Genomic DNA, 230,686 nt, shown 5'->3' with positions numbered 1-230,686 from the left:
CGTGACTTTGGTATCGCTGGTTTGATGGAGCAACCTCAATTGGGGTACCTCTCGGAACAAAAAAAGTGACCCTCTTGCGAGGGCCACTTTGAGATATCTAAATCGCTTATCGAACTTAACCGATGAGACGAAGAGCGACCTGGCTCGAGGCGTTTGCCTGTGAGAGCATGGACGAACCAGCCTGTACCAGGATATTCGCACGAGCGAGCTGAGTCGATTCTGTTGCAACGTCTACGTCGATGATACGGCTATTTGCAGCTTCGAGGTTCTGCTTGTTAGTCGCGAGCATATCTGTAGCGAAGCTCAATCTGCTTGATTGCGCTCCGTTGGTTGCACGGAGGGTAGCAACGTTTTCGATCGAAGTCTTGATCTTGTCGAGGTCGATTCCAGCGGCACCGAGTGAAGTCGAGCCGTCGCTAGTTGCGACTAGGTCTGTGTGGATACCGTTGGTATCATCACTGAATGTAGTCTGAGCGATATCAACCGTTTGCGATCCATCTTCAGAAGTCTTAACGGTCATGCCGCTGCTGTTCATCAGAGACACACCGTTGAAGGATTCTGCGGCTACGGCACCGAGCTGGGCCTTGAGGGCTTCGAACTCTGTGTTGTAGTTAGCTTTGTCGGTAGTGTTCTTAGTTACGTCTTCGCTCAAGGTCTTGAGTTCAGACATACGATCCAGGATCTTACCGGCAGTGGCAAGCGCGCCATCCTGAGTCTGCAGGAAGGACTGAGCGTTCGCAATGTTGTTGCTGGTTGCTTCGGTCCGCTTGATAGCAGCCGACATCTTCATGGAAACCGCAAGTCCACCAGCATCATCTGATGGGTTTACGATTTTCGAACCGCTAGAGAGACGAGCCAAGCTGTTTTGCAGCATAGCGTTGCTCTTGTTGAGGTTGTTCTTCGCGGCGATCGCCGACGTGTTTGTATTGATTACAACTGACATGTTTATATCATCCTTGATTTGTGCGGTAGCATCCTTGCTGCCGCGTGCCCGATAGATAGCGTCAGGCGTTCGCTTTTCTGCCTATGTGGCGGAAATTGATCGAACAGCTACTCTAGGTAGAAAGCCGTTCTGGAAAGCTTTTGGTCATGTTTCATGGTGGGGAGCGTCGAGTTTAGCTCGCGCTGCGTTTGGGTTGGTTGGTGTTGGCGAAATTGTGTCGATCCTGGCGTCTCGAACGGGAGCCTTGGGTCGTTTGGGAGGTAGGCGCTCGGGCTTGCTTGGGGACGGCGTTGCTTCCTTCTCCGGGGGGATTCCAGACGTGGCCTGGGGTTCTCTGCGTGCCTCAAGAAGCTAGCGAAAGGGAGGGTGGCACAGGGGTGGTCGAAGCGCATGCTGTGCGTTTCGCTTTCGCCTCGAACGTCCTTGTTGCCTTGGGGGCTGCGGATTTCGACGCGACTGGCTGTATCGTCCGTGATGTTGCTAGTCATATGTTTTGGGCCAACCCGAGGGGGAGGCTTGCTTGATTGAACACGTCCTTGTGTTGCGTGGAATTATCGTTGGCTACTGCGTTCCATTTAGCGTTTTGAGTTAAAGTACTCAGTGGGGCCATGGTGGGTTTCGCGTAGTCGATGCGAATCGATTAGTATTGGTATTTTCGGTACGAATTGAATCGTAGGTCGCAGAGCGTCTTTTACGGCTCTTTTTTCGGTTCGAGCGGTGCGGAGTGTCGGGGCGAACATGAGTTCGCGTCTACTCCGAGTTTCCACTCGAGCGTCGATGCTTTCAGGTAATTTGGTTTCAGCTACGGTTTAGGCGCCCCGCCCGTCGGCGGGGAACCTATGTCGTAGTAGTAACTTAACCTAAAAGTTTGAGCGCGACCTGGGTGGAGGAGTTAGCTTGCTGGAGCATGCTTGATCCAGCTTGGACCAGAACATTGTATTTCGCTAGCTGGGTGGACTCCTCGGCGACGTCGACGTCGATGATGCGGCTGTTCGCTGCCTCGAGATTCGCCTTGTTGACGGTCAGCATATCAGAGGCGAATGAGAGGCGGTTTGACGCGGCTCCGTTTTTTGCTCTGAGGGTGGCGACACTTTCAATGGCTGTCTTGATGGTGTCCAGCTCCAGGCTCGAATGGCCGATGCTGACTCCGCCGTCCAAGAGGTTTACCGTGACGGTGTCCTCTAAGTCGGGCTGTTCGAGAGCGACTGATCCTGCTCCGGATTCTGTGGTCGCTACGGAAAGTGTATCTCCGCCTGTCTTAAAGAGGCTAACTCCGTTGAATGTCTCGTCTGCGAGAGCGGAGAGCTGCTTCTGGAGTTGCTCGAATTCCGTGTTGTAGTTGCTCTTGTCGGTCGTGTTCTTCGTGACGTCTTCGGACAGAACCTTGAGCTCTGACATACGGTCGAGAACTTTGGCTACAGTACCGAGAGCGCCGTCTTGAGTTTGCAAGAACGACTGAGCATTTTGGATGTTTGTGTTAACTGCTGCCGTACGTTTGATGGTAGCGGAGAGCTTCATTGACACAGCGAGACCACCGGCGTCGTCCGAAGGTTGTGTGATCTTAGATCCACTGGACAGACGGTTGAGGCTACGCTGAAGCATCGCATTGCTGGATGCTAGATTGTTGGACGCAGATATAGCTGCGCTATTGGTGTTTATTACTACTGACATTTTAACTTCCTTGTTTAGGTTACGACTTGCGACATCCTTGTCGCGTTGCGGGGTTAAGGTGTCCGCTGCACCTGTAACTTGCGTTACCCCAATAGTATCGGGAGCTCACATGGAGACTTTAGGAAAATCTCTATCTTTTTGGCTAAATGCGCTCAACGCCTTGCGGATTATACTCAAGCTAGGCATAGCGTCCTCTACTTATGGATACCCTATCCGATATGAGCGTTTGAGCTTAGCTTCGCTATTGCGCTCGCGTCGCCACGAGCTTTAGGTCTGCAATCTCTCAAGATGACGCACATGAGCGAAAGGATCACCCTCCAACAAATTCACTTGTCCAGTGGGCATGACTTCAAAGGGCGCTTCGAAAAGGGCCGTTTGAACAATGGCTCTACCGAAGTGGACTCTGTAGAGTGCATCGAAGGCCGCGGCTTGGTGGGCGACCGGTACTTCGACTTCAAGGAAGACTACAAGGGGCAGGTCAGTTTCATGGCGGTGGAAGCGATTGCCGAGTTGGAGGCGGATTTGGGGATCAAGGTGGGGGATTGGAGTTTGTTTCGCCGAAACGTAATTGTAAGTGGAGTCGCTCTCAATGGTCTTGTAGGGCGAAATTTCCGTATCGGCGATGTTGCGTTCCGAGGTGCCGAGCAGTGTAAGCCTTGCTTTTGGATGGATGAGGCAATTGCGCAGGGAGCTTATGCGGCATTGGAAAACCGGGGTGGCTTGCGTTGTCGGATCTTGTCTTCCGGAACGCTAAGCAGAGGAGAGAATCGGCTGCAGCTGCTTGCCTGAATGCTTATGGGTACTGTTTATATAGACGGAGAAAAGGTGGAGTTCGAAGGGGGCGCACCCGGCTCTTGCTCTGAGGCTTGCAGCTTAGTCGAAGATTTTTTAGCCGGCCAAGGGCTCGCCCTCGGTTCGGTGATGCTGGAAGGAGAGGAGTTGACTTTGGAGGAGGCCTCTAGCCGAGAAGGGTACGAGTTGCTTGAGTTTCGCTCCGCCAGCGCTCAAGCTCAGCTCCTGGCGATGTGTCGTTCGTGGAGGGATGAAATAGCCTCTCTTAGCATCCAGATACGTGAACTCTCTGCGTTCGTATTGAGAAATGGCTGGGGTGAGAGCCAGGATGCGGTGGTGGCTCTTACGGAGAAACTGAGGCCAGTTATCGAAGGTGTCGGGGTGCTGCAACAGTTTGGAACGGATTCAGAGGCAGTTTGGCGAAATAGCGTGAGCTCGGGCTTCCAGAAGGGGCTGGTTGCTGTCGATCAAGTCGTTAACGCAGTAGAGTCACGGGATTGCGCACGGTTATCCGATCGGCTTGCTGGAGATTTGGCAACGAGCTGGGAAGCGGTATCAGGGTGTTTGGAGAGTGAAGTGATTCCTATACTAGAAGAAGAGGTCGCAACATGAGTCTCGCGCTTGGATTATTCTGCGAGAGGCACCCCGCTTTGGCCAGCCGGGTCAAGGCGGCTCCGTCGAGCGACCAGCCGTTGGCTCCTTGGAGGAGCACTACTTCAGATTCGCACCGTTTGTTATCCCGTTGGATCGAGGGGAAGCGTTTTCCTCATGATTCGGCAATAGCGTTGAGTGGTGTGGGTGATGGCTCGCATATCGTGGCCTTGCTACGAATCTTGACGGATGAAGCGCTCGTTTTCTGTGCGGAAGCTGACGAGGGGAAGCTGAAAGCTTTCTTGGCGACGCCCGCTGCGGAGGAGCTATTGAAGGACGGGCGGGTCATCTTTGGCGCGGGTAAGCTTGATGACTCGTTTTTCAACTCCATGGCTTTCGAGGGTATCGTAAGTTTCACGAACGCCGAGCCCTTGATTTTCGCGCCGTTGTTCAACGAGAACGAATCGTACTACAGCGAATTTTTCATGCAGTTCGCTCAGCAGCTGGAATTATGGCGCAAGCTCTATGGCACCAATATCACCAAGTCCGGGCTATGGCAGAGTAACTCGTTCCGGAATTTTCGCACCTTGATTCGCACCCCGGATCCTTTCGAGTTTGCAGATGCCTTCTTGGGGCTCCCGATGATTATGGCGGGAGCTGGACCGTCCTTGGACGAATCGCTGGAGTTTCTACGATGGGCACAGGACCAAGCCGTGATCGTGGCTGGCAACTCTTCTATGCGGGCTTTAGTCAACGCTGGTGTACGACCGCATTTTGTACTGGCAGCAGATCCGTATCCGACGACTGACCGGGGCTTTGAGGGGGTGGATCTCGGCGAAACGATTCTCCTTTGCCCATTCATGGTCTATCCAGCGGTGGTCGAGCGTTTTGAGGGTCGGATTTCAGCTTGGTCCCACAACAACAAGTCGGCCACCTATTTCCGAAAAGCGAGCGGGCAGGGAAGACTCGCCCACGTATTGGAGCAAGGGACGATTTCCGCATGCGCTTTCGACATAGCGATCATCCTCGGATGCACGAGTTTGTATTTCGTGGGCCAGGATTTGGCTGCTCGCGTGGACGGCCGACTGCACGCCAGCGATTCCTTCTATTCAGAGGAGGGAGGTGCTGATCAGGCGGTCTTGGAAAAATGCCGCTGGTTACCGGGTAACACCATCGAGAAGGTGCCGGTCGAGGAAAAGCTCTTTGTCTATCTAAAGACATTTGAGCAGCTCTCTCGAATTTACACCCAAGAGCTGAAGATTAAGAATCGCGAACCGCTCAAGGTTTTCAACTTGTCTCGCCTCGGGGCTCGAATCGAGCATATGCCATATCTGGACCTCGAATCAGCCAAAGCTTCTATCGATCCGGTCGAGTCCGACGAGTTGTCGCATCGCTGGCAAGTCGTCCGCTCAACGTTGATCAGCTACCACGTCGGTTGGGGACGGATCGGCAAGGTTCTGCGACTATTCAGGGACTACGTTGAAGCAATCTGTTCCCATGCTTTGAGAAATGCTCTGGCCCTGGAGCAGGGCAGTCTGTCGCTTGAGAGTGCGGAGCTGGAAAAACGAAAGGCCGAAGCCTCCATAGCGGCTCAGCCAGAATTTGCCGAGATCCTGAACGACGGCCAACTCAAGATGGAACTCTATGCTTACACCCGTGCCTTGACCCAACGGTCGCGCCGCCAGGACGTGGCTAGTGAGAGTGCCCGTCTGGAGTCTGTAACCAAATACTTCTGGGCGATCGCGGAAGGGAGCTACCATGTCCTCGCTGCATTGGATGCATCTAGGGAGTCGCAGAAGGTTTAACTCAAATTTCAAATCCCTCCCTTGTATCAATGAAACGCGATATTCTCGGCTTAGTGCTTTGCGGCGGAAAAAGCAGCCGCATGGGATTCGATAAGGGCGAAATTGAACTTGAGCCAGGAATCAGTCTGCTGGAAAGGCAGCTGAGATTGCTCGCACCTTTTTGTCGAAGCCTAGCTGTTGGAGTCGGTCCGGAAGGAAGGAAGGAGCGGAAGTTAACTGCCAGCGTAGTCGCGGTACACGACATCGAGGGAATGGAAGGTCCGATGGCTGGCGTTATTGCTGCACTTAGGTTGGCTCGAGGAAAAGCGGTGCTGGCTATCGCTTGTGACATGCCGTTTCTACAAGAAGGAGATTTGCTGCTTCTCCTATCAAGGCGTAATCCCGAGAGGCTCGCTTCCGCTTTTGTTGCCTCGGACGGAGCTCCGGATCCGATGTGCGCAATCTACGAGGCCTCTGCCTTGAGCGAGTTGGAACAGGCTGCGGCCTCGGGTAAGTTGAGTCTGAGACGATTCCTTAAGGGGTCTGAAGTGGAGCTGTTGCAGGCGCCGAATCCCACGATAATGGCGAGCGTGAACGATCCCAAGGCTCTGTTGGAGGCACGCGTTCGTATCTCGTCCGAGCTTGAATCGCGTGGGTCCGACCCGAGCTAGGGGAGTAGACATACAAAATCCTGTAAAAAGCAGGCTGTTTTGCCGCCGCAAGTCGTTTTTGGGTAGAGGATTACCGCAAAGTGATGAAGAAAAGCTCCTACGAAACGCTTTTTTTCTAAAGGTATTCCGCATCTGACCGATAAACTAGATTAGGCGCCGTGTAAGCGCCGCACTTGAACCGACAATGGAAAATTTCAATGTAGCAGGCTTGGCCAGTGGCTTCGACTGGAATTCGATGGTAGATCAGCTAATGGCTATCGAGCGAATTCCTCAGCAACGCTTGAATACAGAGAAAGGGGATAACGAAGCAAAGGTTGACGCGCTCAAGGCGCTCAAGACCAAGCTGGACAAGCTGAAGTCGAGCACGACTGACCTGAAAAGCTCGACCTTGTATAATTCCAAGTCCGCAGAATCCTCGGACGAGACCTTGAACATTTCGGCGTCGGCAGGCACCAATGCCTCCAGGGGAAATTTCGAAATCACGGTGAGTCAGCTAGCGACCGCGACGCGTCGAATCGGCACAGCTGATGTTGTGAGCCAGATGGGTGACGAGAATTCCTTGATCTCTGCCCTTCGAGTTTCAACCGAAGTATCGGATGGAACCTTCTCGGTCAACGGACAGGAAGTGACGATCGCAGGGACGGACTCCCTGCAAGATGTTTTCGATGCGATCTCCATTGCGACCGCTGGCGTTGTTACTGGTAGCTACGATAGCGTCACCGATACGATTTCTCTCGAGAGCGCTTCTGGTCAGCTCGAACTTGGAGGAGATGAGGATACCAGTAATTTTCTTACTGCGATGAAGCTTCACCAACTCGAAGTGCAGGACGGTGGCAGCGGAACCGCGGTTGTCTCTAGCCGCAGCGCATTGGGAGTCGTAGACGTTAACGACAATGTTGCTAACAGCGGTATCGGCGGTCCGATAACCGGTTCGGACACTTTCTACATCAATGGTGTAGCGATCAACTTCGATGCGGACTCCGAGAGTATCTCGACTATCCTAGAACGCGTCAACGAATCGGACGCAGGCGTTACGATGTCCTTCGACTCGTCAGCGGATCAGTTTCGGATCATCAATAACGAGACAGGAGCTTACACGATGAACGTCGCCGACAGCGGCAACGGATTTCTCGCGGCCATCGGACTCACCGGATCTGCAGATATCGGAAAGGACCTTCGATTTTCGATGGACGACGGCGCGATTAAGACGAGCCGCAGCAACAATATCACTGCGGAGTCCCACGGACTCACTGGAGTGACGATCAGCGCCTCCGAAACTGGAACGCAGACCATCACGATCGATAGCGACTCAGAAGAGCTCAAAGCAAAGATCAACTCCTTCATCTCCGCCTTCAACGACGTTCAGGATTACATCGGCGAGAAGACCAAGATCGAAGTGGACGGGGACGAAGTGAAGACTTCCGTATTGTCCGGGAATCGTGAATTAAGCTCTCTCGATTCCAAGCTACGTTCCTTCGCATTCGCCCAAGTAGACGAGCTCGCCAGTGGCAAGCTGTTTCGTCTCGAGCACCTAGGCATCGATTTCATCAGCGGCACTTCGAAGCTGGAGATCAAGGATTCCGCCAAGCTGGACGAAGCCCTGGTAGGCAACATCGACAAGCTCGAACAATTCTTTGTTGGGGCAGAAACCAATTTTTCAGGACGTCTCGATTCATTTCTCGAGAATTTCCTAAAGTCGGACGGGGTCATGGATACGATCTCGTCATCTTATTCCGAACGAAACTCCGATATTGACGAACAGATCAAGGATATGGAGCGACGCTTGGAGTTCAAAAGAGCTACTCTTGAGAGTAGTTTCATTGCCATGGAAGAGGCACAGTCTAAAACACAGAACCAAGCGACAGCGCTCGCGGGACTTTCGCTCCCCTAGCCACCGCGTACCGAGGTTCGACGATAGATGATGACTCACTTCTCCCACAGGCATGAACGTTTCGGCTAAAGCATTTACGCAGCTACTTGCAGTTTTTGGCTGCGTCCTCGCGCTTGCATTGAGTGGTTGCAAGACAGCGAACTCGCTCAACAGCAAGTTCGACACGACGATCGGCAAAAAGCATAAGGTCACAAACGTGCACGAGGCCGAAATCTTGCCTGCGCACCTACGCCGCGTCGCCTTGCTGCCCATTCACAAGGGCCGCTACGACCATCTCGACTTGAGCCCGATCGAGCAAAACTTCGTCCAGGAGCTGGGGAAGCTTAACCTTTTCGAGCTGATCGCAGTCGAACCGGATAAGATGGAGGAACTTTTTGGCGTCGAGCGTTACTCCTCGGTCGAAGTGCTTCCGACCAAGCTTCTTTCAAAGTTGCACGAAGTTTACGCGATCGATGGCGTCATGCTAATTGACCTAACATTCTATAACGCTTACCAGCCAGTCGGCATGGGAGTGAGGGCCAAGCTACTCGACGGTCACACTGGCGAACTCATCTGGGCGGCCGACGAGACATTCGATGGAGCCAACCCCGCCGTCTCCAATGCGGCCCGCAAGTATTTCCAAACCCAGTCCACTTCAGCGTACCCATTGCAGAGAACTCAGACCGTGCTCCACAGCACCGCCCGCTTTTCGAAGTATGTAGCGTTCGCTCTATTCGAAACGATCCAAGGAACCCATTAACTTTTCTTTAAATATTTTTTAAAGTTCTTCGGGAGAGAGCCGTTTATTAACTTAACAAAAGATTAACAAACGTCCGAAGACATACCAAACGACTGAATATCATGAACATAAATCCACAAAACAACGCCACCAACATCTATGCTCAGAACCTTGGAAAGGCAGGCCAGAACGTTCCAGCCAAGCCTACAGACGAGTCTGGCAAGGCAGCTTCGGCGGCCCCTGTGGGAGACAAGCTTCAGCTTAGCGCCCTCGATTCTCTCCGTTCCCAGCCTGAGGTCCGCCCAGAAATGGTAGCGAAAGGCAAGGAACTGCTAAACGATCCGAATTTCCCTTCCAAGGAAATGATGCAGGACATTGCTAAACTAATCGTGCCGTTTGCCGATGATGAATAGGTAGCTAACTGGGTGCCACACGTAGGCTGGTTCCCGCATCAAAGTTAATATCCATTCATCGACCGACTAAATGAAACAAAGCGCAGCGTCTTACAAGCGAGCGGCAATTATGTCCGCAAGTCCCGAACGTCTGATCCTAATGCTCTTTGATGGCGCACTCTCAGCCATGAACCGCGCCAAAGATGGGTTCGCATTGGAAAACGTTCGCGACCGCAACGAGACGATCAGCAATAACCTGATCAAGGCGCAGAATATCTTTGCTGAGCTACAACGTTCCCTTCGTATGGACAAGGGAGGCGAGTTTGGCGACCGGATGTTCGAGCTTTACGAGTTCTACAACGTCAAGCTAAACGAGGCCAACTTCAAGAAGGAGCAAGAGCCGATCGATACCGTTATCCGTCTTTTTTCCGAAGTGCGTGACGCTTGGTCGGAAATGCTATCCAAGCAAGCGAGTAAGCACCATACAGCGGCTCCTGCTAACTTGGCCGCCGGAATCGGTGGCGGCCTTTCTCTGCGGGCCTAGTATCCAAAATTTCACATCTATTCGTGTAGCAAGCCCAGCCCTGACGAGCTGGGCTTTTCTTTGCCTCATTTTCGCTTTGCTTGCGAGCAAGAGTGAATACACATTTCTGGAGTATGCCCGAACGACCCTCCCGACGCATGGTACTACTCGCCGCTTACGAGGACTTCACTCGTCGTGAGAGCGTCAGCCTTCGCGACGAGAATTTCGAGCTCCTAAAAAAGCTGCAGGACAAAAAGGCGAAAGTCATCGAGCAAATGGCGCTTCTGCAAGACACCCCGAATAAGTCCGACGCGGAAGACTTCAACCAACGTCTATCCGAATTGCAAAAGCAGGAGGAGGCCAACAGTAGTTTACTTCAGCAGAAGATGCTTTCGAATCGGCAAGAGCTTAAGAAGCTATCGCAAAATACGATATCCGCGAACAAGCTGCGTCGCGCGTACGCGGCTTCTTCGGATCGCCCGTCAGCGTCCGGTACCTTGAAGGGTCGCGCTTAGGATCCGTAATCAACTTTCAAATACGTGGAAATCGATCCGTACCCAAGCGTTATCCCATATGGACGTCAATGGATTGACGAGTCCGATATTGCTGCCGTCGTAGAAACCCTTCGTTCCGACTTCGTGGCCCAAGGCCCCCAGGTCGCAGCCCTTGAGACAGCCTTGTGCGAGCTTACCGGTACACGTTATGCGGTTGCAGTCTCGAGCGGCACCGCAGCATTGCACTTAAGCTGCCTTGGTCTTGGGATCGGGCCAGCGGATCGCGGAATCGTGCCAGCTATCACATTCGCTGCCACGGCCAATTGTCTCAAGTACTCGGGAGCGAATGTTACTTTCTGCGATGTCGATTCAAGTAGCGGTTTGGCGACCTCTGTCCATTTCATGGATGCATTAGAAAAGAACCCAGTTGCGAAAGTCTTACTGCCAGTTTCCTATTCAGGATCGGTTTCTGACCTCTCTGAAATTTCGAATTTAGCGAATGAAGCTGGGGCTTTTGTGATCGAAGACGCGGCTCATAGTATTGGAGCGACCTACGGTAGCGGTAGCCGGAGTGCTTCCTGTGAACACTCTGACGCGGCTATCTTGAGTTTTCACCCAGTCAAACACATCTGCGCAGGCGAAGGAGGTGCGGTGCTCACGAATGACGAAACGCTAGCCCGTCGGTTGCGTACCCTGAGAACTCACGGAATCGAACCACGTGAGCAGTGGCGCTACGACCAAGTCGAGCTAGGATACCACTATCGGATGACCGATTTGCAAGCGTCGCTCGCCCTGAGCCAACTGAAGCGGTTGCCGGATTTCTTGACGCGCCGTCGTGCCTTGGTTTCCAGATACCGAAGAGCTTTTGAGGAAGAACCATTTTGCTCGCGCATCCGAGTAGCAACTACGGATGAGCAATCTGCCCACCATCTATTCGTGGTGCATTTTCGAGATGAAGTTGAACGTGAGGCTGCTTATACCTTTTTTCATCGTCATAACGTGAGAGTGCAGATTCACTACATGCCTGTGTATCGACATTCCTATTACGAAGGTTTCGAATCTCGCCTTTGTAAGGGGGCTGATCGATTTTATGCCACTTGCTTAAGCCTTCCGCTGTACCCGCTTCTCAAAGACGAAGAACAGAATTTCGTCATCAGGTGCTTGCGGGCCTTTCTCGATAGATGAAAGATCGAATCGTCTTCAAGTGTCGGTTTGGAGGAAAGGACGGGTGGGGGCATGTCGTTCGTTGCTCTGCCATCGCGGAAGCGTTTCGGCATAGAGGTTGGGAGACGCTGCTTTGGGGCTCAGGCGAATTCGAATCTCTGCCAGATGATGTGGCGCAGGCGTTCTGCGGAGAGAGCCGAGAAGGGCTCGAGACCTCGTCCATTTTGTTTGTCGATGAAATGTATACGGCTCAATCGGAGCTCGAGACCCTAGCCACTAGTTGGCGTTCGTGCAATCCCACTGGTATCGTTGCTGGGGTAGACGATATGCAGGTCCGCAGCATGGCGGGCTTCGATCTCGTTCTGAATGCTGAAATCGGATTGGAGAAGTCCGAATATGAAGCCGATCTCGTTTTACTGGGAGAGCGTTACGCCATGCTGAGGGATGGGTTCGGCGAACGAAAGAGGGAACTCGACATTCCGGCTTTTGGAGACTCGGTGCCAGTTTTAGTTATGCTAGGTGGGACAGATGCGTTTGGGTACTTGCCGAAAGCTTTGGATGCCCTGGCTTTAGTCGATGGTCCTTCGGTCGTCCCCATCGTGGTCGCGGGCAATCCGCGAGGTCTAGGAGACTCACTCGGGCATTTCGCAAGGAGTTACGTTTTGGGGCGAGTAGGGGCAGCGGAACTCGCTGATTGGATGGAGGTTTGTCGCGCAGCGGTGATTGCTTGTGGATCTAGCGTATACGAGGCCGCTGCTCTCGCTTTGCCTTTCGTCGGCTTGAGCATTGTCGATAACCAGACCGCGAGCGCTCGCAAAGTAGAAGTGAACTGGGGTATGCCAATTTGCTATTGCGAGGATGGGACCTTCGTCGGTTCAGAATTTCAAGAGAAGTTCACCAGGGTTTTGGAGAAACCTAAAGAATCGTATTCGAAAGTGGATACGCTTGGTGCGGAACGCGTTGTGGAGGCTTTGATTTCAAAGCTGTTGTCCCGTAACTCTTGCTAGGAAGGCGTGCCTTTGTTTGTGTCTGACTATGAAAATAGCGTTCTTCAGTACGAAGCCCTACGATATCGAATTTTTCCGAGCGTCGAGCTCGGCTTTTAGGCACACCATTGAGTTCCACGACTTTCGGCTGCACGCCGGAGCGGCTCGGCTCGCCGAGGGGTGCGAAGCCGTTTGCGTGTTCGTGAATGACATCGTGGACCGAGCTACCTTGAAGGGCCTGGTAAGTGGTGGCACGCGTGTGGTCGCATTGCGTTGCGCTGGTTTTAACAACGTGGACTTGGCAGCTGCCAAGGAGTTGGGAATCGCTGTGGTGCGCGTGCCAGCTTATTCGCCTTATGCGGTGGCGGAGCACACGCTTGGGCTCTTGCTTGCTTTGAACCGCCGTCTCTATCGGTCCTACAATCGAGTTCGTGAAGGGAATTTTTCTTTGGTAGGTCTTGTTGGCTTTGACGTGCACGGGCTAACGGTTGGCATTGTCGGCACGGGTACGATAGGTGAAAAAGTGGCCAAGCTGTTTAATGGCTTTGGCTGTCGCTTATTATGCTACGATGTGCGCGTGAATTCGGAAGTGGAGGCATTGGGCGCAGAGTACGTGGAGTTTGACCAGTTATTGGCCGATTCGGATATCATTACCCTACACTGTCCCTTGATGAAGGCGACTTATCACCTCATCGACGAGTCGGCTATCGCTAAGATGAAGCAAGGGGTGACCCTACTAAACACGAGTCGTGGTGGATTAGTGGATACGATGGCTGTAGTAAATGCACTAAAGTCGGGTAAAATCGGTAACTTGGGTATAGACGTCTACGAAGAGGAGGATAGACTCTTCTTCGAAGATCAGTCAGCTCGAGTGATGACCGACGACGTATTTGCGCGGCTGCTTACCTTTCCAAACGTGTTGATTACGGGACACCAAGCGTTTTTCACCAAGGATGCGCTGTTGCAGATTGCGGAGACGACGTTGCGAAACCTGAGCGAATTTGAAGCGAGTGGTTCCTGCTCCAATGCCGTAGAAGCTTAGTGTGGGAGGTCTTCCTCGGATAGAGGGGTCCCAGTAGGGATGTCACGGGTGGCGGAAGCTCCAAGAATGTCTTCCCAATGTTTGGGAGGAAGGCCTAAGGACGGCCTCACGATGCGAAGGTTTTTCTTTGTGAAAACGTCGCCCGTTGCAATGTTCTGACACGCATAGATAGAGCGCCGGAAGTGGGTCTGCTTTTGGTCTTGCTCGCTCGAGCCAATGGACGGAGACCCTAGGGCTGCGTGGGCTCGTCGGGTCTGGATTACGAGGTTTTCCAGCTCGTGGGGTTCTAGCGAAAAGCCTGCATCGATGCCTCCGGCTGCTCGAGAGTCGGTCACGTGTTTTTCGATGAGTCGTGCTCCAAGAGCTACTGAGGCCACTGCGATTTCATTTGTCAGGGTATGGTCGGAGAGGCCTGTCAAGCAGTTGAAGCGCTGTCCAATGCTTTTCATAGATCGCAAGTTAAAGCCTTTAGGTTCACTTGGGTAGGCAGACACGCATTTGAGGAGGACAGTCTCGGGGCATCCATTGTCTCGTAGCGTGGATACAGCTTCTTCGATCTCCGCTTCGGTCGCCATCCCGGAGCTGAGGACCACCGGTTTTCCCGTTTCGGCTACTCGCTTCAAGAGGGGGATATGCGTAAGTTCGAAGGAGGATATCTTGTAAAGTTCGGGATGAATTGCGTCTTCTAGAAAATCGACCGCAGATTCGTCGAAAGGAGTACTGAAAATCTCGATACCAAGGCTTCTAGCGTATTCCGCAAGTGGTGTGTGCCAGTGGTATGGAGTGCAGGCTTCTCCATAGAGTTCGTAAAGTCGGCGGCCATGCCAGAGTCCACCTTGAACGACGAATTCCTCCCTGTCGCTATCGAGGGTTATGCTGTCTGGGGTGTACGTCTGGAGTTTGATTGCGTCAGCTCCTGCTTCCGCGGCTGCAGCAATGATCTGTTTCGCCGTTTCGATATTTTGCCCGTGGTTGCCGGATAGTTCGGCTACGATTAGGGGCGGAGTATCTAAATCGAGGATACGATTTATTAGTGGCATGCTCGCCTAGTCTAGGGTTTGCTCTTGGTAGCGAGTGATGAGGTCCTTGATTTGCTCGATACTCAGCTGGTTGGGATTGGTTTCGCTGGAGTAGCTGAAGCCCGGCGGGCATTGCTTTCCTCGGTGAGCGGACTCTCCGGCGTAGGACCAGTAGGGCTGGGAGGGGTGGATGATGAAGCGATCCTCTTGTTCGGTCGTTTGGCTCGCCTCGTCTTCAGGCACCATAGCTTCGTGCAGCTTCTCGCCAGGGCGGAGTCCAATGACATTGATTTTAGCCTCGGGAGCGACGGCTTGAGCTAGGTCTCCCAGAGAGCAGCTCGGGATCTTAGGGATGAAGATTTCGCCGCCAGTCATGTCCTCTAGGGATCGCAGGGCAAAGTGGACGCCGGCTCCGACTGTGATGACGAAGCGAGTCATCTCGGGCTTGGTAACGTTAAGGGTCCCCGTTTCTCTTTGTTTCAGGAAGAGCGGAATCACCGATCCGCGGCTGCCGATTACGTTTCCATAACGGACCACTGAAAATCGAGTGCCTTTCTTGCCCGAATAATTGTTGGCGGAAATGAAGACCTTATCCGAGCAAAGCTTGGTGGCCCCATAGAGATTGATGGGGTTGACTGCTTTATCGGTCGAAAGGGCGATCACTTTTTTGACGCCGGTTGCGATGGCGGCGTCGACCACGTTCATAGCACCGTTGATGTTAGTCTTGATGAACTCATGCGGGTTGTACTCGGCAGCGGGGACTTGTTTGAGTGCTGCGGCGTGGATGACATAGTCGACGTCGGTCATCGCTCTTATCAGTCGATCCTTGTCACGAACGTCTCCGATGAAGTAGCGAATATTTTTCCCCGAAAAAGCCGGGTTGGTTGCCATGTCGTATTGCTTCAGCTCGTCTCGCGACAAGATGATGATTTTCGCTGGCGTGCCGGACTTTAGGAGTTCGTGACAGCAACGTCTCCCGAAGGAACCGGTGCCGCCCGTAATGAGGATTGTTTTGCCTTCAAGCATGTTATGCAGGTGGGAATCAGGGGAGGGAAAGTATCGACAGAATGTCGGGCTTTTCCCTTAAAAGGGCCAGAAGAGGAGTGGCACTTTGAATTTCGTTTTACAATTTATGCTTTCGTATTTGTTTCAATCCTCTTCTAAATGGTTACCTTAATAAAGTCATCAGGGCTCTGAGACTTTTGAGTCGCCCCAGTAATCTCAACCAACTTCCCTCGCAACACCATATGTCTTTGGAAAGAATTCTCATCCTCGATGATGAGCTCGTGATTCGCAAAGCCTTAGAAGAGCAGCTCCGTCGCAAGCGGTTTTCTGTTTGTAGTGTTGGGACCTTGGGAGAAGCGGACGAACATTTGTCCAAAGACGAATACGATTTGCTTTTCGTGGACGTGCACCTGCCAGATGGGAATGGCACGGAGTTGCTGGAGCGCGTTTCAAGCATGACGAATCCGCCGCTGGTGGTGATTATAACCGGCTACGGCACCGTAGAGTCCGCGGTCAAGTGCATGCAGTCGGGGGCTTTCGATTACATCATAAAGCCTTTCTCTTCTTCTCAAATCGATGTTCTGATCAAAAAGGCTCGCGACTATCGCCAACTGGTAAAGGTGAACCAGTTCCTCGCCAGCGAATCCACGGTCAGCGGAGAGCTGATTGGCAAGAGCGGCTTCATCAACCAACTCAAGGACGTTATCCGAAAAGTAGCCCCCACCGAGGCGACTGTGTTGATTTGCGGCGAAAACGGTACCGGCAAGGAGCTTGTGGCGAATGAGCTGTATCGTTGCAGCGCCCGCAAGAGCGCCCCGTTTATCCGCGTAAATTGTGCCGCGATTTCGGAGTCCCTGATCGAGAGCGAGTTCTTTGGCCACGAAAAGGGAGCTTACACGGGAGCTACGCAGCGCCGCGAAGGGCGATTCGAGCTAGCGGATGGCGGAACGATTCTCCTCGATGAAATTAGCGAAATCTCTCCCAAGGTCCAAGCCAAGTTGCTCCGTGTGTTGCAGGAGCGCGAATTCGAGCGGGTGGGCGGCAACAAGACCATTAAGGTCGATGTGCGGGTGATCGCCACTACCAACCGTAATCTGGCCCAGAGTGTTGAGCTCGGTCTCTTTCGGCAGGACCTCTACTACAGGCTCAATGTTTTTCCGATTCAGGTGCCGCCGTTGCGTGACCGCGACGGAGATGTCATTCTCCTTGCGAAGAATTTCGCCCAGAGCTTCGGGCGAAAGCACGGCAAACAGATAAAGGGGTTTTCAGAGGACGCCATTGTCGCCCTCGAACGGCATTCATGGCCGGGTAACGTGCGCGAGCTGCAGAACACGATCGAGCGTGCCGTCATCCTTGCGGAATCGGGTCATCCGATCGCCCAGGCGCACCTCGGTCTCTTTGCGATGCCTACCAACGTTTCAGCCCCGGCTGTCGCTCATGCTCATGCCTACGGGCATGCCGAAGTAGGGGCTCCCGCGTACGGCAGTGGCTATCATGTTCCTCCGCCTCAGCCGCAGGGCAACGGAGGCTACTACGATTCGCCTCCTCCTGCGTATCCCCGTCAGCGTCCTCCTAGCCGGACCGAGGCAGCGCCGGTTCCTCCGATCTCAGCGGCCGTACCATCGGAGCCGTTGGCGGAGAGTCCAGCGGAGCCAACTACACCGCTCCCCTTAGAGGAGATCGAGAAAAAGCATATTTTGTCCACCTTGGAAGGCACGGAAGGGAACCGGACTCAAGCGGCCAAGCTACTTGGGATCAGCATCCGAACCTTGAGAAACAAGATCTCGGCTTACCGCGAAGACGGCGAGTTCATTCCCGGCGAATAACTGCAGGTACCTCCAAGGTCGTCTTTTGGATAGGTGTTTGGACCGCTCCCTTCGATCCATCGCTCTTCATCGATCCGCTGACTGCTTGAACGCTATTCCAACAGGTGTTGCTTTGGAGGCTGCCTGGTCGACTAGCGTCCGTCCGAGTTCCGCATGAGGTCCATTACTGTATTTTGACGAAATGGGGCTCAAATTGTTTCTAAACCTTTTGGGGCCGAGAACGATATATAAGTCAGGACCAATTACACCCATTTCTCATGCAACAGACATTCCCCATCTCAGACGAGGAGCTAGAGGCTTTAGCTACAAACTCGATCGACAGCGTTTTCAGCACGATGCTTGAACGCTCCGCAATCTTAAAACAGGTCATCAAGATCGACGAGGCTAACCACCGAGAGGGGATTCGGCTCCCGATCGACGCCAACACTCCGATGATTGCTGGAACAGTCGGCTTCTTGGGTAACCTCACTGGCATCATCTATATTTTTATGGAGCTTCCGCTTGCTATGGAAGCGACTTGCAAACTCCTCGACATGGAGGAGAGCGATATCGGCGTCGAAGACCACGAGTTGGTGAACGACGCGATCGGCGAGTTAACCAACATGATCGTTGGCACATTCAAAAACGACCTCAGCAACAAGGGGTACGAATGCCGCATGACGATTCCATCGATTCTACGAGGTTCGAACTTTTCGATCGAGCCCGCGGAAGTTGCCCTAAGGCGCATCTTTAAGTTCGATTGCGAAGGCCGCTCCTTCGTCATCGATGTCCTTATGAAAGAAGAAAACTGATCTCCCACAATGCGACTAAAAGTTCTAACAGTAGACGACTCTAAGACAGTCCGAATCATCGTCAAAAAGTCCTTCAAGGGCTTCGACTGTGAAATCACAGAAGCACAGAATGGTGTCGAAGGCCTCGCTATGGCAGCGAAGGTTAACCCCGACATCATCCTCCTAGACATCACCATGCCCGTCATGGATGGCGTAGAAATGCTCACAAAGCTAAAATCTGACCCAGCCCTCAAGGCGATCCCGGTTATCATGCTTACCGCGGAAGCGGGACGTGAAAACGTGATGAAGATCGCGAAGATCGGGGTTCGCGACTACATCGTAAAGCCGTTCAAGGAAGACGTGCTCGTCGACAAGGTCAGCCGTGTCGTCGACCTGCGTCCGGCCGGCGAAGCTGCTCCGATCCAAAAGAAGATAGACGACCCTATCGACATCCTCGTGGTGGACGATAAGCCGGCGATCATCAGCCAGATAACGGAAGGCTTCGGCCACACTCCTTGGAACGTCAAGGGTGTCTCTTCGACTGGCGAAGCGATTGACTACTGCCAGAAGAAACTTCCGGATTGTATCATCATCAGCCTTTCCTTGCCAGAGGACGCGGCGATCACGCTATTCCGTATCATCCGCTCCAATGCTAAGACCAAGTACGTTCCGCTCTTTGGCCTCTCGGTCAAAACTGCTGTGGAAGAACAAGCTCGAGCTCAGCAAGCTGGATTCAGCACCATCATCCACAAGCCAATCGACTTTGAAGAACTCGAGTCGAAGATCGGCAAGGCGGTCAACCTAGACGCATCCGGAAAGTATTTCGACATGGGCGAAGGGTTCATGACGGTGAAGCTTCCCAAGAGCTGTAACGCCGCGGTGGTCAACGAAGTCAGCACTTACCTCAAGGCCAAGACCAGCGAGGCGGTTAATGCGGGCATTTCTCGGATCATCTTCGATGCCCAGAACGTAGCTTCCTTGAACATGGACGTGATCAAGCTCCTTCTCCACTCGATGAAGACTTGCCGCGATCTCAGCCTCAAGTACGCGCTCACCGGCAACGACGTGGTGGTCGAGGAGAGCAAGAAGTTTGAAGAGTCCAAGGACTGGAAGTTCTGCGACTCTCTCGAGACTGCGAAAGCGTCCATCTAAGAGTCCTATCAGTTTTCAAAACTAGGAGACTAGTTTTCTTTCACTCGAAACCCGCGATCTTTCGATCGCGGGTTTCTTGTATCCAAAAATCGGGTTGCACTGAGCATTAGCCAACGTCCGCAGCACAGGATCAATTCGCCAAGCTTGCTGGCGGAAGTTCCGAGCTAATTGACTTATTTGCCTTGCTTTTTGCCCCAGCTGTCGCGCAGGCCGACGGATTGGTTGAATATGAGAATACCTTCGCTGCTATCCGTATCCAAGACGTAGTAGCCTTTACGTTCGAACTGGATTGGCTCGCCGAGTCCGGCCTTCGCGAGCTCGGGTTCGCCGTAGCAAGCGAGGGTGCTTTCCGAATCCGGATTGAGATTGTCGAGGAAGGTTTGACCTTCTTCGACTTCGTCGGGATTTGGCTTGGTAAAGAGCTGCTCGTAGTGGCGAGCTTCGATTTTCACGCCTTCTGTAGCGCTTACCCAGTGGATCGTCCCTTTGACCTTACGGCCGTCTGGAGTGGAGCCGCCTCGCGATTCGGGATCAAAAGTTGCTCGGAGTTCCGTGATGTTGCCGTCCGCGTCTTTGATCACGTCGGTACAAGTAATGTAGCAAGCGTAGCGGAGTCGTACTTCGCGCCCTGGCCCGAGGCGGAAAAACTTGCGCGGGGGATCTTCCATGAAGTCGTCGCGTTCGATGTAGATTTCCTTGGTAAGCGGGACTTTGCGGGTGCCGCGCGTATCGTCTGCTGGATGGTTTGGGCCTTCGTAGAATTCGGTTTCCTCGGGGAAATTTTCGATGACTACCTTGATCGGATCCAGCACGGCCATGCGGCGGATCGCTTTGTCCTCGAGGTCTTGGCGGAGGCAGTATTCAAGCAGCGCATACTCGTTGACGCGTTCGCGTTTCGCGACGCCCGCTCGAGTACAGAATTCCTTGATCGCTTCAGGTGTATATCCCCTGCGGCGTAGACCAGCGACGGTAGGCATGCGTGGGTCGTCCCAACCGCGCACGTGATTTTCGTTTACCAGTTGGAGGAGCTTTCTCTTACTGGTCACGATGTATTCAACGTTCAAGCGCGCGAACTCGATTTGACGAGGCGTGTGCGGAACGGGAAGGTTTTCGATAAACCAATTATACAGAGGGCGGTGGTATTCGAACTCCAGCGAGCAAAGCGAATGGGTGATTCCCTCAATCGCGTCGCCTTGACCGTGGGCAAAGTCGTAGGAGGGGTAGATCTTCCAAGTGTCGCCGGTGCGATGATGATGAGCCTTTAGGATGCGATAGAGAACCGGATCGCGCATGTTCATGTTAGGATGAGCCATGTCGATCTTGGCGCGGAGCACCTTCTTGCCCTCGTCGAAATCGCCCGCAGCCATTTGCTGAAAGAGCTCGAGGTTTTCCTCGGGCGTACGGTAGCGAAACGGGGAGTTCCTGCCGGGCTCGGTGAGGGAGCCGCGGTATTCGCGCATCTCTTCTGGTGTAAGGTCGTCTACGTAAGCTTTGCCATCCTTGATCAGCACGCAGGCCCAGTCGAAAAGCTGCGGAAAGTAGTCGGAAGTAAAGAAGAGGTTTTCTCCCCAGTCCGCTCCGAGCCACTTGAGGTCTTCCTTGATGGCTTCGACGTACTTGGTTTCTTCTTTTGCCGGATTCGTGTCGTCGAATCGCAGATGGAAGCGACCTTTGTAGTCTTGGGCGATGCCATGGGAAACTCCGATCGCGAAAGCGTGACCGATGTGCAGAAAACCGTTTGGCTCGGGAGGGAAGCGGGTCACTATTTGGCTGTGCTTACCAGCGGCAAGTTCCTCGTCGATGAAATCGCGGATGAAGTTCGATGGCTTTTCGTCTGTCATTGGGAAATGGGTACGTTGTTTTAGAGGCTCCCTGAGAGCTTTTTGAGTCGGCTGACAACCTTTTCACGGCCGAGCGTTTCGAGCATGGGAAGAAGGTCAGGACCTCCGCCGACGCCGCTGACTGCGAAGCGGAGGAGGGGGAAGTAGGCGAAGATTTTGAGATCCTTGGACTCAGCCAGGGCTTGGATACCGCGCTCTACGGTGATAGCGTCGAATGAATCGAGCCCTTCGAGCACAGGTATGACTTCGTGGATACGCTCCGCTGCATCAGCCTTTTTAAGCAGCTTCGCCTCCACCCTTTCGTCGATGATGTAGTCTTCTGTAAAGAAGTAGGCGGAAAAGGCCGGCAGGTCCTCGAAGCTATTGATCTTTTGCTGGCAGAGTTCGAGGACGCTCTTCAGGTAGTCAGCGTTGGTATCGGCATCGACGAGTCCGGCCTTGCCGAGGGCGCTAACGGCGGGAGGCAGGTAGCGTTCGATGGGCAAGCGCTTCATGTGCTCGAAGTTGATGTGCGACATTTTCTTCTCGTCGAAACGGGCACCGGCTTTTTGCAGGTCCTCGATGTCGAAACGTTCGATCAGTTCGTCGATGGATAGCACTTCCTGGTCGTCCTTGGGAGACCAGCCGAGCAGGGCGATGAAATTGACGACGGCTTCGGGGAGGAAGTCGCGTTGTTGGTACTCTTCTATAAGGGCGCCTTTGTCGCGCTTGGACATCTTGCCTTTGCCTTGGGAAGGATCCTTCAAGATCATAGGCATGTGAGCGTAGACCGGAGGCTTCACGCCAAACGCGTTGAAGAGCTCCACGTGCTTGGATGTGTTGGGCAGGTGGTCCTCGCCGCGGAGCACGTGAGTGATGCCCATGGCGATATCGTCCACGACGTTGACGAAGTGGAAGGAGGGATCGCCGTTGGAGCGAACGATCACGAAGTCGCGTTCCTCGCGTCGGGTAACGTTTCCGCGAATGACGTCTTCGATGACAACGGGCTCGGTGCGGACCTTTTCCACCTCGGCCTTATGGTAGTCGTCGTACTCGGTATAGCGTTCGCCTTCTAGCTTAAAGAAGGTGGCTCCGTCCTTCTCGTAGGCGCGGCCGGCGTCGAGGAGTTTTTGTAGGTATTCTTTATAGACGTTCCCGCGTTGGCTCTGAAAGTAGGGCCCGACTTCGCCGCCGACTTCTGGACCTTCGTCCCAGTTGATACCCAGCCACTTCAGGCCGTTGAGCAGTTCCTCGAGAGCGGCATCGGTGTTGCGTTCTTTGTCGGTGTCCTCGATGCGTAGCACCAGCGTGCCGCCGGTCTTGCGGGCGTACAACCAGTTGAAGAGGGCAGTGCGAGCGGTGCCGATGTGAGTGGATCCAGTCGGGCTGGGAGCGAATCTTACGCGTACCTGTGACATAAAGCGCGGTACAGTTATCTGAAAGGTCACTCGAATCAAGCTCGCGCTTGTGTGGATGCACCAAGGGACTTTTGGAATCGAACCCAACCTTAGGAAAAGCCTAGCGACTCCTGCTACCTCGATGGCCTAGCGGTTCCGCTTCAGCGCTCAAGCAGAAGGTAGCATTACTCATCGCCCCCTGAAGAGGAAGCTCTGATTACCTTAGAAATTCGGACTTTTCGCTCAATAGGTCGAAATGGGGGAGGCTCGGATGTCGATAGAAAGGGCATACCTTATTCCTACGTTCGCCGCCCTAGCGGTTGATGCGAACGACATACCATTCCTTATCAATATGAAAAACGTCGTAAGCAAAGTAAGCTCCTTTCTCGCAGTCATGTCGATTGCGTCTCTGCAATCCTCATTCGCTGACGTGGATGGAGAAATCACAGAAACGAATCTCGAAACCGGAACCTTTACTATTGCGGTCGATGCAGAAGCGAAGGTCGAAGTGGGTGAGCTCATCGTTGCTCTCAACGAAGTTGACGGCAAGCAGGTAGAAATTGGATCGGGCGAGGTGACTTCAGTCGCTGGTGGCTTGGTTACCGCCATTTTCGATTCAGAGGACGTGACAGTCGGTATGGCTGCACTCGTCAAGCAGTTCGCTCCCGAGCACGAAGCCGATCACCTTTCAGCTATCCCTGACGACGCCTTTGCGGTGGTAGACTCAGTTGTCGATGAAGAGCTCGATGCTCCAGCTGCTGCTAAGGCCTGCCGTGACGCTATTGCGGAATATCCCGAGGAATCGCGTTTTTACGCTCAGCTCGGCCGAGCTCTTGAAGTCGATGGCAAGCCTGCCAGTGCGATACTTCAGTACGAAAAGGCGATCTCGCTTCGCCCTGACTATCCGGTAGCACTCCACAATCTTGCGAAGCTCCGCTTCTACGGCCCGGAAGAACTCCGCGATTTCGAGGTCGCTCGTAAGCACTTCAACAAAGCCGCGGAGCTCGGATTCGCCGCATCTCTACCAGTTATCGGAACTATGGTGCGCGACGCAATGGGTGGCGATCGCGATTTCGCAGCGGCAGCCAGATGGTTCGGCATCGCTGCTGAGCAGAGCAATCCTTTCTCTCAGAACGCACTCGCCGAGTGTTATGAAAACGGCTGGGGCATCGACCAAGACATCAGCAAGGCCCTCCTCTGGTACCGTAGTTCAGCTGAGCTCGGTTATGTGCCTGCTTATCGCAATCTAGGACGCGTTTTCCAAAAGGGAATTGGCGTCACTGCAAACGACCGCAAAGCTTTCGATTGGTATTCTCGTGCCGCTGAAAAGGATGACACCGAGTCTCAGTACCGCGTTGGCCAAGCCTTCCTCTCAGGCAAGGGCGTTGTGAATAGCGAAGAGTATGGCATCGAGTGGCTCACTAAGGCAGCTGATTCTGGACATGCTCAGGCGATGCGCGCCATTGCTTCTCACTACTACGCTCGCGGCGACTCCAAGAATGGAGAGCTCGATCTAGCCGCTGCTTGGTACAAAAAGGCCGCTTCCAAGGGCGACGCCGTCGCTCAGTTCAATCTCGGCTCGATGTTCGAGAAGGGTGAGGGTATCAGCCGCGACAAAAGCTCGGCCATCACCTGGTATCGTCAAGCTGCTCGTCAAGGCCACAGCGAATCACAAAAGCGCCTGGTCAAGCTTAAGGCTGACTGGTAAGCGAGTCACACTTTTGGCGAGCTGGTACCTCGCCGCTTAGAGATACAGGATCTCTATCAAATAATAGGGGAGTCGGTTTGTGGGAACCGGCTCCCTTTTTTGCGTGAATAGGGCTTCCTCTAAAGCACACTCTCTTCGGGCTGGGGCCTGGATTTGTAAAACCGCCATCTTACGCTTAAGCCGACCCCGATATCGCTGCCCTCCTCCTCTTCTTTGATCTCGGACAAGGCATACTCTAGGTCGAGTGACAATTCGAAGTGTCCCGCCAGTCTGCGGAAATAAGGAGTACCTTCGGGAGGAAACCAGGTGATGTTAGGGATGATCTTTACCCCGTCGTCCCTACCCCCATCGAACCGGTCTGTCTTATACTCCACGCTCAAGCCGTAGCGAAACTCGCCATGGGGCTGGTAAATGATACCCGGCTGGAACATCACCAGAGAATTCGGGGCGTCCACCGGCGTTTTGTTGTCGCGACGGTCTTTGCCGACCCATTGGTATTGGACGGTTGAATACGCAAGCCAACGGGCGTCTTCGTCCAACCGATAGGCGGCTGTGATGTAGGGCATATACTGGTCGTAGCTACTTCTGAGCACGGGAGAAGGGATCTCCTCGAGCGGAATTTGCGCGCTGAAACCTGCCGCGAGAGAGAACCGCCCGTCCATCATGTCGTCTAACCTCTGTTTGAGTCCGAATGTCAGGTAGCCGTCGCTACTCACTGGTTCGCTGTCAAACGGATTCAAGAAGTAGGGAATGATTCCGATCATCCCTTCACGCTTATCGGTGAAGCCATACTCAAGCTCCATCGGCAAACGTATGTAGCTCTCGTGAATGATGTCCCCCAGCTTCGGGTTGATGTCGATACTGAAGTCGGAGTCTTTCCCGGTGAAAGGCAGAGGCGTTTTCGAAATGGAGTCGACGAACTGATATCCGATCTTTTTTTCCTCGGGCCAATCTTCGGCCAAGGCATGAGAGGACAGGTAAACAGCCGCCCCGAAGGTAATCGCTGCGAGCAAGGGAAGCCTCGCGTTTGACCTCGAAGCAAGGGGTAGAGAAGGATTAGCCATACGCATACTACGCACTTAGAGCGCCAAGCGTTAGCGAAGTTCCTTGAACCACTTACGCAGAGGTGAGCGGCTCCCGTGTCCATGCTTCCCCTGGTGCAGAATGCATTTCCGGAGACGCTAATTGCAGGCGAGCGATCGGTGGATTTTGGCTCTATTCTGGTACTTCGTTGCCTTTTTTACAGACGCCACTAGCTTTGAGCTCTTCGCAGGAGGCGGTAACCTGTAGGCGTTGGCTGATCGGAGTGAGTCCTAGTTTTCCGGATACGCTGCTGCCGTACCACTGAAGGAAAGGGGCGCTGATCTCGAAGATTTTTTGGCAATCGTTACAGATGACTTGAGCCTTGTGCGGATCTTCCTCCGTGTTTGGCATGTAGTACATCGTACTGGAGCCGATATCGACCTCGCGGACGAGGTTGCCTTCCACTAAAATAGGGAGGGAACGGTAGACAGTGGCTCGGGATACGGTCCGGTCGATTTCGCGAGCTTTGTCGAGAAGTTCCTCTGCGGTGAAGTGGGATGTCTCCTTGAAGACAGCTTCGAAGATTGCCATGCGCTGCCCAGTCATGCGCAAGTTGTGCTTTACCAAGTAACCTTTGAACTTTTCTCTGCAGTCGTCGATCGTCACGTGCCGGAATCTCAATACATTCTCAATAACTGTCAACCGCGAAGGAGCTGCAAATCCGGGTCGCGATGAGTCTCGATATCACAGTGGTTTGTGTGTGGTTGATGTCCGGATTTGATCGGCCGTTGCACTATCGCTTGCCGGATTCGATGGTCGCTCGCTCGGAGCCAGGCTCCCTCGTGAACGTGCCTTTGGGGCGCCGCCAAACGATCGGGCTGATCGTTGAAAAAGATTGCGAGCCCGACTTGCCCCTCATGCAGCTGAAGTTGGTGCTCAATCTGGTATACCCAGTGCCGGTTATGACGCCGGCTCTGCTCCGTCTCGGCGCTTGGCTAAGGCAATATTACGGGGCTTCCATCCAGAATGTATTGGAAACTATGATACCCGGTCCCGTCCGGCAGGGGATGAAGGCGAAGCAGGAAAAGTATGTCACCGCGGTTAGGGAAGTGCCCGCCGAGGATTTGGCGGCTATCGCGAAGAAAGCTCCCAAGCAATTTGAACTCTATCAATTTTTGCTCCAGCAGTTTCGACCTCAGAAGAAGAGCCTCGTCTTGGAACGTCTCGGCGCTTCGCCTGCCGCTTACAATGGTCTCTTGAAAAAGGGTTTCGTCACCGAGGAAGCTCGCAAAGTTGAGCGAGTGGCCTACGACGATGAGCTAGGAGACGTCGAATACGCGAGCAAGCAGGAGATCGTTTTGAATGAGGAACAAGAGGCCTGCTATCAGAGTATTGCCTCCAGTATCCGTACGGGAAAATTCACTACACACCTGCTCTACGGGGTGACGGGTTCGGGTAAGACGGAAGTCTACATAGCTGCTATGGAGCAGGCGCTCCAAGCAGGCAAGAGCGTCCTCTTTCTCGTGCCTGAGGTTGCTTTAACCCCGCAGACTGTGGGGCGGCTGCGTTCGCGTTTCACCGAGCACAAGGATGCTCATGCTGTCGTATGGCACAGTAGCTTGTCGGACGGAGAGCGCTTGGACGCTTGGATGGCCTTAGCCAATGGCACCGCACGTGTGGTGGTGGGGGCCCGCTCGGCGGTATTCGCGCCGCTACCAAACCTCGGGCTTGTTATCGTGGACGAGGAACACGAGCCAGCTTTCAAGCAGGACGAAACGCCTCGCTACCATGGTCGGGACGTGGCGGTGTACCGTTCCTTCTTGGAAAACGTTGTTTGCGTGCTCGGTAGCGCAACACCGTCGCTGGAAACGTTTCGCAACGTTAAGCTGGGCAAATACAAGGAAGACCGCCTGACGAAGCGAATTGACGACCGCCAGCTGCCGATGATGCACGTGGTGGATATGCGTATTGAAATGATGCGTACCCGAAAACCGGTTACGATCTCGTCTTTGCTCGCTGAAAAGTTGCGGGACCGATGGGAGAAGGGAGAGCAGAGTATCCTTTTCATCAATCGGCGTGGATATAATTCTAGCATGCTGTGCAACGAGTGCGGACATGTGGAGGAGTGCAAGCACTGCAGCATTCCCATGACGTTTCACAGGAGCGACAATACCTTGAAGTGTCACTTATGTGGGCACGAGGCGGATCCGCCTTGGCGTTGTCCGGAGTGCAAGAGCGATTCAATACGCGGAAAAGGGAGCGGTACACAGCGGATCGAGGACGTAGTGAAAAGTATTCTGCCGCGGGCCCGTATTGTTAGAATCGATACGGATACGATGGGGAAGAAGCATTTGTTTCGAGAAATCCTCGGTGACTTTCGTAAAGGGAAGATCGACCTGCTAGTGGGTACCCAAATGATTGCCAAGGGCTTGGACTTTCCGAACGTGACCTTGGTGGGAATGGTAGACGCCGACTTGTCGCTGCACGTGCCGGACTTTCGGGCAAACGAGCGGACGTTTCAGCTATTGGTCCAGGTTTCGGGTCGCGCCGGTCGCGGAGACTTGGCGGGTGAAGTGGTGGTGCAGACCTTCACTCCACACGCCGAACCGATCCAGTTCGCGCGCCGCGGCGAGGTAGACGCATTTTTAGAAGTGGAAATCGAGTCTCGCGAGCAGTTCCAGTATCCGCCCTTCCGGCATTTGGTGCGGCAAGTTTTCCGCAGCCGAAACGCGGACAAGGCCATGTTCTTCGCGGAGCAATTCGCCAAGAAGATGGAAGCCCGCATGGGCGGCAAAATCGAGATGCGTGGGCCGACACCCTGTTCGATCGAGAAGATGAAGGACCAATATCGATTCCACATTTGGTACTTCACGCAGAACGTGAGCGCCCTCATGAGAGAACTTAAAGTGGTTGAGATCGAGGTGCCGCTGCCGAAGGACGTGCTGCAGATTATCGACGTGGATCCGATGTCGGTGAGCTGAGGGAGGCGTTTTTTCACGGCTGATGGACGCAAACCTATTTTGAAGTGCAGCTGATGGCCGAGCTTGGGGAGGCGCTTGGTAGCGGTTGGAGGGGAAACTACGTTTTGTGATTGGCGAGGGCGGAGCGGACGTTGCTGGCGCGGCGGCGACTGATGGGGAGGGTTTGGCCGGTTGTAAGTTCGAGGAGTGGGTTTCCGTTGGCGTTGGAGGCGAGGCGTCGGACGAAGTTTAGGTTTACGATATGGGATCGGTGGATACGGAGGAAGGTTTTGGGAAGCGTGCTTTCGAGTTGGTTGAGTCGTTCGTGGTGGAGGAGTCGTTGCCCTTCGCTGGTGTGGATTTCGGCGTAGTCCTCCGCTCCGGAGATGTGGGTGATGGTTTTGGTGGGGACGATGTCAATTTTGCCGATGGAGACGATGGTGATTCGCTTTTCTTCGGTATCCGAATGTTTGGTACGATCAAGGGCGCGAGCGAGTCGTTCGGGGACTACGGGTTTGGGGATGAAGTCGATGACGTCTTGGTCGAAGGCCTCGATCGCGCGATCGGTGTTGGCGGAGACGACGATGGTGGGGACTCGGTCCGGGGAGTGAGAGCGGAGGAGTTGAAAGCCGTTTTGGCCGGCGAGATCGAGGTCGAGGAATAGGAGGTCGATGCGGCTGGACTCTAGTTGGGCTTGGGCTTGTTCGAGTGTTTCGGCGAGGGCGATCTGCGATTCGTCGAGGTAAAGTTGAGCGGCAACGAGACGGCGGAGACGTCTGGCGGCGGGGAGTTCGTCTTCCACGATTAGGACGTTCATGAGGCACGTATTGGAATCACGATGCTGGAGCTCCAAGCCCCGGTGGCGGCGACTTCCGTATGCAGCGAAGCGGAGTCGCCGAAGGTGGAAGCGAGCCGTTTGCGGATGTAGGCGAGGCCTTGTCCTCCTGAGCCCGAGTTTGGTCGAAGGGACGAGGGGGCGGGGCACTCTAGGGTGAGGCGTGTTTCGTGGTCGGTTTTGGATTGTGAGATTTTGAATACACCGTGGGAGGCGTAATGGTTGTGGGTAAAGGCGTTTTCGATGAGGGTGTGAATAATGCCTGGAGGGACTTGGGTATTGGGAAGGAGAGCCTGTCCTTCTACGGAGAAGGTCTTGTCGGTGCGGTAGGACATGATCGAGATGTAGTGGCGACAAAGGGCGACTTCGTCGGCCAAGGGGACGAGGGGTTGGCTTGCCATGTGGGACAGCATGCGGAACTCGCCGGCTAGCGCTTCGATCATTTTGACGGCGGTTTGCGGCTCGGATTCGACCCATTCTGCGAGAGCGTTGAGGGTGTTCATGAGAGCGTGGGGAGCGATGCTTCGTTTGAGTAGTTCCAGCTCGAGTTGGTCCGCTTTTGACGTCGCTTCTTCGTGGGCGGCGGCGATGCGTTTCTTTTCGTAGGCTTGGTCAATGAAGGCGAGAAGTATCAGGAAGCCCGATACGAGAAAGAAATGCTGGTCTAGAAAGCGGCTATTGAGGGGTAGGGTGAGGATGACAAAAACAGAAAGTGTGGCGGCGACTGCAAATTTGACGGGGAGTTGTTTAGTTTTGGAAAGGACCACGCAGATAAGTGCGGTGAGGGCGGGGAAGAATAGGGCGAAGAGGGTTTTTCCGTCGTAGCCGGGGATTAGTATCCATGAGATGGCGACGAGGGTGGAGGCGATGGCGAGGGTTAGTAAGAAGCGATTGGGAAGGAAGCGACGGTTGATGTAGGCACAGAGGGCGAGCGAAAATCCAGAAGCGCCGATGAGAATGGCGAGGAGTCGCCAAAAGTGCCATGGATAGGGGTAGTGGTAGAAGGCGCGCGACACTTCGCTCAGGAGCTGGATGCAGGCGAAGAGAGCCATGAGGGCGATGTAGAGGGCGAAGGGATTTTTTCGCCGATCGATTGCGAGGACGCCGAAATAGACGCTGGCGAGGATGAAGGCGCCCATGCTCATGAGGGCGGTTCCGTAGCGGGTGAATAGATTGGTGTAGGAGGCGTCGGGAGATGCGATCGTGATGTAGTGAAGCGGCGCGGAGGCTTGGAATTTGTTGTGATGAGAGGACAGGCGGATGGCGAGGCGGTTAGAGCCTTGGAGCGTGAGGGTAGCGGGGATGATGAACGTGGCGTCGATCAGGCCCGGTGTTTCTTCGGGCGCAGACGCGGCGGGCTGGCCATTTTTTCCGATGTAGTTATCGTTCCAGTACACCTCGATCGAGGCCATGCCTCCGATGCGAAGGACCAGGGTGCGGTTGGCTTGAGGGAGGACTATGTCGGAGGCGAGCCAGAGTAATTTGCCTTGGGGGTCGATAGCGTGGATGGGCGCGGTTAGGTCTGTGGCTTCGAGAGAGCTAGGGGGCGATTCGCTTGGGCTTTCGAATACTGCCGCTTCGTCTAGCTGCCAAAAGAATGCTGGTGAATCCGTTTGTTGCGCGAAGAGGTCAGGGATGAGGCAGGTGAAGATGAGCGCGATGCGAAGGATCATGGTGCGGCGAGTATAGCGGAACGGTGTTGGTGGCGCACTACCGTTGACCGAATGAAAGGGGTCGTACGTCGAAGGGCGCTTTTCGAGGAGAATAGATTTTGTTGAGTGAAGGAAGTCGTCGGACGATCGGCGAGGAACCGGTATAATATCTTATGAAGAGAAAATTCGCATTTTGGAATAGCGTTGCGGCGCTTTTGTTTTGGGTAGGTGTGACGGCGGGGGAAGTGGATAACGCGCTGGTGGAGGAACCGTATACGTTTGTCTCGAAGAGTGGCGAATCGGTGGAGGCTTCAAGGGTACGTTACAGGTGCCGGAGAATCGGGCGAATCCGGAGAGTCGGTTGATTGGGATTAGTTATGTGCGGTTTCCGGCGAGGGGGGAGCGGCCGGGGCCACCGATCGTCTACTTGGCCGGTGGTCCTGGGGGATCGGGCGTTGAGACGGCGCGGGTTTGGCGGTTTCCGCTTTTTATGGCGATGCGGGAGTTTGGGGACGTGATAGCACTCGATCAGCGCGGAACGGGGTGGTCGAACGCAATAACAGTTTGCGAGTCGGACTGGCGATTGCCGATGGACAAGGCGATCGAGCTCGATGAGATGGTTGCCGGAATGCGAGTGATGGCGGCGGATTGCGCGGACTATTGGAAGGCCGAAGGCGTAGACTTGGCCGGTTACACGACGCGGGAGAGCGCGCGTGATATCGAGGCGCTGTGTGAGGCGTGGGGCGTGGACGAGGTGAGTTTGTGGGGGATCAGTTATGGAAGTCACCTAGCGTTGGCAACTTTGAAGGAGATGAAAGGGCGTATTCACAAAGTGGTGATCGCAGCAGTGGAAGGATTAGAGGATACCGTGAGATTTCCCGCTCGGACGGATGGGTATTTCGAGCGATTGCAGGCGGCGATCGACGCGGATCCCGCGATCACAGAGGTGGTTCCGGACTTGAAGGGGCTGATGCGGCGCGTGCATTCGCGGCTCGAAAGGGAACCCGTTGAATGGGAGGTGGCGTCGCTCGAAGGTGGGAGCCAGTTGGTCGTGTTTGGCAAGTTCGAGATGCAGATGCTGGCGTCGTCGATGATCGCGGATCCGCGGACGTCGAAGCACCTGCCTTGGCTCTACGTGATGGCGGATGCGGGGGATTTTAGTCAGGTTGCACCTTTGGTGCTGCAGTATATCAAGATGGCACTCGCTGCGATGCGAGGAATGCCGGAGGCGATGGATGTGACATCAGGGAGCTCGGAGGCGCGCCTAGCCTTGGTTGAGAATCAGGGTGCGGGTGCGTTGCTGGGGGACCTGTTGAATTTTCCGATGCCGCACTTGCGAGGGACGTTCGGCTTGGAGGTGCTGGGGGAAGGGTTTTGGGAGTCGGTTGTGACGGATGTGCCGACTTTGGCGTTTTCCGGAACGCTTGACGGACGGACGTATCCTGAGAGCACCCGGGAGGCGTTAGCGGGTTTTTCGGATCTGAATCATGTGGTGGTGGAGAACGGGGGGCATAATAATGTGTACATGCAGGATGCGGCGATTGGGGATGCAATTAGGGCGTTCATGCGGGGGGAGGCGGTGCCGGAACGGATTGAGGTGGAGGGGCCGCGGTTTGGCGAATAGGAATGGGGGGGGGCAGGGGGAGCAATTTCAGTATCCGCCGTTTCGGCATTTGGTGCGGCAGGTTTTTCGGAGTCGTTCGCTCGCAAGGCGGGGACTCGGATGGCGGGAAGATCGAAATGCGTGGGCCGACGCCGTATTAAGCCGAATGTAGCGGGCTGATGCGGGAGCTGAAGGCGGTGGAGGCAGAAGTGATTTTGCCGAAGGACGTGCTGCAGATCATTGACCTGGATCCTATGTCAGCTAGCTAGTGGCCGATCTCGCCGACTAAAGGAATAGCAGCAACACTGCGTAAGCCGCCGCTCCCAATCCAAAGGCGGAGAAGCGACTCTTCCGTTTCTCCGGTAGCTCCTCCTTCATCACGTTAAGGACAATTCCGCCGGCGAGAAAGGCGAAGAACATGTGCACTGCGGACTCTCCCAGCTCGGCGACCATGCCGATTAACCAGCCGGCGATCGCCGCTGCGGCTAGTACCCATCGACCGATTCGGTCGTAGGTTCGTCGGTGGCGTTCGCGGAGACCGAAATCGTTTACGATGAAATGGAGAGCCATGGCGATATAGTAGGTGAGCAGGCCGACTGCTTCTCGTTCTCGGCCGGCGGCGAGTAGGTAGCCGACGAGGGCGTTGTAAAGGCTGAATGACGCCATGTGCAGCCAGAATATCCCCTGGTTTGGGCTCTCGCTTTCCGGACCTTGGGAATTGGGATCGACGGTTTTGTCGTGAATTCGCGACACGCCTGCTTCGATGCCATAGAATACCACTAACCCTAGCAGGGCGATCAGGTAGATGTGGTGCTCGACGTATTTGAGTACAGCTAGCTCGTCCTCTTCGGAATGAGCTTGAGCTTCGTCGAGTTCGGGGAATATGTGCAGAAAAACGTAGGCCACCGAAACGCCACCTGCGATCGAAAGCCAGCGGCTGCGAGGGACTCCGTCCAGGAATCGGAGTTTACCAGCAAAGATGTGAACGATTGCGAGGGAGGAGATAAATGCAATTTCTGCCACCATAGAGGACGTGTTATTGGCTTTATGTTAGTGTTTTTAGCCCCCGGCTGATCGCTGCGATTTGCATGGAGGGAGTGCGATTCGCATTTGCTTTTGAAGTCGCGAGGCCGGGCTTAACTTTCCTGTTCTTGTCCACCGGGAGCGAGCTTGTCGTAAATGAGCGGTTCGTTCTTGGTGAAGGTCAAGGTGCGGTATGGGTACGGGATTTCGATGCCTGCCTCGTCCAGCCCTCGTTTTACGGCTTCCACTACTTCGTCGCGGCTTTCGCGTTGTTGGCGGGGTTTGGCTCCTGTCCACCAGGTGACGTCGTAGTCCATGGAGGAGGAGCCGAACCCTGTGAGAAAGATGTCGATCGGCTTTTGCTTGGAAACGGACTTGCAGGCTTCTACCGCCTTCCGGATGACTGCGCGAGCTTCGCCGACGTCCTCTCCGTAGGCAACGCCCGCTTCGACCGTGATGCGACGAAGGTCCCTATTCGTCAGTATCCGGATTGGACTCTTGTATACGGTGGCGTTGGGGACCGTCACGAGTTCTCCGGTTGTGAGTCGGATAAGAGTCATTCGTATCCAAATATCTTCGACGCGGCCCATGATGTTTTCGGATTCGATTTCTATGAAGTCGTCGATTTCGAACGGGAAACGCCAGAGGATGAGGATTCCCGCGAAGAAATTCTCGAAGATGTCGCGGAATGCGAATCCGATGGCGATGGACATGAGGCCTGCAGTTCCGACCAGCTCGGCGAGACCGAAGCTCGGGAAGATGATCCCGCAGGCGAGCATGATGCCCAGAAACCAGATAGCCACGTAGATCAGTTGGGCGAAGAGATCGCTCAAGGAGCGTCTGAGTCTCATTCGCCTGAAAACGCCTTTGGCGACGCGTTGCACGATCGAGGCTACGATCGCGGTGAAAATCAGAGCAAAAATGGCAATGGTGATCTGCGGCAAACTGCGTATCGTGCCCTCAACGAGGTTCCCGACAGCGCGGGTGAAAGTGCGAACCGAGGAATCGAGAGCGGGGCTTCCTGTGTCGGGGATCGCTTTTTGGATGCTTCTGCTAATGCGACCGCTGGTCTCCGGTTGGGGAGCTGTGTTGGCGGATTCTTGAGGCTGTTCCTCGATTTGTCCTCCGGGTATCGTGATTACGATAGAATCCTCCTGCTCGCCTTCCTCCTGGGCTGAAATAGGGGTGATGAGCGCGATGGCGAATGTGGCCAAGGGGATGAGCCAAAGGTAGGGGCGAGTCTTGGTTACCTTCATGATGGTTTCGAAGGTAGCAGGACTGGTGCCGACCGATGTCGTCGCTGCTCCACTCTTTTTGCGAATTTCCGAAGGAAATGGGTTAAGCTACTCACTGACCTGCCGTTTATTATAGGCAGATGAGCTTATTGCTCTTCTAAACGACTCTCTCCCACGAAAGCCCCGAGATTTTGGTTAGTCTCGGGGCTTTTTGGTTTTTTTGGGGGGCAATGGGAGGGGTAAGGAGTATCGATCAGTCGTCCGCGGCACGGCGCGAGCGCCGGCCCTACTTTTTAGCGTCGCATTTGGGGAGGGTCTCTTTTCACATCGGGGATGCGGATCTATTTTCTGGGAATTGCGGGTACGGCGATGGGCAATGCGGCCCTGCTTTTGCGGGCGATGGGCCACGAGGTCTTCGGCTGCGACCAAGCGATTTATCCGCCGATGAGCACCTTGCTTGAGGATGCAGGCATCGAGATCATGCAAGGCTACAGCGTGCAACGTTTGCAGAAGCTGGATCCGAATCTGGTGGTGGTGGGCAATGCGTACTCTCGAGGCAATGAAGAGGTGGAGTTTCTCCTCGAAACTCGATCGATCGAATACACCTCGCTCCCGGATGTCTTGAGCCGGTTGATACTGAGCAGACGGGAAAATGTGGTGGTGACCGGCACCCACGGGAAGACGACTACGACCGCGATTACGTCCTTCTTGCTGGAGCAGGCGAGCCAAGATCCCGGGTACATGATTGGCGGAGCGCCGATCGACCCAGCACGAGGCTGGCGGATCGGCTTCGAGGGTGGCCCCTTTGTGATCGAGGGTGACGAGTATGACAGCGCTTTCTTCGATAAGCGTAGCAAGTTCATCCACTACCAGCCCAAGGTCGTCGTTCTCAATAATCTGGAGTTTGATCACGCCGATATTTTTCGAGACCTGCAGGACGTGAAACGCACGTTCTCCCATTTGCTTAGGCTTGTTCCTAAAAATGGATACGTGCTGGTAAATGCAGACGATGGAAATGCCCTTTCATTGACCGATTTGGATTTTACTACGATCTATCGGGTGGGTACGGCCCACGACGCTGATTTGCGTATCGATAATTATGAGACGACAGAGCTTGGCTCGCGTTTCGAATTGCTCTGGCAGGGCCGCCCTTGGGCTTCGGTCGAGTGGGGGATGTCAGGACTGTTCAATGCTCGAAACGCAGCGATGGCCAGTTTGGCGGCTGCCCTGATCTCCGAGAATTCGTCTTCGGCCATGCCTAACCCACGTGTGTCGCACTTCGATCCTTCGGCTCTTGCTCGTTTCCGCGGTGTGAAGCGGCGGCAGCAGTTGCGAGTGGAGCGAGAAGGGCTGACGGTGATAGAGGACTTTGGGCATCACGCGACGGCCGTTCGCGACACCTTGTCTGCCTTGCGTAGCCGCTTTACGGATACGGTGATCGTAGCCTGCTTTGAACCCCGTAGTAACACCTCCCGTCTCGAAATGATGCGGGCACCGACCATCGCCGCTTTGCAGCTGGCGGACGTAGCCTATATCGGCGCGGTGAAGAGTCGCAACAGCGCAGACGTGCAATTGATGGATACGTTCTCCCTGGCGGAGGATCTGAACAAGACGGGAACCGAGGCGCGGGCTTTCGAGAACAACGAGGAGCTTTTTGCGACACTGCAAGCACTTGCCGTGAAACGAGTCCGGAAGACTCTGGTGATCTTTTTTTCCAATGGATCCTTTGGCGGCGTGATTGAACGCTTCGTGACGGAGTGCCAGTAGGAGCGGCCTCGCTCGCGATCCGGGGATTGAGTTCGCGAGCAAGCTCGCTCCTACCTGCCATCAGTTTCCTTAATGATAAGCGGATCTAATTAACCTGCACTTGCGGTATTCTGATTGGCACTTACGGTTCGTTGCATGGCTTCTCCAGAATTCAAGTACCAGCCGATTATTGAGCTAGGCTCCGACGATACCGAATATCGTCACCTGACGAATGAGTTCGTTTCCGTCTCGGAATTCGACGGCAAGGAAATCCTGAAGGTCGAGCCGGAGGCGCTCACCTACCTCGCCAAGACCGCGATCCGCGACGTTTCCTTTATGCTGCGTCCGGCCCACTTAAAACAGGTCGCGGCGATCTTGGAAGATCCTGAAGCGTCGGAGAACGATCGCCACGTCGCCCTCACGCTTTTGCGAAATGCGGAAGTGTCCGCCCAGGGCGTGCTCCCTTTCTGCCAAGATACAGGAACGGCAATCGTGATGGGGAAGAAGGGCCAGCAGGTTTGGACCGGCTCCAACGACGAGGAAGCTCTTTCCAAGGGGATTTACGAAACTTACGCTAAGGAAAACCTGCGCTATTCGCAGACGGCTCCGCTCTCCATGTACGAGGAGAAGAATACGGGCACTAATTTGCCGGCGCAAATCGACCTCTATGCGACCGAAGGCACGGAGTACAAATTCCAATTCCTCTGCAAGGGCGGAGGTTCAGCCAACAAAACCTACCTCTACCAAGAGACCAAGGCTCTGCTCAATCCAGAGCGTCTCGAGGCTTTCTTGGTGGAGAAGATGATGAGCTTGGGTACGGCAGCTTGCCCTCCTTACCACCTTTGTTTCGTGATCGGCGGCACTTCCGCGGAGGCCAATCTCAAGTACGTCAAGCTGGCATCAACCAAGTACCTCGACAGCATGCCGACTACCGGTAACGACCTCGGTCGCGGTTTTCGTGATGTGGAACTGGAGGCAAAGATTCTCGAGCGAGCCAAGGAGTGCGGCATCGGGGCTCAGTTTGGCGGCAAGTACTTCGCTCTCGACGTGCGCATCATTCGCTTGCCGCGTCACGGAGCCAGTTGCCCGGTGGGTATTGGCGTTTCGTGTTCGGCGGACCGCAACATCAAGGCCAAGATCAATAGGGACGGCCTCTGGGTCGAGCAGCTCGAAGGCGATCCCGCCCGCTTCATCCCAGACGCTTTCAAAAACAAGGCCGAAACGAAGGTCATAGAGCTCGATCTCAATCGCCCTATGAAGGAAATCCTCGCGGAGCTCGCCGGGTATCCAGTGCAGACCCGCCTCTCGCTGAAAGGCACGATAATCGTGGCTCGCGACATCGCTCACGCCAAACTGAAGGAGCGATTGGACAGTGGCGAAGGACTGCCGCAATACGTTAAAGACCACCCTATCTATTATGCTGGCCCCGCCAAGACTCCCAAGGGGTTGCCATCCGGTAGTTTCGGACCCACTACAGCCGGCCGCATGGATTCTTACGTGGAGCAGTTCCAAGCCGCCGGTGGCAGTATGATCATGTTGGCCAAGGGAAATCGTAGCCAGCAGGTGACGGATGCCTGCCAAAAGCATGGTGGATTCTACCTCGGATCGATTGGCGGTCCAGCGGCGATCTTGGCTCAAGACAGCATCAAAAAGGTGGAACTCGTCGAATACGAGGAGCTCGGAATGGAAGCGATTTGGAAGATCGAGGTCGAGAATTTCCCCGCCTTCATCCTTGTAGACGACAAGGGTAACGACTTCTTCCAGCTGATCCGCAAGCAGAACATCAAGTGCGCCAAGTGAGAGGCGTTCGAAACTACGCTTTTTCGTTTTTTGCCGAAGGGCGTACCGGATTGTAGCCGGTTCCTCCAAGCTTAAGGCGCGACCTGTTGGCCGGCAATTCCGATAATTAAGGAGCAAAAGGTATTTATTTCCTTTCAGCGGCGCACGCTTTGCAGTAGAAGGTCGAATCGCAACAAGGCTCGCTGCTTATAGCTCAGTCTCTGTGACCGGGAAATGTCCGAAAAATGAATACCTTCGAAATCATATTTGGAAACGCGTTGATCGTGCTCTTCTTTGTAGTGGGGCTTGGCTTACTGCTGGGCAACTTGACGATAAAGGGGATCGGTTTGGGGAGTTCGGGCGTGCTCTTCGTGGCTTTGCTGGCGGGCCATCTCGGTATGGAGATTCCGGATGGGGTCGGTAGTTTCGGTCTGGTCTTGTTTGTCTACTGTGTGGGTATCGGAGCAGGCCCTAGATTCTTCCCGGCGCTGGCTCGTGAGGGAGGTGGACTAGCTAAGTTGAGCTTGGTCATCGTCGCCGTAGGAGCGATAACTGCTTGGGGGTTGGGGCGATTCTTCGAATTGCCGACCGATCTGACGGCTGGCCTTTTTGCGGGGGCTTTGACGAGCACGCCTGCGCTTGCGGCTGCTTCGGAAGGAACGAAAGTGTCAGCCGAGGGCGTGGCAATCGGTTACGGAATTGCGTATCCATTCGGGGTGATTGGAGTGGTCCTTTTTGTTCAGTTGCTGCCCAAGTTGCTTAAGCCCAAGGAGGCTGAAGAAGAGATCGAGAAGGATAGCGAAGCGGAGGAGGTCCGGCATTTGCTGGTGGAGGTTTCTAATTCTAATTTAGTGGGAATGAAAATCGGCGACGAGAACTTGTCGCGCTTCGGTTGCCAAGTTTCCCGCGTAATGAAGGAAGGCCGCTTGGTTCCGCTAAATAGCGAGGACGAGTTTTGTCTCGGGCAAAACCTCATGCTCGTGGGGCGAGCTCGCGACATTAGGCTGGCAACCGATTTTATCGGAAAAAAGAGCGAGGCCAGCTTCGTGATGGATACGGAGAGTGAGCGGGATCGGCTCGTGGTTTCTTCGAAGGACGTAGGCGGTAAGTTGCTGCAGGAAATCGGTACTTTGCGTAATTTTGGAGTCGTCGTAACTCGAATCGAACGCCTTGGGCAAACTTTCGTGCCTACACCGGAGACACGGATCGAGGTGAATGACGTGCTCACTTCTGTAGGGCAGTCGGACGGTTTGAAGCGTCTGGGAGCCATGATTGGACATCGTCCACAGGCCTTTGACCAAACAGATATGATCTCGTTGGCGGTGGGACTGAGCCTTGGCATATTTTGCGGGATGGTGCCGATCGCTTTGCCGGGTGGAAATCCGATGACCTTAGGACTCGCAGGAGGGCCATTGTTCGTGTCGTTAGTTCTAGGATACTTCGGTCGCGTGGGCCGAGTAGTTGGCTACATTCCGCGTCCGACCCGGCTCTTGTTGCAAGAACTCGGGCTGGTACTCTTTCTTGCCAACGCCGGCATCGTGGGCGGGGCGAGCCTGGGAGAAACCGTTTCCAAGTATGGGGCTACGGTGTTCCTGACGGGAGGTTTGATCACATTGCTTCCATTGCTGATAGCCTACATCTTTGCTCGCAAGGGATTGGGACTAACCCAACCGCAAACGCTTGGCGGAATTTGTGGCGGCATGACCAGTACACCGGCCCTCGGCGCCTTGACGGCATCGAGTAATTCGCAACAGCCTATCGTATCCTATGCGACCGCTTATCCAGTGGCTCTTATCATGATGACGGTCCTAGCTAAGATCTTGATCCAAGTGATGGGTGTCTCGGAAGCGTCAGGCATGTAGCTAGGGTTTCTCTCGCGGTGGATTTAATTCACGCTTGCCAAAATTTGAGGGAAATCTTTCGAACTTAGGGCATGCCGATCTACGAGTTTTATTGCCCCGAGAATAACACGACTTACTCCTTCCTCGCCAAGTCGCTCTCCTATGGCGACAAGACGCCGCGTTGTCCGGACAATCCGGATTTTCAGATGCAAAAGAAGGTGAGCAGTTTTGCGTTTGTAGGGATCGCCAAGGATCCTGCCGATGCGGATGCTCTCGACGATATCGACGACGCAAAGATGGAAAAAGTCATGGCCGAGCTCGAGCGGGATATGGCGGGAATGGACGAGGAAAATCCGGATCCAAGGCAAATGGCTCACCTCATGCGAAAGATGACGGCGCTCACAGGCGATAAAATGCCAGAGGAGATGAGCGAGATGATCGGGAGGCTAGAAGCGGGGGAAGATCCAGAATCTCTAGAAGAAGAGTTCGGCGATGCCCTCGATGGCATGGACGATCTCGGCTCCGAGGACACCGCGGCGGGCAAGCTTCGCAAGCTGCACCGCCGTCTGCTCGGCAGTAAACGTGATCCGAACTTGTACGACATGTCTGAATACTGCGCCTAAAAGGATTCCCTCGGCCAATTCCGGGCTGCAAGCTGCCGTGTCGCGTTCAGTTCATGCTTGTCAAACGACCGAGTTTACTGCCTTCCTGATTTCACAATGAAAAACATCACCACAAATGGTGCCTCTAAATCCGCTCGTCCTGAGATGGGTGCTTGGTGGCGTGGTTCGAAGGTTTGGCGATGGCGGAGCTGAGAGCTTAGCCTATCTTTTTTGTCGCCGAACCTGCTATCCGCCAAAGGAAAGCAGGTTTTTTTGTATTCAAATCCGTCTTCCGCCAAGCGGCTGACGCACCCAAATCATTTCGATCCGTTTTTTATCATGTCTCAGAACCTCTTTGAACTTCAGTCTATCTATTTCTTTGGTCGTCCTTATGCCGAACTCCTCAAGTGTTTTGGAGTTTTGGAGGAAGAGCTTGTTGGTAAGTCCGTGTTGGAGTGTCCCTCAGGTCCTTCGTCCTTCGTGGTGGAGGCTAACGCGAGAGGTATCGACGCGGTTGGTGTCGATCCTCTTTTTTACCGCAGCCCGCAGGCGATTCGTGACCTTGCCTTGGCTGACTTTCGAGTGATGTTCGACCGGGTTAAGGCCTCGTCTCACAAGTTTGTGAAGCGAACTTACGAGAGTGTCGAAGCGGCGGAGCGAATTCGTAGGGCAGGAATGCTACGGTTTATCGAGGACTACTCGATCGGTAAAGCTTTAGGGCGATACCAGGAGGGAGCGTTGCCGTATTTGGATTTCGAGGACGGTTCTTTTGATTCGGTGTTGTGCGGACACCTGCTTTTCATTTACGCGGATACGCTTGACGTTGAATTTCATCGGTCCGCTATACGGGAGTTGTGTCGGGTGGCACGCGAGGAGGTAAGAATTCACCCGATCGTGGATAACGGCAGCGAGCGATACCCGCATTTGGACGAGCTGCTGGGGCTGGCAGATGAGTTAGGCTTCGATTCGCGTATCCAGGATGTGGATCACGAATTTTTTGCGGGCACGAATCGGACGCTAATATTAAAAAGGCGAACAGGTGAGGAATGAAGCTCAGGCTTCGGCCTTCCTCTTTCTGCGGATGCGCCCGGTGGCGGAGAGGCAGCCAGCTGATGATCTTGTCGATCATGGGTTGGAGTCCGGATTGGTACTCGGGTGGGATGTTTATGACCTCGCTTACGTTTTGGGTGATGAAGTTGAAGAGGGCCCCGAGCGCTTCTGCAATTACGAGCGCGGAAGCGATGTAGCGAAATCCGGCGGGGAAGGGGCGTCCGCCTATTTTGAGCTTCAGGATCGCGGTGGAGAGCGCGTTGATCAGGTACCAGATAGAAAACAGCTAAGACTAAAGGAATTAACAGCTCCTTGCCGATGGTTAGCGCCCAGAACGCTAACAGTGTGGTGGATAGGATGAGGAAGGCGCGCAGGAGTGGACTGATGGTAGGAGAAGGAGACGGATCTGCCGCTCGGTTGGCGGGAGCGAGAAAGGTTTTCTAGAACCAAGCTTAGTTTGGGCCTTACCCGCGCGTGAGTCGACGCGTTACGCTATTTGAGAGACATTTTCTGCAAAAAATGGAAACAGAAAAAATGTTTTCAGGTCACATTCAGTTATAGCAGTTGTTCGTTCTACCACATAGATCCAAGTGGATAGAACATATTTTTCTGGTGTGGATTTGAGGAACCCCAGAAAACTAGAGGAGGGCCCGGGCGGATGGGGATTCGCCCGGGTTTTTCTGTGTCTGCTCGCCAGTTTCGCGGCGAATAGGCTCCGCTTTCCGTTTGGTCTGTGACGGTCTAAGGTATTGACATAACTACTTAGAGGTTTCTTTTGGTAAGCTGATGGACCGCTCATTTGTTCTACCCCTGATTTGCCTCATTTTTTTAAGCTCCTGCGAGACGACGCAAGTCGCCACGGAGGGCAAGTTCCGTAGGACCACCCAGGCCCAGCCGGGAGAAGGGTACCTTTTATTTTCCATCGTGGGGCATGGGTACCATGAAAAGTTGGACGGCGAAATTTATGACGGGATGTCAGGGTTCCGCTACAATAGTTACCTTTTCCAGTATCGCAGCGTTGAGACGTTTCCACGGCTTGAGGAAATCGGGATTGGATCGGTGAGTGGCCTTTATGAGGAAGCGGACTTCGCGATCTACGGTGGGTTTGGAGTGATCGCGTGCCAGGCGATTCCAGCGGGAGAGTACGAAATTTATGGATACACCTTGTTGCAGAGCGACCTTCCGACGGATCGGACTTGGCATGCAACCCTTTCCGAACCAATCACTTTCACCGTGAAGGAGGGCGTAATTACGTATCTGGGGTCGATACGGGCAGAGAACAAATTCCGGGAAGCTGAAGGAAATGTTTACGTGCCGGATGGAGTGACTTTTTCGGTATCCGAACAATTTTATCGGGACAATACGGCGGGCTTCATCAAATGGCCGTATCTGATGTCGGTACCGCATGAATTCCAAGTGCTGAGCCCGCGAGAGGCAGGTCTGCTGAACGCTGTCGCTCACGAGAGCGGGGGCTCGTTTTTTTAGGGTGAGAGAGCCACTAGCATTTTCGCTGGATATCCTGAGGCGAAATTGCCTGAATGCGGGCCATGCCGATCCCGTATTCCGATCTCGTTAAGCCAGAACTGCTCTCTCAGCCTATCTACCAGCCGGGCAAGCCGATCGAAGATGTTGCCCGCGAGCTGGGGCTTGACCCGCTGGGCATCATAAAGCTCGCCTCGAACGAAAACCCTATGGGGGCCTCGGAGGCGGCGATCGAGGCTGGCAAGGCCGCACTTGATACGGTCGAAATGTATCCAGACGGTGGATGCTTTGAGCTCAAGAAAGCCTTGGCGGACAATCGAGGTCTAACTCCCGAGCAGTTTATTATTGGGAACGGGTCGAACGAGGTTTTGGAGATCATCGGGCATGCCTTGCTCGGTCCCGGTGACGAGGCCGTTATGGGCAAGGGCGCCTTCATCGTCTACAAGCTAGTAACCCTGCTTTTCGGAGCGACGCCTGTTGAGGTACCCATGAAGGACTTCGCCCACGACCTGAATGCCATGGCAGCGGCAGTGACGGAGAAGACCAAGGTCGTCTTCCTGCCGAGTCCCGACAATCCCAGCGGAACCGCGAATTCTGCAGCAGATATCCGAGCTTTTGCAGAAAAAATGCCCGAACATGTGCTGTTCGTTCTAGACGAGGCCTATGCGGAATACGTGGAAAACGCTCCGGATTTGCGGGATCTGATCGCCGCAGGGAAAAAGGTTTTTTGCACGCGTACGTTCTCCAAGGTTTATGGATTGGCGGGGCTTCGGATCGGTTACGGCTACGGATCTCCAGAGTTGGTGAGTTTGCTCAACCGGGCTCGAGAGCCATTCAATGTCAATTCTGTGGCCCAAGCGGCGGCGATTGCAGCCCTTGGTGATCAGGAGTTTGTGTCGGATTGCCGTGTCGCCAACGAGGTAGGACGTCTGCAGCTGGAAACGGGCTTCATGTCTTTGGGCTGTGAATACATCCGTAGTTTCGCGAATTTCGTGACCGTGAAGGTGGGTGACGGAGTTCGCTGTTTCGAGGAACTGCAAAAGGCAGGAGTCATCGTGCGGCCGTTGGCCCCTTACGGGATGCCTGAGTGGGTGCGAGTGACGATCGGCTTGCCCGAGCAGAACCAAGTGGCCCTCGCGGCGCTCACTTCGTACTTGAAATCCTAGGGGCAGGGACAGCATCTTAGAGTTCCTGCCGGGAAACGAATGCTGTTTTCCACTTAGCGAGTCTTTCGTGGCAGCGATTCTCTAGATACAGCAGTGTACACATATACAGCTTCGGAACTTACCACCTGCGGAATTGGCGCCGCGGTCCTTTTGGCGTTGAATGCCATCTTTGTTGGGGCCGAGTTCAGCCTCGTAAAGTTGCGTTTTACCAGATTCGGCTCGGGGCGGATGAAGGAAGCCCGCGAATCGGAGCGAATCGCTGGCTTGCTGGAAGACATGAGTGGCAGCATCAAGATGTTGCGGCTAGGGATTTCCATGTTCTCGATCGGAGCCGCTTTCCTGATCCTCCCTCTCGCTTACACTTTCACTACCGAGATGGGGTGGGCAGACGGATACGAGTTGCGCGTTTCGATAGGCATCAGTTTGCTATTGGCGGTAATGGGGCATTTCGTGTTGGGAGAATTGGTGCCACGTGCCATGGCCTTGCAGCATCCAGTTACGACGATCCGTTGCTCGTTGCCATTTGTATTGGTATTCCAGGTGCTTACGCGACCTTTGTCCGCAGTCTTGAATTTTCTATCAGGCATCATTTTGAAGATGCTTCGCCTGGATCCGAACTTGGACTTGGATTTGCTCGATGTGGAAGCGCAAATCCGTTCGTTAGTGAACGAGGGCGACGAATTGCCTGCGCTCTACGAACGGATTGTCAGCAATGCCTTGGAGCTGCGTAAGCGAGTGGCTCATGATATCATGATTCCCCGCAACCAGCTGCAGTACATCGACCTTGGCGACACGGCGGCGGAGCAACTGGAGATCGCTCGCAAAAGTGGACATACCCGTTTCCCGATATGCAACGAGGATTTGGATAACTGCGTAGGGATCGTGCACATCAAGGATGTTTTCCGCAGCGGTCAGGAGGGGATGAAGATCAATTGGAACAAGCTGAAGCGTCCGATGATCACTTTCTCCATGGACGAGCCACTTGAGGCGGTACTGCAGCGATTCCTCAAAACGCGCAAACACTTCGCTCTCTTGAAGGATGAATTTGGCGGAACGGTGGGAGCTGTCACCTTGGAGGACGTCTTGGAAGAACTCGTGGGTGAGATTCAGGACGAGTTCGACAAGGAAGAGAAGCTCGTGATGGAAACTGAGAACGGCGTTTACGAGGTCGACGGATTGACTGCCCTACACGATCTCGCAGATGAAATCGGGATCGAGCTATCCGCTGACGAGGTGTCTACGTTTGGTGGATACATCACTTACGAGCTCGGTCGCATGCCCAAGCAGGACGAGGAGTTTCGTATCAAGGATCTGGAGATTAAAATTGTTGCTGTAGACGAGCGCCGCATCCTGAAGGCTGAAGTGAAAGTAGTCACGGATGCTCCAGAAACACCGGCTGAGACGACTGAAGTCGCGCCGGAGTAGGGCGCACGCTCAGTAGTGTATCTCCCACTTTAATCCCGTTATAGGGGTAGATCGCCTTGCGTAGGTCGCAGAGCCGTATCTGATTTTTGGTTACGTGGATTCACGAGGGCTTTTTGCAGGGGGCAGGTTTGTGGATTTACATCGATTCCGCGGCGGTAGGATTCGAGCATGGCCTTTGACTTGGCTGCGAGCCGGCGTCGAACTTCGCGACGCTCCCCTTTCACGCGGGCGACATGCATGTGGTCGTAATCGGTGGTTTGATGCCGCATCCAAGCGATTGTCGCGGCTTCGGCGCGTTTTTCGATGGGGATGCGTTTCGTTCGGGCGACTGTGCCGCTCCCTACTGGAACAGCGTGCTGGCTGATGCGAGCTGCCATCTCATCAGCCAACGCCCGGTAGCTCGAATGGAAGTTGAGGAAGGCAAGGATTTCTTGATGAAACTCGATGGCGTAGGTTGCCTCTTGTTCGGCGCGTCGTTCGCGTCCCGCTATCAGGCGCTTTTTGTACTCGGGTTTCTGGCGCTCGACGAGGAGCTTCAACCGATTGAGCTCGATGTGTTCCTTGTCCGCCCAGATTCCTAGGGAGATGAGGCGGCGGCCTCGTTTTTCTTTGACGGTCCAAGTGGGGCCGGCGGCCTTGACGCGGCGGGTGAGGGTAGCGTCGCCTGGTTCAAGCAGCTCCCAATTTTCGGGAATGGGCAGGACAAGGCCTTCGCTTGAGATGACTTTGCGAGGATTTGAATGGGGGCGGACGTCTCGTGATAGTTCTGGCACAGCGGATGAAACGAAAAAGGGAATGGGTCTCTAGATAGACGTATTTTTAGGCAAGCTCAGAGCGAGCGGGCAGGTTTTTCGTCGACTTTGAGGGCCGCCTTCTTTGTATCCGGTGGCTGATCCTTGAGGCTTCCCCGCCATCCTCCTCCCCCCGTTGAACCTTATTTTCATATGAAATATCGTATTGGTCTATTGATCGCTTGTTTAGTTCTTTCTGTCGGTTTAGGGCTGACGCTTTCCAAAAGTGGTAGCGGCGATTCTGCCAAGGCAGCGAATGGGGACAAGAAGATCCTGATCGGCCTGTCGATGGATGATATCCGAAATCCGCGCTGGCACAAGGATCGCGATACCTTGATCGCTAGAGCAGCGGAGTTGGGCGCTGAGGTTTCTGTACAAGTTGCGAACTCGAACGACACGAAGCAAATTCAGGATATCCAAAGTCTCATTACGCAAGAGGTAGACGTGATGGTCATCATCCCGCACGACGGAGCGGCGATGGCGAAGGGTGTCGAGCTGGCCCACGAAGCGGGGATCCCAACAGTGAGCTACGACCGTCTGATTACGGGAACTGACAAACTCGATCTCTACGTGACTTTCGACAACGTGAAGGTGGGCGAGCTACAGGCGACTTACCTGGTCAATGCCTTGAAGGATGTTCCTAACCCTAAGATAGTGCGGCTGCTAGGTTCCAAGTCGGACAACAACGCATTTCTATTCAAAGAAGGTCAGGACAATATTCTAATGCCGCTCGTCGAAGCGGGCAAGCTGGAGATAATCCACGAGGACTGGTGCGACAGCTGGCAGGGCTCCATCGCTAAGCAGGTTGTGAACGCGGCGATCACCAAACACGGCAAGAATTTTCATGGAATCCTATCGTCTGCCGATGTGCTTTCTAGCGGAGCCTCCAAGGCCTTGGAAGAGGAAGGCCTGTCAGGTAAGATCGTGTTAACCGGGCAGGATGCTGATTTGGTTGCTTGCCAGCGTATCGTGCAAGGCACTCAAGATCAGACTGTCTATAAGCCGATTCCGAAACTTGCGGAGATGGCGGCTGAAATGGCGTACAACCTGGCGACAGGTAAACCTGTAATTGTTCCCTCCGGTATTGAAAACGGAGCCGGCACCGTCCCGATGAAGATGGCAGAGATCGTATCCGTAACTAAAGACAATATGATGGAGACCATCATCGCGGACGGGTTTCATTCGAAAGAAGACGTTTACAGCACTTCGGGTAACTAGGGCGACTTCCCACGTATCGTGATGAAGCAAGACGTCGTACTCCACGCGGAGAATATCACTAAAACGTTCCCGGGGGTTAAGGCTCTCAGCGAGGTGAGCTTCGACTTGGTTAAAGGGGAAGTGCATGCCCTTTGCGGAGAGAACGGCGCGGGCAAGTCCACCTTAATCAAAACGCTGTCCGGGATTTGGACTCACGGAAGTTACGAAGGATCTTTTTATGTCGACGGGGAGGAAGCGAAGTTCCAAGGGATCAACGACGCAGAGGCGGCGGGGATAGCCGTTATCTATCAAGAGCTGGCCCTGGTCAACGACATGACAGTGGCGGAGAATATCTACCTCGGCCACGAGCCGACCAAGGGTGGTCTTATCGACTGGAACAAGATGTACATGGACGCCAGCGAGCTCCTGCGTCGTTTCAACATAGCGATCGATCCGACTTTGCGCGTAGGGGATATCGGAGTGGGTAAACAGCAGCTCGTAGAAATCGTCAAAGCGCTGCGAAAGGAATCTCACATTCTCATCCTCGACGAGCCAACAGCTGCGTTGACTGAGCACGAGGTCGATATCCTAATCGACATGTTGCGCGAGTTGAAGACGCGCGGGATCGCGTGTATCTACATTTCTCATAAGCTTGATGAGGTATTCACTATATCTGACAGGATCACGGTCTTGAGAGACGGCAAGACGATCCAGACAATGGATACGGCGAAGACGACTCAGACTCAGGTGATAAAATGCATGGTCGGTCGCGAGATCGATAACTTGTTCCCACGTCGTCAAGGAACCCTTGGCGAGAGTCTACTCGAGGTGAGCGACCTGTCGGTGAAGGGTCCAGAGGACTCTATCGATCTGGAAGGCATCAGCTTTTCCGTGCGCAGGGGAGAAGTGCTTGGTCTCGGAGGTTTGATGGGAGCCGGCCGCACGGAAGTGCTGATGCACATTATGGGGGCCTACGGAACGCGTTTGTCGGGTACGGTTGCTCTGCATGGAGCACCTTACTCAGGCAAGGATCCGAAGGCTGCGATCGACGCAGGCATGGTGCTGGTATCGGAGGACCGCAAACGATTTGGACTGGTGATTGAGCAGTCCAACAACTTCAACTTTTCGCTCTCATCCATCGACTCTGTTTGCAAGTTCCTTGGTCTAGTTGACGTGAACAAGGAATTCCGCAGGAACGAGGTCATTACCAAACAACTACGCGTCAAGGCGCACAGTCTCGAAGTAGTTACCGGTACTCTCTCGGGCGGGAACCAGCAAAAGGTGGTGCTTGGCAAGGCGCTCCTCTCGGAGCCGGAGATCATCTTTCTCGACGAACCGACGCGTGGTATCGATGTGGGCGCGAAGCTTGAAGTTTACGAACTGATTAATCGCCTCACCGACGAGGGGAAGGCGGTGATTATCGTGTCCAGCGAATTGCCCGAGTTGATGGGCATGAGCGACAGAATTATTATGCTCTCCGAGGGCCGACTCGGCGGCGAATTTACTAAAGACCAATTTAATCAGGAAGCGCTCATCAGCGCGGCAATCGGACAGTAGCTATGACCAAAAAGTTTTCGATTCGGGACTACACACTCTTTTTTGCCATCGTTGGCATATGGGCCTTCTTCGCGGTCATGAACCCATCCTACTTGGGCTCTCGAAACCTGTCGATGCTGACGATTGAAATTTCCACTACAGCGGTCGCCGCCTTGGGGGTTCTATTGATTATCGTCTGCGGGCACATCGATTTGGCGATCGGTAGCGGTATCGGGTTGTTCGGTGGTATCGCGGCTGTATTGACAACTCAATACGGATTGCCCGCTCCGGTAGCTATGACGATAGCCTTGTTAGCGGCCGTCGCCATTTGGACGGCGATGGGAACCTTGATCGTCAAGGAACGCGTTCCCGCATTCATCGTGACTTTAGGAGGCCTGCTGATCTTCAAAGGATTGTTCTGGAACGTGATCGATACATCCACGGTTCCGATCGTGCAAGGCGGCAAGGAAAACCTGTATTCAATTTTAACGACACAATACCTTAGCCCGACTGCTAGCTACGTCTTGACTGCGTTCGTAGTGGTTGCTCTTGGCTATGCTTCGATGCGGGCCAGGGCCAGTCGTAAGCTGCACAACTTCCAGCTCGAGGATGTAGAGGTCGCGTTCTACAAGTTTTTCATAACTGCGATTTGCTTGTTCATCGCCACCACCGTTTTGATTGAGTATCGCGGAATACCTCTCTCGGCGATCATTCTCGGAGTGATCGCAGTCGGGATTTACGTTCTGACGCAGCATCTCAAGTTTGGGCGATATCTCTACGCGATCGGAGGCAATGAAGAAGCGGCGCACATTTCGGGTGTTCCGGTGGCGAAGGTAACCATCGGAGCTTTTGCCATCGCTGGTCTTTTAGTGGGAGTGACGGGACTTCTGCAAACGTCCTATGCAGGGTCCTCAACCTCCTCCGTGGGAGATTTGATGGAGCTCGACGCGATCGCCGCTTGTGTGATCGGTGGAGTCAGCCTCAAGGGTGGGAAGGGAACGGTCATGGGTGTACTCGCAGGATCGTTGATCATGGCCTCTCTGCTTAACGGCATGACGTTGATGTCGGTCGATCCCGCTACCAAATTCATCGCCCGTGGTGTGGTACTAACCCTAGCGGTGTGGATGGATGTTCGTATGAACAAGAGCTAAGGCTCGCTCTTTAGAACTCTCATTGTGCTTGGTTCGAGTTGGCATTTACGTTGTAGTTGCCGCCTTTTGAATGTTGCGGTACTTTTGTGCTGCGAGAAGACGCATGACATTGAGCTTAGTAGACTTGGGCTGGAACGATAAGATCCAGCAGGATTTCGAGGCCGTCGACGACGGTACGCTTACACTTGCCCGGGTAGTTCGCGAAAACCGCGGCGAGTACGTTGTAAGCACGGGGGAATCGTCCTCGATCGCTCGTCTACCGGGCATCGAGCGTTTGGGTAAGATGGATTCGGCGGCGTATCCAACCGTTGGTGACTGGCTCGCTCTCGAAAAGGTCGAAAATAGCGAAGATTTTTTGGTTCGGAATTTTCTACCTCGTTTTAGCTTGTTCGAACGTAAGGCAGTGGGAGACGGTACGCGGCACCAGTCCATCGTGGCCAACTTCGATTCGCTCTTTCTGGTGACGGGTTTGGACTTGGACTTCAACACCGCACGTATCCAACGCTATCTAAGTCTCGCTTGGAACAGTCGCCGCGAGCTTGTGATCGTGCTTAATAAGGCAGACTTAAGAGACGATTTGGAGGAGATTCTCATCGAGGTGCGGGCAGTCGCTGGCGAAGTACCGGTGCATGCCGTTAGTGCTCATGATCGCTCTACCTTAGATTGCCTTTTTGAATACATCGGAAAAGGAAAGACAGTAGCACTTTTGGGTTCGTCCGGTGTTGGTAAATCATCTCTCGTTAACGCCTTTCTCGGCGAGGAGCGATTGCTCACGCAGCAGAATCGTGCGGCGGATGGACGAGGGCGGCATACCACGACGTGGCGGGAGCTTCAGCCGATCCCTAGTGGAGGTGTTCTGATCGACCTGCCTGGCATGCGGGAGTTGCAATTGACTGGCGAAGGCGATGGTGTAGACAAGACTTTCGAAGATGTTGAGGCGTTGATGTCGCAGTGCAAATTTCGCAATTGTCGGCATCAAGGGGAACCCGGTTGCGCTATCGAAGCGGCGATAAAGGAGGGAACGCTGGCTGTGAGTCGCTACGAGCAGTTTCTCAAGCTCAGTCAAGAGCACATGGTGGCCAAAGCTCGTCGCGAAGCTCGAGACAAGGCGATCGCGGCGCGACGCCGTCAGGTCAACGTCAAGGAAGGCGTGGCCAAGAAGGGCAAGACGCGGCGGCAGAAGAACGCGAACCGATCCCGCGACCTACTTGATGGAGCAAGCGAGTAGGTCTCTAGTCGCGTGGTCCGAAGAAGCTGTTGCTAGGTTCTCCTCTAGTCAGGAAAATTCGGTCGATCGATACGCCCGGATCCACGAAGTAGAGACGCAATAGGTGTTTACCGTCGTCTAGACGAAGGGTTCCGGAAGCGTTTACGGTGACCTGAGCGGTGAGGACAGCTTGTTTCCAAGCGTTGTCGTTTACCGTTCTCGCGACGCTCATGAGCTGAGGATCGCCATCGTCGATAGAGAAGGCGAAGCGGAGTTCGGATTGGCCGTTGAGTGGAAAACTTGGAATGAGTTCTGCCTGCAGGTTGTAGTCACCGCTCTCGTGGATTTCGAATTCGTATTCAAGATACGGAGACGGTTCGCCAAGCGGAATGGTCGCTGCGTCAGGGGGTCCGGCTAAAACGCTATCGCCGATGCGGCCTAGACCGGGAACGGTGTCCCAGCGAACTGAATCCAAATCACGCTTACCAGAAACTGCTTCTGCTTCGATGGCGATGAAGGTCTCTTGAGATGGATTTGGCAGGAATGACAAATCCGAGGTAGGGATGATAGTCTCCTTCTTCGAGCGAGCCATCGCTTCGCTTGGCAGAGGAATGGGGGAGGCTCGATAAGAGCGCCACATAGCGTCTGCTGGTTCTTCGGACATCATGCGTCGCCATTTTCCGCCCGCCAGTTCTTGGTTGTAGTGGCGGGTGAGCGCGATCACCTGGGCGTCGGCCTCGCGAGAGCGGGCGGCATGTTCGCGAGCGGCCAAAGGATTTTGGTTAAAATTGCGGCTGTGTTGCTCGGCGTGGAAGTAGCGAAGGTTGGCGTAGGCAGAGGCTTTGACGGGATAGGCTACGAGTTGGAAAAAGGCGTCTTGCGCGTCGCTTGGGAGGGCTTTCCCGATAGCATCGGTGGATCGAACGAGTTCGCTGAAAGCTTGGACGCGAGCTTTGGTTTCGGCACCGTTTAGGGTACTGGAGCGGACACGGGTGTGAGGGAGCCACCACTGCAAGTGTTCGGGGCGCCGCTGGTAGTTGAGTTGATAGTACGCGTCCAAGATTTCAGCTATCGCAGTGGCGTGCTGGGAGCCGAACTCTCGAGCGGCCCACGTTTCTAGGAAGTCGGGAAGTGTATCCAAACTCCAACGATCGATATCCCAAGCCATTTGCAGGAACAGCTCCGTCTCCTTTTCAGCAGGTTTGATGTCTCCGACATTGGCTATCCAAATGTTTCGAGCTCCCAACTGGTAGGCCTTGTTCATCTCGGTCCAAATGAGCGGAGGTGGCGTGGTGCAAAGCCACAGGTAGGCAAGGGGAGATCCAAGATAGGAAAGGTGATAGTAGACACCAGAACCACCTCTGCGTTTACGTTCGGCTTCGTTGGGAAGGTAGCGAATGTAGCCGTGGTTGTCGTCAGGCCAGACGAGGGCGACTTCCTCGGGCACTTCCAGTCCAGCTCGATAGATTTCTAGCACTTCCTTGTAGGGAGTGAAGGCCTGGGGAACGGCTTCAATATCTGGCGAAACGTGATTGGCGAGTAGCTCGCGCTGGGTTTTGAAAATCTTGCTGAGGGCGTCGACTTTATCCTGCATTGTGGATGCTCCGGTCATGCCGGAGTCGTGGATGCCGCGCATGCCCAGTGTATAGATGTTTTCATACGGCGCGTTTTGTTCGACACGGGTCTCCCAGTAGGCGGTAACTTCTTTCGAGTGAGTTGAGAAGTTGAAATGGGATTTGGGCTCCGACCATTCGGTTACGTTGTTCCGAAGAAGAGGTTCCGCGTGGGAGGAGCCCATCACGATTGCGAAGTCGTCGGCGATGCGTTTGTTTTCTGGATACGAATTGAAGGCTTTCGTGACTTCGTGCATGGCAGGCCACAGCGTGTTGGCCTTGAGGCGGAGAAGGAGTTCGAAAACTTTTTCGTAGGTCTTGGGTCCGATATCACCCAGCTGAGGATCGAATGTGTGGGCGGCCCAGGGATGGAGCCCCCAATCCTCGTCGTTGATGAAGATACCGCGATACTTCACGGAAGGCGGTCCGAATCGTTGGGTCCCGGACTTTACCCACAAATTGGAACTCTTTTTTGCGGGTACGTCGGCCCACCAATTCCATGGTGAAACTCCGATGGCTTGGCTGAGTTCGTAGACTCCGTAGGCAGTTCCTCGACGATCGCTGCCGACAATGGCTAGGGCAGTCGTTCCTCTGGAATTTGGATCAGGGAAGGTAGCGATGAGGAAGCTTTCCCAACGGCCTTCGAGTTGCTCGAGGTCGATGTGTCCGGCGAGATCGAGCGATTCGATGAGGGAGCTTTGCCCTAGTGTGCCGATGAAAATCTTAGGGCCTTTTTTTTGCGGGTTGAGCTCTGTTTTGCGTCCGGTAACGGCTTCGATGTCTTGGGCTAGATGTGTTGCAGCGATGGATACGACGGTTGCGTCTTCGCTCGCGAAGTGGATGCTCGCAACTTTTCCGCGACTCGCGATGGGGAAGGCGTTCTCTCGTTGGGTGGCGCTAATCCAGTCTGGAGCCGCCTGCCCGGTGACAATTGCGGAAAGGGCGCAAAAAAAAGAGAAGTAACGGAGCATAGTGGACGAGCCTAGAAAGGTAGGGATGCAGGGGCAGCTTAAAGTCTTCTGCCAGTCAGAGATCCATTTTTCTGGAGTTTCTGTGTGCTGGGCAAGTTGGCTAACGTTTCGGGGAAATGTCCTTGAATTGCGTGTTTTCGGTAGGAAGTCGGGTCCGTGTCTGCGTTTTGTCGGGTTGCTGTCGTGGACGGTTTCGCTTTTTCTCGATAGCGTCTAAGGCATGGACGAGCAACAAATTATGAATTGCGGAGAGCGTATTAAACTCGAGCGGCTAAAGCGCTCATGGACTCAAGAGCAGTTGGCTGAGCGGTCAGGGACGAGCACAAGGACCGTACAAAGAATAGAGAGAGGTCAGGACCCTTCACTGGCGACTTTGAGACTTTTGGCGGATGCACTTGCTATCGAGGTGGAGGAGTTGAGCGGTGCCGGACGCCGCAATCACTTTCCGGCTCTGTGGAGCAAGCAGCTCAAGGTGACTACAGTGGGCTTCTTCGTTTTTATTTACTCGGTCTCGGCGCTTATGCTTTGGCTGACCGATGCGTTTCGTCAGGAGCGCGAGGGCCTGGTGGTGTTGGGTTTGTTGTTTCCGATCGGGATCTCGGTTTTCTGTATGATGGCTTCGGTAGGGGGGTACAGCGTGAAAGGTGGGTTGCTGATGATCCATCGGTTAGGCTGGTCGATGAAGTATCCGTTGACTGAGTTGTCGGAGGTGAGAGTGGTTCCGCATGCGATGATGGGTGCGATGAAGGTGGTCGGGTTTGAGGGAGTATTTGGATCGATCGGCCTATTTCGAAATGGGGTGTTGGGCTTTTTTCGGGCGTACGTTACAGATAAGGGCAAGACGGTGGTGCTCGCTTTTGGCAAGAAGCGGATAGTGGTTTCGCCAGACGACCCGGAGGCGTTTAAGCAAGCGATCACAGCTGCGGGGGAGTTGCTGGAACCAAATGGGTTGGACGCCTAACAATGCTATTTTTCCGTTGCGAATAGGGGGCAAATTGATGGGATAAGCCTCGTGGACTGTTACCCCATTTGTCTTGGCCGGCTGGTTGCTACGCTGGCCGTTTCGTTAATTGTATCCTTCTCCTCAGCCCTTCCCGACAAGGCCGCGCAAGCGCTTGCGTCGTCGGCCATGGAGGTTTCAGACGAGAAGGAACGCTGGCTCCAGCTAAAGGAGGAGATCACGTATCACGATGACCTCTACTACAAAAAGGCGACTCCTGAAATCAGCGATGCTCAGTATGATGCCCTGAAACGGGAGTTTATTCGCCTAAACAATTTGTTCGAAGGGAGAGATGAGGCAGATGCTGTCGGCGACGATCGCCAGGGAGGTTTCTCCCAAGCTCGACATTTCGCTCCCATGCTGAGCCTAGAGAAGGCGTATTCAGAATCTGAATTGATAGGCTTTCATAATCGGATCGTGGAGGCAGCGGGCGAAGCCGAAATCCGCTATTCCATTGAACCTAAGATCGATGGCATGGCTGTAAGCGTGCTTTACGAAAACGGAGAGTTCGTCCGCGCGGTCACGCGTGGCAATGGGACGGTTGGCGAGGAGATTTCGGAGAACGTGTTGAGTATCGATGGTTTTCCGCGGCGTCTTGCCGGGAGTTCCTTGCCCGAGCGGGTTGAACTGCGTGGCGAAATTTTCGTGACCTTCGAGGATTTTAGGAAGGTTAATGAAGGCAGAATCGCTAGGGGCGAAGAAGCCTTCGCCCACCCGAGGACCTTGGCAGCGGGATCGGCTAAGTTGAGCGATCCGGGAGCAGTGAAGGGGCGGCGCTTGTCTATCGTTTTTTTCGGCCTAGGCCTGTTCGATCCGATCGAGGATGCTCCCTCGAGCCAAGCGCAGTTCTACGATTTGGCTGCCGAGTGGGGGCTGCCTATCTTGTCGGAGCGCTTGGAAGCGGAAGGAGAGAATTCGTTGCTTTCGGCTGTGCAAGCGATGCAGGAGGAGCGTTTGTCTTTGCCATTTGCGACGGATGGATCGGTGGTCAAGGTAGACTCCTTTGAAACGCAACAAAAGCTCGGGGAAAGCCGCGAAGCTCCGTATTGGGCCATCGCATACAAAGCTACGGGAGCTTTGGTGGAGACGAATTTGTTGGGAGTGACCTTGCAAGTAGGGAGAAGCGGAGCGCTGACGCCAGTGGCGGAGTTAGAGGCAGTGAAGATTTCAGGAAGCCTTATCGAGCGGGCTAGCTTACATAATTTCAACGAGGTAGAGAAGCTGGACCTTCGTATTGGAGACACCGTGTTTTTGAAGAAGGCTGGCGAGATCATACCTCAAGTGATGGGGGTAAATTATGCGAAACGGGATCCGGCAAGTCGTCCGTTCGTTCGTCCTAAGACCTGTCCAACCTGTGGAGCGGGGCTGACGGGTAGCGACAGCGGGGCCAAGGTCTATTGTTTGGCGGATAGCTGCCCTGAGCGGATTAAGCGTCGGCTCGAGCACTTTGTTTCGCGAGAGGCGGTTAACATGGAAGGCTGGGGCGCGGCGACTCTGGGGGCATTGGTGGACAAGGGGCTAGTGAACGATATAGCAGGGATTTATGAACTCGATAGAGAGAGTTTCGAAAAACTCGATTACGTGGGGGCGGTGACGGCGGACCGGCTCTTGTCAGCTCGGGACTCAAGTCGAAGGGAGGACCTTTGGCGTTTCGTGTATGGACTAGGAATTCCTGGAATTGGAGAAGTGCGGGCCAAGCGAGTTGCGCGGGCGCTGACCAAGCTAGATGATTTGCAGGACTTCGAGGACCTTCAGGTTGGAGACTGGGAGAGGATGCGAATGGCGGATTATTTCGCTAATCCGTCGCGTCGAGCGGAGTTTAGTCGCCTCTTGAGCATGGACGTTTGTACTCAATCTTATGATACGGACGATTTAGGTAATTCGAAGCTGTTCGGAAAGACCTTCGCCTTCACGGGAAAACTTGAATCGATGACCCGTTCGGAGGCAATGGATCAACTTCAGGAGAAGGGAGCGTTAGCCTTTCAGTCACTAACAGCTGAGTGTGACTACCTCGTTGTTGGAAGCTCTCCAGGGAGTAAGCTTTCCGACGCGAAACGGCGCGGTATTGAGATATTGAACGAGGCTCAGTTTATCGAGCTCCTGAATCCTTAAAGGATAAAATACCGATCCGCTGAGGAGGCTTGCGAATGAATCTTTTTATCTTTTCTAATGCTTAATATTAGATGTTGAGAGGTAGCTGATTATCAGCTGTTTACTTTTCTGAGTTTGTCGTCGCTCTCTTGCGCTCTAACCATTTGGGGGCGAGTCGAGAAATTGTGAAGGTATCTTCCCTTGCCTGTCCGAGAAGCTTCGCTAGATCGAACAGTCATCCCGTGTGATTCCTGTTTTCCTTCTGGTTTCGAGGAGGGCGAAAGGTGTATCCGCGGAACTAGTATCCAGTATAGAAATACGAATCTTCGGCTCGTTTCTGTGGTTTCCTAACCTCGGTTAAACGAACCGATCATTTGTCTTATCACTAACCTGTTAACCCTCACCCATTTAAGTTCTTCCCCACTTTTACGCCCTGGTTCGCGCTGGGCTTGTCGGGCTTTAATTGCTATCCTCTCCTAACCTTATGAACACTTTAGACGTCTCTAACCCCCGCTCAGAAACCACGCTCGATGTAGGTTTTGACCAGACTGTACAGCTTGATCCCAGGGAGGACTTGTTAGGAGGATTGACGATCGAAAGAGTGTTCACGACCGACGGCAAAAACCCTTACGAGAGCATCACGTGGGAGCGTCGCGACGTGGTGATCATGGATTGGAAAACGGGCAAGCCCAGTTACGAACGGAAAGGGGTCGAGGTACCGTCGTTTTGGGCGGAGAATGCCTTGAAAATCACGGCCAGCAAGTACCTCTTCGGACGCGATCCTGAGACGCCGGAGTACGAAGATTCGCTTCGACACGCGTTCGACCGGATTGCTAACACTTACACGGTATGGGGATGGCGCCATGGGTACTTCGCGACGGAAGCGGACGCGCTGGCTTACAATCACGAGCTAAAGTACCTTCTGGCCTTCCAAATGTGGGCGCCGAATTCGCCGGTCTGGTTTAATATCGGACATTGGGAGCAATGGCGCTGGGGGCGTCCGGATCTGCGTGGGGTCATGGACAATCGCGGAAATCGAGCCTTTAAGGCGATCCTTCCGGAAGGGGATATCGATGACCGTAACTTGGAGGTCAAAGAAGTATCCAATGCTTACCTACACCCACAGGCTTCGGCCTGCTTCTTGATGGGAATCGAGGATTCCATGGAAAAGATACTGAGCCACCAGATTGCGGAGGGCGGTGTCTTTTCCAGCGGGTCAGGGATCGGAGTAAATCTTTCTTCGATTCGCTCCTCTAAAGAGCCGATCGCGGGCAAGGGGTTTGCCTCTGGACCCATTTCGTTTGACAAGGGCTTCGACCGTATGGCAGGCGCCATTAAGTCCGGTGGCAAAACGCGCCGGGCCGCTCGCATGGTTCTGCTGTTCGCCGATCACCCGGATATCTTTCAGTTTATCTCAACCAAAAATGAGCAAGAGGACATCGGTAAGATCGTTCTACGCGAACATAATGTATCGGTAGCGCTTAAGAAGAAGGCTGAGGAATTCGTATTGAAAGGTTCACCTGCGGAACGAATGGCGTCCCGTATCGTGCTCGACATGCCAATGGTGACAGATCGGCAGTACGACTCAGGCATGGATGACTTGCTATATGGCGAAACGTTGGGGCACCAAAACGCGAACCATTCCGTCTCGCTTAAAGGAGACTTCTGGAAGGCCTATCAAACGAAAGGCGAGTACGCTACTCGTTGGGTAAGCGATCCGACAAAGGTAGAGGATACCTTCACGGCCGAGAGTATTCTCGATGCGATTGCGGAATGCGTTTGGCACAACGCAGAACCCGGCACGCATAACAACGACTTGATTAACATCTGGAATCCGGTAAAGTCGGACGGAGACATTTCCACCAGTAACCCTTGCTCCGAGTACCTGCATCTGAACTTCACTTCTTGCAATCTCTCAAGTTTCAATGTCTTCCGCTTCTACGATCAGGCTGCCAAGAAGATGAAGGTCGAGAAGCTGCAAAAGTCGATTCGTCTAGCAATGATCGCGGCCGACTTGAATATAGAGGAAGGCGGCTTTCCCATTCCGGAAATCGCAGCAGGTACCTACCGCTATCGTACCACGGGAATTGGATACGCCAATGTGGGTGGCCTTCTCATGGCTATGGGAGTTCCCTACGATAGCGACGAAGGACGTTTGATTGCCAGTCAGTTGGTAAGCCTGCTCACCTCGACCTGTTGGAAAGCCAGTGCGGAAATGGGACAAGAACTCGGTGCGTATCCACGATATGAATTCACGGAGGCTGACTTGCGGGAAGTACTAGAGCTGCACAAAGCAGTGCAGGATCTCTCTGGTGCCTTCAGCCAAGGTAAGGATATCGAGAAGGAAGCGAACGCCATCTTCAAGAAACGAAGTTCCAAACTCCCTATGGCCCAAGGCTTGACCGCATTGGACGTATTGAAGGGCTACGCGATGAGCTTTGAAAAACATTCTGTCGAAGCGCCTGCCATCGCCCAGCAATTACAAGACGTGAATGCGGCGACTTGGGATGAGGTATTAGCAGCCAAGCGTTTTCGTAACAGCTTCACGACTGTGATGGCTCCTACAGGGACGATCTCTGCTCCGATGGGTATTTACGACGAGGGAACGACTTCGGCGGAGCCTGACTACACGCTGGTCAAGTACAAGAACCTCTCCGGCGGGGGCATGCTGAAAATGTTCAACACTCTGGCCCTTGAGGGTCTGCGTACCCAAGGCTACACTACGCAACAAGTTTGCGAGGCAGCCCTGGAAGTGGCGGGCCTAGATGGGTTATACACAGCCTGCGGAGCCAGTATGGCGAAAGTAGTGCGACACCTCAGGCATTACATTGATGAAAGCCAAATTGGACCGATTCGGCATCAACTCAACGAGCTTATCGGCTTCAAGATCGGGGATATTCCAAAACTCGAGGCTTACCTCGCTGAATTGAGGGAGAAAGGGCAATCAGGCACAGCGGATGATCTTGAGAGCATCGTTCTAGCAGGCGCTAGCCATGTAGAGGACATACCGTGGCTGAAGCCAGAGCACAGAGCAGCTTTTGATTGCTCGGCGACTTCTGGTAGTGGGACGCGGTCGATCCAGGCTAAAGGCCACATGCGTATGCTTGGGGCGATCCAACCGTTCCTTTCTGGTGCAACTTCCAAGACTGTGAATTTGCCCTACACTGCGACTCGCGAGGACATCAAGCAGTGTTTGGTTGATTGCCATGATATGGGAGTGAAGTGCGTGGCGCTCTACCGTGCGGACTCAAAAGGAATCTCAGTTTTCAACGTAGACACGCCAGAAGGTCGGAAGTGGAATCCTGAATACGTCTGGAAAGACATGGTGGAAGGCGTGCGCGAGCAGGTGGGCGAAATCGTGAAAGAGGCGAGCAAGCCGCGTCGGGTCCGCTTGCCTGGGCGTCGTATTTCGCAGACCTTGAAGTTCGAAGTAGGAGGTGGTTTGATGGAAGGTTTCTTGACGGTAGGAATCTATCCTGATGGTAGTTGCGGCGAGGTTTTCGGTCGGGTCGGTCAGGCCGGCTCATTCGCAAATGGTATGTTCGAGAGCTTCTGTAAGGCGTTTTCTATATCGCTGCAATATGGAGTGCCGCTTTCGAGCTTGATCGAGTCCTTTCGCTACACGGCTTTCGATCCGAGTGGGTTTACCAAGGTCGGCGACCAGGAAGGCGTAGCCGATCAGATCAAAACCTGTAAGAGCGTGGTCGATGCCATGATGCAGATTCTCCAGTGGCTTTTTCCTGAATCTAATGGCGAGAAGCTGCTGGATTACGCTTCCAACTTCAAAGGAGTGGCCAAGACGGAAGCGGGTGAAGTGACAGTGAAACCGGCTGCGGAGAATAAGACCTCTCTCTTCAAAAGTATCCAAAATAAGAGTGCAGAGTCTTGTCCGAAGTGCGGGTCGATGGCTTATGTGCACGACGGCAAATGCCGCTCCTGTCGTGATTGCGGGTTCAAGGACGGTGGCTGCGGGGAGTAGGCCGATATCAGTTTCGAATGTACCTGAATCACTAGAGTTCGAAGATGGAGATCCGGGTCGTATAAATGATTTATGGCTTGTTATGTGACTCAAACAGAGGCGTAGCAACGCGCGTGCTGGAAGTTGTTTACAAATTGACTCGGTGGCTGAGGACAGCCCTCAGGGGAGCGGGTGTAATATCCACTTATATTATAGTGCGAGGAAGCCGGCTTTTAGGGTATGCTGCGATTGCAATCATCAGAAAATGCCAGGACAATCCTGCAAGCTGGGAGACATAGATTGCGGAAATAACGGGTCGATCTTTCCTCCTCGCGGAGTTCAAATTCCTAGTTAAATTCTAAGGCCTGGTGTTTTCTTTCTTCGGCGACTTGTCCTCAGGCAATGATCGTGAGCTCCTGCTTTACCACATTCTCAGTCTCGAGTGATTCGAGCTCGGACGAAAATTGGGGTGTCAAATTCCCCGGGGAAGGTTAGGTAGCGGTAGCGTTGGTCACTTTGGTCGTCGGACGCGTTTGACTCGAAGCTTGTCCAGCTTTGGAGCGTTGACGAGTGTTCTATTTGATAGTCAGTACCGTCGAATCGCTTCGAGATTTTTAAGCGTCTCAGGGATGGGGCGTCCGGGTGGAACTCTATCTTGTATTCAAATTTCGAATTCGGATCATCTAAGTCGAGGCCGGCGACCCACTCGAAATAGTTGGTGTCGCCGTCTTGGTCCTTATCGTACAGCGGCCAGTAGGATTCGTCGTTGATATCGATTCCTTCTTGGACGATCGCGGTAAAGTAATCAGAGTGATAACGTTGGATTACGTGGATTTCCGTTTCGCCAAAGTCTATCGTGGCAGTGCGAGTTTTGTTGGTCCCATTGGCGGAGACATCGATGCGAACCCTTTCCGAATCGAAACCTGAGCTTTGGCTAATAGAGAGCCATGATGCGTCAAAGCTGGCGGTCCAAGGAAAGTTTGCGACTATGTCGAGGGTGACAGAACTGGCCTCGCTGGGAAAAAAGGGAGAAGAGAGAGTAACCAGGAGTAGAATGTCGAATTGGTCTAGGTTGCCGGTTTCGGTACCATGATCATTAACCCAGTGTTCGACTGTTTTGCCACTGGGCGAGCCTGGGCTGAGGTCGATAAAATTGTGATGAAGGTAGACCGCTTGGGCCAGTTCCAACGTGTCTAGAGACGATATGTCCGTAAGATAATTGGCGTAGATCTGCAGGTAATTAAGATTGGAAAGTGTCGCCAGAGGGCTTGGGTCGAGAATGCGGTTATTGTCGATTTCGATCCTGGTTAGATGGGTAAGCGAAGAGAGAAAGCTGATGTTTTCGATTTCGTTGTAGCGAAGTGAGAGATAGGTGAGGTTTGTTAGGTTGGAAATGGGGACTAGATCGAGCCTTGTGACGTTATTGATCGTTAGGTTCTCGAGTTGCGTCAGAGTACCCAACGCATCAATAGTGGTAAGAGGGTTGCTGCTGAGATCAAGGGTCTCGAGAGAAGTTACATTGGAGAGTGGCGTTATGTCAGTGACGGAGTTATCTCTGACTTCCAGCAAGGAGAGGTTGGGAAGGTCTTTCAGGGGATTCAACGATGTGATCCGATTATTGGATACCTGAAGCATTGTTAGTTTGGTGAGGTCCTCAAGAGGGGAAAGAGATATAATCTCGTTTTGAGATAAGGTAAGTTGCTCAAGCTCGGCTAGACCGGCCGCGAATTGGAGGGAGGTGAGGCCGCAATTCTCGATTGTGAGGCTTCTCAGGCTGGTGAGAGAAGTGATGGGGTTTGGGGCGAAGGGAGGATTGTTCGAGATCCTCAGTTTCGTGAGGTTGGAAAGAAAACTAACGGGGTCTAAGTCAGTGATGCTGTGCCCCATCAGTTCTAACTGCTCTAGGTTCGAGGCGTATTCGAGGCCCTCGAGGCTCTTTATTTTTTCAGACTCCTCTGGATCGTAGAGAACAATTTGGAGTGTAGTGAGATTCTTCAGCTCAGCGTCGGTAAGGACTCCAGACTCCTTCGCTAGTTTTTCGCGTAGGACGGCCTCTAAAATGGGGTCGTGGATAGAAACATCAATGGCTAGGGTAGAAAGGGCAAAGACCAAGGCAGAGCCGAGAAGAAGGAGTTCGCGAATCATTTTTAGAAAAGTTAGGGGTATGTTCTTAGAGTATACTTCGTTTCAATTATGGAGAAACTACTTATCCTAGGACTCGAGCGGGTCAATCTGGAAGAAGAGTCACGAGTCTGTTTTCTTTCTGTTTGAGACCTCTGACGATTGCTTCGGTTTGCGAGGTTGCAGCTTGCAGTTGGTTTGTCCCCATCGAGCGGAACGGTGGAATGGCACGTGAAATGCAAGTGTGCGTACATGAGAACAACAGACATAAATACCCAAACGGTCTTCACTTGTAACCAGCTCTTGCGGGGCGAGTTGTCGGCCGTCGAAACTTATGAACAAGCGATTGAAAAGTTTGCGCGAGAGCCGGAGGCCATGGTCTTCATCGGAATCCGTGACCGTCACGAGGGCAGCGTCGAGCAGCTACGCGGCAAGGTAGAGCTGATGGCGGGCGATCCTAGCGTAACGTCCGGCGCCTGGGGCATGTTTGCGAACACAGTTCAAGCGACCGCTAACATGTTGGGCAAGGATTCCGCCCTAGAAACTCTGAAACGAGGAGAGGCTCATGGCATCAGCGAGTACGAATCTGCCCTTGGAGCTAGTGAGTTGGAGGACGACTGTGTTCGTCTAATCCGTGATATCCTGCTGCCACGTTGTCGTGAAAATATCGACGCGTTGGAACAGCTTAATGGAAAGTAACTTTGCAGCTCACTCGGCTGCTGCTACTTGATCGGAAAGGTCCGACCAATCTTCGTAGGCAGCTTCTATCTTTCTTTTATTCGAGTCGTAGGTGGTAAGGATTTCCTGCGATTTGTTGGCGTCTTTATAGAAGTCAGGGTCAGACATCAGTGATTCGTATTCAGATTGCTGCGACTCCAGTCTCGCTATTTCGGTTTCGACCCTCTTGAGCTTGTCGGTGAGGGGCTTGAGCTTGGCTTGCTGGAGGGCTCGGAGCCGGCGCTGCTCTTTTGGGTTGAGAGAGTTGGTGCCCGTAGGGAATTTGGACGGGGGCGGTGCACTTGCTCCTGCGTTGCGGGCTACGTGGACACTGTTCTTCCTTTGGGCCTCCATCCGTGCCAGGTAATCGGATACGTTTCCAGGATGAAGGGAGAGGCCGTCTTTTCTGACCTCAAGGACTTTGCTGACGATACTGTCGAGGAAGTCACGGTTGTGAGAGACGATAAGAAAAGTTCCGGGGAATTTTTCGAGAGCGCCACGGAGGACGTCTTGGGAGCGGATGTCGAGGTGGTTGGTTGGCTCGTCGAGGATGAGGAAGTTGGCAGGTTGAACGAGCATCTTGGCAAGAGCGACGCGGTTGCGTTCGCCTCCGGAGAGGACCTTGACTTTCTTGAAGACGTCGTCGCCTTGGAAAAGGAAGGAGCCGAGGATGGTGCGCAGGGAGGTGTTGTTGCCGACTTCTGCGACGCGTTCGATTGTTTCAAAGATGTCGAGCTCAGGGTCGAGTTCGTCGGCTTGGTGCTGTGCGAAGTATGAGATGCTTGTATTGCCACCTACAATACGTTCTCCATCTTGGAAAGACTCCACGCCTGCGAGCACTTTAGCGAGGGTGGTCTTGCCGGCGCCGTTAACGCCGACCACGGCTATCTTGTCGCCACGTTCGATGCGTATGTTGGCAGAGTGTATTACTTGAAGGTCGCCGTAGCTCTTACGGAGGTTTTTGACTTCAATGACGTTTTGACCGGAGCGGGGTGGCTCGGGGAATGAGAAGGCGACTTGGTCGGCTTCTTGCTCAATCTCGATACGGTCGACTTTTCCGAGGGCTTTGATACGGGACTGAACCTGTTTCGCCTTGGTTGCTTTGGCCCGAAAGCGGTCGATGAATTGCTGGGTCTTGGCGAGTTCGCGTTGTTGTTTTAGGTAGGCTTTCTCAAGCTGAGCGCGTCGTTCGACAGATTGTACTTCGTACTTGGAGTAGTTCCCGGTGTAGACAGTCAAGGCTCCTTGATAGACTTCGAAGGTGCGAGTGATGAGGGAGTCGAGGAAAGCACGGTCGTGCGAGACCACGAGGAGGGAGCCATGGTAGCGTCGGAGGAAGTCTTCGAGCCAGGCTTGGGACTCGACGTCGAGGTGGTTGGTCGGTTCGTCGAGGAGTAGAAGCGACGGCTGTGCAAGCAGGAGCTTGGCGAGGGCGATACGCATTTGCCAGCCACCGGAAAACTCGTCGGTCATGCGCTTCATGTCGGAGGACCGGAAGCCGAGCCCGAGCAGGATCGATTCGATACGGGAAGGGATGCGAGCGACGTCCAGGTCTTCGAGCTGGATTTCCCATTCGCCGAGCAGCTCGAGGGTTTCGGCGAATTCTTCAGACGCTGTTTCGAGTTCATTGAGACGAGCGTTAGCGTCTTCGATTTTTTGCTTGAGCTCGATTACGTTTGAAAAAGCAGTGTGGACTTCGTCGAAGAGGGTTTTGCCGTGGGCCGCAATTCCATCCTGAGGTAGGTATCCGATGGATACGTAGTTCGCTTTGTCGATGCCACCGGAGTCGTAGGGCTCGCCGCCAGCAATAATCTTGAGTAGGGTGGTCTTACCGGCTCCGTTAGCCCCGACGAGACCGATACGGTCTTTGGACCCGATGGAGGCCGTGGCATCACGGAAGAGGTAGCGTTCTCCGTACTGGAGGGTGATGTTGCGAAGTGTAATCACTTGGAGGAGTGCAAAGTGAGGAGAGAACTGTGGTGAATCAGTTGGGCTCTTGTATCGAGGACGAGGTGAAGCTCGTCCCTTCTGATTCCAAGACTGCTAGCAGTCCTTCGAATGGGAGTGTGGCACAGCGGATGCGGCTAGGGAAGGCGAGAACCCCTGAGAGTGCCGCTAGGTCGCCGGGGAGATCGATACGGTTGGGTTTATCCTTGAATTTGGATACGAGAGATTTAGCGAAGGCAGCAGCTTCGGGTGTCGCTAGGCTCGCAAGGTGTTGGGTCATCATGGACGCTGACGCGAGGCAAATGGTGCAGGCTTGGGCTGTGAAGTTCGTTTGGCTGGTGCCGTCGTCATTGATTTTTCGATACACTGTGATTTCGTCTCCGCAGAGGGGATTGCGGAGGGTGGCACGTGCGGCGTCTGGGATTTCGCTGTTGTTGAGCGGCTGTTTGCTGTGCTTGAGCAGCGTTTGCTGGTAGAGCTTTTTAAGGTCTGAATTCAAGGATCGTTGAAAAGTGAGATTGGGTTGGGCGGTCGCGGACTATAGCTCCGCTCTTCCGACCTACATGAAAAGGATGGCGGTCTTTTTGAGGGCAGCAGCGAGGGCGTCGACGTCGGCGGGCGTATTGTAGACGGAGAAGGATGCTCGGGCCGTGGCGGGAACTCCGAGGCGTTTCATGAGCGGTTCACAACAATGGTGGCCGGAGCGGATCGCGATGCCTTCGGTATCAAGCACGGTGCCGATGTCGTGTGGATGGGCGTCTCCCATGGTGAATGAGATTGCCCCGGATCGAACTTTAGGATTCCCGATGATCCTAAGTCCGTCGATTTGCGAAAGCTTTGCGACGGCGTATTCAACTAATTGGGACTCATACTCATGGATGGCTTCTAGGCCGAGGGTGCTGAGATAATCGAATGCGACTCCGAGTCCGATGGCTCCCTCAATGTGAGGGGTGCCGGCTTCGAAGCGGGAAGGCGGCTCCTTGAAGGTAGAGCCTTCGAAAGATACGTGGGCGATCATGTCTCCACCGCCTTGGTAGGGAATCATGGTATCGAGCAGGTTGCTCTGTCCGTAGAGGATCCCGATGCCGGTGGGACCGTAAATTTTGTGGCCGGATGCAACGAGGAAGTCGCAGCGAAGCTCCTGCACGTCGAGCGGCATGTGTTGGATGGCCTGGGCGGCGTCGACGAGAGTGGGTATCCCTTTGGCTTGGGCTTTGGCGAGGAGAGGCTTGATATCGTTTACGGTGCCGATGGCGTTGGATACGTAGACAATGGAGAAGAATTTGGTGCGCTCGTTGAGGAGGGCATCGAAGTCGGCCAGGTCGAGTTCGCAGTCATCCGTGACAGGGATGACTTTGAGCTTGGCGCCGGTGCGTTCGCATAGGAGTTGCCAGGGAACGATGTTGGCGTGGTGCTCCATGGCGGAGATGAGGATCTCGTCGCCAGGCTGGATCTTGGGTTCGACGAAGGAGTGGGCCACTAGGTTGACGGACTCGGTGGCGCCGCGGGTGAAGACGATCTCGGAGTCGTCGGCGGCATTGATGAAGCGTGCAATTTTACCGCGGGCTTCTTCGTAAGCTCCGGTAGCTTCGGTGGAAAGGAGGTGGACGCCGCGGTGTATGTTAGCGTTCTCGTTCGTATAGTAGCGGGTGATTGCGTCTATGACCACCTGTGGCTTTTGAGTGGAGGCGGCATTGTCTAGGTAGACCAGCGGTTTTCCGTGCACGGAGCGTTGCAGGATGGGGAAGTCGGCTCGCGCGTGAGCGAGGGCTTCGGGAATAGCTGGCGATGTGGGCTGGCTGGTTATTTTCGACATGTCGATGGAATGTTTAGGTACTTAGGCTGAAGGAGGAAGACTGAAGTTTAGAAAGTCGGTCCAGAGGTATTTGTATGACGATTGGGAAGGGGATTTGTTAGCTTGCTTCCCCGTGTGGGGCTTACCATATACGCTGAATGCCATTTTCAGGACTTGGGCTATCAGAACCCATCAATAAGGCGCTCGCCGAGCTCGGCTACGAGAAGCCAACCCCAATTCAGGAACAAGCGATCCCTATCGTATTGCAAGGCAGGGACTTGATCGGTTCCGCTCAAACAGGTACCGGGAAGACCGCAGCGTTTGGTCTTCCGATTTTGCAACGTATTGTGCCTGGAAAACCTTTTCAGTGTTTGATTCTCGAGCCAACTCGCGAACTTGCGGCCCAGGTGGAAGAAGCGTTGAACTTTTTTGCCAAGAATCTCGGAATCCAAATCGGGCTTATCTACGGCGGTGTGAAATATGGCGGCCAAATGAAGATGATCGAGAGCGGAGCGGAAATCATCGTAGCGACTCCCGGCCGCCTGCTGGATCACCTCGGCCAAGGGAATTTCTCGCTCAAGGACTTGGACTATCTCGTGCTGGACGAAGTGGATCGCATGCTGGACATGGGCTTTTTGCCGGACGTTAAGCGTATTGTGCAGAACTATTGTTCAGATGATCGCCAGACATTGCTATTCACGGCGACGATGCCGGCGGCCATCAAGACTTTGACCGGTTGGGTGCTGAAGGATCCTGCAGTTGTCGAAATCGGGAAAAACCGCTCCGCCGCTGAAACGGTGAGCCATGCTTTTTATCCGGTCGTCGAGCGGCAAAAGTACAAGCTCTTGCTAGAGCTTCTGGAGCGCACCCACTACGAGAGCGTTCTGATTTTTACCCGCACAAAATTCAACGCGGACATGATCACGCGTCGTCTTGAGCGATTGGATCACAAGGTCGCGGCGCTTCACTCGGACCGTTCGCAGTCGGAGCGCACCGAAGCGCTGAAGGGCTTCAAGGATGGCACCTACGAGGTGCTGGTAGCTACAGATATCGCGGCCCGCGGTCTCGATATTGCAGGGGTGACGCACGTGATCAATTACGACGTACCGCTGCATGCTGAGGACTACGTACACCGCATCGGCCGCACTGGACGCGCTTCTCGCGAAGGGGACGCGTTCACGCTTTTGACCGAAGACGAAGTGAAGAACGCTGCTGCGATCGAGCACTTCATCGGAAAGAAGGTCGAGCGTAAGAAGCTGGAAGGCTTCGACTACATGTATTCGGCGCTCTTCAACGCTCAGGAAAAGTCCGCTGCAGCTGGCCCGCGTTCGCGCTTGTTCGGCCGCTCAGGACGATAGTTAAATGGGAGAGGGCTAGAAAATTGAGTTCTCTCCTGATTTCCCATCAGTGCCGCGTTGGGAATTTCTGGTTCCAACTGGCAACGAGCTCGTATGTCATTTCATACAATTCGACGGGCTCGAACGGCTTGTAGGTTATGTCGAAAGGGGTCTGTGGCCCTAGGGCTTGCTCAATCTCTTCTTCGGAATAGTCTGAATAGGCCGTCACGATGATGAATTGGATAGCGGAATCTACTTCTCTTAGCTTTTTGATGGTCTCGAGACCATCCCACCCGGGAGGCATCCGCATATCGATGAAGGCGAGAGGATATTTGATTCCCTTGGCGTAGTGGCGTTGGATTAGCTCATAAGCCTCTTCACCTTGGTAAACAGATTGAATCTCGAAGTTTCGCTCTCTGCGGTTCTTAGGGGTCTCGCTCGTGCCAAGAAGAAGGTCCTCTAGTTCATCGAGCTTTTGCTCGCCTTCGTCCCTCTGGTCGGGGCGAAGTACGGCATGGTAATCACGATGTATGGCATGATTGTCATCGACCACCAAGACAGACCTGTTTTCCAAATGGCGCAGGTCTATTTCGGAATACTTGGCTTGCATGGACAAATCAAAAAGAGTTGTAGCAAAAAAGTGGACCACGAAGTCGCTTTTGCAATGCGGGGACTGCATTTTTTAGTAATCCTTTACGTGCTGTGAGTTTGTCGAATAGCCAGATCTAAAAACGCGTGTCTAATATCTCAGCTCTGCCCGTGCCTCTGACTGAAATGAGAACTGGAGGTAGCCGATTAGAGGAATTGGATGGGAAAGGGGTAAATGCAACCGTGGCGGATTGTGGCAATGTACCGGAGTCCAGTATCCTGCCGCTGGTCGCGTCGTAGCGATTGTGGAGCTTGTTGCCAACCAATTCGATTTGGGCGATCGATATCGCTTCCAGGGCGGAGAGTCCGTCGTCCAGCCTGATCTGGCTGAGCTGTTGAGAGATCCGCTTATACGCTTCGGTGGAAATCCCCCCATATCCGCTGAATTGGCTCTGCTCTATGCTTTGAACGATGTAGGCGAGGAGACGAGGTATCTCCATGGTGCTGCCAATACGTTTAGCGGTGCGGATCTTTAGGATCTGGCTGTTGACGCCTGCTATGTAGAGTTCTCCTTCCTTTTGCGCTAACCCTTCGGTATAGGTGAAGCGTGCATGCTTGAACTCGATTCGACCGATTTGGCGGCTTTGGCTGTCTGCTAGGTCGAGCTGGCTGTAGATGCGTTTCGATACAGCGAGGTGGAGGTCGTCGATGGCGTCTTGGAAGCTCTTGTTGATCACCTCCGAATCGTTACCAGAAGGTATAACACTTGCTTGTAGGTCGTAGACGAATACGTCGATACGGGTTTCTGAGTTCCGGTAGCTGATGGCTAGACCCAAGCCAGGCGACTTTTCTTCGAGCTCGATGATTGGTCGACGGAACAGGGGGCCGAGGGCGCCTGGAAAATAGATGCCAGTGGTATTGTCGAAGTAAGGAGCGGGAGCGAGTTCTAGATTGGTTTCGGGATTGGCGACCTTCACCTGCGTGCAAGAGGTGAAGATTCCGATTAGAGCCAAGAGGCCGCAAATCGCCATGAAGGTGCGGACAAAACGGCGAATGCGCTGGGAGAGAGGATTCACTGCTCTGGATAGATAGGAGGAGAGGAGGAGCTACGTCCGATGAAACGTTTCAGGCCATAGAAAAACGGCAGCTGAATTTGTTCACCGCTTTCTTCCCCTTTCTTTAGCGACGCAAAGAGGAGGGTCGACGGCCGATCTTTTCGTAGAATCGCTGGCGGACTTCTGTTACGGCGCGGCGGGCAGCGATCGGATCAGCTGCGAGGATTTTGATGCACCAACACTGAGAGTGGGCGAGTTGGCTCGCTCCAATCTTGATCCCATGGCACTGCAGTTCGTGTATTTCCCGCCAGAATTGCTTGTCCTCGTCCAGTTTTGCGGACGCGAGCAAAATTGAGACGTAAAATGGGTGAGCGGCACCGAGTTCGCTTTTCCAAGCCGTTGCGGTGCCGTACTTTGGCTCGATGCAGTGCTTTTCTAGGAGGGCAAGCTTTCCGTCGTAGCGAAGTGATAGACGGTTGCGAAACTGCCGGAAGGAGAAGGCTTCCTGATGGGCGATGCGTCCCGGGGCGATGGCCTCGATGAAGAAGAGTTCCGCTCCAGCCGTGAGATCGATGGTGGTACGTTGGGTGAAGGCGCTTTCCCCTTGAAGAATGAGCCACTCTGGATTGTTTTCTAGAAAGGCTTTTTTCGCGACAGTGAAGGATTGGGTCCAGCTTGCTTCGCTTTTAGGATCCATCTTGTGGATACGAAGCGAGGAGGGGTTGGATAGGGTTAAGGACGCTCCGGTTTCGACTTTGACCTCGAGCTCAGCTGAATCCCCTGCGAGCATTCCTGCGGTCGGACACATAAGATTGAGCAGCAGGCTGTGGCCGTCCCAGTAGGGTTTGGATATGTGGATGGGAGTCTTGAAATCCTTCCGGCTGAGTATGCACTTGCCGGTGGCGTCTTGCGCGCAGGTCGCGTACAGGTGTCCTGCGACGCGCGGTCGTTCAATAGGAGGTGGTAGCTGTGTATCCACGATTGGGTTACGGGCGGAGGATTCGTTATTAGAAAAGGTATTCCTTTTTCAGCCAAGCGATGACGTCATCAAGTCCCTTGTGCGACTTGAGGTCGCAGAAGATGAACGGTCTTTCGCCTCGCATCTTCTTGCTGTCGCGTTCCATGACTCCGAGGTCGGCACCCACGTAGGGAGCGATTTCGATTTTGTTAATGATCATCAGGTCGGAGTATTGGATCGCGGGACCTCCTTTTCGTGGAATCTTGTCACCTTCGGCAACATCGATGACGTAAATGAAAGCGTCCACGAGTTCGGGGGAAAATGTGGCGGAAAGGTTGTCGCCTCCGGATTCGATCAGGACGGCCTGAGTGTCCGGATGGCGCTCGAGCAGTTCGTCGATAGCGGCCATGTTCATGGAGGTGTCGTCACGAATCGCGGTGTGTGGGCAGCCTCCGGTTTCGACACCCATTACCCGGTCTGCTTCGAGGGCTTCGTTTCGCACGAGGAATTCCGCGTCTTCGCGTGTGTAGATGTCGTTGGTGATAGCGACGAGTTTGTATTCAGATTTCAAGGCTTCGCAGAGGCGTAGCAAAAGCATGGTCTTACCGGAGCCGACGGGGCCTCCGATACCGATTCTGACAGGTCGGGAGTTGTTCATTGTTAAGGCAAATAAGTTTAGGTGTTCAGTCTAGAGGGGTTAAGAAATGAAGAGTCGCGCGTAAGCGTGCTCATGACGCTGGGAAGCTACGTCCAAATTGGGCAGGAATGCGCCTGCAAACTCGCGATCGATAGATTGCGACCTTTGAATGAGTGTTGCGACCTGGCGTAGTGATTTTGTGAGTACGGTCTGGGCCCCTTCCTGTCCTATACGTACAAGCTTGAGGGACGCGGCACAGGGGGCAGCCAGGGCTTGGTAGGTCCAAGACATGAGTGTTGCATCTAAAGGCGTGCCGAGGTCTACGTTTTCCGCTGCAAAAATGGTAATATGGTGCGGGATTATACGTTTTTGCTTTTTCAACTCATGCAGCGCTTCGAAGCGGTCTGTGGGGCGCAGCTTGTAGATGAGGCGGAGTCTCTGTTGTCCTTGGGAAGAGCTGGCTTGCCGGAGTTCTTTGCAAGGCTTTGAAGCGTTGATCTCCTCGTCGAGTTGGCAGATGTCCTCGAAGTCGTTTCGTTCGGCGGCGATGTAAGAAAACCTTAGATACGGCAGCTCGAACTCTTGGAGGTTCAGAAAGACAACGGATTCGAGAAACTTCAAAAGGGTTGCTGCATCCTTAACCTCGCCGCTGGCACAAAGCTCCTCCAGACCGTAGGAGTGTGCGTAGGAGCCGATTGGAAAGAGCGGATCCGTGGTTTGAAGCATGCTTGCTAGCCATGTAAGGCCAGGAGTCGAGATCGGATTCGGTGATTCCGACGGAGTGGCGCTGGAGCGTACTGGCATGCTCAGTGGTGATGATGCGCCGCCGTGTTGGTAGGTGGCTGGAAAATGGAACGAGCTTCCTCGAAGGGTATTTGCGAACGTTCAAGCATTTGTCTAACGGCGGGATCGTCCTCGGCCAACATGTGGTTTTCATCGAAGGCTGCTGGAAAGTGCATGTTTCCGACCATCCAGCCGTAGCGTGCACCGGTTTGCCCGTCCGGGAACGAGATTTTTAGTACCGATTCAGGCTCTTGCTCTATGAGGTAAACGCTATCGTCGGTCTCATGGAACGCGGTGCCGTGCTTGAGAGGGTGCGGTAGGTCGAAGCCGAAGTCCGTGCCGTCGGCAGCGGTGGCACGGAAGCGTCGTTTGGCGAGTTTGCGACGGTCGATGGGAAGCTGTATTCGCTTTTTGGATTCGGCTACACCGTGGAGGTGATTGGTGATGAGATGCATTTTTGAGAAAAGGTAGGAATAGGAATTCTCCTACCTGAAGGCTAGAAAAGGAAATAGCGCTGGGCGAGGGGAACTTCGGTCGCAGGTTCGCAAGTGAGCAGCGTTCCGTCGGCCTTGACTTCGTAGGTTTCAGGGTCGACCTCGATGTTAGGGGTGGCGTCGTTGTGGAGCAGATCCTTCTTGCTGATGTTGCGCGTGTTTTTCGTGGCGACGAGTCGCTTTTGCAGACCAAGCTTTTTGGCGTCTCCGCTATCGAGGAAGGCTTGGCTCACGTAGGTGATGGAGGTGCTGTACTTTGCTTTTCCGTGGGCAGCGAATTGCTTGCGGTAGAAGGTCGGCTGGGGAGTCGGAATTGAAGCGTTGGGGTCACCCATGTTAGCGAGAGCGATAAGGCCTCCCTTCAGGACGAGCTCTGGCTTGACGCCAAAAAAAGCGGGTTTCCAGACGACGAGGTCAGCGAGTTTGCCAACTTCGATGGAGCCGACTTCATGGGCGACGCCGCAGGCGATGGCGGGGTTGAGGGTGTACTTAGCTATGTAACGGAGAGCTCGGAAGTTGTCGGCTTCAGGGTGCTTGTCTGAATCTAGCTTCCCGCGCTGCACCTTCATCTTGTGGGCTGTTTGCCAAGTGCGGGAAATGACTTCTCCGACGCGGCCCATAGCTTGGGAATCGGAGGACATGATGGAGAAGGCTCCGATATCATGTAGAATGTCTTCTGCGGCGATCGTGGAGGGGCGGATCCGTGACTCGGCGAACGCAACGTCCTCGGGGATTTTAGAATCGAGGTGGTGGCAGACCATGAGCATGTCGAGGTGCTCGTCGATCGTATTCACAGTGTAAGGTCGGGTAGGGTTGGTGGAGGAGGGGAGCACGTTTAGCTCTCCGCATACTTTGATAATGTCTGGCGCGTGGCCGCCACCGGCACCCTCTGAATGGAAGGTGTGGATGACACGGCCCTTGAAGGCGGCGATGGTGTCTTCCACAAACCCAGACTCGTTAAGGGTATCTGTGTGAATGGCGACTTGGACATCCATTTCGTCTGCGACTCCGAGGCAGATATCGATAGCTGCAGGCGTGGTTCCCCAGTCTTCGTGCAGTTTGAGGCCCATGGCGCCAGCGGCTACTTGTTCGCGAAGCGCGTCGGGATTGGATGAATTGCCCTTGCCCATGAAGCCGAGGTTCATGGGGTATTCTTCAGCCGCTTCGAGCATGCGATGGATGTTCCAGGCTCCGGGAGTACAGGTAGTGGCATTCGTTCCGGTGGCGGGACCGGTACCGCCACCTGTCATGGAGGTGACGCCAGAGGCGAGGGCTTCGTCGATTTGCTGAGGGCAGATAAAATGAATATGGGAATCAAAGCCACCTGCGGTGATGATGTGGCTCTCTCCGGCGATGACTTCAGTGGAGGCACCGATTGTCATGCCCTCGCTGATACCATCTTGGATGAGCGGATTTCCGGCATGTCCGATGCTGAAGATGCGTCCGTTCTTGATTCCAATGTCCGCCTTAATGACGCCTTGAACGGCGTCGAGTATGGTGGCGTTTGTTATGACGAGGTCCAAAGAGTCTTCGGCGAGAGCTTTGGGAGATTGGCCCATGCCGTCGCGGATAACTTTTCCGCCGCCGAACTTAACTTCGTTTCCGTAGCCGCCGTTTTCAGCGATAAGATCTCGCTCGACTTGTATCAGGATTTCGGTGTCACCGAGGCGAACTTTGTCTCCTACAGTAGGGCCGAACATTTCGGCATATTGGCGTCGATCGAGTTTAAGTGGCATTTGGGGATCTGAAGGTTGGGCGTTATATATTCAAAGCGCTGAGCTCGCTAGGCATCGAGCGGGCCGTTTATCTTATCGTTGAGTCCGTAGACTTCTCGTTTGCCCGAGAGGGCTACGAGTTCGACTTCCTTCGAATCTCCAGGCTCAAAGCGGATGGCGGTGCCGGCCGCAATATTGAGGCGAAATCCACGAGCGGCAGCACGATCGAAGGCGAGGGCTGAATTAACCTCGAAGAAGTGGAAGTGGCTGCCGACCTGAATGGGTCGATCTCCCGTGTTGGTGACCGGAAGCGTTAGGGTTTCAAGGCCGACGTTCGCCTCGAGCGGGGCCGCGTCGGCGGGAATGATTTCACCGGGGATCATTGGATAGGGTTGTGAACGGTTACGAGTTTGGTGCCGTCCGGAAAAGTCGCTTCCACCTGCACTTCGTGGATCATGTCGGCGACGCCATCCATGACATCTTTCCTTCCCAGTAATGTTGCTCCGTAGCCCATGAGTTCGGCCACTGTTTTTCCGTCTCTGGCTCCCTCGAAGATCTCGTACGTGATTATAGAGACTGCCTCTGGGTAATTGAGTTTTAAGCCGCGAGCCTGTCGTCTGCGTGCCAGGTCAGCGGCGACGACGACCATGAGTTTTTCTTGTTCGCGTGGAGTCAGATGCATAGAGGATCGAATTTGGTAAGGTTTTGGGTCTTAAGCTGTAGGGAAGTTTGGAACGCTTCAAGATCGGCGGGCTTTTTTTTAAGCAATGAGCAATTTTTGAGCCACGAAGCAAGGTTAGTGCTTTATCTCAGCGGTAATACTTTTTGAAAAAAAGGTATGCTCAATATTGATCTAAATTAATACGATGGATGCGTGGAATTCATGGAGTTACACGATTTTCACAAAAAGCGCTAGGTTGGCCCAGCAGTTGCTACCTAAGCCGGACTTGCATCTCTGCTCAACATGGATGTGACGCCTTGTTCAAATGTAACACCAAACCCTCCTATTATATCATCAAATGAAGGAAGTTAAAAAACTAACCCTCGGTCTCGCTTCAGCGGCCGCTTTGTTCTCCTCGTCGCTTCTCGCCCAAGACACAGTCAAGGTCGGCGTTCTCCACTCACTAAGTGGCACTATGGCAATCAGTGAAACGTCGCTTCGTGACATTTTGCTCTTCACGTTCGACGAGATTAATGCATCCGGGGGCGTTCTCGGTAAGATGATCGAACCCGTTGTCGTGGACGGCGCATCCGACTGGCCGACCTTCGCCGAAAAGGCGGAGCAGTTGCTTGCCCAAGATAAGGTTGCTGCGACGTTTGGATGCTGGACCTCTGTAAGCCGCAAGTTCGTTCTTCCTGTTTACGAGAAATACAACGGTCTTCTTTTCTACCCAGTTCAGTACGAAGGGGAGGAAATGTCTCCAAATATCTTCTACACGGCGGAAGCGGTCAATCAGCAGGCAATTCCTGCGGTAGACTTCCTTCTCGAGGAAGGATACACCAAGTTCTACCTTATCGGCACTGACTACGTATATCCGCAGACTACCAATCTCGTCCTTTTCGAGTACTTGAAGTCAAAGGGTATCCCTGAGGAAAATATTGGTGGCGGTCTCCGCAAGGAAAACGGCGAAGTGATTTCTGCTGGTAAGTACACTCCGTTTAGCCACACCGACTACCAGCAGATTGTTGCAGATATCAAGTCCTTCGCGGCAGGTGGCGACGCAGCTGTACTCAATACCATCAATGGTGACTCTAACGTATCCTTCTTTAAGGAAATCGCTGCCTCCGGTTTGACTGCCGACGATTGCCCAATCGTTTCGTATTCGCTTTCTGAGGACGAGTTTCGGAGCCTGCCGACCGCTGACTTGGTCGGGCACCTTGGTTGCTGGACATACTTCATGTCTCTTGACACTCCTGCCAATGAGAAGTTTGTCGAAAACTTCCAAGAATGGCTGAAAACGAAGGCACCATCTAGCGTTCAAAAGGAGGGTCGTGTGACTTGTTCCCCGATGGTTCTTTCCTACGACGGTGTATACCTTTGGAAGGCAGCTGTCGAAGCAGCAGGTACCTTTGACGTAGATGCGGTAAACGCTGAGCTCGAGAAGGGTATCTCCTTCGACGGTCCAGGCGGCACCGTAACTACTCAGGAAAATCGTCACCTCACAAAGAACGTCTACATCGGTGAAATTCTCGAAGATGGACAATTCGAAATTCTCGAATCCTTCGAAGATGTGTACGGCGAGCCATTCTTGAAGGGTACCTTCTAGTTCGTTTAGCTCTTTTGAACTTACGTGGGCTCGCCCGGCCTCAACCCCCTTAGGCCAGGCGGGTCCATTGTTTTTCTCCCTCTACCAATTTCCTCTCTCCTCCCTCCAATGAAGAAAGCCTTTCTGCTTTTTTCTCTTGTTTGGACTGCGCTTGTGGGTGCTGTCGAAACAGGGGAAATCCGAATGCTACTTGAAGACCTCGCCCTAGAGCGAGTAGAAGACCAAGAAGCTACACTGCAAATCCTCGCCGACTCTGGCGACGAATATGTAACCGCATTTGTCGACGCATGGCGAGTTGGCGAAATTCGTGAGTACGAGCCAGAAGGCTCGGAACTGATTCTGATCCAAGCTGTATCCGGAAAGTACGTGCGCGTCGCAACAGGCGAAGTGATCCAAATTAGCAACGCTGTTTATGAGTCGCTAGAAAAAAATAGAGCGCCACGACAGCTCCGCCGTCTGTTGACTCGGGTCACCGATACGATCGGTTTGGCCTCGAAGGACGTGAATACTAGGGTTGATGCGGCCCTGAAGTTAGGGGCAAGCCAGGATCCGGAATACCTGCCCGAGCTCCGCAAGCGTTTCGAGGTTGAGCGAAATGGGACTGCCAAGAAAGCCTTCGAGGAGTCGATCATGATCAGCCTGCTCGCGAACGCAGAGACGCAGGAAGAATTGATTGAAGCGATTGCACGATTGGGTGAGCTCCACTCGATCCGGGCCAAGGATAAGATTTTAGCAATTGTGGATTCTGCCAAGGAAGCGGGCGATGAAGCGCTTTTGGCCGCAGCCCAAAAGGCGTCTCAAGAAATCGCCGACCACGAGGAGTTGCTGAAACACGCGGGAAGCTTCTTTCGCGGCTTAAGCACCGGAAGCGTCCTTTTAATGGTTTCGTTTGGTCTCGCTATAACCTTTGGCTTGATGGGAATCATCAACATGGCGCACGGCGAGTTCATTGCGATCGGCGGATACACCTGTTTCGTCGTGCAAGGTTACTTTTCGGATTGGTTCGGGGAAGGATCGGCAGCATTTCAATGGTTTTTCTGGGTATCGATACCGGTTAGCTTTCTCGTGGCGGGAGGAATAGGATTTCTCTTGGAAAAAGGGTTCTTCCGCTTCCTTTACAAGCGCCCGCTCGAATCGCTGCTTGCGACTTGGGGTCTTTCTATGGTGATGCGCCAAGCCTTCCGCTTGAAGTTCGGAGCAGCGAATGTGCAGGTAGCTAATCCTGATCTGTTGTTAGGGAACTTTGAATACGCGGGAATATCTATGAGCTACGCCCGTCTATTTGCGATCGCGTTTGCTGGTTTCGTGTGCGTTCTGACTTGGCTGCTTCTCACCAAGACAAACCTTGGCCTCTACATCCGTGCGGTGATGCAGAATCGCAACATGGCGTCGAGTTTGGGTATTCCGGTAAGCCGTGTTAATTCCATGACCTTTGCCTTTGGCTGTGGGCTTGCGGCCATGGCCGGAGCGGTGTTGACACAGATCGGCAATGTAGGACCGACTATGGGGCAGGCATACATCGTCGACAGCTTCATGGTGGTGGTCGTCGGTGGAGTCGGCAATCTTCTAGGAGCCGGTATTTCTGCAATGGGGATTGGTGTATTCGACCAGTTCTTACAGCCCCTCTTGGGCCCTGTTATGGGCAAGATCATCGTGTTGGGTGTGATTATCCTCTTCCTGCAGTGGAAGCCGGGTGGCATTTTTCCCACGAAATCTCGAAGCATGGACGACTAATACGGAGGGATTTCGACAATGAAGCTTTTTGATAACAAAATAGAGTTCGGCGGATACCTAGGCGCTTGCGTAGTGCTGTTGCTTATTTTGCCCGCAATGAACGCTTTTTTCCCAGACGGAAGCGCTCTGCACTTTTCGTCCTTTCAACTGTCGTTGTGGGGCAAATACGTAACCTATGCGGTTATGGCGATGAGCTTGAATTTGCTGTGGGGATACACGGGTTTGCTCTGCCTTTGTCAGAGCTTGTTCTTCGCCCTGGGCGCGTATGCGTTTGGTATGTACCTGATGCTGCATATAGGGGTAGACGACGTCTACAACACGGCACTACCTGACTTCATGGATTTCCAAGGGTACACCGCCTTACCGTGGTATTGGGCTCCCTTCGAGAATGGAGCATTTGCGATCGCAGCGACGATGCTTGTACCTGGCGTTTTAGCCTTTGTCTTCGGCTTCCTCGCTTTCCGCTCACGGATTAAAGGTGTGTATTTTTCGATTTTGACTCAGGCTCTCACCTACGCGGCGAGTCTCTTCTTCTTTAAGAACAACTTGGACTTGTTCGGTAACAATTTCATCCTCTTTGGAGGTAATAATGGTCTGACTGACTTTAAGGAGATATTTGGATACGACGTTAACGCTGCCTCGACGCAGCGTTGGATTTTCGTGATGAGCGCGATCCTGATGCTGGTTGTTTACCTCATCATCGCTTGGTTGTTGAAAACTAAGTTTGGGAAGGTGCAGCAAGCGATCAGGGATAGTGAAAATCGAGTGCGTTTTTCTGGGTATTCAACGACGACCTACAAAATGCTTATTTTCGTAGGTACATCCATGGTGGCCGGCATCGCGGGGGCCTTTTATGTGCCGCAAGTTGGTGGCATCAACGCTAACGAAATGACGCCAGCCAAGTCGCTCGACGTGGTCGTTTGGGTGGCTCTCGGCGGCCGCGGTACGAAATTTGGTCCAATCATCGGAGCAATCGTAGTGAACATCATCAAGAGCTACACGACGCGTGCCTATCCAGATAGCTGGTTAATAATCCTGGGGGCGATTTTCATGCTCGTGGTGCTCTTCATGCCAAATGGCCTAGTCGGGCTGCCAAAGCAGCTCGCTCCTGTTTTGGCACGTATTCGTGGCAATAATTCAACATCGGCAACCCCTGCTTCCTAATGGCTCACATACCTCCGGAAAAGCATACATCTCTCATACTCAGCGTTGAAGGTGTTGAAAAGTCGTTCGACGGATTCAAAGCCATCAACGATCTGAATTTTTATCTTCGCGAAGGCGAGCTACGCACGGTGATCGGTCCTAACGGGGCAGGAAAGAGTACCTTCATGGATTTGATCACGGCTCGTACCAAACCCGACGCGGGAAAGATTCAATTCCATTTGGACAATGGACAGGATGTCGACCTTACCCGTGTGAGGGAACATGATGTTAGCCAGCTCGGTATCGGGCGTAAGTTCCAAAATCCAACGGTCTACAGCTCGCACACGGTCTATGACAACTTGAAGCTCTCGCTCTCAGGTGAGCGAGGGATTTTTCACTCTCTCTTCTATCGAGAAAAACCAGCAGATCGTGATAAGATCTACAGCGTACTAGAGACTATTCGCCTAGTGAAGCACGCCGAAGATTTAGCCGGAGCTCTCTCTCACGGCCAGAAACAGTGGCTGGAAATTGGGATGCTGCTCGCTCAGGACCCGAAGATCATGTTGGTCGACGAGCCTGCTGCTGGTATGAGCGACGAAGAAACGGAGCGAACAGGAGAGCTGTTACTCAGTCTACAGGGAAAGCACAGTTTGATCGTGATCGAGCACGATATGGAGTTCGTACGTCAGATTGCGAGTCGCGTAACGGTGTTGCACCAAGGTCACGTGCTCAAGGAAGGAAGCTTCGATTTCGTCAAGAGCGATCCTCAGGTAATTGAGGTCTATCTCGGTCGCCAAACTCGTAAACACTAGGAGATTCGAAAAATGGATACACAAGTGGAAGAAGTAGCAGGAACCGTGCCGCAAAAGGATTCGATGCTCCTTTCTGTTAGAGACGTTTGTGCGGGATACGATGAGTCGATGATCCTGAAAGGTGTTTCGATTGACGTCCCCGAGAAGAAGGCCGTCGCTTTGCTGGGTCGAAATGGAACAGGTAAGACGACCTTGCTCAACACGATTCTGGGCTTAGTAGCTACCAAGGTAGGCACAATTGAGTTTACTGGTGAGATGATCCACAAGATGCCATCAGATGCTAGAGCGCGATTAGGAATCGGCTACGTCCCGCAAGGCCGTGATATCTTTCCAGGGCTCACCGTTTGGGAGAACCTCAACGTGAGCCTACGTGTGGCCAACGCGGGTAAGGATGCCGAGGCCCGCCTAGAATCTGTCTACGAACTTTTTCCAGTCCTCAAGGATATGATAAAGAGGAAGGGTGGAGTGCTTAGTGGGGGCCAGCAGCAGCAGTTAGCTATTGGGCGCGCTCTGTTGCTGAAGCCTAAGCTTTTGATTCTCGATGAGCCGACGGAAGGTATTCAGCCATCCATAATCGATCAGATCGAAGACGCAATCTACGCGATTAGAAAACAGGGAGAGATGAGCGTGATACTCGTTGAGCAGTACATCGATTTTGCGCGAAACGCGTGTGAGAGCTTCTATATACTCGAACGTGGATCGGTGGTGCAGAAGGGAGACATTGCTAAGCTCGATGACGCAATGGTAGCGAAGTACCTGACGGTTTAATTTCTCACCTCGATTAAAATAGAGTAGGCCTCGATTGAGCATCGGGGCTTTTTTTGTGAATAAACTGCGTTGTCCAGGCGGGGCGCTCTGTGCTCGGGCTTTTGCGCTTGGATTCAAGGGATTGGGCTGGGTGATATGAAAATTACGTTTTTAGCTTGTAGCCAATTAGCTTATACAAAAAAGCCTCCACCAATACGGTGGAGGCGTCCTTAGAAGCTTTTAGTTATACCAACTAGAAAGTGAAGAGTGCTTCGAGAGCGAACTCTGTCGCGTCGCCGGTGAAGTAGTCAATCTGGCTTACTTCTGACACGATAGCGAGGTTGTCGTTAACAGCGTGAATGTAGGCAGCGGTGTACTTCTTGAAATCCTGGTTGTCCAAGCTAGTACCTTCGCGTACGTCGTTGCCGCTAACACGAGCGGTGAATGTGCCCTTGTCACCGGTAGCAACAGAGTACATGAGCAACCACTGATTGATTTCAGTCATACCGTCCGAGTAATCGTTGACTTCAGCTGCGATTGTGGATGCCCCAAATTCGTAGGAAGCCCAGAGGTTGACGAGTTCGCGGTCTTCTCCACCAGCGTTTGCGGAATCGACGGCGTAGCCGAGGAACACTGTCCATCCGTCTGCAGGAGTGAGAACGAGCTTGGTTTCGATACCCATATCGAAGTCGTCAGCGTCACTGTTGATGGAACCGTCATCGTCGTATACCGAGTCAACGAGCGCGAGTCCAAGGGAGCCCCAGTCGTCGCTGAAGTCGATTGTTACGCCATTGTGGTAGCCAGGGATGGTTGTTCCGTAGGCGTAAGAGTACTGGTAGAGGCCTGTTGGCTCTGCAGTTTCCCAACCCATGTAACTGAGGAACTTGCCGGCAGTGATGGAAGTGCCTTCGCCGAGGTCGTAGGTGAGAAACGCTTGCTCGAGATCGATCTCGTTAGCGTCGCCGCGTTGGTAGTCGAGGTCGACCTGGGCAGTGATCTCGTCGAAAGAGAAGAGGAAATCGATCTCCATCTGATCCAAATCGAACGAAGTGGAATCGCCGTCGTCGGTGTCAGCATGGAAGAGCGACATGTCAAGGAAGCCTGTCACAGACAGGTTTTCGTTGATTTCGATCTGGCCGTGAAGGGCAGAGCTGGTGAGCAGCGTACCTGCTGCAGTTAGACTTAGTAGTTTGTTCATTGATCTGAGTTTTAGGTAGTGACGCTTGTAGCTAAGCTACTTGCGATGAGAGTGATATGTGAAAAGTCGGCAGGAAATCAATTTCGAACGACTCGCGGTTTTAGCAAATTAATTGCCAACCCTTGATGATGACAAAAATTTCCCTAATTTCCCCAGTTATGAAAATTTCTGCTCAAATTCATGCATAGCATAAGGGATATTCTGTAACGTTGGGCCCTCAAAGTTCGGGATGGAACCTAACTCGTTGGTGCCATCAATTAGCGCTTCTTCGCCGGGGAGCTCTGTTTTAGGTGCATTTGATTTCGCCGCAGAGAGTATAGATGGCTCGCTTCATGGGGGAACTCGGTAGAGCACCTAGTAGGGTCTCTATCCGCCTGCCTATTTGCCGACGACGAGCCTTCCAGTGCCAAGTAACGCGGTTACGTCGGTCCCGCTTGGGACGCTGGTTTCTTCATCGACATGTTCGTTACTTGTGCAGCCTGCTGGTATCGAGATTCTAAAAAAAATAGCCCCTACCGAAAGGTAGAGGCTATCCAGAAATAATATGCTAGTTTAGTGAACTAGAATGTGAAGAGTGCTTCGAGTGCGTACTCTGTAGAGCTGCCTCTCCAAGAACCCATATCCACTTCGCTAATTTCGCTAACGATCGCCAAGTTGTCGTTCACTGCATGGATGTAAGCGAGGGTGTACTTGGTATCTTCGTCTTCCAATTGTCCAGAACCGACCATCGCAGATGCCATTTGGCTCTCGTAGTCGCGCTTGTCGTTGCTGATACGAGCTGTGAAAGTACCCTTGTCGCCTACTGCGACGGAGTACATGAGAAGCCACTGGTCGATGTCACGGAAACCATCTGTGTACACGTTGTACTCAGCTGCGAAGGTGGAAGAACCTACTTCGTATGAGCCCCAGAAGTTGATGAGCTCGCGATCTACGCCACCATTGTCAGCGGAATCGAGACCGTAACCGAGGAAAAACGTCCAGCCTTCAGCAGGTGTGAGGACGAGCTTGGCCTCAGCGCCAACCTCGAAAGGATCGTCTCCATTGATGGAACCGTCGTCGTCGTAGACAGAGTCAACGAGAGCGAGTCCGATAGAGCCCCAGTCGTCGCTGAAGTCTATGCTCACGCCGTTGTGGTAGCCAGGGATAGTCGTGCCGTACGCGTACGAGTACTGGTAGAGACCGGTAGGCTCTGCAGTTTCCCAGCCCATGTAGCTGAGGAACTTACCAGCGGTGACGGAGGTTCCTTCGCCGAGGTCATAGGTGAGGAACGCTTGCTCGAGATCGATCTCGTTAGCGTCGCCGCGTTGGTAGTCGAGGTCAACCTGCGCGGTGATCTCGTCGAAAGAGAAAAGGAAATCGAGTTCCATCTGATCAAGGTCAAACGATGTCGAATCACCGTCATTGTTGTCAGCGTGGAAGAGCGACATGTCTAGGAAACCTGTAACAGACAGGTTTTCGTTGATTTCGATCTGGCCGTAGATGGTGGAGCTAGTGAGTAGCGCTCCGGCCGCGGTTAGACTTAGTAGTTTGTTCATTGATCTGAGTTTTAGGTAGTGACGCTTGTAGCTCGGCTACTTGCGGTGAGATTGTTTAATTGAACAGATTGTTAGAGGTGTAATCCGACTAGAGTCCTTTTCAGCAAATTAATTGCCAATCAAGGGGTTTGATAAAAAATTACGAATTATTTTTTGTCATGAAAATTTCTGCTCAAATTCATGCAGAATATAAAGGACTTTTGTTGAATAACCTGCCTCTGGGTCCCGGAATTTAGGTACAAAGCACTACAGGATCAAGCTTTAACTGCTTAACATCTAAGGGCTTTGGGGGTATCACCCAAGCCCCTGGTTACTTAGGTGCTAATGCATTTTTGCTACTCTTCGCCGGAAGGAGTCACTTCGGCATCGTTTGTCGGCTCGCCATCTAGTTGTATGTCCTCCTCGTCCTCGACGATGCGTGCGACTCCGAGAAGCTTATCACCTTCGTTGAGGTTGATGCAGCGAACGCCCTTGGTGATGCGGCCGATGAGATTGATGTCCTTGACGCTGGTGCGGACGGCTTGCCCGTTTTTAGTCAACATCATGATCTCGTCGTTTTCGCGTACTGCTAGGGCTCCAGCTACGCCAGAGGTTTTGGCTGCGATCACGCCGCTGCCACCGCGCTTCTGTAGTGGGAACTCGTCGAAGACGGTGCGTTTGCCTTGCCCGTTGATGCCGCAAATGAGCAGGGCGCACTCGTTGTCGACCACTTCCATGGCTTGAGCGTAGTCTTTGGTGGAAAGTTTCACGCCGCGGACGCCGCGAGTGGCACGACCTTGCTCGCGCAGATCGGACTCGTGGAAGCGGATGGACTTGCCCAGGTGGGTGACGATGACCAGTTCGCTGTCCCGGTTGGTTAACTTGACGGTAATGAGCGAGTCACCCTCGTCGATGTTGATGCCGATGATGCCGCCCTTGCGGAAGTTTTTGTAGGCGGCGAGGTTCGTCTTCTTAACCGTGCCGTGCTTGGTGCACATGACCAAGTTGAAGTCCTCGGAGATTTCCTTAACGCAGATCATGGCGGCGATCTGCTCTTCTTTCTGAAGTTGTAGCACGTTGTTGATGCTGCGGCCTTTGGAGGTGCGGGAACCTTCCGGAAGTTCGTAGACCTTCTCCACGTAGACGCGACCGTTGTTCATGAAAAACATGATGGTGTCGTGCGTGTTGGCCGTGAAGATATGCTCCACAAAATCGTCCTCGTAGGTGTTGCCACCTTGCACGCCCTTGCCGCCGCGTTTTTGGGTGCGGAATTCAGAGTCGGAGACGCGCTTGATAAAGCCCTTATGGGAGATGGTGATGAAGCAACCCTCCTTCGGCGTCATGTCCGCCTTGGAGATGTCGCCTTCGTAAGGAACGATTTCGCACTTACGTGGGCTGGTGTACTTTTCCTTCAACTCTGAGAGCTCTTCTTTGATGATGGAGAGGAGCTTGTACTCGTTTTCGAGAATGGAGCGGAGCTCTTCGATGAGCTTGAGGAGTTCGGCGTATTCTTCTTCGATCTTGCCGCGCTCCATACCGGTGAGCTGGTAGAGGCGGAGGTCCAGGATGGCCGTGACCTGACGATCGGAGAGCGGGTACTTTTCCTGGAGGCGGACCTTGGCTTCGTCGCGGTTGGCGGACGAGCGGATGATCTTGATGAAGTCGTCCAGGTTGTCCAAGGCGATCTTGTAGCCTTCGAGGATGTGGGCGCGGTCTTCGGCTTTTCTCAGACGGAATGCAGTACGGCGGTAGATGACTTCGCGGCGATGATCGATGTAGCAATTGATCATCTCTTTCATGTTCATCTGCTTTGGACGCTTGTTGTCCAGAGCGAGCATGTTGACACCGAAGGAAGACTCTAGGGCGGTCTTCTTGTAAAGTTTTGAGATGATTACCTCGGGGAACTCTCCGCGCTTAAGCTCGATGACGATACGGGTGTTTTCGTCGGATTCGTCGCGCAGGTCAGAGATGCCTTCGACTTCCTTGGTGGAAACGAGTTCGGCGATCTTGGTGACGAGTGTGGCGCGGTTGACGTTGTAGGGGATCGTCGAGATGATGATACGCTCGCGATCACCGCCTTCCATCGGCTCGGAAGTAACCGTTCCGCGCATACGGACGATGCCACGGCCGGTGTTCATGTACTCGTCGATGCCCTTGCGTCCGATGATACGTCCACCAGTCGGGAAGTCAGGTCCTTGAATCATCTCACCGAGTTCGGCGATGGTGATGTTTGGATTGTCGATCTGGGCGCAGACGCCGTCGATGAGCTCGTCGAGATTGTGCGGCGGGATGTTGGTCGCCATGCCAACGGCGATCCCTGTGGAACCGTTCATGAGAAGGTTCGGTAGTCCTGCTGGCAATACAGATGGTTCGGTGGTGGACTCCTTGTAGTTGGCTACGAAGTCTACTGTGTCTTCGTCGATGTTGCGAAGGAGATCCTCAGCAATGGCAGTGAGACGAGCTTCCGTGTAACGATAGGCCGCGGGGGAGTCGCCGTCGACGGAACCGAAGTTACCTTGCGGATCTATGAGCGGGTAGCGCATTACCCAGTTTTGCGCCATGCGTACTAGGGTATCGTAGACAGAGGAGTCACCGTGCGGGTGGTAGTTCTTGAGGACTTCACCGACAACACCGGCGCACTTATCGAAGGGGCGGTTGTGGAGCAGTCCCTCACGCAGCATGGCGTAGAGAATGCGGCGTTGGACGGGTTTGAGTCCGTCGCGGGCATCGGGAAGGGCACGGCTGACGATGACCGACATCGAATAATCGATGTACGCGGTCTGCATGATGTCAGTAATGCTAGTTTGGGAGATTCTTTCGTTGGAAATGTTTTCCATAGCGAGTGATTATAAAATGGATACGGTTTACGGGTTCGCTGCCAAGGGGCTCCTAGACGTCGAGGTAGGAAACGTTGAGGGCGTTGTCTTCGATGAAAAGACGGCGAGGTGCGACTTCTTCTCCCATGAGAATAGTGAAGAGTTCGTCAGCCTTGGCGGCGTCGTTGATGTTGACCTTTAGTAGTCTACGCTTGGATACGTCCATGGTCGTTTCGTAGAGCTGCTTTGGGTTCATTTCACCGAGACCCTTGTAGCGTTGGATGCTGAGTCCCTTGCGTCCGGATTTTCGAATTTCGTCGAGAATCGACATGTTGGAGAATATCTCGATTGTGTTCTCGCTCTTGGATCCGAGGTTTTCTGTGAAGGTGTAGACGGGTTCCTCGGAGGTGACGAATTGGTCGAGGTTTAGCCCAATCTGTTCGATTTCGTGAAGAAGCTTGGACATCTCGTTCGACTCGAAAATTTCGAAGATTGAGATGCGTTTCGAGATACCAGCTGCTTCGTCGAAGATGGTCGCGGTTGCGTTCTCTTCGTTGAGGCTTTCGGCACCCATGCCTTGGTTTTGTACGAATGCGGCACGGTCCGATTCTTCGCGAAGGAAGTGGTAGGTCTCGTTGTTGCCTTCGCGGACGCGGGCAAGGTAGCGAGGGAGCGTATGGTCGTCTTTTGAATACTGTTCGAGGTACTCTGCAAGCGAGCCGCCGTGGCGTGTAACCGATCCGCCAATACGTTCGAGTTGAGCGAAGACTTCGACAATCTTGTCGAGCTTTTCGCCTTCGAACTTATGGCCGCCATCGACGCGAGTGAGGACGGCTTCGTCGCCGCCGAGCTCGAGCAGGATGCGGTTGAGCTGTTCGTCGTTGTCGACGTATTGCTCGCGGCGCTTGCGCTTGATTTTGTAGAGCGGAGGTTGGGCCATGTAGACGTAGCCTCGCTCGATGAGCCCTTTCATGTGGCGGTAGAGGAAGGTGAGCAATAGGGTCGAGATGTGGGAGCCGTCGACGTCCGCGTCGGTCATTATGATGATCTTGTGGTAGCGGGCTTTCTCGATGTTGAAGCCGCCGCCGTCTTCCGAATCGCCGATTCCGGTACCGATCGCGGTGATCATAGTACGGATTTCGTTGTTGGAGAGGACCTTGTCGATACGAGCTTTCTCGGAGTTGATCAGCTTACCGCGCAGGGGAAGGATGGCTTGGGTGCGACGGTCGCGCCCTTGCTTGGCTGAACCACCCGCAGAGTCACCCTCCACGATGTAGATCTCGGATTCTTCGGGTTTGCGGGAAGAGCAGTCGGCTAGTTTGCCAGGCAAGCCACCGCCGGAGAGGGCAGACTTGCGAACCGTTTCGCGAGCCTTGCGAGCGGCTTCGCGGGCGCGGGCGGCGTTGAGGCACTTGTCGATGAGCCGTTTGGCGAGCTTGGGATCGGTTTCGAATTGGTACTTCAGTCCTTCGCCAACGATCTTTTGTACGATGCCGTCGACCTCGCCATTGGACAGTTTAGTCTTAGTCTGGCCTTCGAAGCGCGGCTCGGGAACTTTGACGGATATAACGGCTACCAACCCTTCGCGAGCGTCGTCGCCGGTGATGGCGGGATCCTTGTCCTTGAGGAGGTTGTTGGCGCGTGCGAACTGGTTGACCACGCGGGTGAGGGCGGTGCGGAAGCCGGTGAGGTGGGTGCCGCCTTCGATGTTGAAGATGGAATTGGCGTAGGCGAAGATTTGGTCGTTGTACGAGTCGTTGTACTGCATGGCCACGTCTACGGCGATGGCGGGCTCGTCTTCTTTTTCCTTAACGGAGTCGCGAAAGCAGATGGGGTCCTCGTGCAGGACGTTCTTGGAACGGTTGAGGAAGCGGATGTATTCGGCGATGCCGTCCTTGAATAGAAAGCTCTCCTCTTTATTGGAGCGTTCGTCGATGACGGTGATGGAGATGCCGGGATTGAGGAATGCTAGCTCGCGGAGGCGCTTGCCGAGGATCTCATACTCGAAAGTGAGGGTGGTTTGGAAGATTTCCGGATCGGGCTTAAAGGAGATCTTAGTGCCAGTCTTTTGGGTTTCGCCGATAATGGTTAGCTCCTTGGTGGTCTTGCCTCGGCTGAACTGCATCTGGTGGATCTTGCCTTCGCGGCGGACCTCGGCCTCGAACCACTCGGAGACGGCGTTCACACACTTAGCTCCGACGCCGTGCAGTCCGCCGGAAACTTGGTAGGCGCCCTTGCCGAACTTGCCGCCAGCGTGAAGGTTTGTGAGTACCAGCTCGAGGGCGGGAATATTGTAGGTAGGGTGGATGTCTACAGGGATGCCGCGGCCGTCGTCTTCTACGGAGCAGGAGCCGTCGAGGTGGATGGAGACCTTGATGTTCTTGCAGTAGCCGGCGAGGGCCTCGTCGATGGAGTTGTCGACGACTTCGAATACGCAGTGGTGGAGGCCGCGCTCGTTGGTATCCCCGATATACATGTCGGGACGCTTGCGCACGCCTTCGAGGCCTTCGAGCTTCTGAATATTGGAAGCGTTGTATTCTGAATCGCCGTCATAGTTGACAGGCAGGTTCTCAGATTCGTTTTGGGAATCCATAAAGGTGGTACAGGGTTTTCTGTAAGGCTGTTGGTTGAGCGGGCTCAGAAGGCACGCTTCATCTATTAAAACAGCAAATGAAAACGCCCGCGCGTGCGCGTGCAAGGCCTTTGTCGGATTTCGTGTAAATGAGGCCTTCTAGTGTGCTTCTAAGGCCCGTTCTGAGATCGAGCTAGGGAGGTGTATTGACTTTCTGGTGTAATCGGATGTCGAATGCCTACGATTTTTGCCTATGAAGTTATCCGTAAAGCTCGACTATGCGTGCCGCGCCCTCGCCCGAATGGCCGTCCGACTTCCGTCGGGGGAACTTTCGCGAATTGAGGAGCTTGCGGAGTTGGAGGCGGTCCCTGCCAATTACTTGGTGCAGATCCTAGGTGAGCTGCGAAACGGTGGATTGATCGAGAGCCGCCGGGGTAAGCAAGGTGGCTATTTGTTAGCCCGTAGTCCCGATGAGATATCGCTTCGTGAAGTCATTGCCTTGGTACAGGGCGACGTTTTTGGGTCGGTAGCCAATTCTTCCGGCGCGTCGGGCGAATCCGTGGCGAAAACGTGGAAGACCTTGCAGGATTGTTTCGAGGCCAAGGCTTCGGAATTGACGGTAAGGGACCTGATGCCGAACTCGACCGAAGAGATGTATTATATATAAGGGATTCGCCGTAGCGTTTTTAACGCATTTGGCTCGATTGAAGGTTTGACCCGTCATGATTCGGGCAGCTGAATGCAATTCCCCTATGGTATCCGATGCCCTCACCAAGATGCTGATCCTCCAGGATCGCGACATGAAATTGCAACAAGTCGAGGACGCGTTGCAGACGATCCCTTTGGAGAGGAAGGCAGCAGAAGCGAAAATTGCATCGCTGAAGGCGGATATAGAAGCTGCGCGGCAGCGTATCAAGGAGTTGGAGACGAAGGGCAAAGGCATCGAAACGGAGATGGCTTCTGTCGAGGTTCAGATCGTCAAGTATAAGAACCAGCAGCTCCAAGTTAAAAAGAACGAGGAGTACCAAGCTTTGATCCATGAGATCGAGAACGCAGGGAAGAAGATTTCCGATTTAGAGTCCGACGAACTCGAGGTGCTCTATGAGCTCGACGAAGAGCGAAAGCGATTCGCGGAGTCTGAGACGAAGTCGAAAGAGGAGATTGTTCTGGAGGAGAGGGCGATTGTACGACTCAACGAGCGGGAGGAGGAAGTGAAGGATGAACTCGAATCGGCTCGGGAGGCCAAGGTGGCAGCAGACGCGGAGTTGGACAACCCGAGCCGCTCGAAGTACACGCAGGTCGCTCGCGGTCTCAAGTTTCCGGTAGTCGTCGAACTGGCTGGCCAGTCCTGCAAGGGATGCCACATGCGGGTATCCAACGCTATTTTGTCGGAAGTGAAGGCGGCCAAGGAAATTACGACTTGCGACAATTGCGGGCGCATCCTCTATTACGCGGACTAGTTTCGGGGCCGCGCATTCGCTCCGTTGTTCTTTTTGAGAATCTCCGGGGAGGAAAGTCCGGACGCCATAGGGCAGGATTCCTCGTGAAAGCGGGGGAGGGCCGCTTTAAGGCGGTTCGACGGCCAGTGCCACAGAGAATATACCGCCTCGGCTTCGGTCGGGGTAAGGGTGAAAAGGTGGGGTAAGAGCCCACCGCGGTCCGAGTAATCGGGCTGGCAGGGTAAACCCATTCCGGCGCAAGGTTAAATAGGGAACCTGGGCTGCTCGTCCATTAAGGGTTCCGGGTAAACCGCGCTACTTCGCAAGAAGGGGCTCCCGCTTCGGCGGGATGCAGATAAATGAATGCGAGTCTGGTTTCGGCCAGACTACAGGATCCGGCTTACAGGCTCCGAAACTAGCTATTTACTAAGTGATCATCGAGTTTAGCGCGGTACGTCGTATGCGGATATTTTCTAGGGCACGATAGGTTGCTAGGCCTATGTCTTGCGTGGGCGGGGTGGATTTTACGCTTAGTTTGGGTTGGAGGAAAATACTGCGTCTTGGTCAAGAACTGGAGCTTTCCTCTATTCTGCTCGTTTTTGATTCAGGTCCCCCGTTTGGGGAAGTAATATGCGTTTTCACAACTTGCCTGAATCTAATGATCGCCTAGTGCGGAGCGGACTCTTTGTGAAAGGTGAGGGCGGTTTCACTTTGGTGGAAGTTATCATGGCGCTCATGGTCCTGGGGCTCGTCTTGGTAGCCGCGTTTTCGACCGTAACCCAAGCATTGCAAACGGTCGAGACTTCCCGCGACTATGCCCGTGTCGCTCAGATCCTGCAGAGCGAGATGGAGGATTTGCGTACCATGAGTTGGAGCGCATTGGAAGCCCAGCAAACGACGGACGCAGGCGAGGTTTCGATCGATCTCACCACCGAATTCAACGATGCTTTTGGGGCACGCTACCAAGCTTATCGGTTGATCGAAGACCGCCATTCAAATCAGAAGCAGGCGACGATTCGGGTGGAATGGAACGACGCCCGCGGAAACGCTAGGGCAAAACAAACGGTTTCTTGGTTCACTGAGAATGGATTACATGACTACTACTATCGCTCATTCTAGGAAGAACTCTGGCGTGTCGCTTAACCGTAGGGCATTCACGTTGGTTGAAGTGCTCGTTACGGTATCGCTCTGCGGTTTGGTGCTTGCCATCTCGACGGGGAGCTTGCTCTTCCTGGCCAAGACTACGAAGGGCCTTGGTAACTACCAGGACATGAACATGGCCAGTCGTTTCACTCTAGAGGATTTTGGGTCGGACGCTCGCATGACAGTCGATGTGAATTCGGCGACGGCGACTAGGGTTTCCCTAGATGTATACGATTCCACCGGTGGGATAAGCACCGTTGTCTACGCTTTCGACGCGGTCACAGGGACATTCTCGCGCACGGCTGGAGGCAAGACTGATATCATCTTGAAGGACGTGAAATCATTGGAGCTCGTCTACTATAACCTCTACGGAGTCAAGGACTCCGACGGGACTATCAATCCGATTGAGGTGAAGGAAATCCAGCTTCAAGCGGAGATGCAGAGGAATGTTCTTAGCATCAACAATACAAACGAAATCATCTCGGCTCGGTTCATGATGCGGAATCGGTCAGTGAGTAGTTAATCAAGTGAGGGTCTAATATGAAGGGAAATTCTATGAGTGGTAAAAGGGGATCAGCCATGGTTGCGGCCATTTTCGTGGTGGTCGTGCTCGGCCTGTGGATGGCAGCTGCGATGCAGTCGTCATTTACTGAATACAAAATGTCGACACGCTACCTCAATATGCAGAATGCGTTGAACTTAGCGGAGTCAGGCCTTGAGGAAGGGGTTCGCGGATTCAATGACGGGAGTTGGTCGTCAGCTGATGGGTGGATATCTCATTCCAACGGGTACTTCAAATCTCTAGCGGCCCCTTGGGTGGGAGACGGGGCTACTGGCGAGATTAAGGTATTTGTGAGCAAGAGCACCACATCGCCGACGATTGCGGCCGAGGGGTCCTTAACAGGCGCGGACGGTCGTACGCTCTCTCGCCAGATCAAGGTAGATTTGTCGTCCAGCAGTCTTTTTGCTAACGGACTTCTGGCGCGCCGAAACGTGATCATGAATGGCAACGGAGTGACAGTGGACAGCTGGGACTCGCGAGTGGGTAACTACTCGGCTGCGACTCGCGCCTCAAATGGCAATGTAGCTTCGTTGGCTCTCCTGAACACCGATATCCTGCTCAACAATGCCGATATCTACGGTTACATCGCGGTAGGTGGAACGTTTAACGTAAACTCGTCATTCCATCGCAATGGCACTCTGGGTGAGTGGGGCGACGCGAGTGGATCGAAGGATCTCACCCGTGTTGCGGAAGATTTTTATGCCGAGCTCCCGCCGGTGGACGTCCCTCCTTATGCGGGATGGACGGATGTTAGCACCTTGAATGGTGGTTCTTCCGACATTAATGGACCGTTGACTCTCGGTGATCCTCTGGACACCACGCCGGCTAAGTACCAAGCGGAACGCATCGGTCTCTCAGGTAATGGGGACAACTTGGTGATCGATGGTCCCGTAGCGCTCTACGTTCGCCGTAATGTGAGTATTTCAGGCAAAGGCACGATTCGGATTACTGAGAACGGTTCGCTGGAGCTTTATTCGGCAGAGTCCCTCAGCATTACCGGAAATGGCTCTGCCTACGGAATGCAGAACGAAACCAAGAAGGCCGAGAAGTTCATGATTTACAACACCACTCCCTACGAAGGGGGGACTAGTGTGGATGTGGGGGGCAACGGCCTGGTCTACGCTGTAATCTACGCCCCGAATTCAAACGTGCACTTGCATGGCGGGGGATCTGGCGGGGCCGTACATGGAGCGATTGTGGGCTTGGAGATCACGCTCAGTGGCGGTTACGAGTTCCACTACGACGAGGCATTGGCGGATCTCGGAGGCGGCAGCGGGTTGAACATTGACTTCTGGCGGGAACTGAAGGCAGTGGGAGAGCGCTTGCCGTTCGGCGATCCGACTCTATTGAATAATAGCTTTTAGGCTGAGTTGAAATTATCTTTCCTCCCGTCCGGCTAAAGCCTTGACAAAGGCTCTTCTGGCGGGAATATCCGCTCCCCTTATGGCAAATACCAAGTCAGCAATTAAGAACAACCGCAAGACGATCGCGCGTACTCTGCACAATCGTTCTCGCAAGACTCGTATCAAGACGCTGGCCAAGAAGGTAGCAGCACTCGCTGCCGACGGTTCTGACAAAGAAGCGCTCAAGGCCGCCGCGATCGATTACGTTTCCGCAATGGACAAAGCTGCGAAAACCAACCTCGTACACAACAACAAGGCGAGCCGCGCGAAGGCCTCCGTTGCCAAGTACATCGCCGGTTAATCCATTTTTCCTCCTCCCATCATGAACCCCCATGCGTTTTACACGATGGGGGTTCTTTCTTTTCCGACCCCAGCCAAAACATGAGCAGCAAGAAAGAATTCATCTCCTTCCCGCCAGGATACTTGGGCAGCCGGCCGGAGAAGTTTCCGTTGATCGCCAACAACGATCGTTATTTCGCGATCAACAAGCCGGCCGGACTTGCTTGCTTTCAGCATGAATGGACCCTCGGCAAGCCAGACCTTTCCATGGCCTTGCGGCGCGAGCTGCTCAATGAGAAGCCGCAGCTCAAGTCACTTGGAGTCGAGGGCCTCTTCAGGACTTTCAACCTCGATCCGGAATTAAGCGGAGTTCTTGTATTCGCGAAGAACGAGGAAAACGAGGAGTTGCTTAAGAATGCGGTAGGTTCTTCGCAACTCGTTTTTCGATTCCACCTCCTCGTGAAGTCAGAGACTGAAGATCGCGAGTTTGTGTGCGATCTTCCCTTGGCGCGGCATTTCCAGTCGAAGTGCATGGTCGTCTCGCATCGGACCGGCAAGAAGTGTGAAACCAGCTTCCGCTTCCTGCGTAGCTACGGTCAGTATCAGCTTTGGGAAGCGGAAACGAATTTCTTGCGAACCCATCAGATAAGGGTACACGCAGCGGAACGCGGTTTGAATGTCGTGGGAGAGGATTACTACAGCGAGGGAGACGAGATTTACCTCTCTCGCATCAAGCGAGACTACATGCGTGGCAAAGGTCGCGAGAAGCCGCTCTATGACAGCCTCTGCGTGCATCTGGTAGAGGTTGAATTCAAGGTCCCGGAGGTGACGCTGGAGCCCGTGCTCGCACCGCTGCCGAGCCGATTTGAGACTTTGCTCAAGCGCTTGGACGAATACCGGGGAGGGCGAAGCTGATAACTCGGCTCCACTCAAGTTGGAGTCTTAATTTCTGCAATTTCTGCTTTACAGGTTTCCGGCGAGGGCCCACGTTCTCGGGCTTTTCCAAAATTTCAAGGGACAAAAACAATGGGTAATCTCAAAAAGAAACGCAGACTTAAGATGTCAAAACACAAGCGCCGCAAGCGCTTGAAGTCGAACCGCCACAAGAAGAAGGCCTGGTAGGCTGAGTTTTCGACTCGGGGCGCCACTTCGCCAGCGCAGCAGCGCGCGAATAGCTCCAATGCTGAAAACCGTCGACTTGTCCCCATTCCGGCAGGCGCCCGACTGAATCGCCTTTCAAAGCCCGAACTCTCCTGAGTTCGGGCTTTTTTGCGTCTGCATCCTGCCAACTCGCCCCTACGTGGTCTCTTGCAGTCTTTCTTTGGGGAAAGCTTTGCCAGAAAATATTTTGGTTCTTGTGTGAGCGGCTCTTAGGAAGGGCTGCTTGGCTTCGAGTGAGCGCTGGCCTGCGGTTCCCTTGAGGGGAATAGCTCAGGAATCAAGTTTCTCTTAGGGTGGGAAATGCGCATCTCCCGATGGTGGATGTCGGCGGTTCCGAATTAGATCACTCTATTGACCTCAACCCCAGCTGGGTGAGTCCGATAGCGTCATATGCACCTCGAAGCGGACAGCGCCTAGGGGACGCAAAACGACAATGATCTCAGCTAAAAAGAAAAATTTTATCGTAGAGTACCGTCCTTCTGCGATCCGAGCTGCCCGCATCAGTTCGGAGACGGCCCCCACGGTCGTCGAGGAGGTCGTGGAGATAGACCTATCGAAGGATGACTCGCCAGCTTCTAAAATTCGCGATTTCGCGAAGGTGAAGTCAAACGCCTACATGCATGCTTTCAGCGCCATCTACCCAGAAGGCCGGTTAGTGCGCCAGGTGTTGTTAGACGCCCAGAGAGGAAAGGAGGTCGAGTACGTCTTCGACTTCCTCCGAAAGTCGGGAGGCGTCAATCCAGACACCTTTGCGGCCTATTGCCTTTCGGCCGCAGACGGTAGTGAAATCGATCCAGCAGCCAATAATAAGAAAGAGATTCTCGTATGCGGCGCTTCGAAGGAAGAGATTTCGGATGCCCAAAATGCGTTAATCGAAAGCGGAATCTACCCGCGACGATTGGAATTGGGTACCTTAGGGACCTTGGGGTCTTTGATAGACGCAGTTGGCAGCGATGCTAGCCGTTCCCCTGTCTTGTTTTTAGAGATAGACCAGCAGTTCACGAACGCTGTGATTGTCGGCCCGAAGGGCGTGGAAATGGCCCGGCGAATAGATTGTGGGGCTAATCATATCGCTTTAGCGCTCAAGGAGGAAATGAACCTAAAGGATGAGGCTGCAGCGGAGAAGATCCTGCAGTCACGTGATTTCGATCTCGGGCCAATCGCTCCGAAGCTTTTGAGAAAACTGCTGAGGGAGCTGCAAAGTTCCATTGGCTTTTTTGAGGTACAGACCGGCAGCTCGGTATCGGAGCTCTATTGCTTAAAGGACGGCCGCTTTCTGCCATGGTTGGAGGGAAGCATTTGCGACCTGCTCAACCTGACGCCGCTTCCCTTGAATCTCGGTCGTTGGTTGGAGGGAAAAGGGGTCACATTTGCTTCGGACGACATCGCCAAGCAGATCGATAATACTTGGATCAGCCTTTTCTCTCTCGCTCTAGAATTTGGAAAAGGAGGGCAGTCGTGATAAAGCTATCGAAAAAGCAGACATCGACTCGCACATATAATTGGCGACCAAACTTTCGCGACTACGAATCGCTTCCTGACATGCGGGCTGTGCGTACGCAGTTCTTCCTGCCGACGTTCGCGATAGCGGTAGCTGGCATATTTTCTGTTTATATACTTTTTCAGGAATACCGAGCGATGAATATCGAAGAAGATATCCAGAAACTCGAGTCTGAGATTGCCACTTACGAAGCGCGTCACGACGAGAAGGTGAAGTATAACGCTGATTTCATGAAGGTCAGCAGGTCGCTCAATGAGATAGTTGAATTCGAGGGCGGCAGGCTCGTTGCGAGCGATTTATTGCTGAGTCTCTCTTCGCGATTGCCCGATGGTATGTACCTCGACCGTGTCGAATACTCCGATGGGATTGCGAATATACAGGGTAGTGTGCTCGTGTCAGCCGAGGAGGCATCTCGGTTAGTTAACGACTATTTGAGATCGATCGAGGGAGCCGATGTGATGCAGGGACTGTTGGATGAATATAAGCTAACGTCTTTGGAAAGAGGTTCTGTGGGCGATGGTTTCGCCTTTCGTATCGAAATAACGAAGAAGGAAGAAAAGAAATGACCTTTGCATCAATATTTTCGTATCTAAAAAAGAATTACATTATTGCTATATGCTCTGCAGTAGCGGTCGTTTGTCTTGGTGTCTATTTTGTCCGAAATGATCAAATTACGCGATTAGAAGCTGATTATGATGATTTGACTGTTCGCCATTCTCGCATTTTGAAGAACTTAAAGTTCGGGGCCGAAATAGAAAGTGATCTGGAAGAGTTAAAAGCAATGGAGTCGGAGGTCGAGTCACGATTATTTGCACCGGAGGATCTTGCGACAAATCAGCGTTATTTCTATCAGATCGAGTCTTCGACCGGTGTGCAGATGGAAAGTATACAGCAGATAATCAAGCCGCTTCCAGATGGTAAGAAAAATAAGAAGGCACGCAAAAAAGCGGAACAGTCGCCGTATCAAGAAATAATATACGATATGAGTGTGCAAGGTGCTTATTCAGAGGTTTTGGCCTTTTTGAGAGCAATTGAAGGAGGCGAGGCTTTTGCTGTTATCGATGCTTTTTCTATCGTAGATGCAAACAAAATGTCGGGAGAGCCTGAGGTAGAAATGCGTCTCTCCGTAGATGTGCTTGGGAGGAAATTATAGTGAGAGTATTGAATGGAATTGTACTGTGCACAGCCGGGATTCTGACTTTGGCAAGCTCCTGCGAATCAGCGATTATGTCTGCTGAAGATCGCGCAGAGAAACTTGGAGAAATCCGAAAGTTACTGAGTGATAGCGTACGCCCGATAGATGAGAGCTTGGTTGAAAAGGCACCGAGCCCTTTCGTGCCGGATAGCGGTAAAAAGGTTGTTGTAGAGGAGAAAGTTGAAGTCGTTTTAACTGACGAAGAACTTCTGAAGGAACTCTCCAATTACGTTAATCCGACAGGCATATTCATGTTTGGTGGGGAATTCTATCTGATTTTTAAAGAGAAAAAACTGAAAATGGGTTCCGGGCTCGGAATTACATACAATGGTGCTGAATACAGCGTCAATATAACTGAAATCACAGGGTCTACTTATAAAATTAGCCGTGGTGATTCGGAGCTACAACTAAAACTTAAGTAAATGCGTTATATGAAATCCAATATTATTATATCAATTGCAGCGGCTACGATCGCTGTTGGCGTACCTGTCCTTTATGGACAGGAGGCTGCCCCTGCAGGAAGTGTTCGCGACGAACTGCAGCAGTCTACTTCAGAAACGAAAGAAGAAGCATCGGGTCCACGTATTACGGATATCGATCGTTTGTTCGAAAATCGGAATACGGGTGAGCAAGATGCAACAGAAGAGGAAAATGGAGTTTCAGCGATCGATGACTCTTTTGCCTCTCCACTTGGCAATGAAATGACTCTTGATGCATCTGATCTCATTTCTGTAGACTATCCAAATGAGGAGATTCGCACTGTTCTCCGTAACGTTGCGGACCTTTATACTCTAAACCTAGTCGTACCTGATACTTTGGTGGGAACCACTTCGATTAAGCTTCGTGATGTAACATGGCGCCAAATTTACTCGGTGATCCTGGATCCGGTGGGGTATACTTTCATCGAAGAGGGATCCATCATCAAAATAGTTAGCCGCGACACTCTCAATTTTGAGCCGCCGATCACGGAGATATTCATGGTCAACTATGCGGATGCTGAATCCATTGCAGCGACTCTTCGCAGTCTCGTCGATGCTGAGGCTGGTGGAGCGGTGCAAGTCGATACACGCAGCAATGCATTGATCGTGTCTGAACGCGCTTCTAGGATGGATAGCATTCGGGCTGTCGTCGAGCGCCTTGATAAGCCAACGCAGCAAGTTTTTATCGAAACCCGTTTTATCGAAGTAACGGATACTGACGTTAAGAATATCGGGGTAAACTGGTCTTCGCTACGCAACTATGGGGTAGGTGTGGGCGAGATAAACAAGCAGTGGGGCTCGTCTTTTGATCGTGATCGAGTTACTAGCGGCAATAGCGATCAATCGAACGAGACGAATCTTGGTGATATCGCATTTTCAAGAGGAGACGCCGAGATGAGTGGTATGGGTGTCAACCGCGGTCGTTTGGTTGACAATATTTCGGGTCAGACCTTGATTGACTCTACCTCGGTTGGAGAAAGCACTTTGATAACCCACGCAGTTAATAACTTGTACTCCCTAGTGGATACGAAAGGTATGACTCGCTCGGCTTCAGCAGTATTCACAGCGGATCAGTTTGGATTTGTTCTGAGCGCTCTCAAGGAGCAAGGCGGTAGCAAGCTCGTTTCGAACCCTACCGTTGTTACGCTAAACAATCAAGAAGCCACCATCAATGTGGGTGAAGAATTTCCTATTCCAAATTATCAGTATAACGAAGAAACAGGTGGGTTCGAAGTAAGCAATTTTGAATACAAGCAAATTGGCGTTAATTTGAAAGTCACCCCTTCAGTCAACAACGCCGGCTTAATCAACCTCAAGGTAGTACCAGAGGTCAGTAGCCGTACCGGGATCGTAAATTTTGGCGGTGCTAGCGGTGCTTCTATACCTTTGATTTCAACTCGCCGCACTGAAACTCAGATTGCTTTGAAGGATGGTTTCACCATGGGAATAGGAGGCTTGATGGAGAGTTCTAATAATTCTGATGACAGCCATGTTCCTCTGCTCGGCAAGGTTCCAGGATTGGGTCGCTTATTCAAGCACGAGTCGAAGACGGAAACGAAGCGGAATCTCCTTATCTTCATAACAGCAAAGATTCTCCCAAGCGAAGAAGCTGACTTTGAGGACGTGTTCTCTCAAGAAATGATGGAAGCATCGGGTGTTGACCCAGTCTCACTAAGAAACCGCTAGAATTCGGATTTAGTTACGTACATTTACTTTAGTTGAGCGCTTCTCGGTTATCCGAGAGGCGCTTTCTGTTTTGGAGCTTATTCCCCAATCACAGTTAGGACCAGAGACCGAGTGTGAGGTGCTCTGCGGTGTTCCCAAGCAAAGAGGCCCTGCCACGTGCCAAGCAGGAGCTTACCGGCTGCAAATGGAATCACTTCAGAACTTCGAGTTAGAGCCATTTTAATGTGGCTCGGCATGTCGTCTGGACCCTCGTAAGTGTGTGTAAAGTGACGATCCTTTTCCGGGACGAGCCGGTTCATAAAGCCTTCGAGGTCATGCCGGGCGCTGGGATCCGCGTTTTCCATCAACACGAGGCTACAGCTCGTGTGGCGGCAAAATACAGTCACTGTGCCGTTCTCAAGTCCGCTCTCGCGGATCGCATTGCGAGCTTGGTCAGTTATCTCATGCGTGCCCTGACCTGGGGTTCTAATGGATATTTCAGAGTGGTAGACTGCCATGGAAGGCAAGCTTGCGAGTCATTTGCTGCTAAGCAACAGCGCGATCTCTCTTTCCTTTTCCGCTCTTTGAATGGTAAGCCTTATGAACTGGTCTTCCTCGCTGAAGAAAAGCGCATCGCGCCATTCGTTGATGCCTGAGATTTCGTTGCCTTCCACACCCAAAATCCGATCACCGGGTAGAAGTCCGATTTGGCTGGCGGTGCTATTTTCCCCGACACTGTCTACCACGAGGCTACGTTCCTGACTGTTGGGATTCGCACGTTCTTGGATCTCGGCGTTTACCCGGGGATGAAAGACTTTTTTGTTTTCGCGAAGTTGAGTCACGATATGCTGTAGTGATCTTGTGGGGACAATGTAGCTAGAGTCTACATCTGGCAGAGATGCGACGCTAACCCCCATGAGGGTACCGTCGCTCGCGAAAACAGGAGCTCCACCTTCAGCAGGACCGGATGATATTCCGATGCGAGTGTAGGTGCAGGGGAATTCGATGTTACTAAAGCTGCTTTCTCGCCCTGTTACGATGCCGAGCTTGGGAGTTGGAGAGAGGTCAAGAGGGCTGGTTATCGCATAGGCCAGAGAACCGATGGGAGGCTCGTCATCAGAAGGAGTCAAATTTATGAATCTGATGCCGGGCGGGGGCTTTGCCACCTGCAAAATGGCAATATTTGTTCTTGAATCTGACGCAATTGGCACTGCCAAGAGCTGAAGGCCGTCCTTTTCAATACGAAGGCGCGGACCCTTTTGTGTAGGAACTGAGTTGGTTAGTACCGTTCCTTCCGCATCAATGTAGAACCCAGATTGGACCGTGAGTGCGACTTGCTCTTTACCAGCGTCATCGATGGTCTTTACCGCGAACTTTACCTTAACGACGCAGTCATGGTAATCTCGATACAGCTCTATCAGACGTCTTTCGCCAGGAATGGCCGACTTGTCCGATTCCAGTTCGCTAGGCGCGGCATCGACGAGAGCGGCGAGGAGCGAAAAGGCGATCCAAGCGAATGATCCGAGGCGAGGATGCATCAAGCTAGTAGTTCGGCTGCTGGCTTAGGATGTTCGCTGTGGCTGTCTGTCCGGCTACGTTTTTGGAAAAGGTAACGGGAGTGGTGTTGAGCTGGTATCCGTTTGCCGTTACGCCTCGGTTGCTGAGCTCATGGACTTGATAAATTGTATCGCTCGGATCGGACTCTTGAGGCGAATCGGCACTGTTCTCGACGCTCACAAGGAAGTAAGCATCTTGCCCCTCGCTTTCTTGGGCTGGGGCGAGCTCGTTTCTACTGGATTTAATTTCGTCGTCCGGACTTTGGTTAAAATGGGAAGCGTTGGTGACAGCGAAGAAAGTGAGCGCCACGGCTCCTGCGGCAGCGACCGGTGGGGCCGCTTTACGTGCGATTATCATGCAGGCGCGGCGGATGCGGGTATGCATGGGCTGAATGTGGACAAAAGTCGTTAGTTGTCGGCTTCGGAACTCCTGTTCGAATTTCTCCCAGTAGGCGGCATCCGGCTTTTCCAGCCGCTTGAGCTTTATGAGTTGGCTCAGGCGTTGGTCAGCTTTGGCTGCAGAGGCTGTTTTGGGGTGTTTGCTCATCGATTTCGGGCTACTGGACGTAGTCTTTCAGTTCGGCTTGCAGAAATTGTTTCGCGTAATGGAGACGGGAGCGGACGGTTCCGACAGATGTTCCGACGATCTCGGCTATCTCCTTGTGACTCAAACCGTCGATCTCGTAGAGAGTGATGACGGTTCGATGTTTGACGGATAGCTTTTGGAAAGCGTCGTTTAGCTTTTCCTGGAGCTCGTTCATCAGCGTGTTTTTGTCGGAATCGGAATCCGTCTTAAGTTGCTCGATGAAGCCTGCTGAGTGATCTTCCTCGCTCATCTTCTCGAAGCTGAAGAAGCGGCGTAGCTTGTTCTTGCGAAGATGTGTAAGGGTGGTGTTGAGGGCGATGCGGTAGAGCCAAGTGAAGAAGCTGGATTTGCCCTTGAACCTTCCGATGGATTGGAAGGCTTTGATGAACGCGTCCTGGGTGAGGTCGGAGGCATCTTCGCGGTTCGAGGTGAGGTTATAGACGACTGAGTAGATGCGTTCCCTGTATTTTGAGACTAGCTCGTCGAAGGCGTCCACATCTCCTTCCTGAACCTTTTGTACGATCAGAAGGTCGTCGTCGGCCTCCTGACGCCGTTCGGGCGTGGAAACCAAGGTCTGTTTGATAGCCTTGCTGATGCTCATCTAAGGGTTGTAGGGATAAGTTAGTCTTCTGTAGCTATACGCAAAATCGCGGAGATTTGAAGTCGCTTTTTTGCTTTTACCAAGTTTGAGCGACCTAGAGGGCATCCACTTGGTTCCAGAGCAGTTCGCTGATGGTGCGAAGATGAGTAGCTGAGGGGTTGTCTTCGAAACTTTCAATGGCTGCTCGGCCTTTTCCGATCTCGTCGAAGATCGTTTGGCGAACTTCCTCGAAGATCCCCATCTCACGAAGCTTCGCTAGCCAGTAGGGTACGTCAGCCTCAATGTTTCCAGCGAGCGAATCTCTCAATGTACGAGACTCGTCGACTGGGAGGCGATCTCGCATGAGGATCAAGGGCATAGTGGGTTTGCCGGTCGCGATGTCGGTGCCGAGCGTTTTTCCGATCTTCTCTTGGGAGCCGAATAGGTCGGTCATGTCGTCGTAAATTTGGTAGGCGATGCCGAGATGGCGACCGAAGGTGCCAGCAGCTTGTACATAGGCATCGTCGAATCCGGCAAGCCGTGCACCGAGGTTGCAGGACACGCGGAAGAGCTCAGCGGTTTTCAGATCAATGACGCGAAAATAGGTTTCCATGTCGAGGTCTGGATCGCCGCGTTGCATGGTTTGCAGTATTTCTCCGGTGCAAACTTGGCGCATGGACACTGCAATGTTGCGACAAACCTCGATAGTGGGAAACTGGGTGGCCAGGAAGACGGCGTGCGAGAAGAGGGCATCGCCGAGCAGCACAGCAGTGGCGTTGTTGTATTTCTTGGCTACGGTGGCTCGGTTGCGTCGGATTTCCGCTTCGTCCATGATGTCGTCGTGAACGAGGGTAGCGAGGTGGATCGTTTCCACTACGGCAGCGAGGCGCACCAGTTTTTCGTCTACTTCAGACTCCTTGTTCCAACCGCTGAAAAAGATGAGGGAAGGGCGGATGCGTTTGCCGCCGGTGTCCATGCTATAAGAGACGTGTTCGCGGATCTCAGGCTCGAACGCTTCGATCTGCTCCTCCAGGTAGGCGTCCAAGGCCTCTAGGTGGGGCTGGAGCAACTGGAACAGCTCGGGGAGCTGCTTGGTGGTGTCCGAGCGGGTAGTTTGAGTCGTGTTCTGCATCGATCGAAATAGGAGTCAGTATGCATCGCATACGACGGTCCCATTGCAAACCCGAATGCGTCGAGCGAGTCGACTTGAGGGAAGCTGCTCTAGACGACGCGGACCTTAGTAAGGTCTTGGCCGTCGATGATGCCGATCGGCCTGTTGAACTGGTCCACGACTATTAGGTCGTCGATGCTGTGTTTTTCGAAAGTTTTGAGAGCTTCTGCGGCGTAAGATCCGCTGGCGATGGTAATCGGTTTTGGCGTCATCACAGTGCTGGCAGGGCTGTCCAAGAAATTTGGGTGACTCAGGATGTAGCGACGAATGTCGCCGTCGGTCATGATGCCGGCGAGGGTGCTGTCGTCTTCTAGCAGGGCGACGCAGCCGGAACTTTTGGCGGACATTTCTGCGAGGCACTCTTTGCAGCTCGCTGACTTCGGTAAGGCCGCAAGCCGCTCGTTTGGCCGCATGATTTCGTCGACTTTTGGCGAGAGCACGCGGCCGAGGGCTCCACCCGGGTGAAATTTTGCGAAGTCTTCTCGGGAGATGGAATTGAGCTCGAGCAATACCATGGCTACGGCATCGCCGATGCCCATGGCGGCGCTGGTGCTGGCGGTTGGGGCGAGTGCGAGCGGGCAGGCTTCTCGCTCTACGATGTAAGCGAGGGTCGCGTCGCAGAGTAGAGCGAGGCTAGATTCGCTTTTGGCGGTGACCGCTATGGTTTGCACTTCGAATCTCTGGACCATCGGCAGAAAGCGCAGGAGCTCGGCAGTCTCGCCGCTATTGCTGAAGGCGAGGACTGCATCGCCTTGTCGGCAGAGGCCGAGGTCTCCGTGGAGGGCTTGTACGGGGTCGAGGAAGGTGGATGGCGCTCCAGTGGAGTTGAGGGTGCCAACGAGCTTTTGGCAGATGTGGGCGTTTTTCCCGACTCCGCTTAGAATGAGCTTATTGCCGCGAGCCAGTGTCTTGTGTAGAATTGAGACGACGTTTGCGAAACCTACTCCGAGCGAGTCGCGGGTTGCCTGGAGGGCGGCGATTTCGATGTCGAGGCAACGTCGGCCTTTGGCGATGATTTCAGGAGTTTCCATGAGTAGGGGACGCAAAACTGTGTAATCGGTATTTAGGACTTGGAAACGCGGCTTGGGATGCTGTCTTATGCACGGAGAGAGGATACTAAATGACGCTAAGGGCAAAGGCTTCCAGACTATTTTTGATAACGCTTTCGGGCTTACTGCTTATGGCGGGCTGTGCCCAGCAGAACTCGCTTGAGGTGTTGAACGAGGATGAGGATCCCATTTTTCGGCGTGCCCGGGACTTGTATGCCCGCGGGATGGAAAACGAGGCGCTGGAGAACTTCCTGAAGCTTATCCAGCGACGTAACGGCAATGCTCCTGAGTCGCATTTAGATGCGGGAAATATCTACTTAAAGCACCTGCAAGACCCCGTTTCAGCGATCTATCACTTTAAGCATTATGAGGCGCTTCTGAAGCGAAGCGACCGTGACGATGCTGTGGAGCGGATCGAGCTGGTGGAAGAGCGCATCAAAGCTGCCAAAAAGGAATTTGCCATGACGTTTGACGCCAAGGTGTACAAGGACCCACTTGAACGTCTCAAACTTTTGGATACGATAGAAGCTCTACGTTCGGAGAATGAATTGCTAAAACGCCAGCTTGTGACAGCACGCAATCGCTTGAACGAGCCACCTCCATCTGCAGTTGCTACGGTGGAACAAGCCCCCGTGCGTACGCTACGAGCGGACACGCCGGCGCGCATCGAGCAGGCTCGTCCTCAACAGGTTAGAGAAAATGTGGCATCGCAGCGTAGCTATACGATCCAACCGGGGGATTCGCTCTACAAGATTTCTCGCCAAGTTTATGGCGACGGGAGCCGATGGCGTGAAATCTTGAACGCGAATCGGGACGTAATACCTGACGAGGGGAGTCTCAAGGTAGGTGCCTCAATTCGGATTCCTTAGGAGAGTTGTCTCGTACCATCCGCATAGCGGTCGATCTTTCTTTTTCACTCAACCCGCAGGATGCGGCGGTCTCCAGCTGAGCCGCCAAGTCCTTTGCCGATGAGTTGGCTGCCGAGCGGAGACTTGGGAGTGAGAACGATGATAGGGCCAACCTCTGTTTGCAGTTCGAGTCCGCCGCGAGCCGGACCGATGAAAAATTGTTCGCGTCCCGCGTTTCCGAGCGTGGTGACAAGCGAGCCAATTGCAGCGGGCCCCGAGTTGGCTTCTTTGCTCAAAACCAAGTTGCGATAGGCCTGAAGGGCCGTTCTCAGGTCTTTTGCGTATCCAGCTTGGGCGCTGGCGACGTAGGAAGTCTCGAGAGCTCGGGTGTCGTACTTGTTTTCAGGGCGGGATTCTTCGTCGGTAGCCTCCTCGGCACTCTCCAATGCGGCTTTGGAGGCAGATGTGAGCTCTTGCTCAACGATGCCGATTATGCGATCTACTATTTCTTGCTTTTGCATGGGCGCGACAGAGGAAGCCCGATCGCGAAGCGTCGAACTAAGCCGGATCCAAATCGCGCGTGTCGTATTCGCAAGTCAACTTAGAGGTTTCGCCGAGCTTGTCGCTGAGAATAGTGACGAGGCTAATTTTTGCCCGAGCTTTTCGGGAGAGCATGCGAAGAAATTGTTGCCATTCCTTGTCGCTGGGAAGGCTGCAGGTGGCGTAGATATGGTTGGAATTCGAGTCGATCTCGCGCGTTTTCCCGAGGTTGGCTTGGGTCAGGCTAGTGAAGGGCTTGTAGTTGAGGCGTTGCAGGGAGATGTGCAGGAACGCCCAGCTGGCGAGATTGCAAAGGTTTAGTACGCAGGTGTCAGAGAATCCGTCGTCGGTGACGGTATTCACGAACTTGGGGGCTGAAAGCTTAAGCGATTTGTCGGTCGCTTCGACGACTTGACAATTTATCGCTTTAGAGAGGGGTATTCGAGTATGGAGAAACTCTTCGACGCGGTTTAAGGGCAATTCCATTGAGTGGAAACGATGGCACAGGCACAGGGAGTTGTCGAACAGGGAAAGAGATATTTACTGTTGGAAATGCCAGTCAGCCTGTACTTTACAGACTAATTACGTTGTATCCATAGAACCCAGTCTCCTGGTTCTGGCGTGAGGAAGATAGTAGACGCTTTCGTTATTTCGACCTGCCCTTTCCATTCTCCCGTTGTCGGGCTGAACCAGCGCGCGGTGCCGTTTGCGAACGGGAGTTCAAGATTGAAAGTGGTGAAAATGTCGCTCGCGCTGGCGTTTTGGTCTGAGTAGAAGCCCTGTCCTTTCTTGCCTGAGTGGCCATCGTGAGAGTCGGGGTTCGCGACGTAGATGATACAACGGTCGCTCTCGGGGGAGCGCATGGACTTCGCGAGTAGGGGCTTGTTGCCGCTCAGGGAATCGTCGGCGACCCAGCCTACGAGGGATCCGCAGGTTTCGCGGATAAATGTCTGGATGTGTAACAAGTCGTGCGCTCCTGACTTCAGGCGGGCGGAGTGGCACGCGTCGTAATAGCCAACGATGCCGGCGTGATGTCCTCGCCCTTGTCCGCTAGTATCGAGACCTTGGTAAGTGGGATGTCCGCCTGATAGCAAGACGCCCCAGAAAAGGCGTCGAAAGTAGTAGCGCGGCTGGAGGGGCGCGAGCTGGTACTCGGCACGGTCTTGGTCGAGCACAAGCGGCTTGTTGGTGAGGCTCGCATTTTCAGCGATGTAGGCTCCGTCGACCTGGCCGAGCGAAGAGAGGGAGGCGTAGGAGCACCACTTTTCGCGATCGAAGAGAAAGGTAGCGTAGCGTGGCAGCCCGCAAGTAATAAGGGAGTGCCACGGAGACTGTTCATATACCGTCTTCCCGAGTCGGGATAGAGCTTGAAGGGTGACGGCGCTGTCTTTAGCGGGATCGATATTTGAGGCGAGGTTCCAATGCACGTTGGCCAAGGAACTGAAACGCTCAGTTATATATGTCACAGCCAGATGGGTGAGGGGATCCCCTTCCTCGAAACGGTCCAGTTCCTCGCGATCTTCGGCGAAGAGGTCCAGCTGCAATTGCATGCGTGGATAGCGATTGAGAGCGTAGATCAGCCGTTTCTCTACCTCGTCCCAGAAGGACAGGTTGAGCTGCTTACGATGGCTATCGAAGAAATTGGCTGTAGATTTCGCGTTTTCAGCTAGGCGAACGCGAAGCTTCGTGAAACCGGCTTGTGCAGCCTGATCGATATAGGAGCTCCAGTTTTCCTCTTTTGGGGCGAGCAAGTTTTCTGCAATGTCGCCGCTATGGATGAAGTAGTTTCCGTTGTCGTAGACGAACTGCCTCGGGTCTTGTTGAGAGGTGCGAACTTTTCCGGGAAGGTCCGATTCCTCCACATGGATGTTACCGCTAGCGACACCTTTGCCGGCTGAGCTTTTGGCTTCCCATTTCCACTCGCCCGCCTCGGGGAGGTAGCATCGGGAGATGGCCTTGCCTTCTTGGGTGGCAAACGCTTTCGCCGAGATACGTGCACCAGATGGTAGGGAGAAGGTCAGATTGAGCGGCAGCGACGGTACGCGAGCGGTGACTACGTGTTCGCCGGCGAACTCGAGTTGATGGCATCCGCCGCGTTTTGCTGGATGGCTACCTGTGCTGAGAATATCCCGTTCGGTGGTGGTTGGCATGAATACAAGAATCGATGGCTTTTGCGGAGAAGTTGGAGGTGGCTCCCGCAGGTTGTAGTCCTGTATGTTAGGGGATTCGTTCTTCGTCAAACTCGATCATGTCGGCGAAGGTCATCAGGTCGACGCGCTCTTCGATGCCCATCTTCTTCTTGGCGGTGTCGAGTGCTTCACGTCCCATGGGGCTGAGCCCTTTTTGAACGACCTCGCGGTTCCACTTGGCGATTTTTAGGTCTTGGGGAAGAATCTCCGCAAGACGCCGATCGATTTCCGCATCGTCCGCGCTCTCGCGTACGATGGTTTCGACCTCGTCAGGATCGATCTCGAGGTGGAGGCAGAGGAACCTATCAAAGCCCTTCTTGTAGTTACGCTGGTAGGATTTTCCCAGTTCGCCTTTTACGGCCTTTTTCGCCTTAGCGATAAAGCGCGGCAGATGAAGAAGTCCGCATGCGTGCGGGATGTACGGGGAAGGGAGGTCGTAGTGAACGACGCCGGTATCTGGACGAGACATGATGTTTGCGGCTTGTATTCGGAGAGGCTAGGAATCGAGACCCTTTGCGAGGGCAGCAATAATGGTTTCGACGGGTTCTTGGCCGACCGCGAGTCGCATGAGTTCGGGGTTGATGCCTGCACGATTGAGGGTTTCTAGGCCCTCTTTCGTAATAACGAGCGAATAGTGGGCCAAGAAAATGTAAGGGCACAGCAAGGTGGAGCCCATGCCAAAGCTCGGGCCCTTGGGTAGTGGCGTCGCGTCAAAGAAAGCTCCGAAGTCGCCCTCTACCTCGAAGGAAATGAGTCCTCCGATGGCGTCGGGATGCCGGGCTATTTTTTCGAAATTCTTCCTAGAACGCCCCTGCTTTGCCCAGTGAACGACCTTCACCTTTGGGTGGGTTTCCAGGAAAGCGACTACTTCCGCAGTATTGCGATTTACGGTTTCGACGAGTTTAGCGTATCCGGGAAGTTGATATGCCAATCGCGAAAGATCGCGGGAATAGGGTGGTTCGACCTCTGCCTTGATAAAGTTGAGAATTGCGTCGCGGTCGGGGCATTGTTCGGTGACTGCGATAGCTCCCAGCATGACGTCGCCCTCGTTTGCCGCATATTTTGTGAGGCTGTTGACGATGATGTCTGAGAAAGGTGCGACGTCGATGTTTGCGGGCGAGGCCACCGTGGGGTCGACGATTAAGTAGGTCCCGTACTGTGTCGCCAGTTCTCGAATACGCTGTAGGTCCATGGTTTGGATGAGCGGGTTGGTGGGCGCTTCCGTGACGATGCCCGCGACGGTGTCGCCGTGTTCGGCGAGCGTCATTTCGAGATTGTCTAGGTCAAAGACGTCCAGCACCTCGATGTTTGCGGTGTGGTCTCCACTTAGTTTATCCAGGATGTGCATTGTATCGGTGTAGAGCCAACCGATCTTGATCCAGGAGTTACGGCCTCTCGGATATTGGATGGAACGGACCGCTTCGAAGGCTGCAAAGAACGCGTTCATGCCGGTATTGGTCAATACAATGGCATCACGTTCGGTGCCGAGCAGAGGCGATAGGGCGTCGAGTATCGCTTCGGTGGCGTCACCCTCGAAGAGCGCTTCTGTCTGTGGCGCTTCTCGCAATCCTTCGGCTACCAAGTAATCCTCCGCTTGGCGGCCGGATAAGAAACCGCCGACGTGCTGTAGAAAGCTCTTGGCTTCCTTGTTTAGGTCGGGATCGGTGTGTATCCGGATGCAGGATACTCCACGGTGTTTGATCAATTTGCTAGGCGTCGGCAGGAGGTGGGCTTGCAAACGCTTAGCCATGTTTTCGGAGGAAGTGGGCCAGAGGGAGTGTCCTGGTGTCTCGAAGAGGCGTTGCCAATGCGTTTCGATCTCCCGCAAGCAGGTATGTAGAACGAAGCGTGGGTATCCAGAGGTCAGTTTATCGATGGTTTCGGGGCGTTTCTCCTCGTAGCCAATTACGTCCGCCATAGTGGGTATGCTCACTGACACGGCGTGCAGCGAGTCTGGAATGGCTTGGCCCAAGGGGATGTGTTGTCCGGCTCTCATTGGATAGGTAGGCGGGCACTTTAGGGGGCGGCTTAGGCTTGTCCAGCGCTAGATCGCGAGAGCGGATTTCTCTTCCTTTCGGTTTGATGCACGCTGATTGGTCGGTATGACCAAGCGGATGAAGTTCGTTTCTTGGAATGTGAATGGTATCCGTGCGGCGGTAAAAAAGGGTGCGATGGATTTTTTTGAGGCCAATGGGGCCGATTTTATCTGTCTGCAAGAAACGAAGGCCACCGTGGATATCGTAAAGGATTTCGATTGGGGGAAGGGAGCCACGGTGCTTGCCAGTGAGGCCGTGAAGAAGGGTTACTCCGGCACGGCGATTATCGCCCGCGAGGAGCCGGAGTCGGTTTTTTACGGGTTAGGAATCGAAAAGCACGATGGGGAAGGGCGGGTGGTGACTGCGGAATATGCGGACTTCTATTTGGTGACGGTATACACGCCGAACGCCCAGAACGAGTTAAGGCGACTCGACTATCGCATGGAGTGGGATCGCGACTTTTTGACTTACGTCAAGAACTTGGAATCGACCAAACCTGTGATCTTCTGTGGCGACTTGAACGTTGCCCATACCGAGAACGACTTGGCGAATCCGAAGACGAATCGAAAAAACGCTGGGTTCAGCGACGAGGAGCGAGCTGGGTTCGACAACCTCTTGGCCGGCGGTTTCGTGGATACTTTCCGTGAATTCACGCAAGGAAAGGGCCACTACTCTTGGTGGAGCTACCGAGCCGGTGCACGCGCGAGGAACGTCGGGTGGCGGATCGACTACTTCCTTATCTCAGAGGCTTTGCGTCCGCAATTGAAGAAGTCGCGAATCCTACCGACGATTTTGGGATCCGACCATTGTCCAGTGGAAATGACTTTGGGCTGAAGCGGACTTAGTTAGCCGAATTTCGAATTCGAGGATCGGGCTTTCTCAGCTATGCCTCGTCTGATTCAGCGGTTTCCATATCCGATGGCGGGAAGCCACTGTAGTGCGACTTCGGGTATACGGCGCGGCGCTGGGAGCGGGGCTTTATAAGGCTGCCCAAGATGCCGCCTATGGCCAAACCAATAGCAAATCCGATCGCGATACCGAAGGCGGCATTACCAGGGTAGCTGCTTGCTCCAATCGCTCCGAAGGCCACACCCAAGAGCAAACCGATATTCGCTCCGAGTGGGGTTTGGGCACGACGGTCGCGGGAGCGAACTCTTACGCGGTCTGAGGCTCTAACTATAAGTAAGTCATCCATGTTTATTACCCCGATCGGTCCGTCGCGGGTGAGTGGCGTTTACTGCTTTTTTACTATATCGCTGTGCGTGGATTTGTCGATAGGGGAGTTGATTACATCGCAGTGGGGGAATCTTGCTGGATGTTTGAACTCACGGGCGTACAGCTGCTACGGTGAGGTTTGGGCTCGATCTTTAAGAAAGAATATCCTTGGTTAATGCCATGCCTTTGAAGAATGGGAGTTACAAAGGGGCCACTTGGGCGACCCGGCGTGCGTTACTCGACATGCTAAAAATGCGTGGCGAACTCTCCAGTCTGCAGATGGCGGAGGAGCTGGGCGTCTCGTCGATGGCGATTCGCCAACACATGCAGGAACTCGAAGCGGCTGGCGACGTTCATTCGGTTGATCGACCTCAGGGGAAAGGGAGACCGACCAAGTTTTGGTCCTTGGCAGCGGGAGCGGCGCGCCACTTCCCAGACCGCCACCGCGACCTGATGCTGGATCTTTTGAGTAATGTACAGTCGGTGCTCGGCGAGGAAGCGATGAATCGGTTGCTCGACGAGAGGGGAGATGAGCAAGTCCGCCACTACGGTGAACGGGTCAGAGGTCAGGATACCTTAGCAGGCCGCGTGAAGGAGCTGGCGAAGCTTCGCAGCGAGGAAGGCTACATGGCAGAGGCCAATGTGGTAGGCGACGGGGTTTTCACTTTGGTGGAGAACCATTGCCCGATTTGTGCTGCGGCTGCCGCTTGCGAAGGACTCTGTGCTCGGGAACTCAGTGTATTCGAGCGAGTGCTAGGTCCAGACTGCTCAGTAGAGCGTGTGGAGCATATTATCTCCGGCGCCAGGCGTTGCGCCTACAGGATTCGGAGGTAAGCCCCGGCAAATACGACTGGGGCGAGAGACTTTTAAAACCAGCCTAGACGCGTTTTGAAAGCAGGAGGTCGGCGTAGATGTTCAGACCAGCCACTTCGAAGGTGAAGCGGTACTGTTCTGCCGTTCCAGCGGTGCTGATCGCCATGCGTTTGCCTTGCACAACTGTCGGAAGCGTGAGCGTTGAGGGCAGCCCGAGATCGGCAAGCTTGTTTTTGAAGGTGCCGGCGAACATGTTGGTGAGTTCTCCGCAAACGTCGCGTACGACATCGTCATCGAGGTCTTCGCGATCAAGTCCGGTAATCTTCGCACCTGCTCCGTATGCGAAGTTTTCCGTCATGAAGAGGTAGCACACACCGTTAATCTCACCGGCGAATCCGACAGAGGAGGCGAACATGCGTTTCGAGTCATCCTTTGCGGGATCAATCTGTGGGCTGAAAGCTTGTTTACCGGAATAAGCATCCTGACCTACGCATGTACACTCCATGCTCGCCATGGTATCGATCACCTTGATTAGCGATGAGCTTAGAAATTCGTGGATTTTTCCGACGGGTACAGAAACGGACATGTTTGTGGGATTCTTGGTATCGGCTGCTCGATTCTCGGAGATTGCTTAGGAGTAGTTAGGTTTCCGAGTGATAGACGGAGCAAATGTAATGTGCGAGGTCAGCGTTGCAGCGAAAGTGGCTTTTGTCGATTAATCGGAACAATTCGCTGTAACTGAGACGTTTGCGAGTCTGATTAGCGGGAAATTTACTGCTGCTGGCTGCTTCTCTGAAAATCGGAGTTAAAGCTGCAAAAAGTTGAGGGCGAGGCTGGCCAAGCTGAGGAAAAGGAAGAAGCCCATGACGTCGGTTACGGTGGTGACCATTATGGAGGATGCCAAGGCGGGGTCGACTTTCACAGCCCGTAGTCCGATGGGGACGAGCACACCTGCCATCGCAGCCGCCAGTAAGTTCAACTGCATGGCAAGGCAAACCACTCCGCCAAGTACCCAGCTGCCCATCCAGAGCCAGGATATGAGGCCGACGGCCGTGCCGATTACCAATCCAGAGACGACCCCGATGGTGATCTCCTTGACGAGGACGCGTCGCCACTCGTTGTCTTCGATTTCACCAAGTGCAAGGGAGCGAACGACGATGGTAAGGGTTTGGGCGCCTGCGTTTCCACCCATGCCGCCGACGATAGGTAGGAATGCGGCTAGCATCGCGTATTTGATGAGGGTATCTTCGAACATGGACACCACCCACGCTGCGAGAAAGGCGGTGCCGAGGTTTATGAGCAGCCAGGGAATCCGGTTTTTGGCGGATCGCGTCCACGGGGTGGTGACCATTTCCTCGCCGCTCAAGCCGACCATGCGTTGCATGTCCTCCGTGGCTTCTTCCTGAATGACGTCGATTACGTCGTCAGAAGTTACGAGTCCGACGAGTTTGCCGAAGTCGTCGACGACAGGAAGGGCGAGGTAGTTGTACTTCTGGAAAATGTTAGCGATCTCTTCCTGGTCGGCGTGTACGCTAATGGAGCGGACGTCGTTGATCATGACGGCCGAGACCTTGAGTCTAAGGTCGCGGAATAGCAGGTCGCGCAAGCGCAGTACCCCCTGCAAACGACCGTTCTCGTCGACTGCGTAAACATACAGAGCGTTGTCTTGGTCCTCTTCCTCACCGCGCCGCACGGCTTCGCGAGCCTCGGAAAGGGCCATGGAGGTCAGGACGGTGTGTACCTCCGTCCGCATGATTCCGCCAGCGGTGTCCTCCGGATACTCGAGCAGGTTGGTGATCTCCTCGACATCTTGGTCGGGGAGTTGGTTCATGATGGACTGCAGGCGTTCTGGTGAGACTTGGCCGAGGGCGTCCGCGGCGTCGTCGGAGTACATCTCTGGGATGATTTCGGAGACGCGATCCAGCCTCATATTCTCCATGAGGTCTGTTTGGATCTCTTGAGGAAGCTCAGTTAGGATTTCGGCGACATGTTCGTCGCTGAATTGGCGCAGAACGTCACGTATTTCGTTGAGGTCGCGATCTTCGATCTCTTCGGCGACATCGCTCGGGTGCATCTCCTTCAACCGGTTGATATCGCGGTCGAAGGCGGTGCTGACAGCTTGGGTCTGTTCTTCCCGTTCCTCCATGTCTGTTGGTTAAGACAAATACTAAGGCTGGCAGCAAGAGCGCTATTTTGTCTTCACGCAAAAAAGCGGTTACGCCGTGCTTTGTAGCCTTGTGTGGTTCCAGAAGTGAGCTTGTATCCGGAATCACATGCCATTCCTCGACTGCGTACCTTACCAATGCCCTCTGTTTCTTAGGGGTGCGCATATTGAGACTATAGTGCCGAACCTGAGTCGCCGACGGTTTCCGGTTCGTTATCGTCGAGATCGGGTGGAGCTGGGGGATGGGGACTTCGTCGATCTCGATACGATGAACTCCGAGGGTAGCGAAAGTTCTGATACATGCGTTCTGGCGTTGCATGGCCTAGAAGGGTCTTCGGAAGCACCTTACGTGAAGAGCTTGGCGAAGGCTTTATCTGGAAGTGATTGGGATCTGGTGGCGATGAACATGCGTGGTTGTAGCGAAGAGCTGAATCGAACTTTGCGCTTTTACCATAGCGGAGAAACGGGTGATCTAGGGGAAGTGCTTAGCGTTCTCGAACATAGGTACCGCCGCCTGTTTCTTTTCGGGTTCAGTCTCGGCGGAAATGTCGTGCTTAAATACATGGGTGAGAATCCGTCTGCGATCAATCCGATCGTGAAAGGAGCTGTAGCGGTTTCGGCTCCGATAGACCTTGAGGGTTCAGCTTTGAAAATCGGGGAGAAAGAGAATCGGTTCTATATGCGTCGATTCATACGCTTGTTAAGCGAAAAGGTGGAAGCGAAGGCGAAGGTGTATCCAGAAGAATTGGACGCGATAGGTGTGCGTGACTTGCAAAGCTTCCTAGCCTTTGACGGTAGGTATACGGCGCCGCTGAACGGCTATCTGAGCGCGGAAGACTACTGGCGGAAGTGCAGCGCCTTGAATTGGCTGCAGGATATTCGTGTACCGTCCTTATTGATCAACGCGCGTAATGATCCGTTTTTATCCGAGGCGTGTTTTCCTGAAAGTGTTGTGCTTGAAAACTCTGCTCTGTATTCAGTTTACCCTAACAGGGGAGGCCACTTAGGTTTCCCATCTCGAAGGGAAGTAGATCGAGCTTGGCACGAGGCAGTGGCCTTGCGCTTTTTGGAAGAGCTCTAGAGCTCTAGGTCGAGCTGCGGGATCGGCTTGGATTCGGGCGGTGTGAGGCACTTTGGTCCTTCGCTCCGGTTGTTGTTTACGATAGGATTGGCGGGCTGGCAGCTCATCAGTTCGGATTCTATCGGAGACAGGAGTTCGTGTCGCTCATTTGGACCGAGGTTAGCCATGCTTGGCTCTAGCCATTGCTCCAAACGATCGCCCGCGAGGATTACGGGCATTCGCTCATGATACTTTGCCATGAGAGAGTTGGCGTTTGTCGTTAAGATGGTGTAGCTGTCGAACCTTTGCTGGTGGTCTCCGACCCACGTTTCCCAGATACCGGCCATGAGAAAGACGGAGTCGTCGGCCATGGAGAAGAAGTAAGGTTGGTTAACTCCTTTGGACTTTTTCCATTCGTAGAAGCCGTCAGCGGGGATCAGGCAACGGCGCCGCTGGAAGGCAGCTCGAAACGACGGCTTATCAGCGACCGTTTCGGACCGGGCGTTGATCATCGGAGCCTGGGTTTGAGGTGTTTTTGACCAGCTTGGTATCAGTCCCCAACGCAAGTAGGCAGCTTGCAAGCGATCTGGTTTTTCAAATGACTTGCGCAGAACGAGATTGTTCTGTGTCGGGGCGATGTTGAAGCGTGGGCCTATGTTGCTTACCGATTCTGGAGCGGTCTCGAGCAGGTAGTTGCCCAGCTTTTCGGCAACATTGCTCAATCCCTTCCTCAAAGTGTATCGCCCGCACATATTTGGCCTCTACAATGCGCCTATCGCCAGTCACTTACAATCCGTAAGTGGTCAAAATGTAAAAAAATCTGACGCTTTCGTGGCTCTTAATTAAGCTCAGCTTCGTCGATTAATTTTTGGATACGAGGCACATGCCTTTTGTTTTGGCGTTTGGCACGTTTAGTGGCGATATCGATAGCGGCGATCCGGTAGGCTTCTCCGAGAGTGGGGAAGTTTAGGATGTTCTCCAAAAAGATATCGATGTCGTTGCCGTTGAGGATGGCCATCTCGCCGACGTGCACGAGATCGGTGGCGCCCTCAGCGACGATGTGAACTCCGAGTAGTTTCTTGCCTTGTGGGTCAGCGATCATTTTTAGCATACCGTCTTGTATGCCGGCGATCTGTCCGCGGGCTACCTCTTCGAAGCCAGCTCGGCCGATTATGATGTTATCGCCGTATTTTTCCCGGGCCTGTTCCTCGGAGAGTCCGACGGAAGAGAGTTCAGGCACTGAGTAGATACCGATGGGGACAAGCTCAATGGCGTGGTGCGGTGCTTTGCCGAGTATATGGCGGACGGCTCGGCGACCTTGCTCCATAGAGACGGAGGCGAGGGAAGGGGGACCGATGACGTCTCCGACAGCGTAAATGCTGGGCACGGAGGTCTGGTAGTTCTCGTTTACGGAGATGACGTTGTTGCGGCCTAGGACCATATTTACAGTCTCGAGGTTGAGGGGTTCGACGTTGGCGAGTCGTCCTTGGGCGACCAGCATCTTGTCACTTGTCAGTTCTTCTCCGTTGTCGAGTTCGGCGTGGACTTGGAGTCCATTCCATTCGACGCTCTTTACTTTGACGTTGCCGATGTAAGTGCCGCCGTTTCGGGTGAAGTTGTCTAGAAACTTGGTAGTTAGCTCTGGCTCCATGAACATGAGGGGCCGCGGCGTGCGGTCTACCATCGTTACCTTGACCCCTAGTAGTGAGAATATGGATGCGTATTCTGAAGCGATTACGCCGGCCCCGACCACTGTCAAAGAACGGGGAAGGTATATCATGCTGAGGATAGAATCGCTGTCCAGGATGTGCTCGTGGTCCACAGGTATCTCTAGTGGAGTGCGGGGACGGGAGCCGGCCGCGATGACGGTGTGCTTTGTTCCCAGCACGGTTTTCTTCCCTTTAACTGAGGTTACGAGCACGGTGTTCGCGTCGATGAAACTGGCCCGTCCGAGAAAGACTTTGCCACCGGAGGCTCCGATGTGGCTGGAAATGAAGGAGGTGTAGGACTGGAGGACCGTGTCGAGACGCTTCATCAAGGTGGAGACTTCCATGTCATCCTTGAGCTTGAAGTCGAAGACGTCCGCGTTTCGCTTGAGGGTTGTGATTGTGAGGGCGGCTTCGCGGAGGGTCTTGCTGGGGATGGTGCCTAGGTGCACGCAAGTTCCACCGACCGCGCGTTCGCGTTCGACGATTGCGACTTTGAGACCTGCCTTGGCGGCCTGGTCGGCGGCTTTTTGTCCGCCCGGTCCGGAGCCGATTACGATGAGATCGAAAGTTTCGTCAGGTGTCATAGCTCCATGGCGGATACTACCGCTTTCACGTCGTCTTTCTTAGTGAGGAGTTCCTGAAAGTCATCTTGGTAGAAATTGAGATATTCGACGACGGGATCCCGTCCGAGCTCGATGATGTTCGTTCCGACCGGGTTTACGATCCAGTTTGCGAATCGTTGGGAGAGGTAGGTGGCTGCACACTCGTCTTTAAAGGTGGGTGCGGTGGTGTACTTCTGGTAGTAGACGGTCGTTATCTGGAGTTGCTTGGGTAGCTTCCAGTCGATGGCAACTTTGGTGGCGACCTTTGGGCTCAGGGCGGCGACGATTTGCTTTAGCTCCTGGTCCTCCAAGGTGACGCCCATGCGTTCCTGTTCTTGAGCTATTAACTGCAGGCATATGGGGCGGCCCACGGAGTGGAGGAGGCCGCAAAGGAATTGGCCTTCGACATTGCGTCGTCGTTTGCGGGCAATTTCCCGACCGTAGGCTCCTGCGGCGAGGGCGTGGCGAAGGAGGCTTTTGATTTGTTTCTCGAAGCCGGGCGCCTTGAAGATGTCGCTCTGGATCGATACAGCGATGGCGATCTCGCCGAGCAGTTTCATTCCAAGCCGCGTGACGGCTTGCTGGAGGGAAACGATGGGCTCGCCGCTGGCGTAACCAGCTGAGTTGGCAATGCGCAAAGTTTGGGAGGCTATAGACTGGTCTCCGTGAATGAGCTTGGAGAGCTCCGCCATGTCGGCGTTTGCGTCATTGGTGAGGGCTAGAATCTTGCTAGCGACAGCTGGCATGACAGGGAGCTCTAGTTTCCCCGTCTTGATTCCCTGCACGATGGCGTGTGCCACCGTTTGTGCGGGAGAGGTTGTGTCTTGCTGGTCAGGCATTTGAGGAGCTGTAGCTTATGATTGTTAGGGGGAGACTCAGAAAACGGGAGTCTCGTAATACACCTTTCTTTCTATTCGGCACAACCTATAGCCTTATTAAGTAAAATCCTCCTTATCCCTCGAAGAAGAGCGCTGTGGAGCGCTAGGGTGATCGTTTCTCAAGAAGAGGTGTTTCTGATCGGCTTGAGTGTTATTACGCAGCAAGTTCGGTGAAAGTGTTCAGAACCGCATGCGTTGGCCGATTAGAGCTTATCCACTGATTGTCAGAAGCCAAAGTGTATAGCGCCCCACAAATGAATCAAAGCATGCCCACTGAAAACATACCAACTGAGCGTTTGGACAATCTAGCGAGGGAGGCGGTAGTCACCGTCTTCGATTCAATGGTCGGAGAGGACGTGACGTGGAAGGATGCCAGCTGCCTCATCGAGAACCCTGCGGGCGACATGCTCAATAAGCTACCCATCGCCGATGGCCTTTATGCGATTGTCGTAAGTTGGGTAGGAGATGCCTCGGGAAAGGTCATGCTAGTATTGCCGAAAGCGGCAGCCGAGCGATTCGCGCTTAAACTCTTTGATTTGCCCAGTCTTGATTGGTTGGAGGGCGAGGACAGCGAGTCTGCCTTGCAGGACACGCTTGGCGAGCTGGGGAACATGATGGTTGGGCTCGTCAAAGGCGGGCTCACTAAATGGTACCCGAATTTGGCTCTGACGACCCCCAAGGTGCTGAAGAATAGGCGCATGAAGGTGGACACCGCTGCGATGAGCTTTCGCCGCCAATACATTTTCGAGGGATTCGGCAGCGAATTGATGATCGATTTTTGCTGCGAGTAGCGAGGACTTCGGTATCTTCGAGTTCGAACGACGGATTTGCATAGGGCCACTCGGGACCTAGAGTCGAAATCGGATTTGACGATGGGCGAAAATCGGCACACCTATTGCCTGACCGATGCGGATTTTTACAAATGAAGTGGCGACGGAGAACGCTTTGAAAAGAGCGGACGACCATGTGAAGGCCTTTGCGTGGCAGGACCCGCTCGCCTTCGGACGTCTTGTTGCTGGCAACGACCTCGAAACCTTCGCCAATTCCCGCTCCTTCGCCTACGCTGCGGCTTCCTGGGACGAGGACAATGTGGTCGAGGAAGATTTCAAGCTACGAAATATGGAGCTGAGCTCTGCCTTCGAATCGGGCGAAGATGTCTGTCTGCTTTTCGGCGGGAGCCTGACCGACCAACTGCAGCTGGCCCAGATTCTTGGATGGCTGAGCGAGCGCCCAATCCCGGAACAGGCAAAGGCCAAGCTCATGCAAGTCGATGGATCTCTTTCAGTTTTTGGCGACGGCGCCTTACTTGAAATAGCCAAGGTAGCGGAGTCGATTCCTGCTGGAACGCACGCGATCTACGCCATAGCCTGGGACGCAGTATCGGGATCGGATCCGTTTGCCGTTGAAGCTGCTTTGGAGCGTGCGTCGTTCGAAGGGCTGGCTTCGCTCGCCGCGGGGTTAGCACGTTGGCTTCAAGAGTTGCCGAGCCAAGAAAATGGGCTCTCGATTTCGCAACTGCAGACTCTTGACGCAGTACGATTGGGCGTGACCTCGCCAAGGGATCTATACGCTGCGGTACAAGCAACGGAAGAGACGCCGTTTCGCATCGACTGGGAGTTTTGGGCAGTGATCGATGGGCTTTGCTCGGGCAGCGATCCGCTGCTGCGAACTGTCTCCGGAAGCCCTTTCCTTTGCCCGCCGCGCGATCTCGCTTTTGAAGCCTTCGATGCACAGCTGCTCGAGTTGACGCCGCGTGGCATAGCATTGCTATCTGGCAGCGGCAATTACCTTGGTGGTTCGTTCCCCGAGCGTTGGCTGGGTGGTTTCAAGATCGATGCCGAGTCTAGTGTATTCTGGGACTACGCCGCCCGAAAGATCGTGGGTACGGTAGATGTTTGAGCTAGAAATTCGCCCCGACTGGAGCCTCTAGGCACAGCGAGTCGATCAGACTCACTATTTCGCTCACGTCGGGCTTCGCCAATTGAGCGTCTGCTCCTACGGATATGCATTTCAGGGCCATCTCCTTGTTGATGAGAGAGGAGTACACGACAACCTTTGGTGGGAGATTCGAACAGGCTTCCGTTTTGACGCGGCGACAGAGGGTGAGCCCGTCCATCTTTGGCATCTCGATATCGGTCAAAACGAGATCGTAGGGTCCTTCGCCATCGAAGTCCTTCTCTCTAATGCGTTTTAACAGGAAGTTGTAGGCGTCCTCCCCATTCTCGAAAGCGTCAACTTGTACGTAGCCGGAACGGTTTAAAATGTCCTGTGTGATGCCGCGCACCATCTTCGAGTCTTCTGCGTAAAGTATGCGTACCGTTTCGCGCTCTGGGCGTGCTTCGGTGGATTCCAATACTCCAACGTTGCCGTGGGATGCAGGTAAAAGGGAGAGCATAAGGCGCTCGAGATCGAGTATGACGATAATATTGTCCTCGAAAGTGACTGTACCAGTCGAATAGCCACCGGCTCCCTCGCTCGTGACCTTATCGTTGAGCGGTTCGAAATTCTCCCAGGAAGTACGGTGGATCTTGGAGATGCCGTCGATCAGGAAAGCGGTGGTTTGCTTGTTGAAAGTGGTAACGAGGACAAGTTGACGCTCGGGGTGGATAGCCTCTGGATCGAAGGGGATGCCGAGCGACATCTTCAGATCCATCAGCATGATGGGTTTGTCCTGGATGTGGATCATCCCGATCGTGCCGCAAGGTGCCTGAGCGACTCCAGTTATGTCTACGCTAGAGCGGGCGAGTACTCGTTGAACCTTTGAGACGTTGATTCCGTAGCTAATCGAACCGAGGTAGAATTCGATGAACTCGACCTCGTTGGTGCCAGACTCGAGTAGGATCGAGTCACGTGAGCTGTTGAATGTTGCCATTGAAAGAGCGTTGAAAGGGGACTTGGGGAGAGGATGGGTAAAAAGCGAGAGACCGCCGTAGGCTCAATCGGCTCAAATGCGCGGTTTTTAAGTCGTAAACCTGAAAAATCTAGGGTCATGCCCCTGATATCTGTGCGTAATTCTCATCAGGCCTCAGAGAAGAATTCGCAACTTGTGGGATTTCGCATAGATTTTTCGGATGTTTCACGCAAGCTACCCCGCCGAATGAACAAGTACGTAGTAGGTCAGCGATTTGTAAGCGAACCAGAGCCGGAGCTCGGATTGGGAATTGTGGAGGAAGTTGATGGATTTCGCGTTTCTCTGGGGTTTCCTGCATCGGGTGAAAGCCGGATTTATGCGGCCGGAGCTTCGGTTCTGAAGCGGGTCCTTTTTCGTGAGGGAGAGCGCGTCAATTCGAAGTCGGGCATTGCATTCACGGTTGAGGAAATCGAGGACGCGGAAGGCCTCGTGACTTACAGAGGCGACGGGCAGGCCATCTGCGAAAACGAACTTGTCGCTGCCGGCAGCTTTAACCATCCCCAAGATCGTTTGATGGCCGGACAGGTCGACGACAACGACGTCTTCGATCTTCGCCAACGAGCTCTGCAACTGCAAAACCAGCTACGCAGCTCCGAGTTGCGAGGATTCTTTGGCGGGCGTTTGGATCTGATCCCGCATCAGTACTATATATTGAAGGAAGTCTCGTCTCGTCAGCTCCCGCGGGTGCTGCTCTCCGACGAGGTGGGACTGGGCAAAACGATCGAAGCGTGTTTAATCCTGCAGCGCCTTCGGGCGGTCGGCCGTGCCGAGCGGGCGCTTATCTTGGTGCCTGAGGCTCTCGTCCACCAGTGGTTCGTGGAATTACTACGCCGTTTCGGGCTATGGTTTGGCATATTCGACGAGGCTCGCTGTCGCGCGTTGGAAGCAAGCAATGGTGGCGAGAATCCATTCCTAGACGAGCAGCTTGTACTCTGCAGCGTCGACTACCTAGCTCATAGCGAAGTGCGCAGCGCACAAGCGATTGACGCGGGTTGGGATATCGTAATCGTGGACGAGGCCCACCACCTCGAGTGGTCTCCAGAGGAATCGAGTTCCGAGTATGAGCTCGTGGATGCTCTGGGCAAAAAAAGTCCCGGACTGTTGCTACTCACAGCAACTCCTACTCAACTCGGCTTAGCGGGTCATTTTGCTCGCTTGCGCTTGTTGGACCCTGACCGGTATTCGGATTTGGATACGTTCCAAGAAGAAGTCGCTGACTTTGGACGGGTGGCTGAAATAGCTGGAAAAATCATTGACCAAGAAGCCTTGGAGAAAGCGGACGAACTTGCTTTGCATGAGATTTTTCACCGAGATCTAAGGGGCCTGAAAAAACGTCTCCAAGATTTGGCGACAGGTAAGAAAGGAGCACGGGAATCTTTATTGAAAGCTCTGCTCGATGAGCACGGCACCGGACGCGTGGTGTTTCGGAACACGCGCTCGAACATGAAAGGCTTTCCCAAGCGTATGTACTGTCCCGCTCCACTAAAAAGTGGGGGAGACAAGGTACTGCTTGCCAAACTTGTGCGTGAGCTCGAGGCGGAATCAACGAATGGCGAGTCGGATATTCGCTACAACTTCAAAGGCGACCCGCGGTTGGCTTGGCTCGTTTCCTTTTTGAAGGCCCGCAAAGGTGCCAAGACGTTGCTGATTTGTAAGTCGCGACAGAAGGCTATCGCGCTCGACGAAGCCTTGAAAGAGTTGCTCAACATCAACGTAGGCCTCTTTCACGAAGAACTGCAGCTGGTTCAACGCGACCGCAATGCCGCTTGGTTCGCGGAAGAGGATGGGGCTCAATTGCTGATTTGCTCGGAAATAGGAAGCGAAGGGCGCAACTTCCAGTTCGCCCATCATTTGGTACTTTTTGACCTACCCATCAATCCTGGCCTCTTGGAGCAACGCATCGGTCGCCTAGACCGTATTGGACAAACAAGCACAATTCAAATCCACGTTCCCTACGTGGTTGGCTCGCCCCAAGAGTGTATCGCGGAATGGTGTCATCAAGGGATCGACGGTTTCGAGACCTGCGTGCACGGCGGCTCAGAATATTTGGCAAAGTTTGGACAGTCGCTCGTGTCATTGGCTATTGAATACGGATCTAGCAAGAAAGCGAATCGCGACAAACTGGAGGCCTTCATAGAAGAGACACAATCTTTCCGCGAGGAGATTTCGGCTCGGCTTGCTAAGGGACGTGACCGTTTGTTGGAGTTAAACTCCTTCGATGCAAACGTGGCGGACGATGTGGTCCGAAAGGTTCGGGCTGCGGAACACGACACGAGGTTGAAGGCGTTCCTCTACGATCTATTGGACTTTTATGGTGTTAGGGTAGACGAGCAAGAGGATGGAGATGTGATCTTCGATCCGTCGCATGCGTACGTGGAGTCATTTCCTTCGCTCCCTCCAGAGGGAGCTTTGGCTACCTTTGAACGTCAGCGAGCGATCACGCGCGAGGACATGATGTTCGTCACGCCTGACCATTCATTGGTTAGCGACTCGATCGACTTGCTGGTGAATTCTGAAAAGGGTGTATCTGCTTTTTCCTTACATGAAAGCGATGAACCGGGGCTGAGTGTCGAGGTGGTTTTTGTAGTCGAGACCGTTGCCTTGTCCCATTTGCATGTGGACCGGTTTTTGTCGCCGACGCCCGTACGCGTAGTTGTCGATATTCGCGGAAGCGATCTCTCGGATGAACGTCCGTTGGACTGGGCGGAAGAGAATTTGGAACCGGGTGATATCAACCGTTTTCTCGAGCGTCCAGGATTCAACCGACAGTTTCTCGAAGCCATGATCGGAGGGGCGGAAGAGATCGCGAACAAGCGAGCCAAAAGCCTGAAAGCTTCCGCCAAGGCGAAGGCCAAGAAGGTGCTCGAGTTCGAAATCGAACGGCTACAAGACCTGCAGAAAATTAACGATAACGTGAGCGAAGAAGAAATCGCGATCGCTAAAGCGGAGCTCGCTGGCGTGAGGGAAGCGATCGACGAAGCTCGGCTGCGGTTGGATTCGCTCCGCCTCGTCGTTGAAGGAGAGGTCGACGGGCTCCAGCCAAGCTGATGAGTTGCCACATTGAACCTGCCGCGCTAGCATTTTTCCTATTCTAATCGATAGACGATGAAACGAATTGTGATGATGGGTGATGAGGTTTGCGCCGACTATTGTCCGGTGCTTGCCGCTCTGCTAAAAGAGGAAGCTGAGCTTTGGCTTGCACCCAAGTTCGCTGGGACTTCAGTGGACCACTTGGTAGGGGCGAGGGAGTGGGTGTTGCCTCGTCAGCCGCAGGTCGCGGTCTTCGCGTCCGGTGCATTGGATACGCGTAAAATCTGTTTCGGCGAAAACGAACGTTTAGTGCCCTTAACCGCCTTCGCCCGAAACGTGAGATGCACCCTGAAGATCGTGCTCGAGCAGAGCACTTCGACCCCCGTTTGGGTGACCATGCCTCCTGTAGACGTACGTCGCGTGAAGAGAGAAGAAGAGTTCGGCTACGACAATGAGACAATTTCTCTGTACAATGAAGAGGGCAAGGCCGTCGCTCGCATGCTCGGCGTGCCAGTGGTCGATCTCTATGGAATCGTGAAAGCGGCCTCGCGAGCGGATTCCTGCCGCCCGGACGGCGTTCATTTCGACGAGTGCGGGAGCGATTTTATCGCCAATGCAATGGCCAAGCACCTGCGCGGAATTTGCGCGAAAACATAGGGTTTTCATCGTAGTTAGGCTGCTCTTAGTGGACATAACCTAAGAAAACTTAGTAAATTGAGCGCTATACTCTATTGTTTTGCTGAGCGGATGCGCTACAACAGTAGGGAGATGTCTTTTGATAGCGCCATCCCTGTGAACCGCATTGCCTATGCCCAGAACGATAGTTTCGGCCAGGAATCGCGTGGGCAGAGCGCTTTCGAGTCTAGAGAAAACAACTCACGAAGCCGCCAATCGGTTAACATCTCGCAAGATACTCTCTTGAAGGTGGCTAGGGCTAAATTGGGGCGGATGGTGGATCATCGCCGCGGTTACAATCAGCAGGGTGCAATAGCCGGCGAAGTTGCGGTTGGTACCCTCTTGTCTACCAAGGCTTAGCAAGCAGATTCGCATTGGCAAACGCAGTCCGAGTAGGCAGCTTTTGCGATGATGGAATTTATCAATAGTCTCCTCTACGCTACCGGACTTTCTGGATTCTTCGCCTCCCGCGCCTTTCTCCCCGCTTTCGCCGCAGCCTTCGCCATGAAATACGGGCATCTAGTGCCTTGGCTAGGGAACATCGAGTTTGTTCAGAAGATGGCGGATGCGCCGACCTGGTTCACTCACCCGGTGGTGGTTTGGGGACTCGGAGCACTAGCTTTAGCAGAGATGTTAGCAGAACGATCTCCGGAAATTCGCGAGCTTTTAGACGAGGGTTTGGTGTACGCGAAGACGGGGCTTTCCGCTGCGACGAGCTATGGCCTGCTGAGCGCAGCGGATGCGGCGGTCGTGGGAGACCTGGTTTCGCAGGCGGGCTTCCTCGATTCCATCCCGGCTGCTATTTCGGGGGGCCTGACCTTTTTCCTGACCCTGACGAGGAATGGCGTGGTAGGAATTCTGAGCGAAGCGGACGAAGACGACTCGCTGGGGATGCGAAAGTTTATCAGTTGGTGTGAGGATGTATGGGCGACCTTCGGGGTTTGGGTTTTGCTGGCGATCCCGGCCGCGGTGCTGCTACTCAATGGCGTTGTATTTGGTATACTCTTCGTGATCCGCAAACGTCACGAGGGTAAAATGGAGGCGTCACGTGTCGAATGTCCTAAATGCCAGACGCGAATTAACTGTTTTGCGACGGCTTGCCTGAATTGCGATACGCCCAACGAAAATCCAGTGGCCCTTGGCTTTTTGGGCGGAATGTTGGAAGAAAAGCAAAGCGACCTCACGGCTCAGAAGGTGCGTCTGATCGAGATCAAGCGTTCCCCGAAGTCGGGAGAGAAGGTCAAAGGACGTGGGGCCGACATCATTTGTAAGGAAGATGGCGTCGCGATCTTTGGGGATCGGGAGGTCAACGAGCAGTATTTCAAGACGGTGGATGATCGATTGCCTAAGGTGTTGATCGTATCGGCCGCTCTCGGTTTCGTGCCGATTCTAGGACTGATCGCTGGTGTTATTTATTACCGGCTCCAGCTAGTCGCCCCGTACCGCCGCTACTTGCCCTGGAGCAAAGGCTTTTTGACCAAGTGGCTTGTTCGACTCGTACTGCTCATTCTCGCGGCGTTGCAGATTGTGGGCTTTGGTATCTTCGCGGTGCCGGCCATGGCTTTGATCAACCACTGGATGTATCGGGGCGCTTTCCGCTCGGGACTGAAGAAAAAGGACCTGATCTAGGAGCAGTGCTCTTGTCGAAGGTAGAACGGCTCGTTTATCGACCATTTTGATTTCGTATTGTGGCTTGGCGTTGGTGGAGAAGCCGCGCTGCCGAGTCAGAGGAAATTAGACTACTCCTATTGTTTGCCGTAGAGCAGTCCGGCTAGCGCTAGGTACGGATTTGGGCGAGGGTCGGCGTTTTCGTCATCGTTCTTGCCTTCGTTGCTATCGCTGGGCGATGCGGCGAAAACTTGGCGGGAGGACGTTATTTCTCCCTTTGCTTCAGCGTCGGGCTGAACGCCTGTTTTCTGGCTATCCTTCTCGTTCTTGCCTGCCAGTTTGCTGGAAGCTTCCGTTTCCATACTAGAGGCAGCCGCGGCTACTTTTAAGTCTTGTCCGGAGGGATCGGCTGGAGCCAGAGCGGCAGCTCGGATCTGTTGGGCCTTCTGGGCGGTCTCTTCTGGCGTGCGACCAGGAGAAGTGTCGATTTTTACATCACCGCCAATTGCATACTGACGTCCATCGGGACCGGTTTGGAAAACGTAGTTGGGGCCGCCGAGAGCCAAACTTCCCGCTGCGGCCATGTGAGCTTGTTCGTGGGCCCGAACTTCAGAGTCGCGTTGCTTGAGCTTTTCGACCTGCTCCTTTTCAGCTGCTGTGAGTTTCTGGGGGGTTGAGAACTTCTCCTCTTTCTGCTTCTTCTCCTTTTCGCTTTCGAGGGTGTCCTGGGGGGCAACCGCCGTTTCATCGCTTCCGAGCGAGGCAGAGCCACGGTCACCCCGAGGGTTACCTTGCACGCCGTAGTAGGCGAAATTTACGCTGCTGATGGTTCCGATCATCTCAGAATTTTCCCAAGGCACGTGGCCTTGAGTGAGTAATCGTCCCTGCCGATGAGAATTTTAGCCGAAAGCTTAGCAATCGGCGATGATTGCTTGGACCCAGAATTGCAAAGCCCCCAGCGGTTAGGCTGAGGGCTCTGGTTGTATTCGGGATTTTGGTCCCTATTTTTTATTTAATTCGAGACAGGCTATCTTAAGCGTGCGAGCGTTTCTTCATCTGGCGTGGTTTCAAACGGGAGCCAGTCCCCCGGCGCAGCTCGAGCGCTCCTAGAAATCCGAGTGCTACGATGACCGCAGTACTCGCTGTTAGCATTTCCGAACCGCTGTAGAGGTTCAGAATTCCCAGACCGGCTGCGAAGGCGATCAGGGAAGCTACGATTATGTGTCTGGTGTAGTGTGTGTTCATTGTTGGAAGCTGGTGTTGCCAGCGTGTACACTATATCGGATTTCATTTATAAGTTGAAATACTAATAAATTATGCAATCCATAGTTTGCGACTATGGAATTACATCAGCTCAGGTACTTTTTGGCGGTAGCGGACGAAGGAAACTTCACCCGCGCAGCGGAGAAATGCTTTGTTTCTCAGCCCTCGTTGAGCGCCCAGATCATCAAGCTCGAAGGGGAACTTGGGCAAAAGCTCTTCAATCGATTGGGGCGTCGGGCCGAGCTAACGCGAGCGGGCGAGTTCTTGGAGAAGCGGGCTCGCAACATCTTGATGGAAGTCGAGAACGCCGAACGTCAGATCAAGGAGAATGAGGAGGACATAACTGGTATCGTCAAAGTGGGTGTCACCCCGTCCGTGACACCATACTTTATTCCCCCTCTGATCCGGATGTGCCGTGAGCGGTATCCGAATTTGGAGATTCATGTGCAGGAGAGTTTACGTCGTCGATTGATCGACGATGTTTCGGGAGGTTTGATCGAAGTGGCGATTTCTTCGTATACGGGCGACACGCCGACCATCGATGCAGAGCCGATTTTGCGGGAGGATCTGGTGCTAGCTGTTTCGAAGCATCATCGTTTGGCGACGCAGGAGTCTAAGGTTTCGATAGACGATTTCAAAGACGAGCCTTTAGTTATGCTCGGTGAGTCGGCGACTTTGGGAGACAAGGTTTTCGATTTCTTCGATCGTATGAACATCGAACCGAAAGTGGTGGGGCTTTGCTCGCAGGTTCGCTCCGTTAAAGAGATGGTGAATCTCGGTATGGGTGTCGCGATCTTGCCTGCGATGGCCAAGGAGGAGCACCTGCCGTTTGATATAGTGTACCGCTCGCTGGTCTCAGAACGGATGACGCGTTTGCTTTTTGCGCTGACGCACTCGCGCCGGTACTTGTCACCCGGTGCACGTGTATTTGTGGATTTGATACGCGAGGTAGCGTATTCGATTGACGCAAAGTAGAGCCACTGCGGACGCTGGCTAAAGCTCCTCGACTCACGAAAAAAGGACGCCTGCGAGAGGCGTCCTTTGAGGGAAGGTAATGGTCTCTTTAGACTTGAATGAACTTAGTCCACTTAGCTTTAGCCTTGGAGGACTTTACGACGCTCTCGATGAAGGCCATGCCTTCAAGGCCGTCGTCAACGTTCGGGAAGTCCAAGTCCTTTGGCATCTTTTTGCCTTCGACCTCGGCAGAGATCGCTTTTGCGGCTGCGAGGTAGACGTTGGCGAAGGCTTCTATGAAGGCTTCGGGATGGCCGAAGGGCGTGCGCGTGTTTTCTTGAGCAGCTTTGCTTAGGTAGTCGTTTCCGCGACGGTAGACTTGGCGTGGCTTATCGGCGTACTTGACGATGAGTTCGTTGGGATGCTCTTGGTGCCACTCGAGCGAAGCCTTCTCGCCGTAGATGCGGATGTTGAGGTTGTTCTCGTCACCGCCGGATATCTGGGAAGCGTAGAGTATGCCCTTGGCTCCACCTTTGTAGCGGAGGAGGACATTGCCGTCGTCGTCGAGTTCGCGGCCCGGGATGAAAGCAGTGAGCTCAGCGCAGAGCTCTTCGATCTCGAGACCGGTGATATAGCGGCCGAGATTTTCGGCGTGCGTACCGATATCTCCAATACAGTTGGAAATACCAGCGACTGCTGGGTCGGCTCGCCAAGAATCGATCGCTCCGCTGGCTTTAGCTGTGATGTCGCCAACCGCATAACCTTGAGGATACTCTGTAACGACTTTAAGGATACGTCCGAGTTTTCCTTTTTGGACCATGTCTCGGGCTTCCTTAACCATCGGATAGCCGGTGTAGTTATGGGTGAGGGCGAAGACCTTACCGGATTTTTCGACGATCTTCTTGAGCTGCTTGCCTTCCTTGAGGGTGAAGGTCATGGGCTTGTCGCAGATGACGTTGAATCCGTGTTCGAGGAAACACTTGGCGACCGCGAAGTGCATGTTGTTGCGGACGACGATGCTTACGAAGTCGATACGCTCTTCGGCAGGCAGGGCGGCTTCTGACTTCGCCATTTCCTCGTAGGAGGGGTAGACCCGGCTGGGGTCTAGGTGGAAGTCTTGGCCGGATAATTTGGATTTCTTGGCGTCAGAGGAAAAGGCTCCGGCGACGAGTTCAATCTTTCCGTCGAGGTTGGCGGCCATGCGATGTACGGCGCCGATGAAAGCGCCGCGGCCACCGCCGACCATTCCCATTCTAAGTTTACGTTTCATTGTTTATTGTCTCCGGGTTTTAGGTTTTGGGATTAGCAAGCGACTGGCTTGCCTGACTTGGCCGATTCGTAGAGGGCGTCGATGACCTTCATGAGGGAAAGGGCTTGGTCCGGGGTGTTGAGCGGCTTTTCTTCGCCCACAATAGTGTAGATGAAGTTGGCTGCCGAACGCGAGCGACCCATGTCCTCGCAGGCTTCGGTGACGATGCTGCGATTAACGGAGTTGCCACCTTCTTGGGTGTAAAGTTCGCAACTATCGATTGAGGTTTCGTCGAGTCCGTCGGTACCGAAGAGGCGCTCGATCTTTCCGCCAGCATCGGTGCCTTGGAAAACGACGGAAACTTCTTCGCGCTTCACGAGCTCTGCCCATGAGACCTGGAGGTTGAGCGTTTGGCCTGACTTGAAGGTAACGAATCCGTGGGCTGCCGCTTCGACATTCGTGGGGCCGCCCGAGTCTGGTATGCCCCATGGCCCCTTGAAGTTCTTATCGTCGATGAAGTCGGAGAAGGTTTGGCCGAGCACGTAGGCGGGTTCCGGGTAATCCATCAAATACATGGCGAGATCGACCATGTGCAGCAGGTCGATAAGGGGGCCGCCTCCTGCTAGGTCCTTGTTGGTAAACCAGCCACCGAAACCAGGGATACCGGTTCGGCGTATCCATTTTGCTTGGGCAGAATTGATGCGGCCAATTGTGCCATCCTCCGCGTAAGCTTTCATGGCGAAAGACTCCGGGCGGGCGCGGTTGTTGAAATTGAACATCAGCGTCTTGCCGGCCTTTTCTGCGGCGTCTTTCATCTGCTGCACGCCTGCAGCGTCGATAGCGGGCGGCTTTTCGCAGAAAACGTGCTTGCCGGCCTCGAGCGCTTGGATGGCGAGCGGGGCATGGAATTTGTTCGGAACGATGATCGTGACCGCATCTAGTTCGGGCAATTCCTCGAACATGGTTTCGATGCTGCCGTAAGCTTTTTCGACTCCGTACAATTTGGCTGCTGCTCGAGCGGCGGTTTCGTTGAGGTCGGCGATCGCGACGATTTCTGCTCCAGCTTGTTTGAAACCGGCGATATGGTACTGGGCCATGCCACCTGCTCCGATGACTCCTACTTTAATAGACATTCTGTTTTTTTGGTTCCGGGGTTATGCTCCGGGGTTCGAGTGATTGGGGGGGACTGAAAGAGCCCGCCATTCAGGCGGGCTCTCTTTTCAAATTATTGTTTCTCTTTGTCGAAGGCAGCGTCGAAGGCGACGTTGCTGGGCGGAAAGTCGACGGATCGAACGAAATCGGATGCTTCCGATCCGCCGTGGACTCGGTCCATGCGTATATCTTCCCACTCGACAGATAGTGGGCCTTGGTAGGCGATGTCGTTGAGGGCTACGATGATTTCTTCGAAATTGATGTCGCCGTGGCCGAGCGAGCGGAAGTCCCAGTAGCGTTTGGGGTCGCCGAATTCGGTGTGTCCACCGAAGACACCTACTGAGCCGTCACCGTGGCCCCACCAAACGTCCTTCATGTGGACGTGGTAGATGCGGTCCGAGAATTCGCGGATGAAGCGCACGTAGTCGACGCCTTGGTATCCGAGGTGGGATGGGTCGTAGTTAAAGCCGAAGCGCTTGTGTCCTTTGACAGCTTTGATAGCACGTCGGGCCGACGCGGTGTCGAAAGCGATCTCAGTTGGATGAACTTCTAGGCCGAAGTTTACGTTTACCTTGTCGAATGCATCAAGGATTGGGATCCAGCGTTTCGCGAAGTCAGCGTACCCTTTGTCGAGGAATGCTTGGTTCGTGGGGGGAAAGGCGTAAAGGGCGTGCCAGATGGAAGAGCCGGTGAATCCGTTGACGCAGACTGGGAATTCGTCGGTTTTGCCGCGGCCGGGTTTGCAGTCGAAGAATTTGCGGGCTGCCTTGGCGGTACGAATCATTTCCTTGGCTGCACGCTTACGCACACCCTCGGACTTTCCGTCGCCCCAGATCTCGGGAGACAGGATGGCTTGGTGGCGCTCGTCTATGTTGTCGCAAACAGCTTGGCCGACCAGGTGGTTAGAGATGGAGTAGCAAGTGAGTTCGTGGTCGGCGAGCAAGGTCCACAGGTCTTGGCAGTACTTTTTGCTTTTGACAGCTTGTTCGACGTCGAAGTGGTCGCCCCAGCATGCGAGCTCGAGGCCGTCGTAGCCCATTGACTTTGCAAGCGGAGCGAGTTCCGCGATTGGGAGGTCGGCCCATTGGCCGGTGAAAAGTGTGACGGGTCTTGGCATCTCTATATTTGGTTTTTGGGTGAGTGGTTTCGGGTTCTAAATATGGAGTAATAAAAATCTGGAAGTGAAGGGATCAATGCGAAAGGGTGCGGAAGCTTTACCATAGGCGGGTCTCTCTTTAGCCTGCTCGGCGAGCTTATCCGAAAATCGGATACGTGTCACCTAGCAGATCGACTAGTCGTAGAGCCAGTAGCGCCGGCTTTCTATTTGGAATTGCTTGGCCTGCCGTTGCCATAGAGTAATGTATCCATTGACGTTGACCTGGGCTCCTTTAGCGACGAGCTGGTTCCACCAGCTGGTGGATCCGGTATGCTTATTGAAAAGGTTGCCTTGCGATTCAGTGGCTTTTGCGAATGGGTTGGTGCCTTCGAGTTTGGCGGTGATTTGCATCATGTAGAAACTAAGTTCGGTGGGACGCCACTTTTGCCAGTCTGTTACGCGAACATAGAGGCCTGTGCCTTGATCTGTTTTTTTCTTGGAGAAGGCGATGCCTGGGATGTTGCAGGCATTGAGTTCGGCGAGCAGTTTGTCGGTATCGACCCCGTCGTAGCGCAGGTAGCGAAATGGGAATTCGGATCCGATACCGTGCTTGAAGCCGCCGAGCTGGGCACCGAGGCCAGTCATGGGATAGCCTACAACCGCTTCGAAGTCTGGGATGTAGGGTGAAGTTGGTACCCACTTGAGTCGCGTTTGCGGCCAGCTCATGTAGCGGTTCCAATTTTCCATGGTAATCACTTTGAGCAAACCGCCGCGTCTTTGGGTGTCGCTGATGTTGAGTATTCCAGGTTTGGATACAGCCATACGTGCGAGTTCACCGATGGTGAGGCCGTGAACGTAGGGGACCTGAAAAGCGCCGACGTAGCTTTGCCACTGAGCCTCAAGTGGCGGACCGTCGACTTTGAGGCCACCGAGAGGATTGGGGCGGTCGAGGATGATGACCTCTTTGTCGTTTTCGAAACAGGCTTCTAGCGCAAGTTTCATGCAGCTGACGAAAGTGTAGCTACGGGTGCCGACGTCTTGCAGGTCGATGACGAGAGTGTCGATGTTGGCGAGCATCTCTGGAGTCGGCTTGCGGTACTTTCCATAGAGCGAGTAAACGGGGAGGCCGGTGCGGGAATCGACTTTGTCAAGCACGGGGACGTCTGCCTTTTCGTTTCCGTAGATTCCGTGTTCAGGCCCGAAAAGAGTGGTAAGATTGACCGCGCGGGCAGTGTGAAGGATATTGATGGTGCTGATCCCATTCTGGTTCACTCCGGCGGGGTGGGTGAGCAGTCCGACTCGTTTGCCTCTCAGTTCGGCGAAGTTATTGGCTTCTAGGATGTCGATTCCGAGCTGCGTTTTGCCGGCAGTATTGGAATGTTGGATATACTGAGCCGTGACTGCACAATGCAGGAAAAAGAAGGCCAGCAAGGCAATTAGGGCGTGGGGAAAAGGGGCGGTCCCCGTTTTTTTAGTTGGTTCGCTCCGCATGAAGGTGGCGAAATTGTAGCGCCGGCGCGGTTTGGGCAAACCTAACTTTTAAGCATCCGCTTGACGTTCACGCTCTTATTAAGGTGGCGGAACACGAAGAAGCGAAATACCAAGTCCAGAATGAATCCGAAAAGGATGCCGACCACGAGTCCTCCTATAATCATTTCGTACGCCCCTTTTGAAATGCCAGAGTGTAGCGAGGGCAGGCCCCAGAGGTCGACCAGCCAGGCTCCAAACATTTTTGTCAGCAAATAGATCGGCGCGAAAGTGATGGGATTCGTAACCAGTTGAACCGACATGATGACGAGCAAGTTTGCTCTAACAGCGAGCGCGAGGAGGAAGGCTACTGCGAACTGGGCCCCGAAAATGGGCAGGAAGGCGATAATGCTTCCCACGTAAACCGCCATACGCACCTCTCTCTCTCCGAACCTCCAAAGATGCGGTGTCTTGCGGGCCGCCTTGGCGAACCACTTGATGATTGGCCATCGATGGAGATTGGCCCGCCGCGGAAGCGGGCGAAGGAACCTCTTTGTACGACGAATCCGAGAGTGTACACGAGAGCGGTGCTCTTCATCGTGATGGGTCTCGGTTTCGACTGTGTTCATCATGTGGGGTTGAGGTTGTGGGTCAGGGGCGAAGTTCGATCAAGGAAATCCTCGAATGTTTCCCGGAATTTGACGCAGTGCTCTCAGGCCAGGATTTCACGTCCGTTTCTACTAGACTCGACGTTTGGCGGAGGAGCTTGATTGGGGCTCTCCGCTTTTGCGTAATATTCACGCTTCGGCGACTTTTTATGAGGAAAACTCAGCCGTGATAGTGGCTCGGATGTTCTTTTCGGTTTCGGCTAGCGCTTGGGGTAATGGCAAATCGGCGGGTGAAATAGCTCGGGCCTTCGAAGCCAATTTGCCGTCTGGTAAGTCTCCTAGACTACCAGCAAGGACTAAGAGTTCCTTGCCTTGCGACATACAGAGCGTGGCGAGGGAGCCAGGACCTTTGCCTTGAAGCGACGAGGCATCGAAACGACCTTCTCCTGTTATCACCATGTCCGCAGCGGCGAGTTTCGAGTGTAGGTCCGACCAATCGAAAACCAGCTCTGCCCCTTGCACCAAACTTCCTCCGAGTCCGATCATCAGACCAAAGGCGGCTCCGCCAGCAGCTCCGCTGCCTGCAACCTCCAAGCTCGACGGAGGCGAATTGGTAGTGTCGCGAAGCAGGGTTGCCAGGCGTTCCATTTTTGCGTCCAAGCTATCGAAGTCTTCTGGCTTCAATCCTTTTTGAGGGCCGAATATTGCGGTCGCTCCGTTGGGCCCTAGGAGTGGATTTTCAACGTCGCATGCGATTCGGAGCGGCAGCTCAAACATTGCATCCGGAGCTTGGATACGCTCGATTTTATCCCACATTTCTGGCGTGGCCACTGCCTCGATGAGGCAGTTTTCGGGGCCAAGAAGCGTGTAGCCGAGGGCTTGCAAGGCGCCAAGCGCGAGGTCGTTGGTAGCAGAACCTCCCAGTCCGACGAGTATGGCGTCCGCTCCTTCCGCTTGGGCATGAGCGATCGTTTGTCCGAGACCGCGACTCGTGGTAGTCCAAGGAGATCGCCGCTCGCTCGGTACCAGAGCGATGCCGCTAGATTGGGCGAATTCGACGATGGCGAGCTTTTGTGAATCAGTGGGTAGATCGAGTCGAGTGGCTGCGGGACCGGAAATTTTGGCTACATCGACTAAGCCGTAGCTTGCGATGGTAGCTTGACCTAGGGGCCCATCGACCTCGCACTTTACGAAAGTTCCGTCGCAGAGCCGGGTCAGGGTATCGCAAAATCCGTCACCCCCATCGGCAAGAGGAGAAGTGGCGATGCTCCAGCTCGGTTGGATTTCAGCTAATGCTTCAGCTGCGGCGTGGCAGGCTTGATGAGCGGTAAGGGCGTCTTTGAACTTATCGAAAGCGATGAGGGCATTTTTCATGGAAGAGGGAAGTTCTTTGATTCGAGCACGCTCCGTTCCAACGCCCGCTTTTTACTCTACGATGCTTAAACTCTCTTCCACTCCATCCACGCCTTTTGTGAAAACAGCGATTTCGATGACTCGCTGTTTTGTCTTCTCAGAGTCGACAGTTCCAGAGAGCGTGACGATGTTGTCCTTCACGGAAATCTCGATGGCGGCAGAATCGATGTCTTCTTCCAATTTGTATTGGGCGCGGATGCCGGCAGCGATGGTCATATCGATGCCTTCCCCGATCATGGGTTTCGCGTTTTCGGCCACTTCCTTGGCTTTTTCGGCGACCGCATCGACGATCTCGTCCGCCTTTTGGGTTCCTTCCTCGATCAGCTTCTCAGAGCGAGGCTCCACTTCGGTTTCGATGTCAGCCTCGGGCTCGGATGCCTCTTCTGCCTCTGCCTCGGTATCAGGTATTGGACTCTCCGGAGGTTGGGGATGAATTTCGCTGGGCTCCGGCGGCGCGTTTGCTGCCTCTTCGGCGGGAGACATTTCTTCTGGGGTGGGTTTGGGAAGAGGGATCGGCTCAGAGATCGGCTCGGCGTTTTTTTCGGAATCCTCTAGGCTACCGCCGCCGACTTCGAAGTGGGCGGTCTCGTCGGAGCTATCTACTTCAGGCCTGCTTGGTTCGGTCTCTTCGATTGCGTCCTTTTCAAATAGTTGAGCTTTCGCCTCCTTCAGGTTTTCGTAGGCTTTGGGATCTGCGAAATAGTTGGTGATGATCGAGCCAACAAATATTCCGAGTATAAGAGCGAGGAAGAAAGTTTTCATTTAAATGGCGCGTGCTGGGTGACGCTTGTGTGATAGAATCGGAGACTGGGGACGCTTATTCAACCCCTACCTTAATGAGTTCAAATATTTGTGGGATGGTTCCCCGAGGCGTCGATCGGATTGAGGCTGTTAATGAGTACGAGCTGCTCCGCGTTTCGCCTTGCTAAGAGGGCGCGAACACGTGTGTTTTTAGGCCGTTGAAAAAGGAGCATTCAGATTCACCATGGGGACGCAAAGGGCCGAGCGAAAGCCAAGGTTCGCGGGAGCGTCGAGACTTCAAGAAAAGCCGTCGTCCAGAAGGTCGAGACGGAGGGCGTCCCAGCGATCGATCCAAGCGCGAGGGTCGCCCGCCAGCCAAGCGCGAACCGGTCGAACCGGAGGTCATTCGAACTGCTCAAGGTGAACAGTGGCTCGAAGCTGTGTGTGGCGTCCATGCGGTGGGTAGCCTCTTCCATTGCAAGCCGTTCATCGTGGAACGACTCTACTTCGATGCGGAACTGGCCCCGATGTTTGGCGAGATCTGCAAATTTCTGGCCAAAGAGAAGAAGCCGTACAATCAAGTCGAGTTCGACGAGCTCTGCCGGCAAGCGGGCACTTCGCAACACGGTGGTGTCGTCGCTATTGTTCGTCGCCGACAACCTGAGATGGCGACTACCAAGGCAGCGGAGTTTTGGGCAAAGGAAGGGATGCCTCTTTTGATCATCGATGGTGTGAGCGATCCTGAAATCCTCGGGCGCCTAGCTCGCACCTCAGCCTATTTCGGAGTGGAAAAGTTCTTGATCGCTGCCTCACGCAAGCAAGCTCGCCCTAACGAAGTTGCTTACCGGGCAGCTCGCGGCGGATTGGATATGGTGGATCTCCGACTCGTCGAGAACGTCCCGAGCTTTCTCAAGGGAGCACGCAAGACGCATTTCGTGATTGGCGTCGACCTGGAAGGGGTGCCTTTGCCGGAGCACATGGCGATCTGTCCGGAGGAAGATATCGACAAGCCGATCGCCGTCGTGATCGGAAACGAGGAGACGGGGCTGCATGATTCTACAAAGCAGGAATGCTCGGCGTTGGTGGGTATTCCAGGCAGCGGTGCCATCGACCGACTCGATGTGGCGACAGAGGCGGCTTTGCTGCTGCAGAAGTATCTCGTAGAAGCGTAGTAATTTTTTAAATACAGTGGGAGGTCGAGGCGAGGAGAGTGGAGTTGGCGACTCATTGTTAGAGGTCGATCGCTTTGCCTCGAGCTTGGATGCGGAGGCAGCCCGTTATTGGTCCTTGCACCGGACGCGTTTTGAGTGGCTCGCGAATTTTGCATGTCGCTGTGCGCCAGAGAATGGTGACTATCGGTTGCTCGATGTCGGCAACTCCTTCCAGACGGTGCTACTAAAAGCTGTCCTTCCGTATTCACAAGTGGATACAATTGGGTTTTTCGATCATCGGTTTGCGGTAGGAGAGTGTTCTCGCCACATCGAGATGGACCTGAACGATGCCTATGATGTAAGTAGGTGGCCCAAGCTTGAAGGAGACGGTTACGATTTGATTGTCTTCGCGGAGGTGGTTGAGCATCTTTACACCTCTCCAGAGCAAATCCTGAATTGCCTTAAATCGTTGCTACGACCAAACGGGCGGGTCTTGCTGCAGACCCCGAATGCTGCGGCTTTGAAGAAGAGGTTGAGGCTCTTGTCAGGAGAAAATCCTTACGAGCTGATTCGTTTGGATCGAACGAATCCTGGCCACTTTCGCGAGCTCACTGTGGCGGATTTACGCCGCTATGCTGATCGGTGCGGATTGCAGGTGGAGAGCGTCTGGATGGATAGCAACTTGATCGACGGCAAGCGATTCGATCGTGTGTGCGACCATATCTCTCGTTGGCTTCCGGGGCCCTTGCGTGGCGGAATTAGCATGAGCCTGCGGCTGGTCTGATGCTAGCCTCGCGATCGTTTAGTTTCTAGAAACGAGCTTTTGTTTTTTCAGGTTTTTGCCGAGGAATCGGCTCGCGCTCTTGCTGAGATCGAGCAGCTGTGGCTGAGTTTCCTCGTCCCTCAAATTATTATAGGAAGCTCGCACGGCCCAAAGTTGTTCTGGCGGAGCTTCCTTTCTATCTTGGTCCAACATCCAAGCGGACACCTCGAGTGCGATGGGATAGATGGTGGCTTCAATCGTCTCCTCCTCTGAGGGGATTATTTTAGTTTCGCGGTCTTTCTGGTCCGCGAGGTTGATGATTTCCCCGTTGGGGCCAAGGAGTGATTCCGCGTTGTTTTGATCGCGGTTTTGTCTGGGATTGGCGAGTTTGTTGTAGCGACCCCCTTGCATCATGGCGGCGTAGTTCGCAGTTGAGGGGGAGTTCGAATAATCGAGTCGAGGGCGGTTTTGATATTCGATATCGGTGGCGTAGGGTTCGAATTCGTTGAACGCAACTCGAATGAACACGGCAGCTTCGGACTCTTGGGTCACAATGGAATAACCGAGCTTTTTGATCGAGCTCTCTAGTTTCGGAATGGCTCCGGATTCTTTCAGAACACTCAAGGTCTCACCCTCAGGGTAGAGGAGGAATGCGGGTGCGTCTTCCACGTAGCCGTCGGCTGCAATGGCTTCGATTACAATCTTGGTCTGGAACTTTTTCGAAACTTGAGCTGCGGCATGGCCGGCAGAGAGCGTCGCGATGGCGGCGAGTAGGACGAGCTTTGTTTTCATGGGATACCTCTCGAGTCTTTTCTACAGAGAACGTACCACTGGGCGCAAAAAAATCAATATGCCGTGACCGAAAGCAAGGGACCCTGAGCGGCACTCGTTTGCAGGAGCTCTAGCTCATGGAATTGTTTAGATCGTCTTAGGGTCTGTGACTAGGAGCGAATAAAAGATAGTGATATTCATCACGAGGTTAAAGGTGGCGTGGGCGAATACTGCCGTCCAGATTGAACCTCCTTTTTGTCTCACGAGACTGAATACGAGACTGGAAGCGAATATGAGGATGAACCAGATCGTACCTGAAACGGGCATGATTTCGATGCCATTTAAGCCGCTGTGAATACCGTGGTGAATCAGGTGCGCGAGCGCGAAGAGAGTCGCGGCGAAGCAGGCGCAGGAGACAGGTGACATTCTGTCGCGACCAGCCTGCTCGGCAACTCCGCGGAAGAAGATTTCCTCGCCAATCGGGCTTGCGAGCATGGCGGGTACGGTGAATGCAATGAATGCCAAGTGGCGAGGTAGTTGCGCTATTCTTTCGTCGGATTGGAAGGTGTAGGCTACGCTGACGAACCAATTTTGGTCGCTCTTCCCGTAGAGAAGGACTCCAAGCAGGTAGCAGATAGCGGCTGCGGCTCCGCCGAGCAGAATCCCGTAAAGCATCCATTTCCATGAAATTGATCGGCGGAAGCCGATTTGTTCTCGGCCATAACGGGTGAGGAAAACGAGGGGGACGAACCACATCAGCACGAAGCCGATCATGACGGAGGTGCCGTGAAAGAACTCTCGACCGAAATAGCCGTAGGCTCTGAATCCAGTTAGGATGACGAATAGGATCAGTACGAGCGGAAGCGGGGAAGGGAAAAGGCGTCGCCAAGGACGACTCAATTCAAGCTGCTCTTTCATGGAAAAGGAGATTTAAGCAAAAAATACGCGGGCTGTTGCCCGCGTATTTTGAAAATTGGATTCTCTGGATAGAATGCGCTACACTATTCACCAGCCTCGCGACGTTGCGTTGCTCGGCGGGTGTTATTGCGGTAGTTACGTTCCGCGATATCGACATCGAGGAAAGCGCTTATGCTCTGAGTTCGACGGTCGGTAACGAGCTCGGTCGGGGCGGTGCGGCCGCTTGCTTTGGCTCGGGACTCCATTTGGGCGGTAGCTTCGGCGACGGCGGCCTCGCGAGCAGCTTGGATTTCGGCCGCTTTTTGCGCTTCCACGGCGGCGACTCGCTCTTGTGCTGCCTTTACTTTCGCGTCGGCGGCCTTGGCAGCTGCTTCGCGCTCTGCTTTAGATTGAGCGAGTTCAGCTTCGAGCTCCGCTTTGGACTTCGAATTAGCTTCGGCTTGGGTGTTGAGGTTTTCTACGAGACTGGCGAGTCGGGCTTTTTCAGCTTTGTCGCGCTCCACTTGAGCGGCGAGTTCGGCTCGTCGGGCTGCCTCTGCCTCCGCGGCTTTTTCTGCAGCCTCTTTGGCCAAGGCGTTTGCCTCGGCTAGCTCTGCGGCGCGCTTAGCCTCTGCCTCTGCGCGTGCTTGGCTCTCTGCGACAGCGGCTTTGGCTGCTTCGAGTTCTGCAATTGTTTCCTCATCGGGCCCTTGTGAGCATCCTCCAAGGGTGAGAACTGCTGCGATTGAAAGAGTAGTTAAAGTGATTGGTAATTTCATAACCTTGTTACTGGGTGTGAGTTAGGGGTGAGTTTGGAGGGAGGTTTTCGAAAAGTCGATACTGCTTCTTATGCAAGAAGAGCAGGGATTTGGGGGATTGGTTCCAATTGGCGGGAATTTTTGCAGAGCCCGCCGCGGGCTTCAAGCCTCGGCTTGAAGCGTGACGCTTTTGATGAGGGCATGCACGGGGCGGCTCGGGGCCAATAGTAGCTTTTGGGCAGATCGTCGGGTGACGAGGGCGTAGAGGGTGCCTTCCTCGCAGGAAAGCTGGACGAGAACTTGGCTGATTGAGTGCTCGTGAATTGCCTGAACCGTCGCCGGGATCTGGTTTAGAAAGCTAGTTTCGGGAAGTGGGCTGAGGCTCAGGCCGATATCTCTAGCCCGTACGAGGATTCGTCTAGGCAGATCGCGAGGCAAGCTGGCTGAGGAAACGAGAATGGGACCGATCGAGGTATCTAGTCTAGAAAGACCCTCCTCGGGCAGCTCATCTCTGGAGCGAATTACGACTATGGAGAAAGGATCGCTTCCGTCGGAAAGTTGGGTGGGAGCGAGGGCTAGCTGAGTGGCGGCATTAGCAGTGATGCGTCCTGCCTTCATTCGCAGCGTGTGAGTGCTAAGGCGAGCGGCTTCGGCCAGATTGTGAGTGACGTAGAGCGCGGGGATCTGAAAACGTCGAAAAATGCGTTCGAGTTCGTGGACGAGCTCGCGACGAGCGCTTTCATCAACTGCGGATAGCGGTTCGTCGAGGAAGAGCAGTTGGGGGGTTGAAGCGATGGCTCTGGCGATGGCCACGCGTTGGCGCTCACCACCGGAGAGGGTATCGGGGGACCGGTCGAGCAGGTGCTGGATGCGGGTAACTTGGACGACTTCATCAAGGGTGTAGAGCTCGGCGTCCAGAGCTCGCTTTCGGGCGTAGTTGAGGTTTTGCAAAACGTTGAGGTGTTCGAAGAGCGCAGCGTGTTGGAAAACGTAACCGATGCGGCGGAAATGGGGAGCGAGACTGTGTCCGTTTTGCAGCCAAGCTTCTTCGCCCACTAGGATGTCGCCCTTGGCGTCAGTTTCGAGTCCAGCGAGGCACCTCAGCAAAGTGGACTTGCCCGCTCCCGATGGGCCGACGATGGCGGTGACAGAATCTGCGGGGAGTTCGGCTTTGGCATCTAAGGAAAAACGGCCCTTTTGCAATTGAAGGTCGAAGCTGATTTTCATCGCTTGAAAGGGCTACTGGCCCGATTGAGGCTGTAAATGAGCACGAGCAATACGAAGCTGATGGCCAAGGCGACTCCTGCTAGGATGTGGGCTTGTCCGTACTCCAGCATTTCCACGCTTTCGTAGATGGCGATGGAGAGCGTGCGAGTTTCGCCAGGAATGCTGCCGCCTATCATCAGTACCACTCCGAACTCGCCAAGGGTATGGGCGAATCCAAGGACTGCGGCGGTGACTATACCCTGCTTGGCTTGCGGGATGGCGATACTGAAGAAGCGATCAAGCGGAGAGGATCCGAGTGTGGCGGCGGCTTCCAGTTGCTCCGACTTGATGGCGGAGAACGCGTTTTGTAGCGGCTGGGCCACGAAGGGAAGCGAGTAGATGAGCGATCCGATGACGAGCCCGGTGAACGAAAAAACGAGGGCAGGACCGCCGAGCGCTTGGGAGACTTTTCCGACAGGTCCACTGGGAGCGAGGCAGACCAGCAAATAGAAGCCCAGCACGCTAGGAGGAAGAACGATGGGAAGGGACACGAGCGCTTCAATGACGGGACGGATGCGGGTGCGCGTGTGAGCCAGCCACCAAGCTAAGGGCGTGCAGAGTAATAGCAGAAGGAGAGTGGAGACGGCAGCTAGCTTGAGTGTTAGGGCAAGCGGAATCCATATATCTGATACACTCATGGGATGTGGTAGCCGGCGGCAGCGATCAGGTTTCGGGCTTCAGGGCCTTGGCAAAAGGCGAGGAAGTCGAGCAGCTTTGGCTTTGCGTTGAGAGCGATCGCTTGTTGCGAGATCGGGGAGTAGAGAGCGGAGTCTACGAGTATAAACTCCTCTGTCGGGATGCCGCGTTGTAGTAGTTGCGAGTAGGATACGAAGGCGGAATCGGCGGCTCCGCTCTGGGCGAAGGTGAAGGCTTGAGATACGCTTGCTGATGTGACGGCGCGATGGGTGGGAAAGGGGAGTTTGCCACTTGCCTCTGCAGCTGCGGCGCCGAAGGGAGCTAGCTTGGGGTTGGCTAGGGCGAGGGTTTGCGTGTTTTGAAAACAGGCTGGAGCTGAACCCGGTTGCCAAAATGCAAGGATCCCGAGGGCAAAGGTGAAGCGGGAGCCAGACTGGGCGATCTTGTCTGCCTCGAGCTTTTGCGGACGTTCGGAGTCGGCAGAAAAGAATGCGTCGAAGTCGGCTCCATTGGCGATTTGGGCGTAAAGCTTGCCGCTAGATCCGGGAATCAGGGTGATTTCGATTTCGGGATGGGCGTTTTGATAGGCTTCAGTGATTTTGGAAAGTGTTTGGTGAAAATTTGAAGCGACCGCGATCCGCAGTTTTATATTGCCGAACAGCGACGAGCTAATCGCGAGGGCGGCAAGAGCTGAAAGGACGAAGCGTGTCATGTTTGCTAGGCTGCTGGCTTGCAGAAGCTTGGGCAAGTGCAAGATAACGAAGGTACGTTTGTTCAGAGATAAGTGCCTTTCGTTGGTTTTGATAAAGCCATCTGGTCGGCTACCGTTTTGGTTTAAGGCTAAAGCAGGCTTTAGCGTATTGAAAAGGTGGTGACGGTATTCTGCTCTTTACTACGATATCGCCTTGAGTTGGGGGCTTGGGCGTCGGGGCAGCCCTGCCGACAGAGTACTTATTGGATATGATAAAAGCTCAATCTCTAACCCCAAGGTCCATGACCTATCACTTTGCTACAGAGGTGGATGAGGGTTCGGGACCGACTCAATTGGGACAAGACGCAGGTTGTGGAGCTTTTTACTATAAAGGCGTTTATCTGTCTCATTTCCGACTTGGAATTTAGATGAAAAAAATGTGAAGGGGGATGAAGAGTGGTGGGGTCTTCCTCTGACAAACCTAACCTTTTTTACTCTCCCCTACCGCGGCAAACGCGTTTATTATCCAAGCCCTTATCAACTTTTTGACTACTAATTGAGGACTTTCTAGCGAGTCCTTTTCGAGCCCAGCTACCGGCTCCATTAACTACCCTACAGCGTTCGGCAACCCAACCGATCGCTTTTGACGAACCATACCCACGAAACCGCAACTGCGGTTACTAGATACGTAACCGAAGCTACGAGTTTTGATACTCTGTCGGCCCTTGCATAAGGCCTGCAGAACATAACCCAAATATGTGAATTGTTATTCACACTGCCCAATGAATAAATCGATCAAACTGATAAACAGATATGCATGGCCTAGATCGGCTTCCGGAGCTCTCGCTCTGGGTGCCGCCCTTCTAGTTGCTCCTCTCGGCAATGCCCAAGACGATGAGGACGAAGATGTCTATGAACTATCCCCGTTTGCTGTCCAAGCAGACAACGACGCCGGTTACCGGGCGACTTCGACGCTCGCGGGTACTCGCATCAGAACCGACCTTAAGGATATTGGAACGGCGATTTCTGTCGTGACCGAAGAGTTCCTTGAAGATACGGGATCAACCAGTAACGAGTCTTTGCTCCTCTATACTCTCGGTACCGAAGTCGGAGGTGCCGCGGGGAACTTCGCTGGCGGTGGCGACGGTGGTCGTGTCGACACGGATAGCCAGCGCCGCAACCCGAGCGGTGCGAACCGGGTACGTGGTTTGGCCGCAGCAGACAGCGCCCGCGGCTTTTACGCCACTGATATTCCGTGGGATTCGTTCAACGTGAACCGTATCGACATACAACGCGGTCCCAACTCTATCCTCTTTGGCTTGGGCAGTCCGGCTGGCGTCATCAATGCGAATCTGAAGAATGCTTATTTCTCTGACGGAGGAGAAGTCGGGCTCGATTTTGGCAATGACGGAACTTGGCGTGCTACGCTCGACTACAACAAAGTCTTGATCGAGGATCAGCTCGCCATTCGCGTAGCGGCCCTCGAATCGGACAAGGGCTTCCAGCAAAAGCAGGCGTTCGAAGAGAACAGCCGTGTGTTCCTCTCTGCGAATTGGGCGCCGGAATTCTTGAAGTCTGAGAATTCTCATGGCGAGTTTATGGCCAACTATGAAGATGGCGATATAATGGCGAACCGTCCGCGCGTCCTGCCACCGATCGACCGTATCACACCTTGGTTCGACCCGAGCAACGGTGATCTCTACAAGGGAACCTTTACCACTCGCACCGAGCCGACTTTGCTCGAGTACTCGCAGTCTGGAGCTGCAGGCTCGGAGTATATCGGTAACGAGGCACTAGGCCGCATCTTCAACGGTCCCGTCGCGTTTTACGATGGTGCCGGCACGCCGTCCTATTACAAAATGGCTGCGGTTGACGACAACAACTACCTCGGCATTGATGACGCGAAAGACGCTGCAGCCAAGGCGGGCCTCCCGTTTTCGAGTATTGGTGGATACAAGAGTGTAACGCTCTCGGATCCTACTATTTTCGATTTCTACAACAACCTGCTTGATGGCGACAACAAGCGCGAGTGGCAGGAGTGGGAAGCTTACAACCTTACCTACCGCCACACCTTGGGTGACTTCAGCTTCGAGTTGGGTTACGACAATCAGGAGTATGTAGATGGTCAGGTGAACATCCTGGATAATTGGGGCCAGTCGATATCGGTTGATATCGTATCCGAATTTCCAGACGGCAGCGCGAATCCGAATGTTGGACGCGCCATAGCCGGTGGTGAAACCCAAAACAACCACAACGATAGCACAGATCGTGAGACCTACCGTTTTCAGGCAACCTATGACCTGGATTTTCGGGAATCTGGAAACGAATCGCTGGCAGCCTTGGGTCGCCACGTATTTACCGGCCTCTACTCCCAGCAGGACATCAATCGACTCGACACCACTTGGGTTCGCAGCGTTGCAGATGGAATCGGAACCGGATCCATTGACGGGGCTGCCCGTTACTTAGCCAATGTCGCTTACCTATCGGATGATCTCTCGGGAATGAGTTCCGCTTCCGGGGCAAACATTTCTCCGATCAACTATCAGCTGATCCCGCACACTACGCAGCAGAATATTGTTTTGGACGACGGCGCGGTCACTCCGTTCTCTATCATCAGCTACGACAATGGAGACGTGGGATCGCTCTACAAGCAGGCGACTAAGTCGCGAGACGAAATCGAGTCTTCCGTCCTGGTTTGGCAGGGCTGGTTGTTCAATGAATCGCTCGTTCCTATGTACGCGATTCGTTCGGACTCCGCGGATGCGTTGAACGCAGGTTCTCCCCCAGCGGGATCTCGCGCCGGTTCGGTTTTGCCGTACGACAGCGGCTGGAATCTTCCCGCAAGCATGTCGGCTGCTGAGGCCAGCTCCAATGGAGCTACGTTCAATTCAGTCAGCGAGACCACCTCTACCTACAGTCTCGTTTGGCACGCGCCGCAGACTATCCAGGATGCCATTGGCGGTACGAACGTGAGCTTGTCCTACGCGAAGTCGGAGAACTTTTCGCCGGATGCGAGCCGTCGCGGTATCGATGGAGCCGCAGTGCCAAATCAGATTGGCGATACCGAGGAGTTCGGTCTGACCGTTTCTTCCGCAGACGGAAAGCTCCACTTCAAAATCAATCGTTACGAAACCAACGTAAAGAATGCTACCTTGTCTAGCTCTTCGTTCGGCAATTCCTACATGATTGGATTTGGTGAAGGTGTGGCCCGTTGGGGTGGCTTGCAGACCCAATTGGGCACGCATGGCTTCGAAAACAACTACGCTCTTGTCGACCCAGAAAGCCCCTTCGATGCGACCACCAACCCATTGATCGACCCATCGATCGAGGTGCTGCGTTATGAACCAAACCCTGGCGAGTTCCCTGGCACGAACTGGGGAAATGACTACGATTCGCTGACTGAAGCTCAACGTATGGCAGCGGTGCAAGCAGCGTTGACCCGCCAAGAAGGCGCGCTCGCCGCAATCTTCGACCCTGCCAATCGCCCGAGCTCTGCAATCGAGGAGTTCTGGAGACAGGACTGGGATGCCATCACTGGCGAGGGAACTTGGGGTAGCCCGGACCAGGCGAATGCTTGGGCTGGTGAACCTGCGAGCTTCGCTGTGACGAGTGACTTCCGTTCCAAGGGCACAGAATACGAACTCTTCTTCCAGCCCACGGAGAACTGGAACATCGTGCTCAATGCGGCTAAGGTCGAAGCGCAACGCTTCAACATCGCGAGCTCCTACGCCAACTACGTGAAGGAACGCTGGGACCTTTACAAAGGCGCCTATGGCGACCTGAAGTTGTACAGCGGTTCGTCCACCGACCCCGAAACCCTTCGTTGGAAGTATGGAACTGAGTTCTATGCGAATTACCTTGCGGGCGTTCTCATTAACCGCTCCCAGGTACCAGAACTTCGCGAGTGGAGAGCCAACCTGATCACCAACTACGGATTCAAGGACGGACGCCTCGCGGGACTCAACATTGGTGGAGCGATTCGTTGGCAAGATGAGGTCGCGATCGGCTACCCAGGGATGATCGCCGAAGAAGCTGTCGAGGAATTCGGCCTCGAACCAGGGGACGAAATGTACGACGTAAGCAACCCATACATGGGTCCTTCTGAGACTTCTCTCGACCTTTGGGCTAATTACACGGTCAAGCTCTCCGACAGCATAGACTGGAAGATCCAGCTCAATGTCAGCAATGTAACCGCAGACGACGAGCTTATCCCTGTCACAGTAAACGTTGATGGCTCGCCAGCGGCTTCGCGTATCGCGCCACAAAGAACGTGGACGATCGCGAACACTTTCAGCTTCTAGGAGTTGAACCGTTAGTTTCTACGTAATCTAACCGAACGGCGCCTTGATGGCGCCGTTCTTTTTTGCCAAATTAAGACTGTGAGACGCACCCTATCCCTGATCCCGTACCTTGTGCTGGTCATGTGCTTCTTGCTGTGTCCGCTTGACGTTAGGGCTGGGTTCAGCAATCACATCGTCGCGTCCGGCCTGGACTATATCCAAGCGGATTCGAAAAGTACGAAGCATGGAGGCGCGGCTGCGGTTGACGTAGACGGCGACGGATACACGGATATTTTGGTGGCTCGAGACGAGAAGACGCCGCTCCTTTTTATAAATCAAGGGGATGGCACGTTTAGCGACGAGACTACCGCTCGAGGATTGGGCGCCATTCAAGACATAGGCGGTTTTGGAGCGGGAGATTTCGACAATGACGGAGACCAAGATCTGTTTGCCTCTCCGCGGCTCGGGAACCGCTACTATCTTTTTATCAATGACGGGGCCGGGAATTTTTCGGAAGAAGCTGTCGCCCGAGGTGCTGCCGTCGAAACGACTTTGCAAGTCCACCGTGGATACAGCGTCGGGTTGGTGGACTTTGATCTCGATGGCTATTTAGATATCTACGCTTCCGAATGGGGAGTGATTAGCAACGCCGACGATGCAAAGCATTCGGTGCTGCTGCGCAACAAAGGCTCGGGGCAAGCCGCCCACTTTGAGAACGTCACCGAGCAGGCTGGTCTTGCTCAGCCGATCAGCCGAAACATGCACTTCGCATTCGCCAGCGCTTGGGGCGACTTCGACGGAGATGGATGGCCAGATTTGATGTTGGTTTCAGATTTTGGGACGAGCAAGATGTATTGGAATAACGGTGACGGAACATTTTTAGAATCGACTGATGAAACGAATGTGGGCCTAGACGAGAATGGAATGGGCGTGGCAATCGTGGATTATGACCAAGATGGAAAGTTAGATATATTTGTAAGCTCTATCTATGATCGATACTCGAACCGTCGAGATGGGTCGCATACGGGGAACAAGCTTTATAAAAACTTGGGGAATCGGATGTTCAGTGAAGTATCGGCGGAAGCTCTCGTTGCGCGCTCAGGTTGGGGGTGGGGATCTTCCTTCTTCGAATACGATAACGATGGGGATTCGGATCTTGTTGTTACTAACGGGTCGATCGTATCTGCGGGTTTAAATCCGGATTCTAATCCTTATGTTGAAGCGGCTGACGATCCGACAGCACTTTACCTGAATCAGTCGGATGGCACGTTTCTCAACGGAACGGTTGCTGCCGGACTCGACGATCGAGAGCTCGGGAAAGCGATCGTCGTGTTCGACTACGAGGAGGATGGTGATGAAGACCTGTTTATTACCAATTCCGGGGATCATCCGATTCTCTACCGAAGTGATGCTTCGGGAAATGGGAATCGTTTTCTAAGACTCTCCTTTGAAGGGACCTTGTCCAATCGCGATGGGTACGGATGCATCGTGGAAGTCGTCACCGGAGATCGGATACAAACTCAGCTCTATAATCCTAGCAATGCTTACATCGGACAACGTGAACCGTTCCTGCATTTCGGGTTGGGGCAAGCGGCCTCGGTAGACTCCATCGAGGTACTCTGGCCTTCTGGCGCGAAGCAGAATCTTGAAGATGTTGCGGTCGATCAGGTGCTGAAGTTGGTAGAGCCAGATGCACCCCTCGGGATCCCGTCGGTCAGTGTCGATCCTGTGGGAGGAACTTTCGAAGTTGGCGAGGAGTTTCAACTGAGCGTCGAGGCGACTGGCGATCCGGAGCCGGTTGTGATTTGGGAGAGAAATGGAAAGATTATTGCTGGCGCGAACGGGCACGAATTTCGCATTAAGCGAGTAACACCGTTCGACGCGGGCGAATACAGAGCGAAGGTCACCAACAGCCAAGGAGAAGTTTACAGCTCGACCGCTGTTGTAGCTGTGGATATGGATGTTGAATCGCATTCTGTTGCTCGTCTTTGGAACGAATTTATGCTCGGCGCGATTCGCACGGATTTCCCGAATCCAACGAAGCACGGTCGAAACCTGTATCATGTATCAGCAGCGATGTGGGATGCTTTCTGGGCTTATGAGGTAGAGGCGTGGTCGAAGGCTAAACCAATGTTCCTTGGTGAGAACATCTTGGAGGAGAATTGGGGCGGAGACCGCTTGGCCGCTCAGCGGGAGGCGATCAGCCATGCTGCGTTTACTGTATTGAGTTACCGGTACAAGAAGAGTCCCGGGGCGGAAGGTTCTTTGTATGGTTTTCGGTGGTTGATGGAAGAGCTAGGATTTAATCCAGATGATATCTCGACAGAAGGCATGAGTCCAGCCGCGGTTGGCAATCGCATAGGTCAACGAGTGCTGGACGAAAATTTTGACGACGGATCGAACGAGCTGAATGGCTATGTGGATACAAGTGGGTACGAGGTCGTGAATGATCCGCTGGTTCTTGATTTGCCCGGTGCTCATATGGACGACATCAATCGTTGGCAACCACTCGCGTTTGATTATGCAGTGTCGCAAAACGGGATTCCAATCGGAGCTCTGGTACAGTCGTTTCTCGGGGTGAATTGGCGGGAGGTGGAGACTTTTGCGATGAAGAAGACAACGCACAACACGATCGCCTTCGATCCCGGACCTCCGCCTCAGATGGGGACGGAAACGCAGGATGCGTTTATCGACTCGGCAATTGAGGTGATTCGCTACTCTTCGTATCTGGATCCCGAAATGGACGACGAAATCGATATCTCTCCGGGGGCATTGTTGAATAACCCGCTAGCGACGAACGGCGGGACGGGACGTGCTCTGAATCCCTTCACTGGCGAACCCTATGCCGAGAACAAGGTGAAGCACGCCGATTATGGGCGGATCTTGGCGGAATTTTGGGCGGACGGGCCAGCTTCGGAGACGCCACCAGGGCACTGGAATTCACTGCACAATGAGATTTCCGATGACCCGCGTTTTTCGCGGAAGTACATGGGAGTAGGGGATGAGCTTTCCAAACTGGAGTGGGATGTGCGGGCGTATCTGGCGCTCAATGGCGGCATGCATGATGCCGCTGTAGCGGCGTGGACTTTGAAGCGGCAGTACGATTATTCGCGGCCGATCTCGATGATTCGCGAGCTTTGTGGTCGGGGGCAGTCGAGCGATTCGGATGGGCCGTCGTACGCAGCGGATGGAATTCGATTGGAGGACGGGTTGATCGAGGTGATCACGGAGGAAAGTGCAGCAGAGGGGCAACGACATGCACATCTTTCCGAACACGTGGGAGAGATTGCGATACGGGCTTGGGCAGGCGAACCGGAAGACTCGCACCACGAAGTCGGCGGAGTTGACTGGATGCTCGGTGAAAACTGGTTTCCGTATCAGCGGAGCACTTTTGTAACGCCCGCTTTTGGGGCGTATGTTTCAGGGCATAGCACTTTTAGCCGAACGGGAGCGGAGGTGATGACGCTGTTGACCGGCAGTCCGTTTTTTCCCGGTGGGCTGGGTGAGTTTAATTTTCCCAAGAGCGAGTTTTTGGAGTTTGAGGATGGCCCGAGTGAGGATGTGACGCTGCAATGGGCGACGTACTATGATGCGGCGGACCAGGCGGGGTTGTCTCGTCTCTATGGTGGGATTCACGTGAGGGCGGATGATTTCATCGGGCGAACGCTGGGAGCTCGCATCGGAGTGGAGGCTTTTTTGCGAGCGCATAGCCAACGGCATGCGAACGCTAGCAAGCTCGGATTGATAAAGGAAATCCGTCACATGGCTACGGTTCGTAGTGGGGAAGCAAGTACGCTGGCTCGATTTGATTCCGAAGGCATTCCGTTGCGGTTCAAGGGTGCGCACAGCTTTAGCGATGAAACCTACAAGGATCAGGACGGAATTTACGTGCAGCTTCCAAACCGAGCCGAGCTAGGTGACGCCGTACCAAATCGCTTGGTGATGACGGGAGTTGGCCCCTTGTTGGGAGCTGACTTCCAGACGACCTTGTCGGAAGGGGAATCGCTATCTGTGGAAATCGAGGTCGAGCTGGATGAACCGACTCTTGTTCTCTTTTGGGGCGAAGGTTCCAGTCTGGGTAAGGGGATATTGGATACGCGGATACGTGTTTATTCTGTATCTCAGGATGGAGGCGAAACGCAAATCGGTGCCAATGACGATTGGCAGGCGAATGATATTTCTTCCCAAGCGGAAGTCCTTATCTTGCGAGACTCTCAAGACAAGTTTTTGGACGAAAAGGATGCAGCGGTCTCGGTTTGCCTAGAGTCTGGAGCTTATCGTTTCGAGCTCGAGGCGCTTGAGGGGGCAGGTCCGCTGGTCCTGAGTGTTAGATCTCAGGTTTGGCGAGATTCGAATTGACGGTCGGATTTCCACTGACGGTTGCTTGTGGCCGAGCCTAGGGATGCCGATTCGATTGCTGGACCGGAGGCGAGTCTGTGGGAGTTTTAACGTTGTCCGCTAGAATTACGCTTTAAAATCAACGATTCGCACCTACTCATAAATAATCGTAACCGGATAGCGAATACTGCCAACTAAGGTGGCTTGCTTTGGGGGACTGTCTCTGAAAGGGTTCCGTCGATTTCGCGGCGGGAACGGGATCCCTCTATTTCACCGCCTCTTACCCAAAACTTGACCCTATTCGAAGGCGGTGCCCCAAACCGCCGCCTTCACTTCATTACTATATGAGCTTACACGAAAAAGGTGCCGGAACCGCTGGGACGTCGCATGTTCCAGATAAGGTTATCACGATGAAGGAGAACTTCGCCTACGCAGCAGGAGACATGGCGTCGGTTTTTTACTTCAAGGTATTCTCATCCTTCCTGATGTTCTTCTACACGGATATCATTGGGATCGAAGCTGCGGTTATCGGTACGATGCTATGGGTGACTCGTGTTTTTGACGCGTTTACGGATCCGATGATGGGGGTGATTTGCGACCGAACGGAGTCTCCGCATGGCAAGTTTCGCCCGTGGCTCCGCTGGATGATTTTGCCGTTCGCGGTAAGTGGGGTGCTGATCTTCACTGTGCCAGACTTGGATAAGACTTGGACGATCGTGTACGTTTACGCGACCTACTCGCTGGCGATGTTGGCCTACACGGCGATCAATATCCCCTATGGAGCTTTGATGGGCGTAATGACGCCGCACTCTGTTGAGCGCACGGTGCTTTCCTCCTTCCGGTTCTACGGGTCGTTTTCTGCCAATTTGGTGGTTCAGGCGACGATCCTGTACCTGGTGATTGGCCTTGGCGGCAGCGAAGATGGTTCCCAGACCCAGCAAGGCTATGTCCTTTCGATGGTGATCTATGGCATTTGCGCATCATTCCTCTTTTTAGGAACGTTTGCGGGAACGAAGGAACGCGTACAGCCACCAAAGGGGCAGGAGATGAACGTGAAGAAGGACTTGGCTCAGTTGTTCAAGAACAAGCCTTGGGTAGCGCTGATCTTCGTGGGAATCGGTACGGTTATGTGGATCGCCATGCGTGATGCAGCCCAGCTTTACTATTTCAAATACTACGTGGTGGCGGACATGGAGAGCGATGCGCGTTTTACCAAGTTGGCTACCTGGTATAATGTCCTCGGTTCTGTCGGAACGATCGCTGGCGTATTCTTCACCAAGTACTTTACCGATTTGTTCAAAGGCAAGAAGAACGCCTTTTTCTCGCTTACGGTCCTAAGCGCTATCATGGGGACGGGATTCTATCTTTGCGGCCCGGGAGATGTGACCTTGATGTTCACGATCGGTATTAGCCTATCGATCATCACCGGTCCGCTTTTGCCGCTGTTTTGGTCGATGATTGCTGATACGGCTGACTATTCGGAATGGAAGTTTGGCCGTCGTTTCACGGGACTAACCTTTTCGGCAGGAACGTTTTCGATGAAGCTTGGCTGGGCTGTGGGACCTGCCTTGGCGGCATACGCGCTAAGCTACTACGGTTACCAAGACAATGTGCTTCAGTCGGAGCAGACCATCGCAGGTTTGCGCTTGATGATGTCGTTCTTCCCGGCCGGTTTGGCAGCGATCGCTGCCCTTGTGGTGCTGACTTATGGCATCAACCGCAAGATGGAGCTGCAGATGGAAGGAGAACTTCTCGCCCGCAAAGAAGCCGAAGGCACGGTGGAAAGCTGAGTTTCGGCTTCAAAGTAAATGGAAGGCGTCCGTGTTATCGGGCGCCTTTTTGTTGGTTTCGTTACTTGCTGGTTTGTGTGTGGGGGGGCTTGACGGGAGGAGAAGCATTGCCAGCCCTTCTGTTTGTACCGGTAGCGATGGCTTGCAAGGGCTCTGCACCTAGTAGCTGGATAAAAAAAGCACTGTGTCTCAGGCAAGTTTAACATTGAGTTTTTTGACTAGAAAATGAGTGTGCAGGAGCAGCTTTCTCATGGCCGCAACTACTGCCCATTTGAACGGCTCGCCTCTGTCTAGAAAGCTTTGGGTGTAAACTCTAACGACATCGCTGTGACGGTACGCGGCGACTGCGGCTAAATATAGGCAACGCCGCGCTTTCGCCCTCCCGCCATAGATTTTACGGATCTTCCTAGAGTTTCCAGAATCCCGGTTGCAAGGAGCCAAGCCGGCCAAAGCCACCACTTGATTACGACTCAGCCGTCCCAGTTCAGGCAAGTAGGCTAACGAAGTCCATGCAGTGACAGGCCCGATCCCAACCACAGTGACGAGCGTTTCGTAGACCTTTTTCAAAGCAGTCCCGCTCGACACTATGTCGCGTATCTCGACTTCGAGCCGTTCGATCTCTCGCTCGACCAGCTCGATCATGCGCCCAACGCTTTGCGCGACGATTCCATCGCACTTGGGCAGTCGGGTCTTCTCGCGCTTGAGCTGTTCGCTCAAGCGCTCGCGACGGTCCATCAACGCCGCCAGAGCCTTGCGCTGCGGACTAGGAGCGGGCGTCGGCCGCGGCCGCTTCTCCTGGGCGAAACGCAGAAGCATTTTCGCGTCAATGGGATCGGTCTTCGCCTTGGCCCCTTCGCCTTGGCCCCTTCGCTTTGCGCGAAGTATCGAACCTTTGCAGGCGACACCACGCTCGCGGCAATACCGCGAGAGTGGAGGAAATCCGCCAGAACGCGTTCGTAGCCCCCTGTCGCTTCGCAAATGAAATGCGCCTTGGGAAAGCGATCGGCCAGGCGGCTTAAAGCAACCTCGCTGTTGGCGACGCTGCGGCTTTTCTTCCAGTCGTACGAAAGGACCTCGAGTGGCTTCTTCTAGACGTCGACCGCGACTTATGAAACGACTTGTGCATCCATGGCTTAACTCCTACTTGTAGAGATGAACTCGCGCGGCGTGCCGCGAGGTTCTTGCAACTGTTTGAGATTAAGCCAGGAGGCTGCACGGGATCGGAGCTTTTTTCTGAGCTCGGGTTTCCCTCGCTCATGGTTCATCTTGATCTCACCCGCAACCCCGGCGCGTCCTCTGCAAAGGACGCGCCGGTTCCCGGCTCCCTCCAAGCATAGCGCTTGCGAGGGCTTTTTCGAGCCCTTCCTCCGACGAGTCAAAACAACCCATTCTCGGAAGGGCTCAAAAAGCGAAGACTTCATAGCCGGGTAACCTACAAGGTTCATCACCAAATGCAGTGGAAGTTGCTGTTTATTGATTCCCAGCTTATCTTTGGTAGGGCTGCCGCTTGCGGCACGCCGCATTGCAGGCGAAGGGAATTGCGGCATGCCGCGAGCGGCAGCCCTACGAAAATGCCCCTTCTCGAAAGAGAAGAGGCTTTTGTTTGAAAGGTAGAGTTGGCCGCGTTTAAGGGCAGGAGGAAGCAGGTCCGTACTCGTCGTCTCTTTGCTTGGCGATAGCGGTTTCCATCTCGACCTCCATCTTGGTGTCGATGCGGTAGGTGAAGACTGCTGCCGCAGCGAGGACACCGACACCGGCGGGAATCAAGCTCATCAAGAGTCTCATTCCTTCTACGGTTTCGGGCGTCTGGGCTTGGTTGGCGACGAATCCGAAGGTGTATTCGAGCATCCAGAAGGCGATGGCCGGGCCGAGCGACCAGCCGATCTTCATCGAAGAGGTGCCGGTGGAGAGAAGCAGTCCGGTCGAGCGATGGCCGAGCTTCCACTGTCCGTAGTCGGCAGTGTCTGCCAGCATGGACCAGAAAAGTGCCATCAGTGGAGCGGTGAGGAATGAGGCAAGCACCTGGTGCACGAGCAGGATGGTGAGGTTGTCGTATGGCAACCAGTAGAATACGACCAGCAAGGCTACGTTGATGGTGGTCAGTCCGAGGAATGCGTTTTTTTTGCCTCCGAAGATTTGGGTGATTTGTTTCGTTAACAAAACGCCGCCGGCTTGGATGGCGCCGCCAACGCCGAGATAGGTGCCGGCCCAAAGCTCGTTGCCTGACACGTATTTGAAGAAGTGGGCAGTGGTGCCGGAGCGGATCGATATCCAAAGAATGGTCAGGATACTAATGAAGATGATCGATCTCCATGGGCCGTTTTTCGCAGCCATAAGGAGGTCCTTCTTGACATCGCTCTTTTGGTTTTTGGGCGGCTCGATACGTTCCTTGGTAGTGAAAAAAGTAGTGAGGAACAGGCCGGCAGAGACGACGCCGAAGAGTCCCATCGTCAGGGCGTATCCGAGCTGGTCGTCTCCCTTTCCGAAGTACTTCACGAGGTGAAGCATGCTGAAGCTGACGGTAGTCGTGCCGAGGAAGGCGCCGAGGAAGCGGAATGAATTGAGCAGTGTCCGTTGATCGGACCGAGGGGTCATGACACCCATCAAGGCGGAATACGGCACATTGATGGCGGTGTAGGCCATCATCAACAGGGTGTAGGTGACGTACGCGTAGACGAGCTTTTGTTTCTGGTCTAGATCGAAGGTGGTGAAGGTCAGGACGCCGAGGACAACCCAGAACGGTAGTATCCAGATGAGCCAAGGGCGAAACTTACCGAACTTGCTTCGCGTACGGTCGGAGATGATTCCCATGATGGGGTCATTAATCCAGTCCCAGGTCCGCGTGACCAATATCATGTAGGCGAGAGCGCCAGCTGAGATCCCGAACACATCGGTGTAAAAGATCGCGAGATAATTCATGAACACGCCGAAGTAGAGGCAAGAAGCCAGGTCTCCGGATGCGTATCCTAGTTTTTCCGACATCTTCAGTGGCGGCGTCACGTGTTTCTTCTCAGGGGTGGACTGCATAATATCTGTGTTTGGGTGGCTTTAGAGGAGGTTATCGGGGGATCGGGTCTGCCAAGAATCTCGCCAAGAGGCAAATTCGCAATGGGAAAAACTTCTAAACGCTAGGCGGGTCAGTATTAAAAATCTAATGACGCTGGTTGATTTCTAGCGGTTGGTCTTTCTATAGACTCGTTCAAGGTCGCCGGGGTATTGTGAATAGGAGCGAATGGTTTGTGATTAATTGCGGCCTCTTGGGAAATCGTACGGGGCGGGTGCTCTAGCCAGAACAATATTTTTTGGCGAAACCCTTCAGAAAAGCGGCATTTTGCTTTAAGTCGCGCTTTGGCCAGTTCCTATGCCAAGAAGGCGTCCGTTACCGAACGGCCGCCCCCTGTGTGTGGAAATAGTGAATACGGAACCTATCTTGCCCGAAGTGCGTCGAGGCGAGCGATGAGCGGATTCTTAGCCTTTGCCATGTAGGCGAGATTTTTGTCGATGAGCTCGTTGCGCTGGGCGACGCACTTGGCACTATAAAGCGGATCGCTAGGCGTGTTGGTCACGTAATCGACAAGCTTTTCGACAGTGGATGTGGCTACGTGCAGGCGAGTGTCGCAGGACGCGTAATAGATGAAAACATCGCCGTCTTCTGTGACGATGGTTCCGTTAGTGAAGGCTACGTTCATGACGTCGCCTACCAACTCCTCGCCCTCGGGAGCAATGAGGAAGCCACCGGGCGAATGGGTGAGCTTGCTCGGGTCTTCGAGCGAAGTCATGAATGCGTAGATCACGTAGCGCAGGCCGCTAGCGCACCCACGCACTCCATGGGCGATGTGGAGCCAACCCTTGGATGTCTTGATGGGTGCGTCGCCCTGGCCGTTTTTGACCTCCTTGATCGTGTGGTACTCCCGAGAGTCGATGATGCTCTCTTTTTCCACGACCGCGTTGGTCATGTCATCGCAAAACCCCCAGCCGATACCGCCGCCAGAGCCAGCGTCGATGAAGCCGTCTTGGGGGCGAGTGTAGAGGGCGTACTTGCCCTCCACGTACTCGGGGTGCAGGACCACGTTTCGCTGCTGTGCCGATGGCGTTTTCAAGTCGGGCAAGCGTTCCCAGCTTTTGAGGTCCTTCGTGCGAGCGATTCCGCATTGGGCTACTGCGGAGGAAAGGTCGAAAGGGGCCGCGTTAGGGTCTTTGCGCTCCGTGCAGAAGAGGCCGTAGATCCAGCCGTCCTCGTGCTGGATGAGGCGCATATCGTAGACGTTGGTGTCGGGTACCTCGGTCTCCGGCATAGTGACGGGATGGTCCCAAAAACGGAAGTTGTCGACCCCGTTGGGGCTTTCGGCGATGGCGAAGAAGGACTTGCGGTCGTTTCCTTCCACGCGGGCGCACAGGTAGAACTTGCCGTCGAGCTGGATGGCTCCGGAATTGAAGGCGCAGTGAACTCCAATACGCTCCATGAGGTGGGGGTTCGTATCAGGATCTAGATCGTAAGACCAGAAGAGGGGAGCGTGCTTGTCGGTGAGGACCGGGTTTTGGTAGCGGTAGAAGATTCCATTGCCCGGCTCCACTGGAGCGTTGGGCTGGGCGAGGAAAGCTTCTTGGGCTTCTACTAGTCGGGTGAGTCTATTTTCGTATGTGCTCATGGTTGGAGTGTTTTTCTAATCGTTAGAAGGTTGGGTCTTAGGCAAGGATGAGATGCTTTACAGCGTGATTCCCTCTAAACCCGTTTAGTGCGATCGATCATTTCGAAACAGGCGCGGGCATTGTGGTAGGATGATTTCCATGGTCCGGCTTTTTCCATGCCCATCGCGGTGCCGTCAGCGTGGCGCCCCCAGAGCCATTCCCCGTTTGTCTGGTCGATGAGGGCAATCTTGATGTAGTCCCAAATTTTGTAGGAAGCATCGAGGTAGCGAGTGTCGCCAGATAGCTGATACGCGTTGAAAAAACCGACGAGTCCCTCCGCTTGAGGCCACCAATGCTTGCTGGTATCGGGATCCTTGCCCGGATGGAACTCGTAGTTGACGGCTCCGTTTGTGGGATCCAATCCGGTTTGGTAGACCTGCTCTGCCATGTCGACGGCGAGCTTCTTGAACTCAGACTCAAGGTCCGGGTCGCCGATAATCTCTGCGGCTTCGTGCAGAAGCCAGCTGCCTTCAATGTCGTGCCCAGGTGAAACGACATCGTCGCGGAGGTTCCAATCCATGTCGTAGAAAAGTCCGAAGCGTGGTGTATCAGAAAGGATGATACGGTCTGCTATGATTCTGAGCACGCGACGACAAGCGGCTTCGACCTCTGGGGAGGCGGCGATTTTCTGCAGGTTGGCGAACGCCTCGATAACATGCAGGTGGTTGTTCATGGTCTTGGGGGCGTCTAGGTCATCCTCTCCAAGGCGCATTTTCTCCAATGGGGTCCAATCAGCCTCAAAGGATTCGAGGTAGCCTCCGCTTTGGGGATCCCATGCTTTATCCTCAATAAGTCGAAAGAGGGAGTAGGCACGGTTGAGGCTGTCTTGGTCCTGAGTTGCGGCGTAGTGTTCGGAAAACGCGTAAAGGCAAAAGGCCTGACCGTAGCACTGTTTCTTCGTCTCGAACGCATGTCCGTCACTGCCGAGTGACCAACAGTAACCTCCGTTTTCAGTGTCGGCGAACTTCATGCAAAGCACGTGCTTGGCGTGTTCGGCGAGTTCCAGGTACTCCTGCTTTCCGTAGAGCGTAAATGCACGGCTGTAGGTCCAGAGCAGTCGGGAGACCATGATCAACCCGAGGCGCGTGTCGGGCAGGGGTTGGTTGGCGGAGTCGAGGGCGGGTATGAAGCTGTCGGTAGTGCGTAGGCGAGGCCAGTACGGAAGTATGTTTTCGAACAGCTCATCTTTCAGCTCCCTTTGGAAGGTATTGAGATTTGGCGAATGCATGGATTGCGGGTTGAGGAAATTCGAATCGGTGTGGCAGACAATATCGGAAGGAGGCGGCTTACTCAGGTCACCCGAAGGTTATAGCCGTAATTATTCTAAATAGTAATGAGAAATAGAGTAATTTTCCTTTGCTCAATTCACTCTTTTATGGGATGGGAGAGACAGGACAGCACCTTTCTAACTCAAACGAAGCATGATCGAACGACCCCGAGTGGCCATTGTTTTAAGAGGCTGGATGGAGGAAAATCTCAACCTCCTGCATAGCCTAGCCAAGTTCAAACGCTTCAATGCGAATTGGCATGTTTTTGTGGACGACCTAGCTCGCGGAGCGGAGGACCCGGACTGGCTTTTGGACCAAGGCTGGGACGGGATTATCTGCAAGGAGAACTCCCATGAACTCTTCCGCAAAGCGCGGAAGCGGGGCATCGCTTGCGTGGACCTCTCGGATTCCGGGACGGTACGCGAAGGGTGCCCGAAAATTCGCCCCAACAACATCGCGGCGGGACATTTGGGTGCGGAGCATTTCATAGAAAAGGGATTTCGGCATTTCGCGTTTTGCGGTTTCGAAGGGGATCTCTGGTCTGAGGAACGACGCGATGGGTTCGTGGAAAGCTTGGCCTTGGCGGGGAAGATGTGCACCAAATTCGAAACGGTTTATCCTGGCGTGAGCCTGCCTGCGTGGGAGTTTGCTGAGGAAGACGAGATGGCTCGCTGGCTAAAGACTTTGCCCAAGCCGGTTGCCATCTTCACCTGCAACGACCTTCGGGCGGTCCACGTAGTCAACGCCTGCCAGCAAGCCGATTTTCGCGTGCCGGAAGAGGTGGCTATCTTGGGAGTAAACAACGACAGTGCGCGCTGCGAACTCAGTGCTCCCTCCGTATCCAGTATTCCGATCGACGTTTCAGAATATGCTCGTGCTGCAGGAGCCACCTTGGAGGCTTTGATGAAAGGGGCCGATCCCAAGGACTACAGGGACGTTACCTTGATTGATCCGCTAGAGGTGGTGACGCGTCGCTCCACGAGCATCCTAGCAGTGGAAGATCCGGCCGTGGCCCAAGCCCTCAACCTGATACGCGAACGGGCGTGCAAGGGGATTACCGTGGAAGAGGTAGCGAAGGCTGTGCATATTTCTCGGAGCTTGCTTGAGAAACGTTTTCGCCAGTACGTCGGCCGTTCGCCGCAGGTCGAGATTCGCCAAGCTCAGGTGATCCAGATCAAACAGATGTTAACGGAAACGGAATACTCGCTGGCTAACATCGCGGAAATGGCAGGCTTCGAACACCCTGAGTATATGAGCGTTGTATTCAAACGGCTGACACATACAACCCCTAGCGCTTACAGGCGTAAAAGCAAAGAATTGGCTTCGGTGGGCTTGTAGGTGTGATTAAGTGTGGGAGCGTGTTTTCCTACTTCTCCCTCAGTGTACCGCGGGTGACTCCGAGTTGGTTGATGAGCTTTAGTTCTCGCCACAGGGATTGTCCGGAGAGTTTTCCGGCCAAGAGTCGCTCGTAGCGATCGAGGGTGTCGCGGACTTCTTGCGGACTCTCGTTGAGGAACTCGACGCGGAAGTTGCGAACTCCGAGGTCGAGCAGGTCTTGGGCGAATTCGGCGCCGGTTTGTGCCTTGGCGTTGAAGACGGTGTTGCGGCAGCCGGCGTCGGCTTTAAGCGGATGGAGCATTCCGGTGCGATCTTTTATGGATACGGAATGCTTGTCGCAGGGACGCCCGCAATCCCGGAAGTCTTTACCATCGGAGAGGAAGGCACAGAAGACGCAGTGCTCCATGTGAAACATGGGCATGTGCTGATGCAGCGTGATCTCGAACCAGTGAGCAGGCGCGTTCTCGAGGAGTGCGGCGAGCTGGGTGGCGTTTAAGTCGTAGGAAGCGGTGAGGCGTTCGAGCTGGTAGCGTTCGATCAAATATTCAGCCGTGAGATGGTTGGCGACATTGAGAGAAAAATCGCCTCGTAGTGGATATTTGGATAAGGACTTCAGGTGCTCGTGGTTGCGGGCGAGGAAACCGTCGGCTTCGCACTCGGTGAGCTGTTTGACGACCCAGTCTTCGCCCGTCTTGAACATACGTGGCGGGGCGACCCAAATCTTCTTGTTGCCCGATGCCGCTCTAACCAGCTCGACCGCTTTCTTGTATTTGCGGGGATCTTCGAGCTCCATGTAGACCTCCTCGTAGGGAAGCTTGAGAACAGTTTCGAGCTGCTCCATGGAACGAAGGTAGGGGATGATTTGGGACGCGGGAGAAGAGATGGTGAGCTCAGGCTTTTTCGAAGTCGGATTGGTCGTCCGCGCAGAAAGCGGCCCACCTACGAGTTTCCAGCGAAGCGGTACGCGTCGGAGGGAAATCAGCGTATCCACAGCGTCGCGACGAAGCTGGTTGAGCTGCGACACGGGGAAGTGGCAGGCTCCAGATAGCTGGTTGTCGAGAGCTGCGAGATGGAAAGGCGTGGCTCCGAGTCGCGAGAGTTGCTTGGTGAGCGTTTCTTCGTCGAGGGGTCGTTTGCTGGCTTCCTGTATCGGCTCGCTGGATTCGGAGCGAGCGACGCGGCCTTCCTCGTCGCGGATCTCGAGGGTGAGCAACTTGCTAGGCTCGCCGAATACGGTAGCGGTGATCGGGCGGGTGTAGTTGGGTTGTTCGACTTCGTAGCTTTGTCGGAGCTCTTTGTCTAGGGCTGGGTCCGAGGTTTTGAAGAGCATATCTCCGACGTTGACGCGTTTCCAATTGATAGAGTCATTGAGGAAGCGGACGAAGGTTTCGCTGCCTTTCGTATCGACCGAGATGATACGTCCGCCCTCTTCGTTTTCGTCGGGACGCCCGCGATCGAATACCACGCCGTCACCCGCTTTAAGGGGAGCTTTCAACTCGAGGGTTACCCCGTCTTTTTCGGCAGACTTAATTGTGCCAAGTAGCAGGCCGCGCTTCTTGCCGAAGCGGGCGTGCACCAATTTTTGGTTGTCGATGCCGTTTAACCATCCGCTGGAGAGACCGCGGGAAAAGGTCATCTCCAGTTTGTAATTGGGATCTGGATATGTAGATGACGGCGCGGAAGTTGTCTCTTCAGATGAAGTATAATTATCCCAGGCGTCGTCGAGGGCCTTGCGGTAGACTTGGGTGACGGCGGCTACGTATTCGGGGGCTTTGAGCCGGCCCTCGATTTTAAGGGTGGCGACGCCGTTTTCGATGATCTCGGGCATCGCATCGAGTCCAGAAAGATCCTGAGGGGAGAGCAGGTAGCGGCGATTGCCAAGGTCGACCTTGAGGCCGTCGGAATAAAGTTCGTAGGGAAGGCGGCAGGCCTGGGCGCATTCGCCGCGGTTGGCAGAGCGCCCGCCGAGTGATTCGGAGGTTAGGCATTGTCCGGAGTAAGCGACACAGAGCGCTCCATGCACGAAAAGTTCGATCGGAACTTCGGTGCCAGCGGCGATGGTTTTTTCGCGGATGGAGCCTACTTCCTTGAGGGAGGTTTCTCGGGCAAGAACGACGACGCTGGAGCCGAGTTCCTTAGCGAATTCGATGCCGGCTTCGCTGGTCACAGACATTTGGGTGGAAGCGTGGATGGGGAAGTCGGGTGAGAGGCGGCGGATGAGGCGGCAGATACCGACGTCCTGCACGATGGCGGCGTCTACGCCGGCGGCGATGATGGAGCGGAGGAAGTCTTCCGCGTCGGCCATCTCGTCGGAGAAAACGAGGATATTGAAAGTGACGTAGCCTTTGACTCCGCGGCTGTGAAGGTAGGCCATGAGCTCGGGCAGGTCGGCGACGGTGAAGTTCTTGCCGCGCATGCGGGCGTTGAAACGCTCGAGGCCAAAAAATATAGCGTCGGCTCCATTTTCGACGGCAGCCCGGGCGCATTCCCAATTGCCCGCAGGCGAAAGCAATTCGGGTTTGGCGACTTGGCGGGTGTTCTCCTCTTTGGAAGAAAGGCGCTTGGGAATGAGTTTCGGCATGTGCAGGTGAGCGTCAGCCCGAGTGTGAGTCGAGGTTGGCGGGCAATTGAGCCGCAATGTGGCCGGATGGCAAGCGCTGGGTCAAGGATGGCTGTAGAACAGGCGGAGCACCGTACCTGAATCGCCCTGCGTCGAAAGCGGCTTGTGGTTACCGAAAGCGAGCTACTTGCTTTTCAGCGAGGCCCCTTTGGCTCGGTGACTTTCGTAAAAGCGGAGGGCTTCGCGGACACGGTCGTCTTTGACCGGCTTCGATATGAAATCGTTCATACCAGCGGAACGCATGGCTGGTTCCGCTTCGGATTCGACGTTGGCGGTAAAGCCCACGATCCACGGTTGCTCAATATCGGGATTCGATCGGATCACGCGGCATGCTTCTAAGCCATCCATGTTTGGCATTTGCAGGTCCATGAAGATCAGGTCGTAAGGAGCTTTGAGCATGGCGGCGACGGCTTCGCGTCCGTCTGCAGCGATGTCAATGGCGAAGCCTTCTCGCTTCATGATAAGCTTGAAGACCTTTTGGTTCACTTTGTTGTCTTCAGCGAGAAGGATACGAGTGGTGCTTGAGGGTAGTCCTCGGGGCGACTTGCTGGATTGCGATTCGTTAACCACGACGCGTTTTCCTTCGCTGACGGATTGTTGGATGAAATTGCGCGCCTCGATAAGACGGAAGGGAGAGTTGCTGTAAATGCCAAATGGTTTTGCTTCGCGTTTGAGCGGATGGTGAATGGTGAGTGAGTTGAGTCTCGCAGCGCTGGCCGGCCTTGGCTCGAATCCGTAAAGTCGAGAGCCGATGGAAAAGTCGGTTTCTTGGCCCGACTTTTCAATACGCATCCCCCAGGCCTCGAAAAGGCGAGAGAGGCTCTCTTGGAGCGGTGAAAAGGGCACGGATACTGAAATGGTCTGTTGGACCGCTGTAGCGGTGGGAGCGAGTTTACTTGCGATTGTTTTCTCTGAGGGACTCGGGAGTGAGAGTTCGAATGAAAAGGTGGTCCCTTCTCCCTCCTCGCTCGCGACTACGATTTGGCCGCCCATGGCGTTGACCAGTTTTTGGCTGATGGCGAGTCCGAGACCGGAGCCGCCGAATTGGCGGGTTGTGGAAGAGTCGATCTGAGAGAATGTCTGGAAGAGCCTGTTTTGACGATCTTTGGGGATTCCTATTCCGGTATCGTGAACAGCTAGTGAAATGTGCTTTGCGGTATCGTCGCTCGGCCGATTCGCTAATTTAGCCTCTAGCCAGACGTAACCGGTTTTCGTGAATTTGGATGCGTTGCTGAGTAGGTTTACAATCACTTGGCGCAGGCGTGTGATGTCGCCGAGTACGCTGTAGGGAAGCAGGGGATCGATGGTAATAAAGAAGTCGATTGGCTTCTCCCAGTGTAGAGCGGCGACCATGTCGATGGCTTCCTCGAGGCACTCGGAGAGGGCAAAGCGACTTTCTTCCAGCTCTAGGTTGCCGCTCTCGATCTTCGAGTAGTCGAGGATTTCATTGATGATGGAGAGCAGGTTGTCGGAGCTGGATTGGATGATCTTGACGTAGTTTTGGAGCTCGAGGTCGATCTTTTCCGAAGCAAGGATGCTGCTCATGCCGACGATGGCGTTGAGCGGAGTGCGCAGCTCGTGGCTCATGGTGGAGAGGAAATCGGATTTGGCTTTGGAGGCTGCTTCCGCTTTGACCATGGCACCACGCAGCTCGGAGGTGCGATGGGCGACTTCTTTTTCCAGGTTCCGGTTGTGGTCGTTTATCGATTGGTCTCTTTCCTGCACGACATGCATCATGATATTGATGCTGTTGGCGAGGGAGCCGATCTCGTCATCGAAGCGTTTGATCGCCCGACGGGAGTAGTTTCCTTCTTCGGCCACGGATTTGGCGAGTTCCTCGAGTTCGAAGAGTGGGCGCGTGATGAGTTTTTGCAGTAGGATCGCAATCAGGACGGAGATGGATGTTCCGATGCCGACGATGAGGATGGCGATGATCACAGCCTCTCGGATGCTGGCTTTGAGCGAGGTGGTATCCATCTCTATGTAGAGCGTTCCGACAAAGTCCTGTTCGACATAGATTTGAGTCGAACGCGAAATGTGGGAATCCGAGCTCGAGGTTTCCTCGCTAGCGGAAGTCACGGGTATCTGTACAGTGTCGGATCTTTTATAGACCGCAAAAGTGCTTCCATCTGTCCCGTATAGGATGGCTTGAGTGATGTCTGGCTCGCTGGAAAGGCTCGCTAGGTACTCGCCGGCCGTTATCGGATCGTCGAAGCTAAGTGATGCCTCTGAATTGCTTGCGACGATGGCGGAGAGCGATTTTAGCTGTTCGTTTTTCTTTTCGATAAACGACGATTTCTCGTGAAGCACGTAGACGACGCCGAACATCGAAAGAGTGACCAAGCTCGAGAGTATGGTCGCCAGCAGGAATTTTTTCCTAACGCTACTGGAAAGCAGTGAATGAATCGCCTGTCGCAGGAGACGCTTCATCGCTATTTGACGGAGAGCTGAGCGAGCTTAGAGCTTACGCCAAGGTTGTACAAATCCACTTCGACCAGGTTGAGGGAAAACCGGATGCGATTTTGCAAGGTGATGAATTCTATCAACCCCCCTTCCTCAAGGAATCCTGGTTCGCTGCTAACGGTGATGATCGATTCTTGGCGGGCAAATTTAACGATACCTGCCCACTGCGGCTGCTGATTGCGTCCGATGTAGACCAAATCGAGGCCGGAAAGCTTACCGATTTTGTCGGACGAGGTATCGATTTCGACGATCTCGAACGACCGTGTTGCGCGAGATTTCTTAGCGGCGATTGCTTGGAGTTCGCGAAAAAGGCTGGGGTCGTGCACGACGCCTACTTTAGTGGGATTGCTCGTAGGTCGCTCCCATCGAACGAAGTCGATGAACTTAAGAATGTAGCTGGCTTTGAGCGATTCTTCATTGAGCGATTGGGCGCGAACGTTCGATGGAAAGGCTACAAACAAAATCACTCCAAATATCGGAACTGCGAGACGACTTAGAAATGCGTTTTTCATCTTCTGTGTCTCGATTAAAATTCTAGATTCAGCTCTAGGTAAGCTTCCCGTTTGGATTCGCTTCCTGTTCCGATGTAATCTTTCAGATAGGTTTCGTTGGTTGTCGGATCCAAAAGGTTTCTGCCTACGATCGATACTCGCACCGTATTAGAGGGCGTCCAAGTGAGGCGAAGGTCGCTTTGAGTGCTGCTCCCCTGATGGGAACGTGGACTACGGTAGCCGGTATTGTAGCGAAGTCCGAGGTCCATGCGCCAATCGTCGCTGGCCTTGTGCGAGAACCATAGGGAGGCCTGATGTTTGGGGACGTTGTCGGCTAGGGTGTCGAGTTCAGCTTGGAGGGTCGGAAGATTGTCAATGTTGGGTGCGAACCGTGGCGCTGATTCGAATCGGTCTTTGATGATCGAGTAGTTTGCCACGATGCGACTCTTTTCGGAGAGTGCCCAGTCGCGGCTTACCTCTAGGCCATAGGATCTGCCTGTAGCCAGGTTGTCCAAAACCATTTGGTTGAGAAGGTAAGGTCGCTCCACTGAGAGTATGGGGGTTATTGCGAAGTCGCGAAAGCCGAGGATATTCTCGTATTCGTTGACGAATCCGGTGACGACGAGGGATCCCCCATATCGGAACTGGGTTCGGTAGCCAAGCTCGAACGCGTCGAGACGCTCGCTTTTCAGCTCCAGGCCTTGATGAGTGAGGTTGAGGAGCTGGGTATCTATATCGAAGTCTCCAAATGGCGTGGAAATGACGAAGGGGTCGACTCCGAGGTATCCATTTTTCATATCGGCGACGGAGGTGAGACCGGACGGGACGGCTCTGCTCGACGAAGAATAGGCAAGCCAGAGCCGACTCTCTTCGCTCAGGCGGTAGAGCATGCGAGCTGAGGGAAGCATTTCCACGTGATCCGAGTAGGAGTCGTAGCTGCCGCTTAGTCCGGTTGAGATTTCGAGGCGCTGTGGCTCCATTGTGAGCGTGTACTCTCCGCCGAAGTGAGCGGTTGTGTTGGGTTCTTTTCCGTCGCTGGTGAAGATAGTCTCCTCTGAATCAATCAATTCGTGGTCGCCAGTGACTAGTCCGGCAGCAAGCACGAAACGGTGCTTTTCCGAGGGCGAGTAGAGTGCTCGAGCCTCCATACCGATTAGTTCGAAATCGTAATTTGAATACAAAGACCGGAATTCAGTGCTGCCGAGCCAGCCACGTATACTGTAGCCATTGTTCTTGTCCTCTTCGTGGGTCCATTTGACTTGGGCGTTGAAGCCGCTTTGGGCCTCTGGCCCCGTGAGAATTTCTGGATATCCTGTTTCGGCATCGAGTACCGCACGGGCAAACTCGAGATTCGAGTTGAAGTACTCTGCGGAAACGCTGAGCAAGTTTTCTCCGCCCGGGCGTTTCTCGTAGCGGACTCCCACTCTTTGGGTTGACCATTCGTCGCTATGGACGCTCGCTGCAGATTGGCGATCGCTGCTCTTAGCCCAGACCCGCATGCCGGAATCCTCATCGATCAGCCAGCCATGGCGGCCTTCCACTGAGCGATTCAGGCTACCAAAGCGTGTCTTGATCGCAGTCCCTTCTGTTTCGAAGACGGACTTGAGGATCACATTTACGCGTCCGTTTGCCGCATTGGTGCCCCAAAGAGCTCTGCCCGGACCGTAGACGACTTCGACGGAGGAGACGTCGTCGAGTAGTAGATCGTGGTCACTTCCGAAGAGACCATTAAAAACGGTGCCGTATTGGCTTTGCTCATCTACCGTGAAAAGGGCTCGCGAAAGGAAACGCGAGTTCATGCCACGAATGCCGAGCCCCCAAGCTCCATTGCTGGATCGCATGATGTGCGTCCCAGGAGCGTAACGCAGCATTTCTGGGATAGAGTCGACGGGGAGGTTATCGATCGCCTCCTCGTCAAATACGAAAGCTCCGTTAGGGGCGTCGAAGAGCTGGAAGCCGGACTTCGAAGATTCGATGACTGGCGTGTTTGCGAGCTCCTCGAGGGAGAGGTCTGCAAATTCGCTGACAGCGAAAAGCGTGTCGACTGCTGCGAGGCAGCAAGTTGCGGCGAAAAGACGAGGTATTGCTAGTGTTTGCAGCTTAGGAGGAGAGATACTAGAAAACATTTGGCTTATTGGTACAGAAATACCCTATCGCCGTATTTTAACCGTTCTTGATCTAGTATGAGCTTCTACAGGTGTGTGTGTGCAAAGTCGGATAGATGCTAAGCAGGCAGGATTTAGTCAGGCGGGAACGGCAGACCAGCCAACACAATGTTTTAAAAATTGGTATAGAGGGCGGAGGGGATCGGCTTTAAAGGGCAGGATTTACCTCCTCTTAATAGACTTTATAACATCATAAAATGTTATGATTAAGGATATTGAGAGGATAGGTTGCTTCGCTAGTGTACGATTTGAGAAGATCTGCTTTGAGTAATGTAGGTTGCTTATTTCACACAGTGCGGGATGCCATTGAGAATACCGTTAAGGTCGCTTTGCCTCAGGAATCTGGAGGAGAAACGTAACCGAGCTTGGGCTGTTTTTAGGAATTTTTTAATTAGGTTAAATACCCTAATTATGGGATTTCAGTGGAGATCGGTCTTCCTTTTTAACATTCGCGTGAGATTGGAGGGATTCCGGGATCTGGTATTTTTAGCGACCTGCCAACTAACCCGATGGTTCTTTAGGTGACACTCATAATTATCACTGTAACCAGTGTGTGGGTACGCAGATGTTACGGTCGTGACGACATCGGTCGTATATCAATGCAATGCCTGACTGAATTCGAGCAACCTCTGTCGCTGGCACGACAGGTGCTCGCATCGAGGTCCAAAAAGATGTCTATGAAACGCCGAGAATGGATCAAAAGCGCCGCCCTCATTGGCGGCAGCCTCAGCATGTCTTCCGCTTTGCGCGGCATGCCAACGGCCGCTCCTTTAGGGACGGCTTTGCCAAGCGATAGCTCGCATGGTTATGTAAACCTTAGCATTAACGAGAACCAGTGGGGTCCGTCGCCGAAGGCGCGGGAGGCTATGGTGAAAGCGGTTTCCTATGCCTACGAGTATCCGGCAGTGCCGCATCGTAAGCTGCGCGAAGAGATCGCGGTCCACGAGGGTGTTGATCCTTCGCAAGTGCTCATCGGAGCGGGGTCCTCGGATTTGCTGAAGGCATCTTCGTACGTTTACGGTTTGCAGGGAGGTTCTCTAGTCGCTGCGGAGCCGACCTTTAACGACCTCTTGCGTTGGGCTGAGCCTAACGGGACCGAGGTCATACGCATTCCATGGAACGATGAGTTTTCGCCCGACTTGAATAAGATCAGCAGTTCGCTCCGCTCGGATACCCGCTTGGTCTATGTGTGCAATCCGGAGAACCCAGCGGGCACGCTTTGTGATACGAGTGAACTGAAGGATTTTTGCATGGAGACTGCGAAAAGTTGTCCGGTATTCGTTGACGAGGCCTATATCGATTTCGCCGGGGAAGCGGACAAGCTAACGATGATGGGGTTGGTCCGAGAGGGGTTACCGATCATTGTGAGCCGTACTTTTTCGAAAGCTCACGGCCTCGGTGGTATGCGGGTCGGTTACGCCGTGACGACACCGGAGATTGCGGAAAAGCTGAAGCTGGCCTACGTACATGGGGTGGTTTGCGGCGCTTCGCATGTATCCATAGAAGGGGCACGGGTCGCTTATGCAGATCGCCAATGGCTGACGCACGTTCGGACTGAAACTGCGAAGGTGAGGGCTGACTTCGAGGGCTTTTTGGATAATATCGGTCAACCGTTTATTCCTTCGTACACGACCTTCGTGCTGATGCCAGTGAACACCGATTCAAAAGTGATAGCGGATACTTTGTTCAACATGACGAAGGTCCGGATCAGCCCTCGTTTAATCCACGGACAGAATTATCTAAGGATCAGTTTAGGAAGCCCCGCTCAAATGCGAAAGCTCAAGTCTGGCTTGGAGCTCGTTTTAGCCGCGACCTAAGTCGATGGAAGTTGCTTGCACGGAATTGTTATTCGATTCCGTGTAGTTGCTCGATGGCGACACGTCCGAGGATTCCGATAGGGTTGCCCATTGTTTCAATGGTTTCAAAATGGTTGTAACCCGCGACCACCTCGAGCGTGTTGGGAACTCTTGCCTTGTCGAGTGCATCGGCGAATTCGATGGCTTGGCGCTTGAATTCAGGGGTTTCGTAGGAACCATAGGCGATGATGAAGGGACAGTTGATTTGGTCAATGTTTCGGATCGCACTCAGACGGTCGACTGTTTCTGGAGTGAAGTTTACGTATTCACTCCGGTAGGACAGGCTGACCGGGACGAGGTCGTACATACCGCTGCAAATCAGAGCTCCTTTGATGATGTCGATAGGAGCGTTAGGCACAGCTGACCAGTCGGTTGTGACCATGCAGGCGGCGAGGTGTCCGCCCGAGGAGAAGCCAGAGAGGTAAATTCGATCAGGGTCGCCACCGAATTTTTCCCGAGTGTTCTGGTATATCCAAACGAGGGAGGTGCGACGTTGCTCTACCATCGGGATGAGGTTGCCATCGAGGTCCTGCACGGGCGAGAAATCGGGAGCTATGAAGTGGATGCCTGCCGAGGTGAAGGTTTCGGCGAGATAGTGGGTTTGGGCCGCAGAGCCAACTTCCAAGCGCCCCCGTGGATGAAAACATGGATGGGCGCGTTCTTCTTTTCAGTTGCAAAGAGGTCGAGGCTCTCGTTGGGACCTTCGCCATAAGCGAAGCGTTGAGGCGGACCGAGGCGTTGGCGGAGGAGTTCGCTATTGCTGTCGAATCGCTCGAGGACTTGTTCAAGGTTCGGTGCGTAGGCGGCTTGGTCGTAAGCGCTGTCGAGTGCTTCTTGATCGAGGTCGAGCCAGACCGGCTGGGCGTAAGCCAGAGACGAGGTGAAAAGGAAGCTCACAGCGAGGAGAATTCGACGAGGAGGATGCATGGGGCCGATGAGCAGAGGCCGTGCCGAATGCTCGGCGCCTCACCAAGTGCATTCACAGAAATCTAAGGTGGAGACATCTCGGTAGCGGATGAAGCGCTGAGGGTTGCGAGGGAGGGGAGCGAGCAGTGGATGCTCGGTCAGTTCGCCTTGGAATCTTCCTATGAGCTGGATTTCGCCTTGATAATCGCAGAGGATGTAAAAGTCTCCCGTCGCCCGGGCTGCTTTTCGTCTGAGTTCATGATCGGCGATGAGGAAGTGGGAATCTGGATACGAGCGAAGTTCAGGGTGATTGGTGCCGATGATTCGTACGAACTGCGGTGTGGAAAGTCGCAATTCGGATGTTGCCAGCAAGTGGTTGGGATTGTCGCCGAGAAGGCGGAGGTTGCTGAACATGGTGAAGGACCCTTGGGTTTGCAGGCCGAAGTAGGGTAGCAGGCCAACTACGAAAACGGGCGTGGCGAGAACTAGGTATTTGGCAGGGCGTGGAAAGAGTCGTGTTCCCCCGTCTTGTGGTGTCGTTCGAGCCTTCAACATTGAGTTGAAGACTATCCAAGTGAGAGGTGCATAGATCGCTAGCCATACAGCGTTTGCGAGTATCGGAGATGGGTGGAGAAAATGGCGTTGGACGAGCGTAAGGGCAACTAAGATTAGGGCGATGATAGGCATGCGCAAGGCCGGGTCGACGTGGAAGGCGGGGACTGTTTCCCGTAGCTTTTTCAGAACCTGATCAACGTGCGCGAAGGACTCTTCCGGTAGAAAAAAGAGAAGAATCGTGAATGAGAGAGCCGAAAAACTGCTTATTCCGAGAATGGGAATGAGGCCCATTGTGAAGTGGAAGATGAGGGCCACGAGCACCCCTATGTTGCGGGTCCTTTTGAGACTGAGGAGAACGGGAATCGCGATCTCAGCGGCGAGCGTTAAATAAATAGAGATCAACCCTGTGAGGTCAGTGATGGGAATCGGGAGGTTAAAGCTCTCGATGACCTTGTTCGCGAAAAGGGATGCGCAGCTCACTTCGGGTCTGAGGAAATCGCTGTTCAGCTTCGAAAGGGCCGCGAAAACGTAGAGGAGGAGATATTGGATTCGTACGACCGGTCCTATGATAGCGTAGAGTTGCCCGATGCTGCATGTCCGAGCTTTGATCTGCCGAATCTTGAAACCCAAGATCGCAAGGATTGCGAGGGAGATCCAGAGTTCCAATACGAGGTGGTTCGAGAGCTGTACGTAGTGGAGGGCGAGGAGGACAAGCGTTGCCCCCAGGAAGGCGACGAATCTGGATTTCGATGACGGTCGAGCGAGCAGAGCGATGGTCGCGAGGCTGTAGGCAAGGCCCTCCCAGGCGGTGAGAGAAATCAAGGGAAACGTGAGGAGGTGAATAACCCCGCAGAGGGCCCAGGTGCCGGCGATAGTGGTAATTGGAGCTACTCGCCGTTGCATGGTCGGGAGTCAAAGGACGGTGATTTCGATAGCGAGGTCGTTTTTACTTCGTGGGATCACGAAGGCAGTTTGCTGCTATTTCACGAAAAATCGCCTGTGAAGGCACTCGGAGGGACTCCTCTGACGTTTTGGAGTGGGAACATTTCATGCTCGATCCGGTATAGGAGTGGCTTAGTATCAGCCTTTCCTTTTACCAATATCCACTTTTTTCGCCAACTTCTTGTCTCATGGTTTTATCTGACTATCTCGGACGAACTCCGTTCGTTGCCGCCTTCACTGTATTACTCTCGGGCTGCGCTTCGCTCGATGCGATGCGACGAGTTGAAGTGGACTTCGCTTACGTATCAAATCTGGCGGCCGATCTCGCGGAGAGCGACTATGTCGCTCCTGGCCCTCTTCCCAAGGTCCTGAGCGATCTCGATTACGACGCGTATCGGAAGATTCGCTACAATGCGGACAAGTATCTTTGGAAGAGTGAGAACTTACCCTTCAGCCTCGGCTTTTTCCATCCGGGCTTTCTGCACAAAGATCGAGTCAAAGTGCACGAATTCACGCCCACCCATGAACAACATATTCGTTACTTGAGCGAGTTTTTCGACTTTGAAGACCAGGCTTTGGCAGATTCTATCCCGTCCTCGCTCGATTATGCGGGCTTGCGGCTCTCCTATGCAGTGGATGGTAGATCGGATTATCGGGAAATTGCGTCGTTTCTTGGAGCGAGTTATTTCCGCGGCACAGGACTAGATACGCGGTATGGGACCTCGGCTCGTGGAATCGCCATCGACTCAGGATTGGGACAGCCAGAAGAGTTTCCGAAGTTTAAGCAGGTTTGGCTGGGCAAGCCGCAGATCGATTCGACTTCGGTGGTCATGTTCGCTCTGCTTGACGGTCCCAGCGTAACGGGCGCCTATGAGTTCGTCATTCGTCCGGGCGATGCGACGATTATGGATGTGAAAGCCCGGCTTTTTTTCCGCGATTCGGTCGATAGCCTTGGGATCGCTCCTCTGACTAGCATGTTTTGGCGAGGTGAGAACCGCTCGAGCAGCGAGCGAGACTACCGCCCGGAGGTACACGATTCCGATGGCCTGATCATTCTAGAAAAGGATAACGAACCGATATGGCGCGCGCTCGACCTAGGAGACAAGACGCGCTTGTCCTATTTTGGTGTAAACCAAGTCAATGGATTCGGCTTGATGCAGCGGGATCGAGAATTTGCCAGCTACCAAGACCTTGAAGCGGAGTATCATAACCGTCCTTCGGTCTGGGTGGAGCCGAAAGGTGATTGGGGGAAGGGTTTTATAAAGCTTGTAGAGTTGCCGACGGAGACCGAGTTTGAAGACAATGTAATCGCGTTTTGGGAGCCAGCGGTTTTGCCGGAATCTGGCACTGTACTGGATTATGAATACACAATTCATTGGACCCCTGAGCCCGCTCCGGTTGCTTATCCGAGCTCCATCGTGACCTCTACCCGAACGGGAGCGGATCCATCGTACCCGGGGACGGAGGTTTTCGTAGTAGACTTTACTGGAGTCGAAGGGGCAGAGCCACCGGAGTTGCTCGCTGTAGTGGAAGGTGCTGCTCGTCTGGTCGATGATCATGTGGTTTGGAATCCGTATTCAAAAACTTGGCGCGCGGTTCTGCGTATGGAAGGCATCGGGGATGAAGGCACTACGGAAGCTCGTTGCCAGCTGCTTTTCTCGGACGGAAACAATTCCGAAGTTTGGGCGTATCAATGGACTCGCTGAATAGGATCGTTCCGGGAAGCGAGGGCTTCGTCGACTGGAGCGAGGCTTACGAGCGGGTGGAGGCATACTTCTGCGCTCTGCATATCCGTGACCGCTTGCTCCTAAGCCAGCTAGTGGCTCAGATTCTTTCGCGGGCTGCTGAACGATTTGAGGGGAGCGCAAAGTCCGCTTCGGTTCTCGCGATGGAAGAAGCTAAGGAGGTGGTACGCACTTGGTTTGGCAAGGTCTTGGATGCAGCGGGCGTCGAGCATGGAGAATTGGGCGCCCAAGGTCGTCTGGCCTTGTTCCTAGCTGACATGCCGACCCGATGGCAGAACGAGTTCTTGCACCCTGGGCCGTGGCCGGAAGCGTTTTTGGAGGCGATGAAAGCGACCTACTTGAGTACGGGGCCGGAATTTAGTAAAGCTCGTATGACACCTCGCGATATCGACTTAGGGCCGGTGTCAGCCGTCGCGGACGAGACCTGGCGAGTGATCGATAGGTGGCCGATACTCGGGGCCCTTTTCGTCTGGACCTTGTACCTTGGCGGAGTCGGCCTGCTCGTCTACTTGCTGCATTGATATGAAAGGTGAAATCATAAACTTCGGGAAGTTCTTTGACTGGCAGCGGTTGTTTTTTTTCGTAACGGCATTGCTGTTTACGATATTCCCGACGGTTTTATTCGGGAACCTGCTGTGGCGCGTAGGCATCGAGCAAGGACTTTGGCCGGTAAGTTTCTTGTTTGCGATCCTCACGTGGAATATTTCCTGGGGTGCGACGCATTCACTTGTCGGCTTTTTCAAGCGCCGGAGAGAAGCTAGGCGACCTGCTGAAACCTGCCTCGATCCGGACAATCCGGGAAGCGTGGCAGTTGTTTTGCCTGTCTACAACGAGGACCCTCGTCGAGTTTTCGCGGGACTTAAGACGATGTACGAGTCGCTGCAGAAACAAAAGGGCGCTGAGTTTTTCGACTTCTACATTCTAAGTGACTCCACCAAGCCGGAACGATGGCTGGAGGAAGAGCAAAGCTGGGCTGCCCTATGTCGTGACTTAAAGGCCTTTGGTCGCATATATTATCGTCGCCGTTCTGTGAATACAGACAAGAAGGCGGGTAACTTGCTTGAATTTTGCGAAAGCTGGGGAGCTCGCTACCGCTACATGGTGACGCTCGACGCGGACAGTATTATGAGTGGCGAGACATTGACTGCCCTCTATCGTCGGATGGAAGCGGATACACGCATAGGGATTTTGCAGACTGCCCCTAAAATCGTCTATTCGGAAAGCTTTTGGGGCCGGTTGCAGCAATTCTCGAATCACTTCTACGGACCTGTGTTCATAGCGGGGCTGAACTTTTGGCAAGGTGGGCAAGGTAACTATTGGGGACATAACGCGATCATTCGTATGGCCCCCTTTATCGAGCACTGTGCCTTGCCGGACCTGCCGGGGCGGGAGCCTTTTGGAGGCAAAATTTTGAGCCACGACTTCGTCGAAGCGGCCCTTATGCAGCGGGCTGGTTTCGAGGTGCGTTTGGCTGATGACTTGGAAGGTAGCTACGAGGAATGCCCTCAGGACATGGTGGAGCACGCGAAGCGTGACCGTCGTTGGTGCCAGGGAAATATGCAGCACTTTTGGCTGCTCTTCTCGCGTGGTCTTACCTTCGCGAGCCGGCTGCACCTAGGCAATGGGATCATGGGGTACGCGTCCTCGTTGCTGTGGGCATTGTTCCTCGTGCTGAGCGGAATTCTGATGTATAACCGCGTCCGGAGTAACTTGTCGTTGCTGCCTACTTCGGGTTTTGGAGATTTATTTCGTATACCTTTGTCCGACCACGGTCTACTCGTTGCGGGAGTGACGTTCAGCCTTTTGTTTTTGCCGAAGGTACTAGCGTTGCTTGACGCGTTTTTGAGTGAAGGGAGGACGCGTGTTTTTGGTGGAGGGATTCGCTGTACCTTGAGTGTGCTGCTTGAGATCGTGAGTTCTGCTTTGGTGGCACCGATCATGATGCTCTACCACGGACAGTTCGTGGTTTTTACGGCTCTAGGCAAGGGCGTGGGCTGGAGCACTCAAAACCGCTTGGCGGGAGATGGCTTGAGTCTGTACGACGCGTTTGTTTCGCACCGCGGGCATGCAATCGTAGGCATAGCTTTTACACTTCTGGCCCGGCAGGTGAGTGAGTCTTTTCTCTATTGGACCTTACCGGTTAGCGGGGCTATGGTATTAGCCCCTATCGTTTCTTGGATTTCGAGCAAACCGTCGATTGGGCGATGGCTGAGGCGTATGGGAATATTGGAGACGCCGGTGGAACATGAAGTTTCGGAAGAGTTGGTAGCGGTGCATGCGTACGAGGAGGATTGGAAACGCAAGAACTGGATTTTCGAAGAGACGGATTCGGTGGCGGGTCTGATGAACGCAGCCGTGGACCCTTATTTGAATTCTATCCGTGTCACTCTCGCTCGCGAGTCTGAGTCGACGTTGGACGCGGCCAATGCGGAGCGCTTGGGCGAGTCGTTACTCTTCAAAGGAGTGGAAGGGCTGCGAGCTTCTGAGTGCAAGCTAGTGCTCGGCGATGCAGACCTGATGAGCTGGTTGCATCGTCAAGTTTGGACCCTGGACCCGGAGGACTTGCACGAGTCTTGGGAGCCCTTATTTAACCGCTACAGCTGGATGCAGCTGCAGCGAGTAGGATAATCGAGCCTGGCAAGCCTCGGTTATTCTGCGGACGAGAGTTTAAGGCGTTCTCGGAGACGCAGCTCCAAGCGCTACTTGCTGGTTATGTAGGCTTCGAGTTCCTCGGCGAGCTTCAGCTTCAAATGGTACACGCGGCTGGTTCGGAACTCTTGGGTGGCATAGGTTTCGGGGGCGAGCGTTAATGTTACCTGCTTTCGGTCGCTGGATAGCTTTACGCCATTAACGCTATGTTCAATCGTGTCGAGCTCTGGCGAACCGTAGTCAGGAGCGTCTCGGTACATCCATGAGGTGGTTGAGGCGAGCGACTGTAGTTGCTCCGCGCTTACACTCGAACTTAGTGGCTGCGTGAGCTGAACGGTAATTGTGGAGAGGTCCGCGCTGAGCTTAGCGGAGTGGATCGCTTGAGCGACGGTTTTGCCATCCCAGACTAAGCGTTGCAGACTTGCGATTTTTCCGCCCTGAGCTTGCCAGCCGCGCCCCGTCTGCCCGAGCAAGAGACTGCCGTCTCCTAAGAAAACGGGTCGCATGATTCCTGATTGGAGATTCTCGCCGAAGGGGATGACCGCTGCTCTGGTCTCACCCTCCACTTGGTAAGTCGCTACGCGCAGGAGCTTTGACTGAGTCTGGTCTCCGATGAACATTTGACCGGCGAAGGGGCCGAACTCGCCCTCTGTGGTGTCCCATGCCATGTGACCGGGCGAATTCGCCACTTTGTTGTGAGGAAAGAGCGCGACAGCTGTTTCGCGGTTTGCGCCGGCAGCTGGCCATCGCAATTCCGCGGAATCGGGTTTCATGCCGGGCAGGTCGACGAGGCCCGAGGGGTGCCCGTAGTACTTATTCTCCTCGAGAATGAAGAGCTTGGACGTTCCGACGTACTCGCCTTGGTTGTCGGCGTACCATAGTGTCCCTTGGGGATCGATGCCGAGGCCCGCTGGGCTGCGCAGTCCGCTGGCCCAAGGAATGAACTCTCCTTCGGGAGTTACTTTGATGGTCCAACCGCTGTAGCCACCGGAGCTTCCCATATAAAGACCGCCGCCCTTGAAGATGGCTTCGTCGGCGTGGAGTAGGTTTAAGTTGTAGTAGTAATTTCCAGCCGCGTCTCTCACGGGTCCGTGCATGTAGGAGTGGTAGTTGCTGTGGTAGCTGAACTGGTCCGAGAGAGTTTCGAATGTGTCGGCGATTCCGTCGCCGTCTGTATCCGATATTCGGGTAAGCTCTGGTTTTTGTCCGGCTACGATGGTGAGTCCGCTTTCATCTTCGACTACGAGGCCGAGGCAGTCGAACAGGCCCTCGGCGAAGAGTTGCCACTGTCCGTTGACGATGCGCCAGATGCCGGAGGTACGAGTGCCGACCACGATGGTGCCATCTGGAGCGACGTCGATTGCAGTGGCTTCGAAGAGCAGGTCGCGGCCGAAATTATCGTGGGGGGGAAGGTACTGCTCGGAGCGGTAGCCCAGTGGCAGCACCGCTTCCGTTTCTTGCACGATTAACTTTTGTTCGAGATAATCGGCATCCGTAGGCTCAGGACGCCATACAAGCGCAGCGAGGCCAATCTCTCCTGAGAGGGTGGCTTTGAGCTTGTTAGTAGCGGGTAGAGTCCAAAGGCCCTCTTCGTCTAGGCTTCCGTGGCTCACTCTGGCCCCGTGCAGGGTGTCGATATTGGCTTTGAAGGTCTGTGGCTCCGAGAGGTTGCCGGATAGGTGGATTTTTGCGCTGCCATCTTTTTCGATGACCGTCTGCATCGATAAGTTATTTTTTCCAACACGGTAGTGGAATGTTGGTGACGCGTCGGCAGGCTGGGACGGTAGAGTATAACCTAGGAATCGGGCATCGATTTCGGCGAGTAGCTCGAGGTGGTCCTGTTCGCTATTGAGGGAAGCGTTTATGGTATCGAAGTCGCGAAGTTTTGATTCCTTGAAGGAGAAGTCGATGTGTTCGCCATCCATCCCGAGTGGGGATAGCAGACCGCCTTTTCCTGGAAGCCCGATTCCCTTGTTTTCATATCCAGGCTCGAAGCCGCTGCCGCCGCGGTTTTCCCACTCGCCAGCTCCGTTGAGAAATCCACCCTGCCAAACTTTTTCGATAGCGAGCGTTCTCGGATCGAATGTATAGTTGAGGCCGATGGGAAGTCCGACGTGTATAGATCTCCCGGATACGTCTTTCATCGAGCCGCGTTGGATGCGGGTACGGTCCTTGACCAAAACTTGCATGGTGTCGGCGATCGGGTCGTATTCGGTAGGTCCGTCTTTCGCTACGAGGAATTCGACCGGCCCGCGTTGAGCGTCGTCGTTGAGGGTGGAAAGGTAGCGATAGATCGCGTCGGCCTTGGCGTTGGAAAGCATCTCCTCGCTATACGGAACCATGATAGGGAGGTAGGGTTGACCGGCATTTGGGCCGGCGCTGGTGATCGCAAGCTCCACAGCAGGATTGCGAATGGATCGTTTGGCGTAGGTGAGATTTGCTTCGATGGAGAAGCGGGCGTCGGAGGCCGGCTCATGGACTTCGTGCTTTTTAGGGGTTTTTTGGAAGAGTCCGAAGAGGTTTGGTCCAGTCTTGAAGGAGGTATCCCCTTTTTTTGTAGTGTGACACTCAATACAGCCAATGCCGGTGAAGGTCTCTTTACCTAGCTGGACTTGGTCGACGAGTTCGGTTTCGTTTGTCAATTGCCCAGGCTCGGGCACTTCGACTGCAGAATAGTCTGCATGGTCGATCTGGAAGTTTCGGAAAGCGATAGGTCCGTTGGCGGCTCGGAAAGCAAGGGGACCGTCGAACTGCTCCCACTCGCGAATCGAGCCAGGAGTGAAGTTAGGGATTTGGGCGTCGTCATGGACGCTCTCACCGTTGAGGGTGACTTCCAAGAAGGTCGCGTTGGCGAGCTTGTTGAAGGTCTCGTCGCTACGGAAAGTACGGAAACGGATGGTGATCTTGTTCCACTGGCCGACTGGATTGCTGGCGGAAGCTCGGGGAGGGTGCGGGTCGAAGCTTTCGTCGTCTCGAGTGCCGCCGGCAAGGGTTCCCGCCGCGTCTGTAGAGAGCTTCACTTCGTAGCGTCCTTGCAAATAAACCCCAGCTTGGGAGTCTTCAGGGACGAGGTATTCGAAGGATACGATCTGGTCGGAGTAGTTCGAAAGGGTTAGCAGATAGCCGTTTTCGCCGGAAAAGCCATCGGTGTAGTAGATGTCGCCGCTTGCCGATTCTGTGGCGCGGAAGTGGGTAGAGTCATCCGACAATTCGATGGAGCTGGCTCGATTCCAAGCGTCTGCTGGGTCGATGAATTTGCCGAGTGGGGCGGCTTGCAGCTCGAACAAGGTTGCGAGGAGGAAGCCGACGACAGCTACCTTTAGGAAATTAGGGGGGCGAATCATGGTTTTGCGTTAAATTAGGTGGGCGAGAATGAGTGTTAAGTTCGGCTTATCAAATGCGAAGTCCAAAAAGAGCCCTTTAAATTCGGTCATTTGGAAGGGGAATCGAAATTCGTTGCGCCAAATTGAGTCTGCCTGAGTAATGGGATGATATGGCGGATAGAATAGAAATTAACGTACCCGAGAGTTTCAAAAACTTAAAGGGACAGTTCGGGGGCATCTTTGGTCTCGTCGCAATTGGACTATTGGTTTGGGCTGGGTTTTCCAGCGTCTACACCGTGCCAGCGGAATCGCAAGGTGTGGTCCTCAGGTTCGGAAAATACAAGGACACGGTGGACCCCGGTTTGCAGTTCAAGTTGCCCTTCAACATTGATCAGGTGGAAGTCGTCCCGGTGCAGCGACAGATGAAGCAGGAGTTCGGCTTTGGCTCTTCTGGAGCGACAAACCGGACCCAGTATTCGGCGAGCCGGTCCGAGCAAATGGCGGAACGCAGCATGGTAACGGGCGATTTGAATGCAGCCTCGGTTGAGTGGAATTTGCAGTATCGCATCGAAGATCCGAAGCTTTTCCTATTTAAGGTGCGAGATCCTGAGGAAACCTTGCGCGACATTTCGGAGTCTGTGATGCGAACGGTGGTAGGTGATCGAACGGTCGATGAAGTTATCACCATCGGGCGTCAGGAGATTTCTGTGGTGGCCTTGGATCAAATGCAGACCTTGGTCGACAAGTATGAGCTAGGACTTCGCATCGACTTGGTTGAGTTGCAGAACGTAAACCCGCCGGAGCAAGTAAGGCCCTCATTCAACGAGGTAAATCAAGCCCAGCAAGAGCGTGAAAGCATGATCAATGTCGCGAATGGTGAGTACAATAAGGTGATCCCTCGCGCTCGCGGTCTCGCGAACCAGTCAATCCAGGAGGCTGAAGGTTATGCCCTCAAACGCGTAAATGAAGCGGAAGGAGACGTGGCTCGATTCGAAGCGATGTTGAAGGAATACGTTAAAGCGCCGGAAGTGACGAAGCGTCGTATCTATCTGGAGACGATGCAGGAAGTCGTTTCGGGAATCGATAAGAAAATCGTGCTCGATAGCGATGCCAGCTCGGTATTGCCGCTCTTGCAGCTCAACCAGAACTAAAGCCTGAAGCAGGAGACATTTAGCATGAAGCAAATCGCACAATTTTTCTCAATCATAGCTCTATTGGCCGTCGTTATCGTCGGTTACAATTCAATCTATACCGTCCGGGAAACCGAACAGGTAATCCTCACCCAATTCGGGGAGGTGGTAGGCGACCCTGTGGTCGAGTCAGGCTTGCACTTCATGGTTCCGTTCGTGCAAAAGCCGAATGTAATCGAAAAGCGGATACTCGACTGGGACGGTCGTGCCACGGAGATGACAACCAAGGACAAGACTTTTATCGAAGTGGATACCTTTGGGCGTTGGAGAATCGCTGACCCGAAGCAGTTCTTCCTGCGTCTTCGCGACGAGCGGAGCGCTCAATCTCGCTTAGACGGCATCCTGGGATCCGCGACGAAGGAAGCGATCGCCAAGCATGAGCTTGTCGAAGTGGTGCGTTCCACCAAAGGCCGCACCCCTCAGATCGACGAAACCTTAGGTGCGGAAAGTAATAGTTTGGGTGTCTTGCCCGATATCGAAAAGGGCCGCGTCGCTGTCGAGGAAGAGATTTTCCAGGAAGCGGCGAAGAAGCTCACGGAGCTTGGCATCGAGTTGCTCGACGTTCGTTTCAAGCGAGTCAACTACCACGACAGTGTGGAACGGAGTATCTACCAGCGCATGATTTCCGAGCGCCAGCAAATCGCGGAGCGGTTCCGCTCCGAGGGCGCGGGCGAGGCTGCTAAGATCAATGGTAAACGCGGTCGCGACTTGCAGGAGATCGAGTCGGTCGCCTATCGCACAGTGCTCGAGGTTCGGGGTGATGCAGATGCGAAGGCTACGGAGATCTATGCGGATGCGTACAACCAGTCTCCAGAGGCGGTTGGGTTCTATGAGTTCATCAAGTCGCTAGAAGCTTACGAGTCGGTGCTGCAAGGGGATACGACTTTGATCCTCACGACCGAGAGCGAACTTTTCAAGTACCTGAAGAGGATCGACTAGGTTGTAGCTAGGATACAAATACGGAAAGTTTTTTGGAGCCCGCAGCGATGCGGGCTCTTTTTGTTTAGCGAACTGAAGCTCGTGGATGACCAAGTGAACCAACTAGGATCGATGAGGGCATAGGCGCAAGCGACTGCCACCCTAAGGGGAAAGAGGTTGGAAAGGATATTGAGGATACGCGGCATGAAACTGAGGTGAGTTCGGACCGAAGCGCTAGGAAGCGCCTAGAGTGCGAAGCTCAGTGGGGATGAGGATTAGTACTTGTCTTGAGTCTGGGGGCCGGCGAAGGCTCAAGGCGGAGTTAAATCTGGCGTAGCTATAACTTGTACCAGGGCAAGTAGCTTTTGCAGCCCAAAGATCCTCCACTCGAATGAAAAATATAAGAAAGTTTACCGCATTCTTCTTTGGAATTTCCGTTTACGCCTCGGCGAACGCGATCACGTACACCGATGTAGATGTGGATGGCAATGAAGGGGAACCCCACTACCAATATTTGGCATCATGGAGTTTCAGTACTTGGAGCAAGACCTTCAACTTGCTGAGCTCCGGTTTTGACCCGACGACGATGGAGATTTTGAGCGCGACGGTCTCGTTCGCTTTTGCAGACGACGAAAATGACTCTTGGGATTACTCGAAGATCGTGGTCGGGGGTGAGGATTTATGGAATTGGCAGGATGTAGATGGCTCTCACCAATACGGTTACGAGTGGTTTACCACGAGCTTGAGCTCCGACGTTATTTCGAAGCTTCAGGACGGAGTCATCGATTATTCAGTCGAAGCCCAATACGGAGACTTTTATTTAAAGGAAGCCAAGATAGATGCAGAGGTGGGCTATTTAAAAGTACCTGATGCTGGAGCCACATTGGGTATGCTAGGCTTGGGAGTGGCCACCTTATTGATTTTACGGCGTCAAATGTCGAAAGGCACAGACGCTTAGCTGACATGTATTGATTTCAGCAATGACGAATCCGCGGCGAAATGCCGCGGCTTTTGTGTATTCAAAATTTGGAAGCGGTCCCTAGAACTCGAGGAAGTACTTTTGCTTCCATCCGAGTAGTTCCTTCGCTCGTGAACTGTTCATAAGGCTGGTCCGTCCGGGAAGCTCCTTCTTGAATTCGGTGACCCCGGGAAGATATCGCTTTGCGAGCTCCATCGCATCGAGGTTGGAGGAGACGTCGTCCGCAGCGAGTATGATCTCTTCGCAGCCGAGGCCGTCTTTTTCGATTGCGAGCTGGCAGGCTATGGCAATGTCACGAGAGTCGATATAGGACCAGAGGATCCGCAAGCGGTCTTCTGGATGATCGAAGCGAGCAATCGTAGGGGCGTGGTCTTCTGGGCAAAGCACGTTTCCGAGGCGTAGGGAAATGACTTGCATGCCGGTGCGGCGGTGGAAGGTGGAGGCGCAGGCTTCGTTGACAATTTTGGAGAGACCGTATGAGTCCTCCGGCAGTTGTGGGTGAGCCTCGTCGACGGGCAAATATTGCGGCTCGAAGAAGTCGGTCGCGAAGCAAATGCCGTACGACGACTCGGAAGACGCGATCACCACTTTATGGATACCGAGCAAAGCGCAGGCCTCTAGGACGTTGTAGGTCGAGAGGGTGTTGACTCTAAATACTTCTTCGTTGGGAAACTCGTGAGCCCGTGGAATCGCCGCCATGTGGATGACGCCCACGTAGGGATCGCGCGATCCGGTATTGTAGGGTGAAAAGGCGTTTACTACCTGACCGAGGTCGGTGAGGTCGGCATTTATGGTATGGCAGAGCGGCTCGGCAGGCGGCCTAGTGTCGACGTTGATTACATCGTAGCCTTCCGCGACGAGGTGTTTGACGATCCAGTGACCGGCTTTGCCTGATCCTCCGGTGACGATAATGCGTTTCTTGGGCATAAGAAACAAGATGCCGCAGCTATGGCAGGTTTCAAGCGAGGCTAGCATTCCCAGCGCTCTTACTATGTAGCCTTACAAACTCTGAGTCAGGCGAGGTAGCTGTGATGGATCTTCCATCCCGCCCAGACCCCTACGAGCGAGAAGGCTCCGCTAACGAAGAAGGCTGTCATGAAACCTCCCACAAGGCTGCCTAAGTACCAGCCAATGTAGCTGAACAGGGTCATCGCGACGAAGATGCAGAGTTTTTGCATAACTCCGTCATCGTCCTCGCCGCCCAGTTTCGAAGGCTTTTAAGGTGTTTTGTCCGCAGGGTGCCGCAGACATTACCCATTCGCTAGATTAGATACGCTCCTCTTCGATATCGTAGATATCGAACCAAACGCGTACGATTTTATCGCTGGGGAGAAATTCAGGTATGTAGCCTTCAAGGAATTCCTGAAGCTCGATCGCCATGTCGACAGGTCGCATGTAACGCATCTTGTTGTTCCAGGCGATAACGTCGCGTTTTTCTTTAACCTTGGAGTTTTCGTTGATCCAAGCTTCTACTGCGTCGTCGTCCGCTCCGGTCGCCACGAAATCCTTGAAATCGTCGCCACTGATCCCAGTGAATTCGAAGAAAGTATTATCAAGAGGGCAATTGAAGTGGTACTCGCCGTTCGTTCCGGCGACCACAGCTCGGCACTTGTCGAGTGCTCTAGCTGCGACTACGTAACCGCCAATGGTCTCGCGCGGGCTACGTGGGAATTCTTTAGTTAGGTCCTTTGCAGGAATGGTGATGGTGTCGTTGGTTTCGCTCATGTCCTTGCCTCTACGAAAATATCCAAGGCTTGATTGAGGCATCAGCCTAATTCGCTCCGAACCTGAAGGGTTCCCGCCGTAGTTTGGGTAGATCGTTTAGCCTTATGCCCTACCTGTTTTTCATCCGACTTTCTTTTGTTACCTTCCTAGTTGCGAGTTTAGCCAATCATCTACTCGCCGAGGACGATTCTCTCTCGACTCAAGTGGGGTTTTCGGAGGCGCCCGGCTCGTCTCTGGAGTGCGTGTTTTCAGTCGATACGAACCCGGGAGTGAGCTACACGTTACTGAGGTCGAACGATCTCGTGAATTGGACGGAGGTATCTGGTGATTCCTTCGAATCTACCTCCTCTGATTCTGTAGAATGGGAGAGGGGCGGGATCGCTACATTCTTTAAGATCCGGGCATCGATGCTGGACTCAATCCCGTCCCAAATTACTTCGATCGACTATCCGGTGCATGTCGTCCTACCCGATGGCTACGAAAATTCACAGAAACGCTTTCCTATCATTTACGCTACGGATGGGCAATGGGTGACGGGAGGATTTTCATCGGCTGTAACTGAAAGGAAAAAGCAGCTAATTCTTGTAACTATCGAGCAAGGGCCTGGCGACAGGCGAGCGATAGATTTCCGGCTTCCTGGAGCTTACAACTACATCAGGTTTATCGAGGAGGAGCTGTTGCCATCGGTAGAGAGTATTTATAGAGTGAATACAAGTGAGCGAACCTTTTGCGGTACTTCGTATGGAGGCCTGCTGGTGGGGTTAGTCTTCCTATTGGACGATGTCGAAAACCCTCTCTTCAAAAACTACCTCTCCTTTGATGGAAGTTTCTGGTCAAGCGCTGCGACGCTTTATTCTCTCGAAAACGAGCGTTACGCGGCGAGCAAGAGGAAAAACGCGACGCTCTATCTCACCAGCGCCACAGGTTTTCAAAATAACGATCGCTGGGTAACCAATTTTCAAAACCGTATCGAGTCCCGTGGATACGAAGGACTTACGGTCGTCCGTAGGTCTTACCCTGTAGAGCACAACGACGTGGCCCAGCCTTCCTTCGACGCGGCGTTGGAATTTTTGTATTAAGGTGACCGAGTAGGCCCTTGAGATAGCTACTGTAACAGGAGGCGAATTCCTCTTTGGTTTCTTTCCTTTTGTGGTTTGACCTTGGGCACGGTGGTTGACTGTTTGCAGTGCTATGGCGACACCAAGCGAAAAGAATTTCGAAGACTACAAACGGGCGGAAACGAAGGCGCTGCAGATCTTGAAGGACATGCAGTCGACCTCGGCAAAGAAAACCGATATAGAACTCGCTTTGTTGGTAGCTCTTTTCGAGCTGCACAAACGGGAGCTGGCGCCCGGCCATATCGCCAAGATCGTGCAAGGGCACCTCAACGAGCTGGTTCCATTCTACTTGCGCGGACCGGAGGCGAATTAGCCTTCGGGCCGCTTCATTCTTTGGGCTCGAAGCAAGCGCCTTTCAGATCTTCGATTTTAGCGCGAAAGTAGGCCTCAGCCTCATCCACACCCTGGTTGAAGGCAAGCGGTCCAATTTCCTTGGCAAAAAATTCGATAAGGAAGCGGGCTTTTAGCTCACCTATTTCAATCTCGAACTCCTCTTGAATGAATTGCTGTACGGCCGGTATGGTGCAGGCCATTTGATCTTTGCTTATTTCTATGGGCATTAGGGGCGCAGGGTTTTGGTCCGTCTTGCAAGAATGTGAGAGGAGGTTCAGCTCGCGGGTAGAGCCGAGTTTCCTTTTCTTGCTCCACCTCTTCATTTTGAGAATCGGGTAGCGGCAAAACGCAACGACTGAAATGAGTTCGTCTCAACGGTCAAACCGCCGCGAAACAGAGGTCAAGATGAGTGTTTTCTAAGTCGTAGAAAGTCAAAAAGTTCCTTGCTGCATACTAGGTTTCTCCATTTGTAGCTCAGGGTGTTGGCGCATCTTAAGCAGCCCCGGCAGTATGGATCATGCAAACGTACATTCGGGCACGGAAAATCCAAAAAGCGGTAGACGAAGCGCTCCTGGGTGGTTTTCCGCGATGGGTACTGCCTTAGTTGTATCCGGAGGTTTTTATCTGTTGATTTGCCTTCTTGCGGCCTTGGTCATGGCGACCTCCGAACCGATGCCGGGATTCGGGCAGCCTATCTTTGAAGGTAGTTTCGAGGAGGGCGTTTCGGTTCAAGTCCGTAACGTAGTAGAAGGGGCTATGGTTTTACAGTTGCTGCTCGGAGGCATTCTAGGAATCGCTACGATTTGGGCTGGCCAACAAGTGCGGCGCAGACGCTCCCCTGAACCTGTAAAATGGGTCTCTATCGTTAACCTGCTGTACTTCCCGGTGGGAACGACGGTTGGAGCTCTGGTTCTTATCGGTTTGGGTCGCGATTCGGTGAAGCGCGGGTTCGAGTCTTCCAACCCGCCACACCGCCGGAGCTCAGGAACTGGTTACGGCTTCCGTCGATGGTCGAGAAGCGGAACCTAGCTCCAGATCACTCAGCTGCTGCCCATTCGGTCGAGGGAGCGGAATTGGATAGCCTCCATAAGGTGAGGCACTTCGATCTCTGTAGATTCGGCTAGGTCAGCTATGGTGCGGCTCACTTTGAGGATACGGTCGTAGGCGCGGGCCGACAGGGAAAGACGCTCCATTGCCTGCTGCAAGATGTCGCCTAGCTCAGAAGAGATGGCGCAGTGACGTTGGATCGCCTTGTGGCCCATATCCGCATTGGAGCGTATGCCTGTATTTGAAAAACGGTTACGCTGCAGACGCCGAGCTGCCTCGACGCGTTTTCGAATAGCTTCTGAACTCTCTCCCGGTTTGGCTTCGCGTAGCTGTCCGATCGAAAGGGCCGGGGCCTCTACATGCAAGTCGATGCGGTCGAGTAGTGGACCGCTGATTCGTTGGCGGTATTTCTGAACCTGATGCGGAGAGCAGATACACTCCTTTTGTTGGGAGCCGAGATACCCGCACGGACAGGGGTTCATCGCCGCCACCAGCATGAAGTTGCAAGGTAGGGTGACTTTACCCGCAGAGCGAGAGATGGTGACTTCCGCGTCTTCTAGCGGTTGTCTCATAACTTCGAGCGCGGAGCGTTTAAACTCCGGAAACTCGTCCATGAAAAGTACGCCGTTGTGAGCTAGAGAGATCTCGCCGGGTCCCGGTACGCTGCCGCCGCCGATGAGTCCGACGTCGGAGATCGTGTGATGGGGGGAGCGGAAAGGGCGGTGCTTGGCTATCTGTTTTGAGCGGGTTATTCCGGCTGCAGACTCGATCTGCAGGATCTCCAGAAATTCGTCGAGGCTAGGATCCGGCATGACGCTGGGGACGCGCTTAGCGATCATGGACTTTCCGGAGCCCGGTGGTCCGAGCAAAAGGATATTATGGGCTCCGCTCACCGCGATCTCGATCGCCCTTTTGACGACTGCCTGTCCTTTGACTTCGGCGAAGTCCAGCCCGCTGTCTTGCGGATTCGGGTCGAAAACGGTTTTGCCGGAAAGATTGGGTAGTTCAAGAGTTCCCTCGATGAACCGGCGGGCTTGGGCGAGGGACTCCACTCCGTAGACTTCGATACCTTCCACTAGGGCCGCCTCGCGGGCTGATGAAAGAGGGAGGATGACACCGCGTTTCTGGGAGTCGCGGGCTTCCAAGGCGAATGCGAGCCCCCCTCGGATAGGGCGTGTCGCGCCGGAGAGTGAGAGTTCGCCGCCGATCAGGAAATCTTTCAGACGGGCCTCGCCTGAGAGCTGGTTGGTGGCCGCCAGGATGCCGAGGGCGATGGGGAGATCGTACATGGGACCTTCCTTTCGCAAGTCGCCAGGCGCGAGGTTGATGGTGGTGCGGGTTTGCGGTTTGCGAAAACCGGAATTGGCGAGGGCGGAGAAGACTCGGTCATCCGATTCCTTGACGGCGGCGTCAGGGAGACCGACTAAGACGAGTCGCGGGTCGCCGCTCTCGCCCGAGTTGACTTCCACGAGTACGGGCACGGCCTGGATTCCTTGCAGGGCCGCGCTAGAAACAATGGCTAGCATGGGAGAGGGGGAGGGTTAAGGGCTTGAGTAACAGTGGATAGTCACTCTGCTTTGTCTAGGTTCGCCCACGCAAGCGTGTAATTTCGAAGTGGATCCTGCAGGGAGGACGTCCTGGAAACCGCCCATCCAGATATATGTAGCTGTGATGTTGGCTTTGACGCAGGTGGAGGCCTCGCTCAATTTCTGGGAATGGATGATCAGGCGAGTTTGTTTGGAGCGGAAGAAGAGGTCGCGCTTCGTGAGTGCGATGGCGCCGCGTCGTCGAAGCGCCAGCCGTTGGCGGCTCGACTGCGTCCACGCTCGCTGAACGAGGTCGTCGGTCAGGAGCACATCTTGGCGCCGGGCAAGCTTTTGCCACGTCTGGTGGAATCGAACACCTTTGGGAGTCTGCTTTTCTACGGTCCGCCAGGTTGTGGAAAGACAAGTATGGCGGAGGCGATCGCGGGTGAGACGAAGAGTCGATTCGTACGAATCAATGCGGTGATGTCCAATGTAGCGGAACTTCGCGAGATTCTCTCGATCGCTCGTCGTATGGAGGATAAGGATACGGTACTCTTCATTGACGAAATCCATCGTTTTAACAAGTCGCAGCAAGACTTGCTTTTGCCGGATGTGGAGGCGGGCAACATCCGATTGATCGGAGCTACCACTCATAATCCGGGCTTTTATGTGAATGCGCCGCTTTTGAGTCGCAGTCACTTGTTTCGCTTGAATCCCCATAATGTGGATACAATCGCCGCGGCTTTGTCTCGAGCCCTGACGGACGAGGAACGCGGTCTAGGAGAGCGGAAGCATTCTGCTTCGGCCAGAGTATTGGAAGGTTTGGCAAAACTGAGCGACGGGGACTTGCGGCGCGCCTTGAACGCATTGGAAGTGATCGCGATGGGACTGGACGAGGGTGGCGAGATCACGGATGAAGCGATCAGTGTATTCGCTTCGGAGCGACAGATCCGCTACGACGCGGACGAAGACGAACACTACGATACGATCTCTGCTTTCATAAAAAGCATGCGTGGAGGAAGTCCGGATGCGGCTCTCTACTGGCTGGCCAAGATGTTGAGCGGCGGCGAGGATCCTCGTTTCATTGCTCGCCGCTTGGTGATCTTTGCTTCGGAAGATGTGGGCTTAGCCGATTCGCAAGCATTGCCATTGGCAGTGGCGACTCAACAGGCTTGTGAGTTTGTAGGGATGCCGGAGTGTCGGATCAACTTGGCTCACTGCGTCAGCTACATGGCAGCCGCTCCTAAGAGCAATTCAGCTTACTCAGCTCTCGGAAAAGCGATGGCGTCGATCCAGCAAGGGCCCTTGCAGGAGGTGCCGCTTTGGTTGCGGGACAGTGGGGGGAAGGCTTCGAAGCGATTGGGGAATGCGGAGGACTATGAATACAGCCATAGCTTTCCGGAGAACATCTCGGGACAGGAGTTCATGGAAAAACCGATCCGGTTCCTCGAACTCAAGAACGTGGGAGAGGAGACGGAAATCGCTAAGCGCTTGGCACGCTGGGAGAAGCTGAAGGCGGAGCGGAATAAGGACGCTTAGGTTTCCGGTTTGAGGTATCAGGTCGAGGGTGAGGGGCGGTGGCCCACGTGCTCCCGCGTAGGAATTTCGGTGTTGGAATGTGGAGTGATTTGGATGACTTTGGGTACCTATGATCGTAGACCACATCAATAATTGGAAGCAGTACTCGTTGGGAGAGGCTTGGGAAAAGGTTTTCCATTTTTTGGAAAACCTATCTGTCGACGCAGATGAAAAGGAGTATCCAATCGATTGGGACGAGATCTTCGCTCGTGTGATGAGCTACCAGACGAAGGAGGATACGGATCCGCAGGCCGTATTGGAGGCTCACCGCAAGTACGCGGACGTGCAGATGGCCCTAGTGGGATCGGAACGGATCGCGGTATATCCTACCCATACCTTGGGCTCGAAGGGCGATTATTTACCCGAGCGCGATGTTGAATTCTTCGAGTACGAGATCCCTGCAGGCCTCCAGCTCTCGATGCACCCTGGAACCTTTGCCCTGCTGTTGCCGCAAGATGCTCACATGCCGGGGCTTTTCACGGAAACGAAAGGGGCGGAGGTGAAGAAGGTCGTGGTTAAGGTCCTGCTAGAGCGATTGACTCTGTAGGACGGAAAGGGCGCCGCTTGCGCGTTGATGCGACTTCGGCGAAGTCGTGCACCAGTCTAGTTCACACCGAAGTCTGCGTAGCGGAATAGGTGCAGCATCGAGCGTTCGTTGTGCTTGCTTGAGCAGATTTTTTGGTAGTAGTGCGGCAGTCCGGGGAGATTAATGTTCGCGGAAAAGGTGCGAACGAGCAGGAAGGTGGGCTTGTATCGTTCGAAGTCCATGCCGTCCATGGCGCGATCCTCGTAGCCGGTCAGGTTGAAGATCATGAGCTCGAATTGCTTGTCGAAGTTCGCTCGATCGAGGATGCCCGCGATGGAGTTGGTGCTGACGTAGTGGACTTTCTTCGGCTTCGCTTTTCCGGGACGAGGAGCTTCTAGGGGGCGACCTTGCGTCCGCGCTTCTGCCTCTTGGATGAGCTTTTTGCGCACCGACGCGATGGGCGGCTTGCCTGCGATCTCGATGTAGGAATCCCGCAATAAGCGCTCGGAGGCGGCCACGTTAAGGCTAACAGATGATTTTCGGTTCTTCCGGCAGCGTTGGAAGAGGTGTGGCCAAGGCTCGATGAGCAATCCGTTCCAGCCGAGGACTTTTTCGAGATAGGGGGTGAGCGATCCTTTGAGGCCGTCTCTGGCGCCTACCTCCACGAATTTTCCGCCAGGGGAATTGAGGTGCGGAAAGATCGTTTCCGCGTGAGGACGCAACGCTCCCATGGTAAACGCTCGGTGATAGGCGAGTGAGATGAATCCTTTTTTCTTAGTCTGTTGCTTAGTAGCCACGGTTTAGTTGTTCGCTTCCTTGGTCATTCGACGTAAGCGCGGTTCGGTTAAGCAGGAATTCGGGAAAACCACCTATTGGAGGTGTTTTGGGCTAGGATTCTCACTCTAGGGGATTAGAGGAGGCTCTTTTCACGTTTACGCCTGATTTACAGGTACGGGCAAATCGTGTTAAGCTGGCCCGTACCGGCGGTGGTGGAAGCTGCTGGATTTCTTTAGAAGAAGATATTTTCTCCAAGCAACATTGGAACCCGTAGCCGAGAGGCTGCGGGTTCTTTGCGTTTCCGGATTGCGGCTTGCCCAGTTGTGACGCCCCTACTCTCGCCCAAAGGTTTCGATAGATTCCTTCAACCACGCCTCGTCTGCTAGGCGCAGGAGCTTCTCGCCGGCCGCTCGCAAAGTTTCTTCCTTCTTGGCGAAGTGGAAGCGAACGAAGCGGTGCTCGGGGTCGCGGAAAAAGCTAGAGCCAGGGACTCCAGCGACGCCGACTTCGCGAGCGAACCATTCAGCCGCACGCGAATCGTCGGCGAAGCCGAGCGAAGAAATGTCGACCATTACGTAGTACGCTCCTTGTGGCTCGGTGAAGGGGAGACCGGTTTGGCGTAGAAAGCTCAAAAAGACGTCCCGCTTGCGTGTGTAGAGGTTCTGGAGCTCTTCGTAATAGCTATCGGGGAGTTCGAGGCCCGCCACTGCGGCTTCCTGCAAGGGAGCGGCTGCTCCGACCGTGAGGAAGTCGTGAACCTTGCGGGCTTGGGCGATGACCTCGGGCGACGCGAGCACGTAGCCAAGTCTCCAACCGGTGATGGAGTAGGTCTTGGAGAGGGAGTTGCAGGTGATGACCCGGTCGAAGGCGTCGGGTAGCGAGCAGGCGTAGGTGTGGACGTGCGGCTCGTAGACGATGTGCTCGTAGGGTTCGTCTGTGATGACGTAGGTGTCGTGCTTTTCTGCGAGGTCGAGGATTTCTTGCAGTTCGCCACGGGTGAAGACTTTGCCGGTAGGGTTGGAAGGATTACAAACGACGATGGCTTTGGGCTTTTGATCGAAGGCAGCTGCGAGTTCTCCGCTGTCGTATCCGAAATCTGGAGCGTTCAGGGTGACGTAGATCGGTTCGGCTCCCGAGAGGATGGCGTCTGCAGCGTAGTTTTCATAGAAAGGTGAGAAGACGATGACCTTGTCTCCCGGGTTGCAGGCGGTCATCATGGCTACCATCATGGCTTCGGTACTGCCGCAGGTCACTACGAGGTGCTGGTCGGGATCGACGTGGAGGCCGGTATTGCGGTTTATCTTTTTAGCGAGAGCTTCGCGGAAGCGAGGAGCTCCCCAAGTCACTGCGTATTGATGATGAGGGCCACGGGTCGCTGTTTCGAGTGCGGAAAGAACCGCTTCTGGTGGATCGAAGTCGGGGAAGCCTTGGGAGAGGTTGATGGCTCCGCAACGATTGGCGAGGCGGGTCATCCCGCGGATGACGGACTCGGAGAACTGGGAGAGGCGGTTGGCGGGCGATGGCATAAGGAGGGATATAGGATGAGGCCTTGAGGGGGGAAAGGGCTAAATTAGGCACTAGGCTGGGTGCCGTTCAAGGGGCGGTTGCGACCGTTCGCGGAAAAGTGACTCACAATTGGCGGGAGCTGTAGAAGATGGCTGGCAGAACATTAATTCCTTCTACTATGAATACTAAGACGCTTACGAAAAAGAACATCATCATAGCCCTCGCGATCAACTTCTCTCTGATGGCGATCTCCTACAAACTTGGGTTTTGCCTAGACTACGCTATTCCTTGCACGTTGGTCGGGATGGGGATCCTAGCGGTTGGGTTTTTCAGGAATAAGGTGGCCCATCGCTTTGACCACTGAAAGTAGCTGGTGACGATCTGGTCTTCAAGAGGCTGATCGGTTGCGCTCAGGTGGGTGCGGTCTGTTTTGCGTGATCCAGAACCTCGTGAACGGTCCATTGGTCGTAGGCGTGGACGCCGTATTTGACCGCGACCAAGACTCCGGAATCGTCGATGAGGAAGTCTGCGGGCAGTCCGAGGGGACCGTTTTTCAAGGAGAGGCCGAGACCTTTTTGAATGACACCGCGGAGCCCTTGCCAGATGGCTGAAGGGTGGAGCACGCTTCGGAGAGAGCTTTCGACGCCGAATGACTTGTAATGCGTTTTGTCGGGATCGGCGATTACGTGAAATGGCAGTTTCGAATTGTACCTTAGCAGAGCTTCCGCGCTTGAGTGGAAGAAGACGACTTCCCTGATATGGTTTTCGGCAAGGAGGGAGGCTCCAGCGGCAAAGCTCTGAAGATGCATATCGCAGATGGGGCAGCCCGCGAAGCGGCGGAATTGGAGGTGAGTGAATGCGTGCGTCTTCGAGGGAATTTCCACATTTTCCCCTTCGATCGATATTAAGTGAGAGAAAGGGACCTGTGAGTGAACAGAGAGTTTGGACATGATCGAAAGAGGACCGTGCCAGAGGTTTATTCCAAGAGAAATGAGAAAGAAGCTTCTCTGAACCTAGCTGAACCAGATCGGTTTGCTGGTTCTCGCTAGTTGGCGCGCTTGTCGTGGCGACGGCTGGCGATTATGCAAATCCCGATTGTGAGCCCACCTATCGCAGCGGTATAGGCATCGGGTGTGAGACCATTGGCTTCACCAGGCAGGGCACTGGTGTTTGGAGCTGCATCGAGTGCGGCGAGAGTGAAGAAAATTACGATGTACTTGTACATGCGTCCTAGGGGTGGCGATTACGGTTTGCACTGGAAGGCGTCTCTGGGAGGGGTTCGTTTCAGAGTGGGTACCGGATCCCTCCTTCATAAAAAGTTCAGGGTTAGTCGCCGGTAAGAATGCAGGTTGTAAAGGTATACTGGATACACGTTTTATCCCACGCTTCTTGGAGAATCGGAACTACGCTCAGCCGACTAACCGATCATTGCTCGTAATCGCTCCGCTCGTGCTGCTGCTCTTATCGTAGGCTGCTGACAGAATCTGCATTTGCGGCAGCAGCTCGCTCGTAAAGATTAGTTCCGGCACGCCAACGGCAGACTGCCGGCTTCGTTTCCTTAACGCCGCATGACCTCGCCAAACCGTATCCTTCTCGTCGTCCTCGGAGACCAACTCTCGCTTCGCTTAGCTGCTTTCAAGGAATGCGACGCTGTTTGGATGGCAGAGGTTAGCGAGGAGTCGACTCACGTTTGGTCATCCAAGATTCGCACCGTCCTTTTCTTATCGGCGATGAGGCATTTTGCCAAAGATGTGGAGAAGTCGGGAAAAGAGCTCCACTATGGCCGGTTGGGCGATAAACCGGAGTTCAATTCGCTCGGCTCGGCTCTCGAAGCGTTTTTAGCAGAAACGGATTTCGCGAAGGTTCGGGTGACTCAGCCCGGTGATTATCGAGTGCTGGGAGATCTCAGAAACGCTTGTAGTTCTTGCGGTCTGGTATTGGAGGTCGTGGAAGACGGCTCTTTTTATTCGAGTCCGCTCGGCTTTGCCAAACACGCGGAAGGACGCAAGCAACTGCGTATGGAGTACTTCTATCGTGAGATGCGAAAAAAGCATGCGGTGCTGATGGAGGGAGACCAGCCGGTGGAAGGCAAGTGGAACTTCGACGCGAGTAATCGGAAGGCCTTCGGCAAAGAAGGGCCGGAGCGGCTTTTTCCGCGCATGCGTTTCGCTCCCGACGAAATTACCAAAGAGGTTATTCAGGAAGTGGATACGAGATTCCCTGATCACCCAGGTGACTTGGGCTCTTTTGACTGGCCGGTCACGCGTGAGGAAGCCTTGCGGGCGATGGACAGTTTTATCGAAAACGAGCTGCCGCAGTTTGGAGCTCACCAGGATGCGATGTGGACGGGCGAGCCTTACTTGAACCATTCCTTGTTGTCCTCTTCAATCAACCTCAAGCTGCTCGATCCGAGGGAAGTTGTGAAGGCGGCAGAGACGGCCTACCGTAAGGGAAATGCTCCCATCGAATCGGTAGAGGGATTTGTCCGCCAGCTCCTTGGTTGGCGAGAGTTTGTACGGGGAATATACTGGATGTACATGCCTGACTATATTGATCGCAATGCCCTAGGGAGCGACGAGCCGTTACCCCAGTTCTATTGGGATGGTGATACCGATATGAACTGTATCCGAGATGTCGTGACGCAGACGATGCGGTATGGGTACGCCCATCACATTCAGCGGCTAATGGTGACAGGGCTGTACGCTCTCTTGCATGGTGTGGACCCGAAGGAAGTGCACGCCTGGTATCTGGCAGTTTACGTGGATGCGGTCGAATGGGTCGAGCTTCCCAACACGCTTGGGATGTCGCAATATGCGGACGGTGGCGTGATGGCTTCGAAGCCTTATGTGGCGACCGGCAAGTACATCAAGCGCATGAGCAACTACTGTAGTGGTTGCCGCTTCGATCCGGACAAGAAAAGTGGCGAAGATGCTTGCCCTTTTACGGTGTTGTATTGGGACTTCCTTCACCGACACGAATCCGTTTTGAGTGCGAATCCGCGCATGAGCATGCAGCTAAGGAACTTGAAGCGAATTAAAGAGGAAGAACTGAAATCTATTTCCGAAGCGGCGGAGAAGATTCGATTACAAGCGAGAGAGTCGTCGACCGGTGTGAAGGTCTAGCTATCCGAAACAAAATAAGCGTATGATGCATTTATCGAAAACAGATTTGGAGGCGAGCGACCGTATTCGGCGTCTCAATATCGTAAACTCTATCTCTGGTGTGAAGCCAGCCAACTTGATCGGGACTGTCTCTGAAAAGGGAGTGAAAAACCTAGCTGTATTCAGTTCTGTGGTACATATTGGGAGCAATCCACCGCTCATCGGCTTCGTCTTGCGGCCCGGCGGGGAGGTGCGCCGCCACACCTACGAGAACATCGTGGCGACGGGTGACTATACGATCAACAGCTTGCCGTATGCCTTTGCCCGACAGGGTCACTACACCTCGGCCAAGTTTGATGCGGAGGTTTCGGAGTTTGAGGCAGTGGGTCTAACTCCGGAGTCGCTTGAGGGAACGCAAGCTCCTTTCGTGAAAGAGAGCCCGCTCAAGTACAGTTTGCGTTTTTGCGACGAGATTTCGATCCCCCGCAATGGCACTTCATTGATCGTCGGGGAGGTTCAGGATGTGTACGTCGACGAGAATGCTGTATCGGATAGTGGATACATCGACTTGGCTGGGCTCCGTTGTGCGGGAATCTCTGGCTTGAACAGCTACTACAAGCTGGAGAAGGTCGCCGATTTCCCCTACGCCCGCCCGCATGAGGTTTAGCCTACCGGCTATGCTTGCCTCGGGGCGATGCATCGCTCGAGTGGGGTGATTTACACGAACAAACAGCGATCCCGATCGTTTATCCCCTCGATGCGAATGGCCTCTCGGTTTCACATCGCTCACCTTCTTCGCAATCGTAGCCTGTTATCTCCGTTCTCAGGGTAGACCAAAGCAAACCTTCCAAACCAAACGATATGAAAACACTCACACTGCTCGCCGCCTTTTTCCTCGTCCTCGCTTCTGCTCTCCAGGCTGACACTACGATTTACGATATTCCGCTCGTCGACATTGAAGGGAACGAGACGACGCTAGAAAAGTACAAAGGTAAGACGCTCTTGATCGTGAACGTCGCTTCTAAGTGCGGTTACACGCGGCAGTACAAGGGGTTAGAAGAATTGAACGAGAAGTATGCGAACGAAGGTTTGGTGGTGTTAGGCTTTCCCTGTAATCAGTTCGGAGGGCAGGAGCCCGGCACAGAGGAGGACATCATGGAGTTTTGCTCGCTAACCTATGGGGTGAGCTTCCCGATGTTTTCGAAGATAGAAGTTAACGGTCCGAATCGCCATCCGCTCTACGAGAAGCTCGCAGGAGAGGAATCGCCGTTTCCTGGACAGATCGGTTGGAATTTCAGCAAGTTCCTAGTCAACGGTGAGGGTGAAATCGTGGAGCGTTTCAGTTCCGCGGTCGCTCCGAAATCTGACAAGATGATCTCCGCCATCGAGATGTCGCTGGCGGGTTCCTAGATTCCGCCGTTGGCGGACTTTTTGCGTTCAGCAGAGTCCCCCATTCGATGTCTGAGTTCGCTGCTGACGGCGTTGAGGCCGTATACGAAAAATGGACACGCAATATTGCATCTGGTGGACGGACGAGATCTGTGGGCTTGACAGGAACACGTGGCCTCCGGGCCCAGCAAGGTTGAAATCTTAAAGAGCTGCGTTCCAGGGCTGTCTAGAGGGGCGAGGCAGTTTGATTGCGTCGCGCCATTGGATAGAACGATATACAGTCGATTCAAGCGTCAAGGTTGATTCTGCTTTCTTCGTAGCAACGTGTTTGGTAAGCCGGTCCCATCTATATAAAGGGTTAAATTAATATATCGATTCAGTGTTTGAACGATGACATGGACGATCAGAGAGCGATCAGCCGTTCTGGATCGTTTTAGAGAGTAGTGATCGATTCGAGACGACAGTTATATATTTATATACAAGGCTCAGGCGTGACTCTTATCGAAATATCTGAATTGCGTAATGCATCAGGAGTAAACCCTAGAAAGTTGCAATATGAATGAGAGGTTTAATTTAGCAGACTTTTAGCTAGCGTAACTATTGTGAGGTGGATTAGCGTTTCGAATCCCTGATTTAATAAACCTTATTTATGAGTCATCAGAATTCTGATATAACGCCCTCAGTCATAGTGGGCATTGGAGCTTCGGCTGGGGGGCTTGCAGTTCTGAAACGCTTTGTCTCATCGATCCCCGTCGACTCAGGTTTGGCGTTCGTTGTGGTGCAACACTTGGACCCGAGCCACGACAGCATGTTGGCGGAGCTTCTCGACCGCGAGACTTCGATCTGTGTCAAGCACGCTGAGGATGGGGAAGAGGTTAGGGCAAACGTTGTGTACGTGATTCCGCAAGACACCTACCTTGAACTCAGACGCGGGAAGTTAGCTCTAGTGGAAGCTCAAGATAGCAAGGGCAAGCGAGCAGCGATCGATCATTTGTTCCGGTCCATGGCAGAAGAGCGCCAGGACCGCTGCGCAGGCGTCATTCTCTCTGGAGCGGGGAGCGATGGTACGGCGGGATTGAGGGCGATCAAGGCCGCAGGCGGATTAGCCTTGGTACAAGATCCGGAGGAAGCGGATCATCCGGGTATGCCAGACAGTGCATTACGGGCTAACGCGGCCGACAAAATCGTGCCGATCGAGGATATGCCAGGGATTTTGATGGACTACGCCGCCCATCCTATGTCGTTGCGAGAGAGTTGGGAGGAGGAAGGCGAAGAAACTGATCCTGGCAACGAGCCCGACGCCCAAATGAGTTTGGGCGAAGTCACCGCAATTCTAAAGTCAAATTCGGATTTCGACCTCAGCCAATACAAGCCTGGCACGGTGCAGCGACGCATTGCCCGTCGCATGAGTTCGATCGGTATCCAAGAATATTCCGATTATCTTGAGGAGTTGCGTGAAAGCGAGTCCGAGCGGGAGAATCTCTCGCAGGATTTGCTGATCAACGTGACTGACTTTTTCCGGGATAAGAAGGCCTACGAGCATTTGGAGAAAGTTGTTTTCCCGGCCATTGTGGAGAAACTCGGCAAAAAGGAAGATCTCCGGATCTGGGTTCCTGGCTGCGCCAGTGGAGAGGAGGCGTACTCGCTGGCCATTTTGGCAGCAGAGGCTTTGTCCAAAGCCCGAAAGCGTAATAAAGTTAAGATCTTTGCCACCGACATCGACCACAATGCGATCAAGATTGCTCGCAAAGCCGTCTATCCCGATAGCATCGCCCGCGAGGTGCCGGCAGCCTTCCTAGATCGCTATTTTGCCAAGGCTCATGGTGAGCATTACTATAAAGTGAGGGGCTTCCTTCGAGATACTATTTCGTTCGCCACGCAAAATGTAGCTGGTGATCCGCCTTTTAACCACATGCATCTTATCTCGTGTCGGAACCTCCTCATCTACCTGACGCGGGAGACTCAAGAGCACGTGCTGGCGTCGTTCTACTTTGCGTTGGACGACCCAGCCTATCTTTTCTTGGGTAGCTCAGAGAGCCTAGGCAACCAAGGAGTACTGTTCCGCACGGAATCTAAGAAGTGGCGGATCTATCAGAAAATCCCAGGTCGTACGGGGCATCGGGCCACACTCGGCCGTTTGCATGTTAAACGGTTGGAAAGGGATCGAGGCGGCGATAGGTCCCATAATGGTCCTCGGCCTAAGGCGCGGAACAGCGAGTCCATACCGCGCCCGGACCGGATCCGATTGTCCTTGATGGAGGCGGCAACGCCTCCGTCCATGATGATCGATGAGAACGGGCGGCTCCTCTACAGTCATGGCGATCTCAGCTCCTATACGACGTTTCCCAGTGGTGAACCTCGCAATGAGATCATCCAATATCTTAGGCCATCGTTGCGCACGAGGGTGCGTAGCGGGCTCATTAAGGTACGTCGAACCAACGAGCGAGCGAGTCTGCGCTGTCTTCTGGATACAAAAGGATCCGCGGATGAGAGGGGACGAGTGGTTAATGTGGAACTGCTTCCTCTCGGCGATCAGGAGTATGCAGATGGTTCGGTGGTTTGCCTGGTTTTTCGAGAAGAGGAGACAATCAACGATAGCGAGCGGGAAGCCTTGAACAAGGCGAACGAGTCGAGCGCTCGGGAGCTGGAGCAAGAGCTGACAGAGACCAAGCTGGAATTGCAGAATACGGTCGAGGAGTTAGAGTCTAGTACTGAGGAGTTAAAGGCGGCCCACGAGGAAGCGCTTTCGACCAATGAAGAACTGCAATCCTCGAACGAGGAGCTGGAGGCGAGCGCCGAGGAACTGCGATCGCTCAATGAAGAGCTCAGCACGGTTAATTCCCAGCTGAAGGAAAAGATCGATGAGCTGCATCGAGCGACCAACGATGTGCAGAACTTCTTCGCGAGTACAAATCTTCCCACCGTTTTCCTCAATCCGGACTTATGCGTTGAACGCTATTCCGAAGCTGCGGAAAATCTGCTTAGGATGGGGCCTCCAGATGTGGGTCGCCGGATCGTTTCGTTAGGCCGGGATCTCTTGGACAACGACCTTGAGGAGGAATGTCGGAGCGTGTTGCACAACTTCCAACCGGTTCGCTCTGAAAGGCAGGACGGCAAGGGTCGTTGGTTTGTGAGGCAGATTACGCCCTACCGCACCGAAGACCGTCGCATAGAAGGCGTGGTACTGGTATTTCAGGACATCACCGAACTGCGCGAGCTCCATAAGCGAGCGGAAGGAAGAGAGCGCCAACAGTCGGTAGTGGCCCAGTTAGGCCTCTTGGCCTTGACCGGAGTCGATCCTGAGGAGCTCATGCACCAAGCGGTGCGGCAAGTCGCCCACACGCTCGACGCCGACTTATGCAAACTACTCAAGTACCTGCCAGACGAGAAAGAGCTCGTCATGGTGGCGGGTGTAGGTTGGCGCCCTGGGCTTGTAGGGAAAGCTCGAGTGTCATCCGATCAGAATTCACAAGCTGGATACACGCTCTCAGCTAAGGAGCCCGTTATCGTAAGTCAGCTAGACGATGAAAAAAGGTTTAGTGGCCCCAAGTTGCTGACGGATCATGGCGTCGTGAGTGGAATCAGTTGTGTGATCAACCACTCTCAACCGCCCTTCGGCGTGATTGGCGTACATACGACGAAGCGACGTGAGTTTTCCCAGGAGGACGCAACCTTTTTGCAGTCCGTGGCCAATATGCTCTCTACTGCTGTTCGAACCCGCGAGGCGGGGAATCGCTTGCACGAGAGCGAAGAGAGGTTCCGTTCGCTTGCCAACTCCATCCCGCAACTCGCATGGAGGACCGACGAGACGGGAAGTATCGATTGGTACAACGAGCGCTGGTACGAGTATACAGGAAGCAACTTCGACGAGATGAAAGGGTGGGGCTGGCAGAAGCTCCACCATCCGGACCACATCGAGCGTGTAACAGACCACTTTAAGAATCAGCTATCCCTGCAAAAAGAGTGGGAGGACACCTTTCCCCTGCTCTCCAAAAAGGGTGAGTACCGATGGTTCCTGTCGCGTGCGACCCCCATTCGTGATTCTGAAGGCCGCATCGTGCACTGGTTCGGCACGAACACGGACATCACGGATAAGCTGGAGAGGGAAGCTGCGTTGCAGCAGAGCGAAGATCGGTTGCGTCTTGCTAAAGACTCCGGTCGTTTGGGCCTTTTCGATTACGATGTGAACAAAGGCCATATTGAATGGGAACCTCTTCTTAGCGAAATTTGGGGTCTCGATAAGGATGAGCCAGTTACGCTAGAAGCCTTCTATGACGGTTTGCATCCAGACGATGTTGAAAAGACAGAACAAGCGATCCAAGCATCGACGGATCCTCAAGGCGACGGCCACTACTCAGTAGTCTATCGGGTCATCAATCGCGCGACGGGAGCGCAACACCACGTCAAAGCGAGCGGAATTACACAGTTTCAAGATGGCAAGCCCGTGCGTATGATTGGGCTAGTAGGAGACATCACCGAGGAAGAGAACACCCGACGGCGCTTGGCAGCGAGCGAAGAGAGCCTGCGCTTCACGCTCGAGTCGAATCACATCGGCGTTTGGGAAATGGATTTTGCGACTCAGGAAGCCGTTCGAACGATCGAGCACGACCGAATATTTGGATACGATGAGCTTCAATCAAGCTGGTCATACGAGCGATTCATGGAGCATGTGCATCCAGAAGATCGCGAGCGAGTAGCAGCCTCTTTTGCTAGCGTAAGCGAGACGGAGTTGTGGGATTTCGAGTGCCGTATCCAAACGGCCAAAAACGAAGTTCGGTGGATCTGGGCAGTCGGGAGGCTCACGAGGAATAAATCGAACGAGCCGAACCGGATGAAAGGGTTGGTGCTCGATATCACGAAGCGCAAAGATCTGGAGTCATCGCTCGGCCGGGCGATTGAGGAGCTCCAGGAAACGGACGCGAGGAAGAACGAGTTTCTCTCCATTCTGGGGCATGAGCTGCGTAATCCGCTCGCGGCCTTGAGCTACGGCTTAAGCTTTCTAGAAAATGCCGATGGCAGTACCGAGGAGGTGCTAGGCCTGATGCGCCATAGCGTGACTTCGATGGCGAAACTTTTGGATGACTTGCTCGATCTTAGAAGAGTCACTAAGGATAGTGTGCTGATCGAGAAAACGCCATTGGACCTGTCTAGCGTATTGAAAAATGTAATACGCTCAACTAAAGGTCGGTTTGATGAAAAACATCAGAAATTGAAGGTTGATTTAGCCGAGGGGCTATGCTTGGAAGCGGACCAAGTGCGGCTCGAGCAGGTCTTCAGCAACTTAATGGTGAACGCCTCTAAATTCACGCCGACCGGTGGTTTCATTAGTTTAAGGTCAGAAAGAGTCGCGAACGAGATTCTCGTTGAGGTGACTGACGATGGAGCCGGTCTGCTCCCTGAGGACCTTGAGAAAGTATTCGATCCGTTTTACCAGGTTAAAAACGAGGGCAGCGCTAATTCTGGTTTGGGCATCGGTCTGGCCTTGTGCAACAAGCTAGTGACCCTGCACGGGGGAAGTATACAGGCACATAGCGAAGGCAAGAAGAAGGGCGCTACATTTGAGGTGCGGTTACCCGCAGCCACTCGATTGAACTGGGAGGCTCGCGAAGCTACGTCTGAGCAGAAGTCCGCTTCTGTTCGGGCTGGTCTTAAGGTGCTAATCATCGAAGACAACGAAAGCATATTACTTACCCTGCCGCGGCAAATTCGCGATCTCGGATGCGTCGTTGAAACAGCGCGAACTGCCTCAGAGGGTTTGGAGCGCACTGGAGTCTTTGGCCCAGATGCCATTCTCGTCGACATCGGCTTACCGGATATGACTGGCCATGAGGTAGCTTCTGAACTACGTTCGCGGGGCTTCAAAAACCTTCTTGTAGCGGTTTCTGGATACAGCCACGAAGAGTCGCGAGCCAAGTCGAAGGACGTCGGGTTCGATTATCATCTGGCCAAGCCCGCGAGCATCGGTGATCTGGCAAAGGTATTGGCGGAAGCTTGATCGACGGTTCGTCGAAGCAATCGATGGCAGGAGCGCCCGAACCGCTGACTTGTCAGGGAGGTCACCTTCATCAGCGATCTGGGCAATCAATGCATCGCAGAGATATCTTGCGTTTCTCTCGTCTGCGTACCTCGGCGAGCGAGAGTCGACCTCGATATGGTAGATTCCTGTTTCAAGTTGACTGTGACCCGTACCAGAAGGGAGCGGGGGACTGGGGGGCTGCTTCCACGTTTATAGCGAGACTGGCGATGAAAAGGGAAAAGAGTGTGAGTCGGATCAGCATGAATTGGATATTGTTTACGACACGCACGTTTACGTTGGGGCTCACTATTTGGATTTTATAAGCTCAAGGTGTTAGTCATCGACGTTCGCTCTGCAGGGCGGAGTAATTGCTTAGGGGCGCAACGACTTAGCGTTGCCTTCCGGTGTGTTTGTGGTGGCTTAGGACGGCGGATGTCTGATGCCTTCTGCTAGCTTTGGCGGGTGACGGCGGAAGCGAGCGAGACAACTTTTTTTGAGGGGCAAATTATTGGAGATGAGGCGCCTAGGAATGTGAGCGATTTGGAGGCGTTTCAGGACGTTGACGGATGCTCTGAGATGCAGTGGAATGATGGCATGGCGACCGCTCGTGCAGATGCGGAGTCGGCCAGTCTGGAGGAAGCCTTTGATGGGCTGGGAGTTGAGCGCGTGGCGCCAGCTGAATCGGAAACTCTAGGGACTGGTGTCGACTCTTTGGACGAAGCCCTGGATGGGGGCTTGCGCTCGGGGCTGCTCACGGAGCTGGCTGAAACGGGGGCCAGCTCGGGCGGTCAGGTGCTGTTGCTGCACTTGCTGGCGGGCATGCGGCGGGCGATGCGTTTCGCGGCCTTGGTGGACGGGGCGGATGGCTTCGATCCTCAGTCGTCGCCGCCGGAGCTGCTGGAGCATTTGCTGTGGGCTCGGTGTCGCTCGGCGGGGGAGGCCATGAAGCTGGCGGACGCTTTGCTGCGGGACGAGAATTTGGGCATGGTGCTGGTGGACTTGCGGGGGTGCGAGACGCGGGAACTGCGGCGGGTGAAGTCGGCGGACTGGTACCGACTGCAGCGCTTGGCGGAGCGGTCGGGGGCGTATGTGTGCGTGTTTACGCCGGAGGCGATGATTCCGAGCGCTCAGGTGCGGGTGCGTTTGGCGGGGCAGTATGGGATCGGGGAGATGGATAGCGATCTGCGAGGCTTGGGTTGTGGGCTGGAGTTCGAGGTTTTGCGCAAGCGTACGCGGGAGCGGGGCGGCTTTGCGCAGTTGGTGCGGAGAGCGGTTGGGTGATTTTTGTCTATCAAGGACATGAATAAGAATAAGGGTTAGTGTAATTAATAGTTGGATACGGTAGCTAGATAATGTTTTGTGTGTTACAGGTTCCGAGGCTGGCGTTGCAGGCGGTTTTGAGGGGGGATCCGGATCAGGTTGTGCCTGCTGGTCTCTGCGGCGTGGCGCAAGCGCCAGCCCTACTGGCGGTGGTGGATGCGGAGGCGCGGAAACCGGTGGTGCTGGAGATGACGGAGGGCGCGGAACGGGAAGGCGTGATTGCGGGACTGTCGGTGCCGCAGGCCTTGGCGCGTTGTCCGGAGCTGGTGGTACGGCATCGCTCGCGGCAGACGGAGGAGTCGCTGGAGGATTTGTTGTTTGCTGTGGCTTATTCGCTGTCGCCGCGAGTGGAGCGAGACGGTGCGGGTGAGGTGTTGGTCGACCTACAGGGGACCAAGCTGGAAGAGTCGCTTGAGCGTTGCGGACAGATTGTGGCGGAGCTGTCGGCGATGGGGATCGTGGTAGCCGTTGGAGTGGCGGAGAGCTGCGTGGTGGCGGGATTGGCGGCGAAGTCGGTTGAAGGGAACGTTTTGGTGGTGGGTTCAGGTAGGAGCGACCTTGGTCGCGAATTGGAGGTTGAGGCTTCGTGTCCAAAGTCGCTCCTAAAGGTTCCGCTGGAAAACTTTATGGGTGAGATGCCGATTGGGAATGTTGGTAGTACGCCGCCGCTGTTGGATGTGTTGGGCAAATGGGGAGTGCGGACTGTGTCGGCGTTTGCGAAGTTGGAACGGTCGGCGGTGGGGGCGCGGCTGGGTATGGAGGGGCTGCGGCTTTGGGATCGGGTGACGGGGCACGAGCAGCGGGTGGTCGCGGTGGCGGAGCTGCCGGCGGATTTTAATGAGTCGTGGGAATTTGAATACGATGTGGATTCGGTGGAACCATTGCTATTCTTGCTGAGGCGTTTTTTGGATACGCTGTGCGTAAGGATGCGGGTGGCGCACAAGGTGGCGGCTTTTGCTCGGCTGGATTTGGGGGTGGCTTATGGTGAGCCGATCGTGGTGGAGCAGAAGCTGCCGGAGGCGACGAGCGATGAGGGGGCGTTGTTTTCGTTGCTGGCAGCTCGGCTCGAGGAAGTGGAGACGGAGTCGCCGGTGGCTCGGATGCAGTTGCGGTTGGAGGTGGTTGACTTTAAGCAGCGACAGTTGGGCTTGTTTGAGAGCAGCTTGAAGAATCCGTATCGCTTTACCCAGACTTTGTCGCGGGTGGCGGGGATCGTGGGCGAGGATCGGGTGGGGCGTCCGGTGCTGGAGGAGGATGGGCGTCCGGATGGGGTGCGGATGGAGGAGCTGCCGGCGTCGGTGCCGCCGGTGGGCGAGTTGGACCTGGGGCGGATGTTTGGCATGCCGCTGCGGCGGTATCGGCCGGGCTTGAAGGCGGCGGTGGAGTTTCAGGGACGAGTGCCGATCTGGATACAGTGCGAAAAGGTGTCGGGTTTCGTGAAGGCGGTGCGGGGGCCGTGGTTGCACTCGGGACACTGGTGGGAAGAGGAGGGGGGCTGGAACTGCGTGGAGTGGGACGTGGAACTGAACAAGGGAGGCGTGTATCGCATTTGTAAGGACGAACTGGGATGGAGAGTGGATGGGGAGTATTGAATGGTGAAAAGTGAATTGGAATGAAGAGGGGGCTCTTGCAGTGCTTTTTTGCCCACATATGACGCAGATTTACGCATATGGATTTGGATGATGACTAATAGTAGGATTATAGAAATTTCACTTTTCACTTTTCACCTTTCACTCTTCTCCCGAGCGTGAGCGAGGGATACGTAGAGTTGCATGGGCGGTCGGCGTTTTCGTTTTTGCGGGGGGCGTCGCAGCCGGATGAGTTGGCGGCGGCCTGCGCGGATCGGGGCGTGGGCGCGATGGCGTTGTGCGATCGCGGCGGTGTATATGGATCGGCTCGCTTTCATGCGGCGTGTCGGGAGTTGGGTTTGAAGGGAATCGTTGGTTGCGAGTTGCCGATGGTGGATGGCACGGCTTTGCCGGTGATAGTGAAGACGAGAGCGGGGTATCAGGGGTTGTGTCGCTTGTTGTCGGATATGCATTTGGGCGGAGTTAAGGATACTCGGCACTTGGCTGCTTCCCGCAATGGAGCGTTGAAGAAGGGGGAAGGGCGTTTGAGTTGGGCTGACTTGACGGGGCGAGTCGAGGGACTGGTGGCTTTGACGGGGGACGAAGAGGGCGTGTTGCGACCGTATTGGGAGAATGGTGACAGGGATGGGGTGCGGGAGCGGGTGGGCTCTTTGCGTGGTTTGTTTGGCGAGGGAAATGTCTTTGTTGAGCTTCAGCGGCGGCACGAGCGGGGCGAGGAGCGGTTGGTGTCGGGCTTGCGGGACTTGGCGGGGGCGGAGGGGTTGCCGGTGGTGGCGACTAATGGGGTGAGCTATGCGCGGCCGCAGGGGCGGGCTTTGCTGGATGTGTTCACCTGCTTGCGGGAGAAGGTGAAGCTGGATGAGGCGGGGGGCTTGTTGAGTCGCAATGGGCAACGGTTCGTGAAGGCACCGGCGGCGATGCGGCATTTGTTTCGAGATATTCCGGAGGCGGTGGAGAATACGTTGCGGATCGCGGAGCAGGTGGAGTTTGGCTTGGAGAACCTTGGCTACGAGTTTCCGAGCTATGACGTGCCGCGTGGTGAGTCGATGGATACGTTTTTGAGGAAGGTGGTGTTTGCTGGGGCGCGGAAACGGTATCGGGGGGAGCCGAACGAGAAGACGCGGCGGCAGATGGAGCATGAGCTGGCAGTGATCGCGAAGCTGGGCTTTTCGGGTTACTTCTTGATTGTTTGGGACCTGGTCAATTTTTGTCGCAACAATGAGGTCATGGCTCAGGGGCGGGGCAGCGCAGCGAATAGCGTGGTGTGCTTTTGCTTGGAGATCACGCCGGTGGATCCGGTGGAGGCGGGCTTGTTGTTCGAGCGTTTCTTGAACGAGGAGCGGAAGAGTTGGCCGGATATCGATATCGACTTGCCGAGCGGTGAGCGCAGGGAGCGGGTGATTCAGGAGGTGTATCGTCGCTATGGACGGCATGGGGCGGCGATGACGGCGAACGTGATTACCTATCGGCGCAAGAGCGCGGCTCGGGAGGTGGGCAAGGTGCTGGGCTTCGAGGAGGAGTTTCTGGGGCGGTTTTCGTCGCTCTTTGGCAGCCATAACTACGAGCATGGGCTGGGCTTCGAGGAGCAGCTGGAGCAGTCGGGGATCGCCAAGGAGCATCCGCGAGCTCTAGCGTTGTCGAAGCTCTGCGTGCAGGTGCTGGGACTGCCGCGGCATTTGGGACAGCATTCGGGAGGAATGGTGGTTTGTCAGGGAGCGCTGGATACGGTGGTGCCTTTGGAGCCAGCGTCGATGCCGGGTCGCTCAGTGTGCCAGTGGGACAAAAATGATTGCGAGGACTTGGGTATCGTGAAGGTGGACTTGCTGGGCTTAGGGATGATGGCGGTGATGCAGGACACGCTGGAGAATTTGAATCGCAAGGGAGTCGATATCGATATGGCCCGTATTCCGAAGAATGATACGGCGACTTTTGAAATGATGCAGCGAGCGGATACGGTGGGGGTGTTCCAGATCGAAAGTCGGGCTCAGATCGCGACGCTGCCGCGCATGAAGCCGAAGTGTTTTTATGACGTGGTGGTGGAAGTGGGGATTATTCGTCCAGGACCGATCCAGGGGAAGATGGTGCATCCGTATTTGGAGCGCCGGGAGGATCCGAGCAAGATCGAGTACATCGACGAACGGCTAGTGGAGGTGCTGGAGCGAACGCTGGGGGTGGCTTTGTTTCAGGAGCAGATCTTGAAGGTGGCGATGGTGATGGCGGACTTTACGGGGGCGGAAGCGGAGGAGCTGCGTCGGGCGGTGAGCACCTTTAGTACGAACGAGAAGCGTATGAACACGGTGCTGGGCAAGTTGGTGGGTGCCATGCGTGATCGTGGTGTGGAAGAGGAGAAGGTCAAAAGCGTGGTGCAGTCGGTTTCGAGCTTTGCTCACTATGGGTTTCCGGAGAGTCATGCGATCTCATTTGGACTGCTGGCTTATGTGAGCACGTATTTGAAGTGTCACTACCCGGAGGAGTTTTTTGTGGGGCTACTGAACAATCAGCCGATGGGCTTTTATTCGTCGGCGACTTTGATCCAGGACGCGAAGCGTCGGGGGATTCGCGTGAGAGCGGTTTGCGTGGTGGAGTCGCGTTGGGAGTGTTGCGTCGTTGGTGCGGCGAAGAGTGAAGGTGGAAGGGTGAAGGCTGGTGGGGATGGGACTGGTGGATCTGGAGCAAGCTCGCTCCTACTGGGGAAGAAGAATTGCGGCACAAGGCCGCTTCCCACGGGTCGGGTTGGGGATCAGGTTGGCGCGGCGTGGCGCGAGCGCCAGCCCTACGGGGTTGGGGGGGAGATTCGTTTGGGCTTGGTGATGGTGAAGGGGATTTCTCGGGAGAAGGGTAAGGCGATGGTGGTGGAGCGGGATCGGGCTGCGTTTCGGTCGCTGAAGGATTTTCGGTTTCGCACGCGGTTTAATAAGGAGGAGCTCCGGCAGCTGGCGGCGATCGGGGCTTTGAATTGTTTTTGCGGGGATCGGCGTAAGGCACTTTGGGAGGTGGAGTCGCTGCTAGGTGAGGATGACTTGTTCGCTCATGTGGAGGAGCCGGAGGAGGAGACGCTGAGTCCGCTGGAGGTGATGACGCATCTGGAGCGGCTGCAGGCGGATTATGCGGGAGTAGGCGTGACGGTGGGAGCGCATCCGATGGCCTCGCTAAGGGGTGAGCTGGCGGGAATCTGGCGTGCCTACGATTTGGATACGACGCCGAATGGGGCACGGGTGAAGGTCGCGGGGCAGGTGATTTGCCGTCAGCGACCGGGCACGGCCAAGGGATTTGTATTCATCTCGATGGAGGACGAGACGGGTATTTCGAACACGATCGTTTTGCCACAGCTGTTTGAGAAGTATCGGCTAACAATCACGCAAGAAAAGTTTCTGGTGATTTCGGGCGTGCTGCAGCGCCAGAAGGGGGTGACACATGTGAAGGCGGATCGGATCGAAGCGTTGGTGGCAGGGGAGACGCCAGCGGCACGCAGTTATGATTTCCACTGAGGGAGAGCGGATAGGATTGTGTTTTTTGCCCAATACCGAGGAGCGAGAGAGAAGATCATTGAACGAATGAGCGCGGATTATTTTTGGGATGATGGGGTTGTTGTGATTTTTCTCGCGAGGTGAAAGGGATCTTCCTTAGGTCAAAGAATGTTACCCCGTTTTGATTTGTACGTTTTGAAAGGAGCTTTGTTGGCGAGCCTTGCTTTGTGTCCCTCCCTTGAGGGACGTGAAGAGTTGAAGACACCTGTCGATTGGGTTGATCCTTTGATCGATACTCATGGTTCGCGTTGGTTTTATTTCAATAGCGCGTCTCGGCCGTTTGGCATGGTGAACCTTTCCCCTGACACTGCTACGGAAGGGTCATGGAATTCTGGATACTTGTACGATGATGAGACGATTCGCTGTTTTAGCCATATCCATGCTTGGCAGCTGGCGGGAGTGCCGGTTATGCCGGTGACAGATGAAATGAGAGGTCCTGAGGGAATGGATGCCTACCAGTCGCGATTCTCTCATGCGGACGAAGTCGTGAAGCCTGGGTACCACAAAGTGGTTTTGCAGGACTATGACATTTCAGTGGAGTTAAGTTCCACGATGCGGGTGGGGATGCATCGCTATGTTTTCCCGGAAGGTCGCTCTGCCCACGTGCTTTTCGATATCGGGGCGAAGTTGGCTCATGGGGAGACTGTTTTGGCGGAAGCTCGGAAGGTGAACGATCGCGAAGTAGAGGGGATGAGCCTGCATGCTGGGACGCCTCGTAGAACTAAGGATACTCCGGTTTATTTCGTGGCTCGCTTCGATCAGGGGGCTTCTCAGATCGGTGCATGGAATTCCGCCAAGGAGGTGATCGAAGAGTTGGAGGAGATTGCGGGAGCTGGGGTAGGCATGTTTGCCTCCTTCGAACCGGGGGTGACTTTATTGATGAAGGTTGGGATCAGTTATACCTCGATCGAGAATGCGCGTCTAAATTTGGATACGGAGTTGGAGCATTGGGATTTTGATAGGGTGGTTGCGGATTCGCGGTCCGAGTGGAACGATCGATTGTCGCGAATCGAGGTCGAAGGGGGGAGCGTTGCCCAGAAGACAAAGTTTTATACGGACCTTTGGCGGAGCCAATTGGGGCGTCGCGTGGTGAGTGATGTGGATGGCCATTACATGGACATGACCGGCGAGCCGCAGGTGCGGCAGGTTCCTTTGGATGAACAGGGGCGTCCCCAGTTTCCGATGCATAATTCCGATGCGTGGTGGGGAAGTCATTGGTCGTTGGATATTTTGTGGCCCTTGCTTTGCCCAGAAACGTACAGCGATTTTGTTAAGACCGCCCTAGAAATGTACAAGAATGGAGGGATGATCCCGCGCGGCCCTTCTGGCGGGAACTATACGTTCGTCATGATTGGAGACTCGGCGGCTCCTGCGTTGACGGCTGCTTATCAGAAAGGGATCCGTGATTACGATGCTCGACAGGTTCTGGCCGGATTGGTGCGTAATACGGAGCCCGATGGGAGCCGGTATTATGGAGGCTATGCTAAAAAGCCCAATGAGAAGGCGTACCGCGAGTATTCAGAAAAAGGGTACGTAAGTTGGGGAAATGGCGTGGGCGGAGCTCACGGGAATGGGGTAACCTCCCTTACGTTTTATAATTCCTATCACGACTGGTGTATCGCGCAGCTGGCGGAATCTTTAGGAGAGAGGGCAATGGTTGAACGATTTGCGCCCGGAGCGCTTAACTATCGCAATTTGCTTTGGCCGGAAAAGGGCTATGCTTGGGTGAAATTGCCGAATGGGTCTTGGAAAGAGGGCTTCGCTCCGACGGCGGATGTTTTTGAGCAACCAGGCTTTTGCGAAGCGTCTGCTGCGTTGACGACCTACTATGTGCCGCATGATCCGCAGGGGATGGCGGAGTATCTGGGTGGGATGGATGCCGTCTCAACTCGTTTGAATGCAGCCTTCGAGGAAATGGAGCCTCGTGGGTTTATCGAAGGGAAGCACAAGCGTGAGCATGCTAGCGTGCCTATCTCCTATTCGAATCAGGATGGAACGGGACATGCGCATTTCTTCAATCGAATCGGTTATCCTTGGCTGAGCCAGAAATGGGTCCGCAAGGTGCACGAGGCGAACTACAGCGGTACAGATCCGCATTCCGGATACAATGGCGATGAGGATCAGGGACAGATGGCGTCGCTGAGTGCATTGATGGCTCTAGGTCTTTTCCAGTTTGACGGAGGCTCGGGGATCGATTCGCAATACGATATAACAGCGCCTGTTTTTGAGCGAGTGCGAATCCGTTTGAGCGACCGATACTACGACGGAGATGTTTTTGAGATCGAGGTGGAGAACCAGTCTCCAGAAAATCTATACATCCAGTCGGCTACTTGGAATGGCCAACCGTGGCAGCGTTCTTTATTGCCGCATAAGGATTTAGTCAGCGGCGGTATTTTGAAATTGGTTGTCGGTCCCGAGCCGAACGAGAAGTGGGGGCACTAAGACGTATCGGTTTGCGTTAGAAATAGTGTGATGGGCACGTTCCGCGGAATTGGGGTGAGGATCGCGACACGAGGTCGCTTCGAGCTCCTCGTACGACGTGGAAGTCGTCCCTCCTGATTAGGTTTTCTTGGTGGTGTCTTCCCAGGGGGAATCTACTTTTGTCGCTTGGTAGAGGACATATGCGGATCGTTTGGCACCTTCGTGGACTTTGGCGGGGATGGCTTTGACTTGGAAGCCGGCTCGCTTGATGCGGTCGGCGAATTTCTCGTCGGGGCCGGCGGACCAGAAGATGGCGCTCCCGCCTGGTTTGAGTACGGATTTGATGGTGCGGACTCCGGATTTTGAATACAATGTAGCGTTGCTTTTCTGAACCATGGCGACGGGGCCGTTGTCGATATCAAGCAGGATGCAGTCGTAAGTTTCGGGGGCGGCCTTGCGGATGACAGCGGTGGCGTCGGCGACTTGAAGCTCAACGCGGGGATCGTCGACGCACTTTCCGTTTAGCTCTTGGAGGTGTTCGCGGTTCCAGTCGATGACCTCGGCGGCGAGTTCGAGGACTTCGAGGGTGGCATCAGGGCCGCAGGTTTCGAGGGCGTTGGCGAGGGTGAAGCCGAGTCCGAGTCCGCCGATGAGCATGCGGCTGGGTTGGCCTTTGGGAAGTGATTCGCCGCCGATCCTGCCGAGTAATTTTTCAGAGGCGGCGGCTTTGGAGTGCATGAGCTCTTGGCCGCTGAAGTTGATGGAGTAGGCCCCGTCTTGCTCGTAGAGGGCGAGGATGCCTCCTGATGCGGGTTGAGTTTCAGCGAGTTTGATGCGTGGTTTCAAATGTTTTGGTTCCGGGTGCAGGGTTCTGGGTGCTGAGTTTCGGAACCTGGGATGGACGCAGATGGGGAGGGATTTGGCGAGGGTTTGTTTTTGGGCCTGCAGTGCGGCATGGCGCGAGCGCCAGCCCTACGAAGGGTGGGGATCGGGTTGTGCAGGACGGGCGTAAAGCCCGCGCCCTACGGATCGGGTTGGGGCGGAACGGGGTGAAACCCCTCTCTCCACAGTCAAAGAGTGACGGGGTGGCCGTCTTGGCGGGCCGAATGGTATATGGCCTCGATGAGGGCGATAGCGCGGCGGGATTCGGGGCCATCGAGTGCGGGTTCGCGTCCCTCTTTCAGGGCTGCGGTGAACTCTTGGAAATTGCGAAGGTGTTGGCGGTAGTCGATGGATCCTGGATCCGCTGCTCCAGCTCCGCCTTTGCTGGCTTCGGTTCCGCACTGGGCGAGGATCTCGGCGTCTTCGGGGGATTCGGTTTCGAAGTCCCAGACGGAGAGGTTTTCGTCGGTGAGGAAGATGGAGCCGGTGGAGCCGCAAAGCTGTATTTGGGCAGGATGTCCCGTTTTTGAATACGCGGTGGTGGTTCCTTCGATGGTGCCGAGGGCGCCGTTCTTGAATTTGAGAGTGGCCACGGCTAGATCTTCGACTTCGATTCCCTCGTGGGTGGCGGTCTTCATGTATGCCGAGACGGATTCGACGTCGCCTGCGAAGTGGAGCAGCATGTCGATAGTGTGGATCGACTGGTTCATGAGGGCTCCGCCGCCGCTGAGAGACCAGATACGACGCCAGATGTCAGCGTCGTAATAATTTTGGGTACGGAACCATTTGATGTAGGCGGATGCTAGGGTGAGCTGGCCCAGGCGTCCGGCGTCGACTGCCTTTTTGGTGGCTTCGACAGCAGGCGTGAAGCGGCGGGGGAAGATGCCGCAGATCTTAACGCCATGTTTTTGGCAAGCGGCGATGGCAGCGTCTGTTCGTGCGACGGTGGCCTCGATGGGTTTCTCGCAGAGGATGTGCTTGCCGGCTGCGGCTGCGGCCTGGATGGGCTCAAGGTGGTAGCCGCTAGGGGTGGCGATGGCGACGATGTCGAGGTTGGGATCGGCGAGGAAGTCGTCGTAGTCCGAATATGCGGTGCAGGGATGCTCGGAGGCAAATGTGTCGGCCTTGTCTTGAGAGCGGCTGTAGCAGGCCACGAGATTGGCCTCGCCCATGTCTGCGATGGCTTTGGCGTGGAACTGGGCGATCATGCCCAGTCCGACGATTCCTATTCCGTAGGGTTTAGATGCGTTTTCTTTAACCACAGATTTCTCGGTTAATTAGGATGTTGCTTTTGAACCACTGATGGAGACCTATCTAAATTCTGCAGTGGGTGATCTGGTTGTGGCGGTCGCGGATGAAGCTCCGCGTCACGGGATCGGTTTGCGCTTTCATTGCGGCATAAGGCTGCTCCCCGCGAGATCAGGTAATGGTTTTGGTGTTCTTGCTTTTCAGGTAGAAGTGACCGATGACGATGGCGATGCCGAAGCTTATGAGGAAGACTTTTCCGATTTCGAAGCTTCCGATGGTTTTGCTCCAGGCTGTGGCGACGGAGGCGGAACCGGTGATGAGGAGGCTGACTCCCATGAGTACGTTCCAGATGACGCGGGAGCGTCCGGTGGGTCGTGCCTCGCCGAGCAGCTTCTTGGAATTCATCATGAGGAAGAAGGCGAGGAAGGCCACAGGCAGTAGGGTGTATCCAAATACTGATGTCGGCACTGCGAGATAGGCTCTGGAGGTGCCGCTCCAGAGGAATGGCCAGAGGATACCGACGGCACCAGCAAGCGTGCCGAGCTTGTGATGGATGCCGCCGTGCGGAAATTTGAACATCTCGCAGACCACGAAACCAGAGATGAGCATGAGGATGGAGATCGTGGATAAGGCCATGGCGAAGACACCGAATCCGAAGACAATATGGGCCATGGTGGGGCCGACGAGGGGCTCGAGGGCGGTGGCGAATTGCATGTTGCTGCGGTTGAGCAGCATGGCGGCGATTTGCAGTTCACCGTTTTCAATGGGTGCGCCGGCGAGTTCACCGTTAGAGCGAGCGTCGAGCATGCTTTGGATTTGGCCGGCTTGGCCTGCGAGCGAGGCGTCCTGGGTGATGGAGAGGTCACCATTTTCTTGTATGAGCACGCCTTCGTAGGGCTGGGCGTGGAAGAGGGAGCCGGAGGCGATCACGATACAGGCAGTGGCGATGAGGAAGGGCACGACCATGCCGGTGGAAAGGTCGAAGATGGCGAGGCCGCGGTGGGTTTTGCCCCAGCCTTTTGCTCGCATGGAGAAAGGCAGGAGGAAGGTCATGTTAATGCCGACAGCGGCGGAAGCGGCGGCGACGATGACGTCGCGTTGCTTGGACAATACCGTGTCGGTCCAGAATTGCTGGACGGCTGGGTTGCTGATACTGTCTAGGAACTCACGATAGCCGGCGCTTGGCTCGAAGATGAGGGATGGATTTGGGATAAAGCCTACTAGGATTTCGCCGAGCGGGAGGCCGCTGTCGGAGAGGGCGAGTTTGATGGCGACTCCGATGAAGGAGAAAACGATGATGCCGACGATGACTTTAAGAATTGTCTCATAAATCCGGATACCGATGCCTTTGCCCCCGTAGAGAAAGGTGATGGCAACGACGGGTACGAGTATGATGAGGGAAAAAATGAGCTTGGTGCTGGTGGCTTCGGTATTGCCGATGAGGCCGGGGGCGATGTTTTCGGTGATGGCTCCGTAGGCCAGGGAAAACTGGGGGAGAGCCCAAACCATGTTGGCGGCGAGGGTGGCGAGAATCCATCCCCAGGCGAGGACTGGGTTGATCTGAGTGCGCATACCATGGAAGACGCTCTCCTTGATGGACAGGGAGACGTAGCTGATGGCTGCTAGCATGATGACGCCCATGAAGAGGGCGCACATTTGCACCCAGAGCATGGAGTAGCCGCCGACGACGCCGAGGAAGAGAGCGCCGGCGAGGGAGCCGCCTCCGAGGGTGATGGCGCTCTGCAGCCAGCCGGGGCCTGAGAGGCTGACGTAGGTTTTTAGGGTGGCGGCCGTGCCTTGAGCTCGGGCGTCGGTGATTCGCTGGGCAGTGTTGTCAGGATCTAAGGACATGGGGAGTGGTGGGGTCGAATGGTGATGGAGTTCAGTCGCCTTCTCCGATCGTTAGAGAGGGCTTTAGCACGTGGTTTAGACTGGGGTAAAAAAGAACAACCGCCGACGCTTGGCAACTATTTGTTTAGTTTCTATACTTATTAGATGCTGGGTGCTTTGCCTTGGCTGAACCACGGACGTTATTTGTGGATTGGCAGCTCGATGCGCATGGTGGTGCCGGTAGGGCAGGTTTTTGACACGGAGATATCGCCGTGGTGGCTGCGGAGGATGCGTTTGACGATGGAGAGGCCGAGCCCAGTACCCTCGGGTTTGTCGGTGAGGAAGGAGTCGAAGACGCGCTCGACTAGGTTTTCGGGGATTCCGGAACCAGTATCCTCGATATGCAAAACGGCGAATTTTCCTTTTTCGCTGCTTTCTCCTGTAGTTGAAATAGTGAGCCGTCCGCCGTGAGGCATGGCGTCGGAGGCGTTGATTATAAGGTTGAGCAGGACTTGTTGGAGTTGGCCTTTGTTGCCGTTGACTCTCAGGCGTTGGCCGGACTGTTGATGTTCGAGATCGATCTTTAGCTGCCGCATCTTGTGACGGACGAGCAAGCAAGTGTCAGATACAAGGTCGTCGATGTCCCAGAGCGTGAAAATCCCTTCCGGAGCTTTCCCGAAGGAAAGGACTTTGGAGACGATTTCCTCAAGTTGGTTGAACTTTTCTTTGATGACTTGCTTGTCTTTATGTCGCGGGTCGCTTTCGGGATAGTCGAGACCGAGGGACCCGAATAGGAGCTTGATGACGGTGAGGGGATTGCGGATCTCGTGGGCGATCTCAGCTGAGAGCAGGCCTAAGGTTGTAAGGCGCTCTGACTTTCGGAGCCGTTCTTCCGAGTTGAAGACACGAGTGTAGAGTTCTGCGTTTTGGGCAGCAACGGCGGCAAGGTCAGCGAAGGCTTGCAGAAGACGCCGTTCACTGTTCGGGAAGCGGTGTCTCACTTTTGTGAATACGTTTAGGATGCCCATAACGTTCCCTTCGTAGATCATAGGAGTCGCGAGGCAGGAGGTGACTTCTGAGTCTATAGGGACGTCTTTGAGGTCGTGGTAGTCAGGAGTGGTTATATTGGAAAACTCCACCTGCCGTTTTGTGCGAATAGCGGAGCCCGATAAGCTCTCTGAAAGTCCGAGTTCGCCTACTTGCTGAGTGTACTCGTTGTCGATGGGGCGGGCCGTGAGGAGCTTTACTTTCTGGGTTTTGGAATCGAAGAGCTGTAGGGTGCAAAGGCGTGCTCGAGTGAGCTCCATGGCGGCCTCTGTGACGGTTTCCCAGAGTGAGTGTGTTTCGAAATTGGATACGATGTTTTGTCCGACTTCGATAAGGGCGTTTAGTTGTTCCGACTGGTTGGCCAGTTGGCGCCGGTGCCAGACGCTTTGCAGGACTTGAGAGGATTCGTTGGCAAGCAGAACTAGATTGTCGAGGTCCATCTGGTTGAAAGCGTCGACCTTGTCGCGGGAAATGCTGAGGACGCCGATAATGTGGCCGTGCGAGATCATCGGGGCGATGATTTTTGAGCGGACACCATCGCAGAGCTTGACGTAGCGTGAATCGTTCTCGACGTCGTTACAGAGGATGGGTTCGCCGTTGAAGGCGACGCGCCCGGAAAGTCCCTTGCCGGGGTGGATGGAGAGTTCGCTGGTGTTGGCAGGGTAGCCGAGAGCATACTCGATTTCCAACAAGCTTGTATTCGGGTTTATGAGACTAATGGCTGCAGCGTGGGGAGCAAAGAGTCGTTGCAACTCTCCAGTGATCGCCGTGTATGCGTCGCGCGGGGAACTGCTACCGCTGGCCGCTTGGCTGATGCGATAGAGGGAGAGGAGAGTTTCAGGTTGTTCGGTGAGCGGTTGCACTGTGGAAATAAGTGGATGATGGATTGTGGATCGGACTGTTGGATTTTACGGACGAGGGTGCACTCGTCCCTCCAGGTTTTTACCAACTAATGGGATCGAGGCGGTAGTAGTTTTTAGGATCTTGTAGAGGCTGGTCGCTTGCGTTCGTCGGTGATGTCCATGCCACTTTGTCCTTCGAAAACGACTTCTGCGAAGAAGAGTTTTATATTGGTTTCGAGTCGTTCGCGAAAGTGTGTTGGATGTTTGGATACGATCGGAATGATTTTCAGGAGAATAGTGTTCCAGGCTTCGGGGGAGTCGGCGGAAATGACGGTCTGCTTTTTAGCTCGGTAGTGGCGACTAAACAGGTATTGCCCGCCGAAGAGGAGGGCGGGGATGCCTAGGAAGACGAAGAGAAGTATGTAGGCGGGGCTGATGGATGTTAAGATGGTTAAGGGGTTCGCGACCAAGCTCGCTTCTACCTAGCCGATTTTTGTGTAGATACCACCGCCGAGGAGGTGGGGGCCGTCGTAGAGGGCGATGATTTGGCCGAGGGCGAGGGCACGCTGCGGTTCGTCGAAGGTAATTTCGACGGTTTTTTCGTCGAGCTGCTTGTAGTTCACAGCAACGCGCGGGTCGCGGTAGCGGACCTTGACCTCGAGTCGGCAGTCGTTGGCCGGAGGGGCTCCGGTGAAGCTAAGTTCGGAGACTTCGCAGCGGCTGGAGTAAAGGCCTGGGGCGGTTGGAGCCTCGAAGGAGACGAGCAGGGCGTTGCGCTGTATGTCTTTCCCGACTACAACATAGAAGTCGTTGTCCGAGTTGGAAGGGATCCCGATGCCGCGGCGTTGGCCGATGGTGAAATAATGGAGGCCGCGGTGTTCGCCGAGTGGCTTGTCGTCATCGGCCCGGAGGATGGGGCCGGGGCGGTCGGGCACGTATTCGCGGAGGAAGTCGGCCATCTTTATGTTGCCGATGAAGCAGATGCCTTGGCTGTCCTTTTTCTTGGCGTTGGGAAGCTCTGCTTTTTGAGCGAGCTCGCGGAGCTTAGGTTTGAGCAGGTGGCCGACGGGAAAGCGGGCTCGAGCCACTTGCTCGGGGCGCATCATGGCAAGGAAATAGGTTTGGTCCTTGTTGGGGTCTGCACCTTCGATGATAGCGCGGGGAGTCGTTTCAGTTGCCTCGCGGATCTGGGCGTAGTGTCCGGTGGCGACTTCGTCGAAGCCGTTTTCGAGGGCGTAGTCGAGGAAGACTCCGAACTTGATCTCACGGTTACACATAACGTCCGGATTAGGCGTGATGCCGGACTGGTATCCGGAGAGCAGGTAGTCGACAATGCGGGTGCGGTACTCCTGCATGAGGTTGACCACGCGGAAAGGGATGCCGAGGGATTCGGCTACCGCGGCGGCATCTTCGATGTCTTGCTGCCAGGGGCAGTCGCCGAGGATTTCGTCCTCATTGATCCAGTTTTTCATGTAAGCGCCCTCGATGGCGTAGCCTTGCTCTTTGAGGAGCAAGGCAGCGACGGCGGAGTCGACGCCTCCAGACATGGCGACCAGGATCTTCTTCATGGGCAGGGAAGGTGAAGCGTGAAGTTTAAAATGTGAAGAGCGAATGGTGAAACGAAGCCGCAGTGGTTCGATTTTCGAGCTGGCGTTTTGCGCGTGGAAGCGCGAGTAAGGGTTTTCCCAATTGATTCTCTATGAAGAGCTTGATGACTCCAGAGGCATTTACGGACGAACTGAAAGAGGCGTTGGGCGACCGATTGACGATGGTTGCCCTATTTGGTTCGGCGGCGGTAGGAGACACGGCGGAGCGTTTTTCGGACGTGAACATCATGGTCGTCTGCACGCAGATGGGAATGGAGGAGCTGGATGCGATCGCTCGGCTCTCGAGGGATTGGAACAAGTTCGGAAATCCGCCTCCTTTAATGTTCGCTCTCGAGCGGTTGATGAATTCGTCGCATGTCTTTCCTATCGAGCTATTAGACATCAAGGAGAACCATCGTGTGCTTTATGGTCGAGACGTGTTGCGGGACTTGCCTATCAGCCAGGCGAATTTGCGCTTTCAGCTGGAGCACGAGCTGAAAGGAAAGCTGATACAGTTGCGTGAGGGGTATATGCTGGCGGTCGACGATGGGGAGACGCTTTTGGACCTGATGCTACGGTCTCTTTCGAATTTTCAGATCATGCTGAAAGCCGCGCTCCGGTTCTACTCGGTGAACGTGCCGGCCAAGAAGCGAGATGCGGTGAGAGAGCTCTCCAAGCATGTTTTGTACGACCTCTCCGTTTTCGAGGAACTGCAGGGAATCCGGGATGGAACAACTTTGCCCCCGTTTAGCGGGGAGGCGGCCAAGGACTTGTTTGAACGTTATTTGGAGGCGATCGAGCGCTCGGCTGACTTGATTGCGGCACTGAGTCGTAGGGATTAGGATCGCTTCTTTTCGGTCGTTGGGATGGCCTCGGAAGACAAAACGGTTAAATCTCAAATTTCCCGGCCCGATTTTCTTGCTTTGGCGCGGATCGTGTTTGGTTGATTGTGACGTCTACACCTACATGGCACCTTCTTTAGAAAGCAGACACATACGGAAAGCTTACCTCACCTCGCTCACTGAGGGAGTCGTGGAGCTCAATCGAGATTGGCGGGCGGCGCGGCTGCCGCCTATAAGTTTGGAAGGCCAGGTGCATTCCCACTTAGCTCTGAGTGCTTTGCCGCCGATCGAATATGCGAAGCAGAGTGGTTACTTTGTGAGCAAAAGCGGTAAGGTGGTCTTCGTCTTCTTTCCGCAGAAGTATTCGAAAATCGAGTACACGGGGGCATCTGTCTACGTGGCGGGGAGTTTCAATGGTTGGCAGAGCGCGATCGGCGATGAAAAATGGGAATTGAAGCCGGAGACCATAAATGGGAAACGCGCGCTGATCTTGCGAAAGGAAATTGATATTTTCGATTGTGACGAGGGCTGCCAGTTCAAGTTTGTGACCGATCAGCACCATTGGTTTCTGCCGGATCAGGAGGCGCCCAACCTCTCATCGGACGGCATGGGTAATGCGAACTACACCTACCAGCCCAAGCGTACCGGAAAACATCGCCTTGGCTTCAAGCTGAAGAAGCCGATCGAGTTTTCCAATAAGAACGTTTTACTCTACCACACCCGCAAGGGGGTGGAGCGGACAGAGCTATCGCTAGGTAAATTCTTCCTCAGCTTAAAGTCCGATAAGCCGCTCGGTGCCGTTGTAAATGGCAAGTCTGTGACTTTCCGCTTATTTGCCCCGCGGGCAAAGTGGGTGAAGGTGGGCTTCTTTTCGGATTTGTCAGATCCGAAGAAGGCAAACTGGCTGCTGATGAAGCGCGATAGGGATTTCGTCTGGGAAGCCACTGTCGACGAGGATTTGGCAGGTTACTACTATTGGTTCCGCGTCGATGGACCCGCTCAGCACAATAGCTTGTTCAATCCGGATTTTAACGTGCTCGATCCGTACGCGAAGGCGATGGTGGGCAGGGAAGGGCCAGGCATTATTATTGACGATGCAGCTTACGGTAAGCCGGCGCGGCATTTTAACCCACCGCAGTGGCAGAATTTGGTGGTGCTCGAAGGACACGTTCGGGATTTCGTGGAAAAGGCGCCTGGAGTCGTGCGTGACGGAGACCGTCCCCTCGGCTTTGCCGACCTCGCCAAGTACGCTCGGCGGAAAGATTTTTATCCGAAGCGTCTCGGGGTAAACGCGATCGAACTGCAGCCGATTCAGGAAAACGACAGTCAGAGCTACGGTGAGTATCACTGGGGCTACATGACGGCTAACTACTTCGCTCCGCATTCTGGATACGGAAGCGAGCCAACCAAGGCCTCGCAAGTACAAGAGTTTAAAGATTTGGTGGAAACGCTGCACGAAGAAGGCTTCGCGGTGATTCTGGATGTGGTCTACAACCACGTGGGTGAGCCGGCCCACCTAATGTTCATTGACAAACACTATTATTTTCATGCCTCGGCGGATGGAGATTTGAGTAATTGGAGTGGATGCGGAAACGACCTCCGAAGCGAAGCTCCAATGGCGAAGCGTCTGATCATCGATAGCCTGAAGCACCTTGTGGAATTTTATGGCGTGGACGGATTCCGGTTTGATCTGGCTGACCTAGTGGGCAAGCCCGTACTCAAGGACGTCGAAAAGGAACTGAAAAAGGTGCGCTCCGATGTTATCCTAATCGCGGAGCCGTGGAGCTTCCGCGGTCACATTGGTCCGGAGCTGCGGGATACGGGATTCGCGTCGTGGAACGATGGATACAGAGAGTTTCTCAAGGACTACGTTCGTTGCGAGTCTGGCATAGACGCGGTGAAGTATTTTATGCAAGGTTCGGTGGGGCATTACGCAACTTGGCCGGCTCAGACGGTGAATTACGTGGAATCGCATGACGATCGGGTTTGGATCGACGATATCACCGAACACGCGAATTTCGACGGTACGCTTCCGACCCACCGTGACATCGCTCGCACGCGCATGATGATATCACTGCTCATGATGTCTGTCGGCATGCCGATGCTGCACGCGGGTATGGATTTTCTCGGTACGAAGAACGGAGTGCGTAACACTTACCAAGACGGACCTCGAAACGCTTTGGATTACGAGCGGGCTCTCGAGTTTTCTTCCTGCTCGAAGTATTTTTCGGACTGGATCGCCTTCCGTCTTTCTGAAAGAGGAGGGATCTTGCGTCACTATAACAGAGCTCCGGAAGGTTTCTTCGATTTCTTGCCAGCGGAAAGCGGCAACGCTTTTGCGTGCGTTTACAACGCATCGGGAGAGTGGGGAGGACGGAAGTTGCTCTTCGCGGCGAACCCCGGTCTCGGCTCGGTACAGATCCCTCTAGGAGATTGGGGCGGCAAGTCGTGGCGCCAGATCGCCGACCACGAACGCTTTCTCGATGCCAAGGATCGTATCTGGGCTAATCAACCGCATAAGGCTCTCTTTTTGCCCCGCATCGCCTGCGGCCTTTGGGAGTTAGCTTAACGATCAGTGCCTCTGATAGCTGAGCAAAAAAATCAGATACCATAACTTCTTGATTTTCTCTGGGGGGTGTCATGTACTCCCGCCTCGCGTGGCAGTTTTGCCGCGTGAAATCACTCAACACGTCAATATCGCAACACATAGATTACCATGGCTGTAAAAGTAGCTATCAATGGTTTCGGCCGCATCGGCCGCCTAGTATTCCGCGCACTCGTGGACCAGGGCCTTCTCGGCACTGAAGTCGACGTCGTCGCTGTAAACGACCTCGTTCCTGCGTCGAACCTAGCGTACCTGCTCAAGTACGACTCCACTCAGGGTCGTTTCAACGGTACTGTGGAAGCAGAAGGTGAAGACACGCTCGTCGTTAACGGCCACAAGATCAAGTGTCTCGCACTTCGCGAAATCCCATCCAACCTTCCTTGGGCGGAGAACAACATCGACATCGTTATCGAGTCGACGGGTCTCTGGGTTCAGGACGATAAGGCTCAAGGCCACATCGACGCCGGCGCGAAGAAGGTTATCATTTCCGCTCCCGGCAAGGGTGCCGTCAAGACCGTCGTTCTCGGCGTCAACGACGACACGCTCACCGCAGAGGACACGCTGATCTCCAACGCGTCTTGCACGACTAACTGCTTGGCCCCTATCACTAAGGTTATCCTCGACAACTTCGGCATCGAAGAAGGTCTGATGACTACCGTTCACAGCTACACTGCTACGCAGAAGACTGTCGATGGACCCTCTCCTAAGGACATGAAGGGTGGACGCGCTGCTGCGATGAACATCATCCCATCGACCACTGGTGCAGCCAAGGCTGTTGGCCTCGTTCTTCCAGAAGTTGCTGGCAAGCTCACTGGCATGGCGTTCCGCGTTCCAACTCCAACTGTTTCTGTGGTCGACCTTACCGTTAAGACCGTAAAGTCCACTTCTTACGAAGAGATTTGCCAGAAGATGAAGGAAGCTTCCGAGTCCGGTCCTCTAAAGGGAATCCTCGAGTACACCGAAGACGAAGTTGCCTCTTCTGACTTCATCCACTGCCCAGCCTCTTCGATATTCGACGCAGGTTCCGGCATGGGTCTCAACGATAAGTTCTTCAAGCTCGTTAGCTGGTACGACAACGAATGGGGTTACTCCAATCGCGTCGTAGACCTTCTCAAGAAGGTTGCTGCTCTCTAATCGAGTGAAGGATTAGTTTTTTCAGCCCTTTGCTTGCGCCCGTTTGCGCGGGCAAGGGGCTTTTTCTTGTACGAGCACTTTCGATTGATTCATTCTACTTACCAACACGGAAGCAATCAACCGAACCTACTCAAAAATGAAAGGTTGGCATCTTTTTCAGGCTGCCTTTCTCCCTCCAAGTTTCTAGGGCGTCTTCGGCGAAGCCGTCCAACCACTTTCCATTAAAAGCTATGGCTACAAAGACCATCGAAGACATCGACCTCAAGGGTAAGAAAGCGCTCATTCGCGTAGACTTCAACGTGCCTCTCAAGGACGGCGAAGTCACCGACAATACCCGTATCCTCGGCGCCCTGCCGACAATCAAGCACGTGATCGCCAACGGCGGCACCGCAGTGCTTCTCAGCCACCTCGGTCGTCCGAAGGGCGAGGTAAACCCAAAGTTCTCTCTTGAACCTGTCGCAAAGGCGCTTTCGAAGGAACTCGGTCAAGCAGTGGTTTTCGTTCCCGAATCGCGCGGCGAGGTAGCTGAAAAGGCGGTCGCTGCTCTCGAGCCAGGCTCCGTAGCCCTGCTTGAAAATGTTCGTTTCCACCCTGGCGAAGAGAAAAACGACTCCGAGCTTTCCCAAGCTTTCGCGAAGCTGGGCGATCTCTACATCAATGACGCATTCGGCACCGCGCATCGCGCCCATTCCTCGACGGCAGGGATCGCTGAGTTTCTCAAGCCAGCGGTTTGCGGTTTCCTCATCCAAAAGGAGCTTGAATTCCTCGGTGACAAGACTGCGAATGCGGAGCGCCCTTTCACCGTAATCCTCGGTGGAGCCAAGGTTTCCGACAAGTTGAAGGTCATCGATGCCTTGCTCGAGAAGGCGGACACAATCCTCATTGGTGGAGCGATGGCTTACACTTTTGCCCTCGCCAACGGCAAGACTGTGGGAGACAGCCTCAAGGAAGAATCCATGGTCGAAATGACAGCGGAGCTCCAGAAGAAGGCGGAAGCCAAAGGCGTTAAGCTTTTGCTTCCAATCGACAATGTCACCGTAGATTCGTTCGACTTCGGTGCGATGCAGGCGGGTAACCTCGGCACTTCTGATGAAGACGGAAACATCCCTGACGGATGGGAAGGCGTGGACATCGGCCCGAAGACTACCGAGCTCTATTGTGCGGAAGTTGCCAAGTCCAAGACCGTTCTCTGGAATGGTCCGATGGGCATCTTCGAAAGCGACGATTGTAACAAAGGCACGTTTGCAGTGGCTAAGGCAATCGCGGAAAATCAAGACGCAACCACCATCATCGGTGGAGGAGACTCCGTAACGGCTGTGAACATGGCTGGCTACGGCGATAAGGTTTCCTTCATGAGCACAGGTGGCGGCGCCAGCCTCGAGTTCCTCGAGGGAAAAGTGCTTCCTGGCGTGGACGCTCTCGACAAGAAATAGTCGTTCCGATCCAAATTCTCATCTGAAAATTTAAATCTTAAATCCAAAGAATATGTCCCGCAAATATCTCATCGCAGGTAACTGGAAAATGAACAAGAACCCGTCGGACGGTGCGGATCTCGCGAAGGAAATCGCGTCATTCGTATCTAAGGACGAGTCTGTAGAGGTTGTCATCTGCCCAACCGCAATCGCACTGGATCGCGTATCCACCGCTATCGAAGGTTCCGCGGTTAAGCTCGGCGCACAAAACCTCTATCCTCAGGCCAGCGGTGCCTACACGGGTGAAATCTCCGCTGAGATGATCCGTGCGGTTTTCGGCAAGTACGTCATCCTCGGCCACAGCGAGCGCCGCGAATACTTCAAGGAGTCTGACGCGTTCGTGAACGAGAAGGTGAAGTTCTCCCTCGAGAACAACCTCAACCCGATCCTCTGTATCGGCGAGACCCTCGAACAACGCGAAGCGGACGAAACGCTCGAAGTAAACAAGACGCAGCTTCTTGGCGGCCTCGAAGGAGTATCTGCTGAGGATATGCCAAAGGTCGTTATCGCTTACGAACCTGTTTGGGCGATCGGTACCGGTAAAACTGCGACTCCAGAAATGGCTCAGGAAGTTCACGCAGCTATCCGTGCGGAGCTAACTGCGAAGTACGGGGAAGCAGTTGCTGAAAAGATACGAATCCTTTACGGAGGTTCCATGAAGCCAGCGAACGCGGACGAGCTTCTCGCTCAGAAGGATATCGACGGTGGTCTCATCGGTGGCGCTGCTCTCGACGCAAAGTCCTTCTCCGATCTCATAACTTCTGCTCGTAAGGCAGACTAGTTAATTTCGGATCTACGGAATTATTTGGTGGAAACGCTCTCGGCATGTAGCCGAGGGCGTTTTTTGTTCGGGTACGGAGGAGTCTGCGTCGCATAGCCGCAGCAGTAGTTTGAAACAGGCAAGTTTCGGTCGAAGTTTTGGGCTCTGACGCTAGGCATCCAAATCCTAATGAGCGTTGCTGGATTTGTTGGTAAATATCTCCCGTTAGTATTCTAAATTTAGATACAAAGAGACCGCGACTCAACTAGGCCGCGGTTGTGGGAATTTTGGATGTCAGCAAGGGGCTCTAGTTCTTGCGGCGGGTTCTTACACGAGGCCAGCTGCGTAGGAGCTGGTCCTTGATGATGGAAGCAGTGATTGGCTTTTCGAGGTAACCGTTCATGCCGACCCGCCGGCATTTGAGTCTCGTCTCAGGAGAGACGTTGGCGGTGACTGCTATGATTTCAGTTTGCCGTGCGCTATCGTTTTCCGCTTCGCGGATGGCTTGAGTGACCTCGAGTCCGTCCATGTAGGGCATGTCGAGATCCATGAAGATGTAGTCGTAGTCGCCACTTTGATACAGCTTCAAAGCGTCTTCACCATTTTCGGCTTCGACGCAGCTGTAGCCTAGCTTTCGCAGGATTATGCGGATGATCTTGCGATTGATTTCGTTGTCGTCGGCGACGAGGATTTTCAAGGGGCGACGCTCCGCGAAATTCTCGTCCAGTGCCTTGCCTGCAGGAGTCGGTTTACGAGGAGCTAGTATGCCTAGTCCCGGCCCCTCGGACGACAATGCTTCAAGTTGGTCGCCAGTGAACAATAGCTCCTGCGTGGTGGCTGCGGGAGGTGCGCTGGTCCAAAATTCGAGCTGTCCTGGCGTGGTGCGTTTGCGCATTCGGGTGGTGAAAGTAGGATTAGTGTCAAAAAATACTTATTTTGCAAGAATTACTGGATACGACTCTTTCTCTGAAAGGGTGCTTTTGGCTGCGGCTAATCCTTTGGAAACGTGGCTAATGAGATGTGTTCCACTTTGATCCGAAAGGTCCAGAATCGAGTTCAAGCACAGCCGAGAAAAGCGCTGTATTGATGGGCTAATGGTCGCAGAAAAAAGTTCGAAACCGCACTTGACTTGAAAAGGCCGCTTCCTACTTTCAGCGTCTCTTTCACGCCACGGGGTAGTAGCTCAGTTGGTTAGAGCGCCTGCCTGTCACGCAGGAGGCCGCGGGTTCGAGTCCCGTCTATCCCGCCATCGTGAAAAAACCGTT

The 230,686-nt window shown here is 54.1% G+C and carries 189 protein-coding genes, 1 tRNA gene and 1 other RNA gene; 98 read left to right on the top strand and 93 right to left on the bottom strand.

Annotated features, from left to right (window positions below):
* Window positions 1-115 precede the first annotated feature (115 nt).
* From QEH53_RS11380 to QEH53_RS11370, 3 genes are all read right to left on the bottom strand, one after another.
* The gene (locus tag QEH53_RS11380; protein WP_309023315.1) at window positions 116-943 is read right to left on the bottom strand and encodes a flagellin; all 828 of its coding nucleotides are present in this window, start codon (window positions 941-943) and stop codon (window positions 116-118) included.
* A gap of 107 nt (window positions 944-1,050) precedes the next feature.
* The gene (locus QEH53_RS11375; RefSeq protein ID WP_309023314.1) at window positions 1,051-1,431 is read right to left on the bottom strand and encodes a hypothetical protein; all 381 of its coding nucleotides are present in this window, start codon (window positions 1,429-1,431) and stop codon (window positions 1,051-1,053) included.
* A gap of 367 nt (window positions 1,432-1,798) precedes the next feature.
* Window positions 1,799-2,614: a flagellin gene (locus QEH53_RS11370; RefSeq protein WP_309023313.1), complete on the bottom strand. Its 816-nt coding sequence runs from the start codon at window positions 2,612-2,614 to the stop codon at window positions 1,799-1,801.
* Window positions 2,615-2,911: 297 nt separating this feature from the next.
* Here QEH53_RS11370 and QEH53_RS11365 point away from each other — a divergent pair, with 297 nt between their 5' ends.
* The 12 genes from QEH53_RS11365 to QEH53_RS11310 all read left to right on the top strand — a co-directional run bounded on the left by QEH53_RS11365 (window position 2,912) and on the right by QEH53_RS11310 (window position 13,662).
* Window positions 2,912-3,403: an MOSC domain-containing protein gene (locus QEH53_RS11365; protein WP_309023312.1), complete on the top strand. Its 492-nt coding sequence runs from the start codon at window positions 2,912-2,914 to the stop codon at window positions 3,401-3,403.
* Between the two features lie 6 nt (window positions 3,404-3,409).
* Window positions 3,410-4,018: a hypothetical protein gene (locus QEH53_RS11360; RefSeq protein WP_309023311.1), complete on the top strand. Its 609-nt coding sequence runs from the start codon at window positions 3,410-3,412 to the stop codon at window positions 4,016-4,018.
* Window positions 4,015-5,802, top strand: a complete 1,788-nt coding sequence (locus QEH53_RS11355; protein WP_309023310.1) for a 6-hydroxymethylpterin diphosphokinase MptE-like protein — start codon at window positions 4,015-4,017, stop codon at window positions 5,800-5,802. Before QEH53_RS11360 ends, QEH53_RS11355 begins: the two co-directional genes overlap by 4 nt.
* 29 nt (window positions 5,803-5,831) lie before the next feature.
* Window positions 5,832-6,452: a molybdenum cofactor guanylyltransferase gene (locus tag QEH53_RS11350; protein ID WP_309023309.1), complete on the top strand. Its 621-nt coding sequence runs from the start codon at window positions 5,832-5,834 to the stop codon at window positions 6,450-6,452.
* A 184-nt stretch (window positions 6,453-6,636) separates the two neighbouring features.
* Complete coding sequence (gene fliD, locus QEH53_RS11345; RefSeq protein WP_309023308.1) at window positions 6,637-8,343, top strand: flagellar filament capping protein FliD; 1,707 nt, start codon at window positions 6,637-6,639, stop codon at window positions 8,341-8,343.
* A gap of 52 nt (window positions 8,344-8,395) precedes the next feature.
* Window positions 8,396-9,082: a hypothetical protein gene (locus tag QEH53_RS11340; protein ID WP_309023307.1), complete on the top strand. Its 687-nt coding sequence runs from the start codon at window positions 8,396-8,398 to the stop codon at window positions 9,080-9,082.
* 101 nt (window positions 9,083-9,183) lie between these two features.
* Window positions 9,184-9,474: a hypothetical protein gene (locus QEH53_RS11335; RefSeq protein WP_309023306.1), complete on the top strand. Its 291-nt coding sequence runs from the start codon at window positions 9,184-9,186 to the stop codon at window positions 9,472-9,474.
* Between the two features lie 70 nt (window positions 9,475-9,544).
* On the top strand, window positions 9,545-9,997 hold the full coding sequence (gene fliS / locus QEH53_RS11330; protein WP_309023305.1) for a flagellar export chaperone FliS: 453 nt from the start codon (window positions 9,545-9,547) through the stop codon (window positions 9,995-9,997).
* A gap of 113 nt (window positions 9,998-10,110) precedes the next feature.
* Window positions 10,111-10,491, top strand: a complete 381-nt coding sequence (locus QEH53_RS11325; RefSeq protein ID WP_309023304.1) for a hypothetical protein — start codon at window positions 10,111-10,113, stop codon at window positions 10,489-10,491.
* Between the two features lie 24 nt (window positions 10,492-10,515).
* Window positions 10,516-11,655: an aminotransferase class I/II-fold pyridoxal phosphate-dependent enzyme gene (locus tag QEH53_RS11320; protein ID WP_309023303.1), complete on the top strand. Its 1,140-nt coding sequence runs from the start codon at window positions 10,516-10,518 to the stop codon at window positions 11,653-11,655.
* Window positions 11,652-12,641, top strand: coding sequence for a hypothetical protein (locus QEH53_RS11315; protein WP_309023302.1), 990 nt, complete (start codon window positions 11,652-11,654; stop codon window positions 12,639-12,641). The genes QEH53_RS11320 and QEH53_RS11315 overlap by 4 nt, the downstream gene beginning before the upstream one ends.
* A gap of 28 nt (window positions 12,642-12,669) precedes the next feature.
* The gene (locus QEH53_RS11310) at window positions 12,670-13,662 is read left to right on the top strand and encodes a 2-hydroxyacid dehydrogenase (RefSeq protein ID WP_309023301.1); all 993 of its coding nucleotides are present in this window, start codon (window positions 12,670-12,672) and stop codon (window positions 13,660-13,662) included.
* On the opposite strand, the gene pseI is transcribed toward QEH53_RS11310, so the two are convergent.
* Window positions 13,659-14,702, bottom strand: coding sequence for a pseudaminic acid synthase (gene pseI / locus QEH53_RS11305; protein WP_309023300.1), 1,044 nt, complete (start codon window positions 14,700-14,702; stop codon window positions 13,659-13,661). The two genes, QEH53_RS11310 and pseI, sit on opposite strands and share 4 nt — an antisense overlap.
* A 6-nt stretch (window positions 14,703-14,708) precedes the next feature.
* Complete coding sequence (gene pseB, locus QEH53_RS11300) at window positions 14,709-15,707, bottom strand: UDP-N-acetylglucosamine 4,6-dehydratase (inverting) (protein ID WP_309023299.1); 999 nt, start codon at window positions 15,705-15,707, stop codon at window positions 14,709-14,711.
* 221 nt (window positions 15,708-15,928) lie between these two features.
* Here pseB and QEH53_RS11295 point away from each other — a divergent pair, with 221 nt between their 5' ends.
* The 3 genes from QEH53_RS11295 to QEH53_RS11285 all read left to right on the top strand — a co-directional run bounded on the left by QEH53_RS11295 (window position 15,929) and on the right by QEH53_RS11285 (window position 19,434).
* On the top strand, window positions 15,929-17,512 hold the full coding sequence (locus QEH53_RS11295) for a sigma 54-interacting transcriptional regulator (RefSeq protein WP_309023298.1): 1,584 nt from the start codon (window positions 15,929-15,931) through the stop codon (window positions 17,510-17,512).
* Between the two features lie 257 nt (window positions 17,513-17,769).
* Complete coding sequence (locus QEH53_RS11290; RefSeq protein WP_309023297.1) at window positions 17,770-18,303, top strand: chemotaxis protein CheX; 534 nt, start codon at window positions 17,770-17,772, stop codon at window positions 18,301-18,303.
* A 9-nt stretch (window positions 18,304-18,312) separates the two neighbouring features.
* Window positions 18,313-19,434 carry a response regulator gene (locus QEH53_RS11285; RefSeq protein WP_309023296.1) on the top strand — a complete coding sequence of 374 codons (1,122 nt, stop codon included), beginning with the start codon at window positions 18,313-18,315 and terminating at the stop codon, window positions 19,432-19,434.
* A 173-nt stretch (window positions 19,435-19,607) separates the two neighbouring features.
* Here the strand turns inward: QEH53_RS11285 and QEH53_RS11280 are convergent, their stop codons facing one another.
* Both QEH53_RS11280 and QEH53_RS11275 read right to left on the bottom strand, forming a co-directional pair.
* Window positions 19,608-21,275, bottom strand: coding sequence for a glutamine--tRNA ligase/YqeY domain fusion protein (locus QEH53_RS11280; RefSeq protein ID WP_309023295.1), 1,668 nt, complete (start codon window positions 21,273-21,275; stop codon window positions 19,608-19,610).
* A gap of 20 nt (window positions 21,276-21,295) precedes the next feature.
* Window positions 21,296-22,672: a glutamate--tRNA ligase family protein gene (locus tag QEH53_RS11275; protein WP_309023294.1), complete on the bottom strand. Its 1,377-nt coding sequence runs from the start codon at window positions 22,670-22,672 to the stop codon at window positions 21,296-21,298.
* 331 nt (window positions 22,673-23,003) lie between these two features.
* Here QEH53_RS11275 and QEH53_RS11270 point away from each other — a divergent pair, with 331 nt between their 5' ends.
* On the top strand, window positions 23,004-24,359 hold the full coding sequence (locus tag QEH53_RS11270; RefSeq protein ID WP_309023293.1) for a tetratricopeptide repeat protein: 1,356 nt from the start codon (window positions 23,004-23,006) through the stop codon (window positions 24,357-24,359).
* A gap of 119 nt (window positions 24,360-24,478) precedes the next feature.
* Here the strand turns inward: QEH53_RS11270 and QEH53_RS11265 are convergent, their stop codons facing one another.
* Together QEH53_RS11265 and QEH53_RS11260 are read right to left on the bottom strand one after the other, a co-directional pair.
* Complete coding sequence (locus QEH53_RS11265; protein ID WP_309023292.1) at window positions 24,479-25,372, bottom strand: hypothetical protein; 894 nt, start codon at window positions 25,370-25,372, stop codon at window positions 24,479-24,481.
* Between the two features lie 202 nt (window positions 25,373-25,574).
* Window positions 25,575-26,048, bottom strand: a complete 474-nt coding sequence (locus QEH53_RS11260; protein WP_309023291.1) for a transcriptional repressor — start codon at window positions 26,046-26,048, stop codon at window positions 25,575-25,577.
* Window positions 26,049-26,113: 65 nt separating this feature from the next.
* Between QEH53_RS11260 and priA the strand changes: the two genes are divergently transcribed.
* Complete coding sequence (gene priA / locus QEH53_RS11255) at window positions 26,114-28,363, top strand: primosomal protein N' (protein WP_309023290.1); 2,250 nt, start codon at window positions 26,114-26,116, stop codon at window positions 28,361-28,363.
* Between the two features lie 97 nt (window positions 28,364-28,460).
* Here the strand turns inward: priA and QEH53_RS11250 are convergent, their stop codons facing one another.
* Both QEH53_RS11250 and QEH53_RS11245 read right to left on the bottom strand, forming a co-directional pair.
* Window positions 28,461-29,159: a LytTR family DNA-binding domain-containing protein gene (locus QEH53_RS11250; RefSeq protein ID WP_309023289.1), complete on the bottom strand. Its 699-nt coding sequence runs from the start codon at window positions 29,157-29,159 to the stop codon at window positions 28,461-28,463.
* Window positions 29,156-30,850 carry a histidine kinase gene (locus tag QEH53_RS11245; RefSeq protein ID WP_309023288.1) on the bottom strand — a complete coding sequence of 565 codons (1,695 nt, stop codon included), beginning with the start codon at window positions 30,848-30,850 and terminating at the stop codon, window positions 29,156-29,158. The genes QEH53_RS11250 and QEH53_RS11245 overlap by 4 nt, the downstream gene beginning before the upstream one ends.
* Window positions 30,851-31,157: 307 nt before the next feature.
* On the opposite strand from QEH53_RS11245, the gene QEH53_RS11240 reads away from it, so the two are divergent.
* Window positions 31,158-32,453 (top strand): alpha/beta hydrolase, encoded by a 1,296-nt coding sequence (locus QEH53_RS11240; protein WP_309023287.1) that lies wholly within the window; start codon window positions 31,158-31,160, stop codon window positions 32,451-32,453.
* Window positions 32,454-32,717: 264 nt separating this feature from the next.
* Here QEH53_RS11240 and QEH53_RS11235 read toward each other — a convergent pair whose 3' ends face one another.
* Together QEH53_RS11235 and QEH53_RS11230 are read right to left on the bottom strand one after the other, a co-directional pair.
* Window positions 32,718-33,458, bottom strand: coding sequence for a hypothetical protein (locus QEH53_RS11235; RefSeq protein ID WP_309023286.1), 741 nt, complete (start codon window positions 33,456-33,458; stop codon window positions 32,718-32,720).
* 110 nt (window positions 33,459-33,568) lie between these two features.
* Entirely contained in the window at window positions 33,569-34,711 is a 1,143-nt protein-coding gene (locus QEH53_RS11230; protein ID WP_309023285.1) for a mechanosensitive ion channel family protein, read from the bottom strand.
* 312 nt (window positions 34,712-35,023) lie between these two features.
* Between QEH53_RS11230 and murC the strand changes: the two genes are divergently transcribed.
* The 8 genes from murC to QEH53_RS11190 all read left to right on the top strand — a co-directional run bounded on the left by murC (window position 35,024) and on the right by QEH53_RS11190 (window position 45,781).
* The gene (gene murC / locus QEH53_RS11225; protein ID WP_309023284.1) at window positions 35,024-36,457 is read left to right on the top strand and encodes a Mur ligase family protein; all 1,434 of its coding nucleotides are present in this window, start codon (window positions 35,024-35,026) and stop codon (window positions 36,455-36,457) included.
* 135 nt (window positions 36,458-36,592) lie between these two features.
* Window positions 36,593-38,236, top strand: a complete 1,644-nt coding sequence (locus QEH53_RS11220; RefSeq protein WP_309023283.1) for a fumarate hydratase — start codon at window positions 36,593-36,595, stop codon at window positions 38,234-38,236.
* Window positions 38,237-38,460: 224 nt separating this feature from the next.
* Window positions 38,461-40,077 (top strand): TrkA C-terminal domain-containing protein, encoded by a 1,617-nt coding sequence (locus QEH53_RS11215; RefSeq protein ID WP_309023282.1) that lies wholly within the window; start codon window positions 38,461-38,463, stop codon window positions 40,075-40,077.
* A gap of 71 nt (window positions 40,078-40,148) precedes the next feature.
* Entirely contained in the window at window positions 40,149-40,679 is a 531-nt protein-coding gene (locus tag QEH53_RS11210) for a hypothetical protein (RefSeq protein ID WP_309023281.1), read from the top strand.
* Window positions 40,680-40,997: 318 nt separating this feature from the next.
* Complete coding sequence (locus tag QEH53_RS11205) at window positions 40,998-41,708, top strand: hypothetical protein (RefSeq protein WP_309023280.1); 711 nt, start codon at window positions 40,998-41,000, stop codon at window positions 41,706-41,708.
* A 786-nt stretch (window positions 41,709-42,494) separates the two neighbouring features.
* Window positions 42,495-43,193: a hypothetical protein gene (locus tag QEH53_RS11200; protein ID WP_309023279.1), complete on the top strand. Its 699-nt coding sequence runs from the start codon at window positions 42,495-42,497 to the stop codon at window positions 43,191-43,193.
* A 62-nt stretch (window positions 43,194-43,255) separates the two neighbouring features.
* A complete protein-coding gene (gene hisC / locus QEH53_RS11195) occupies window positions 43,256-44,356 on the top strand; it encodes a histidinol-phosphate transaminase (protein ID WP_345785718.1) in 1,101 nt (366 codons plus the stop codon).
* A gap of 93 nt (window positions 44,357-44,449) precedes the next feature.
* Window positions 44,450-45,781, top strand: coding sequence for a hemolysin family protein (locus QEH53_RS11190; RefSeq protein ID WP_309023277.1), 1,332 nt, complete (start codon window positions 44,450-44,452; stop codon window positions 45,779-45,781).
* A 38-nt stretch (window positions 45,782-45,819) separates the two neighbouring features.
* Here QEH53_RS11190 and QEH53_RS11185 read toward each other — a convergent pair whose 3' ends face one another.
* A complete protein-coding gene (locus tag QEH53_RS11185; protein WP_309023276.1) occupies window positions 45,820-46,554 on the bottom strand; it encodes a DUF2293 domain-containing protein in 735 nt (244 codons plus the stop codon).
* A 171-nt stretch (window positions 46,555-46,725) separates the two neighbouring features.
* Between QEH53_RS11185 and QEH53_RS11180 the strand changes: the two genes are divergently transcribed.
* The 4 genes from QEH53_RS11180 to rsgA all read left to right on the top strand — a co-directional run bounded on the left by QEH53_RS11180 (window position 46,726) and on the right by rsgA (window position 51,684).
* On the top strand, window positions 46,726-47,790 hold the full coding sequence (locus QEH53_RS11180; protein WP_309023275.1) for a substrate-binding domain-containing protein: 1,065 nt from the start codon (window positions 46,726-46,728) through the stop codon (window positions 47,788-47,790).
* A gap of 21 nt (window positions 47,791-47,811) precedes the next feature.
* Window positions 47,812-49,326: an ATP-binding cassette domain-containing protein gene (locus QEH53_RS11175; RefSeq protein ID WP_309023274.1), complete on the top strand. Its 1,515-nt coding sequence runs from the start codon at window positions 47,812-47,814 to the stop codon at window positions 49,324-49,326.
* A gap of 2 nt (window positions 49,327-49,328) precedes the next feature.
* Window positions 49,329-50,456 carry a hypothetical protein gene (locus QEH53_RS11170; protein ID WP_309023273.1) on the top strand — a complete coding sequence of 376 codons (1,128 nt, stop codon included), beginning with the start codon at window positions 49,329-49,331 and terminating at the stop codon, window positions 50,454-50,456.
* Between the two features lie 103 nt (window positions 50,457-50,559).
* Entirely contained in the window at window positions 50,560-51,684 is a 1,125-nt protein-coding gene (gene rsgA, locus QEH53_RS11165; RefSeq protein WP_309023272.1) for a ribosome small subunit-dependent GTPase A, read from the top strand.
* A 4-nt stretch (window positions 51,685-51,688) separates the two neighbouring features.
* Here rsgA and QEH53_RS11160 read toward each other — a convergent pair whose 3' ends face one another.
* A complete protein-coding gene (locus QEH53_RS11160; RefSeq protein WP_309023271.1) occupies window positions 51,689-54,247 on the bottom strand; it encodes a glycosyl hydrolase 115 family protein in 2,559 nt (852 codons plus the stop codon).
* Between the two features lie 220 nt (window positions 54,248-54,467).
* Here QEH53_RS11160 and QEH53_RS11155 point away from each other — a divergent pair, with 220 nt between their 5' ends.
* The 3 genes from QEH53_RS11155 to QEH53_RS11145 all read left to right on the top strand — a co-directional run bounded on the left by QEH53_RS11155 (window position 54,468) and on the right by QEH53_RS11145 (window position 61,317).
* Window positions 54,468-55,208, top strand: a complete 741-nt coding sequence (locus tag QEH53_RS11155) for a helix-turn-helix domain-containing protein (RefSeq protein WP_309023270.1) — start codon at window positions 54,468-54,470, stop codon at window positions 55,206-55,208.
* A gap of 51 nt (window positions 55,209-55,259) precedes the next feature.
* Complete coding sequence (gene ligA, locus QEH53_RS11150) at window positions 55,260-57,359, top strand: NAD-dependent DNA ligase LigA (protein WP_309023269.1); 2,100 nt, start codon at window positions 55,260-55,262, stop codon at window positions 57,357-57,359.
* A gap of 463 nt (window positions 57,360-57,822) precedes the next feature.
* A complete protein-coding gene (locus tag QEH53_RS11145) occupies window positions 57,823-61,317 on the top strand; it encodes an adenosylcobalamin-dependent ribonucleoside-diphosphate reductase (protein WP_309023268.1) in 3,495 nt (1,164 codons plus the stop codon).
* Window positions 61,318-61,728: 411 nt separating this feature from the next.
* Here the strand turns inward: QEH53_RS11145 and QEH53_RS11140 are convergent, their stop codons facing one another.
* The gene (locus QEH53_RS11140) at window positions 61,729-63,441 is read right to left on the bottom strand and encodes a leucine-rich repeat domain-containing protein (RefSeq protein WP_309023267.1); all 1,713 of its coding nucleotides are present in this window, start codon (window positions 63,439-63,441) and stop codon (window positions 61,729-61,731) included.
* 228 nt (window positions 63,442-63,669) lie between these two features.
* Here QEH53_RS11140 and QEH53_RS11135 point away from each other — a divergent pair, with 228 nt between their 5' ends.
* Window positions 63,670-64,116, top strand: coding sequence for a DUF2383 domain-containing protein (locus QEH53_RS11135; RefSeq protein WP_309023266.1), 447 nt, complete (start codon window positions 63,670-63,672; stop codon window positions 64,114-64,116).
* A 9-nt stretch (window positions 64,117-64,125) separates the two neighbouring features.
* Here the strand turns inward: QEH53_RS11135 and QEH53_RS11130 are convergent, their stop codons facing one another.
* The 3 genes from QEH53_RS11130 to QEH53_RS11120 are packed head-to-tail and all read right to left on the bottom strand — an operon-like array spanning window position 64,126 to window position 67,897.
* Entirely contained in the window at window positions 64,126-66,081 is a 1,956-nt protein-coding gene (locus QEH53_RS11130; RefSeq protein WP_309023265.1) for an ABC-F family ATP-binding cassette domain-containing protein, read from the bottom strand.
* Between the two features lie 37 nt (window positions 66,082-66,118).
* On the bottom strand, window positions 66,119-66,580 hold the full coding sequence (locus QEH53_RS11125) for an iron-sulfur cluster assembly scaffold protein (protein ID WP_309023264.1): 462 nt from the start codon (window positions 66,578-66,580) through the stop codon (window positions 66,119-66,121).
* A 60-nt stretch (window positions 66,581-66,640) separates the two neighbouring features.
* Entirely contained in the window at window positions 66,641-67,897 is a 1,257-nt protein-coding gene (locus QEH53_RS11120; RefSeq protein ID WP_309023263.1) for a cysteine desulfurase, read from the bottom strand.
* A gap of 137 nt (window positions 67,898-68,034) precedes the next feature.
* On the opposite strand from QEH53_RS11120, the gene QEH53_RS11115 reads away from it, so the two are divergent.
* Entirely contained in the window at window positions 68,035-69,234 is a 1,200-nt protein-coding gene (locus tag QEH53_RS11115; RefSeq protein ID WP_309023262.1) for a DEAD/DEAH box helicase, read from the top strand.
* Between the two features lie 46 nt (window positions 69,235-69,280).
* On the opposite strand, the gene QEH53_RS11110 is transcribed toward QEH53_RS11115, so the two are convergent.
* The 9 genes from QEH53_RS11110 to QEH53_RS11070 all read right to left on the bottom strand — a co-directional run bounded on the left by QEH53_RS11110 (window position 69,281) and on the right by QEH53_RS11070 (window position 76,125).
* Window positions 69,281-69,892: a response regulator gene (locus QEH53_RS11110; RefSeq protein WP_309023261.1), complete on the bottom strand. Its 612-nt coding sequence runs from the start codon at window positions 69,890-69,892 to the stop codon at window positions 69,281-69,283.
* Window positions 69,893-69,938: 46 nt separating this feature from the next.
* Entirely contained in the window at window positions 69,939-70,877 is a 939-nt protein-coding gene (locus QEH53_RS11105; RefSeq protein WP_309023260.1) for a hypothetical protein, read from the bottom strand.
* 103 nt (window positions 70,878-70,980) lie between these two features.
* Window positions 70,981-71,835: an urease accessory protein UreD gene (locus QEH53_RS11100; RefSeq protein ID WP_309023259.1), complete on the bottom strand. Its 855-nt coding sequence runs from the start codon at window positions 71,833-71,835 to the stop codon at window positions 70,981-70,983.
* A 28-nt stretch (window positions 71,836-71,863) separates the two neighbouring features.
* A complete protein-coding gene (ureG, locus tag QEH53_RS11095) occupies window positions 71,864-72,472 on the bottom strand; it encodes an urease accessory protein UreG (RefSeq protein WP_309023258.1) in 609 nt (202 codons plus the stop codon).
* Window positions 72,473-72,511: 39 nt separating this feature from the next.
* On the bottom strand, window positions 72,512-73,255 hold the full coding sequence (locus QEH53_RS11090; protein ID WP_309023257.1) for an urease accessory UreF family protein: 744 nt from the start codon (window positions 73,253-73,255) through the stop codon (window positions 72,512-72,514).
* A gap of 2 nt (window positions 73,256-73,257) precedes the next feature.
* Window positions 73,258-73,689, bottom strand: a complete 432-nt coding sequence (locus QEH53_RS11085; RefSeq protein ID WP_309023256.1) for a hypothetical protein — start codon at window positions 73,687-73,689, stop codon at window positions 73,258-73,260.
* A gap of 41 nt (window positions 73,690-73,730) precedes the next feature.
* Complete coding sequence (gene ureC / locus QEH53_RS11080) at window positions 73,731-75,464, bottom strand: urease subunit alpha (RefSeq protein ID WP_309023255.1); 1,734 nt, start codon at window positions 75,462-75,464, stop codon at window positions 73,731-73,733.
* A 47-nt stretch (window positions 75,465-75,511) separates the two neighbouring features.
* Window positions 75,512-75,826, bottom strand: coding sequence for an urease subunit beta (locus QEH53_RS11075; protein ID WP_309023254.1), 315 nt, complete (start codon window positions 75,824-75,826; stop codon window positions 75,512-75,514).
* Window positions 75,823-76,125, bottom strand: coding sequence for an urease subunit gamma (locus QEH53_RS11070; protein ID WP_309023253.1), 303 nt, complete (start codon window positions 76,123-76,125; stop codon window positions 75,823-75,825). Before QEH53_RS11070 ends, QEH53_RS11075 begins: the two co-directional genes overlap by 4 nt.
* 337 nt (window positions 76,126-76,462) lie before the next feature.
* Here QEH53_RS11070 and QEH53_RS11065 point away from each other — a divergent pair, with 337 nt between their 5' ends.
* The 5 genes from QEH53_RS11065 to urtE all read left to right on the top strand — a co-directional run bounded on the left by QEH53_RS11065 (window position 76,463) and on the right by urtE (window position 82,167).
* A complete protein-coding gene (locus QEH53_RS11065) occupies window positions 76,463-77,710 on the top strand; it encodes a transporter substrate-binding protein (protein WP_309023252.1) in 1,248 nt (415 codons plus the stop codon).
* A gap of 108 nt (window positions 77,711-77,818) precedes the next feature.
* On the top strand, window positions 77,819-79,444 hold the full coding sequence (urtB, locus tag QEH53_RS11060; protein ID WP_309023251.1) for an urea ABC transporter permease subunit UrtB: 1,626 nt from the start codon (window positions 77,819-77,821) through the stop codon (window positions 79,442-79,444).
* Window positions 79,445-79,462: 18 nt separating this feature from the next.
* Entirely contained in the window at window positions 79,463-80,608 is a 1,146-nt protein-coding gene (gene urtC, locus QEH53_RS11055) for an urea ABC transporter permease subunit UrtC (RefSeq protein WP_309023250.1), read from the top strand.
* Window positions 80,608-81,399 (top strand): urea ABC transporter ATP-binding protein UrtD, encoded by a 792-nt coding sequence (gene urtD, locus QEH53_RS11050; protein ID WP_309023249.1) that lies wholly within the window; start codon window positions 80,608-80,610, stop codon window positions 81,397-81,399. The genes urtC and urtD overlap by 1 nt, the downstream gene beginning before the upstream one ends.
* A gap of 63 nt (window positions 81,400-81,462) precedes the next feature.
* Complete coding sequence (gene urtE / locus QEH53_RS11045; RefSeq protein ID WP_345785717.1) at window positions 81,463-82,167, top strand: urea ABC transporter ATP-binding subunit UrtE; 705 nt, start codon at window positions 81,463-81,465, stop codon at window positions 82,165-82,167.
* Window positions 82,168-82,399: 232 nt separating this feature from the next.
* Here the strand turns inward: urtE and QEH53_RS11040 are convergent, their stop codons facing one another.
* The 4 genes from QEH53_RS11040 to gyrB form a co-directional block, all read right to left on the bottom strand.
* Complete coding sequence (locus QEH53_RS11040; RefSeq protein WP_309023247.1) at window positions 82,400-83,344, bottom strand: porin; 945 nt, start codon at window positions 83,342-83,344, stop codon at window positions 82,400-82,402.
* Between the two features lie 560 nt (window positions 83,345-83,904).
* The gene (locus QEH53_RS11035; protein ID WP_309023246.1) at window positions 83,905-84,879 is read right to left on the bottom strand and encodes a porin; all 975 of its coding nucleotides are present in this window, start codon (window positions 84,877-84,879) and stop codon (window positions 83,905-83,907) included.
* Between the two features lie 335 nt (window positions 84,880-85,214).
* The gene (gyrA, locus tag QEH53_RS11030; RefSeq protein ID WP_309023245.1) at window positions 85,215-87,695 is read right to left on the bottom strand and encodes a DNA gyrase subunit A; all 2,481 of its coding nucleotides are present in this window, start codon (window positions 87,693-87,695) and stop codon (window positions 85,215-85,217) included.
* A 52-nt stretch (window positions 87,696-87,747) separates the two neighbouring features.
* Window positions 87,748-90,267, bottom strand: a complete 2,520-nt coding sequence (gene gyrB, locus QEH53_RS11025) for a DNA topoisomerase (ATP-hydrolyzing) subunit B (protein WP_309023244.1) — start codon at window positions 90,265-90,267, stop codon at window positions 87,748-87,750.
* A gap of 232 nt (window positions 90,268-90,499) precedes the next feature.
* Here gyrB and QEH53_RS11020 point away from each other — a divergent pair, with 232 nt between their 5' ends.
* From QEH53_RS11020 to QEH53_RS10960, 14 genes are all read left to right on the top strand, one after another.
* Window positions 90,500-90,913, top strand: coding sequence for an Rrf2 family transcriptional regulator (locus QEH53_RS11020; RefSeq protein WP_309023243.1), 414 nt, complete (start codon window positions 90,500-90,502; stop codon window positions 90,911-90,913).
* Between the two features lie 133 nt (window positions 90,914-91,046).
* On the top strand, window positions 91,047-91,706 hold the full coding sequence (locus QEH53_RS11015; RefSeq protein ID WP_309023242.1) for a C4-type zinc ribbon domain-containing protein: 660 nt from the start codon (window positions 91,047-91,049) through the stop codon (window positions 91,704-91,706).
* Window positions 91,707-92,104: RNase P RNA component class A (rnpB, locus tag QEH53_RS11010), an RNA gene on the top strand.
* A 226-nt stretch (window positions 92,105-92,330) separates the two neighbouring features.
* A complete protein-coding gene (locus QEH53_RS11005) occupies window positions 92,331-92,804 on the top strand; it encodes a type II secretion system protein (protein ID WP_309023241.1) in 474 nt (157 codons plus the stop codon).
* The gene (locus QEH53_RS11000) at window positions 92,779-93,351 is read left to right on the top strand and encodes a prepilin-type N-terminal cleavage/methylation domain-containing protein (RefSeq protein WP_309023240.1); all 573 of its coding nucleotides are present in this window, start codon (window positions 92,779-92,781) and stop codon (window positions 93,349-93,351) included. Before QEH53_RS11005 ends, QEH53_RS11000 begins: the two co-directional genes overlap by 26 nt.
* A 17-nt stretch (window positions 93,352-93,368) precedes the next feature.
* A complete protein-coding gene (locus tag QEH53_RS10995) occupies window positions 93,369-94,754 on the top strand; it encodes a hypothetical protein (protein WP_309023239.1) in 1,386 nt (461 codons plus the stop codon).
* A 79-nt stretch (window positions 94,755-94,833) separates the two neighbouring features.
* On the top strand, window positions 94,834-95,094 hold the full coding sequence (gene rpsT, locus QEH53_RS10990; protein ID WP_191618883.1) for a 30S ribosomal protein S20: 261 nt from the start codon (window positions 94,834-94,836) through the stop codon (window positions 95,092-95,094).
* Window positions 95,095-95,174: 80 nt separating this feature from the next.
* A complete protein-coding gene (locus QEH53_RS10985; protein ID WP_309023238.1) occupies window positions 95,175-95,987 on the top strand; it encodes a pseudouridine synthase in 813 nt (270 codons plus the stop codon).
* 111 nt (window positions 95,988-96,098) lie between these two features.
* The gene (locus QEH53_RS24170) at window positions 96,099-96,194 is read left to right on the top strand and encodes an AURKAIP1/COX24 domain-containing protein (protein WP_083794420.1); all 96 of its coding nucleotides are present in this window, start codon (window positions 96,099-96,101) and stop codon (window positions 96,192-96,194) included.
* A gap of 472 nt (window positions 96,195-96,666) precedes the next feature.
* Window positions 96,667-97,695, top strand: coding sequence for a hypothetical protein (locus QEH53_RS10980; protein ID WP_309023237.1), 1,029 nt, complete (start codon window positions 96,667-96,669; stop codon window positions 97,693-97,695).
* A gap of 176 nt (window positions 97,696-97,871) precedes the next feature.
* Window positions 97,872-98,300, top strand: coding sequence for a PilN domain-containing protein (locus QEH53_RS10975; RefSeq protein WP_309023236.1), 429 nt, complete (start codon window positions 97,872-97,874; stop codon window positions 98,298-98,300).
* Window positions 98,297-98,887, top strand: a complete 591-nt coding sequence (locus QEH53_RS10970; protein WP_309023235.1) for a hypothetical protein — start codon at window positions 98,297-98,299, stop codon at window positions 98,885-98,887. The genes QEH53_RS10975 and QEH53_RS10970 overlap by 4 nt, the downstream gene beginning before the upstream one ends.
* 74 nt (window positions 98,888-98,961) lie before the next feature.
* On the top strand, window positions 98,962-99,351 hold the full coding sequence (locus tag QEH53_RS10965; protein WP_309023234.1) for a hypothetical protein: 390 nt from the start codon (window positions 98,962-98,964) through the stop codon (window positions 99,349-99,351).
* A complete protein-coding gene (locus tag QEH53_RS10960) occupies window positions 99,352-101,094 on the top strand; it encodes a secretin N-terminal domain-containing protein (RefSeq protein ID WP_309023233.1) in 1,743 nt (580 codons plus the stop codon).
* A 77-nt stretch (window positions 101,095-101,171) separates the two neighbouring features.
* Here the strand turns inward: QEH53_RS10960 and QEH53_RS10955 are convergent, their stop codons facing one another.
* From QEH53_RS10955 to QEH53_RS10930, 6 genes are all read right to left on the bottom strand, one after another.
* Window positions 101,172-101,591, bottom strand: coding sequence for a secondary thiamine-phosphate synthase enzyme YjbQ (locus tag QEH53_RS10955; RefSeq protein WP_309023232.1), 420 nt, complete (start codon window positions 101,589-101,591; stop codon window positions 101,172-101,174).
* A gap of 18 nt (window positions 101,592-101,609) precedes the next feature.
* Window positions 101,610-102,611, bottom strand: a complete 1,002-nt coding sequence (locus tag QEH53_RS10950) for a S1C family serine protease (protein ID WP_309023231.1) — start codon at window positions 102,609-102,611, stop codon at window positions 101,610-101,612.
* Between the two features lie 4 nt (window positions 102,612-102,615).
* Window positions 102,616-103,176, bottom strand: a complete 561-nt coding sequence (locus QEH53_RS10945; RefSeq protein ID WP_309023230.1) for a hypothetical protein — start codon at window positions 103,174-103,176, stop codon at window positions 102,616-102,618.
* A 10-nt stretch (window positions 103,177-103,186) separates the two neighbouring features.
* Window positions 103,187-103,816 (bottom strand): sigma-70 family RNA polymerase sigma factor, encoded by a 630-nt coding sequence (locus tag QEH53_RS10940; RefSeq protein WP_309023229.1) that lies wholly within the window; start codon window positions 103,814-103,816, stop codon window positions 103,187-103,189.
* A 94-nt stretch (window positions 103,817-103,910) separates the two neighbouring features.
* Window positions 103,911-104,927: a polyprenyl synthetase family protein gene (locus tag QEH53_RS10935; RefSeq protein WP_309023228.1), complete on the bottom strand. Its 1,017-nt coding sequence runs from the start codon at window positions 104,925-104,927 to the stop codon at window positions 103,911-103,913.
* A gap of 89 nt (window positions 104,928-105,016) precedes the next feature.
* Window positions 105,017-106,012, bottom strand: a complete 996-nt coding sequence (locus QEH53_RS10930) for a KpsF/GutQ family sugar-phosphate isomerase (protein ID WP_309023227.1) — start codon at window positions 106,010-106,012, stop codon at window positions 105,017-105,019.
* A gap of 74 nt (window positions 106,013-106,086) precedes the next feature.
* Between QEH53_RS10930 and QEH53_RS10925 the strand changes: the two genes are divergently transcribed.
* Window positions 106,087-106,884 carry a LysM peptidoglycan-binding domain-containing protein gene (locus tag QEH53_RS10925; RefSeq protein ID WP_309023226.1) on the top strand — a complete coding sequence of 266 codons (798 nt, stop codon included), beginning with the start codon at window positions 106,087-106,089 and terminating at the stop codon, window positions 106,882-106,884.
* 44 nt (window positions 106,885-106,928) lie between these two features.
* On the opposite strand, the gene QEH53_RS10920 is transcribed toward QEH53_RS10925, so the two are convergent.
* The 5 genes from QEH53_RS10920 to QEH53_RS10900 all read right to left on the bottom strand — a co-directional run bounded on the left by QEH53_RS10920 (window position 106,929) and on the right by QEH53_RS10900 (window position 111,588).
* Entirely contained in the window at window positions 106,929-107,384 is a 456-nt protein-coding gene (locus QEH53_RS10920) for a hypothetical protein (protein WP_309023225.1), read from the bottom strand.
* A 37-nt stretch (window positions 107,385-107,421) separates the two neighbouring features.
* Complete coding sequence (locus QEH53_RS10915) at window positions 107,422-107,889, bottom strand: YiiD C-terminal domain-containing protein (RefSeq protein WP_309023224.1); 468 nt, start codon at window positions 107,887-107,889, stop codon at window positions 107,422-107,424.
* A 92-nt stretch (window positions 107,890-107,981) separates the two neighbouring features.
* Window positions 107,982-109,553, bottom strand: a complete 1,572-nt coding sequence (locus tag QEH53_RS10910; protein ID WP_309023223.1) for a DUF4038 domain-containing protein — start codon at window positions 109,551-109,553, stop codon at window positions 107,982-107,984.
* A 67-nt stretch (window positions 109,554-109,620) separates the two neighbouring features.
* Window positions 109,621-110,061, bottom strand: coding sequence for a DUF5069 domain-containing protein (locus QEH53_RS10905; RefSeq protein ID WP_309023222.1), 441 nt, complete (start codon window positions 110,059-110,061; stop codon window positions 109,621-109,623).
* Window positions 110,062-110,088: 27 nt separating this feature from the next.
* Window positions 110,089-111,588, bottom strand: a complete 1,500-nt coding sequence (locus QEH53_RS10900; RefSeq protein WP_309023221.1) for a PLP-dependent transferase — start codon at window positions 111,586-111,588, stop codon at window positions 110,089-110,091.
* Between the two features lie 118 nt (window positions 111,589-111,706).
* Between QEH53_RS10900 and QEH53_RS10895 the strand changes: the two genes are divergently transcribed.
* Complete coding sequence (locus tag QEH53_RS10895) at window positions 111,707-112,462, top strand: exodeoxyribonuclease III (protein WP_309023220.1); 756 nt, start codon at window positions 111,707-111,709, stop codon at window positions 112,460-112,462.
* Between the two features lie 49 nt (window positions 112,463-112,511).
* Here the strand turns inward: QEH53_RS10895 and QEH53_RS10890 are convergent, their stop codons facing one another.
* A complete protein-coding gene (locus QEH53_RS10890) occupies window positions 112,512-112,823 on the bottom strand; it encodes a hypothetical protein (RefSeq protein WP_309023219.1) in 312 nt (103 codons plus the stop codon).
* 200 nt (window positions 112,824-113,023) lie between these two features.
* On the opposite strand from QEH53_RS10890, the gene QEH53_RS10885 reads away from it, so the two are divergent.
* Window positions 113,024-113,677 (top strand): transcriptional regulator, encoded by a 654-nt coding sequence (locus QEH53_RS10885; protein ID WP_309023218.1) that lies wholly within the window; start codon window positions 113,024-113,026, stop codon window positions 113,675-113,677.
* 43 nt (window positions 113,678-113,720) lie between these two features.
* On the opposite strand, the gene QEH53_RS10880 is transcribed toward QEH53_RS10885, so the two are convergent.
* Both QEH53_RS10880 and mgtE read right to left on the bottom strand, forming a co-directional pair.
* On the bottom strand, window positions 113,721-114,242 hold the full coding sequence (locus QEH53_RS10880) for a chemotaxis protein CheX (RefSeq protein WP_309023217.1): 522 nt from the start codon (window positions 114,240-114,242) through the stop codon (window positions 113,721-113,723).
* 219 nt (window positions 114,243-114,461) lie between these two features.
* A complete protein-coding gene (gene mgtE, locus QEH53_RS10875; protein ID WP_309023216.1) occupies window positions 114,462-115,802 on the bottom strand; it encodes a magnesium transporter in 1,341 nt (446 codons plus the stop codon).
* 196 nt (window positions 115,803-115,998) lie between these two features.
* Here mgtE and QEH53_RS10870 point away from each other — a divergent pair, with 196 nt between their 5' ends.
* Window positions 115,999-116,901, top strand: a complete 903-nt coding sequence (locus QEH53_RS10870) for an alpha/beta fold hydrolase (protein ID WP_309023215.1) — start codon at window positions 115,999-116,001, stop codon at window positions 116,899-116,901.
* Here QEH53_RS10870 and QEH53_RS10865 read toward each other — a convergent pair.
* From QEH53_RS10865 to QEH53_RS10855, 3 genes are all read right to left on the bottom strand, one after another.
* Complete coding sequence (locus QEH53_RS10865; RefSeq protein ID WP_309023214.1) at window positions 116,898-117,632, bottom strand: SOS response-associated peptidase; 735 nt, start codon at window positions 117,630-117,632, stop codon at window positions 116,898-116,900. The genes QEH53_RS10870 and QEH53_RS10865 overlap by 4 nt on opposite strands.
* Before the next feature lie 86 nt (window positions 117,633-117,718).
* On the bottom strand, window positions 117,719-119,173 hold the full coding sequence (gene sthA / locus QEH53_RS10860) for a Si-specific NAD(P)(+) transhydrogenase (protein WP_309023213.1): 1,455 nt from the start codon (window positions 119,171-119,173) through the stop codon (window positions 117,719-117,721).
* Window positions 119,170-120,030 (bottom strand): HDOD domain-containing protein, encoded by an 861-nt coding sequence (locus QEH53_RS10855; RefSeq protein ID WP_309023212.1) that lies wholly within the window; start codon window positions 120,028-120,030, stop codon window positions 119,170-119,172. The genes sthA and QEH53_RS10855 overlap by 4 nt, the downstream gene beginning before the upstream one ends.
* A 305-nt stretch (window positions 120,031-120,335) precedes the next feature.
* Here QEH53_RS10855 and QEH53_RS10850 point away from each other — a divergent pair, with 305 nt between their 5' ends.
* Window positions 120,336-120,860: a chemotaxis protein CheX gene (locus tag QEH53_RS10850; RefSeq protein ID WP_309023211.1), complete on the top strand. Its 525-nt coding sequence runs from the start codon at window positions 120,336-120,338 to the stop codon at window positions 120,858-120,860.
* A 115-nt stretch (window positions 120,861-120,975) separates the two neighbouring features.
* Complete coding sequence (locus QEH53_RS10845) at window positions 120,976-121,968, top strand: hypothetical protein (protein ID WP_309023210.1); 993 nt, start codon at window positions 120,976-120,978, stop codon at window positions 121,966-121,968.
* 1 nt (window position 121,969) lies between these two features.
* On the opposite strand, the gene QEH53_RS10840 is transcribed toward QEH53_RS10845, so the two are convergent.
* On the bottom strand, window positions 121,970-122,941 hold the full coding sequence (locus QEH53_RS10840) for a chemotaxis protein (protein ID WP_309023209.1): 972 nt from the start codon (window positions 122,939-122,941) through the stop codon (window positions 121,970-121,972).
* 225 nt (window positions 122,942-123,166) lie between these two features.
* Between QEH53_RS10840 and rapA the strand changes: the two genes are divergently transcribed.
* Genes rapA through QEH53_RS10820 form a run of 4 tightly spaced genes read left to right on the top strand, consistent with a single transcriptional unit; the run spans window position 123,167 to window position 128,314 of the window.
* Window positions 123,167-126,028 carry an RNA polymerase-associated protein RapA gene (gene rapA / locus QEH53_RS10835; protein WP_309023208.1) on the top strand — a complete coding sequence of 954 codons (2,862 nt, stop codon included), beginning with the start codon at window positions 123,167-123,169 and terminating at the stop codon, window positions 126,026-126,028.
* Between the two features lie 57 nt (window positions 126,029-126,085).
* Window positions 126,086-126,667, top strand: a complete 582-nt coding sequence (locus QEH53_RS10830) for a hypothetical protein (RefSeq protein ID WP_309023207.1) — start codon at window positions 126,086-126,088, stop codon at window positions 126,665-126,667.
* Window positions 126,668-126,724: 57 nt separating this feature from the next.
* Window positions 126,725-127,045 (top strand): hypothetical protein, encoded by a 321-nt coding sequence (locus QEH53_RS10825; protein ID WP_309023206.1) that lies wholly within the window; start codon window positions 126,725-126,727, stop codon window positions 127,043-127,045.
* 48 nt (window positions 127,046-127,093) lie between these two features.
* The gene (locus tag QEH53_RS10820) at window positions 127,094-128,314 is read left to right on the top strand and encodes a hypothetical protein (protein WP_309023205.1); all 1,221 of its coding nucleotides are present in this window, start codon (window positions 127,094-127,096) and stop codon (window positions 128,312-128,314) included.
* Window positions 128,315-128,430: 116 nt separating this feature from the next.
* Here QEH53_RS10820 and QEH53_RS10815 read toward each other — a convergent pair whose 3' ends face one another.
* Both QEH53_RS10815 and QEH53_RS10810 read right to left on the bottom strand, forming a co-directional pair.
* On the bottom strand, window positions 128,431-129,132 hold the full coding sequence (locus tag QEH53_RS10815; RefSeq protein WP_309023204.1) for a putative metalloprotease CJM1_0395 family protein: 702 nt from the start codon (window positions 129,130-129,132) through the stop codon (window positions 128,431-128,433).
* 193 nt (window positions 129,133-129,325) lie between these two features.
* Window positions 129,326-129,538 carry a hypothetical protein gene (locus QEH53_RS10810; RefSeq protein WP_309023203.1) on the bottom strand — a complete coding sequence of 71 codons (213 nt, stop codon included), beginning with the start codon at window positions 129,536-129,538 and terminating at the stop codon, window positions 129,326-129,328.
* Between the two features lie 93 nt (window positions 129,539-129,631).
* On the opposite strand from QEH53_RS10810, the gene QEH53_RS10805 reads away from it, so the two are divergent.
* The gene (locus QEH53_RS10805) at window positions 129,632-130,531 is read left to right on the top strand and encodes a LysR family transcriptional regulator (protein ID WP_309023202.1); all 900 of its coding nucleotides are present in this window, start codon (window positions 129,632-129,634) and stop codon (window positions 130,529-130,531) included.
* An 88-nt stretch (window positions 130,532-130,619) separates the two neighbouring features.
* Here QEH53_RS10805 and QEH53_RS10800 read toward each other — a convergent pair whose 3' ends face one another.
* The 7 genes from QEH53_RS10800 to QEH53_RS10770 all read right to left on the bottom strand — a co-directional run bounded on the left by QEH53_RS10800 (window position 130,620) and on the right by QEH53_RS10770 (window position 138,257).
* A complete protein-coding gene (locus QEH53_RS10800) occupies window positions 130,620-131,780 on the bottom strand; it encodes a Gfo/Idh/MocA family oxidoreductase (RefSeq protein ID WP_309023201.1) in 1,161 nt (386 codons plus the stop codon).
* Window positions 131,781-131,812: 32 nt separating this feature from the next.
* Complete coding sequence (locus tag QEH53_RS10795) at window positions 131,813-132,892, bottom strand: Gfo/Idh/MocA family oxidoreductase (protein WP_309023200.1); 1,080 nt, start codon at window positions 132,890-132,892, stop codon at window positions 131,813-131,815.
* 92 nt (window positions 132,893-132,984) lie between these two features.
* Window positions 132,985-134,028 (bottom strand): sugar phosphate isomerase/epimerase, encoded by a 1,044-nt coding sequence (locus QEH53_RS10790; protein WP_309023199.1) that lies wholly within the window; start codon window positions 134,026-134,028, stop codon window positions 132,985-132,987.
* Window positions 134,029-134,202: 174 nt separating this feature from the next.
* Window positions 134,203-135,537 carry a DUF1343 domain-containing protein gene (locus QEH53_RS10785; RefSeq protein ID WP_309023198.1) on the bottom strand — a complete coding sequence of 445 codons (1,335 nt, stop codon included), beginning with the start codon at window positions 135,535-135,537 and terminating at the stop codon, window positions 134,203-134,205.
* Window positions 135,538-135,539: 2 nt separating this feature from the next.
* Window positions 135,540-136,106: a DUF2062 domain-containing protein gene (locus tag QEH53_RS10780; RefSeq protein WP_309023197.1), complete on the bottom strand. Its 567-nt coding sequence runs from the start codon at window positions 136,104-136,106 to the stop codon at window positions 135,540-135,542.
* Between the two features lie 183 nt (window positions 136,107-136,289).
* Window positions 136,290-137,456 carry a glycerate kinase gene (locus QEH53_RS10775; protein WP_309023196.1) on the bottom strand — a complete coding sequence of 389 codons (1,167 nt, stop codon included), beginning with the start codon at window positions 137,454-137,456 and terminating at the stop codon, window positions 136,290-136,292.
* Window positions 137,457-137,507: 51 nt separating this feature from the next.
* On the bottom strand, window positions 137,508-138,257 hold the full coding sequence (locus QEH53_RS10770; RefSeq protein WP_309023195.1) for a BON domain-containing protein: 750 nt from the start codon (window positions 138,255-138,257) through the stop codon (window positions 137,508-137,510).
* Window positions 138,258-138,454: 197 nt separating this feature from the next.
* Between QEH53_RS10770 and QEH53_RS10765 the strand changes: the two genes are divergently transcribed.
* The gene (locus QEH53_RS10765) at window positions 138,455-139,408 is read left to right on the top strand and encodes an RNA methyltransferase (RefSeq protein ID WP_309023194.1); all 954 of its coding nucleotides are present in this window, start codon (window positions 138,455-138,457) and stop codon (window positions 139,406-139,408) included.
* Between the two features lie 16 nt (window positions 139,409-139,424).
* A complete protein-coding gene (locus tag QEH53_RS10760) occupies window positions 139,425-140,171 on the top strand; it encodes a methyltransferase domain-containing protein (RefSeq protein WP_309023193.1) in 747 nt (248 codons plus the stop codon).
* Between the two features lie 18 nt (window positions 140,172-140,189).
* Here QEH53_RS10760 and QEH53_RS10755 read toward each other — a convergent pair whose 3' ends face one another.
* The 6 genes from QEH53_RS10755 to modA all read right to left on the bottom strand — a co-directional run bounded on the left by QEH53_RS10755 (window position 140,190) and on the right by modA (window position 145,226).
* A complete protein-coding gene (locus QEH53_RS10755) occupies window positions 140,190-140,942 on the bottom strand; it encodes a hypothetical protein (RefSeq protein WP_309023192.1) in 753 nt (250 codons plus the stop codon).
* Window positions 140,943-141,068: 126 nt separating this feature from the next.
* A complete protein-coding gene (locus QEH53_RS10750; protein WP_309023191.1) occupies window positions 141,069-141,839 on the bottom strand; it encodes a type II CAAX endopeptidase family protein in 771 nt (256 codons plus the stop codon).
* An 83-nt stretch (window positions 141,840-141,922) separates the two neighbouring features.
* Complete coding sequence (locus QEH53_RS10745; protein ID WP_309023190.1) at window positions 141,923-142,597, bottom strand: hypothetical protein; 675 nt, start codon at window positions 142,595-142,597, stop codon at window positions 141,923-141,925.
* A 141-nt stretch (window positions 142,598-142,738) separates the two neighbouring features.
* Window positions 142,739-143,803 carry a molybdenum ABC transporter ATP-binding protein gene (modC, locus tag QEH53_RS10740; RefSeq protein WP_309023189.1) on the bottom strand — a complete coding sequence of 355 codons (1,065 nt, stop codon included), beginning with the start codon at window positions 143,801-143,803 and terminating at the stop codon, window positions 142,739-142,741.
* Window positions 143,800-144,480 carry a molybdate ABC transporter permease subunit gene (modB, locus tag QEH53_RS10735; protein WP_309023188.1) on the bottom strand — a complete coding sequence of 227 codons (681 nt, stop codon included), beginning with the start codon at window positions 144,478-144,480 and terminating at the stop codon, window positions 143,800-143,802. Before modB ends, modC begins: the two co-directional genes overlap by 4 nt.
* Window positions 144,477-145,226: a molybdate ABC transporter substrate-binding protein gene (gene modA / locus QEH53_RS10730; protein ID WP_309023187.1), complete on the bottom strand. Its 750-nt coding sequence runs from the start codon at window positions 145,224-145,226 to the stop codon at window positions 144,477-144,479. Before modA ends, modB begins: the two co-directional genes overlap by 4 nt.
* A gap of 725 nt (window positions 145,227-145,951) precedes the next feature.
* Between modA and QEH53_RS10725 the strand changes: the two genes are divergently transcribed.
* From QEH53_RS10725 to QEH53_RS10715, 3 genes are all read left to right on the top strand, one after another.
* Window positions 145,952-149,470, top strand: a complete 3,519-nt coding sequence (locus tag QEH53_RS10725) for a TonB-dependent receptor plug domain-containing protein (RefSeq protein WP_309023186.1) — start codon at window positions 145,952-145,954, stop codon at window positions 149,468-149,470.
* Between the two features lie 78 nt (window positions 149,471-149,548).
* Window positions 149,549-153,808, top strand: a complete 4,260-nt coding sequence (locus QEH53_RS10720) for an FG-GAP-like repeat-containing protein (RefSeq protein WP_309023185.1) — start codon at window positions 149,549-149,551, stop codon at window positions 153,806-153,808.
* A 323-nt stretch (window positions 153,809-154,131) separates the two neighbouring features.
* Entirely contained in the window at window positions 154,132-155,577 is a 1,446-nt protein-coding gene (locus tag QEH53_RS10715) for an MFS transporter (RefSeq protein ID WP_309023184.1), read from the top strand.
* 189 nt (window positions 155,578-155,766) lie between these two features.
* On the opposite strand, the gene QEH53_RS10710 is transcribed toward QEH53_RS10715, so the two are convergent.
* The 4 genes from QEH53_RS10710 to QEH53_RS10695 form a co-directional block, all read right to left on the bottom strand.
* The gene (locus QEH53_RS10710) at window positions 155,767-156,393 is read right to left on the bottom strand and encodes a transposase (protein ID WP_345785714.1); all 627 of its coding nucleotides are present in this window, start codon (window positions 156,391-156,393) and stop codon (window positions 155,767-155,769) included.
* An 810-nt stretch (window positions 156,394-157,203) separates the two neighbouring features.
* Complete coding sequence (locus QEH53_RS10705) at window positions 157,204-158,604, bottom strand: MFS transporter (RefSeq protein WP_309023182.1); 1,401 nt, start codon at window positions 158,602-158,604, stop codon at window positions 157,204-157,206.
* A 398-nt stretch (window positions 158,605-159,002) separates the two neighbouring features.
* Window positions 159,003-160,226, bottom strand: coding sequence for a glycosidase (locus QEH53_RS10700; protein ID WP_309023181.1), 1,224 nt, complete (start codon window positions 160,224-160,226; stop codon window positions 159,003-159,005).
* A gap of 74 nt (window positions 160,227-160,300) precedes the next feature.
* Window positions 160,301-161,494 (bottom strand): AGE family epimerase/isomerase, encoded by a 1,194-nt coding sequence (locus tag QEH53_RS10695; protein WP_309023180.1) that lies wholly within the window; start codon window positions 161,492-161,494, stop codon window positions 160,301-160,303.
* Between the two features lie 193 nt (window positions 161,495-161,687).
* On the opposite strand from QEH53_RS10695, the gene QEH53_RS10690 reads away from it, so the two are divergent.
* Window positions 161,688-162,872 (top strand): DNA-binding transcriptional regulator, encoded by a 1,185-nt coding sequence (locus QEH53_RS10690; RefSeq protein ID WP_309023179.1) that lies wholly within the window; start codon window positions 161,688-161,690, stop codon window positions 162,870-162,872.
* Window positions 162,873-162,900: 28 nt separating this feature from the next.
* On the opposite strand, the gene QEH53_RS10685 is transcribed toward QEH53_RS10690, so the two are convergent.
* The 4 genes from QEH53_RS10685 to QEH53_RS10670 form a co-directional block, all read right to left on the bottom strand.
* Window positions 162,901-165,453 (bottom strand): U32 family peptidase, encoded by a 2,553-nt coding sequence (locus tag QEH53_RS10685; RefSeq protein WP_309023178.1) that lies wholly within the window; start codon window positions 165,451-165,453, stop codon window positions 162,901-162,903.
* 162 nt (window positions 165,454-165,615) lie between these two features.
* Complete coding sequence (locus tag QEH53_RS10680) at window positions 165,616-167,922, bottom strand: ATP-binding protein (protein ID WP_309023177.1); 2,307 nt, start codon at window positions 167,920-167,922, stop codon at window positions 165,616-165,618.
* A 2-nt stretch (window positions 167,923-167,924) separates the two neighbouring features.
* Window positions 167,925-168,467, bottom strand: coding sequence for a YfiR family protein (locus QEH53_RS10675; protein WP_309023176.1), 543 nt, complete (start codon window positions 168,465-168,467; stop codon window positions 167,925-167,927).
* Between the two features lie 14 nt (window positions 168,468-168,481).
* A complete protein-coding gene (locus QEH53_RS10670) occupies window positions 168,482-170,572 on the bottom strand; it encodes a TonB-dependent receptor (protein ID WP_309023175.1) in 2,091 nt (696 codons plus the stop codon).
* Between the two features lie 716 nt (window positions 170,573-171,288).
* Between QEH53_RS10670 and QEH53_RS10665 the strand changes: the two genes are divergently transcribed.
* Window positions 171,289-172,428, top strand: a complete 1,140-nt coding sequence (locus QEH53_RS10665) for a histidinol-phosphate transaminase (RefSeq protein WP_309023174.1) — start codon at window positions 171,289-171,291, stop codon at window positions 172,426-172,428.
* Window positions 172,429-172,456: 28 nt separating this feature from the next.
* Here the strand turns inward: QEH53_RS10665 and QEH53_RS10660 are convergent, their stop codons facing one another.
* From QEH53_RS10660 to QEH53_RS10650, 3 genes are read right to left on the bottom strand one after another with little or no spacing between them, the layout of a single operon-like run.
* Window positions 172,457-173,092, bottom strand: coding sequence for an alpha/beta hydrolase (locus QEH53_RS10660; protein WP_309023173.1), 636 nt, complete (start codon window positions 173,090-173,092; stop codon window positions 172,457-172,459).
* Entirely contained in the window at window positions 173,020-173,394 is a 375-nt protein-coding gene (locus QEH53_RS10655; RefSeq protein WP_309023172.1) for a hypothetical protein, read from the bottom strand. The genes QEH53_RS10660 and QEH53_RS10655 overlap by 73 nt, the downstream gene beginning before the upstream one ends.
* 39 nt (window positions 173,395-173,433) lie before the next feature.
* Window positions 173,434-174,831 carry an HTTM domain-containing protein gene (locus tag QEH53_RS10650; RefSeq protein ID WP_309023171.1) on the bottom strand — a complete coding sequence of 466 codons (1,398 nt, stop codon included), beginning with the start codon at window positions 174,829-174,831 and terminating at the stop codon, window positions 173,434-173,436.
* Window positions 174,832-175,058: 227 nt separating this feature from the next.
* On the opposite strand from QEH53_RS10650, the gene QEH53_RS10645 reads away from it, so the two are divergent.
* The 3 genes from QEH53_RS10645 to mdoH are packed head-to-tail and all read left to right on the top strand — an operon-like array spanning window position 175,059 to window position 179,243.
* Window positions 175,059-176,576, top strand: coding sequence for a glucan biosynthesis protein G (locus tag QEH53_RS10645; RefSeq protein WP_309023170.1), 1,518 nt, complete (start codon window positions 175,059-175,061; stop codon window positions 176,574-176,576).
* A complete protein-coding gene (locus tag QEH53_RS10640) occupies window positions 176,564-177,136 on the top strand; it encodes a hypothetical protein (RefSeq protein ID WP_309023169.1) in 573 nt (190 codons plus the stop codon). Before QEH53_RS10645 ends, QEH53_RS10640 begins: the two co-directional genes overlap by 13 nt.
* Before the next feature lies 1 nt (window position 177,137).
* Window positions 177,138-179,243, top strand: a complete 2,106-nt coding sequence (gene mdoH / locus QEH53_RS10635) for a glucans biosynthesis glucosyltransferase MdoH (protein ID WP_309023168.1) — start codon at window positions 177,138-177,140, stop codon at window positions 179,241-179,243.
* A 71-nt stretch (window positions 179,244-179,314) separates the two neighbouring features.
* On the opposite strand, the gene QEH53_RS10630 is transcribed toward mdoH, so the two are convergent.
* Entirely contained in the window at window positions 179,315-182,608 is a 3,294-nt protein-coding gene (locus QEH53_RS10630; protein WP_309023167.1) for a family 16 glycoside hydrolase, read from the bottom strand.
* A 149-nt stretch (window positions 182,609-182,757) separates the two neighbouring features.
* On the opposite strand from QEH53_RS10630, the gene hflK reads away from it, so the two are divergent.
* The 3 genes from hflK (at window position 182,758) to QEH53_RS10615 (ending at window position 185,653) form a co-directional block, all read left to right on the top strand.
* Window positions 182,758-183,738 carry an FtsH protease activity modulator HflK gene (gene hflK / locus QEH53_RS10625; RefSeq protein ID WP_309023166.1) on the top strand — a complete coding sequence of 327 codons (981 nt, stop codon included), beginning with the start codon at window positions 182,758-182,760 and terminating at the stop codon, window positions 183,736-183,738.
* A 24-nt stretch (window positions 183,739-183,762) separates the two neighbouring features.
* Complete coding sequence (gene hflC / locus QEH53_RS10620; protein ID WP_309023165.1) at window positions 183,763-184,716, top strand: protease modulator HflC; 954 nt, start codon at window positions 183,763-183,765, stop codon at window positions 184,714-184,716.
* A gap of 370 nt (window positions 184,717-185,086) precedes the next feature.
* The gene (locus QEH53_RS10615) at window positions 185,087-185,653 is read left to right on the top strand and encodes a VPDSG-CTERM sorting domain-containing protein (protein ID WP_309023164.1); all 567 of its coding nucleotides are present in this window, start codon (window positions 185,087-185,089) and stop codon (window positions 185,651-185,653) included.
* Window positions 185,654-185,734: 81 nt separating this feature from the next.
* Here QEH53_RS10615 and QEH53_RS10610 read toward each other — a convergent pair whose 3' ends face one another.
* The 3 genes from QEH53_RS10610 to QEH53_RS10600 all read right to left on the bottom strand — a co-directional run bounded on the left by QEH53_RS10610 (window position 185,735) and on the right by QEH53_RS10600 (window position 187,399).
* Window positions 185,735-186,601, bottom strand: coding sequence for an NAD(P)-dependent oxidoreductase (locus QEH53_RS10610; protein WP_309023163.1), 867 nt, complete (start codon window positions 186,599-186,601; stop codon window positions 185,735-185,737).
* Between the two features lie 86 nt (window positions 186,602-186,687).
* Window positions 186,688-186,852: a hypothetical protein gene (locus QEH53_RS10605; RefSeq protein WP_309023162.1), complete on the bottom strand. Its 165-nt coding sequence runs from the start codon at window positions 186,850-186,852 to the stop codon at window positions 186,688-186,690.
* Window positions 186,853-186,940: 88 nt separating this feature from the next.
* Window positions 186,941-187,399 (bottom strand): DUF5069 domain-containing protein, encoded by a 459-nt coding sequence (locus tag QEH53_RS10600; RefSeq protein WP_309023161.1) that lies wholly within the window; start codon window positions 187,397-187,399, stop codon window positions 186,941-186,943.
* A gap of 104 nt (window positions 187,400-187,503) precedes the next feature.
* On the opposite strand from QEH53_RS10600, the gene QEH53_RS10595 reads away from it, so the two are divergent.
* Entirely contained in the window at window positions 187,504-188,478 is a 975-nt protein-coding gene (locus tag QEH53_RS10595; protein ID WP_309023160.1) for an alpha/beta hydrolase-fold protein, read from the top strand.
* Between the two features lie 112 nt (window positions 188,479-188,590).
* Complete coding sequence (locus tag QEH53_RS10590) at window positions 188,591-188,830, top strand: hypothetical protein (protein WP_309023159.1); 240 nt, start codon at window positions 188,591-188,593, stop codon at window positions 188,828-188,830.
* 13 nt (window positions 188,831-188,843) lie between these two features.
* Here the strand turns inward: QEH53_RS10590 and QEH53_RS10585 are convergent, their stop codons facing one another.
* A complete protein-coding gene (locus QEH53_RS10585; RefSeq protein WP_309023158.1) occupies window positions 188,844-189,077 on the bottom strand; it encodes a DUF2164 domain-containing protein in 234 nt (77 codons plus the stop codon).
* 361 nt (window positions 189,078-189,438) lie between these two features.
* Between QEH53_RS10585 and QEH53_RS10580 the strand changes: the two genes are divergently transcribed.
* Window positions 189,439-189,879 (top strand): hypothetical protein, encoded by a 441-nt coding sequence (locus QEH53_RS10580; protein WP_309023157.1) that lies wholly within the window; start codon window positions 189,439-189,441, stop codon window positions 189,877-189,879.
* 11 nt (window positions 189,880-189,890) lie between these two features.
* Here QEH53_RS10580 and QEH53_RS10575 read toward each other — a convergent pair whose 3' ends face one another.
* Window positions 189,891-191,423, bottom strand: a complete 1,533-nt coding sequence (locus QEH53_RS10575; RefSeq protein ID WP_309023156.1) for a YifB family Mg chelatase-like AAA ATPase — start codon at window positions 191,421-191,423, stop codon at window positions 189,891-189,893.
* A gap of 189 nt (window positions 191,424-191,612) precedes the next feature.
* Here QEH53_RS10575 and QEH53_RS10570 point away from each other — a divergent pair, with 189 nt between their 5' ends.
* Window positions 191,613-192,962 (top strand): replication-associated recombination protein A, encoded by a 1,350-nt coding sequence (locus QEH53_RS10570; RefSeq protein WP_309023155.1) that lies wholly within the window; start codon window positions 191,613-191,615, stop codon window positions 192,960-192,962.
* Window positions 192,963-193,071: 109 nt separating this feature from the next.
* The gene (locus tag QEH53_RS10565; protein WP_309023154.1) at window positions 193,072-193,548 is read left to right on the top strand and encodes a YhcH/YjgK/YiaL family protein; all 477 of its coding nucleotides are present in this window, start codon (window positions 193,072-193,074) and stop codon (window positions 193,546-193,548) included.
* Window positions 193,549-193,604: 56 nt separating this feature from the next.
* Here the strand turns inward: QEH53_RS10565 and QEH53_RS10560 are convergent, their stop codons facing one another.
* Together QEH53_RS10560 and QEH53_RS10555 are read right to left on the bottom strand one after the other, a co-directional pair.
* Window positions 193,605-194,324, bottom strand: coding sequence for a hypothetical protein (locus QEH53_RS10560; RefSeq protein ID WP_309023153.1), 720 nt, complete (start codon window positions 194,322-194,324; stop codon window positions 193,605-193,607).
* Window positions 194,325-194,636: 312 nt separating this feature from the next.
* Window positions 194,637-195,830 (bottom strand): pyridoxal phosphate-dependent aminotransferase, encoded by a 1,194-nt coding sequence (locus QEH53_RS10555; protein WP_309023152.1) that lies wholly within the window; start codon window positions 195,828-195,830, stop codon window positions 194,637-194,639.
* Window positions 195,831-195,988: 158 nt separating this feature from the next.
* Here QEH53_RS10555 and QEH53_RS10550 point away from each other — a divergent pair, with 158 nt between their 5' ends.
* On the top strand, window positions 195,989-196,174 hold the full coding sequence (locus QEH53_RS10550; protein WP_309023151.1) for a hypothetical protein: 186 nt from the start codon (window positions 195,989-195,991) through the stop codon (window positions 196,172-196,174).
* A 46-nt stretch (window positions 196,175-196,220) separates the two neighbouring features.
* On the opposite strand, the gene QEH53_RS10545 is transcribed toward QEH53_RS10550, so the two are convergent.
* Window positions 196,221-196,760 (bottom strand): AhpC/TSA family protein, encoded by a 540-nt coding sequence (locus QEH53_RS10545; RefSeq protein ID WP_309023150.1) that lies wholly within the window; start codon window positions 196,758-196,760, stop codon window positions 196,221-196,223.
* A gap of 95 nt (window positions 196,761-196,855) precedes the next feature.
* Window positions 196,856-197,035, bottom strand: coding sequence for a hypothetical protein (locus tag QEH53_RS10540; RefSeq protein WP_309023149.1), 180 nt, complete (start codon window positions 197,033-197,035; stop codon window positions 196,856-196,858).
* A 343-nt stretch (window positions 197,036-197,378) separates the two neighbouring features.
* On the opposite strand from QEH53_RS10540, the gene QEH53_RS10535 reads away from it, so the two are divergent.
* The 8 genes from QEH53_RS10535 to QEH53_RS10500 all read left to right on the top strand — a co-directional run bounded on the left by QEH53_RS10535 (window position 197,379) and on the right by QEH53_RS10500 (window position 215,194).
* Window positions 197,379-198,932 (top strand): cryptochrome/photolyase family protein, encoded by a 1,554-nt coding sequence (locus QEH53_RS10535; RefSeq protein ID WP_309023148.1) that lies wholly within the window; start codon window positions 197,379-197,381, stop codon window positions 198,930-198,932.
* Window positions 198,933-198,954: 22 nt separating this feature from the next.
* Window positions 198,955-199,578 carry a flavin reductase family protein gene (locus tag QEH53_RS10530; RefSeq protein WP_309023147.1) on the top strand — a complete coding sequence of 208 codons (624 nt, stop codon included), beginning with the start codon at window positions 198,955-198,957 and terminating at the stop codon, window positions 199,576-199,578.
* 194 nt (window positions 199,579-199,772) lie between these two features.
* Window positions 199,773-200,321: a glutathione peroxidase gene (locus tag QEH53_RS10525; protein WP_309023146.1), complete on the top strand. Its 549-nt coding sequence runs from the start codon at window positions 199,773-199,775 to the stop codon at window positions 200,319-200,321.
* 628 nt (window positions 200,322-200,949) lie between these two features.
* Window positions 200,950-206,295: a chemotaxis protein CheB gene (locus tag QEH53_RS10520; protein WP_309023145.1), complete on the top strand. Its 5,346-nt coding sequence runs from the start codon at window positions 200,950-200,952 to the stop codon at window positions 206,293-206,295.
* Between the two features lie 552 nt (window positions 206,296-206,847).
* Entirely contained in the window at window positions 206,848-207,597 is a 750-nt protein-coding gene (locus tag QEH53_RS10515; protein ID WP_309023144.1) for a hypothetical protein, read from the top strand.
* A gap of 161 nt (window positions 207,598-207,758) precedes the next feature.
* Window positions 207,759-209,228 (top strand): hypothetical protein, encoded by a 1,470-nt coding sequence (locus QEH53_RS10510; protein ID WP_309023143.1) that lies wholly within the window; start codon window positions 207,759-207,761, stop codon window positions 209,226-209,228.
* 155 nt (window positions 209,229-209,383) lie between these two features.
* Entirely contained in the window at window positions 209,384-212,713 is a 3,330-nt protein-coding gene (locus QEH53_RS10505) for an error-prone DNA polymerase (RefSeq protein ID WP_309023142.1), read from the top strand.
* A gap of 147 nt (window positions 212,714-212,860) precedes the next feature.
* Complete coding sequence (locus QEH53_RS10500; RefSeq protein ID WP_309023141.1) at window positions 212,861-215,194, top strand: GH92 family glycosyl hydrolase; 2,334 nt, start codon at window positions 212,861-212,863, stop codon at window positions 215,192-215,194.
* Window positions 215,195-215,311: 117 nt separating this feature from the next.
* On the opposite strand, the gene QEH53_RS10495 is transcribed toward QEH53_RS10500, so the two are convergent.
* The 6 genes from QEH53_RS10495 to mnmA form a co-directional block, all read right to left on the bottom strand.
* Window positions 215,312-216,019 carry a spermine synthase gene (locus tag QEH53_RS10495; protein ID WP_309023140.1) on the bottom strand — a complete coding sequence of 236 codons (708 nt, stop codon included), beginning with the start codon at window positions 216,017-216,019 and terminating at the stop codon, window positions 215,312-215,314.
* A gap of 224 nt (window positions 216,020-216,243) precedes the next feature.
* On the bottom strand, window positions 216,244-217,317 hold the full coding sequence (locus QEH53_RS10490; RefSeq protein ID WP_309023139.1) for a Gfo/Idh/MocA family oxidoreductase: 1,074 nt from the start codon (window positions 217,315-217,317) through the stop codon (window positions 216,244-216,246).
* Window positions 217,318-217,474: 157 nt separating this feature from the next.
* Window positions 217,475-219,154 (bottom strand): divalent metal cation transporter, encoded by a 1,680-nt coding sequence (locus QEH53_RS10485; protein WP_309023138.1) that lies wholly within the window; start codon window positions 219,152-219,154, stop codon window positions 217,475-217,477.
* A gap of 179 nt (window positions 219,155-219,333) precedes the next feature.
* A complete protein-coding gene (locus QEH53_RS10480) occupies window positions 219,334-221,043 on the bottom strand; it encodes a GAF domain-containing protein (protein ID WP_309023137.1) in 1,710 nt (569 codons plus the stop codon).
* Window positions 221,044-221,156: 113 nt separating this feature from the next.
* Window positions 221,157-221,492 carry a zinc-dependent peptidase gene (locus QEH53_RS10475; RefSeq protein WP_309023136.1) on the bottom strand — a complete coding sequence of 112 codons (336 nt, stop codon included), beginning with the start codon at window positions 221,490-221,492 and terminating at the stop codon, window positions 221,157-221,159.
* Between the two features lie 12 nt (window positions 221,493-221,504).
* On the bottom strand, window positions 221,505-222,590 hold the full coding sequence (gene mnmA / locus QEH53_RS10470; RefSeq protein ID WP_309023135.1) for a tRNA 2-thiouridine(34) synthase MnmA: 1,086 nt from the start codon (window positions 222,588-222,590) through the stop codon (window positions 221,505-221,507).
* 131 nt (window positions 222,591-222,721) lie between these two features.
* On the opposite strand from mnmA, the gene QEH53_RS10465 reads away from it, so the two are divergent.
* From QEH53_RS10465 to tpiA, 5 genes are all read left to right on the top strand, one after another.
* Window positions 222,722-223,450, top strand: coding sequence for a hypothetical protein (locus QEH53_RS10465; protein WP_309023134.1), 729 nt, complete (start codon window positions 222,722-222,724; stop codon window positions 223,448-223,450).
* Window positions 223,451-223,574: 124 nt separating this feature from the next.
* Complete coding sequence (locus QEH53_RS10460) at window positions 223,575-226,019, top strand: alpha-amylase family glycosyl hydrolase (protein ID WP_309023133.1); 2,445 nt, start codon at window positions 223,575-223,577, stop codon at window positions 226,017-226,019.
* Between the two features lie 147 nt (window positions 226,020-226,166).
* Complete coding sequence (gene gap / locus QEH53_RS10455; RefSeq protein ID WP_309023132.1) at window positions 226,167-227,189, top strand: type I glyceraldehyde-3-phosphate dehydrogenase; 1,023 nt, start codon at window positions 226,167-226,169, stop codon at window positions 227,187-227,189.
* Window positions 227,190-227,419: 230 nt separating this feature from the next.
* Window positions 227,420-228,622 carry a phosphoglycerate kinase gene (gene pgk / locus QEH53_RS10450; protein WP_309023131.1) on the top strand — a complete coding sequence of 401 codons (1,203 nt, stop codon included), beginning with the start codon at window positions 227,420-227,422 and terminating at the stop codon, window positions 228,620-228,622.
* A 52-nt stretch (window positions 228,623-228,674) separates the two neighbouring features.
* Window positions 228,675-229,442, top strand: a complete 768-nt coding sequence (tpiA, locus tag QEH53_RS10445; RefSeq protein ID WP_309023130.1) for a triose-phosphate isomerase — start codon at window positions 228,675-228,677, stop codon at window positions 229,440-229,442.
* A gap of 286 nt (window positions 229,443-229,728) precedes the next feature.
* On the opposite strand, the gene QEH53_RS10440 is transcribed toward tpiA, so the two are convergent.
* Window positions 229,729-230,316, bottom strand: coding sequence for a response regulator (locus QEH53_RS10440; protein WP_309023129.1), 588 nt, complete (start codon window positions 230,314-230,316; stop codon window positions 229,729-229,731).
* A 277-nt stretch (window positions 230,317-230,593) separates the two neighbouring features.
* On the opposite strand from QEH53_RS10440, the gene QEH53_RS10435 reads away from it, so the two are divergent.
* Window positions 230,594-230,670 (top strand) — tRNA-Asp (locus tag QEH53_RS10435).
* The last annotated feature ends 16 nt before the right edge of the window (window positions 230,671-230,686 follow it).

The sequence above is a fragment of the Pelagicoccus sp. SDUM812002 genome, from assembly GCF_031127835.1.
Classification (GTDB): Bacteria; Verrucomicrobiota; Verrucomicrobiia; order Opitutales; family Opitutaceae; genus Pelagicoccus.
The sequence above is the reverse complement of the archived record's forward strand: the minus strand, read 5'-3'. Positions and strand labels throughout refer to the sequence as shown.

Coding starts and splice junctions, on each gene's coding strand:
- QEH53_RS11380 (WP_309023315.1), bottom strand. CDS start 943: ATGTCAGTTGTAATCAATACAAACACGTCGGCGATCGCCGCGAAGAAC.
- QEH53_RS11375 (WP_309023314.1), bottom strand. CDS start 1,431: ATGACTAGCAACATCACGGACGATACAGCCAGTCGCGTCGAAATCCGC.
- QEH53_RS11370 (WP_309023313.1), bottom strand. CDS start 2,614: ATGTCAGTAGTAATAAACACCAATAGCGCAGCTATATCTGCGTCCAAC.
- QEH53_RS11365 (WP_309023312.1), top strand. CDS start 2,912: ATGAGCGAAAGGATCACCCTCCAACAAATTCACTTGTCCAGTGGGCAT.
- QEH53_RS11360 (WP_309023311.1), top strand. CDS start 3,410: ATGGGTACTGTTTATATAGACGGAGAAAAGGTGGAGTTCGAAGGGGGC.
- QEH53_RS11355 (WP_309023310.1), top strand. CDS start 4,015: ATGAGTCTCGCGCTTGGATTATTCTGCGAGAGGCACCCCGCTTTGGCC.
- QEH53_RS11350 (WP_309023309.1), top strand. CDS start 5,832: ATGAAACGCGATATTCTCGGCTTAGTGCTTTGCGGCGGAAAAAGCAGC.
- fliD (WP_309023308.1), top strand. CDS start 6,637: ATGGAAAATTTCAATGTAGCAGGCTTGGCCAGTGGCTTCGACTGGAAT.
- QEH53_RS11340 (WP_309023307.1), top strand. CDS start 8,396: ATGAACGTTTCGGCTAAAGCATTTACGCAGCTACTTGCAGTTTTTGGC.
- QEH53_RS11335 (WP_309023306.1), top strand. CDS start 9,184: ATGAACATAAATCCACAAAACAACGCCACCAACATCTATGCTCAGAAC.
- fliS (WP_309023305.1), top strand. CDS start 9,545: ATGAAACAAAGCGCAGCGTCTTACAAGCGAGCGGCAATTATGTCCGCA.
- QEH53_RS11325 (WP_309023304.1), top strand. CDS start 10,111: ATGCCCGAACGACCCTCCCGACGCATGGTACTACTCGCCGCTTACGAG.
- QEH53_RS11315 (WP_309023302.1), top strand. CDS start 11,652: ATGAAAGATCGAATCGTCTTCAAGTGTCGGTTTGGAGGAAAGGACGGG.
- QEH53_RS11310 (WP_309023301.1), top strand. CDS start 12,670: ATGAAAATAGCGTTCTTCAGTACGAAGCCCTACGATATCGAATTTTTC.
- pseI (WP_309023300.1), bottom strand. CDS start 14,702: ATGCCACTAATAAATCGTATCCTCGATTTAGATACTCCGCCCCTAATC.
- pseB (WP_309023299.1), bottom strand. CDS start 15,707: ATGCTTGAAGGCAAAACAATCCTCATTACGGGCGGCACCGGTTCCTTC.
- QEH53_RS11295 (WP_309023298.1), top strand. CDS start 15,929: ATGTCTTTGGAAAGAATTCTCATCCTCGATGATGAGCTCGTGATTCGC.
- QEH53_RS11290 (WP_309023297.1), top strand. CDS start 17,770: ATGCAACAGACATTCCCCATCTCAGACGAGGAGCTAGAGGCTTTAGCT.
- QEH53_RS11285 (WP_309023296.1), top strand. CDS start 18,313: ATGCGACTAAAAGTTCTAACAGTAGACGACTCTAAGACAGTCCGAATC.
- QEH53_RS11280 (WP_309023295.1), bottom strand. CDS start 21,275: ATGACAGACGAAAAGCCATCGAACTTCATCCGCGATTTCATCGACGAG.
- QEH53_RS11275 (WP_309023294.1), bottom strand. CDS start 22,672: ATGTCACAGGTACGCGTAAGATTCGCTCCCAGCCCGACTGGATCCACT.
- QEH53_RS11270 (WP_309023293.1), top strand. CDS start 23,004: ATGAAAAACGTCGTAAGCAAAGTAAGCTCCTTTCTCGCAGTCATGTCG.
- priA (WP_309023290.1), top strand. CDS start 26,114: ATGAGTCTCGATATCACAGTGGTTTGTGTGTGGTTGATGTCCGGATTT.
- QEH53_RS11250 (WP_309023289.1), bottom strand. CDS start 29,159: ATGAACGTCCTAATCGTGGAAGACGAACTCCCCGCCGCCAGACGTCTC.
- QEH53_RS11245 (WP_309023288.1), bottom strand. CDS start 30,850: ATGATCCTTCGCATCGCGCTCATCTTCACCTGCCTCATCCCTGACCTC.
- QEH53_RS11235 (WP_309023286.1), bottom strand. CDS start 33,458: ATGGTGGCAGAAATTGCATTTATCTCCTCCCTCGCAATCGTTCACATC.
- QEH53_RS11230 (WP_309023285.1), bottom strand. CDS start 34,711: ATGAAGGTAACCAAGACTCGCCCCTACCTTTGGCTCATCCCCTTGGCC.
- murC (WP_309023284.1), top strand. CDS start 35,024: ATGCGGATCTATTTTCTGGGAATTGCGGGTACGGCGATGGGCAATGCG.
- QEH53_RS11220 (WP_309023283.1), top strand. CDS start 36,593: ATGGCTTCTCCAGAATTCAAGTACCAGCCGATTATTGAGCTAGGCTCC.
- QEH53_RS11215 (WP_309023282.1), top strand. CDS start 38,461: ATGAATACCTTCGAAATCATATTTGGAAACGCGTTGATCGTGCTCTTC.
- QEH53_RS11210 (WP_309023281.1), top strand. CDS start 40,149: ATGCCGATCTACGAGTTTTATTGCCCCGAGAATAACACGACTTACTCC.
- QEH53_RS11205 (WP_309023280.1), top strand. CDS start 40,998: ATGTCTCAGAACCTCTTTGAACTTCAGTCTATCTATTTCTTTGGTCGT.
- QEH53_RS11200 (WP_309023279.1), top strand. CDS start 42,495: ATGGACCGCTCATTTGTTCTACCCCTGATTTGCCTCATTTTTTTAAGC.
- hisC (WP_345785718.1), top strand. CDS start 43,256: ATGCCGATCCCGTATTCCGATCTCGTTAAGCCAGAACTGCTCTCTCAG.
- QEH53_RS11180 (WP_309023275.1), top strand. CDS start 46,726: ATGAAATATCGTATTGGTCTATTGATCGCTTGTTTAGTTCTTTCTGTC.
- QEH53_RS11175 (WP_309023274.1), top strand. CDS start 47,812: ATGAAGCAAGACGTCGTACTCCACGCGGAGAATATCACTAAAACGTTC.
- QEH53_RS11170 (WP_309023273.1), top strand. CDS start 49,329: ATGACCAAAAAGTTTTCGATTCGGGACTACACACTCTTTTTTGCCATC.
- rsgA (WP_309023272.1), top strand. CDS start 50,560: ATGACATTGAGCTTAGTAGACTTGGGCTGGAACGATAAGATCCAGCAG.
- QEH53_RS11160 (WP_309023271.1), bottom strand. CDS start 54,247: ATGCTCCGTTACTTCTCTTTTTTTTGCGCCCTTTCCGCAATTGTCACC.
- QEH53_RS11155 (WP_309023270.1), top strand. CDS start 54,468: ATGGACGAGCAACAAATTATGAATTGCGGAGAGCGTATTAAACTCGAG.
- QEH53_RS11145 (WP_309023268.1), top strand. CDS start 57,823: ATGAACACTTTAGACGTCTCTAACCCCCGCTCAGAAACCACGCTCGAT.
- QEH53_RS11140 (WP_309023267.1), bottom strand. CDS start 63,441: ATGATTCGCGAACTCCTTCTTCTCGGCTCTGCCTTGGTCTTTGCCCTT.
- QEH53_RS11135 (WP_309023266.1), top strand. CDS start 63,670: ATGAGAACAACAGACATAAATACCCAAACGGTCTTCACTTGTAACCAG.
- QEH53_RS11120 (WP_309023263.1), bottom strand. CDS start 67,897: ATGTCGAAAATAACCAGCCAGCCCACATCGCCAGCTATTCCCGAAGCC.
- QEH53_RS11115 (WP_309023262.1), top strand. CDS start 68,035: ATGCCATTTTCAGGACTTGGGCTATCAGAACCCATCAATAAGGCGCTC.
- QEH53_RS11110 (WP_309023261.1), bottom strand. CDS start 69,892: ATGCAGTCCCCGCATTGCAAAAGCGACTTCGTGGTCCACTTTTTTGCT.
- ureG (WP_309023258.1), bottom strand. CDS start 72,472: ATGAACAACTCCCGACCTGTCAGAATCGGTATCGGAGGCCCCGTCGGC.
- QEH53_RS11090 (WP_309023257.1), bottom strand. CDS start 73,255: ATGCCAGTACGCTCCAGCGCCACTCCGTCGGAATCACCGAATCCGATC.
- QEH53_RS11085 (WP_309023256.1), bottom strand. CDS start 73,689: ATGCATCTCATCACCAATCACCTCCACGGTGTAGCCGAATCCAAAAAG.
- ureC (WP_309023255.1), bottom strand. CDS start 75,464: ATGCCACTTAAACTCGATCGACGCCAATATGCCGAAATGTTCGGCCCT.
- QEH53_RS11075 (WP_309023254.1), bottom strand. CDS start 75,826: ATGATCCCCGGTGAAATCATTCCCGCCGACGCGGCCCCGCTCGAGGCG.
- QEH53_RS11070 (WP_309023253.1), bottom strand. CDS start 76,125: ATGCATCTGACTCCACGCGAACAAGAAAAACTCATGGTCGTCGTCGCC.
- QEH53_RS11065 (WP_309023252.1), top strand. CDS start 76,463: ATGAAGGAAGTTAAAAAACTAACCCTCGGTCTCGCTTCAGCGGCCGCT.
- urtB (WP_309023251.1), top strand. CDS start 77,819: ATGAAGAAAGCCTTTCTGCTTTTTTCTCTTGTTTGGACTGCGCTTGTG.
- urtC (WP_309023250.1), top strand. CDS start 79,463: ATGAAGCTTTTTGATAACAAAATAGAGTTCGGCGGATACCTAGGCGCT.
- urtD (WP_309023249.1), top strand. CDS start 80,608: ATGGCTCACATACCTCCGGAAAAGCATACATCTCTCATACTCAGCGTT.
- urtE (WP_345785717.1), top strand. CDS start 81,463: ATGCTCCTTTCTGTTAGAGACGTTTGTGCGGGATACGATGAGTCGATG.
- QEH53_RS11040 (WP_309023247.1), bottom strand. CDS start 83,344: ATGAACAAACTACTAAGTCTAACTGCAGCAGGTACGCTGCTCACCAGC.
- QEH53_RS11035 (WP_309023246.1), bottom strand. CDS start 84,879: ATGAACAAACTACTAAGTCTAACCGCGGCCGGAGCGCTACTCACTAGC.
- gyrA (WP_309023245.1), bottom strand. CDS start 87,695: ATGGAAAACATTTCCAACGAAAGAATCTCCCAAACTAGCATTACTGAC.
- gyrB (WP_309023244.1), bottom strand. CDS start 90,267: ATGGATTCCCAAAACGAATCTGAGAACCTGCCTGTCAACTATGACGGC.
- QEH53_RS11020 (WP_309023243.1), top strand. CDS start 90,500: ATGAAGTTATCCGTAAAGCTCGACTATGCGTGCCGCGCCCTCGCCCGA.
- QEH53_RS11015 (WP_309023242.1), top strand. CDS start 91,047: ATGAAATTGCAACAAGTCGAGGACGCGTTGCAGACGATCCCTTTGGAG.
- QEH53_RS11000 (WP_309023240.1), top strand. CDS start 92,779: ATGACTACTACTATCGCTCATTCTAGGAAGAACTCTGGCGTGTCGCTT.
- QEH53_RS10995 (WP_309023239.1), top strand. CDS start 93,369: ATGAAGGGAAATTCTATGAGTGGTAAAAGGGGATCAGCCATGGTTGCG.
- rpsT (WP_191618883.1), top strand. CDS start 94,834: ATGGCAAATACCAAGTCAGCAATTAAGAACAACCGCAAGACGATCGCG.
- QEH53_RS10985 (WP_309023238.1), top strand. CDS start 95,175: ATGAGCAGCAAGAAAGAATTCATCTCCTTCCCGCCAGGATACTTGGGC.
- QEH53_RS24170 (WP_083794420.1), top strand. CDS start 96,099: ATGGGTAATCTCAAAAAGAAACGCAGACTTAAGATGTCAAAACACAAG.
- QEH53_RS10980 (WP_309023237.1), top strand. CDS start 96,667: ATGATCTCAGCTAAAAAGAAAAATTTTATCGTAGAGTACCGTCCTTCT.
- QEH53_RS10975 (WP_309023236.1), top strand. CDS start 97,872: ATGAATATCGAAGAAGATATCCAGAAACTCGAGTCTGAGATTGCCACT.
- QEH53_RS10970 (WP_309023235.1), top strand. CDS start 98,297: ATGACCTTTGCATCAATATTTTCGTATCTAAAAAAGAATTACATTATT.
- QEH53_RS10965 (WP_309023234.1), top strand. CDS start 98,962: ATGTCTGCTGAAGATCGCGCAGAGAAACTTGGAGAAATCCGAAAGTTA.
- QEH53_RS10960 (WP_309023233.1), top strand. CDS start 99,352: ATGCGTTATATGAAATCCAATATTATTATATCAATTGCAGCGGCTACG.
- QEH53_RS10955 (WP_309023232.1), bottom strand. CDS start 101,591: ATGGCAGTCTACCACTCTGAAATATCCATTAGAACCCCAGGTCAGGGC.
- QEH53_RS10950 (WP_309023231.1), bottom strand. CDS start 102,611: ATGCATCCTCGCCTCGGATCATTCGCTTGGATCGCCTTTTCGCTCCTC.
- QEH53_RS10945 (WP_309023230.1), bottom strand. CDS start 103,176: ATGAGCAAACACCCCAAAACAGCCTCTGCAGCCAAAGCTGACCAACGC.
- QEH53_RS10940 (WP_309023229.1), bottom strand. CDS start 103,816: ATGAGCATCAGCAAGGCTATCAAACAGACCTTGGTTTCCACGCCCGAA.
- QEH53_RS10935 (WP_309023228.1), bottom strand. CDS start 104,927: ATGCAGAACACGACTCAAACTACCCGCTCGGACACCACCAAGCAGCTC.
- QEH53_RS10925 (WP_309023226.1), top strand. CDS start 106,087: ATGACGCTAAGGGCAAAGGCTTCCAGACTATTTTTGATAACGCTTTCG.
- QEH53_RS10920 (WP_309023225.1), bottom strand. CDS start 107,384: ATGCAAAAGCAAGAAATAGTAGATCGCATAATCGGCATCGTTGAGCAA.
- QEH53_RS10915 (WP_309023224.1), bottom strand. CDS start 107,889: ATGGAATTGCCCTTAAACCGCGTCGAAGAGTTTCTCCATACTCGAATA.
- QEH53_RS10910 (WP_309023223.1), bottom strand. CDS start 109,553: ATGCCAACCACCACCGAACGGGATATTCTCAGCACAGGTAGCCATCCA.
- QEH53_RS10905 (WP_309023222.1), bottom strand. CDS start 110,061: ATGTCTCGTCCAGATACCGGCGTCGTTCACTACGACCTCCCTTCCCCG.
- QEH53_RS10900 (WP_309023221.1), bottom strand. CDS start 111,588: ATGAGAGCCGGACAACACATCCCCTTGGGCCAAGCCATTCCAGACTCG.
- QEH53_RS10895 (WP_309023220.1), top strand. CDS start 111,707: ATGAAGTTCGTTTCTTGGAATGTGAATGGTATCCGTGCGGCGGTAAAA.
- QEH53_RS10890 (WP_309023219.1), bottom strand. CDS start 112,823: ATGGATGACTTACTTATAGTTAGAGCCTCAGACCGCGTAAGAGTTCGC.
- QEH53_RS10885 (WP_309023218.1), top strand. CDS start 113,024: ATGCCTTTGAAGAATGGGAGTTACAAAGGGGCCACTTGGGCGACCCGG.
- QEH53_RS10880 (WP_309023217.1), bottom strand. CDS start 114,242: ATGTCCGTTTCTGTACCCGTCGGAAAAATCCACGAATTTCTAAGCTCA.
- mgtE (WP_309023216.1), bottom strand. CDS start 115,802: ATGGAGGAACGGGAAGAACAGACCCAAGCTGTCAGCACCGCCTTCGAC.
- QEH53_RS10865 (WP_309023214.1), bottom strand. CDS start 117,632: ATGTGCGGGCGATACACTTTGAGGAAGGGATTGAGCAATGTTGCCGAA.
- sthA (WP_309023213.1), bottom strand. CDS start 119,173: ATGACACCTGACGAAACTTTCGATCTCATCGTAATCGGCTCCGGACCG.
- QEH53_RS10855 (WP_309023212.1), bottom strand. CDS start 120,030: ATGCCTGACCAGCAAGACACAACCTCTCCCGCACAAACGGTGGCACAC.
- QEH53_RS10850 (WP_309023211.1), top strand. CDS start 120,336: ATGCCCACTGAAAACATACCAACTGAGCGTTTGGACAATCTAGCGAGG.
- QEH53_RS10845 (WP_309023210.1), top strand. CDS start 120,976: ATGCGGATTTTTACAAATGAAGTGGCGACGGAGAACGCTTTGAAAAGA.
- QEH53_RS10840 (WP_309023209.1), bottom strand. CDS start 122,941: ATGGCAACATTCAACAGCTCACGTGACTCGATCCTACTCGAGTCTGGC.
- rapA (WP_309023208.1), top strand. CDS start 123,167: ATGAACAAGTACGTAGTAGGTCAGCGATTTGTAAGCGAACCAGAGCCG.
- QEH53_RS10830 (WP_309023207.1), top strand. CDS start 126,086: ATGAAACGAATTGTGATGATGGGTGATGAGGTTTGCGCCGACTATTGT.
- QEH53_RS10820 (WP_309023205.1), top strand. CDS start 127,094: ATGATGGAATTTATCAATAGTCTCCTCTACGCTACCGGACTTTCTGGA.
- QEH53_RS10815 (WP_309023204.1), bottom strand. CDS start 129,132: ATGATCGGAACCATCAGCAGCGTAAATTTCGCCTACTACGGCGTGCAA.
- QEH53_RS10810 (WP_309023203.1), bottom strand. CDS start 129,538: ATGAACACACACTACACCAGACACATAATCGTAGCTTCCCTGATCGCC.
- QEH53_RS10805 (WP_309023202.1), top strand. CDS start 129,632: ATGGAATTACATCAGCTCAGGTACTTTTTGGCGGTAGCGGACGAAGGA.
- QEH53_RS10800 (WP_309023201.1), bottom strand. CDS start 131,780: ATGAAACGTAAACTTAGAATGGGAATGGTCGGCGGTGGCCGCGGCGCT.
- QEH53_RS10795 (WP_309023200.1), bottom strand. CDS start 132,892: ATGTCTATTAAAGTAGGAGTCATCGGAGCAGGTGGCATGGCCCAGTAC.
- QEH53_RS10790 (WP_309023199.1), bottom strand. CDS start 134,028: ATGCCAAGACCCGTCACACTTTTCACCGGCCAATGGGCCGACCTCCCA.
- QEH53_RS10780 (WP_309023197.1), bottom strand. CDS start 136,106: ATGATGAACACAGTCGAAACCGAGACCCATCACGATGAAGAGCACCGC.
- QEH53_RS10775 (WP_309023196.1), bottom strand. CDS start 137,456: ATGAAAAATGCCCTCATCGCTTTCGATAAGTTCAAAGACGCCCTTACC.
- QEH53_RS10770 (WP_309023195.1), bottom strand. CDS start 138,257: ATGAAAACTTTCTTCCTCGCTCTTATACTCGGAATATTTGTTGGCTCG.
- QEH53_RS10755 (WP_309023192.1), bottom strand. CDS start 140,942: ATGAAAACAAAGCTCGTCCTACTCGCCGCCATCGCGACGCTCTCTGCC.
- QEH53_RS10750 (WP_309023191.1), bottom strand. CDS start 141,839: ATGAAAGAGCAGCTTGAATTGAGTCGTCCTTGGCGACGCCTTTTCCCT.
- QEH53_RS10745 (WP_309023190.1), bottom strand. CDS start 142,597: ATGAAATTACCAATCACTTTAACTACTCTTTCAATCGCAGCAGTTCTC.
- modC (WP_309023189.1), bottom strand. CDS start 143,803: ATGAAAATCAGCTTCGACCTTCAATTGCAAAAGGGCCGTTTTTCCTTA.
- modB (WP_309023188.1), bottom strand. CDS start 144,480: ATGAGTGTATCAGATATATGGATTCCGCTTGCCCTAACACTCAAGCTA.
- QEH53_RS10725 (WP_309023186.1), top strand. CDS start 145,952: ATGAATAAATCGATCAAACTGATAAACAGATATGCATGGCCTAGATCG.
- QEH53_RS10715 (WP_309023184.1), top strand. CDS start 154,132: ATGAGCTTACACGAAAAAGGTGCCGGAACCGCTGGGACGTCGCATGTT.
- QEH53_RS10710 (WP_345785714.1), bottom strand. CDS start 156,393: ATGCTTCTGCGTTTCGCCCAGGAGAAGCGGCCGCGGCCGACGCCCGCT.
- QEH53_RS10705 (WP_309023182.1), bottom strand. CDS start 158,604: ATGCAGTCCACCCCTGAGAAGAAACACGTGACGCCGCCACTGAAGATG.
- QEH53_RS10700 (WP_309023181.1), bottom strand. CDS start 160,226: ATGAGCACATACGAAAATAGACTCACCCGACTAGTAGAAGCCCAAGAA.
- QEH53_RS10695 (WP_309023180.1), bottom strand. CDS start 161,494: ATGCATTCGCCAAATCTCAATACCTTCCAAAGGGAGCTGAAAGATGAG.
- QEH53_RS10690 (WP_309023179.1), top strand. CDS start 161,688: ATGATCGAACGACCCCGAGTGGCCATTGTTTTAAGAGGCTGGATGGAG.
- QEH53_RS10685 (WP_309023178.1), bottom strand. CDS start 165,453: ATGCCGAAACTCATTCCCAAGCGCCTTTCTTCCAAAGAGGAGAACACC.
- QEH53_RS10680 (WP_309023177.1), bottom strand. CDS start 167,922: ATGAAGCGTCTCCTGCGACAGGCGATTCATTCACTGCTTTCCAGTAGC.
- QEH53_RS10675 (WP_309023176.1), bottom strand. CDS start 168,467: ATGAAAAACGCATTTCTAAGTCGTCTCGCAGTTCCGATATTTGGAGTG.
- QEH53_RS10670 (WP_309023175.1), bottom strand. CDS start 170,572: ATGTTTTCTAGTATCTCTCCTCCTAAGCTGCAAACACTAGCAATACCT.
- QEH53_RS10665 (WP_309023174.1), top strand. CDS start 171,289: ATGAAACGCCGAGAATGGATCAAAAGCGCCGCCCTCATTGGCGGCAGC.
- QEH53_RS10655 (WP_309023172.1), bottom strand. CDS start 173,394: ATGCATCCTCCTCGTCGAATTCTCCTCGCTGTGAGCTTCCTTTTCACC.
- QEH53_RS10650 (WP_309023171.1), bottom strand. CDS start 174,831: ATGCAACGGCGAGTAGCTCCAATTACCACTATCGCCGGCACCTGGGCC.
- QEH53_RS10645 (WP_309023170.1), top strand. CDS start 175,059: ATGGTTTTATCTGACTATCTCGGACGAACTCCGTTCGTTGCCGCCTTC.
- QEH53_RS10640 (WP_309023169.1), top strand. CDS start 176,564: ATGGACTCGCTGAATAGGATCGTTCCGGGAAGCGAGGGCTTCGTCGAC.
- mdoH (WP_309023168.1), top strand. CDS start 177,138: ATGAAAGGTGAAATCATAAACTTCGGGAAGTTCTTTGACTGGCAGCGG.
- QEH53_RS10630 (WP_309023167.1), bottom strand. CDS start 182,608: ATGATTCGCCCCCCTAATTTCCTAAAGGTAGCTGTCGTCGGCTTCCTC.
- hflK (WP_309023166.1), top strand. CDS start 182,758: ATGGCGGATAGAATAGAAATTAACGTACCCGAGAGTTTCAAAAACTTA.
- hflC (WP_309023165.1), top strand. CDS start 183,763: ATGAAGCAAATCGCACAATTTTTCTCAATCATAGCTCTATTGGCCGTC.
- QEH53_RS10615 (WP_309023164.1), top strand. CDS start 185,087: ATGAAAAATATAAGAAAGTTTACCGCATTCTTCTTTGGAATTTCCGTT.
- QEH53_RS10610 (WP_309023163.1), bottom strand. CDS start 186,601: ATGCCCAAGAAACGCATTATCGTCACCGGAGGATCAGGCAAAGCCGGT.
- QEH53_RS10605 (WP_309023162.1), bottom strand. CDS start 186,852: ATGCAAAAACTCTGCATCTTCGTCGCGATGACCCTGTTCAGCTACATT.
- QEH53_RS10600 (WP_309023161.1), bottom strand. CDS start 187,399: ATGAGCGAAACCAACGACACCATCACCATTCCTGCAAAGGACCTAACT.
- QEH53_RS10595 (WP_309023160.1), top strand. CDS start 187,504: ATGCCCTACCTGTTTTTCATCCGACTTTCTTTTGTTACCTTCCTAGTT.
- QEH53_RS10590 (WP_309023159.1), top strand. CDS start 188,591: ATGGCGACACCAAGCGAAAAGAATTTCGAAGACTACAAACGGGCGGAA.
- QEH53_RS10585 (WP_309023158.1), bottom strand. CDS start 189,077: ATGCCCATAGAAATAAGCAAAGATCAAATGGCCTGCACCATACCGGCC.
- QEH53_RS10580 (WP_309023157.1), top strand. CDS start 189,439: ATGGGTACTGCCTTAGTTGTATCCGGAGGTTTTTATCTGTTGATTTGC.
- QEH53_RS10575 (WP_309023156.1), bottom strand. CDS start 191,423: ATGCTAGCCATTGTTTCTAGCGCGGCCCTGCAAGGAATCCAGGCCGTG.
- QEH53_RS10570 (WP_309023155.1), top strand. CDS start 191,613: ATGGATGATCAGGCGAGTTTGTTTGGAGCGGAAGAAGAGGTCGCGCTT.
- QEH53_RS10565 (WP_309023154.1), top strand. CDS start 193,072: ATGATCGTAGACCACATCAATAATTGGAAGCAGTACTCGTTGGGAGAG.
- QEH53_RS10555 (WP_309023152.1), bottom strand. CDS start 195,830: ATGCCATCGCCCGCCAACCGCCTCTCCCAGTTCTCCGAGTCCGTCATC.
- QEH53_RS10550 (WP_309023151.1), top strand. CDS start 195,989: ATGAATACTAAGACGCTTACGAAAAAGAACATCATCATAGCCCTCGCG.
- QEH53_RS10545 (WP_309023150.1), bottom strand. CDS start 196,760: ATGTCCAAACTCTCTGTTCACTCACAGGTCCCTTTCTCTCACTTAATA.
- QEH53_RS10540 (WP_309023149.1), bottom strand. CDS start 197,035: ATGTACAAGTACATCGTAATTTTCTTCACTCTCGCCGCACTCGATGCA.
- QEH53_RS10535 (WP_309023148.1), top strand. CDS start 197,379: ATGACCTCGCCAAACCGTATCCTTCTCGTCGTCCTCGGAGACCAACTC.
- QEH53_RS10530 (WP_309023147.1), top strand. CDS start 198,955: ATGATGCATTTATCGAAAACAGATTTGGAGGCGAGCGACCGTATTCGG.
- QEH53_RS10525 (WP_309023146.1), top strand. CDS start 199,773: ATGAAAACACTCACACTGCTCGCCGCCTTTTTCCTCGTCCTCGCTTCT.
- QEH53_RS10520 (WP_309023145.1), top strand. CDS start 200,950: ATGAGTCATCAGAATTCTGATATAACGCCCTCAGTCATAGTGGGCATT.
- QEH53_RS10500 (WP_309023141.1), top strand. CDS start 212,861: ATGTTACCCCGTTTTGATTTGTACGTTTTGAAAGGAGCTTTGTTGGCG.
- QEH53_RS10485 (WP_309023138.1), bottom strand. CDS start 219,154: ATGTCCTTAGATCCTGACAACACTGCCCAGCGAATCACCGACGCCCGA.
- mnmA (WP_309023135.1), bottom strand. CDS start 222,590: ATGAAGAAGATCCTGGTCGCCATGTCTGGAGGCGTCGACTCCGCCGTC.
- QEH53_RS10465 (WP_309023134.1), top strand. CDS start 222,722: ATGAAGAGCTTGATGACTCCAGAGGCATTTACGGACGAACTGAAAGAG.
- QEH53_RS10460 (WP_309023133.1), top strand. CDS start 223,575: ATGGCACCTTCTTTAGAAAGCAGACACATACGGAAAGCTTACCTCACC.
- gap (WP_309023132.1), top strand. CDS start 226,167: ATGGCTGTAAAAGTAGCTATCAATGGTTTCGGCCGCATCGGCCGCCTA.
- pgk (WP_309023131.1), top strand. CDS start 227,420: ATGGCTACAAAGACCATCGAAGACATCGACCTCAAGGGTAAGAAAGCG.
- tpiA (WP_309023130.1), top strand. CDS start 228,675: ATGTCCCGCAAATATCTCATCGCAGGTAACTGGAAAATGAACAAGAAC.
- QEH53_RS10440 (WP_309023129.1), bottom strand. CDS start 230,316: ATGCGCAAACGCACCACGCCAGGACAGCTCGAATTTTGGACCAGCGCA.